General features: G+C 34.7%; 204 protein-coding genes and 4 pseudogenes (1 of these 208 cut by a window edge). 46 read left to right on the top strand and 162 right to left on the bottom strand.

The genetic code is table 11. From position 1 onward, the window contains the following. The 17 genes and pseudogenes from ACYSNW_RS08255 to rpsL all read right to left on the bottom strand — a co-directional run. Positions 1–424: the 5' portion of a GHKL domain-containing protein gene (locus ACYSNW_RS08255; RefSeq protein ID WP_461744009.1), read on the bottom strand. It extends 656 nt beyond the left edge of the window; 424 of the gene's 1,080 nt are visible here — the first part of the coding sequence; its start codon is at positions 422–424; its stop codon lies beyond the left edge, outside the window. A 244-nt stretch (positions 425–668) separates the two neighbouring features. Next, positions 669–1,421 (bottom strand): LytR/AlgR family response regulator transcription factor, encoded by a 753-nt coding sequence (locus ACYSNW_RS08250; RefSeq protein ID WP_461744008.1) that lies wholly within the window; start codon positions 1,419–1,421, stop codon positions 669–671. 415 nt (positions 1,422–1,836) lie between these two features. Continuing rightward, on the bottom strand, positions 1,837–2,979 hold the full coding sequence (locus ACYSNW_RS08245) for a DUF916 and DUF3324 domain-containing protein (protein ID WP_461744007.1): 1,143 nt from the start codon (positions 2,977–2,979) through the stop codon (positions 1,837–1,839). A gap of 639 nt (positions 2,980–3,618) precedes the next feature. Continuing rightward, positions 3,619–4,362, bottom strand: a complete 744-nt coding sequence (locus tag ACYSNW_RS08240; protein WP_461744006.1) for a WxL domain-containing protein — start codon at positions 4,360–4,362, stop codon at positions 3,619–3,621. A 73-nt stretch (positions 4,363–4,435) separates the two neighbouring features. Then, a complete protein-coding gene (locus ACYSNW_RS08235; RefSeq protein WP_461744005.1) occupies positions 4,436–5,218 on the bottom strand; it encodes a WxL domain-containing protein in 783 nt (260 codons plus the stop codon). Between the two features lie 266 nt (positions 5,219–5,484). Next, entirely contained in the window at positions 5,485–6,336 is an 852-nt protein-coding gene (locus ACYSNW_RS08230) for a WxL domain-containing protein (RefSeq protein WP_461744004.1), read from the bottom strand. A gap of 24 nt (positions 6,337–6,360) precedes the next feature. Beyond that, the gene (locus ACYSNW_RS08225; protein WP_461744003.1) at positions 6,361–7,176 is read right to left on the bottom strand and encodes a WxL domain-containing protein; all 816 of its coding nucleotides are present in this window, start codon (positions 7,174–7,176) and stop codon (positions 6,361–6,363) included. Between the two features lie 34 nt (positions 7,177–7,210). After that, on the bottom strand, positions 7,211–7,558 hold the full coding sequence (locus ACYSNW_RS08220; RefSeq protein ID WP_461744002.1) for an LPXTG cell wall anchor domain-containing protein: 348 nt from the start codon (positions 7,556–7,558) through the stop codon (positions 7,211–7,213). 11 nt (positions 7,559–7,569) lie between these two features. Further along, positions 7,570–12,114, bottom strand: a complete 4,545-nt coding sequence (locus ACYSNW_RS08215) for a hypothetical protein (protein ID WP_461744001.1) — start codon at positions 12,112–12,114, stop codon at positions 7,570–7,572. Between the two features lie 144 nt (positions 12,115–12,258). Beyond that, the gene (locus ACYSNW_RS08210) at positions 12,259–12,918 is read right to left on the bottom strand and encodes a winged helix-turn-helix domain-containing protein (RefSeq protein WP_461744000.1); all 660 of its coding nucleotides are present in this window, start codon (positions 12,916–12,918) and stop codon (positions 12,259–12,261) included. A 222-nt stretch (positions 12,919–13,140) separates the two neighbouring features. Then, the gene (locus tag ACYSNW_RS08205) at positions 13,141–14,250 is read right to left on the bottom strand and encodes a tyrosine-type recombinase/integrase (RefSeq protein WP_461743999.1); all 1,110 of its coding nucleotides are present in this window, start codon (positions 14,248–14,250) and stop codon (positions 13,141–13,143) included. A 1,177-nt stretch (positions 14,251–15,427) separates the two neighbouring features. Further along, positions 15,428–15,523 carry a hypothetical protein gene (locus ACYSNW_RS08200; protein WP_461743998.1) on the bottom strand — a complete coding sequence of 32 codons (96 nt, stop codon included), beginning with the start codon at positions 15,521–15,523 and terminating at the stop codon, positions 15,428–15,430. A gap of 88 nt (positions 15,524–15,611) precedes the next feature. Then, positions 15,612–15,932, bottom strand: a pseudogene (locus ACYSNW_RS08195) (helix-turn-helix transcriptional regulator). A 104-nt stretch (positions 15,933–16,036) separates the two neighbouring features. Continuing rightward, the gene (gene tuf, locus ACYSNW_RS08190; protein WP_461743997.1) at positions 16,037–17,224 is read right to left on the bottom strand and encodes an elongation factor Tu; all 1,188 of its coding nucleotides are present in this window, start codon (positions 17,222–17,224) and stop codon (positions 16,037–16,039) included. Positions 17,225–17,365: 141 nt separating this feature from the next. Then, positions 17,366–19,453, bottom strand: coding sequence for an elongation factor G (fusA, locus tag ACYSNW_RS08185; RefSeq protein WP_461743996.1), 2,088 nt, complete (start codon positions 19,451–19,453; stop codon positions 17,366–17,368). An 82-nt stretch (positions 19,454–19,535) separates the two neighbouring features. Continuing rightward, positions 19,536–20,006, bottom strand: coding sequence for a 30S ribosomal protein S7 (rpsG, locus tag ACYSNW_RS08180; RefSeq protein ID WP_461743995.1), 471 nt, complete (start codon positions 20,004–20,006; stop codon positions 19,536–19,538). A gap of 56 nt (positions 20,007–20,062) precedes the next feature. After that, positions 20,063–20,482, bottom strand: coding sequence for a 30S ribosomal protein S12 (gene rpsL / locus ACYSNW_RS08175; protein ID WP_461743994.1), 420 nt, complete (start codon positions 20,480–20,482; stop codon positions 20,063–20,065). Between the two features lie 343 nt (positions 20,483–20,825). Here rpsL and rpiA point away from each other — a divergent pair, with 343 nt between their 5' ends. Both rpiA and gpmA read left to right on the top strand, forming a co-directional pair. Continuing rightward, entirely contained in the window at positions 20,826–21,509 is a 684-nt protein-coding gene (rpiA, locus tag ACYSNW_RS08170) for a ribose-5-phosphate isomerase RpiA (RefSeq protein WP_461743993.1), read from the top strand. 248 nt (positions 21,510–21,757) lie between these two features. Further along, positions 21,758–22,444 carry a 2,3-diphosphoglycerate-dependent phosphoglycerate mutase gene (gpmA, locus tag ACYSNW_RS08165; protein WP_461743992.1) on the top strand — a complete coding sequence of 229 codons (687 nt, stop codon included), beginning with the start codon at positions 21,758–21,760 and terminating at the stop codon, positions 22,442–22,444. A 206-nt stretch (positions 22,445–22,650) separates the two neighbouring features. Here gpmA and ACYSNW_RS08160 read toward each other — a convergent pair whose 3' ends face one another. From ACYSNW_RS08160 to ACYSNW_RS08105, 12 genes are all read right to left on the bottom strand, one after another. Then, positions 22,651–23,838 carry an iron-containing alcohol dehydrogenase gene (locus ACYSNW_RS08160; protein WP_461743991.1) on the bottom strand — a complete coding sequence of 396 codons (1,188 nt, stop codon included), beginning with the start codon at positions 23,836–23,838 and terminating at the stop codon, positions 22,651–22,653. Positions 23,839–24,004: 166 nt separating this feature from the next. Beyond that, positions 24,005–24,718, bottom strand: coding sequence for a purine-nucleoside phosphorylase (gene deoD / locus ACYSNW_RS08155; RefSeq protein WP_461743990.1), 714 nt, complete (start codon positions 24,716–24,718; stop codon positions 24,005–24,007). Positions 24,719–24,749: 31 nt separating this feature from the next. Further along, on the bottom strand, positions 24,750–25,568 hold the full coding sequence (locus tag ACYSNW_RS08150; RefSeq protein ID WP_461743989.1) for a purine-nucleoside phosphorylase: 819 nt from the start codon (positions 25,566–25,568) through the stop codon (positions 24,750–24,752). 10 nt (positions 25,569–25,578) lie between these two features. Then, the gene (gene deoB, locus ACYSNW_RS08145) at positions 25,579–26,745 is read right to left on the bottom strand and encodes a phosphopentomutase (protein WP_461743988.1); all 1,167 of its coding nucleotides are present in this window, start codon (positions 26,743–26,745) and stop codon (positions 25,579–25,581) included. A gap of 161 nt (positions 26,746–26,906) precedes the next feature. After that, a complete protein-coding gene (locus tag ACYSNW_RS08140) occupies positions 26,907–27,863 on the bottom strand; it encodes an ABC transporter permease (protein ID WP_461743987.1) in 957 nt (318 codons plus the stop codon). Position 27,864: 1 nt separating this feature from the next. Beyond that, positions 27,865–28,998 carry an ABC transporter permease gene (locus ACYSNW_RS08135; protein ID WP_461743986.1) on the bottom strand — a complete coding sequence of 378 codons (1,134 nt, stop codon included), beginning with the start codon at positions 28,996–28,998 and terminating at the stop codon, positions 27,865–27,867. Beyond that, a complete protein-coding gene (locus tag ACYSNW_RS08130; RefSeq protein WP_461743985.1) occupies positions 28,991–30,556 on the bottom strand; it encodes an ABC transporter ATP-binding protein in 1,566 nt (521 codons plus the stop codon). The genes ACYSNW_RS08135 and ACYSNW_RS08130 overlap by 8 nt, the downstream gene beginning before the upstream one ends. A 322-nt stretch (positions 30,557–30,878) precedes the next feature. Continuing rightward, positions 30,879–31,982 carry a BMP family lipoprotein gene (locus tag ACYSNW_RS08125; protein ID WP_461743984.1) on the bottom strand — a complete coding sequence of 368 codons (1,104 nt, stop codon included), beginning with the start codon at positions 31,980–31,982 and terminating at the stop codon, positions 30,879–30,881. 89 nt (positions 31,983–32,071) lie between these two features. Further along, complete coding sequence (locus ACYSNW_RS08120; protein ID WP_461743983.1) at positions 32,072–32,467, bottom strand: cytidine deaminase; 396 nt, start codon at positions 32,465–32,467, stop codon at positions 32,072–32,074. Between the two features lie 33 nt (positions 32,468–32,500). Further along, a complete protein-coding gene (gene deoC, locus ACYSNW_RS08115; RefSeq protein ID WP_461743982.1) occupies positions 32,501–33,163 on the bottom strand; it encodes a deoxyribose-phosphate aldolase in 663 nt (220 codons plus the stop codon). 2 nt (positions 33,164–33,165) lie between these two features. After that, on the bottom strand, positions 33,166–34,479 hold the full coding sequence (locus ACYSNW_RS08110; protein WP_461743981.1) for a pyrimidine-nucleoside phosphorylase: 1,314 nt from the start codon (positions 34,477–34,479) through the stop codon (positions 33,166–33,168). A gap of 118 nt (positions 34,480–34,597) precedes the next feature. Next, a complete protein-coding gene (locus tag ACYSNW_RS08105) occupies positions 34,598–35,626 on the bottom strand; it encodes a LacI family DNA-binding transcriptional regulator (RefSeq protein WP_461743980.1) in 1,029 nt (342 codons plus the stop codon). 134 nt (positions 35,627–35,760) lie between these two features. On the opposite strand from ACYSNW_RS08105, the gene add reads away from it, so the two are divergent. Next, on the top strand, positions 35,761–36,774 hold the full coding sequence (gene add / locus ACYSNW_RS08100) for an adenosine deaminase (RefSeq protein ID WP_461743979.1): 1,014 nt from the start codon (positions 35,761–35,763) through the stop codon (positions 36,772–36,774). A gap of 81 nt (positions 36,775–36,855) precedes the next feature. Here the strand turns inward: add and ACYSNW_RS08095 are convergent, their stop codons facing one another. Both ACYSNW_RS08095 and ACYSNW_RS08090 read right to left on the bottom strand, forming a co-directional pair. Then, a complete protein-coding gene (locus ACYSNW_RS08095) occupies positions 36,856–39,552 on the bottom strand; it encodes an alpha-mannosidase (RefSeq protein ID WP_461743978.1) in 2,697 nt (898 codons plus the stop codon). A gap of 21 nt (positions 39,553–39,573) precedes the next feature. Then, positions 39,574–40,863 (bottom strand): glycoside hydrolase family 125 protein, encoded by a 1,290-nt coding sequence (locus ACYSNW_RS08090; RefSeq protein WP_461743977.1) that lies wholly within the window; start codon positions 40,861–40,863, stop codon positions 39,574–39,576. Between the two features lie 162 nt (positions 40,864–41,025). Between ACYSNW_RS08090 and ACYSNW_RS08085 the strand changes: the two genes are divergently transcribed. Both ACYSNW_RS08085 and ACYSNW_RS08080 read left to right on the top strand, forming a co-directional pair. After that, positions 41,026–42,063: a GntR family transcriptional regulator gene (locus tag ACYSNW_RS08085; RefSeq protein ID WP_461743976.1), complete on the top strand. Its 1,038-nt coding sequence runs from the start codon at positions 41,026–41,028 to the stop codon at positions 42,061–42,063. Beyond that, entirely contained in the window at positions 42,064–44,211 is a 2,148-nt protein-coding gene (locus ACYSNW_RS08080; protein WP_461743975.1) for a GH92 family glycosyl hydrolase, read from the top strand. It begins immediately after the preceding gene. Between the two features lie 516 nt (positions 44,212–44,727). Here the strand turns inward: ACYSNW_RS08080 and ACYSNW_RS08075 are convergent. The 3 genes and pseudogenes from ACYSNW_RS08075 to ACYSNW_RS08065 all read right to left on the bottom strand — a co-directional run bounded on the left by ACYSNW_RS08075 (position 44,728) and on the right by ACYSNW_RS08065 (position 47,039). Continuing rightward, positions 44,728–44,976 (bottom strand): hypothetical protein, encoded by a 249-nt coding sequence (locus ACYSNW_RS08075; RefSeq protein WP_461743974.1) that lies wholly within the window; start codon positions 44,974–44,976, stop codon positions 44,728–44,730. A 281-nt stretch (positions 44,977–45,257) separates the two neighbouring features. Then, positions 45,258–45,368: pseudogene (locus ACYSNW_RS08070) on the bottom strand (type II toxin-antitoxin system RelE family toxin); the annotation flags it as partial. Positions 45,369–45,440: 72 nt separating this feature from the next. Then, positions 45,441–47,039, bottom strand: coding sequence for a C40 family peptidase (locus tag ACYSNW_RS08065; RefSeq protein WP_461743973.1), 1,599 nt, complete (start codon positions 47,037–47,039; stop codon positions 45,441–45,443). Positions 47,040–47,855: 816 nt separating this feature from the next. On the opposite strand from ACYSNW_RS08065, the gene ACYSNW_RS08060 reads away from it, so the two are divergent. Further along, positions 47,856–48,233 (top strand): hypothetical protein, encoded by a 378-nt coding sequence (locus ACYSNW_RS08060; protein ID WP_461743972.1) that lies wholly within the window; start codon positions 47,856–47,858, stop codon positions 48,231–48,233. Positions 48,234–48,595: 362 nt separating this feature from the next. On the opposite strand, the gene ACYSNW_RS08055 is transcribed toward ACYSNW_RS08060, so the two are convergent. The 19 genes from ACYSNW_RS08055 to ACYSNW_RS07965 form a co-directional block, all read right to left on the bottom strand. Beyond that, entirely contained in the window at positions 48,596–49,420 is an 825-nt protein-coding gene (locus ACYSNW_RS08055) for a VanW family protein (protein ID WP_461743971.1), read from the bottom strand. A gap of 243 nt (positions 49,421–49,663) precedes the next feature. Further along, entirely contained in the window at positions 49,664–50,263 is a 600-nt protein-coding gene (gene yqeK / locus ACYSNW_RS08050) for a bis(5'-nucleosyl)-tetraphosphatase (symmetrical) YqeK (RefSeq protein ID WP_461743970.1), read from the bottom strand. Positions 50,264–50,297: 34 nt separating this feature from the next. After that, on the bottom strand, positions 50,298–51,476 hold the full coding sequence (locus ACYSNW_RS08045) for an aminotransferase-like domain-containing protein (RefSeq protein ID WP_461743969.1): 1,179 nt from the start codon (positions 51,474–51,476) through the stop codon (positions 50,298–50,300). A 326-nt stretch (positions 51,477–51,802) separates the two neighbouring features. After that, entirely contained in the window at positions 51,803–52,219 is a 417-nt protein-coding gene (locus tag ACYSNW_RS08040; protein WP_461743968.1) for a hypothetical protein, read from the bottom strand. Positions 52,220–52,459: 240 nt separating this feature from the next. Further along, the gene (locus ACYSNW_RS08035) at positions 52,460–53,011 is read right to left on the bottom strand and encodes a hypothetical protein (protein WP_461743967.1); all 552 of its coding nucleotides are present in this window, start codon (positions 53,009–53,011) and stop codon (positions 52,460–52,462) included. 317 nt (positions 53,012–53,328) lie between these two features. Then, the gene (locus tag ACYSNW_RS08030; RefSeq protein WP_461743966.1) at positions 53,329–53,946 is read right to left on the bottom strand and encodes a hypothetical protein; all 618 of its coding nucleotides are present in this window, start codon (positions 53,944–53,946) and stop codon (positions 53,329–53,331) included. A gap of 224 nt (positions 53,947–54,170) precedes the next feature. Further along, positions 54,171–55,007 (bottom strand): sugar phosphate isomerase/epimerase family protein, encoded by an 837-nt coding sequence (locus ACYSNW_RS08025; protein ID WP_461743965.1) that lies wholly within the window; start codon positions 55,005–55,007, stop codon positions 54,171–54,173. 26 nt (positions 55,008–55,033) lie between these two features. Then, positions 55,034–55,366 (bottom strand): cupin domain-containing protein, encoded by a 333-nt coding sequence (locus ACYSNW_RS08020; RefSeq protein ID WP_461743964.1) that lies wholly within the window; start codon positions 55,364–55,366, stop codon positions 55,034–55,036. A gap of 24 nt (positions 55,367–55,390) precedes the next feature. Next, positions 55,391–58,456 (bottom strand): alpha-mannosidase, encoded by a 3,066-nt coding sequence (locus ACYSNW_RS08015; protein ID WP_461743963.1) that lies wholly within the window; start codon positions 58,454–58,456, stop codon positions 55,391–55,393. A gap of 26 nt (positions 58,457–58,482) precedes the next feature. Then, positions 58,483–59,340 carry a GRP family sugar transporter gene (locus ACYSNW_RS08010; RefSeq protein WP_461743962.1) on the bottom strand — a complete coding sequence of 286 codons (858 nt, stop codon included), beginning with the start codon at positions 59,338–59,340 and terminating at the stop codon, positions 58,483–58,485. Beyond that, positions 59,337–60,449 (bottom strand): glycoside hydrolase family 88/105 protein, encoded by a 1,113-nt coding sequence (locus ACYSNW_RS08005; protein WP_461743961.1) that lies wholly within the window; start codon positions 60,447–60,449, stop codon positions 59,337–59,339. Before ACYSNW_RS08005 ends, ACYSNW_RS08010 begins: the two co-directional genes overlap by 4 nt. 21 nt (positions 60,450–60,470) lie before the next feature. After that, a complete protein-coding gene (locus tag ACYSNW_RS08000; protein WP_461743960.1) occupies positions 60,471–61,295 on the bottom strand; it encodes a carbohydrate ABC transporter permease in 825 nt (274 codons plus the stop codon). After that, complete coding sequence (locus ACYSNW_RS07995; protein WP_461743959.1) at positions 61,292–62,251, bottom strand: carbohydrate ABC transporter permease; 960 nt, start codon at positions 62,249–62,251, stop codon at positions 61,292–61,294. The genes ACYSNW_RS08000 and ACYSNW_RS07995 overlap by 4 nt, the downstream gene beginning before the upstream one ends. 86 nt (positions 62,252–62,337) lie before the next feature. Next, positions 62,338–63,633 carry an ABC transporter substrate-binding protein gene (locus ACYSNW_RS07990; protein ID WP_461743958.1) on the bottom strand — a complete coding sequence of 432 codons (1,296 nt, stop codon included), beginning with the start codon at positions 63,631–63,633 and terminating at the stop codon, positions 62,338–62,340. Positions 63,634–63,645: 12 nt separating this feature from the next. Then, positions 63,646–66,126 carry a hypothetical protein gene (locus ACYSNW_RS07985; RefSeq protein ID WP_461743957.1) on the bottom strand — a complete coding sequence of 827 codons (2,481 nt, stop codon included), beginning with the start codon at positions 66,124–66,126 and terminating at the stop codon, positions 63,646–63,648. Further along, positions 66,119–66,991: an AraC family transcriptional regulator gene (locus ACYSNW_RS07980; protein ID WP_461743956.1), complete on the bottom strand. Its 873-nt coding sequence runs from the start codon at positions 66,989–66,991 to the stop codon at positions 66,119–66,121. Before ACYSNW_RS07980 ends, ACYSNW_RS07985 begins: the two co-directional genes overlap by 8 nt. Before the next feature lie 476 nt (positions 66,992–67,467). After that, positions 67,468–68,388 carry a ribonucleoside hydrolase RihC gene (gene rihC / locus ACYSNW_RS07975; protein ID WP_461743955.1) on the bottom strand — a complete coding sequence of 307 codons (921 nt, stop codon included), beginning with the start codon at positions 68,386–68,388 and terminating at the stop codon, positions 67,468–67,470. A gap of 90 nt (positions 68,389–68,478) precedes the next feature. Beyond that, positions 68,479–69,081: a class I SAM-dependent methyltransferase gene (locus tag ACYSNW_RS07970; RefSeq protein WP_461743954.1), complete on the bottom strand. Its 603-nt coding sequence runs from the start codon at positions 69,079–69,081 to the stop codon at positions 68,479–68,481. A 10-nt stretch (positions 69,082–69,091) separates the two neighbouring features. Continuing rightward, positions 69,092–69,682: a GDSL-type esterase/lipase family protein gene (locus ACYSNW_RS07965; protein ID WP_461743953.1), complete on the bottom strand. Its 591-nt coding sequence runs from the start codon at positions 69,680–69,682 to the stop codon at positions 69,092–69,094. A 202-nt stretch (positions 69,683–69,884) separates the two neighbouring features. Between ACYSNW_RS07965 and coaA the strand changes: the two genes are divergently transcribed. Together coaA and guaA are read left to right on the top strand one after the other, a co-directional pair. Continuing rightward, the gene (gene coaA, locus ACYSNW_RS07960) at positions 69,885–70,808 is read left to right on the top strand and encodes a type I pantothenate kinase (protein ID WP_461743952.1); all 924 of its coding nucleotides are present in this window, start codon (positions 69,885–69,887) and stop codon (positions 70,806–70,808) included. 400 nt (positions 70,809–71,208) lie between these two features. Next, entirely contained in the window at positions 71,209–72,765 is a 1,557-nt protein-coding gene (gene guaA, locus ACYSNW_RS07955) for a glutamine-hydrolyzing GMP synthase (protein WP_461743951.1), read from the top strand. A 227-nt stretch (positions 72,766–72,992) separates the two neighbouring features. On the opposite strand, the gene ACYSNW_RS07950 is transcribed toward guaA, so the two are convergent. Both ACYSNW_RS07950 and ACYSNW_RS07945 read right to left on the bottom strand, forming a co-directional pair. Next, entirely contained in the window at positions 72,993–74,411 is a 1,419-nt protein-coding gene (locus tag ACYSNW_RS07950; protein ID WP_461743950.1) for a reverse transcriptase domain-containing protein, read from the bottom strand. A gap of 227 nt (positions 74,412–74,638) precedes the next feature. After that, entirely contained in the window at positions 74,639–75,280 is a 642-nt protein-coding gene (locus tag ACYSNW_RS07945) for an SLATT domain-containing protein (protein WP_461743949.1), read from the bottom strand. A 1,286-nt stretch (positions 75,281–76,566) separates the two neighbouring features. Here ACYSNW_RS07945 and ACYSNW_RS07940 point away from each other — a divergent pair. The 4 genes and pseudogenes from ACYSNW_RS07940 to nfsA all read left to right on the top strand — a co-directional run bounded on the left by ACYSNW_RS07940 (position 76,567) and on the right by nfsA (position 79,031). Then, positions 76,567–76,824 carry a hypothetical protein gene (locus tag ACYSNW_RS07940; protein WP_461743948.1) on the top strand — a complete coding sequence of 86 codons (258 nt, stop codon included), beginning with the start codon at positions 76,567–76,569 and terminating at the stop codon, positions 76,822–76,824. A 2-nt stretch (positions 76,825–76,826) separates the two neighbouring features. Beyond that, on the top strand, positions 76,827–76,931 hold the full coding sequence (rhuM, locus tag ACYSNW_RS07935) for a RhuM family protein (protein WP_461744111.1): 105 nt from the start codon (positions 76,827–76,829) through the stop codon (positions 76,929–76,931). Positions 76,932–76,954: 23 nt separating this feature from the next. Beyond that, positions 76,955–77,475, top strand: a pseudogene (rhuM, locus tag ACYSNW_RS07930) (RhuM family protein). An 818-nt stretch (positions 77,476–78,293) separates the two neighbouring features. Next, entirely contained in the window at positions 78,294–79,031 is a 738-nt protein-coding gene (nfsA, locus tag ACYSNW_RS07925; RefSeq protein ID WP_461743947.1) for an oxygen-insensitive NADPH nitroreductase, read from the top strand. Positions 79,032–79,139: 108 nt separating this feature from the next. Here the strand turns inward: nfsA and ACYSNW_RS07920 are convergent, their stop codons facing one another. From ACYSNW_RS07920 to ACYSNW_RS07905, 4 genes are all read right to left on the bottom strand, one after another. After that, positions 79,140–80,696, bottom strand: a complete 1,557-nt coding sequence (locus tag ACYSNW_RS07920; protein ID WP_461743946.1) for a glucosyltransferase domain-containing protein — start codon at positions 80,694–80,696, stop codon at positions 79,140–79,142. Positions 80,697–81,015: 319 nt separating this feature from the next. Further along, positions 81,016–82,563: a glucosyltransferase domain-containing protein gene (locus tag ACYSNW_RS07915; RefSeq protein WP_461743945.1), complete on the bottom strand. Its 1,548-nt coding sequence runs from the start codon at positions 82,561–82,563 to the stop codon at positions 81,016–81,018. Between the two features lie 873 nt (positions 82,564–83,436). After that, complete coding sequence (locus ACYSNW_RS07910; protein ID WP_461743944.1) at positions 83,437–84,117, bottom strand: response regulator; 681 nt, start codon at positions 84,115–84,117, stop codon at positions 83,437–83,439. Then, positions 84,114–85,652: a Spo0B domain-containing protein gene (locus ACYSNW_RS07905; protein ID WP_461743943.1), complete on the bottom strand. Its 1,539-nt coding sequence runs from the start codon at positions 85,650–85,652 to the stop codon at positions 84,114–84,116. The genes ACYSNW_RS07910 and ACYSNW_RS07905 overlap by 4 nt, the downstream gene beginning before the upstream one ends. A gap of 286 nt (positions 85,653–85,938) precedes the next feature. Between ACYSNW_RS07905 and ACYSNW_RS07900 the strand changes: the two genes are divergently transcribed. Next, positions 85,939–87,207 (top strand): 2-hydroxycarboxylate transporter family protein, encoded by a 1,269-nt coding sequence (locus ACYSNW_RS07900; RefSeq protein WP_461744110.1) that lies wholly within the window; start codon positions 85,939–85,941, stop codon positions 87,205–87,207. 54 nt (positions 87,208–87,261) lie between these two features. Beyond that, positions 87,262–88,425 carry an NAD(P)-dependent malic enzyme gene (locus ACYSNW_RS07895; protein ID WP_461743942.1) on the top strand — a complete coding sequence of 388 codons (1,164 nt, stop codon included), beginning with the start codon at positions 87,262–87,264 and terminating at the stop codon, positions 88,423–88,425. 308 nt (positions 88,426–88,733) lie between these two features. Here the strand turns inward: ACYSNW_RS07895 and ACYSNW_RS07890 are convergent, their stop codons facing one another. Then, positions 88,734–90,986: an ATP-binding cassette domain-containing protein gene (locus ACYSNW_RS07890; RefSeq protein ID WP_461743941.1), complete on the bottom strand. Its 2,253-nt coding sequence runs from the start codon at positions 90,984–90,986 to the stop codon at positions 88,734–88,736. After that, a complete protein-coding gene (locus ACYSNW_RS07885) occupies positions 90,979–91,407 on the bottom strand; it encodes a MarR family winged helix-turn-helix transcriptional regulator (RefSeq protein WP_461743940.1) in 429 nt (142 codons plus the stop codon). The genes ACYSNW_RS07890 and ACYSNW_RS07885 overlap by 8 nt, the downstream gene beginning before the upstream one ends. Positions 91,408–91,606: 199 nt before the next feature. On the opposite strand from ACYSNW_RS07885, the pseudogene ACYSNW_RS07880 reads away from it, so the two are divergent. Beyond that, positions 91,607–91,806 (top strand): annotated as a pseudogene (locus ACYSNW_RS07880) (hypothetical protein). A 144-nt stretch (positions 91,807–91,950) separates the two neighbouring features. Here ACYSNW_RS07880 and ACYSNW_RS07875 read toward each other — a convergent pair. The 13 genes from ACYSNW_RS07875 to ACYSNW_RS07815 form a co-directional block, all read right to left on the bottom strand. Continuing rightward, on the bottom strand, positions 91,951–93,801 hold the full coding sequence (locus ACYSNW_RS07875) for an alpha/beta fold hydrolase (protein ID WP_461743939.1): 1,851 nt from the start codon (positions 93,799–93,801) through the stop codon (positions 91,951–91,953). A gap of 61 nt (positions 93,802–93,862) precedes the next feature. After that, entirely contained in the window at positions 93,863–94,456 is a 594-nt protein-coding gene (locus tag ACYSNW_RS07870; protein ID WP_461743938.1) for a TetR/AcrR family transcriptional regulator, read from the bottom strand. 251 nt (positions 94,457–94,707) lie between these two features. Further along, entirely contained in the window at positions 94,708–94,884 is a 177-nt protein-coding gene (locus ACYSNW_RS07865; RefSeq protein ID WP_461743937.1) for a hypothetical protein, read from the bottom strand. 15 nt (positions 94,885–94,899) lie between these two features. Next, positions 94,900–95,361: a helix-turn-helix domain-containing protein gene (locus tag ACYSNW_RS07860; RefSeq protein ID WP_461743936.1), complete on the bottom strand. Its 462-nt coding sequence runs from the start codon at positions 95,359–95,361 to the stop codon at positions 94,900–94,902. Positions 95,362–95,686: 325 nt separating this feature from the next. After that, positions 95,687–97,093, bottom strand: coding sequence for an aldehyde dehydrogenase family protein (locus ACYSNW_RS07855; protein WP_461743935.1), 1,407 nt, complete (start codon positions 97,091–97,093; stop codon positions 95,687–95,689). Between the two features lie 133 nt (positions 97,094–97,226). Continuing rightward, positions 97,227–98,210 carry a serine hydrolase domain-containing protein gene (locus tag ACYSNW_RS07850; protein WP_461743934.1) on the bottom strand — a complete coding sequence of 328 codons (984 nt, stop codon included), beginning with the start codon at positions 98,208–98,210 and terminating at the stop codon, positions 97,227–97,229. 26 nt (positions 98,211–98,236) lie between these two features. Further along, on the bottom strand, positions 98,237–99,064 hold the full coding sequence (locus tag ACYSNW_RS07845; RefSeq protein ID WP_461743933.1) for a MerR family transcriptional regulator: 828 nt from the start codon (positions 99,062–99,064) through the stop codon (positions 98,237–98,239). A gap of 217 nt (positions 99,065–99,281) precedes the next feature. Next, entirely contained in the window at positions 99,282–99,734 is a 453-nt protein-coding gene (locus ACYSNW_RS07840) for a hypothetical protein (protein WP_461743932.1), read from the bottom strand. Beyond that, the gene (locus ACYSNW_RS07835) at positions 99,691–100,191 is read right to left on the bottom strand and encodes an ATP-binding cassette domain-containing protein (RefSeq protein ID WP_461743931.1); all 501 of its coding nucleotides are present in this window, start codon (positions 100,189–100,191) and stop codon (positions 99,691–99,693) included. Before ACYSNW_RS07835 ends, ACYSNW_RS07840 begins: the two co-directional genes overlap by 44 nt. Positions 100,192–100,202: 11 nt before the next feature. After that, positions 100,203–100,571 carry a GyrI-like domain-containing protein gene (locus tag ACYSNW_RS07830; protein ID WP_461743930.1) on the bottom strand — a complete coding sequence of 123 codons (369 nt, stop codon included), beginning with the start codon at positions 100,569–100,571 and terminating at the stop codon, positions 100,203–100,205. A gap of 39 nt (positions 100,572–100,610) precedes the next feature. After that, the gene (locus ACYSNW_RS07825) at positions 100,611–100,850 is read right to left on the bottom strand and encodes a GyrI-like domain-containing protein (protein WP_461743929.1); all 240 of its coding nucleotides are present in this window, start codon (positions 100,848–100,850) and stop codon (positions 100,611–100,613) included. 6 nt (positions 100,851–100,856) lie between these two features. Beyond that, positions 100,857–101,396 (bottom strand): helix-turn-helix domain-containing protein, encoded by a 540-nt coding sequence (locus tag ACYSNW_RS07820; protein WP_461744109.1) that lies wholly within the window; start codon positions 101,394–101,396, stop codon positions 100,857–100,859. After that, a complete protein-coding gene (locus tag ACYSNW_RS07815) occupies positions 101,300–101,527 on the bottom strand; it encodes a hypothetical protein (RefSeq protein ID WP_461743928.1) in 228 nt (75 codons plus the stop codon). The genes ACYSNW_RS07820 and ACYSNW_RS07815 overlap by 97 nt, the downstream gene beginning before the upstream one ends. 390 nt (positions 101,528–101,917) lie before the next feature. On the opposite strand from ACYSNW_RS07815, the gene ACYSNW_RS07810 reads away from it, so the two are divergent. The 4 genes from ACYSNW_RS07810 (at position 101,918) to ACYSNW_RS07795 (ending at position 106,742) form a co-directional block, all read left to right on the top strand. After that, positions 101,918–102,145, top strand: coding sequence for a DUF1858 domain-containing protein (locus ACYSNW_RS07810; RefSeq protein ID WP_461743927.1), 228 nt, complete (start codon positions 101,918–101,920; stop codon positions 102,143–102,145). A 1-nt stretch (position 102,146) separates the two neighbouring features. Continuing rightward, positions 102,147–103,472 (top strand): DUF438 domain-containing protein, encoded by a 1,326-nt coding sequence (locus ACYSNW_RS07805; protein ID WP_461743926.1) that lies wholly within the window; start codon positions 102,147–102,149, stop codon positions 103,470–103,472. 292 nt (positions 103,473–103,764) lie between these two features. Beyond that, positions 103,765–106,140, top strand: a complete 2,376-nt coding sequence (locus ACYSNW_RS07800) for a DEAD/DEAH box helicase family protein (RefSeq protein ID WP_461743925.1) — start codon at positions 103,765–103,767, stop codon at positions 106,138–106,140. Positions 106,141–106,160: 20 nt separating this feature from the next. Continuing rightward, positions 106,161–106,742: a uracil-DNA glycosylase family protein gene (locus ACYSNW_RS07795; protein WP_461743924.1), complete on the top strand. Its 582-nt coding sequence runs from the start codon at positions 106,161–106,163 to the stop codon at positions 106,740–106,742. A gap of 120 nt (positions 106,743–106,862) precedes the next feature. Here ACYSNW_RS07795 and ACYSNW_RS07790 read toward each other — a convergent pair whose 3' ends face one another. From ACYSNW_RS07790 to ACYSNW_RS07760, 7 genes are all read right to left on the bottom strand, one after another. Continuing rightward, positions 106,863–107,279 carry a YjdF family protein gene (locus ACYSNW_RS07790; protein ID WP_461743923.1) on the bottom strand — a complete coding sequence of 139 codons (417 nt, stop codon included), beginning with the start codon at positions 107,277–107,279 and terminating at the stop codon, positions 106,863–106,865. 247 nt (positions 107,280–107,526) lie between these two features. Continuing rightward, positions 107,527–109,707, bottom strand: a complete 2,181-nt coding sequence (locus ACYSNW_RS07785) for an alpha-galactosidase (protein WP_461743922.1) — start codon at positions 109,705–109,707, stop codon at positions 107,527–107,529. Further along, positions 109,704–110,708, bottom strand: coding sequence for an L-glyceraldehyde 3-phosphate reductase (gene mgrA / locus ACYSNW_RS07780; RefSeq protein ID WP_461743921.1), 1,005 nt, complete (start codon positions 110,706–110,708; stop codon positions 109,704–109,706). The genes ACYSNW_RS07785 and mgrA overlap by 4 nt, the downstream gene beginning before the upstream one ends. 136 nt (positions 110,709–110,844) lie before the next feature. After that, positions 110,845–111,669: a carbohydrate ABC transporter permease gene (locus tag ACYSNW_RS07775; RefSeq protein WP_461743920.1), complete on the bottom strand. Its 825-nt coding sequence runs from the start codon at positions 111,667–111,669 to the stop codon at positions 110,845–110,847. Between the two features lie 12 nt (positions 111,670–111,681). Beyond that, positions 111,682–112,551, bottom strand: a complete 870-nt coding sequence (locus ACYSNW_RS07770; RefSeq protein WP_461743919.1) for a carbohydrate ABC transporter permease — start codon at positions 112,549–112,551, stop codon at positions 111,682–111,684. A gap of 19 nt (positions 112,552–112,570) precedes the next feature. After that, positions 112,571–113,824 (bottom strand): extracellular solute-binding protein, encoded by a 1,254-nt coding sequence (locus ACYSNW_RS07765; RefSeq protein ID WP_461743918.1) that lies wholly within the window; start codon positions 113,822–113,824, stop codon positions 112,571–112,573. 249 nt (positions 113,825–114,073) lie between these two features. Next, entirely contained in the window at positions 114,074–115,102 is a 1,029-nt protein-coding gene (locus ACYSNW_RS07760; protein ID WP_461743917.1) for a LacI family DNA-binding transcriptional regulator, read from the bottom strand. A gap of 337 nt (positions 115,103–115,439) precedes the next feature. Between ACYSNW_RS07760 and ACYSNW_RS07755 the strand changes: the two genes are divergently transcribed. Continuing rightward, complete coding sequence (locus tag ACYSNW_RS07755; RefSeq protein WP_461743916.1) at positions 115,440–115,775, top strand: CGGC domain-containing protein; 336 nt, start codon at positions 115,440–115,442, stop codon at positions 115,773–115,775. A gap of 124 nt (positions 115,776–115,899) precedes the next feature. Here the strand turns inward: ACYSNW_RS07755 and ACYSNW_RS07750 are convergent, their stop codons facing one another. The 5 genes from ACYSNW_RS07750 to ACYSNW_RS07730 form a co-directional block, all read right to left on the bottom strand. Further along, entirely contained in the window at positions 115,900–116,436 is a 537-nt protein-coding gene (locus tag ACYSNW_RS07750) for an ECF transporter S component (protein WP_461743915.1), read from the bottom strand. Further along, positions 116,423–116,827 carry a DUF4430 domain-containing protein gene (locus tag ACYSNW_RS07745; RefSeq protein ID WP_461743914.1) on the bottom strand — a complete coding sequence of 135 codons (405 nt, stop codon included), beginning with the start codon at positions 116,825–116,827 and terminating at the stop codon, positions 116,423–116,425. Before ACYSNW_RS07745 ends, ACYSNW_RS07750 begins: the two co-directional genes overlap by 14 nt. Before the next feature lie 192 nt (positions 116,828–117,019). Then, positions 117,020–117,349: a hypothetical protein gene (locus tag ACYSNW_RS07740; protein WP_461743913.1), complete on the bottom strand. Its 330-nt coding sequence runs from the start codon at positions 117,347–117,349 to the stop codon at positions 117,020–117,022. Positions 117,350–117,397: 48 nt separating this feature from the next. Next, the gene (locus tag ACYSNW_RS07735) at positions 117,398–117,637 is read right to left on the bottom strand and encodes a hypothetical protein (protein ID WP_461743912.1); all 240 of its coding nucleotides are present in this window, start codon (positions 117,635–117,637) and stop codon (positions 117,398–117,400) included. A 79-nt stretch (positions 117,638–117,716) separates the two neighbouring features. Continuing rightward, positions 117,717–118,355, bottom strand: a complete 639-nt coding sequence (locus tag ACYSNW_RS07730; RefSeq protein WP_461743911.1) for a TetR/AcrR family transcriptional regulator — start codon at positions 118,353–118,355, stop codon at positions 117,717–117,719. 247 nt (positions 118,356–118,602) lie between these two features. Here ACYSNW_RS07730 and ACYSNW_RS07725 point away from each other — a divergent pair, with 247 nt between their 5' ends. Beyond that, positions 118,603–118,743: a hypothetical protein gene (locus ACYSNW_RS07725; protein WP_461743910.1), complete on the top strand. Its 141-nt coding sequence runs from the start codon at positions 118,603–118,605 to the stop codon at positions 118,741–118,743. 657 nt (positions 118,744–119,400) lie between these two features. Here the strand turns inward: ACYSNW_RS07725 and ACYSNW_RS07720 are convergent. The 3 genes from ACYSNW_RS07720 to ACYSNW_RS07710 are packed head-to-tail and all read right to left on the bottom strand — an operon-like array spanning position 119,401 to position 120,848. After that, positions 119,401–119,802: a YbaN family protein gene (locus ACYSNW_RS07720; protein ID WP_461743909.1), complete on the bottom strand. Its 402-nt coding sequence runs from the start codon at positions 119,800–119,802 to the stop codon at positions 119,401–119,403. Positions 119,803–119,806: 4 nt separating this feature from the next. After that, complete coding sequence (locus ACYSNW_RS07715) at positions 119,807–120,136, bottom strand: nitrous oxide-stimulated promoter family protein (protein ID WP_461743908.1); 330 nt, start codon at positions 120,134–120,136, stop codon at positions 119,807–119,809. 58 nt (positions 120,137–120,194) lie between these two features. Further along, a complete protein-coding gene (locus ACYSNW_RS07710; RefSeq protein ID WP_461743907.1) occupies positions 120,195–120,848 on the bottom strand; it encodes a DUF998 domain-containing protein in 654 nt (217 codons plus the stop codon). 633 nt (positions 120,849–121,481) lie between these two features. On the opposite strand from ACYSNW_RS07710, the gene ACYSNW_RS07705 reads away from it, so the two are divergent. Further along, positions 121,482–122,522, top strand: coding sequence for a lysostaphin resistance A-like protein (locus tag ACYSNW_RS07705; protein ID WP_461743906.1), 1,041 nt, complete (start codon positions 121,482–121,484; stop codon positions 122,520–122,522). A 67-nt stretch (positions 122,523–122,589) separates the two neighbouring features. Here ACYSNW_RS07705 and ACYSNW_RS07700 read toward each other — a convergent pair whose 3' ends face one another. Genes ACYSNW_RS07700 through ACYSNW_RS07685 form a run of 4 tightly spaced genes read right to left on the bottom strand, consistent with a single transcriptional unit; the run spans position 122,590 to position 125,982 of the window. Further along, positions 122,590–124,026 carry a glycoside hydrolase family 1 protein gene (locus ACYSNW_RS07700; protein WP_461743905.1) on the bottom strand — a complete coding sequence of 479 codons (1,437 nt, stop codon included), beginning with the start codon at positions 124,024–124,026 and terminating at the stop codon, positions 122,590–122,592. Further along, on the bottom strand, positions 124,019–124,384 hold the full coding sequence (locus ACYSNW_RS07695; RefSeq protein WP_461743904.1) for a PTS lactose/cellobiose transporter subunit IIA: 366 nt from the start codon (positions 124,382–124,384) through the stop codon (positions 124,019–124,021). The genes ACYSNW_RS07700 and ACYSNW_RS07695 overlap by 8 nt, the downstream gene beginning before the upstream one ends. A gap of 32 nt (positions 124,385–124,416) precedes the next feature. Further along, positions 124,417–125,649 carry a PTS sugar transporter subunit IIC gene (locus tag ACYSNW_RS07690; RefSeq protein ID WP_461743903.1) on the bottom strand — a complete coding sequence of 411 codons (1,233 nt, stop codon included), beginning with the start codon at positions 125,647–125,649 and terminating at the stop codon, positions 124,417–124,419. A gap of 21 nt (positions 125,650–125,670) precedes the next feature. Further along, entirely contained in the window at positions 125,671–125,982 is a 312-nt protein-coding gene (locus ACYSNW_RS07685; protein WP_461743902.1) for a PTS sugar transporter subunit IIB, read from the bottom strand. A gap of 123 nt (positions 125,983–126,105) precedes the next feature. Between ACYSNW_RS07685 and ACYSNW_RS07680 the strand changes: the two genes are divergently transcribed. After that, the gene (locus ACYSNW_RS07680) at positions 126,106–128,028 is read left to right on the top strand and encodes a BglG family transcription antiterminator (RefSeq protein ID WP_461743901.1); all 1,923 of its coding nucleotides are present in this window, start codon (positions 126,106–126,108) and stop codon (positions 128,026–128,028) included. 66 nt (positions 128,029–128,094) lie between these two features. Here ACYSNW_RS07680 and ACYSNW_RS07675 read toward each other — a convergent pair whose 3' ends face one another. Further along, positions 128,095–129,111, bottom strand: coding sequence for an NADP-dependent oxidoreductase (locus tag ACYSNW_RS07675; RefSeq protein WP_461743900.1), 1,017 nt, complete (start codon positions 129,109–129,111; stop codon positions 128,095–128,097). 332 nt (positions 129,112–129,443) lie between these two features. Here ACYSNW_RS07675 and ACYSNW_RS07670 point away from each other — a divergent pair, with 332 nt between their 5' ends. Continuing rightward, positions 129,444–129,755, top strand: a complete 312-nt coding sequence (locus ACYSNW_RS07670; RefSeq protein ID WP_461743899.1) for a winged helix-turn-helix transcriptional regulator — start codon at positions 129,444–129,446, stop codon at positions 129,753–129,755. A gap of 103 nt (positions 129,756–129,858) precedes the next feature. On the opposite strand, the gene ACYSNW_RS07665 is transcribed toward ACYSNW_RS07670, so the two are convergent. Next, positions 129,859–130,152 (bottom strand): hypothetical protein, encoded by a 294-nt coding sequence (locus tag ACYSNW_RS07665; protein WP_461743898.1) that lies wholly within the window; start codon positions 130,150–130,152, stop codon positions 129,859–129,861. Between the two features lie 364 nt (positions 130,153–130,516). On the opposite strand from ACYSNW_RS07665, the gene ACYSNW_RS07660 reads away from it, so the two are divergent. The 3 genes from ACYSNW_RS07660 to ACYSNW_RS07650 all read left to right on the top strand — a co-directional run bounded on the left by ACYSNW_RS07660 (position 130,517) and on the right by ACYSNW_RS07650 (position 133,174). Beyond that, positions 130,517–131,524: an immunoglobulin-like domain-containing protein gene (locus ACYSNW_RS07660; RefSeq protein ID WP_461743897.1), complete on the top strand. Its 1,008-nt coding sequence runs from the start codon at positions 130,517–130,519 to the stop codon at positions 131,522–131,524. 812 nt (positions 131,525–132,336) lie between these two features. After that, a complete protein-coding gene (locus tag ACYSNW_RS07655; protein ID WP_461743896.1) occupies positions 132,337–132,930 on the top strand; it encodes a TetR/AcrR family transcriptional regulator in 594 nt (197 codons plus the stop codon). Positions 132,931–132,952: 22 nt separating this feature from the next. Further along, positions 132,953–133,174 (top strand): hypothetical protein, encoded by a 222-nt coding sequence (locus ACYSNW_RS07650; protein ID WP_461743895.1) that lies wholly within the window; start codon positions 132,953–132,955, stop codon positions 133,172–133,174. 238 nt (positions 133,175–133,412) lie between these two features. Here ACYSNW_RS07650 and ACYSNW_RS07645 read toward each other — a convergent pair whose 3' ends face one another. From ACYSNW_RS07645 to ACYSNW_RS07610, 8 genes are all read right to left on the bottom strand, one after another. Then, positions 133,413–134,063: a GyrI-like domain-containing protein gene (locus ACYSNW_RS07645; protein ID WP_461743894.1), complete on the bottom strand. Its 651-nt coding sequence runs from the start codon at positions 134,061–134,063 to the stop codon at positions 133,413–133,415. Then, positions 134,060–134,875, bottom strand: coding sequence for a MerR family transcriptional regulator (locus ACYSNW_RS07640; RefSeq protein ID WP_461743893.1), 816 nt, complete (start codon positions 134,873–134,875; stop codon positions 134,060–134,062). The genes ACYSNW_RS07645 and ACYSNW_RS07640 overlap by 4 nt, the downstream gene beginning before the upstream one ends. A 50-nt stretch (positions 134,876–134,925) precedes the next feature. Beyond that, on the bottom strand, positions 134,926–135,444 hold the full coding sequence (locus ACYSNW_RS07635; protein WP_461743892.1) for a hypothetical protein: 519 nt from the start codon (positions 135,442–135,444) through the stop codon (positions 134,926–134,928). 117 nt (positions 135,445–135,561) lie between these two features. Next, on the bottom strand, positions 135,562–138,963 hold the full coding sequence (locus tag ACYSNW_RS07630; protein WP_461743891.1) for a M14 family metallopeptidase: 3,402 nt from the start codon (positions 138,961–138,963) through the stop codon (positions 135,562–135,564). Between the two features lie 134 nt (positions 138,964–139,097). Next, the gene (locus ACYSNW_RS07625) at positions 139,098–140,156 is read right to left on the bottom strand and encodes a tyrosine-protein phosphatase (RefSeq protein WP_461743890.1); all 1,059 of its coding nucleotides are present in this window, start codon (positions 140,154–140,156) and stop codon (positions 139,098–139,100) included. A 21-nt stretch (positions 140,157–140,177) separates the two neighbouring features. Then, on the bottom strand, positions 140,178–141,485 hold the full coding sequence (locus ACYSNW_RS07620) for a PTS sugar transporter subunit IIC (RefSeq protein WP_461743889.1): 1,308 nt from the start codon (positions 141,483–141,485) through the stop codon (positions 140,178–140,180). A 1-nt stretch (position 141,486) separates the two neighbouring features. Continuing rightward, positions 141,487–141,792, bottom strand: a complete 306-nt coding sequence (locus ACYSNW_RS07615) for a PTS sugar transporter subunit IIB (protein ID WP_461743888.1) — start codon at positions 141,790–141,792, stop codon at positions 141,487–141,489. A 7-nt stretch (positions 141,793–141,799) separates the two neighbouring features. Continuing rightward, positions 141,800–142,141 (bottom strand): PTS lactose/cellobiose transporter subunit IIA, encoded by a 342-nt coding sequence (locus ACYSNW_RS07610; protein ID WP_461743887.1) that lies wholly within the window; start codon positions 142,139–142,141, stop codon positions 141,800–141,802. Positions 142,142–142,466: 325 nt separating this feature from the next. Here ACYSNW_RS07610 and ACYSNW_RS07605 point away from each other — a divergent pair, with 325 nt between their 5' ends. Then, positions 142,467–145,112: a sigma-54-dependent transcriptional regulator gene (locus tag ACYSNW_RS07605; RefSeq protein WP_461743886.1), complete on the top strand. Its 2,646-nt coding sequence runs from the start codon at positions 142,467–142,469 to the stop codon at positions 145,110–145,112. 126 nt (positions 145,113–145,238) lie between these two features. On the opposite strand, the gene ACYSNW_RS07600 is transcribed toward ACYSNW_RS07605, so the two are convergent. The 14 genes from ACYSNW_RS07600 to ACYSNW_RS07535 all read right to left on the bottom strand — a co-directional run bounded on the left by ACYSNW_RS07600 (position 145,239) and on the right by ACYSNW_RS07535 (position 164,422). After that, positions 145,239–146,909 (bottom strand): phospho-sugar mutase, encoded by a 1,671-nt coding sequence (locus ACYSNW_RS07600; RefSeq protein ID WP_461743885.1) that lies wholly within the window; start codon positions 146,907–146,909, stop codon positions 145,239–145,241. 24 nt (positions 146,910–146,933) lie between these two features. Continuing rightward, a complete protein-coding gene (locus ACYSNW_RS07595; RefSeq protein ID WP_461743884.1) occupies positions 146,934–147,674 on the bottom strand; it encodes a DeoR/GlpR family DNA-binding transcription regulator in 741 nt (246 codons plus the stop codon). Between the two features lie 48 nt (positions 147,675–147,722). Then, positions 147,723–148,427, bottom strand: coding sequence for an MgtC/SapB family protein (locus tag ACYSNW_RS07590; protein ID WP_461743883.1), 705 nt, complete (start codon positions 148,425–148,427; stop codon positions 147,723–147,725). Between the two features lie 25 nt (positions 148,428–148,452). Further along, positions 148,453–149,232 carry an endonuclease/exonuclease/phosphatase family protein gene (locus ACYSNW_RS07585; RefSeq protein WP_461743882.1) on the bottom strand — a complete coding sequence of 260 codons (780 nt, stop codon included), beginning with the start codon at positions 149,230–149,232 and terminating at the stop codon, positions 148,453–148,455. Further along, complete coding sequence (locus ACYSNW_RS07580; RefSeq protein WP_461743881.1) at positions 149,210–150,952, bottom strand: ABC transporter permease; 1,743 nt, start codon at positions 150,950–150,952, stop codon at positions 149,210–149,212. The genes ACYSNW_RS07585 and ACYSNW_RS07580 overlap by 23 nt, the downstream gene beginning before the upstream one ends. 12 nt (positions 150,953–150,964) lie before the next feature. Further along, positions 150,965–151,966 carry an ABC transporter ATP-binding protein gene (locus ACYSNW_RS07575; protein ID WP_461743880.1) on the bottom strand — a complete coding sequence of 334 codons (1,002 nt, stop codon included), beginning with the start codon at positions 151,964–151,966 and terminating at the stop codon, positions 150,965–150,967. Between the two features lie 316 nt (positions 151,967–152,282). Further along, positions 152,283–153,341: an extracellular solute-binding protein gene (locus tag ACYSNW_RS07570; protein WP_461743879.1), complete on the bottom strand. Its 1,059-nt coding sequence runs from the start codon at positions 153,339–153,341 to the stop codon at positions 152,283–152,285. 264 nt (positions 153,342–153,605) lie between these two features. Then, entirely contained in the window at positions 153,606–155,822 is a 2,217-nt protein-coding gene (gene bglX, locus ACYSNW_RS07565; protein ID WP_461743878.1) for a beta-glucosidase BglX, read from the bottom strand. 2 nt (positions 155,823–155,824) lie between these two features. After that, positions 155,825–157,093, bottom strand: coding sequence for a PTS sugar transporter subunit IIC (locus ACYSNW_RS07560; protein WP_461743877.1), 1,269 nt, complete (start codon positions 157,091–157,093; stop codon positions 155,825–155,827). 111 nt (positions 157,094–157,204) lie between these two features. Then, on the bottom strand, positions 157,205–158,032 hold the full coding sequence (locus ACYSNW_RS07555) for an AraC family transcriptional regulator (protein ID WP_461743876.1): 828 nt from the start codon (positions 158,030–158,032) through the stop codon (positions 157,205–157,207). A gap of 285 nt (positions 158,033–158,317) precedes the next feature. Then, the gene (locus ACYSNW_RS07550) at positions 158,318–159,970 is read right to left on the bottom strand and encodes a peptide ABC transporter substrate-binding protein (RefSeq protein WP_461743875.1); all 1,653 of its coding nucleotides are present in this window, start codon (positions 159,968–159,970) and stop codon (positions 158,318–158,320) included. Positions 159,971–160,171: 201 nt separating this feature from the next. Beyond that, complete coding sequence (gene rny, locus ACYSNW_RS07545) at positions 160,172–161,728, bottom strand: ribonuclease Y (protein WP_461743874.1); 1,557 nt, start codon at positions 161,726–161,728, stop codon at positions 160,172–160,174. Positions 161,729–162,015: 287 nt separating this feature from the next. Beyond that, positions 162,016–163,068, bottom strand: a complete 1,053-nt coding sequence (gene recA, locus ACYSNW_RS07540) for a recombinase RecA (protein ID WP_461743873.1) — start codon at positions 163,066–163,068, stop codon at positions 162,016–162,018. A 106-nt stretch (positions 163,069–163,174) separates the two neighbouring features. Then, positions 163,175–164,422, bottom strand: a complete 1,248-nt coding sequence (locus ACYSNW_RS07535; RefSeq protein ID WP_461743872.1) for a competence/damage-inducible protein A — start codon at positions 164,420–164,422, stop codon at positions 163,175–163,177. A 231-nt stretch (positions 164,423–164,653) separates the two neighbouring features. Between ACYSNW_RS07535 and ACYSNW_RS07530 the strand changes: the two genes are divergently transcribed. Continuing rightward, positions 164,654–165,814 carry a hypothetical protein gene (locus ACYSNW_RS07530; protein ID WP_461743871.1) on the top strand — a complete coding sequence of 387 codons (1,161 nt, stop codon included), beginning with the start codon at positions 164,654–164,656 and terminating at the stop codon, positions 165,812–165,814. Positions 165,815–165,901: 87 nt separating this feature from the next. On the opposite strand, the gene ACYSNW_RS07525 is transcribed toward ACYSNW_RS07530, so the two are convergent. The 3 genes from ACYSNW_RS07525 to ACYSNW_RS07515 form a co-directional block, all read right to left on the bottom strand. Beyond that, complete coding sequence (locus tag ACYSNW_RS07525; RefSeq protein ID WP_461743870.1) at positions 165,902–168,568, bottom strand: HAD-IC family P-type ATPase; 2,667 nt, start codon at positions 168,566–168,568, stop codon at positions 165,902–165,904. A 350-nt stretch (positions 168,569–168,918) separates the two neighbouring features. Next, positions 168,919–169,236 carry a hypothetical protein gene (locus ACYSNW_RS07520; protein WP_461743869.1) on the bottom strand — a complete coding sequence of 106 codons (318 nt, stop codon included), beginning with the start codon at positions 169,234–169,236 and terminating at the stop codon, positions 168,919–168,921. 18 nt (positions 169,237–169,254) lie between these two features. After that, positions 169,255–169,647, bottom strand: a complete 393-nt coding sequence (locus tag ACYSNW_RS07515; protein ID WP_461743868.1) for a helix-turn-helix domain-containing protein — start codon at positions 169,645–169,647, stop codon at positions 169,255–169,257. A gap of 336 nt (positions 169,648–169,983) precedes the next feature. On the opposite strand from ACYSNW_RS07515, the gene ACYSNW_RS07510 reads away from it, so the two are divergent. Continuing rightward, entirely contained in the window at positions 169,984–170,163 is a 180-nt protein-coding gene (locus ACYSNW_RS07510) for an RNA 2'-phosphotransferase (protein WP_461743867.1), read from the top strand. A gap of 314 nt (positions 170,164–170,477) precedes the next feature. Here ACYSNW_RS07510 and ACYSNW_RS07505 read toward each other — a convergent pair whose 3' ends face one another. From ACYSNW_RS07505 to ACYSNW_RS07430, 16 genes are all read right to left on the bottom strand, one after another. Then, positions 170,478–171,125, bottom strand: a complete 648-nt coding sequence (locus tag ACYSNW_RS07505; protein ID WP_461744108.1) for a helix-turn-helix domain-containing protein — start codon at positions 171,123–171,125, stop codon at positions 170,478–170,480. A 309-nt stretch (positions 171,126–171,434) separates the two neighbouring features. Continuing rightward, positions 171,435–172,067: an RICIN domain-containing protein gene (locus ACYSNW_RS07500; protein ID WP_461743866.1), complete on the bottom strand. Its 633-nt coding sequence runs from the start codon at positions 172,065–172,067 to the stop codon at positions 171,435–171,437. Positions 172,068–172,702: 635 nt separating this feature from the next. Continuing rightward, positions 172,703–173,329 (bottom strand): NAD(P)-dependent oxidoreductase, encoded by a 627-nt coding sequence (locus ACYSNW_RS07495; RefSeq protein WP_461743865.1) that lies wholly within the window; start codon positions 173,327–173,329, stop codon positions 172,703–172,705. A 138-nt stretch (positions 173,330–173,467) separates the two neighbouring features. Further along, on the bottom strand, positions 173,468–173,899 hold the full coding sequence (locus tag ACYSNW_RS07490) for an Rrf2 family transcriptional regulator (protein ID WP_461743864.1): 432 nt from the start codon (positions 173,897–173,899) through the stop codon (positions 173,468–173,470). Between the two features lie 162 nt (positions 173,900–174,061). Beyond that, positions 174,062–176,704, bottom strand: coding sequence for an HAD-IC family P-type ATPase (locus ACYSNW_RS07485; protein ID WP_461743863.1), 2,643 nt, complete (start codon positions 176,702–176,704; stop codon positions 174,062–174,064). A gap of 352 nt (positions 176,705–177,056) precedes the next feature. Next, the gene (locus ACYSNW_RS07480; protein ID WP_461743862.1) at positions 177,057–178,208 is read right to left on the bottom strand and encodes an amidohydrolase; all 1,152 of its coding nucleotides are present in this window, start codon (positions 178,206–178,208) and stop codon (positions 177,057–177,059) included. Between the two features lie 404 nt (positions 178,209–178,612). Next, positions 178,613–179,506 (bottom strand): ketose-bisphosphate aldolase, encoded by an 894-nt coding sequence (locus ACYSNW_RS07475; RefSeq protein ID WP_461743861.1) that lies wholly within the window; start codon positions 179,504–179,506, stop codon positions 178,613–178,615. Between the two features lie 39 nt (positions 179,507–179,545). Beyond that, complete coding sequence (locus ACYSNW_RS07470; protein WP_461743860.1) at positions 179,546–180,397, bottom strand: class II fructose-bisphosphate aldolase; 852 nt, start codon at positions 180,395–180,397, stop codon at positions 179,546–179,548. 13 nt (positions 180,398–180,410) lie between these two features. Beyond that, complete coding sequence (locus ACYSNW_RS07465) at positions 180,411–181,493, bottom strand: PTS fructose transporter subunit IIC (RefSeq protein WP_461743859.1); 1,083 nt, start codon at positions 181,491–181,493, stop codon at positions 180,411–180,413. A 45-nt stretch (positions 181,494–181,538) separates the two neighbouring features. Beyond that, positions 181,539–181,853: a PTS fructose transporter subunit IIB gene (locus ACYSNW_RS07460; RefSeq protein WP_461743858.1), complete on the bottom strand. Its 315-nt coding sequence runs from the start codon at positions 181,851–181,853 to the stop codon at positions 181,539–181,541. After that, on the bottom strand, positions 181,850–182,326 hold the full coding sequence (locus tag ACYSNW_RS07455; RefSeq protein WP_461743857.1) for a PTS sugar transporter subunit IIA: 477 nt from the start codon (positions 182,324–182,326) through the stop codon (positions 181,850–181,852). The genes ACYSNW_RS07460 and ACYSNW_RS07455 overlap by 4 nt, the downstream gene beginning before the upstream one ends. Positions 182,327–182,330: 4 nt before the next feature. Continuing rightward, positions 182,331–183,791, bottom strand: coding sequence for a BglG family transcription antiterminator (locus ACYSNW_RS07450; RefSeq protein WP_461743856.1), 1,461 nt, complete (start codon positions 183,789–183,791; stop codon positions 182,331–182,333). Between the two features lie 218 nt (positions 183,792–184,009). Beyond that, positions 184,010–184,441 carry a GNAT family N-acetyltransferase gene (locus ACYSNW_RS07445; protein ID WP_461743855.1) on the bottom strand — a complete coding sequence of 144 codons (432 nt, stop codon included), beginning with the start codon at positions 184,439–184,441 and terminating at the stop codon, positions 184,010–184,012. A 50-nt stretch (positions 184,442–184,491) separates the two neighbouring features. After that, on the bottom strand, positions 184,492–185,082 hold the full coding sequence (locus ACYSNW_RS07440) for a sugar O-acetyltransferase (protein ID WP_461743854.1): 591 nt from the start codon (positions 185,080–185,082) through the stop codon (positions 184,492–184,494). Between the two features lie 426 nt (positions 185,083–185,508). Continuing rightward, a complete protein-coding gene (locus tag ACYSNW_RS07435) occupies positions 185,509–186,219 on the bottom strand; it encodes a DUF4811 domain-containing protein (protein WP_461743853.1) in 711 nt (236 codons plus the stop codon). Further along, positions 186,216–187,685: an MDR family MFS transporter gene (locus tag ACYSNW_RS07430; RefSeq protein WP_461743852.1), complete on the bottom strand. Its 1,470-nt coding sequence runs from the start codon at positions 187,683–187,685 to the stop codon at positions 186,216–186,218. Before ACYSNW_RS07430 ends, ACYSNW_RS07435 begins: the two co-directional genes overlap by 4 nt. Positions 187,686–187,820: 135 nt before the next feature. Here ACYSNW_RS07430 and ACYSNW_RS07425 point away from each other — a divergent pair, with 135 nt between their 5' ends. The 5 genes from ACYSNW_RS07425 to ACYSNW_RS07405 all read left to right on the top strand — a co-directional run bounded on the left by ACYSNW_RS07425 (position 187,821) and on the right by ACYSNW_RS07405 (position 191,351). Next, on the top strand, positions 187,821–188,318 hold the full coding sequence (locus ACYSNW_RS07425; RefSeq protein ID WP_461743851.1) for a MerR family transcriptional regulator: 498 nt from the start codon (positions 187,821–187,823) through the stop codon (positions 188,316–188,318). Positions 188,319–188,469: 151 nt separating this feature from the next. Further along, complete coding sequence (locus ACYSNW_RS07420; protein WP_461743850.1) at positions 188,470–189,111, top strand: hypothetical protein; 642 nt, start codon at positions 188,470–188,472, stop codon at positions 189,109–189,111. A 257-nt stretch (positions 189,112–189,368) separates the two neighbouring features. Further along, on the top strand, positions 189,369–190,193 hold the full coding sequence (locus ACYSNW_RS07415; protein ID WP_461743849.1) for a MerR family transcriptional regulator: 825 nt from the start codon (positions 189,369–189,371) through the stop codon (positions 190,191–190,193). Between the two features lie 33 nt (positions 190,194–190,226). Further along, the gene (locus ACYSNW_RS07410; RefSeq protein ID WP_461743848.1) at positions 190,227–190,772 is read left to right on the top strand and encodes a ClbS/DfsB family four-helix bundle protein; all 546 of its coding nucleotides are present in this window, start codon (positions 190,227–190,229) and stop codon (positions 190,770–190,772) included. 210 nt (positions 190,773–190,982) lie between these two features. Continuing rightward, entirely contained in the window at positions 190,983–191,351 is a 369-nt protein-coding gene (locus tag ACYSNW_RS07405; protein ID WP_461743847.1) for an iron chaperone, read from the top strand. A gap of 6 nt (positions 191,352–191,357) precedes the next feature. Here ACYSNW_RS07405 and ACYSNW_RS07400 read toward each other — a convergent pair whose 3' ends face one another. The 6 genes from ACYSNW_RS07400 to ACYSNW_RS07375 form a co-directional block, all read right to left on the bottom strand. Then, complete coding sequence (locus ACYSNW_RS07400) at positions 191,358–193,148, bottom strand: heavy metal translocating P-type ATPase (RefSeq protein WP_461743846.1); 1,791 nt, start codon at positions 193,146–193,148, stop codon at positions 191,358–191,360. 554 nt (positions 193,149–193,702) lie between these two features. Then, positions 193,703–195,121 carry a glycoside hydrolase family 1 protein gene (locus ACYSNW_RS07395; protein WP_461743845.1) on the bottom strand — a complete coding sequence of 473 codons (1,419 nt, stop codon included), beginning with the start codon at positions 195,119–195,121 and terminating at the stop codon, positions 193,703–193,705. Positions 195,122–195,148: 27 nt separating this feature from the next. Continuing rightward, entirely contained in the window at positions 195,149–196,462 is a 1,314-nt protein-coding gene (locus ACYSNW_RS07390; RefSeq protein ID WP_461743844.1) for a PTS sugar transporter subunit IIC, read from the bottom strand. A 15-nt stretch (positions 196,463–196,477) separates the two neighbouring features. Then, positions 196,478–197,512: a mannonate dehydratase gene (uxuA, locus tag ACYSNW_RS07385; RefSeq protein ID WP_461743843.1), complete on the bottom strand. Its 1,035-nt coding sequence runs from the start codon at positions 197,510–197,512 to the stop codon at positions 196,478–196,480. Positions 197,513–197,606: 94 nt separating this feature from the next. After that, positions 197,607–198,296 carry a FadR/GntR family transcriptional regulator gene (locus ACYSNW_RS07380; RefSeq protein WP_461743842.1) on the bottom strand — a complete coding sequence of 230 codons (690 nt, stop codon included), beginning with the start codon at positions 198,294–198,296 and terminating at the stop codon, positions 197,607–197,609. A 140-nt stretch (positions 198,297–198,436) separates the two neighbouring features. Next, positions 198,437–199,069: an SGNH/GDSL hydrolase family protein gene (locus ACYSNW_RS07375; protein WP_461743841.1), complete on the bottom strand. Its 633-nt coding sequence runs from the start codon at positions 199,067–199,069 to the stop codon at positions 198,437–198,439. Positions 199,070–199,401: 332 nt separating this feature from the next. Between ACYSNW_RS07375 and ACYSNW_RS07370 the strand changes: the two genes are divergently transcribed. Beyond that, complete coding sequence (locus ACYSNW_RS07370) at positions 199,402–199,902, top strand: hypothetical protein (protein ID WP_461743840.1); 501 nt, start codon at positions 199,402–199,404, stop codon at positions 199,900–199,902. An 876-nt stretch (positions 199,903–200,778) separates the two neighbouring features. Here ACYSNW_RS07370 and ACYSNW_RS07365 read toward each other — a convergent pair. Next, on the bottom strand, positions 200,779–201,285 hold the full coding sequence (locus ACYSNW_RS07365; protein WP_461743839.1) for a MarR family winged helix-turn-helix transcriptional regulator: 507 nt from the start codon (positions 201,283–201,285) through the stop codon (positions 200,779–200,781). Positions 201,286–201,470: 185 nt separating this feature from the next. Here ACYSNW_RS07365 and ACYSNW_RS07360 point away from each other — a divergent pair, with 185 nt between their 5' ends. From ACYSNW_RS07360 to ACYSNW_RS07340, 5 genes are all read left to right on the top strand, one after another. After that, complete coding sequence (locus ACYSNW_RS07360) at positions 201,471–202,406, top strand: ATP-binding cassette domain-containing protein (protein WP_461743838.1); 936 nt, start codon at positions 201,471–201,473, stop codon at positions 202,404–202,406. Between the two features lie 11 nt (positions 202,407–202,417). After that, positions 202,418–203,200 (top strand): ABC transporter permease, encoded by a 783-nt coding sequence (locus tag ACYSNW_RS07355; RefSeq protein ID WP_461743837.1) that lies wholly within the window; start codon positions 202,418–202,420, stop codon positions 203,198–203,200. Positions 203,201–203,231: 31 nt separating this feature from the next. Next, positions 203,232–203,369 (top strand): hypothetical protein, encoded by a 138-nt coding sequence (locus ACYSNW_RS07350; RefSeq protein ID WP_461743836.1) that lies wholly within the window; start codon positions 203,232–203,234, stop codon positions 203,367–203,369. 417 nt (positions 203,370–203,786) lie between these two features. Beyond that, positions 203,787–204,314: a YcxB family protein gene (locus ACYSNW_RS07345; RefSeq protein WP_461743835.1), complete on the top strand. Its 528-nt coding sequence runs from the start codon at positions 203,787–203,789 to the stop codon at positions 204,312–204,314. Positions 204,315–206,033: 1,719 nt separating this feature from the next. Further along, positions 206,034–206,558 (top strand): helix-turn-helix domain-containing protein, encoded by a 525-nt coding sequence (locus ACYSNW_RS07340; RefSeq protein ID WP_461743834.1) that lies wholly within the window; start codon positions 206,034–206,036, stop codon positions 206,556–206,558. A gap of 476 nt (positions 206,559–207,034) precedes the next feature. Here ACYSNW_RS07340 and ACYSNW_RS07335 read toward each other — a convergent pair whose 3' ends face one another. The 6 genes from ACYSNW_RS07335 to ACYSNW_RS07310 all read right to left on the bottom strand — a co-directional run bounded on the left by ACYSNW_RS07335 (position 207,035) and on the right by ACYSNW_RS07310 (position 212,252). After that, entirely contained in the window at positions 207,035–208,231 is a 1,197-nt protein-coding gene (locus tag ACYSNW_RS07335; protein ID WP_461743833.1) for an MFS transporter, read from the bottom strand. A 129-nt stretch (positions 208,232–208,360) separates the two neighbouring features. Further along, positions 208,361–208,825: a MarR family transcriptional regulator gene (locus ACYSNW_RS07330; RefSeq protein WP_461743832.1), complete on the bottom strand. Its 465-nt coding sequence runs from the start codon at positions 208,823–208,825 to the stop codon at positions 208,361–208,363. An 82-nt stretch (positions 208,826–208,907) separates the two neighbouring features. Further along, on the bottom strand, positions 208,908–209,828 hold the full coding sequence (locus ACYSNW_RS07325; RefSeq protein ID WP_461743831.1) for a sensor histidine kinase: 921 nt from the start codon (positions 209,826–209,828) through the stop codon (positions 208,908–208,910). A gap of 17 nt (positions 209,829–209,845) precedes the next feature. Then, entirely contained in the window at positions 209,846–210,592 is a 747-nt protein-coding gene (locus tag ACYSNW_RS07320) for a hypothetical protein (RefSeq protein WP_461743830.1), read from the bottom strand. Beyond that, positions 210,585–211,499 (bottom strand): ABC transporter ATP-binding protein, encoded by a 915-nt coding sequence (locus ACYSNW_RS07315; protein ID WP_461743829.1) that lies wholly within the window; start codon positions 211,497–211,499, stop codon positions 210,585–210,587. The genes ACYSNW_RS07320 and ACYSNW_RS07315 overlap by 8 nt, the downstream gene beginning before the upstream one ends. Before the next feature lie 84 nt (positions 211,500–211,583). Beyond that, positions 211,584–212,252: a response regulator transcription factor gene (locus ACYSNW_RS07310; RefSeq protein ID WP_461743828.1), complete on the bottom strand. Its 669-nt coding sequence runs from the start codon at positions 212,250–212,252 to the stop codon at positions 211,584–211,586. 227 nt (positions 212,253–212,479) lie between these two features. On the opposite strand from ACYSNW_RS07310, the gene ACYSNW_RS07305 reads away from it, so the two are divergent. Further along, on the top strand, positions 212,480–212,797 hold the full coding sequence (locus ACYSNW_RS07305) for a hypothetical protein (RefSeq protein ID WP_461743827.1): 318 nt from the start codon (positions 212,480–212,482) through the stop codon (positions 212,795–212,797). Positions 212,798–213,001: 204 nt separating this feature from the next. Here the strand turns inward: ACYSNW_RS07305 and ACYSNW_RS07300 are convergent, their stop codons facing one another. The 5 genes from ACYSNW_RS07300 to ACYSNW_RS07280 all read right to left on the bottom strand — a co-directional run bounded on the left by ACYSNW_RS07300 (position 213,002) and on the right by ACYSNW_RS07280 (position 216,677). Beyond that, complete coding sequence (locus ACYSNW_RS07300) at positions 213,002–213,772, bottom strand: ABC transporter permease (protein WP_461743826.1); 771 nt, start codon at positions 213,770–213,772, stop codon at positions 213,002–213,004. After that, positions 213,765–214,709: an ABC transporter ATP-binding protein gene (locus tag ACYSNW_RS07295; protein WP_461743825.1), complete on the bottom strand. Its 945-nt coding sequence runs from the start codon at positions 214,707–214,709 to the stop codon at positions 213,765–213,767. Before ACYSNW_RS07295 ends, ACYSNW_RS07300 begins: the two co-directional genes overlap by 8 nt. Positions 214,710–214,815: 106 nt before the next feature. Further along, complete coding sequence (locus ACYSNW_RS07290; RefSeq protein WP_461744107.1) at positions 214,816–215,133, bottom strand: ArsR/SmtB family transcription factor; 318 nt, start codon at positions 215,131–215,133, stop codon at positions 214,816–214,818. A gap of 180 nt (positions 215,134–215,313) precedes the next feature. Continuing rightward, positions 215,314–215,628 carry a helix-turn-helix domain-containing protein gene (locus tag ACYSNW_RS07285; RefSeq protein ID WP_461743824.1) on the bottom strand — a complete coding sequence of 105 codons (315 nt, stop codon included), beginning with the start codon at positions 215,626–215,628 and terminating at the stop codon, positions 215,314–215,316. Between the two features lie 920 nt (positions 215,629–216,548). Then, positions 216,549–216,677 (bottom strand): hypothetical protein, encoded by a 129-nt coding sequence (locus ACYSNW_RS07280; RefSeq protein WP_461743823.1) that lies wholly within the window; start codon positions 216,675–216,677, stop codon positions 216,549–216,551. A 90-nt stretch (positions 216,678–216,767) separates the two neighbouring features. On the opposite strand from ACYSNW_RS07280, the gene ACYSNW_RS07275 reads away from it, so the two are divergent. Continuing rightward, entirely contained in the window at positions 216,768–217,049 is a 282-nt protein-coding gene (locus ACYSNW_RS07275; protein WP_461743822.1) for a hypothetical protein, read from the top strand. A 104-nt stretch (positions 217,050–217,153) separates the two neighbouring features. Here the strand turns inward: ACYSNW_RS07275 and ACYSNW_RS07270 are convergent, their stop codons facing one another. Further along, a complete protein-coding gene (locus ACYSNW_RS07270) occupies positions 217,154–217,909 on the bottom strand; it encodes an alpha/beta fold hydrolase (RefSeq protein ID WP_461743821.1) in 756 nt (251 codons plus the stop codon). A gap of 485 nt (positions 217,910–218,394) precedes the next feature. Between ACYSNW_RS07270 and abc-f the strand changes: the two genes are divergently transcribed. Together abc-f and ACYSNW_RS07260 are read left to right on the top strand one after the other, a co-directional pair. After that, positions 218,395–219,867, top strand: a complete 1,473-nt coding sequence (gene abc-f / locus ACYSNW_RS07265; protein WP_461743820.1) for a ribosomal protection-like ABC-F family protein — start codon at positions 218,395–218,397, stop codon at positions 219,865–219,867. A gap of 449 nt (positions 219,868–220,316) precedes the next feature. Next, a complete protein-coding gene (locus ACYSNW_RS07260; RefSeq protein ID WP_461743819.1) occupies positions 220,317–221,018 on the top strand; it encodes a YoaK family protein in 702 nt (233 codons plus the stop codon). 113 nt (positions 221,019–221,131) lie between these two features. Here ACYSNW_RS07260 and ACYSNW_RS07255 read toward each other — a convergent pair whose 3' ends face one another. The 7 genes from ACYSNW_RS07255 to ACYSNW_RS07225 all read right to left on the bottom strand — a co-directional run bounded on the left by ACYSNW_RS07255 (position 221,132) and on the right by ACYSNW_RS07225 (position 229,801). Further along, positions 221,132–221,269, bottom strand: a complete 138-nt coding sequence (locus tag ACYSNW_RS07255; protein WP_461743818.1) for a hypothetical protein — start codon at positions 221,267–221,269, stop codon at positions 221,132–221,134. A gap of 229 nt (positions 221,270–221,498) precedes the next feature. After that, positions 221,499–222,950 (bottom strand): glycoside hydrolase family 1 protein, encoded by a 1,452-nt coding sequence (locus ACYSNW_RS07250; RefSeq protein WP_461743817.1) that lies wholly within the window; start codon positions 222,948–222,950, stop codon positions 221,499–221,501. Positions 222,951–222,972: 22 nt separating this feature from the next. Next, the gene (locus tag ACYSNW_RS07245; protein WP_461743816.1) at positions 222,973–224,298 is read right to left on the bottom strand and encodes a PTS sugar transporter subunit IIC; all 1,326 of its coding nucleotides are present in this window, start codon (positions 224,296–224,298) and stop codon (positions 222,973–222,975) included. Between the two features lie 24 nt (positions 224,299–224,322). Next, the gene (locus ACYSNW_RS07240; protein ID WP_461743815.1) at positions 224,323–224,625 is read right to left on the bottom strand and encodes a PTS sugar transporter subunit IIB; all 303 of its coding nucleotides are present in this window, start codon (positions 224,623–224,625) and stop codon (positions 224,323–224,325) included. After that, positions 224,622–224,972, bottom strand: coding sequence for a PTS lactose/cellobiose transporter subunit IIA (locus ACYSNW_RS07235; protein WP_461743814.1), 351 nt, complete (start codon positions 224,970–224,972; stop codon positions 224,622–224,624). Before ACYSNW_RS07235 ends, ACYSNW_RS07240 begins: the two co-directional genes overlap by 4 nt. Before the next feature lie 297 nt (positions 224,973–225,269). Then, the gene (locus ACYSNW_RS07230) at positions 225,270–227,996 is read right to left on the bottom strand and encodes a sigma-54-dependent transcriptional regulator (RefSeq protein WP_461743813.1); all 2,727 of its coding nucleotides are present in this window, start codon (positions 227,994–227,996) and stop codon (positions 225,270–225,272) included. Between the two features lie 329 nt (positions 227,997–228,325). Next, positions 228,326–229,801 (bottom strand): helix-turn-helix domain-containing protein, encoded by a 1,476-nt coding sequence (locus tag ACYSNW_RS07225; protein WP_461743812.1) that lies wholly within the window; start codon positions 229,799–229,801, stop codon positions 228,326–228,328. A 547-nt stretch (positions 229,802–230,348) separates the two neighbouring features. Here ACYSNW_RS07225 and ACYSNW_RS07220 point away from each other — a divergent pair. After that, a partial coding sequence (locus ACYSNW_RS07220; protein WP_461743811.1) for a pyridoxal-dependent decarboxylase occupies positions 230,349–230,686 on the top strand: 338 nt, incomplete at its 3' end.

Genomic DNA, 230,686 nt, shown 5'->3' with positions numbered 1-230,686 from the left:
GTATATAGAAGTGACTAATCAAATAGAGCATATAGCAAAAGACGCCAGTAAATGCTAATATTATCATAGTCAAATACGAAAATTTGATAATTTGTAGTTGAAAAAGACTTATAGTTCGAATAATATCTAGAGAATATAGTAACGCAATACAAAGAATCGATTGGATGATATATTTCTTTTGCAGTTGAAAAACAGATTCAAAAACCCTATACTTCTCTCCTATTTTCTTAGTTACGAGAATTAAACCAAACACTACTAGTTGCTGCAAAATCCAAGCAACATCATCAAATATCATAAACTGTTGTTCTGTGATTACCCCTTTTATCCAGAGAATAAAAAGTGATTCCCATGCAAAAAGTTCAGCCAAAAGCATAATGGTGTTTTGCAACAAAAAATAGAGGGCTGCTAAAATCCAACTCTTCAAAAATCGAATAATAAAAAAGAACTCGATGATCACAAAAAAAATCACGAAATTGATTGCTCGAAAATCTCTAAAGATAAAATAAAATATCAACTGAACGATCAGGTAACCTGTCAAAAAAATAGTTTGTCGAAAATTAAAATATTTCTTATAGCCCAAGAACCAAAGAACTTGAAGATAGTTCAAAGATACTAACGATATTGCCATTGATACTTCCATAAGCCATCCTCTCTTTCTCTACTCCTTCTCATAAAGCTTGTTTTAATTTATTAATAATTCTTGCACCTACTTCTAATTCATTCCCATCATCGAATATAATTATTCCTTCTGAGCGACTTAGAGATGAGATTCGTGTCAAATTAATGATAAATGAACGAAGATCTGTATACAAATATGGAACATTCACTTGTTTTTTCAATTTGTTGATCGTTCCTTCTACGATTTGCTCTGATTGACTCGTTTTAATGATTAGCATATTCCTCATAGTAGGTGCGGATTGAATAAATATAATATCTTTATATTTAATAAATATAATCTTTCCGAATTTCTTAAAAGAAATGTATTCATCCGTATTTTGTGTTCGATTAACTATTTCTTTTTTTATTGTAGTGAATATATTCTCAATGACTCGTTGATCCAATTCTGTTCCTTTTATTATATATGATAGAGCATTGATATTTTGATTAATGATTTCAATCGCTTTGTTCTCCATATTTGTTAAAAATACAATAAAACACTGTTTGTTTTTGCCTCGAATTTTTTTAGCGATTTCGATTCCAGAAAAATGCCTCTTCAAATCAATGTCAATAATAAAAATATCATTATCATCTATAACCATTTCGGCAATTTGTTCCGAAAAGAAAAAGTCGAGTTTTTCGATTGAAATAATATGTAATGCAGACTGAAATGACACCTCTTGAATTGAATAAATAAAGTTATGCAATTTTTTTCTATAAACAAACTCATCTTCTACTAAATAGACCCGTACGATATCAGACATGCTGAATCACCTCCATACGATAATTGTACAAACTCTCTTTCAAATAATAAAGTAAAACATTTTGAAATCAGTAAGAAAATGATCGACACTAGTTTCAAATAAATGTAAACATAGTATCTTATATTGAGATATTGTTTTCACTTCACAAAATAAGGCATAAATCACAAACAATTTTTTTCAAATTCTTGCGATTTATACCTTATTTTATAAAAAAGCTGAACCCTTCACCTATATAGTTAAAATTACTAGTTGTAAAGAAGAGGTTGATTTTACAGAAAATGACTAAGATAAAATTAGAAATTCTTGTTCATTCACCTCTTCCCTCTCGTCTTATAATTAATATCTGGGGAAGATATTATTCAAACATAATTTTCTTATTAAATAATCTACAAGTTTCTCTGTATTTCCATTAAATTCATTTGTTCGACTTATTTTTCTGACTAACTTGTTTTCCCTGCGAACCCTCATTCCTTCTTTTGACATTTTTACGGATACGCTTTGCCTTTTTTCGAGCTTCTTGTTTTCTCATTGCTTCTTGATGTTTTTTCTTTTGATACAAGATCCAAACAATCAATCCGATAATAATTATTGAAAGAACTACTCCACCAATAATTAAATATAGCATATAGTTATTTGATTCTTCTGCCAATTCTACTGCTTCGTCATTAAGCTTTTTCGCCTCTTCATTTTTAATTTCAAATTCCTTCTCAAATTCCCATTTCTCACCAGCTGCTTCTGCTGTCATTTTTAATACATATTTGCCTGCTCTAAATGGCTTATTCGTTGTCGGAATTCCATAATCAAAACTGGAGTTCGGTGCCATATTTAAGTTTTCTTGCTTATTATGATAAATTGGAGTTTCTTTATTACCACTAGCAAAAACATCTGCTGTTACTGTCATGTTTCCTAAAATACGTGTAGTTGGATTTTGTAAGGTCCCTAATACCGTATTCCGGTAATTTCTTTGACCAGCCTTAGCATCAATTAATTGTAAGTCTGGCGTTACTGGTTCATCGTTTTCGGATAAACGTACACCAATTACGTAAGCAAATTTATTTTCAATCTGCACACCTGATTCTTTAGTTCCCTTTGCGTCTTCATCTTTTTGTGAGAAGTGTAAGCCACCTAAAATAATTCCATTGAATGATTCTGAAGGAACATCAACTTGGACTTTAATTATTTTAGTTTCCTTCGATGCAAGTTTAATTTCTGGATCTACTTTTGATATTTTCGAAAAGGGAAACTTCAGTGTATTATCAAGTTTTGGATCTACTGTACCATAATCGATTACACCATTGTCGTTTGTGATTGCTGTATTGGAATTAATTAATACGGTAACCTCTTTATCAGTATTATTTTTTAATTCAACTTCTAGCTCTTCAACCTCACCCGGTTTAACACGTAAATCAAAATATGTTTTAGTTTTATCTACCTGATTTTCTGGTATTTTAGCTTCTACAGAAAAATTCATTTCTTCAGCCGAAGCAAGTTGACTCTCTCCAATTCCAAGAGAAATAAATCCCAAAATTGTTAAAATTGTTAATATTAATCGTTTCATATTGTTTTCTCCTTCTCTATTCAAATTAAACTTTCATTATTCAGCATATGTTTTAGTCATTTTACTCCGAGAACTTCTAATTTATTCGTAAATATTGTTATGTATTGTGCATTTTAGCATCTGGTCTTCCCACTCTCCTTTCTAAATCTACTAGTGATATACATTAGATATTTCTTTTAAATATTTAACTTGTAAGATCATATTACTATTTTCTAAAAATTGAAAATGGACATTGTAGCGTTTTCATTTCACTTTAGCATTTTATTTACATTTTTTTCTATAATAAATAATGGATAAAATAGCGATTTTTAACAATCTGATTTAGATTCTTCTTGTTACAAATAATTTCTTGGTATATCTCAGAAAGCAAGTTGGAATCCACGAAAGTTAAATGAACAACCTTCGTGAATTCCTCCCTAATGTTCTAATGTATTTGTTTTACATCGATATTATTAAAAAGCAAGAGAAAACAACTCCTACAGAAACACGCCAAAATCCACAAAAATTCAAATTGCTATTCTGAGGAGATGCGAGTTAACGTTACGTCGTGCCTAATTGACTATCGAAACTGAATATTTCATTGCACTCTCTACTTTCTACTTAGCTACACTCAGCCTTCTTTTAACTAATAAATCATGTTTATTGTTGAGGACTATCACTTAAAGTCCAAACAAGACTTGTTTTATAAAATCCCGCTACCTTTTTTGAATCGCCAGGAATTTTTAGTTGGATACTACTTTGAGCTTGCTGATTTGTTTCGCCAAAACGATCTATCCACGTACCCATACCATGGCCTGCTTTTGCTTCCATAACTAGCGCTTCTTGTCCAGCAGCTGTTAATGTAAATGTTGAATTAGTCGTTGGCGCTGTGTCAGCTTTTCCTGATTTAGCACTTAGCGTCGGATTAGTAAAAACTAGTTCCGTACCTGTTAAGCTATTACTTCCATTTTTAAAAGCGCCATTTTGCTTAACTGTTAAACGCCAGCCCACATTCGTTCCACGATTATCTGTGATTTGAATATAGTTTGGAACTTCGATAACACTTTCTTTGTCATCAATTACTTGATCTGGCTTCACTCGGTATACAGCATCGTTCCCTTGAGCTTTTTGATTGCCAAAGCGTAGATTGGAGACATAATTGATACTTAATGGCCCCTTAGTACTAGGAGGATGCGGATTTTCTTCCCCATCAATTTCTGGTACTGGTTTAACTGGCTTCGTTGGCTCTATTGGATTGACCGGAACTTCTGTTTCCGATCCATCATTTTTTTCAATGCTGATATACGCATTCGATTCAATACTTCCGCCATCTTCCGCAGAAGCTACTATAGGAATCAACGAAACAGCTAATAAACTTGTAGCAACTAGAAATCCTTTTTTCATTATTCCACTTCCCTTAAATAGAGAAAGAATAGAACTTGCATTCTATTGCTCTCTCCTAGATAGTCTTTTACTTTTATATAGTTGGTGTGTTGTACAAAGTCCATTCAATTTCAGCTGTGTATAGACCTGTTTCCTTTTTAACTGAACCTGGGATAGTTAAATAAACACTCTTTGCTGCATCACCTAATGTAGCTTTATCTGATTCTAAAAGAGTACCGTATAAAATATTCCATGTTCCCATACCATTTTTTTCATCAGCTTTAGCAATTACTTGAGCAGCATTTGTCGTTAAAACTGCTGGTTTAGAAACTGTAGGTTTAAAATTGGCATTATCAGCTGCTTGAGGTTGAGCCCAACCATTTTCCAATGTAATAGTACTTCCATTTAAAACAGATGCATTATTTGTAAACTGTTTGGAAATTTTTGCTGTTAAAATCCATCCAGCATTGTTTCCACGGTTATCTGTTACTTGCGCAAAGTTTGGACGTGCCTTCTCTCCGTCAACTACAAAGTTTGGTGCAGGTAATTTTGCTGTATAATTTTGCGTATTACCAGACATTTTAATTGTTCCAAAATCAAAAGCTGTTAATAAACTTAAACGTAATGATGTTTTTTGACCAGGATCAACAACGCCTGGTCCAGGCTTTTCTGGATTAATTTCACCGCCGTTATCTCCTCCATCTCCGCCACCTGGACCTACTGGCTTCTCTCCATCTTCACCACCGTTGTCTGCTTCTAATCTAACTGTTGCATCAGTTTTGGCTGTTGTTGGATAATTTTCTTCTGCTTGGACATTGTATCCGCCCAAAATGCTGGCGCTAATTAATCCGATTGCTACGATTCCTAGTTTCTTCATGATTCATTTCCTCCAAATATTTTATGACGTGGGCGAGACAATAGTAAAAAACACTTTTGTATTTATCCTTTAAAACCGAGCTAATGGTGGTGCAAAAGTAGCTCCTTTAGAAATAAGCTGAAATCCACCAAAAATTTGAAGAATAATTTTAGGAAATTCCTTCTTATTGCAATAAATAACGAAAAACGTAGTAATTCGGTGATGCATCGTACCTACTCGGTTCTCGGAGCTAACCGCTTTTGTCCCAACCTCAATATTTCAGTTATCTATTCAGATACTGGTCCGTCTGCTAGTGTCCAATTTAATGTAGATTTGTATGGTACATCAGCTTCTGGTTGAGCTTTCGCCGGAATATCCAACTTCACTCCAGTGTCTTTAACTAATGTTCCATATGTTTGAGTAGTTTGTTCTTCACTACCAAATTTCAATGACCATGAACCTGTTCCTGCTTTCGGTTTAGCGCTCATCAGTACATTAGAATCAGCTCCAAGAGTAAATTCATCCTTCAAAATACTCGGTGCAGTAACTTCAGCTGGGCCTTTAAGTCCCATATTATTTAGACTTAAAACAGCTCCTTTTAAGCTAACATCTTTACCAGCTTTATTTATACCTTCAAATGGCGTTGCTGTCACACTTAAATTCCAACCACTTAATTTTCCGCGGTTATCTACTACTTGAACAAAGTTAGGGATGTTTTTATAAATAGTTGTATCCTCATCTCCTTTTAGTTTCAAACCTAATTGCGTTCCTTTTGCCCATAAAGTCATACCATTACCGTTTAATTTAATTGGTTTAAATTTAGTAAAATTGAATCCATCTTCTCCGTCATCGTCTGCACGATCGTTGAAACGGAAATTGGAAACTATAGCGATATTAAAACTTGCTTTACCATCCCCTGTATTTCCATCAGTTTCCTTTTCGTCAATTTCACCTTCTTTGTTCCCACCGTCAGTTGGTGGGTCAACTGGTGGTTTTTCATCTGTATTGTTCGCTTCAAATAAAACTGTTGCTTCCGACTGTGCTTCTGGTGTTAGTTCATCTGCAAAAACCGCTGGTGTACCTAATGTTAATGCACTAAAACTGACAATTCCTAAACCTAATAAACTCATTTTCTTCATAATATTCTCTCCTGATTCTGATTTTTAGTTTTCTGGTGCAGTTTGTAATGTCCAAGTTAATGTTGAACGATAGTTTTTATTTGCTTTTGGTGTCGCTTTGACAGGGACAGATAATTCCACACCGGCTGACGCTTTTCCTGCATCTAATTTCAATGCTGTTCCGTCTTGTTCTGCCCCCCAGTTAATCGTCCAAGTTCCTTGACCTGTACCTTTTGCAGCACTTAATACAGTATATGGTGCATTAGTTCCTAAAATATCTACCCCTGTACTCATCGCTACTGGTGCCAATGGTGCATTTGTTGGATCACCAATCACCTGTGCATCGTTCAACGTAATCGCTGCTCCTGTCAACTCAGTCTCTGTCGCTACGCTGGCTTCATCTAATTCATAGAACGGCGTTCCTGTTACTAAAACATCCCAACCTGCGTTATTACCACGTGTATCTGTTACTTGAAGTAAGTTAGCCAAACCTGTTGTTGGTGCTGTTTCAGGTGTTGTGTTCCACGGAAGACTCGTTGCACCTGCGAAAGCTTTCATAGTTGAGCCGCCAATTTTAATTTCCCCAAACTTAAAGTGAGAAACCCAGTTGATATGGAATGATTTCTTCCCACTTCCCCCATTTCCTTCGCCACCTGGCTCTACCGGCTTCCCTGGTTCAGTCGGTTTGTTTGGATCTACAACTTCTGGACTGGTTGGATCTACTCCTTCATTATCTTCTACAAATTTTACATCTGCATTGGTTGAAGCCACAGAGTCATCTGCTGCTTGAGCCAATGGTGTTCCTAATGTGATTGCTGCAAAAGTGATTAGTCCTAAACTCATTAATTTCATTGATTTCATTGTATTATCTCTCCATTTGTTTTATTTTTATTTTTTATTTTGTCAGTTGTTTTTTTCTTCTTTTGTAGTAAAACAACATGAGCACTGTTCCAACCAAGAGAAGTCCTGCTAAGCTGATTCCTGCTGTTGCAAGTTCTCCGGTATTTAATAATTTGCCTACATTTCCACCAACTGGCTTAATTGTCGTTTGGAGTTCTTCTTTCGGCTTTTGACCATCTGGAATCTCTTCAGTGGCTTTTGGCGTGAAATTGTTTTCAAAATAAATACCTACCTGACTATCAATTTCAGCTGCTTCTGCTCCCAGCACAACACTTGGTGCCGACACTATGAGGAAGGCAGCGCTGAAGATGGTCAGTAAACAACTAATGATTTTTTTCTTCACATTTCTTCCTCCTAATTTGTCGGTGCATTCGTCAAGATTAAATCTATTCGACTGCTGTATGTCGCGTCCTTATCAATCGCTCCTGAAGGAACTTGTAAAGAGAATCCTTCATCTGCGTTCCAAGATACAAAGTTGTTTGCAACCGGTGCATCCTTTTGATAAATCGTTTGGAATGTGTCATTCAAACTTATTATTCCACTCGATTGTTTCAATTGAAGTGTTGCACCTTTCAGTTCTTTCACATTACCACCCGTTCCTGTTTGGAAAGGATTCTCCATTTTAGCTTGAATGGTCCAACCATTCTTCACCAATCGGCTATCCAAGACGGTGAAACCCCAATTAGGATCGGTTCGCTTGATTTCTTGAGTATGAGACTTAATAGTTTGGGTGCCAAAGCTCAATGGTGCCAGTGGTTCAACGATTTGTAGCTCTGGTCCTGAACCAATGAAAGTCACATTGTACGCATATTTCAAGTATTGATTACTTGAAGCACTCGTTGGTTCTGTCACGAAGACACTTCCTGTGTCTTCTTCTCCAACTGCTAAGTTTAATTTCGGATAAGTTTTAAATCCGGCAGAAGCTACTCTCGTATAATTCGATCCAGCTACACCTTCTGGAACCGAAAAGTATGAGTTAATACTTTGATAACTTGCATCATATCCAGCTTCAGAATCAGTTGCTTCAGCAGCAATCGAAATATCCTTAGCATCAAGTTGATTGAAGTATAGTGGTACAAATCCAGTTTTTGTCACAAGTACAAAAACTGTTTCATTATTTGGTACACCACTTAGTAATTGGGTTGGTCCTGCATTATTTGTATACATCGCACGTTGGCTATTTTGTACATAAAGACGAAGGACATCTCCATAATTAACTGATAATTTGCCGTTTGTACCAAAAGTATTAATTACTTGGGCAGGTGTTTGTGTTCCTAAACCTTGAACCGCAACTTCATTAACTGGGCTTGGTCCACCAGTTACTTCTTTGGCATTTCCAACACCAGTTGCTTGCCCGTTCATATCAATATGACTTACTTGATAGAAAGGTTCGTTACCTAAAGTTGTTGAAAGTGGAGTATTTTCATTCCCTGCTGGTAAATTTCCATAAGCAGAACTTAGATATGGCTTGTTATTATTATCCTCGTGAAGCGTCAATGCAAAACTTGATTGCCCACTTGGTGCAGTCACAGTGGTGTTACTCCCACCAAATGCAATAGCATTCCCCCAGCGAACCATAACTGGCACCTCAACATCAACCGAAGCGGAAGGATTTTGGTTATCTGTAACTTTGACCAGCATCGGCACTGTAATTATTGGTACTTTTGTTATGCGATCTGTTGCTGGCGCCTCAATTAATGTCACAGAATAATCAGTGATTTCAGTAACACCGTCTTTCACATTATTAACAGCTGCTTTTAATCGCGCCGCTGTCCAATAGTCCGCACCTGTTCCTAATGTCACCTCCTGCAAAACTCCAACAGCATCTAAGCCAGAACTAACTCCTATCTCTATTGTTGTTTGAGCTGTCATAGAACCTTTGGTTGCACGTATTGTTGCTGAATAGTTTCCAGGAGCAGATGATGGCGTTAGAGTAGTTGCTGTAACAGAGAGTGTAACATCTGTTGATAAGCCAGTAGTATTATCCCATCCAATAGCATTTGAATTTTTTAATATCATTTGTTTAATTTGGTCATCTGACACATTTGTTAGTCCGCTTTTTCTTATCATGAAACCATTTGCAGCAACAGTCAGACCAGTAGTTGGCGGTGCAACCGTTGTAACATTTAATGGCACTTCAATAGTTTTTGTCTGTGTCGGTTCATCGCTATCCGTCATACGAACCTTAACAAATTGTAGACCCGCTACAGACGTATCCGGAGTGCCGTCCACAAATTCGTAAATAGGTGTATTCCCAGGTAGAATAATTGGATCTTTCACTAATGATGCTGCTGTTTTTGTCCATGCGGTATTTTGTCTAATGGATTGCGCAATTGGTGTTGCGCCAAGATTATAGACATTAATATTCATAGCATAATCATTAGAAGGTAGTCCTTGCATTGGTCCAGGTGCTTCATTAATCGCAATCATTCCAGTTGGATAGGTTTTGATTGATCCAGATTGATCGTTCAGTGTAGCTGGTAAAGTATCTCTAGGGATAGACACATGTCCTGTTGCCGTTTTACTTGCATTAGAAGTAAACGGTTGGGTTGTCTCTTGTCCGTTTGGATAGGTTATATGAACTGTTCCATAGTCTGTAGCTGTTGGAATTCCACTTAACGTATAGTCTGTTTCAAAACTTGTTCGACCATCATTTGGATAAATATTCAATGATTTGGGCGTTGTGGTCAGTTCCATATACGGCAATTCATTTCCAGCAAAGACTTGGTAGCCAGTTTTCAAGGCACTATCCTGTGGAATGGATTTCCATGGTGCACCCAACTGATACGCACTATCCGTACCTGAAACAATTGCTACACCTGCACCAATATTTTGGCTCTCCGTTCCAGTTCTAGCAAAGTCATTCCCGAAATAATTGGTTCCTGCACTAACTCCGATGTCACGATAATTGCCTGCAATGTACTTCGTATAATCAGATAACCAATTCCCTTGCGTATCTTTTAAGCGAATTGTAAATCGTCGACCGCTTTGTGGCTCCATATAGAACCCACTATTGTTTCCCAATGAATAGATAGGTACGGTATCGTAAATGTAGTTCGTATCTACACTTTCCAGCATAGAGAAATTGCGAGCTTCTAATTGGAGATTATACATATTTAGTTCAACCGAAAAATTTAAATTTCGTGCTAAACTTAGATTGTAGACATACATAATTTGATTCGTTGTATCAATTAAAATTTGTTTAAGTTCGTTTCCTTTTCGTAAATAGTATTTAGATGTGATTGAACTGAAATTAGAAAATCCAAGCCCGTTAGTCCTAGCCCAAGCAGCTCCATAAAGTGGCCCAGTTCCTACACCTGGAATATCAGAGACCTGTCTAGCTACACTGTCATGAATATAGCCGTTTCCGTTAGCATCTCTGATTATAAAACCAATATCCGTCATTCCATCTTTATACCTTCCCGGGAAGTACAGTGTAGACTTATTGAGCGGATTTGTGATTACTCCATCCCCTGAACCAGCCGGAATGGTCTTCCACCCTTTGATTCCTTCTGAATCAAATACTTCATCTGGTGTCACCAATGTTTTGATGACAGAAGTTAACGTCTCTGTTCCTTTTGTAATAGTGACAGTTACGTCTCCGACACCCCGGGAATTTTGAGAAATAGTAGAACTTGTTACTCTAACATCTAAAGCTTCTCCCGTCGTAAGCTCCCACGCCTTAAGATTATATTTACTTGACAACAGATTTATAATTTGAGTTACTGTTTTCCCTTTAACTTCCGTTGCATTGAGCGAAGTCTGATCGTAGCTCAGTCCAACTTTCCCGTTAATTGTTAACGATTGATCTGGTTCCGTAACGGTAATTGGAATGGGAATAATTGTATTAAATTGTGGATTGGCTTTGTCCGTCATTTTTACATAACCCCAATGGAAACCTACCTCACTTGATTTAAAGGTATTAACTGGCGTAGTTGGTTCTCCATCAACTGTCACCCACTCGTACGTTGCATTAGCAGCTGTGGTACTTGTTACAGTGCGATAGCCACTAAATAAGTTCGCACCATTGGTCCCCATATCTAGGGGAGTATCTGTCCCTACTGTAAAATAGTAGGGTGTCTTAACATTCGCTCCAAAAACAATCACTGTTTTACTCGTTGTTCCTGACGTGCCTTCAAAATTAACACTGTATGTTGCTGTGTAAGTTCCTACCGCATTATTTTGTGTCGTTGTAGCAGAAACGTTTGTATCCACTGGTTCTCCAGTACTTAAGTCCCATGCATGTGCATTTGTTTTCGTCTTGATTAACTCTTTCAGTTCATCATTGCTTTTACCAGCTGTTTCACTTGGATATAGAATGATTTGTCCGTTGAACATATCCGTTTGAAGCGCGACCTTATTAGACACTAGAAGAGTTGTATTGCTGTTTGTAACAGTTACTGGAATCGGTACGCGAATACTGGTCAAATTATACATTTCGGTGATTTCAACATAAATCGTTTGAAAGCCCGCCTCTGCACTACTCGGTATAAATGATTCGCCAGATTCTGTCACATAGTCCCAAACAATTCCGTACCCTGGTTGAGGAATCACAAGTCCTGTTACTAGCTTGTTTAATTCAGTTTGTGAACTACCCGCTGTTGGAAATGCTGCATTTTGCTGTAACGTGAAAACTTTCGGTTCAGCTTTTAAACCTTCTTCATTAGAAATACGTGGCATTGGTTGCACTTCACGATTAATTGGCGAGGTAACTTCATCTTTCTGTTCCGATTGTATTTCCTCAATCGACTGTTCTTTTTCTTCTGTTTTTGTTTCTTCATTCGGTGCTGCTAAGAGCTTTGTTGTTCGCAGTTGCCAAACTCCTGCCATCCCTAAGAAAATTGAAAGTGTAATTATTATTAATAGAGTTTTCTTAAGTTTGATACTTCTCTGTTTCATTATTTTTGTTCACCTCCCATATATTTTCCTGTCTTTTTTTGAAAACTCATGTTTTGACTCACCTCCTCAAGGCAAGGTGGTTTAAATTCGATCAATCATGTCTCCTCCTCAAATTTTTTATACGTTACGCTACTGCTAGCATCACTAAGTAGCTGTCAGCATATATCCTTTAGAGCGAACAGTAATTACATTTATAGCACTCTCTTTTACTTTCTTTCTTAAAAGAAATGCTAAATTAGCAATTCGATATTGTTGATCGTCAACGCTATTTTCCCAAATATATTTACGAATTTCTTCATAACTGACTACATTTTCAATGTTTTGATATAAAAGCTCGATAAATTGAAATTCCAATTTGGTTAATCGAATTGGTTCATCATTGACAATCAGGCTCATACTATTTGAATCAAACTCAATTGTTAGCTTCTGATCTTTAGGTCTGTTCTTGATCCTCTTTAGTCCACTTAAAAGCAAGGAAGCTACCTCGTCTGGTTCACTTTCTTTCCCTGCTAGACCGTCAATGCCAAGTTTCGCATAAATTTTTCTATTTAGTTTTGGCAATTGTTCAGAAACAATCCAAATCAATGTTTCAGAATGATTTCGGACATAAACTAGTAACTCACAAATCATTTCCGTGAACTTATTTTCGTCATCTTGAATAACTATTGCGTCGAATAGACTCATTTCTTTAAGATCTATTTGGTCATAGTCAAATTTTTGTACATTATAAAAAGTATTCTCCAATGCACTAGCGTGATCTTTATCTAAATTAGTACTTAGCGGTAAATATCCAATTGTATACATAAATTTTTCCTCATTTCGATTCCTTTGATTATTTTTTCAATTATTTTATTTTCTATGTTAAAATAGAGTTGTGCGTGTATTTGGCGCTTTTTTTCTTTAAAAAATTCTCGCTAATAAACATCTCAAATGCAATTAATTCAAGATACCATTTGCTTTATCCTATATTTCATCTGCGTTTATTTCAGTGTTGACGGCTTTGTTGACGGCTTCTCTTAAAAAAAATTAGATGCTCAAGCTTTTATCTACTTTTTTTAAAGCCGATTGTCTACTTTCCCATAAGGAATCTGTGTATGTGTCGAGTGTCATCTTTACTGAAGAATGTCCCAAAATTTTGCTTAGGGTTGCAATATCCGCGCCCTTTTCAAGACATCTCGTTGCAAATGTGTGTCGTAAACTATGAAAGCTGATTGAATTAATTCCAGATTGTTTAAGAACTTTTTTAAAACGATAGCTGATAATTCTTGGTTCTGTAAAATCTCCTTTGCAATTGACTACATAGTTTCCAGTCGCAGTCAGCTTCTTGCTATGAAGGTATTTTTTTAGATTGGTTGAAAGAGGAATTGCTCGCAATGATGTTTGCGTTTTTGGCAGATCAATCAGTATTTCTGTTTTACCCACCATTGTGGTTGACGGAATTCTAGAGATGGTACGACGCACATAAATAATATTTTCGACCCAATCAATATCTGTCCAACGCAACCCGCTAATTTCACCGATTCTCATTCCTGTGTACAAAGCAATAATAATTGCTGAGCTTTCCTCTTCTAAAAGAGCAGCCTGTTCTAGTTTTCTCTGATCTTTTTCAGAAAGCGCACGGACTAATGATTTTTGAGCAGATGGTAATAGTAAATGTTTGCATGGATTTTGATAAATTTTCTCTTCCCGAACGGCTTCTTTAATGGCGCTCTTCAGCAAATTTACTATATTTTGAATAGTACTATTCGATAACTGATTTGATGCCAAGTAACGAATGAAAGCTTCAATATCTTGTCTTTTTAGGTCTTTCAGTAGGATGTTCCTGAAAAATGGAATGATATGCTTCTCTGATTTTCCTCTATAATTTGAGTATGTCGATAGCTTAATCGTGTCCTTTATCGAATGTTCTAACCAATAAATCATCCATTCGGCTACTGTACCGTAATAATTATATTCATCTTGACTCAAGGTGAGATATTGCGCTTTTTTAATGGAGAGTTTTTCCTTTACTTCGGAATAACATTTTCCATAAACATAACCATATATGATCCGGCCTTGCTCGTTTCTGTTTTTTGTGAAACGACCTTCCCAACGCCCATCTTTTCGTTTATATATATTTTCGCCTTTTTTTACCAAGATGCTCACTCCAATTCATATGAAATTTGACGGTTATGTTGACGGCTAGTAGCTTCTAATTGAAGCGAATAAATCAATTATCGATTTAATATACTCTATTTTTTTCTTTTTTTTATCAAAAAATTTAAGTTTCAGCGAAAAACATGATAGAAAATAAACTAGACTAGCTTATTTAAATAAGGTACAATCAATTCAGTCAAATAATGTTATCTATTTTTATATCTTGAATTAATTGCATTTGAGATATTATTTCTTTTTTATCCTACGTTATTCACAATCATCAATATATAAAACAAGCTTCTTTTGATAAATGATCGTTATTTTCTCAAGATGTTTTTATGTAAATCAAGCTTGTAAAGTAATATTACTATATAAGAAAAAGGCAAATCGCAAATTAAAGCGCTTTCTTTTTACATTGAAGCATTTTTTTGTATAAATCTTCATTATAATATATATATTGCTTATGCAATCAAGGATATTGGAGCTTTTTAGATAGTTTTTATAAGAAGAAAGGCAATCATTTTTATAAGAACTTACGAAAATCAGATTCTTAGAGTTCTTACGACACAGACTTTTTTTGATTTTAATATTTTATGATAGAATTTAAAACTGATTTTGAGCAATGAACTTTGGGTCGTTGTTTTGCTTTCACCTTCCCCACATCAAATCATCCTTGACGTTTTTTCTCATAAGACTTTCCGCTATTCTTCATCATCTTTTTTCTCGGAACATGTTCAAGAATATAAAATATTCGCCTATTTTTCTTACGCTCGAGAAATTTTCGATTGTGGAATTCTAAGAAATCAACCCCTATAATAAGTTGTTCGCCCGATTTCTCGATACTTTTTTCACAGGAATTTAGTCATAGGATTTTACCTGTAACTGCAACAAATAGAAAATATAGTATAGTAAAAGCTGAAAGAATAGATTTCGCTTTGAATCATTCCAGAAAATAAGTAATCATAATTACTAGAACAGGAAGAACTGTTGTACAGAGTAGCCTCGTTTGGAACGTAATGACTTTTTTCGCCATTTCTGCATGAGAAGTTGCATCATTGAAAATCACGTTCTCATTCTCTACTTCAGATTTCTTCTTTCTGAAATAATACCAATTACCAAATTTATAAAAATAATCTCAACCACAGTTTTCAAAAAGCTGAACGTATTCCTCTGTGCCTTAATCTTCTTGTTTAAAATCTAATTGATAGACATAATCTACGGGCTCACATTTTTCAAAAGTATATATGCTAAAAGGTACTTTGAGTTCAGTCATTTTCCAACCTTTTTATATTGTTCTTGTAGATACGCTTCTTCTAAGTAGTCAGCAAAATTAGACTTTTTTATTTTTTCATATACTCCATTTATTTATCCCCCACATTATTTCTATATAGTGTCGCAATATAATGGATTTCATGAATTAATATTTCTTCTTTAAGTTCCGTAATTAAATAGCTTTTCCTCCAATTCTCTTCTTTTGTCGTCCGAATCAATCCCTCTTTTTCATTTTACTGAGCCTTCCAAACATCGTTCCAGCGCTGATGACTATTTCTCCATTTTAGTTGGGTAATACTATAACCATGACGTTCCTTCCATAATGAAAATAAAATATAAAAAAATGTTTCAGTCATTGGGATATAGATTCTTTTAAGTTTATTTTCCACCTCTTTATATCGCCATTCCATAAGTCAAGGTCTTTTTACACAAAAAAAGCTGAAGGGAAATCCCTTCAGCTTACGTCTGAGTACATCGATCGTAATCGATTTTGTTACTTTATATTAATCTGTAATTATTTTACGATTTCAGATACAACGCCTGAACCAACAGTACGTCCGCCTTCACGAATAGAGAAACGAGTTCCGTCTTCGATAGCGATTGGGTGAATTAATTCAACGTCCATAGCAACGTTATCACCAGGCATTACCATTTCAGTACCTTCTGGTAATTCTACAACACCAGTTACGTCAGTTGTACGGAAGTAGAACTGAGGGCGGTAGTTAGTGAAGAAAGGAGTGTGACGTCCACCTTCTTCTTTTGATAATACGTAAACTTCAGCTTTAAATTTTGTGTGTGGAGTGATTGAAGCAGGTTTTGCTAATACTTGTCCACGTTCGATATCTTCACGTGCAACACCACGTAATAAAGCACCAATGTTGTCGCCAGCTTCAGCGTAATCTAATAATTTACGGAACATTTCAACACCAGTAACTGTTGTTTTAGCAGTTTCTTCTTTAATACCAACGATTTCAATTTCGTCTCCAACGCGAACTTCTCCACGTTCAACACGACCAGTCGCAACTGTTCCACGTCCAGTGATTGAGAATACATCCTCAACTGGCATCATGAATGGTTTGTCAGTATCACGTTCTGGAGTTGGGATATATTCGTCAACTGCAGTCATTAATTCCATGATTTTTTCTTCATAAGAAGCGTCGCCTTCTAATGCTTTCAAAGCAGAACCAGCGATTACAGGAGTATCATCACCTGGGAAGTCATATTCAGATAATAAATCACGAACTTCCATTTCTACTAATTCTAATAATTCTTCGTCATCTACCATATCCATTTTGTTTAAGAAAACAACGATGTATGGTACACCAACGTTACGTGATAACAAGATGTGCTCACGAGTTTGAGGCATAGGGCCATCAGCAGCAGATACTACTAAAATCGCTCCATCCATTTGTGCCGCACCAGTGATCATATTTTTAACGTAATCCGCGTGTCCTGGGCAGTCAACGTGCGCATAGTGACGTACGTCAGTTTCATATTCGATATGAGAAGTGTTGATAGTGATTCCACGTTCTTTTTCTTCTGGAGCGTTATCAATATCAGCGTATGAAGCAGCATCTCCGCCACCGTGTTTAGCTAACACAGTTGCAATTGCAGCAGTTAATGTAGTTTTACCATGGTCAACGTGTCCAATAGTACCAATGTTTACATGGGGTTTAGAACGGTCAAATTTTTCTTTAGCCATTTTAAATGTTCCTCCTAAAATATATGATTTTATTTTTTATTTGATAGGCAGTTTAGGCAACTGACTGATCATCTTTACCTATTTTACATGAAATCTTCAGAAAAGCATAGTCCAAAATATATGAATTCATATGCAAAAATATTAAGCGTTGTTTCCACCATTTTTCTTAATGATTTCTTCTTGTACAGATTTTGGTACATCTTCATAGTGATCAAATACCATCATGAATGTACCACGGCCTTGAGTTGCTGAACGTAATGTTGTGGCATAACCAAACATTTCAGCCAAAGGAACCATCGCATTAACGATTTGTGAATTCCCGTGAGCTTCCATTCCTTCAACACGGCCACGACGACTTGTAACGTGTCCCATGATATCACCTAAGTAATCTTCTGGTACAGTAATCGTTACTTTCATCATTGGTTCAAGAATTACCGGATTTGCTTTCTTAGAAGCTGCACGCAACGCCATAGAAGCCGCTACACGGAAGGCAGTTTCATTCGAATCGACATCATGGTAAGAACCATCGTAAAGTTTTGCTTTAATATCTACTAACGGGTAACCAGCAAGAACACCATTGTTCATAGCTTCTTCTAGTCCTTTTTCAACTGCTGGAATGTATTCACGAGGAACCACACCACCGACAATTGCGTTTTCGAATTCAAAGCCTTTACCTTCTTCATTTGGTGTAAATTCAACCCAGACATGTCCGTATTGACCTTTACCACCAGACTGACGTACAAATTTTCCTTCTGCCTGAGTAACAGGAGCACGGAAAGTTTCACGGTAAGATACTTGAGGTGCACCAACGTTTGCTTCAACCTTGAACTCACGTCTCATACGGTCTACTAATACGTCTAAGTGCAATTCGCCCATACCAGAGATAACTGTTTCACCAGTTTCAACGTTTGTTTCAACGCGGAATGACGGATCTTCTTCAGCAAGTTTTTGCAAAGCAACACCCATTTTATCTTGGTCAGCTTTTGATTTAGGTTCAACAGCAACTTGGATAACCGGTTCAGGGAACTCGATTGATTCAAGGATAACCGGCGCGTCAATCGCACACAATGTATCCCCAGTTGTTGTATCTTTCAAACCAACGGCTGCAGCAATATCACCTGAGAATACTTTATCAATTTCTTGACGAGTATTCGCATGCATTTGTAGGATACGACCAATACGTTCTTTTTTGTCTTTAGATGCGTTCAATACATATGAACCACTTTCAAGGACACCAGAATATACACGGAAGAAAGTTAGACGACCAACGAACGGGTCAGTCATTACTTTAAATGCTAATGAAGCAAAAGGTGCTTCGTCATCAGCAGGACGAGTAGTTTCTTCGTCTGTTTTAGTATCGATCCCTTTGATTGCTTCAATATCAAGTGGTGATGGTAGGTAATCAAGAACGGCATCAAGCATTAATTGAACACCTTTGTTTTTGAAAGCTGAACCAGCCATTACTGGGAAGAATTCAACGTTAATCGTTGCTTGACGGATACCCGCTTTTAATTCTTCAATAGTAATTTCTTCACCTTCAAGATATTTCATCATTAGATCTTCATCAGTTTCAGCAACTGCTTCAACTAATTTTTCACGCCATTCAACCGCTTGATCCATATATTCTTCAGGAATTTCAGTCTCTTGGATATCCGTCCCTAAATCATTTGTATAGATTTCAGCTTTCATCGTGATTAAATCAATGATTCCAGTAAAGTTATCTTCTGCACCAATTGGTAATTGGATTGGATGAGCATTTGCTTGTAAACGATCATGTAATGAGTTTACAGAGTATAAGAAATCCGCTCCAATTTTATCCATTTTATTACAGAAAACAACACGTGGAACTTTATATTCAGTAGCTTGACGCCAAACTGTTTCAGTTTGAGGTTCAACACCAGATTGTGAATCAAGAACAGTAACCGCACCATCTAATACACGTAAAGAACGTTGAACTTCAATAGTGAAATCCACGTGTCCTGGCGTGTCGATGATGTTTACTCGGTATCCTTTCCATTGTGCAGTTGTTGCTGCAGACGTAATCGTGATCCCACGTTCTTGTTCTTGTTCCATCCAGTCCATTTGTGAAGCACCTTCGTGTGTTTCACCAATTTTATGGATTTTACCAGTATAATAAAGGATACGCTCAGTTGTTGTTGTTTTACCAGCATCAACGTGGGCCATGATTCCAATATTACGAGTTTTTTCTAACGAAAATTCTCTTGCCATTTCAGGTTTTTCTCCTCTCTTTATTCAAATCGATTAATTGATAACTTTCTGCCGCAACGTTAAGTTACATGCAGAGAGGATTTTACCAACGATAATGTGCAAATGCACGGTTAGCATCAGCCATTTTATGTGTGTCTTCACGTTTTTTAACTGAAGCACCAGTATTATTAGCTGCATCCATGATTTCTTTCGCTAAGCGTTGCTCCATTGTATGTTCACCGCGTAGGCGAGCATAGTTAACAACCCAACGTAAGCCTAATGTTGTACGACGTTCTGGACGAACTTCAACGGGCACTTGATAGTTAGAACCACCAACACGGCGAGCTTTAACTTCTAAGACAGGCATAACGTTTTTCATTGCTTGCTCGAAAACTTCCAATGGATCGTTACCTGTAGATTCTTTGATGATATCAAATGAATTATAGATAATATTTGATGCAATCCCGCGTTTACCATCAACCATTACACGGTTGATTAAGCGAGTTACTAATTTTGAGTTATAAATTGGATCTGGTAAAACATCACGTTTTGCAACAGGACCTTTACGTGGCATCCGTAACTCCTCCTTCCGAACTATTCTTTTTTATATACTAGAGTATGATTGTCAAATTATTTTGCAGCTTTAGGTCTTTTAGTACCATATTTAGAGCGGCTTTGTTTACGATCTGTAACACCAGCTGTATCAAGCGCACCACGAACGATATGGTAACGAACCCCTGGTAAGTCTTTTACACGTCCACCACGTAGTAATACCACGCTATGTTCTTGTAAGTTGTGACCGATACCTGGAATATAAGCTGTAACTTCAATCAAGTTAGACAAACGAACACGAGCATATTTACGTAAAGCCGAGTTCGGTTTTTTAGGTGTCATTGTTCCGACACGTGTACAAACCCCACGTTTTTGTGGAGAATTTACGTCTGTTTGAGATTTTTTAAAGCTATTATATCCTTTGTTTAACGCAGGTGAGTTAGATTTCTCTACCTTTGATTTACGAGGTTTACGTACTAATTGATTAATTGTAGGCATTCCTTGTTTTCCTCCTTCCTTCATTTCGCGTCTAGTTCCACACATCCAGGTGGTTCTTTTTACGCGATAAAAAAATAATGCAATCTTTGCACTCTTTATCAAAATATGCTTTGATAGACAGTCAGCACGTCTCCAACGAGAGACCTGTAGATAAAGCACCTTTGATAGGATAGCACGCCTATTTTCATTTGTCAAGCATCCATTGATTTTTTATGCTCTTGAAATAGGATGCTTTTAGTTAAAGCAGAATTCTTTTGCTCCTTCCTTTAAAACTTTCTATCTTTTTTTGCTGAATAACGGTACAATTACCTTGATTATAGTTACGTTTAGGAGGAGCAAAAAAATGAACCTGAAGCAAATGGCTGGTATTGAAGCCGCAAAATATGTCAAAGATGGTATGATTGTTGGTCTAGGAACCGGATCAACAGCAAAATACATGGTTGATGAAATCGGACGCCGCGTAAACGAAGAAGGTTTGTCAATTACAGGAGTTACGACTTCAAAAGAAACGGAACGTCAAGCACTAGCTTTGAATATCCCTTTAAAAGGAATTGATGAAGTTCCTTATGTTGATCTTACAATTGATGGTGCAGATGAGATTAGTGATGATTTTCAAGGTATCAAAGGTGGCGGCGCGGCGTTATTGTTCGAGAAAATTGTTGCTACGTATTCTAAAAAATGTATTTGGATTGTCGATGATTCTAAACTAGTTCATAAACTCGGGGCTTTCCCACTTCCTGTTGAGGTCATTCCTTATGGACATCAGCAATTACTACACTTATTTGAAGAAAAAGGATTTGCTCCTACCCTTAGAACGGTTGAAGCTACTGGAGATACGCTCGTTACAGATGGCGGCCATAATATTATCGATCTTCATTTAAAAGAAATTCAAGATCCAGTTGCTTTAGGAGCTTATTTAGACAATCTAGTTGGCGTCGTAGAACATGGCTTATTTTTAAATACTGTCTCTACAGTTATCATCGGTGGAACTGAGGGTCCAAAAACAATTCAAGTACCAAATCGTTAAACATAATCTTCAATAAAAAATAAGTTGGAATCTACAAAAATCGGTTATTTGATTGACGTAAATTTCAGCTTTTTTTCTTCTTTAGCTCAAAACTAGATTAGGTAAAACTCTATCTATTTATAGCAATAGTCACTTCTTTCTCATTCTCAGGCATTTCTTAATTTTTATTGGAATTATCATTCAAAACGTTGTACAATAGAAAAGGAAATGAAATTTTCAGAAACTATACACTCAAAGGAGAGTTATACATGCCAAAATTAGTTTTTTCAAGACATGGACTAAGCGAATGGAATGCGCTAAACCAATTTACTGGTTGGGCTGATGTTGATTTAGCACCACAAGGAATTGAGGAAGCACAAGCTGGAGGACGTAAAATCAAAGAAGCTGGAATCGAATTCGATGTAGCTTATACTTCTGTTTTAACACGTGCCATCAAAACTTGTAACCTACTTTTAGAATACTCTGATCAATTATGGGTACCACAAATTAAATCTTGGCGTTTAAACGAACGTCATTATGGTAAATTACAAGGCTTGAACAAAAAAGAAACAGCTGAAAAATACGGAGATGACCAAGTACACATCTGGCGTCGTTCTTATGATACTTTACCACCATTGATGGAAGCAAATGATGAAGGTTCAGCAGCTAACGATCGTCGTTACGCTATGTTAGACCAACGCGATGTTCCAGGAGGAGAGAACTTAAAAGTGACTCTTGAACGTGCATTACCATTTTGGCAAGATCAAATCGCTCCTGCTTTATTAGATAATAAAACAGTTTTAGTTGCTGCACATGGCAACTCACTACGTGCTTTAGCTAAACACATCGAAGGAATTTCTGATGAAGATATCATGGATCTTGAGATCCCAACAGGTCAACCACTTGTTTATGAATTAAACGATGACTTGACTGTCGCTAAAAAATACTACTTATAAGAAAAAAAGTTCTAGGTAACAGAAGTTCTCTTCTGAAACCTAGAGCTTTTCTTTTTTCTATTATCATAAGCGATTGGTTTATGACCTAGATGGACGGCCTAAAACAATCAAAATCTCGGCAATTTCCTAAACGTCATTCATTGCACAGAACGCAATAATTGAAGTTTCGTCCAATTGCTCGATTCTAATCGATTGGTTTATGACCTCTAAACAAAACTAGATTCATCCAGACAAGCGCGATAAATCGCTTCGACATCTTTTTTAGCTAACGGAACATAAGCATCGGTTTCGATTGTACTATGGTCAACAGCTTGTTGCGCCATTTCAGCAAATTTCTCTTCGTTAATCCCTACTTCTGGCAAAGTCATTGGAATATCACACGCTTTAAAGAAATCATACGTTGCTTGAATCCCTTTCTTAGCCGCTTGCCACTGATCTTTATCCGTAATACCCCAAACATTTTCAGCAAATTGAACAAATTTATCTAACGTCCCCTCTGACAAGGCATATTCCATCCAACGTGGCGTTAGGATTGCTAAGCCAACTCCATGAGTAATATCATAAAAAGCACTCAACTCGTGTTCCATTGCATGGCAAGACCAAGCACCAGTTTTCCCGCTACCAGTCAAACCATTCAAGGCCAAGCTACTTGCCCACATTAAGTTAGCCCGTGCATCATAATTTTCAGGTTGTTCTAAAGCAACTGGACAATTTTTGATTACCGTACGCATTAAACCTTCTGAAACAAAATCTTGGACATCAGTACCTACCGTTGGTTTAAAGTAATTTTCAAATAAATGACTCAAAATATCTGCAGAGCCAGCTGCTGTTTGATTTTTTGGTACAGTAAACGTATTTTGAGGGTCCAAGAAAGAAACTTTCGGAACCATTGAAGGTCCACCCATTCCTAATTTCTGATTCGTTGCTAAATTTGTAATCACAGCACCTGCGTTCATTTCGCTTCCTGTAGCCGCTAAAGTTAAGATTGTTACCAACGGAACGGCTTCACCACCATATCCTTTAGCTAAAACGAGATCCCAAGCATCTTCTTTTGCATAAACACCTGCAGCAATTACTTTTGAACAATCAATCGTTGAACCACCGCCAACAGCTAAGATGACATCAACATCATGTTCTTTACATAACTCAATCCCTTTACGCACCGTTTCAATTCTTGGATTTGGTTCTACTCCACTAAGCTCTACAACAGTGTTTTGGTTTTTTCCCAATAAATCAAGGACTTGATTATAAAGCCCATTTTTCTTGATACTTCCTCCACCATAAACTAATAAGACTGACTTACCGAAAGTATTTAAAACAGTTGTTAGTTCAGTTGTTAAACGATTTTTCCCAAAACGAATATCTGTTGGTACATAAAAACGAAAATTTTCCATTATTTTCCCTCCAAAATAGCAATAATTTATTTCTTCATTTATCATCATATACCTTTTTGTCTCGATACGCTAGAAATCGATTTTCCGCGCCTATGAATTTTGATCATTAAAAAAAGCTCTGAACAAAACAAAAATAGTTTCGAACAGAACTTTTTAAGATTAACTTTTATTCATACGAATGAATCGCAGTTTCTAACCCAACTTCAATCATATCATTGAACGTTGTTTGGCGTTCTTCAGCCGTTGTTTCTTCGCCTGTGACTAAGCTATCACTAACCGTCATAATCGCTAACGCTTGTACATCAAATTTAGCAGCTAAATAATAAAGAGCAGCTGCTTCCATTTCGATTGCTAACACGCCTAATTTCCCAAGTTTAAAGACTTCATCCATACTGTCTTTATAGAAAACATCATCAGACAATACATTCCCCACATGAGTGTTGAAGCCTTTTTCTTTCGCAGTCGTATATGATTTCAATAGTAAATCAAAATCCGCGATTTGTGGAAAGTCATATTTTGGAAAGTCATTGCGAATCATTGATGATGGAGTCGCCGCAGCTTGGGCTAAAACTAGGTCACGGATACCAACCTTTTCAGAAATCGAACCGCAAGTTCCAACACGAATCAATTTTTTCACCCCATAAGATTGGACTAATTCATGACCATAAATCATCGCAGAAGGCATTCCCATTCCAGTTCCTTGTACAGAAACACGTTCGCCTTTATACGTTCCAGTATAACCCAACATTCCTCGAACTTGATTATAGCAAACGGGATTTTCTAAAAATGTTTCCGCAATATATTTGGCACGTAACGGATCACCTGGTAATAATATTTTATCAGCAATTTCGCCTTGTTTTGCTTCAATATGAACGCTCATTTTCGTAACTCCTTTTATACTGTTTTTTAGTTTATAATTCAGCTAATGTATCTTTGACTAATTTTTTAAAGTCTTCTTTGACACGTTGCGTTGTTTCAACCACTTCTTTATGGTTTAAATTACTTTGCATACCCGCAGCTAAATTAGTAATACATGAAATTCCTAGAACTTTCATACCGCCATGAGCTGCAACGATTACTTCAGCAACGGTTGACATTCCCACTGCATCAGCACCCATTGTACGTGACATACGGATTTCCGCAGGTGTTTCATACGTTGGACCAGAGTAGCCCATATAAACACCTTCTCTAAGAACCATTCCTTGTTTTTCCGCTACCTTTTTTGCAACTTCTTGATAGGCAGGTGTATAAGCATGACTCATATCTGGGAATCGCGGACCAAAATCTTCGTCATTTTCACCGATTAGTGGATTATCTCCTGTAAAGTTGATATGATCAGTGATTAACATCAAGTTTCCTGGAGTAAAGTTTTCATTTACACCGCCAGCGGCATTCGTCACGATGACTGAATGAATCCCTAACGCTTGCATTACACGAACGGGATACGTTACCGTTTGCATCGAATGACCTTCATAATAATGGAAACGACCTTGCATCGCCAATACTTTTTTGCCAGCTAACGTTCCGTAAACTAATTGTCCAGCGTGACCAACAACTGTCGATACTGGAAAATGAGGAACTTCTGAAAAAGGAATTGCTACTGGCGCTTCGATTTCATCAGCTAATTCACCTAAGCCTGAACCTAAGATTAAGCCAAAATCAACCGTCCCCACTCCTTTTTCTTTTAATAATGCAATTGTCTCATCTAGCTGTTCTCTCAATTTTGTCATTTTAATCCTCCTATTTTAATTGCGCTAAAAAGCTTGTACCATTTTCTGTTTTTGGTACTTCAAAGTTTTCTGCAATCGTTGCAGAAATATCTGCGTAATATCCTTGTGGTAAAGCTCCGTGTTCGTTCATTTTTTTACTATAAACTAACAGTGGAACATATTCTCTTGTATGATCTGTTCCTGGGAAAGTCGGATCGTTTCCATGATCGGCCGTAATCATTAACAAATCATCTTCATCCATCGCATCAATGATTTCAGGAATTCGTAAGTCAAAATCTTCAATGGCGTGAGCATAACCAACCACGTCACGGCGGTGACCGTACAACGCATCGAAATCAACTAAATTAGTAAAACTCAATCCGGTAAAGTCTTTTTTCATCACATTCAATAATTGATCGACACCATCCATATTACTTTTCGTACGAACAAATTCGGTAATTCCTTGACCATTGAAAATATCATTGATTTTTCCAACTGCGATAACGTCTTTACCGTTTTCTTTCAATGAATCTAACACCGTATGGCCAAAAGGATCCAAAGCATAGTCATGACGATTACTAGTACGAGTGAAATTACCTGGTTCGCCAAGGTATGGGCGAGCAATAATACGACCAATCATATAAGGATCGTCTTTCGTGATTTCACGAACATATTCACAAATACGATAAAGTTCTTCCAAAGGAATAATTTCTTCATGCGCTGCGATTTGCAATACAGGATCAGCTGATGTATAAACAATCAAGTCGCCCGTTTTCATTTGATGTTCACCAAAGTCATCAATAACTGCAGTCCCACTATAAGGTTTGTTACAGACAATTTTACGTCCTGAAAAATCTTCAATTTTCTTTAATAATTCTTCTGGGAAGCCATCAGGGAAAACACGAAATGGCGTTTGAATATTCAAGCCCATAATTTCCCAATGTCCTGTCATTGTATCTTTACCTACAGATACTTCTTCTAATTTAGTTGCATAACCGTCATGACCTTCAACAGCCTTTACTTCATGTAAGGGTGCAATCGTTCCTAAACCAAGTTTTTCAAGGTGTGGAATTGTCAACCCAGCTTCTTTTGCGATGTGGCCTAATGTATCACTGCCGACATCTCCAAATTTTTCAGCATCAGGTGCTTCACCAATACCGACTGAATCCATTACAATCAAATGTACACGTTTAAACATAATCATCCTTCTTTCTTTCAGATTTGTTTATTTATATTTTAGAAAAATAACTACCCTTAATAACAAAAAAATTTTCTATTTACTAGCAAGTTCATTTAGATAGAAAAAGGGCAGACTTAAGAAAATGTCCCATAGCCCCGCCCTTTTTATACATAATTTAATTATTTTGATTTGATATAATTTTGTCCGTTTGCTTTTGGACCAGATGCTTTGCCTAAGAAAATAACTAGGACTAAAATAGTTAAGACATATGGCGCCGCTTGTAAGTACACAGCTGGTATTGAAGATATAAATGGTAAGCCAGAACCTGCAATACTGATGTTTTGAGCAAAACCAAAGAACAGAGCTGCTCCCATAGCGCCTAGTGGATTCCATTTACCAAAAATCATTGCTGCCATTGAAATAAACCCTTGACCAGCAATCGTCGTTACAGAAAAACGACCAGCGATTGATTGCGCAAAAACTGCGCCACCAATACCACCAAGAAATCCAGATAATAGCACACCTGAATAACGCATGACATAGACATTAATTCCCAAAGTGTCCGCAGCTTGTGGATTTTCTCCAACAGAACGTAGACGTAGACCAAAACGTGTTTTAAATAAAATGAACCACGCAAGAACAGCCACAAGGATTGCTACAAAAGCAGGTAATGTCGTTTGTTTAAAGAATAAATCTCCTAAAATCGGAATATCTCTTAAAACTGGAATTGACGTATACCCAAATGTTTCAGGAATCGAATCTGTTTGCCCTTTTCCATAAATAATTTTGATTAAAAAGATTGCTAAAGCTGGTGCCATCAAATTGATTACGGTCCCGCTTATAATATGATCCGCACGTAGATTAATCGTTGCAACTGCATGGAGTAATGAAAATAACATCCCTACTCCACCACCGACTAAACAACCAATCCAAGGCGTGGCACTCCCAAATGTACTTGCAAAGGTTAAGTTAAATACAACCGAACTAAAGGCACCCATCACCATGATTCCTTCTAAACCAACGTTTACAACACCGCTTCGTTCAGAAAAAGTTCCACCCAACGCCGTAAAAATCAAAGGAGCAGAGTAAACCAATGTTTGAGTAATAATTGGAGCTAAAACTGCTATCCAGGCCATCTTAAATCTCTCCTCCTTCTTGACTATTCGGATCTGTTTTCCCAGCAAATTCTTCTACAACAGCCACTTCTTTTTTGTTTCTAGAAGCTTTTGCTAGTAGGAATCGAATCAAGTAATTAATTCCAACAAAGAAAATAATTGAAGCAATAACTACATCTACTAGTTCTGTTGGCACGCCTGCATTCAATGGCATCCCTTGACCACCTAGTTTTAAAACACTGAACAAGATAGCTGAGAGTAAGATACCGACGGAACTTCCGGCTCCTAGTAAGGAAATCGCCATTCCATCAAATCCGATACTTAATGAAGACCCTTGAACAAAGAAGTTTCCAAAAGTCCCTAGTCCTTGAACAACGCCACCTAAACCAGCTAAACCACCAGAAATGACCATTGATAAAACGATAGTTCTTTTACTGCTCATCCCAGCATATTCAGAGGCAAATGGATTCAACCCAACAGAGCGAATTTCATAACCTAAGGTCGTTTTCTTCATTAAGAACCAAATCAATACAAGAAAAATCAGTGCTAAAAAGATTCCTAGGTTCAAACGAGAACCTCCACTTATTTCTCTTAAAAAGTTTGTTCTAAGCGTCGCATTTTCTCCAACCATTTTAGTAATCCCTTTACTACTCATCCAATCAGGTGACATCACATTATTTACAATATGAGTACTAACATAAAGGAATACATAGTTCAGCATGATGGTTACGATTACTTCACTGGTTCCAAAATATGCACGAAGCAAACCAGGAATGGCAGCTGCAAGGGCACCTGCTAAAGCACCAGCGATAACGGCTAAGGGTAAAACGACCAATCTTGGTGCATCTGGCATCGCTAAAGCAACCCAGATACTTGTTACCCAGCCGCACAACGCTTGACCAGAAAGACCGATGTTGAAAAAGCCAGCTGAACTTGCAACTGAAAAGCCTAAAGCGGTAAAAATCAACGGTGCAACTGATACAAATATCTCACCGACACTTTTAGAACTCTTAAAGGCTGTATTTAACATTGCTTGGTAGCCTAAAATCGGGTTGTTTCCAACAATCAACATAATAATTGCACCTAGAACGAATCCCATTAATACTGATATAACAGGAACTAAAATATTACGAAGTTTTTCTCCTTGATTATTCAACACCCACACCTGCTTCCATGTTCAATTCTGCGCGCGCTTGCTCTAATGAGTAGCCAGCCATCAATAAGCCTAATTCGTTTTCAGTGGTTTCTTTTGGATCAACAATCCCTACGATTTCCCCACCATGAATAACAGCAATTCGATCAGAAACATTTAAAATTTCTTCTAATTCAAAACTTACTACTAAAACGGCTTTATCTTTGTCTCTTTGTTCAATCAATCGTTTATGAATATATTCAATTGCTCCTACATCTAGTCCACGTGTTGGCTGAGAAACAATCAACAAGTCTGGATCTCGATCAATTTCACGAGCAATGATTGCTTTTTGCTGATTCCCACCTGATAATGCTTTAGCTGGAACAAGCTCATTGACTGTTCGAACGTCATATTCTTCAATCAATCTTCTTGCATATTCGTTGATTTCACCATAATTCAAAACACCTTTATTACTTAATGGTTCTTTATAATATGTTTGTAAGGCAATATTTTCAGCCAATGTCATTTCTAACACAAGACCATATTTATGACGGTCTTCTGGAACATGACCAACGCCAGATTCTGTAATTTTACGTGGTTTCATGTTCGTGATTGAATCACCATTCAATGTAACTGAACCACTTTCTACTTTTCTCAAACCAGTCAATGCTTGAATCAATTCTGTTTGTCCATTTCCATCGATTCCAGCAATCCCGACTACTTCACCTGCACGAACATCTAAACTTAGTTTTTTTACAGCTTCCAAACCGCGACTTTCTTTAACCACTAAATCTTTGATTGATAATACGACTTCTTTAGGATTCGCAGGTTTTTTATCTGTTTTAAATGAAACCGAACGTCCTACCATCATATCTGCCAATTGTTGTGAAGAAACATCTTTGACATCAACTGTATCAATACTTTTCCCTCGACGGATAACCGTACAACGGTCAGCAACTTTTTTGATTTCATCTAATTTATGCGTGATTAAGATGATTGATTTTCCTTCATTCACTAAGCCGCGCATAATTTCCATCAATTCATCGATTTCTTGTGGTGTTAAAACAGCCGTTGGTTCATCAAAAATCAAAACATCGGCACCGCGATACAATGTTTTTAAAATCTCTACCCGTTGTTGCGCACCAACTGAAATATCTCTTATATAAGCATGTGGATCGACAGAAAGACCATATTGTTTTGAAACACGCTCAATTTCTGCGACAGCCTTTTTTTGATTTAACACACCTGCATTTGTCGGTTCACTACCTAAAATGATATTTTCAGTTACAGTAAAAGCATCCACTAACATAAAATGTTGGTGAACCATCCCAATTCCTAGACGGTTAGCAGCCGTTGGACTACTGATAGATACTTTAGAACCATTCATATAAATATCTCCAGAAGTTGGTTCTAATAATCCTGACAAAATATTCATCAATGTAGATTTCCCAGCGCCATTTTCACCTAACAAAGCGTGAATTTCGCCTTTTCGAACGGTTAAATTGATTGAATCGTTTGCTTTGAATGTTCCAAATTCCTTTGTGATGTTACGCATCTCAATAACATAGTTTTCTTGCGTCACTTTTTTTCACATCCTAATCGTTTAATCACTGACATTATCTACTTACTCATAGATCTTCAAATATACGTTTCCGACATGCATCAAAAAACAGAGTCATTCATCGCTTAAGACTCTTAAATAAGAAAAGAAACCTTCTTTTCTTATTTAAAACACTTAATTCACTATCAATTTTTAGTTAGAGAAGAAAGTAGCCTTTTTCGAAATAAGCTGAATCGCCCAAAAATGGTGGTACTATTTTTAAGAATCCAGACTTATTTCAAAAGGCTAACTACTTGTCAATTATTACGCGAATCTCATTACAGATTTAGCGCTATTGAATTTTTTATTCTTTTACTTCTTTAGGTGTTTCTGGAACTGTAATATCTCCAGCAATAATTTTTTCTTTTGCTTCATCAACAGCTTTTAACGCTTCTTCAGATAGGTTTCCTTTAGTAATGTCAACCCCACCATCTTTAAGTCCATAAGCTAAGTGTTCGCCACCAGGGAATTTATTGTCCCAAGCACGGTTAGAAATATCTTTAACAGCAGCACCTACACCTTTGATTGTTGATGTCAAAGTGAAGTTTTCATCTTTACCGTCTTTTTTGTATTTTCCGTCATTTTCTTGGTCACTATCTACACCGATAACCCAAACTTTATCTTTAGAACCAGCTTCATTTAAATCTTTCGCTTCTTGGAAGACACCTTGACCAGTACCACCTGATGCATGATAAATGATGTCTGCGCCTTTTTGGAACATTGATGCAGCTAACGCTTTCCCTTTAGCAGGGTCACCAAATGATGCTGCATATTCAACTTCAACTTTGATCTCCTTATTTTGTGCTTTCGCGCCATCGATAACACCTTGATGGAATCCAGCTTCAAAACGGTCGATAACCGCGCCTTCTTCACCACCGATGAAACCTACAGTGTCTGTTTTAGTTGTATAAGCTGCAGCAATACCAGCAAGGTAAGCAGCTTCTTGATCTTTAAAGGTTACAGAAACAACATTGTCTTTGCCTTCAATAACACTATCGATAATACCAAATTGTGTATCTGGATTTGAATCAGCTGCTGCACCAATTGAGTCAGCTAATAAATACCCAATACCGAAAATTGTTTTGAAACCATTTGAAACAGCTGTATCAATGTTTGTTACATACTCTGAAGCATCATTTGATTGAATGTAGTCATACCCATCAGCACCTTTTGATAAGTCATGTTCTTTACCCCATTCTTGTAATCCTTCCCAAGCAGATTGGTTAAATGAACGATCATCTACACCACCGACATCGGTAACAATTGCCACACTGTGGTCTTTGTCGAATTTTGAATCTTTACCGCCAGATGAATCTGTTGAGTCGCTTTTTCCTCCGCCACATGCTGCTAAAGCAACTGTCAATGTTACTGCAGCTAAGCCAAGACCAAATAATTTTGCTTTTTTCATTACTGTAAAGCCCCCTAAAGTAGTTTTATATTTTTTCAACAGTCTAATGACTGAATTGAACAATGAGTAAGTAGAACTAGTAATGCTTATTATAAATCTTTATCAGTAAACGCATAAGGTAACAAATCAGAAACGGTCGTTTCCAACGTGACACCATTTTCGCCAATCAGCGTGACAGGCATCGTTGGTTCACAAAATTCAGCCATCACCTGACGACAAGCGCCACATGGAGAAATTGGTTCTGGTGTATTTCCAATAATCACTAAATGCTGAAAATCACGTTCCCCTTCTGACACTGCTTTAAAAATCGCGGTTCTTTCCGCACAATTCGTTAAACCATACGAAGCATTTTCAATGTTGATTCCTTGATAGGTCTTGTCGTCTTTTGTGACTAGACAAGCTCCGACAGGAAAATGCGAGTAAGGAACATACGCTTTTTCCAATGCAGATTCTGCAATGAATCGCCATTCTTTTTTCGCCGTCATCTTTCCACCGCTCTCTTTTAGTAAATTAAATAATTAGTACCCAGTCGCTGTTTCACCAGCCATAATCGCGACCCCAGCACTTGTTCCGATACGAGTCGCACCCGCATCAATCATTGATTGTGCTTGTTCTTCATTATGGATACCGCCAGAAGCTTTGACTCCCATATCTGGTCCCACAGTTTGGCGCATTAATTTAATGTCTTCCACTTTAGCTCCGCCTGTTGAAAAACCTGTAGAAGTTTTAACAAAATCAGCACCTGCTTCTTTTGCTAATTCACAAGCTTTGATTTTTTCTTCATCTGTCAACAATGCAGTCTCAATAATCACTTTGACTAACGCTTTACCAGCAGCAGCTTTGACAACTGCCTCAATATCAGCTAATACTTTTTTGTATTGTTTTGATTTTAGCGCACCTACATTGATTACCATATCGACTTCATTTGCACCATTCGCAATCGCATCAGCCGCCTCATAGCCTTTAACTTCTGCTGTGTTTGCTCCTAAAGGAAAACCAATTACTGTACAAACTGCAACTGGCGAGTCTGCTAATTTTTCTTTTGCTAATGAGACCCAACAAGGATTCAAGCAAACTGAAAAGAAATTATATTCTTTCGCTTCCTCAATAATTCGTGTTACATCTGCCTCTGTAGCGTCTGCCTTTAAAATAGTGTGATCAATCATTTGGTTTAATTCCAACTTTATACACTTCCTTCCGCAGTTATTATATCATGAATCAACGCTGGTTCTTCACCAGAACTACCGATTTCAATATTTTTATATAAGAGTTCTTTCACTTCTTCAATATCTTCTTGGTTGGCGTAAATAGTTAGTAAAGATTCCCCGCTAGTTACAGGCATACCAACTTTTTTGTGTAACTTCAAACCAACTGCATGATCAACTGAATCCTCTTTCGTTGCTCTACCAGCTCCTAAGCGCATAGCCGCAATCCCAATTTCGTTTGCAACCATTTTTTGAACAACGCCCGTTTCTTTAGCTGGCAATTCAATTTCATACTTCGCAGTCAATAGACGATGCGGTTCGTCAACAATCGTATCATCACCGCCTTGATTACGAATCATTTCTCGGAATTTAGCCAGTGCTTTCCCAGATACTAACGCTTCTTCTAACAATTCACGCGCTTCTTCCAGTGTAGCTGCCTTTTTAGCAAGAACGACCATTTGGCTTCCTAAAACATAACACATCTCCACCAAATCTTCTGGCCCATTTCCTTGCAACGTTTCAATCGCTTCAACCACTTCTAAACTATTACCAATGGCTTCGCCTAGCGGTTGAGACATATCTGAGATAACTGCCATCGTTTGACGATCAGCCAATTGACCAATCCGTACCATCGTTTCAGCCAAACGTTTGGCTTCTTCAATGCTCTTCATAAAGGCACCTTCACCTGTGGTTACATCTAGGACAATAGCATCCGCACCCGCCGCAATTTTTTTACTCATGATTGAGCTTGCGATCAACGGGATCGAATCCACGGTTGCTGTTACATCGCGTAATGCATATAATTTTTTATCTGCTGGTGCTAGATCGCCAGACTGCCCAATAACCGCAACATGGCTTTCATTGACTAATCGAATAAATTCATCATCAGGTATTTCGACATGAAATCCCGGGATCGCTTCGAGTTTATCGATTGTCCCACCCGTATAACCAAGACCACGACCAGACATTTTTGCCACGCTAACACCTACACTAGCAACTAATGGCGCCAAAATAAGTGTCGTTGTGTCGCCAACGCCACCCGTCGAATGTTTATCTACTTTAATTCCTTGAATCGAGGATAAATCAATCATTTCACCTGAATGAGCCATTGCTAATGTTAATGTTGTTATTTCTTCATCCGTCATATCTTTATAGAAAACGGCCATTAAAAAAGCACTCATTTGGTAATCTGGGATTGTTCCTTCTGTGTAGCCTTTAACGATAAATTGAATTTCTTCATCCGTCAAACTAAATCCATCACGTTTTTTTTCAATAATGTCTACCATTCTCATTTTGGTTTTCCTCCGAATTCTCAATTCCGTATTATACACTAAAATCGTTCAGGTTTAAACACTTTAGTAAAACAGTTTACTAACTTACCACTCAATGTAACTGCTTACAATACGAACATTAAATCAAATTGTCCGACTTGTCAATTGATATGGTGCTATTTCTAATAATAAATGTTGTATCAAAAATTTTATTTGGTGTTTTTTGCAGCGGATCCGTAATCGCTTCCACCAGAAATTGCGCAGCATAATAACCAATTTCAAAACTTGGTTGGAACACAGTGGTCAACCCTGGAACAAGGTATTCAGAAATTTCTAAGCCATCAAAACCAATAACAGAAATATCTTCAGGAATTTTTTTACCCGCTTCTTCGATTGCTTGATAAGCGCCCATCGCCATCTCATCGTTTCCACAGAATATAGCAGTGATTTCTTCATTTTTTAAAACACGTTTCGCCGCTTCATACCCACCACCTAATGTCAGTTGCCCACTGCTGATGTATTCTGATCGAACAGGAATATCATTATCTTTCAGCGCATGTTTGTAAGCAGTCACTCGCTCAGTCAATTGATAATAGCCTTCAGTTTCTTTCAACATCGCAATCTGTCGATGTCCTTGATCGATTAAAAATTGAACCGCTTTGTAGGCCCCTTCATACTCTTTTACAATTAAGCGTCCTGTATCTCTCGGATTGATTCCTCGATCCACTAAAATCACTGGAACAGAATCCTCACGTCTATTTCTTAGAATATGATTCGCAGGTAAAATATTCGGCGTCGCAAAAATAATTCCATCGACGGAACGATGAATCAATTCAGTCACATATTTGGTAGCATTTTCGTCATCGTGTTTTGAATTACAGAGTAAGATCATATAGCCCAAAGAATTTAGATATGTCTCTACTCCTTCAATCACTTTAGAAAAGAAAAAATCTGTGACATCTGGCACGACCATCCCAATCGTTTTAGAATGACGGGTAATAATATTCGAAGCAAAATAATCTGGTTTATAATCGTACTTCTCGACTACTCTCATCACTTTTTGACGGGTCGCTTCGCTAAAGCGGCTCCCTTTATTATTTAAAATTTGGGAAACCGTGGTGATTGATACGCCTGCCATTTCTGCAATCTCTTTAATCGTTAATTTCATTTCTCATCCCTCCCTGGCATTGACAGGTTTTACTGAACATGATACATTCTTCGAAATACTTATCGAACGCTTCCAGTTTAACAGAAACAAATATAAAGAGATAGTAAAACTTTTTCAAATGAAAGGATGGACTAATGCAAAAAACAGTTGTAAAAAAATTACCTAAAATCGAGCTCCATTGCCACCTTGATGGGTCTATCAGACCGAAAACTTTAGTTTCAATCGCAGAAAAACAACAGTTACCGCTCCCAGAAGATTTTGAACAAATCAAAAAAGAAATGATCGCCCCTGCGAATTGTCAAAGTTTAGAAGATTATTTAACTTGTTTCGATTTTGTTTTGCCTTACTTACAAACAGAAGCTGCTTTAACGGAAGCTGCCTATGATGTTTTAAGTCAAGCAGCGGAGGAAAATGTGCATTATATAGAAGTTCGCTTCGCCCCTTCTTTGCATACTGAAAATGGGCTCACACATACCCAAATCATTACAGCTGTTTTATCTGGATTAAATCAAGGATTTGAAGCTTTCGGTGTAAAAAGTAACGCTTTACTGTGCGGGATGCGTCACGAAGAACTCACTGAGATCAAAAAAATCGTCCACTTAGCGGAGCAATTTAAAGAAAAAGGGATTGTCGGTTTCGATTTAGCCGGAAATGAAAGCGACTTTCCACCTAACACGTTCAAAGATGTCTTAAATCTTGCGACAGAATTAACCATCCCGTTAACCTTGCATGCGGGAGAATGCGGCTGCGGAAAAAATGTTGCCGATGCAGTGAAGTTAGGTGCCACTAGAATCGGTCATGGGATTGCGGTCAAAGATACGCCTGAATTTTTCTCATTGCTTCGTGAAAATGATATCCTGATTGAGATGTGTCCAACGAGCAATTTCCAAACAAAAACAGTTCAGTCGATTGAAGAATACCCATTCAAACAATTTCTAGCAGAAAAAATCAAAATTTGTATCAATACGGATAATCGGACGGTTTCTAATACATCCCTTACAGACGAATATCTAAACTTGCATAAATGGTATAACATTAGCTATGCTGACTTAGAGCAATTAAACCATTTTGCAGTCGATGGCGCATTTCTTCCAACTGACGAAAAACAAGCACTTCATGAGCTTTTAGCTATTGCTTATAAACAATAAACCGATCTTATTTTCATATACATTCAAAAAAACTACGGTACAAGAAAATCTAACGTTGATTTCTCATGTACCGCAGCTTTTTTATTTAGTTAGTCGCTCAAAACCAACCGTGCGAATTTCATATGGTTTTAGTTTGTCTCTTTCAACATCGGTTTGTTTTTCTTCTAGTAAGTTTAGTAAACAAGATGGTTCATGCCCATCTTTCTCAATTATCACTTTAGCAGTTTCTGCTGCCATATTAAAGCCTCTAACCACTAATTGTTGGTCATCTTCACTATTTTTAACTGCTGTCACTGCAAAAGTTTCCCCAACTGTTTTTAAATAGCTCGATTTTACTGGTAATTCCCCTTCTTGAATAGCAACTTGTTGGATACTGAAAGGAATTTGATCCGCATAAGCTGTTTTATACGTGGAGAATCGTTCAGCAGCGCTCCCGTGAAAATTAATCCCATATTCAAATTTATGTTCACCTAAACACTGCGCTTCTGGTGTTGGGAAATAGCCCCAATCACCCATTTCACCAACCGCTCTAAATAAGGTCAATGCAATAACATTTTCTGCTAAAATTTCATATTCATTCAAACCAAAATTTGATATAGTGACGCCGGTTTCTCCATCGTGAACATTGACGAACGCATGTTGATGTTGTGGATTGGTCGGATTTTCCCAACTCGCACTGACTTGATTGGGTCGTGTAACCACTTCATAAATACTATCCGCTTCATGCGTCTTTGTTTTGAGATCAGTTGGAAATAAGACGCGTAACCGATGATCTTTCATCTGATTATTTAGTGACGTTTCAATCCGTAAACGACTGCTATCTCGCTCCATTGTCACAATAGTTTCAATAACTAATTCTTTACATTGTTTAGAACGACCTGCTTTGCGATAACGGAAATCAACCACTGCTTCTTGTTCTTTTTCCAACAAATCGTCCGCCGAAACGGGTATTATCATCTGCTGAACAATTTTTACTTGCGCACAATAAGGTTCGTCTTTGATGATCGTTCGTTCTGCATGTGAATTTGTCGAAAAGATCGCTGAAGTGTTGGCTGGTTGTTTGTAAATATACTCATTACCAATATCTCCTGTATCTTCGAAAGTCAATAACTCTTCATACATTTTACCAGTTTTCTTATCCTTCACATTCAAGCTTCCATTTTCATTGAACAAAACCACTAACTCACTATTTTCTAAAATAATTTTTTCCCGATCCTGAACTAAGGAATCTTTAGTTTCAACTTTTGATTGGCGAGGAACAAGAGCCACTGTTTCCCAAGAGAAAGCTGGAAAATCTTTGACTAACCATTCAACATCAATGATTTTCGCCATATACGGCACTCTAAATCGATCTTTTGGTAAATCATAGCCATATTGAACACTAGGTAAGGAAATTTTTGCTGGAATACACGTCCCGTTTTTATCCATTAGCTCAAAGATTGGTGTTTCACTTTCTTGTAATTCTTCCCATAATTTATGTGGGACACCCTCTTTGAAAAGTTTCCGTTCAATTTCGATTTGCGTTTTAACTATGCCTGTTTTTTCATAACCTGATGTGTTGAAAATTGTAAATGGAAAACTGTCTGCTGGAAATCCACTAGTATTGATTGCTGCACCTAAAACAGTCAACGCTTCCTCTGCAACATAGTTCGCCACTTCATTTGCTTTTTCAAACCTCGGAATCATTTCTCTATGAACTTCGTCTACTGAACAACCGCAAATACTATCGTGAGGATGATTTTGTAGTAATAATTTCCAAGCATACTCTAATTGATCATGCGGGTAACTTTTCGTCAATTCATAAGCCATTGTCGCTAAGGGTTCTGCTCTATTTTCCAGTTGACGTTGAACCGTTGTATTCCATTGTTTCAAATAAACACGAGCAGAAGCCGTATTTGCCAGAGTATACCAGCCATCCGTTTCTTGACTAGTCAACTCCCCATGAACCGTACCAACATGTTCAGGTAGGGATTGACGAACTTCCTGAATATAGGTATCAAAATCAGAATGAATAAATTCATATTCTGGAAACAATTGATTAGCCAAAGCAATCGCTTGACTAATATCTTTTTGAACAGGTTGATGATCGACTCCATTCATCATCAACAGATGTTCCGTTGAAGCAAAACGTTCAACATCCGCTAATTTCTCTTTCCAGAAAAGTCGCGCTTCTTTTTCAGTGGCTGGAATTTCATTGCCATTACTGTACCAGTTGGCAAACAACAATCCTAAAATACTACTACCATCTGGTCCTTGCCACCACATTTCAGAATACTGTGAAGAGTAATTTTCTTCTTCCAACACTTCGTTATTGAAGCCAACTGGTTTAACGCCACGCCCGAAAGCCGCCACATCTAAGCCTGCTTGCTTCATCATTTGCGGTGTTTGCCCCATATTACCAAACGTATCAGGGAAATAACCTAACATGACAGGTGTGCCCCATTTTTCACTCTCTTTTTTCCCAATTAACATATTCCGTACATTTGATTCTGAACTAATCAAGAAATCATCTTGTAAAATGTAAAAAGGCCCAATTTTTAATTTTCTGTCAGCAATTGCTTGCCGAACTTCATTTTCACGCTCAGGTCGAACTTGTAAATAATCATCTAAAATAATGGTCTGTCCATCTAAATGAAAGCTTTTAAATTCAGGATCCTTAGCAATAATTTCTAGTAAATCATCCATTAGCTCAACTAAACGCATATGGTGCTGTTCGTAAGGTAAGTACCACTCACGATCCCAATGAGAATGGGAAATGATATATACTTTTTTCTTCATCAAATATTCTCCTCAACCTAGTTATTTTTTTATTCGAATATCAAAGTAATCCATGACCAATTCACAAAACATCATATTAGCCCACGAAAACCATTCTCGCGTATAGCGTGACGGATCATCCACGTCAAATCCTTCATGCATCATATGTGTTCCTGCATCTGTCGCAACCAAACTATCTAAAATTCGTTTTTTCTCTGCTTTATCAGACGTCGTCATGCCTTCCATCGCTAGCGCAATCGGCCAAACATAATTCTCTGGCGTATGAGAGCTACCGATTCCTTTTGCATATTCCCCACTGTAGAAATAAGGATTTTCAGAACTTAGAAGTGTGGCTCTTGTTTTCATGTAACGTTCATCTGTATTAGCAATATACCCTAAATACGGCGCTGAAATCAGGTTGGGAATATTACTATCGTCCATCAAACTTGCATGCCCTAACCCATCGACTTCATAAGCATAAACCGTTTCTCCTGATTGATTTTCAGTAATTCCATATTTTTCAATTCCTTGATTGATTTGCGCTCTTAATTGTTCTGCTTTTGAAGCAATTGCTGAATCTGGGAGAATCTCGCTAAAAATTTCTTTAATATAGCCTAAAATAACAACCGCAAACATATTCGATGGAACTAAATAGCCATAACGACAGGCGTCATCACTTGGACGAAAACCTGACCAAGTCATCCCAGTTTCTGCGACTGGCGTCCCTTTCCCTCCACAAGGTAATGTATCTTCTAAACGAGTGGTCTCACGTTCGAATGTATAAGATGAATTCTGATGATTTTGTTCGATTTCAAAAACACGCAAAATCTTTTGAACTCCTGCAACAAAATCTGCGTTGAATTGATCGGTTTGACCTGTATTTTTATATAATAAATACGCCAATTGTACAGGGTAACATAAGGAGTCAATCTCATATTTGCGTTCCCAAATCCATGGATTCATTTCAGTGTGATCCGTTTGATGTCCCGCATTATTTGCCGTTTCGTTAAACGCATTTGCATAGGGATCTAAATTGACATAGTAAAATTGTCTTTTGACCAAACCACTAATCATTTCCGCTAATTCTGGATCTTTTTGAGCAATCACTAAATAGGGACGAACTTGCGCCGTGGAATCTCGTAACCACATTGCCGGAATATCACCAGTTAATAAAAACGTTGTTCCATCGTCCTGCTTCTTAACAGTCGTAGTCAAGGTATTCGCAAATGCTGCTGTAAAATTTTCTGCCCATCCCTTATGTTTTTCTCCACAAAGTTGCGTGATCTCATCCATGAACGCTTGAACTGATTTGGGAATTTCTGTATAAACCATAATAACCTCCTGAATTTGATATATCATTTTTATAAAATCAGTATAATCCAATGAAAGCGTTTTGTCTATTGTTTTATAAAGCTTTATTTACGATTGATTTATCCGCATCACTATGATAAACTGCCAATAAATGATATATCAATAAGAGTTAGGAGGACATTCATGACAAAACCACTATATCAAAAAATCATTGACGACTTATTACAAGATATCCAGTCCGGTCGGCTTTTAGAAAATGCGAAAGTCCCAACAGAAAAAGAACTTTCACAAACATATAATGTTAGCCGTATCACCTCTAAAAGAGCGTTGACTGAATTAGAAAATCAAGGACTCATTTATCGAATTCAAGGTAAAGGAAGTTACGTTCGTTTGCAACAACCAAAAAAAGACCGTGCTTTACGAATACTTTTTTTGATTCCCTTTGCCAATGACTTATCGCTTGGGAATTTTAACGATGGACTAGCACCAGTTACCACTAAAAAACATTACGAAGTAATTCTGTCTTCTGCAGAATTCTTAGTTAACAAAACAGCTGCCGATATTGTAGCTGAATTTGATGGCATGATTTACTATGCGCATAACACAGAAGACTTTTTAGATACCTTATTTGAGCTATCATTTTACCAATTTCCAGTAATCGTATTGGATAAAAAAATTCACGATTTATCCTATCCAACAATTCAATCAGACAACTTCGCTGGTGGAGAACTTGCGATAGATTATTTAGCTAAGCAAGGTCATCAACGAATTGCTTATATTTTTGGCGAATCAACCTTACCACAATCCGTGCGCCAACGATATTTAGGATATATCCACGGAACGAAACAACATAAACTAGCTTTCCACACAACTTTAAGTGATTTTGGTGCATACAATAATCAAGAGGTCCTTGCTTATCTACAAAAAAATGACGTGACCGCTGTTGTTTGCGAGAATGATCTTGTTGCGATTTCTTTGATGAATCAAGCCAAACAAGCAGGAATTTCAATTCCTGATCAGTTAGCCATAATTGGTTTTGATGATATTCAAGCCGCTTCATTAGTCGATCCACCGCTAACCACGATTGCCCAAGATTTCACTACAATGGGAAGACTAGCTGGTGAATCTTTGATTGAATGGATTGAACAAAAAATAGTTCCGAACGACTGTCAAGTTCCTGTAAAACAAAAAATTCGTCAAACAACGAAGGAGAATGGATAAATGAACCTCACTCAAATCGATACTAGACATGGAACAGATAATCAAGCTTCTTTTTCAAACGGAAATTGCTTGCCGTATACTGGCGTTCCTTTTGGCATGAATTTCTTTGCTCCTCAAACCAATGGCGATAATGGCAGTTGGTGGTTCCATCCAAATGACCATGTCTTTCAAGGGTTCCGGCTGACTCATCAGCCTAGTCCATGGATGGGAGATTTTAGCTACCTTGTGATGCTTCCCTTCAATGGTGCTTTAAAAGAAGAAACTATTTTTCATGCGCAGTCTTCTTTCCAACCAAATGAGAGCGTTTTTAATCCGCATTATCTTGAAATCACAACGAAACGCTATCAAGCAACTAACCGCCTAATCCCTAGTATGTACGGTGGAATTTTAACGACAACATACACTCAAAAAAATGCCCGTTTCCTATTATCTTTACCCGGTAACTATCAACTAACGGTCGAGGATAATCAAACTGTTTCTGGTTCAATCAGTAATTTCGCCGGTTGTGAAGATCAAGAATTTCGTTTTTATTTTACGCTACAGTTTAAAAAGCCATTTACATTTGATGGCACGTTGGAAAAAACTGGTGAAAATGAGTGTTTTATTTTAGATTTTGGTGATATCAAAGAACAAGAAATTCGTTTTGGTACTTCCTTTATTAGTCGCGAACAAGCAACACTAAATTTACGTCGTGAGCAACAATTGTCGGCTAACGAATACTTGGTTCAAGCACAAGAACAATGGGAACATTACCTAAACAAAATCGACGTTCAAGACAAAAATCAACAACGTCGCTCTACGTTTTACCATAATCTATACCGAACCTTTTTATTCCCACAAACTTTTTACGAGTATAATGAACACAATGAAGTGATCCACTATGATACGTTGGCGAAAAAAGTAAAATCTGGCTATTTATATACGAATAATGGCTTTTGGGATACCTACAAAACGGTTTATCCGCTGTATTCATTGATTGCGCGAGATAAATACGAAGAAATGTTAGAAGGATTTTTAAATAGCTATCGAGAAAGTGGCTATTTACCGAAATGGTTATCTCCTGATGAGCGCGGTTTGATGCCAGGAACGTTGATTGATGCGGTGATTGCGGATGCTGCAGTTAAAGAGATTCGTCCAGATTTGATGCCAGAATTTTTAGAAGCAATGATCAAAGGCGCAACTATTCAAAGCGAAAAAACGAACTACGGTCGCCAAGGGACAAATGATTACTTAACCTATGGCTATGTTCCAGCAAACTACCATGAATCAGTCAATCATACATTAGATTATTGCTATAGCGATTTTTGTATTAGTCAAGTAGCGAAAACTTTAGGAAATGAGAAATTAGCTGAGGACTATCGAAAACAAGCGAAAAATTATCAACACATTTTTGATCCAAAAACAGGCTTTATGCGTGCCAAAGAAAAAAACGGCTTATTTAAAGAACCGTTCAATGATCATCGTTGGGGAGAAGATTACGCAGAAGGAAGTGCATGGCAAAGTAGTTTTGCTGTCTACCATGATTTTCAAGGGTTGATTCAGGCAAGTGGAGGATCAGACGTTTTTCAGAAAAAATTGATTGACCTATGTAATCAAGCTCCGACCTTTACTGTCGATGGATATGGCTATGAAATCCACGAAATGAGCGAAATGGCTGCAATCGAATTCGGGCAAGTAGCGATTTCTAATCAACCGAGTTTCCATTTACCGTATTTATTCAATTACATCGGCAAACCAGAATATGCTCAGCCATTGTTAAAACAATTAATGACTCAAGAGTTTAATGATACGCCTCAAGGATACCCTGGCGATGAAGATAACGGAAGCATGTCAGGTTGGTATATCTTTAGCGCTCTAGGTTTTTATCCTGTTTGTCCTGGTTCTGGTGAATATGTACTGGGAATGCCTTTATTTGATAAAGTAATCCTTCATTTATCCAATGGGAAAGACTTAACAATTATCACAAAACCAAATCACACACAACAACAATTTGTGGATCATTTGGATGTTAATGGAAAAGAATATGAGGCATTGTTTTTAACTTATGAAACATTAATACAAGGCGGAACACTTGATTTTAACTTAGGAATCGTGCCTAGACCTAGGAATTATTCAAAGAAACAACTTCCGTTTAGTTTGGAAAAATAGCAATCACTAAAAGAGGTTGGGACAGAAGTGTTTAACTCCAAGAAATAAGCGACAAATCACGAAAATTGTTTTTCAAATTTTTGTGATTTGTCGCTTATTTCCGTAGGAGTTGCTTCTGCTCCCACCGTTTATTCGTTTTTAGGACATTAAACAAAAGTGTTCTTTACTTTTGTCTCATCCACTTTTAGCGATTAATTCAAAAAATTATTTTAGGAGAAACCAACTTTTTTGTTATTTTATCCTATATATAAGAGACGACTTTATGTTGTTATTTAATGATTAATTGTCGTTTTGTTGTTATTAATCGTTTGATTTTTATTTATACTTATAGCCATAGGATAGAAATACCAAACAAAAGAATGGATCCTCTTTTTATTTAGTCTGGTACAGGATAAACATCTTTTTTAACATTAAAATAAATCATTGGCGCTTTAGTGTTTGGCTACCAACCAACGTAACGTATAAAGTTTTGATTAATCAGCGTAACCTGCTTAACCAATTGCCAATAGCGTAGCCTTAATGAACTATTTTCTTTTGTGTGCCCGTCAATTCTCTTTGCCCCTCTAGCACAAAATCAGAAAAAAGATGGTTCTTTGGCATACCTATTGTGTGAACGAGTACAGGAAAAGCTGTTCTCGTTTTTTTGTTTTCTATCCTAGCTTCACCGAGAAAAAGAATTTGGGTGTAGGGTGAAAAGATAACACGGTAGGAATAGTGAATTTTATCTGAAACTACATTTAAGAAAAAAATAAATAGGCACTTCATTTACTAGTACCACCTAATAAATGAAGCCCCGAATAGACAGCGTAACCTATCTATCCAAGTTGCCTGATTACTAGTACCATAGCACTAGCTTCTTTATTGTACCTAATTTTTGTAAGATTTTCTATACACTTTTTGAAATTTCTTTCAATTCGATAAAGATTCTTATGGTTTAGTGATTATTTCAACGGTAGAGGCTGCAAACTCTACCGTTTTTCTTTTTCTTTAGTATGTTGTTTGATATTAGGTTTATTTCAAAGAATAGACCCATATTGATTCAACCACTAATATATCTTTCTTCTACGTCCTACTTCTAAAGTAAGAATAATTAATTCGTTTTCTTCTATTTTACAAATCACTCGATAATCGCCAATATGTGCATCATAGCGATTTTTTAAATCTACCCGATTTGAACATTACTAATTCATTTTAAATCTTTGCAACAGAATTTGTTGGTCCATCATTTTTTATAAAACACGTACGGCAAAACTTGGAGCAAAGTATTGTATTGATCCGTACGAAACGACATCACCTGGTTGTGGTGCGTGAATAAATTGACCTCCACCTAGCGAAATGGCTACATGATAGGTAGATCCTGGACTTCCCCAGAAATATAAGTCACCTGCTTGTGCTTGTTCGACTGGTATTTGTACCCCCGCACTTTCTTGTGGAACTGTCCAACCACCAATGTTAATACCTACTGCTGTCTGAAACACATATTGTGTAAATCCAGAACAGTCAAATCCATTTGGCGTTTTCCCTGCCCACAAATAAGGAACACCTAGATGCTTTTGTGCTTCATTGATAACAGCTTGAGCGTTTGTTGTGTTTGGATTAACAGGTGTTGGCGTTACTTCCGGCGTTACTTCTGGTTCCTTTTCGGGTTCTACAGGTGTTGGCGTTACTTCCGGTGTTACTTCTGGTTCTTTTTCAGGTTCTACAGGTGTTGGCGTTACTTCCGGTGTTACTTCTGGTTCTTTTTCAGGTTCCACAGGTGTTGGCGTTACTTCCGGTGTTACTTCTGGTTCCTTTTCAGGTTCTACAGGTGTTGGCGTTACTTCCGGTGTTACTTCTGGCTCCTTTTCAGGTTCTACAGGTGTTGGCGTTACTTCCGGTGTTACTTCTGGTTCTTTTTCAGGTTCTACAGGTGTTGGCGTTACTTCCGGTGTTACTTCTGGTTCTTTTTCAGGTTCAACTATATTTTCTGGTGTGTTGGTTTCATCCGTCACAATAGTCTCGGGTTGAATTTCAGATTGTGTTTCAGGTTCAATAGCAACTTTAGATTCTACTGGTTCTGCTACTATTTCTGGAGCGATTGATTTTGAACCATTTTTAATGGTCAGCTCTTGTCCGATATAGATCAATCCATATTCTGAAAGATTATTGTCATCAATGATTTGCTGTGGTTCAATTCCAAAATCCCACGCAATAGACGAAATTGAGTCTCCCGATTGCACAACGTAGATTTGAATGTTTTCTTCGTCATAAGTAGTCAATTCATTATCGGCAATGATTTTTTCGATTTCTTTTGCAAGACTGCTATTATCATCGACTGGTGTCTGTTTCATAAGTCGAATAAAATCTTCTGTATTTTCTTTTTGATTCTTGTATGTCGCTAAATTTTGGTTCTTTTGAATCGCATCTTCAAATGAAAAGTTTTGACGATCCTGTTCCATTGGTAATGCATACATGTTGTTTTGTGGTGTTGTCACATAAGATTCTGTACCCCAATTACTACGCTGAATTGCATAAGCAAGTAGCTCTGATCGTGTGAGTTCTGTGTCTTCCTTTATATCTTCAAGATCTTTTTCTAGGGATTTATTTATTTTTTCAATAAAAGAAGTTTTTTGTTCATCGGTTATTTTTTTATTAGTGACAGCTTTTTCTGTTGATTTCGCTTCTTTTGTTTCGATTGCATTTACCTTTGTAGGGACTGTGCTAGACGCTACTACTCCCATACCTGTAAAAGTCGTTATTAAACCGACGGCGGTTCTCTTTCTAATCTTTTTACGGTTTTCAAGTTCTTTTTGTCTTCTTATTTGTTTTCTCGCTTTTTTTTCTGTCATTGATAGTCTCCTAGCTTCCGTATTTTAAATATGATTTTATTGTAACTTATCAAGTTTTCAAACGTGTATCAAGAACATGTAAAATTTATAACTTTAACTTCTGTTCTATGTCACAATTTACAAAGATTTTATTACGTGTTTATCAAAGGCTTTTTTAGTTTGCAAGACAGTGCTTCCACAATTGTTTAAAATTCCTATGACGTTATAAATCGTGCAAGTGCTGTGTTGTCCAAACCTCCCCCCTTCTATTTCTACCAGTGGCTAAAGCTATACTCGCAAATAACCCACATACTTTTCACAAAAACAAACCAACTTTTAGAGAAAACCGCCAAAATAAAGTCCAATAAAAAAACTAGAAAAAGTTGGTTGAAAATTGGATGACCACATAAAACAGCTGATATAAAATAGATGGTTCTGTTCCAAAGTTTTACGTGCATTTCTTAATAACCTAATTGTAACGAATATAGTCGCCAAAAGCTACAATACTCACTTCTTTTGTAAATTACTTTTTTTAGACTGATTTATCTTCGTTTCTTCACATCAATTTCTCTCTGTTTTACCTAACACAAGCTTTGAAAGATAAACACAAGAAGATAAGGATATGGCGCTTATCAGCTTAGATTTGTAGGTCTAAACTGATTTAACATAATAGTGGAAATAGCCAAAAACACCTATAATATAGAGACGTTTTGGGCTACTTTCAACTATTTCTATTTTACTATACAATTAAAATTGAACACATTTTTAATTTACATAAATCGTATTATGCTAAGCTTCATGGAAATGGTATTATAATAATAAAGCGGTGGATTTAATATGAATAAAATATTTAATGCTATCTTCTATGTTTTTATCATCTTTGCAATGATAATGATGCTCTTTGTATCTTATACATCTTGGAAAAACCAAAAACTATTTTCTGAAGGAGATAAAGAAACAACTATAGCGACTATTAAAATAGATGAAAATAAAGTTAAAACATATAATTATAAAGAAAATGATTATGGAGTAGATGCCTCAAAATCGCTACGGAATAGTGGCGATAAAGTAACTGTATATTTTCTAAAAGACAAACCAGACATAGTATCCGAAAATCCCTATGTATATAATTCTCAAATGGATATCCTATTTCCTTTGATTTGGTTTTTAATAGGATTAGGAATAATTTTTTTCAAAATATATAATAATTATTGAAAGCTGTACTCACAATAACCTCGATTATAAGCAACAGACCACCATTCAAAGAATCGGTAGTCTGTTTTATGATTTTCGATTAGTTTATCTCAAAATTTACTGAAAACATTTCTTTTTTTTGTTATTAAAAATCAATCTAGCATTCATACCAATAGAACTAGCACAATTGATGGTATTTGTTCCCAAAACATTTATTACTAAGGTAAGTTGAAAACAAAAATTCAATACTTTTTTATAACAGATAAGATAATTTAGAAAAGCAAAAAGAAATTTATAGCGATTATAATTCTTGGATACTAAATTATGACAGAGAATCTATAGCAAAATTTTATGAATCACTTATTTAATCAGTATGCCTAAATTTACATATCTACAACAACTAAATCTTTCGTATCATATAATACTTTTGCGTGATTTTTTTTAATCAGTCTTTTTTTCACAATATTTCCAGTCGTTTTATCGATAAAGCGTTGATAGACTTCGCTATTTCTATATATAACGCCTTTTTCTCGACTAAAAAATTCATTTTCCACATCTATATGGATTTTTTGATTCAAAGGTTTTTCTGTACGAATTTCGCCATAAAGATAGGTATCATTCGTATAGGTGATTAACTGAAAAATCTGTTCACTATTATTGTAGAATCGGTAATCTAAATAGTTATAGACGATAGAGGTTCCCGTTCCAAACGGCACTTTTCGTCCAAAATCTGGAAACATATCTACACTATCATGATGATGATGTTCAATAATTTCTAATGGTGTGTGAAGAACCATCCAGTGAATCAAGTTGGTAAATTGACACATGCCACCACCGATTCCCGAACGAGCTTCTTCTTCTCTTCCAACCATTAGTCCTTCTTTGTATCCCAGTTTTTCAGAGCACTGACCTACCAATCGCCAAAAAGAAAAAGTTTCTCCGGGTTGAATGATTACCTTGTTTACTTTTGGCGTTGATATAGCCAAATTGACCGCCTTGTTGTCTTGTAAATCACTACGTACATCTCCAAGTTTTCGACGAATCAATGAATTATGCTTATAAAGGAGATGTGGCAAGGCTTCTTCTTGAAAGGTTTGCGCAAATGTTAATTTTAACTTTTTATCTTTTCGATTTCTTTCCCAAATACTTTTTTTAACTGAAATTTTGTATGTAAGCGGTGATAGTTCACAAAATAACTTTCTTCCCATAAACTATTCTCTCTCCTAGTTGTTATGTAATTAATCCCATTTAAACTAAATATGAATCATAGATAGATAAATTGCAACAAAAAAGGAGTCTAGTTATTTAAAAAAAATTTTTTTAGTTATCTAATTCACATATTTTAGACTGTAACGCAACATTGGCATCAACCAATAGAATGATTGGTTCTACGATATTTATTTGAAGTTTTTCTCAAAAAATGATTCAAAAGAAAACATCGATCAAAAACCTTACACACCTAATTCTTGTCTTACTTCCGCTAACCACGGATGCATAACCAACAAATCGCCCTGACATAACCAATCAATATAAACTCGGACACCATCATCCAACGATTTTTCTAGTGCTTCTTTTAACGCTTTATCATATGGTGGAACTCCTTTTCGATCCCAAGCGATTTTATCTGCGATAAACACACACTTATCCAAATCAGTTGCTCCAGCTTTGAGCGTTGTATGACAACGAATCGCAGATAGGACTTCTGTTTTAGTAATACCAAAGAATTTTTGAGCAATATAAACAGATTGTCTTTGATGAAGCAACATCGGTACTTGATATTCTGCTTCGTAAATCACTTCATCTTGTTCTTTTTGGACAGCTATCCTTTTATCATTTGGGATTACTGCGCTAATATCATGTAGTAAACCAGCTCGATAAGCGAGTTCAGAATCAAGAGTGAATTTGTTCGCTAGTTTTTCCGCTTGAACGGCGACTTGTTTTGAGTGTTCAAACACCTCCGTCTTTCCAAAATGATTTAAATAGTCTTTCACCTGCTGTTCTAGGTTTTCTGAACAAGCTAACGGGTAAACGTACTCATCAAGTTGCTTCATACGACTCAACTCTCCTTCATTTTTAGGTTCCAAGTTATAACTCTTTAAGCAGCTCTCCTAAACGCTTAATCCCAATTTCTATTTGTTCTTCCGACATATTGGAATAGTTCAAACGAAACGTTCCTGATGTAGCATCTTGATCATAAAAAGGATCTCCTGGAACAAACGCAACTTTACGTTGGATACAAGCTTCAAACAATTCTTGCGTATCTTCAACTCCAGGCACTTCAACCCAAATAAACATACCACCTTCTGGGCGACTCGTTTTTACATTGCTAGGAAAATAACGATCAATACTGGCTTGCATCTTCAAGTATCGTTGATGATACAATTGACTAATTTTTTTAATATGTGCGTCAATATCATTTTTTTCAAAAAATTTAGTGATAATAGCTTGTGATAAAACGTCAGAATGTAAATCAGCCGACTGCTTCATCATTGTATAGCGTTTGATTAAATCTGGTGAAGTAACAACCCAACCAATTCGTAACCCTGGAGCAAGTATTTTTGAAAAGGTACTTGTATAAATCACATGCCCACTTTGATCAAATGATTGGATAGTAGGTAATTCTTCTCCTGCAAAACGAATAGCGCCATACGGATTATCTTCAAGAACCATCACTTGGTATTGCGCAGCTAATTCAGCGATTTTCTTTCTTCTTTCCAAGGTTAATGTGCGTCCCGTTGGATTTTGAAAAGTGGGAATCGTATAAATCAATTTCGTTTGCGGATTTTCAGCTAAGACTTTTTCTAAAACATCGGTCTTCATACCATGTTCATCCATTTCAATACTAATAATTTTAGCTCCATAGGATTTAAATACATCCATTGCACATAAATAAGTCGGTTTTTCAACAATCACTACATCGTTTTCATCTAAAAATAACTTACTGGTCAGATCAATGACTTGTTGCGAACCTGTTGCAATCATGATATGCTCTGCATCCGTTTGAACCCCTTCTGCCGACATCCGCTTGGCAATCATTTCTCTTAGAGCTAAAAATCCTTGTGAATCTGAATATTGTAAAATAGTCGCTCCATTTTCTTCCAACACTAAATTTGCAGCTTCTTTTACCGCTTCTACTGGGAAAAGTTCTGGCGCTGGGAGTCCACCAGCAAATGAAATAATGGCTGGATCACTTGCTACTCGTAATATTTCGCCAACTGGATCTGTATCGCTGATTGACACTCTTTTTGAAAAATGCTGCTTCATTTATATTCCTCCTACTAAAAAAACGCTCGTTTGATAATAGATTAACTTTACCACTAGAAAATCAGGAATAGAAGCTTTTTTATCATTAAATTTTAATAATTTAAAATTGATGTGTCGATAGTAACTCTCTTTGATTTAATAAATAAAAAGCTAACGGTTAAAAATGAGCTGATATTTTGCATCATTTAAAACCGTTAACTTTTATTTTATTCTCTGCATAGAAGAATGATTTTCATACACTATTGATTTAAATACTAGTAAAAATTTTTCTTCGTTTCTTTTTTAAACAGTTGTCGTATGCCACTTCTTTTCATCTTTCACTCTGATTATGGATCAGTACGTCCCCAGTTTCCTGTCATAGGACCAAAGAACAACTTAATAATCCTCTCTTGCTCAGCTTCGCTCTTTTTTCTGAATTCTAATACACAATAATAAATAATGACGACAGAAACAACACCAATATACAGTGTAGTATCAGAGAAAGAAACCGGACGAATTAGCTTAAGCACACTTAAAGTTTTCGTCAACATCGTTAAACCGGTACTAATCACAATTAGCCCCAGTTCAATGCAAACAGTATCTGCCAATGCTTTGTTAACAATCTTTTGTTCTTTTTCACTTCCGTATTTTCTAATCTTATAAATATCGTTCAGAAAATAAAGTAATCCGAAAAAAACAACGATAGTTAAAGCTAATGTATAATCTTGTTCATTTCTAATAATACTTACTAACGTATCAATCATTATAACCCTCTCCCACTCTTATTGCTGTGGCTAATAATTAGTTTGTCTTAGCCTTATTAACTTAAATATAGCAAAAAATAGACCATCGACAACGTCTACTGCCTAAATGGTCTAAAAGTGAGCATGATTGGTAAATAAATAGAGTTAACTAGAACAAATCTCTGTTTTAGAAATAATCAGCGCGTTCTAAATGAATTGATAAATCGCTACTTTTTACTAGTTTGTCTTCTAAATAGTTTATTACATTTCATAAATATTCCCCACACTATCATCAATATCTATGAAATACTTCTTTTTATTTTGTTGATCCCAATAAACTTTTACTTTTCGATTTTCTAAATAAGGCGTCGGATCCATCCTTAAACTGGGACTTTTAAATAAAAAAATTTCTCCTTGTTTATTTTTATAGGAACAAATCAGTTGTAACGCAGAACGATGATTGATACGAACAGAAGTATAATTACATTCCATCACATCTGCCATGACCAAAGTCCCTGTTTGTTTTAATTGCTCCTTTTGCTTCTTTTTATACCGATTTCTAGTAGTAAAAACAACCCCGATAACCAATAATACCAAACTGAAACTACCAAATATTGCTAAAAAAAGCCAGCGGAATTTTTGAACATTTTCTGGCGTATACGGTTGCGCAACCCCATTAATCGTCAAATTAAATCCTTCTTCTCTAATTGGCATCACTTGGATTCCAAGAGCGGGGATTAATAGCAGAAGTCCCAATCCCAATAATAAAAGTCCTACCCAAGAAAAATTATAGTAAAATCCTTTTTGTCTCATATCCTAAACCAACCCTTCTTTTTCAGTTTTATCAACTAAAAGATTTTCTATAATTAGCTTATCATAACTAGGGACTCGCTGAAACAATAGTAACGAATTTTTCTGGATCTTTTCTAGAATTCATTAGAATAAAGATATTCTTAAGTATCATAGGGGGTGTCTAAAAACGATAACAACGAATATTTCCATAATTTAGCTAGAACTCTCACCTCCATAACATGTTTGTTCCAACCTCTTTCTTGATTTCTGGCTAAATTCCCATAAAACTCAAATTCCTCAATGGTTTTCAGACATTCCCTAATTAAATAACAACATAATCAGTCTTCTGTTGTTATTTTTAATTCTTTGAAAAAACCTTCTGTACCAACGTCTACCCAAAGACCGATGCCACCAGTTACATTAGCTCCTAATTTTAAATCATTCACAATCATTGAAGGGTTAATGGCATGATTTACATATAATTTTGCTTGTTGTTCCTTAACCTCGATTTTTATATCAATCCATTCATTTAGAGCAATATCTACGTATGTTTCGTACATTCCAGGACATTCATCACGAAAACGATCATATTTGTAATTTGGATAAGAAAAATATTGAATACTTCGATTGCGTCTTACTTGATCTTCACACCGTCCATTAGTTGGTCGTAAATAAATCGCTTCAAAATGTTCGTCTGATTCATCGACTCGAAAAGCGATCCCAATAAATCCACGAGCATGGTCTGGTGCATCTGCTAAGAGACGACTTAATACCTTCACTTCTATAGTACCATTCTTAAATTCATTCGCCCTTAGCTTCGCATACGTTGCTTCATCATCAGCAACAATTGCAGGATCTTTGGACAAACGTAATACCTCCGTCTCTTCACTAATAGCAGTTGTCAGAAATACATTATTCGCTTCAAAATTTCCAGTAATCATTGGAATAACTTTCATCTCATCACACACCTTCCTTTTACTTATTATCTACTGAATAGTTTACAAGGAAACGGATTATGTTGATAGTAGGTACTTTTTTATTTGCTAGTTACTTTTAGGTAACCAACAAGGAAAAAAGGAAATGATTTAGCTTTTCTCCGTTAAATCATTCCCTTTCTATTAACATAATTTATTGCCCAATAGAACAGTTCGAGTCAAGTATTTTTCAATCGATCTCCATCCTATCTATGATTTAACAGCTTGATCAAGTCTACCGCTTTACTAATAGACGCATCTTTCGTTTCTTCTAAAACTACGTAGCTATACGGTTTGTATTGATGTAAAATTGTCAAAATTTCTTCGTATTGAATTATTCCTTCACCTAACGGAACTGGCATAATTTCTCCATTTTCCACAGTAAAATCCTTTAAATGCAGACAAACAATTTGATCTCCGAATCGTTGAAATGCTTGTCGAACAATCGTTACTTGCTCTTTATACGTGTCAACTGTGATTAAATTAGTTGGATCGAAAATAATACCCAAATAGGGGGAGTCTATTCGTTTTACTAGCTCATGAATTCGTTCAATTGAAAAAAGAGGATGGTTAAGTCCCGCTTCGATTCCTACCATCATTCGATTTTTTTCACCAACCCTTACTAAGCGACGAATAACAGCGACCAGGTCTTCAAAAACAGCGGGTTGAAAATTATCAACTGTATAGCCCAAATCAGGCAATACTGATCCAGTTTCAGAAGCAACCATTGATGCACCAAAATAATGGGCATGGGCTAAATAGGACTCAAACTTTTGTAAAATATTTTCTCTTTTTACTGGATCTGGATGGATTAAATTACTATAGCAACTTAAAAGGGCCACTTGAATTTCCTGTTTAGCAAATGTTTGTTTAAAAAAAGTCCCCATTCCAGGATTCAACTTATTTCCAGCGCTTAATTCGGGAAAAGAAACATCCAAAGAAAATTGAACATTATGAATTTTCTGATCTGCTATTTGTTTTGCCAAATCTGACGAATCACTAACGTTAGTCAAATCATGACCTCTTACAGTTAAATTATACATTTTTATTTTCATCCCTTTATATAATTCTACAACAAAAAATCTTCTCTTAATGGTTGAAAAACATCCAACAACTCACCATTTGCTGTATGACAAACACAGCCATGTTGCTTATTTGGTTCTATCAACACGACATCGCCTGTTGTTAATTCTAGCTTCTCGTCTGCTAACCAAAAAGTGAAATTGCCAGCTATTACATAAGTGATTTGTTGGTGTTGATGTTGATGAATATCAGGGATTGTTGTTGGTTGAGCAAATTTCACTTTAACCGCCATCGCTTCATCATTATAAACAGCAACCGACCGTTGAACGTCTGTATTTATCACTTGAAAGGAATCCTTATTACTAAAATAATGTGACATCTCGTTTATTTCCTCCAAATTTTTCTATAAATCAATCGCTAATGTTTTAATTTCATAAGGTGTAAACCGTAAATGATAGCCCTTAGCTGATTTTTTCACTAATTTTTCTGTATCCTCTAATACTTCTTCTAGTAAAGAAACTTCAGTAACTGTTTTACAAAGCCACGGCACCTCTAATTCAACCGTTGTCGTTTGACCATTCGCTTCATAACAGCGTACAATCAACTGACGCTCATTCTCTGACAGTTTGATGGATTCACAAATAATATTTTTTTCTGATATCTTGATGACCGTTTGATCTTCCAAACTAAATTGTTTATCAGCTAAAGCAAAACGCAAAGGAATTGCTAAATCATAGGCTTCCTGATAGACCTCTCCTTTTCTAAAATCACCTAAATGAGGAAATAATGCATACGTAAATTCATGTTGACCCAAATCAATACCTTCCGCTGGATCATTCGGACTTCTTAAAAGGCTGAGATAAATAGCTTGTCCTTCAATTTGATAACCATATTTTTCAGGACATAGGACAGCCACACCATATGCTTGCTCGGATAAATCTGCCCAAAGATGACCGCAAACTTCATACTTAGCTTGTTCCCAAGAAGTATTTTGATGGGTCGGTCGTTCCAAATTACCAAACTGAATGCCATAATTAGCGTATCCTGTGATAACTGGCGTAGGAAATTTCACTTTGAGCAATACTCCTGATTCTCTCCAATCAACCGTTGTTTGGAAATCAATTCGTTTAGTATGTGCGTAAAAAATAATTTTTTGAACCATCTTCGATTGTCCAACCTCACGCTGAACCCTAAGAACCAAACGATAAGCTGACTGAAACTCAACTTCGATCTTAGCCATACTAGCTACTCGTTTTCCGAATAATAGTGAAGATTCGTCGATATTCCAGGCATCAAATTCCTGTGGACGATCTGGATACAATAGCCATTGATTTCCTGCTTCTATTTCAAATAAATCGATTGCTAATTCTTTATCATATAAATAAGTGAATTCCCCCTGCTTATTAAGCTCAACAAAATAAAATGGCGTTTCAAACGACCACTCATTTTCCTTTTGTTTAAATGAATTCGTTTCCTTTTGTCCAACTAAATCATTCGCATCGATTATTTTAAGTCCCAGAGCAGGAATATTTTTAAGCAATCGATCTCCGTCCACCGTTGGTAATACAGTTGTCCTAGGAAAAGAACTAGTATTGATCACAACACATTCTTCCAATGAAAAAGTTGTGGGACTCGGAGTGATTGGTTGCAATTGTAGTGTTTTTAGTGCCTGATTCCAAAGTTCATCACACTGTTCGTCAGCTTCTTGATAACGTAGCATGGCTTCATCATGTACTTCGCGGATGGATGTTCCCGGCAAAATATCATGAAACTGATTAATCAAAACCTTTTTCCAAGCTTCTGTTAGTTTTTGTTTAGATCTTTCTAAAATAGGGTAACCAGCTAAAAATAACAAGCCACGTATAAATTCGACTTGCAGTAGCTTAACTTCGATCTGCTGATTGGCTTTTTTCAACCGTCCATCTGTTGTGTAAACGCCTCGATGAGTCTCTAAATAAAGCTCCCCAACCCAATTAGGCACCTTTTTACCTACTAAATCAATTGAAAAATCTTTAAAAAACTTAGATGGTACTGAATGCTCCACTTTTGGCATTGTTGGAATTGCATGAGAGAATACTTTGCCATATTCAAGCATTTCCTCCGTCGGTCCGCCACCACCATCGCCAAATCCATAAAGTTGTAAGACTTTATTTGTTAAAGGTTTATTTCGAAATCGACTCCATGTTCCTTTGACCTGAGAAGCATTCAGGCGACCATTATACGTTGTCCCAATTGAAAAATCTTCCGCATAATCTGAGGTCGTTAATAAATAGGTCAAAACTTGCGAGCCATCGATTCCTTGCCAATAAAACGTATCATTAGGAAGTTTATTTTCTTCGTTCCAATCTAATTTTGACGTAAAAAATGTTTGAATCCCGGCTTTTTTCATGATTTGGGGTAATGAAGCAGTAAAACCAAAACAATCGGGTAACCATAAAATAGAAGACTCTCTGCCAAATTTTTCTTTAAAAAATAATTTCCCATAAAGCAGTTGCCGAATCAGTGATTCACCACTTGGCAAGTTCAAGTCGCTTTCTACATACATCCCACCTTCAACTTCCCAACGTCCCTCTTTTTCAAAACGACAGACCTTTTCAAATAATTCTGGTGCTTCTTGCTCAAGCATTTCATACAATAGCGGTGTACTCGACATAAATGTCATTTCTGGATATTTTTCTAATAAGTAAACTGCATTGGAAAAACTCCTAATTACTTTTTCTCGTGTTTGTTTTAACGTCCATAACCAGCTAATATCTATATGTGTATGGCCAACAATATATTCGGTTACTTGTGCCTCCATTTTTGAGTCAAGCGTAGCATACCATTCAGTAAGAGAAGCACTAATTTTTTTAAGAGATTGTTCAAAAGCTGGCGAAGTAGTATCCACCAATTCAATTTGTTGAACTAGTTGATCCATCAGTTGGTACAACGACCAAACACTGACGTCCGCTTCTTTGGCAATCGCAAGCACTTCTGTTAATGCCTTTATTTGATGATACAACTCAAACACAAGATCATTTCTTAGACAAAGCCATGATTCAATGAAGACCTCTTCTTTTGCCGTATTCGTATAAACATTCATTTTAATATCATATTCTGGTAAAGCTGATTCAAGCAACAAGTAGTGATGATTCAGGTCTAGCCCTCGGACAATTTCATTATTGACCATCACAATAAATTGTGGATTGTTTGTATTCCAAATATCTTCTTCTTTCGTTGAAACCATTAAACAAAAACGTTGATTTTTGGTCTTATTGCTTACTAAATTAGGATCAATTGAAAATTGAATTTGATAATGTTGATCCATTCCTCCAATTCCTTTTTCCAGCGTACTAGATTGTCCTGTTGCTTCTTGGCGCCACTGAAAATAATCAACTGGTTGGATAGTAAACTGTTGAATTTGTTTAATTTTAGTAAAAGAATGTTGCTTTAAAACTTGCAAAACCTGTGCTACACCTGGATGTTCCATGCTATTTCTTCCTATTCTTTCTGTTTTTATTTCACTAACCCGAAAACAATGATACTAATAAACAATAGCAATGCACCTATCTTTAAGTTTTTCTTTTCCGAATGATTTTTCTGATCTTTCAAAAATACGACACCACCATAAATAGAGACAAGAACACACATTTGCGAAACAGCGAATGATAGCCCAAGACCTAAAAACTGTGAAGCATAAAACAACGATGTATTCGCAATAATCCAACAAAATCCTGTCACAAAGTTTTTTATAACTACCGATTGTCGGATTTTTTCTTTGGAACTACAAATGAGTAAAACGGACATGCTAAACATTCCTAACGCTTGTGGAAAAAATAATTGCTCGCCAAAAACACCAAAAAATTTAGGTAAGGAAACATAACCACTTAAAGCGAACGACGAGAGACAAATCAAGCCAATTGCTTTTAATGAATGGTCTTCTGTTCCTGTCTGTTCTTTTTTAGTTGCTAGATATACACCATAAAGCATAACCGCTAGTGCTACAACCGATAAAATACCACGCCAATTTCCTTGCCATTCTTGTAAAAAAAACCATGCAATGATTGTCGTAAAAATAAGTTGAGTTCCATTCGACAACGGCATCACTTTTGAAACATCCATCAATGATAAACCCTCAAATTGTAGCCATTGCCCTATTCCCCAAAAAAGTCCCGAACCAACACTCACTAGAAAATTTGACCAACAATACTCAACTGGAAAAATAATCGTATAAACGGTTGTTAGAATCAACACTATTGTCGTTGTTCCTACCATTGTTTCAACAGAAGAACCTTTAAATACTTTTGCAAAGATGGGCATCAATCCCCAACCTATAATAGGCAAACAAGAAACGAGTAGAACTAACCCGTTCATCCTACTTGCTCTTGATGTGTCACCGCTTGAATTAACGCACAAATCATCATCGCTTGCCCATAAGCCATAGGTTTAATAATAATGCTCTTATAATCTTCACGATTAGCACTAATACACGTTCCTGCCGAAACACCTAGTACAGTTCCGTCTTCATCAATCATTTCGATTAATCCTGCTACACCTTTTTGACAAGTCGGTAAATAATCCATAGTCGTTAGGTAACCTTTTTGAATCCCAACATACATCCCAGCGATAATTCCAGCAGATCCTGATGTTTCAAGATAAGAGTCTGGGTCGTCTAATAATGTATGCCATAACCCTGTTCGCTCATCTTGTAAGGTAATCAATCGATTCACTTGATTTTTGTAGATCCCAATCAAGTAATTATGAACACCCGCACTCAATGAATCCCCCATGTAATCAATAAATAGAGGTATTCCCATCGTTAACCAGCTATTTCCACGACACCAGAAATTCGAGCCAAAATTATCATTCGTGGAATAGTCCCACCCATGATAAAAAAGTCGTTCTTCTTTGTTCAATAAAACTTTCAAATGAAGCAATACTTGATAGGTTGCTTCATCTAACCATTCTTGTCGCTTATATTTCCGACCCATTTTAGCTAAGAAAAGAACAGTCATAAATATCGTATCTGCCCATAATTGTTCATTATTTTTGGTTAATGAATCTTTCGTTCTCCCTGTCGTATTATGCTGAAACCCTTGCTCTTTAGTGCGATCAAAGTGATCCATCACAATCTCCGCCCATTCCAAACAAAGTCCTTCATATTCTGGATAATCCATCAACGTTAATAAGGGACAGACTGTATTAATATTCGGTAAAGGCAACCCTTTTTCAAGCTCCTCTTTTGCCCAATTCACGATATATTCATCATAATTCCCTTCAAATTGAGATAACCCGAATAAACCGACTCCTTGCGGCCAATCCCAATGACCCATCCCAAAATCTCTCGCAAAATAGCCAATTCTTTGCTGTTCCTCGATTGGCATATTTTGATACTCTGATCCATCTACTTCATTCAACGAAATCAATTTATTCACAACTTTTTTTAACGACTGATTTACATCAGCAACGGTCACTATTTCCATCCTACCTATCCAACCCTTTCTCTATCCTTTATCTCCAGATGCTGTATCACTACCAACAATGTATTTTTGTAATAACATAAATAAAATCATTATTGGAATAATTGAAATGACTGAAGCAGCCAAAATTGAATTCCAATCCACACCGTTAAAACCAATAAAATTCTTGATTGCAATTTGAATCGTATATTTTTCCTGATCTGATAGAACCAACAACGGTAAAATATAATCATTCCAACGCCACATGAAACTAAAGAGCGTCAACGTAATCGTTGTTGGTTTTGCTAAAGGAAACATAATTTTTCTAAAAATATACCCTTCACTCGCACCATCGATTCGAGCTGCTTCAACAAAAGACAGTGGCACAGACATGAAGAATTGGCGATACATAAAGATACCTGTCGTTGTCGTTACAACTGGAAGAATTACACCCCAAATATTATTGTATAGTCCTAAAAAACTAATTACTGTAAATTGAGAAATTGTCAATGTTTCACCTGGAATCAACGTTCCAAGTAAAAAGACACCAAAAACTAAATTAGTGAATTTAATACTATGACGATAAACAGCCAATGCATAGCCACACATTGCACTGATCGCCAAAGTAATCAACGTCCCAACCACCGCTAAAAACATACTGTTGTAAATATAGGTCAAAAAACCACCTTGCATAACACTTTTATAATGTTCGATCGTAAAGTTTCTAGGTAACAAATGAAGCGGGTAAGAAAACAATTCATTCGATGGCTTAAACGAACTCAAGACAAGCCAAATAATTGGAAAAACAATTAAAAACCCACTAACAAGACTAATCGTTGTCAATAAAATACTCGTTTTTTGCTTTTTCATTTTGAATATTCTCCCCCTTCATTTATTTTAAATTGAACAAAAGCAATGATCGCAAAGACAATCATAATAATGACGGAAATCGACGCCGCATACCCATAATGAGATTGATTAAATCCTTTATCAAAAATATATTGAATGATAAAGGTCGTACTCGTCCCTGGTCCGCCTTGTGTAATCCCTTGAATCAAGGCATATTCTTTTAAGAGATTAACTGTGCTTAGCAAGGTGACCAAAAAGGTCGTTGGTGCTAATAAAGGGATTGTAATTCGAACAAACCGCTGAAATGGTGTTGCTCCATCCATATCCGCCGCTTCGTAGATTTCTTGATTTAAATTGTTAATAGCACCAATATAAATAATCATAAAAAAGCCTGTCGATGCCCAAGTACTTGCTACACTAATGATAAAAGTTGCTAATACTTTATGGCTACCCCATTCAATGGCTGTACCGCCAAACGATTGAATAATAAAATTAATTAATCCATACTCTTGCGAAAACATCCAATTGATTGTAATCCCCACCACTAAAGAAGAAAGTAACACTGGTAAATAAATTGCTGTACGAGATAGTGTTTTAAAGCGAACTTTTTCAGAAGTCAAAAGAGCTGCTAATAACAAAGGCAAGGCTACTTTAAAGGGAATATTGACAATCGCATAGATAAATGTTCGAATTAGCGCGCCATAAAATCGTTGATCAGATAATGCTTCTGTATAATTTTGCAGTCCCACAAAATCCATCGTTTTCCAACCATCGTAATTCGTTAACGACAAAAACATATTCAAAAATAACGGTACTAAAAAAAAGATACCAAACAAAAGTCCACTAGGTGCAATAAACAACCAAAAAGCTCTTTTTAATCGCTTTGTACCAACTTTTTTATTTTTTGTTTTATTTAAACTTAAACTTGTTGAATCCATCTTGGTAGCTGGAACAACAACATCATCTTCATTTTTCAAATGATTCACATCCTTAGAAAGTATGGAGCTGAAATCTTTTTTAGTTGATCTATTTCAGCTCCATTTTTATTCTTTTTCTTATCTATTTATTTTTTGACTTCCCAATCTGATTTTTTAGCTAATTCATCCGCAAAGGTATCTAATGCTTCTTTGGCAGTCATTTCGCCACTCACTGCTTGTTTCAAGTAGTCACGGTATTCGTTATCTAAATAGTTCCGCCATTCTGATTCTTCGTCTACTAAGAATTGATCGGTTACATGCGCCATCTCCGCTTGCATCAATTCATAATCTTTCGCGATTTTAGGATCTTCATCTACTACAGAAATATCTTTAATAAACGACAATCCTTTGTCATTAGATAAATACGTTTTATAATTTTCTTCTTTGTATAACCATTTTAAGAAATCAACCGCTAAATCTTTCCCAGCTGCTTCTTTAGGAATCGCTAAGCCACTTCCACCAGTGATTGCAGATTGTTGAACTGTTCCTTTAGGAGAAGGCATCAAAGCAAATTCAAAATCTTTAATATCACTATTGAATGGTTCATAATTCCAAGAACCAGACAGATAGATGCCAACATCGCCATTTTTAAAATAATCGGCTGGATTATCACTTGAACCACCTGTCCAAATAACTTTCGGTAAGATACCATCGTTATTCGCTTGAATAAACGTCTCTAACGTTTTTTGATTTTCTTTACTGTTAATCGTCACTTCAAAACTATCTTTGTCCTTAACTGTCATCGATCCACCATTGCTATACATAAAATTATCATAACGAGCTCTTGAGAAATCGACCGCCATCCCATATTTTACGCCACCTGATTCTTTTAACTTTTCAGCATTTTCATACAGTTGATCCAATGTCCAAGGTTTTTCTTCTGTCGGCGGTGTGATTCCTGCTTTATTAAACGCATCTACATTATAAAAATAAGTGGTAATCGTATATTGATTTGGTGCCGCCAACACTTCATCACCCGAATAATCTTGACTGATTACTTTCAACGCCGTTTCATCAAACATAGTCGTATCGATTTCTTTTTTTAAATCCACAAATTCCTCTGGATACAGTCGAGTCAAGCGAGTCGTTGCTATGATATCTGGAACATCATTATTTTTGACCATTAACGGAAATTTCGTTAATTGATCATCATAAGGGATTACGATTGTTTTCAATTTATGACCTGTTTCTTCAGCCCATGTGTTAAAAGCAATATTCAAGGCATTCGTTTCAGAGGGTTCTTCAGATAGAAGGACCGTTAAGGTATCAGTATCTTTCTTTTTGCTCCCACCATCACTTGATTTATTTCCACAAGCCGCAACAGTTCCCATCACTATTCCTAAAAGAGCCGTCATTCCAAGGATTTTCCACTTCATTTTCATCATTTTTTCCTCCTATATGCTTTCTATTTCATAAAATAATTGATACCCTTGCTCATATAACACTGATTTATTATTTAATGATAACTCGTTTGTGTATTCGAAAAGACCATACTGTGGATCTTCATAAATCAAGCGGTCTTCTTTAAACTGAATCGACTGTTCTAACATCATATCCATAAATGCTTCAAACGAATGACTTTCCAATTTAGAAGAAAGTTTTACTAGCACATATTGATCATCTCCACTCACGCGAATTTCACGTTTATGAATTGCGCCACCTTTCATTTGTTTCGTTGGATTAGTGAAAAAGATAGCCACATAAGTATTTTTCTTGCGAATAAACCACCAATTTTCTTTTTCGATTAGTTCATCCAAATCCCAGTACGGTAAATATAAATGAATAAATCGATAATCTGTTTCTTGAAGTTGATAATGAGCAAAAAGAACGTTTTTGTATTGCGAGACATAAGGTAAACAATCATTTCCTGCCCAAAAACTTGGTCGATTTCCGCCACTATATTCCGCTTCCCCTGGATTATTGAGCCATAATAGCGTTCCTTCGCCTAAAGAAAGATTGATAATGTGCTGTTGGTGCCCTCGTTTTTTCGGCTGATAATTAATCGCCGAAGCCAATGAATAATCAACTGTTTTATACAAATAGGTATAGGCTTGATTATCTCCCTGCTGATATTCCGCGTGCACAGCTATATGAGGTTGGTCGCACAATAATTGTTCAAATTGTGTTGGCGGTTCATAATCAGTTAAAGCTAACAAAGCTGAAGCTCGTAAAGAATTATTGAAATACCCTTTTTTCCAAATAATTTCAATCACACTTGAAATTTCACCTAATTGCATAGCCTTTAAATTATGCTCATAGACACGACCGAAAGTAGAAGCCATCGTCCCACCATGATAATTTAAAGCAATTAATTCAAACGTATAATCTAGCGCTTTTTTAGCTAATTCTTTTACTGATTGATCTGGTGCAGCCATATAGAGCGAGAAAAAACCAATTAAATCAATGGGAAAATACGTGGTTGAATTCCATTCCGAAAAACCAACACGAAAGAAGTATTCAAACCATGCTTCAACTCTTTGTTTTCCTAATAAATATTGCTCGTTACCTGTTCGGCCACTAACGGTAAATTCAGCCTCTGGATAAAGGTATCCTCCTAAGTATTGAGAAACATGAAATAAAAGAGCATGATTTTCGCTAAAATACCACATCACATCATTCCCCGGCTCATCAATCCAATACCTAAACTGAGTCGTTAATGATTCCATTTTCGGATGAAACGTTTTGGGAAATCGTTCTTTATAAAGACTGTAGACCGCTAATAAAGGAGCTAAAATAAAATCCGCGCAATCCCCTTTTTCTTCAATCAATAAAAAGGCACTTTCATAGTCCTGATAGACGTCGGTTTCCTGTAGTTGATCCAAATAAGCTCGAACTAAAGCGACATTAATATCTTCCAACTCTAGTGTCGAAAAATAATCCAACGCTTCTTTTTTTCTTTCTTGAATCGTTTGCCCAGTAATAATAGCGGAAAATTTATTTTCATCATAAATGGAACACGTCAATGTTCGCGTAATCCATACACCAGAAGATAGTTGAATTCCTAGTTCCAATCGTGTAAATCCTGCAGTCGGAATAGCCGATACATCGCCTAAAGATAATTGTGCTTGATTCTTTTCTAACTTAAATAATAAATCGTCTATTTCAAAATCAGTAATATTTCCGTCCTGACTACCATCCTCTACTAATGAAAGTCTTGGATTTACTCGAACCCTCAGTTCGAAATCACGCGCTCGTTTCGCAGAACCAAAATTCAATAAAATCGCGCCTTCTTTAACGATATCTTTTTCTAAATACGTGTCACTAAGCATTTGTTCGGCTTCTTTAAACTCATCAATTGGCGTTGGTAATGTCACGAATCCATTTAAAGGAAACTCATTTTCATTAATCAATTCAAAATAAAAACTAACATCTCGTTCAGCCAAATCTTCTAAATAAATCACCAGTTCATTGACTCCTTGTTCAAATGGAAGCGTAATTGATTTTTCTGAATAATGATTTCTAGTATAGGGAGCAAAAATATCTTCAAAATGTCCGTTCACCCATAGTTTGACTGCACCACATGTCCGAATCCGAAAATTATAAATACCCGATGCTGGAACTTCAATCAACGTTTTAGCATACGCTGAAAGTTTATGTGGGGTTGAAATAAATGTCGTTAAATCAACGCGATCTCTCTCAAAAGGTGTATATATTTCTGTATATCCCTCTTCTTTAAATGGCACTACAGATAAATCATTCTCTTGTAAAAATAGTGTACGAACAGGATACTCAACATCAAAATAATCCTCTACTCGAGCAATGTCACTGGTCATTTTCATTTCTGGTACATTGATTTTTTCTGTTTCAATTTTGGTTAATAAAAAATGAGTAAATTTTTGTTCGATATCTACTTGATATCTCCATAAATCAGTCACTTATACTCCTCCTTTTTTCTTGTAAAACATACTGTTTTGGCGACGCTCCTTGGACTTTTTTGAATTTTTTAATAAAAGTCGAATCGTCTCCAAACCCTACACGAATCGCCACTGACTTAATGGGATAGCCTTGTTTTAGCAATTTTTTGGCTTCAATGATTCGAATATAACTAAGATAGACATTAGGTGTCATGCCTAAATTTACTTTAAACAGTCGAATCAAGGTTGATTTACTAATAAAAAAGCGCTCACATATTTCTTCAAGTGTTAGGTTTCTATAATAATTTTGTTTCAAAAATAGAATAATCTCTTTTATTTCATTTTGTTTATGATAAGAAACGGCTCGCTCAAAACGATCTCCTGTATTGTAATAATCGCTGAGAACTAACAATATCCCCACTAGACGTTGTTTGATTTTTAGTTCACGTAAATTGACTTCTTTTTGATCTTTCAACCGAATAATTTCATTAAAGAGATTAATCAACTGTTTTTGATGCACTGCTTTTAATTGGATTACATTTTCAAAATTATTGCAGCGCTCGTTAAAAAAACGCATTAAATCTGGATACTCCGAAATCACAAACTCAATATATTGTGGTTTAAATAAAACAAAATAGCGTTCATACATCATTCCTTCTTCAACCACGACACGATGGATTTCTTGCGGATTAAAAACAGCCACCGATCCTGTATTTCCAATGTACTTCCGTTCATCGACAAAATAGTTCGTTCCATTACTTAACGTAAAATGAACTTCATACCCATCATGAAAATGTGGACGATCCATTTTATGATCGGTTCTCTTTTTATATTCCAAAACAAAATCAGTATTTAAAAGGACTTTATCAACTTCATACATATGCATAATCTCTTGCTCCTTCTTAAGCAACCGATATCAAAATTATAGCCATAAAAGCGGTTACATAATTGTTTATAAATAGTAAAAAACTGTCAAAAATTGTCATTCAACTCATCATGAAAAAAGGCTCCTCTTCTATAATTACGAGAAAAAACGAGAATTCCAGTAAATTTTTGCTTTAAAGTAGCCAAAAAAGAGTTTTTTTCTAACGTAATCATCCTAAAATGCACTATTAAATGGCTAAATCTTTTATTATGAATAATTCAAATGACACTTTTATGACTGTTTGTCGCAACCTCTATTTTCAAATTTTCTACTCCTTTTTTAATAGTAAACGTCCTAAAAAAACTACAAATCACGAAAACAATAAGAAACACAATTGGAATTCTTTGACTTACAACTGATTCCAATAAAATGTTCTTCAGCTTTTTGTGATTTGTAGCTTATCTTAAAAAATAGTTTTCGCTAAACCGCAACTCATTTTAATTGCATTTGCTCAATGCGGTCATAAACCAGTCTTTGAATTGTTTCTGATCAATATCCACACACACGCGACAATTTGCTTTTTGTCCTAAGTAACCTTCCAAATCAACAACAGATGCACCTGACGTAAATTCTCCTTGCGTTTCGATTGCCACATACGTTTCAACTACCGTATACATTTCAGGTGCCAATAAATACGCCATTGCACAACTATCAAACATATTTAAGCCAGTCGCAAAACTCCCACTACGATAATTCTTAAACAAATGATACATCATATCCCCTGTTTTTCCCATTTGTTTGATTTGCTCACTATCCTCAGGTAAAATCGCTACTTTCAAACCGACATCCAACGGTGCAATCGCTAAAGGCAATCCACTTTCAAAAACAATCTTAGCCGCTTCAGGATCGACCGCAAAATTAAATTCCGAAAGAACCCCTGTATTCCCTCGTCCCAAACTACCGCCCATCATAACGATTTCTTTAATTTTCGTTTTACATTGCGGATACATCCGTAACAATAAGCCAATATTAGTTAAAGGACCAATTGTTACCAAGGTGATTGGTTCTTCTTGCATCATCAAGGTTTGAAACATCTCCACGACTGCATGGTTTTCAACCAACACCTTCTCATTTGCTTCTGGAAATTCATAGCCATCCATCCCAGAATCGCCATGAATCTCACTTGCATCAATACTTGGGCGGAATAATGGGCGTTCCGCTCCTCTAGCAACAGGGACTTCTTTACCTAAAAAGGTTAATAATTTCAGTAAATTCGCTGTTGTTTTATCAACACTAACATTCCCTGCTACCGTTGTAATCAATTTTACATCTAACCGTTCATCAAACAAGGCAATAGCAACGGCGACTGCATCATCAATCCCAGGGTCCGTATCAATCATAATGGGTCTTTTTTTCATTCAAAACACTCCTTTTTTCGTTTTTGCCAATACTAAAAAGTTGGCGAGACAAAAGGAACGATTCCCTTTATCCCAACCGCAATTATTCGTTTATTCTTTTGTACTTTTTAAAATATAATAACCTTTGTCTTTCGTAACAATCTCTACATTTCCAAAGACTTCTAGCATTTTTTTCTCAGCACTTGGTGCCCCTTGTTTCTTTTGAATCACCACAGTCAGCGTTCCACCTACTGCTAATAGAGGATGAGCGCCACTTAAAATCTCATGAACCACTTTTTTTCCTGCACGAATCGGCGGATTGCTAACGATTGCTGCATATTCTTTTTCTGTCAACGTTTCATAAATATTTGATGGATGAATATCTACCTGCTCAATCTGATTTCGCTTCGCATTTTCTTGTGCCAACGCAACCGCGCGTTGATTCACATCGATCATTTCCACAGTACGACCAGTAACAGCAGCCAAACTCAACCCAATCGGACCATAGCCACAGCCAACATCTAATAAACGACCCGTTGGTAATGATTCCCACTCAAAGGCATCAATTAATACTCTTGAGCCAAAATCAACGGTATTTCGGGAAAATACCCCACTATCCGTTAAAAATTGAAATTTTTTGCCTCTTAATTCAAATGACCATTCTTCTAGTTTATGATCAAGCATTGGATTTTCTGAATAATAATGATTTGTCATCGTTCTCTTCCTAACTATTTTCTTTTGATTTCAGTCTACCTTTTATTTCTTGAACAATCAAGAAAGCCAGTAACTGATAACCGGCTGCTGAAAAATGAAGACCATCCAGTTGCAACAGCTCTTCTGGATCTGATTGAGCGAGCATCTGACCATAAAGATCAATTACTGGAATCCCGTTTTCTTTACCGATTTCTTTCACCTTTTCAACATAGGCAACGACTTGCTTTTCTTCTCGACTGCGATTTCTCGCACAAACGATATAAGGCGGGGTAATTAAAATTACTTTTTCTTTGCCAATTACATGAATCAGTTCCAGTAAATTTTCGCCATACCTCTCTAATGGAACAAGAAAATCACTAGACACATCATTCGCACCAAAAAATAGCGTGACAATCGTTGGATTGAATCGGACTACATCTTGTTTTACACGTTTTCGTGCATCTTCAGTCGTATTCCCTAACATTCCAGCGTTAATAATTGTCATTTCTGCTAGCGATTGCTTCTGTAATTCTGACTGAATATTTTTCTGTAAAATCGGCGACATTGCTTCTTCGCCATAGCCCGCCGTAATACTATCACCAAATAGGATTAGTTGCTCCATTTTACTACGTTCCTTCCTTAATTTTAACCAATCTTCTGAGTAATTTTTTGCTATTGCTTGCTAAAACCAAGCGCTCCTTTCTTATCATACCATCTTCGTTCCATTTATGACTGGAAAAATATCTCTTTTAATAGTGTTAGCTACTGGAAAATTGTGTTAAAATAGGCAAAGAAATAGATGTTGGTATCAAGCGGAGGAATAAATGGACGATAAGTTGAATTACTATGCCATTTCACGCGAAGAATGGCAAGGCTTTTATCATAATGGTAAAGCCCCTTTAACCGAACAAGAACTAGAAAGTATCAAAGGATTTAACGACCAGATTTCACTGCAAGATGTGCAGGATATTTACGTTCCGTTAACTCACTTGATTCATTTATATATGAAAGAATTCGAATCCTTAGCCGTTAGTAAAGGATTATTTTTACATGAGTATGTGCCTGTACCACCCTTTATTATTGGAATTGCAGGAAGTGTTGCTGTTGGGAAAAGTACGACTGCGCGACTTTTACAAATGATTTTATCCAGACGATTAAAACGACGCAATGTCCAATTGATCACGACCGATGGGTTCTTATATCCTAATCGTGTGTTAGAAGAAAAAGGCATCATGGATCGAAAAGGATTTCCCGAAAGTTATGATATGGAAAAACTAATTGATTTTCTAAATCAAATCAAAAACGGTAAGGAAGAAGTTCGTGCCCCTCTTTATTCTCATAGTGTTTATGATATTATTGAAGGAGAATATGAAGTCATCCAACAGCCCGATATTTTGATCGTTGAAGGAATTAATACCCTTCAATTGCCAGCAAACCAACAAATTTACGTCAGCGACTTTTTTGATTTCTCGGTGTTTGTTGATGCAGCACCTAAATTGATTGAACAATGGTATTTAGATCGTTTCGGCGCTTTATTGGATACAGCATTTCTTGATCCCGAAAATTACTATTATGACTTTGCGATTGGGGATCGTGACGAAGCCTTTGCGATGGCAAAAGATGTGTGGAAAAAAGTAAACTTGAAAAACTTAGAAGAATACATTTTACCCACTCGTGGCCGTGCGGATGTCATTTTACACAAAAAAGAAAAACATATTATTGATGAAATTTACTTACGAAAATACTAAGTTTGTTTCTAGGATGAGTAACACAAAGAATTCGTGAGACAAAAAAAAAATCACTTTTTTATCATTTTGTAAAACCCAATAAACGGTGGAACAAAAGCAGCTCTTTCGGAAATAAGCTGAAATTTCCCCAAAATTTGAAAAGCAATTTTTGGAAATTCCTTCTTATTTCTCAGAGCTAATCGCTTTTGTCCCAACCTTAAATCATCTTGTTTCTGAAAGCTGGAAATGAACGCTTTTTGTCATACGTCTCCAAAAGGTGAACGTATGACATTCTTTTGAATAAAAAAATCACTCACTGATCGAGGTTCTCGGCTTGGTTGATTTTTTTATTCAAAAGCGAATACTATTATTGTTTCATTTCCGCTTTATAGATAAATCTAAATGAATAGGAGAAATACACGTGACCAACGTTACCGATTTAACAACTGTCGAAAAAATTATTGTTTTAGACTTTGGTAGTCAGTATAACCAATTGATTACTCGTCGCATTCGTGAATTTGGTGTTTTTTCAGAGTTATTGAGCCACCGAATCACAGCAGAAGAAATCCGCGAAATTGCACCAAAAGGAATTATTTTCTCGGGTGGACCAAATAGTGTCTATGATGAAAATGCCTTTAAAATCGATCCTGAGATTTATGAATTAGGGATTCCAATTTTAGGTATTTGCTACGGTATGCAACTAATGACCTATAACTTAGGCGGAAAAGTTGAACCTGCTGGCAACCGCGAATATGGAAAATCAGAACTTTCTCTTTTGATTCCTGACTCTCCTATTTTTGCTGGCACACCTGAAAAGCAAATCGCTTGGATGAGCCACGGTGACTTAGTCGCTGAAATTCCTGAAAGCTTCGAAACCGTCGCAATCAGCGCCGATTGCCCATTCGCTGCCGTTCAAGATACCGCACGTAACCTTTATGGTGTACAATTCCATCCCGAAGTTCGTCACTCTGAATACGGTAATGACTTACTTCGTCACTTTGCCTTTGATATTTGTCATTGTGAAGGCAACTGGACGATGGATAACTTTATTGAAATGCAAATTGCAAAAATTCAAGCACAAGTGGGCGATAAAAAAGTCTTACTGGGTCTTTCTGGCGGTGTCGATTCCAGCGTTGTCGGCGTTCTTTTACAACGAGCAATCGGTGACCAATTAACGTGTATTTTTGTTGATCACGGCTTATTGCGTAAAGGCGAAGCGGAACAAGTGATGGATAGTTTAGCTGGAAAATTCGGCTTAAATATTATTAAAGTCGATGCCAAAGAACGCTTCTTATCAAAACTAGCTGGCGTTTCTGATCCAGAACAAAAACGTAAAATTATCGGGAATGAATTTGTTTATGTCTTCGATGACGAAGCAACGAAATTAAAAGGCATTGATTTCTTAGCCCAAGGAACCCTTTATACAGATATCGTTGAAAGCGGGACAGAAACAGCCCAAACCATTAAATCTCACCATAACGTAGGTGGATTACCAGAAGATATGCAATTTGAATTAATTGAACCTTTAGATACGTTATTTAAAGATGAAGTTCGTGCCTTAGGAATTGAACTTGGTATGCCAGAAGCACTTGTTTGGCGCCAACCATTCCCAGGTCCTGGCTTAGGCATTCGTGTTCTTGGTGAAATCACGGAAGAAAAATTAACGATTGTCCGTGATTCAGATGCCATTTTACGTGAAGAAATCGCCAATGCTGGCTTAGATCGCGATATTTGGCAATACTTTACTGTGTTACCGGGTATTCGTAGTGTTGGTGTTATGGGCGATGGCCGTACGTATGATTATACGGTTGGGATTCGTGCCGTAACATCGATTGATGGCATGACTGCTGACTTTGCGAGAATTCCGTGGGATGTCTTACAGAAGATTTCTGTGCGGATTGTGAATGAAGTTGATCACGTGAATCGGATTGTTTATGATATTACGAGTAAACCACCTGCTACTGTGGAGTGGGAATAGTAGAAAAAAACTCTAAAACGTTTTTAAATAAGCGTTTTTTAGAGTTTTTTTCCGTTATCACACTTTATTTTCTTTATTCCTTTAGTAAATTGATTAGTGATTTCTGGATCAATATTGTTCTACATTAACAGCTCCTTTTAAGTCATTAGCAATTTCATTAGAACTATTGGGATATGAGTGTCCATATGTTCCTAATAGTTTTTTCAAAGTCTACAAATGATTTTCAATTAAGATAGAGAAACTATCTTAATTAAATCTTTCTCATCGCGCTTCATCTTTCTAAAAACATAACTTTTAAATCGCTTATCAACATCACTATCATTTAATTTTCGAACCTTTTCATTAGGAATACCTAAAGTTTCTTCCAAAAACAATCGTTGTTGAGCTTTTGTAAAAGAATCTGGATTGAAAAAATATGTTGATTTACTAAAATTGTAACGAATTTCATAGTAGGTAGTAACAAACGATTTTAGTTCTCTTTTAAAATCAGTTATATACTTGTCTAAATTTTGATTCTTTGAAATTATTTCATCAATTTTCTTATTTAAGAAACTATCAAGATGCCATAATAATGTTTCATCATTAATCTGACTATAAAAAAATAACCAGCCAAATCTTTTTGTTTTATGTATATCATTATCAATTTCATTACTTATCGATCCAGTAATTAATTTATTTATCTCGTGAACAATTAAATTTTTATTAGAAGTTCCCTTATTTTTACTAAACTTATTCAATAAGGATACTATTTTTTTTTCTATCGCAATTTTTGATGTATATTTGACACTAGTTGTGTAAGCTGATTTATTTATACTTTTTTTAGATTTAAAAAAAGTATAACCCAAAAAAGTTATAGGCTTATTAGAAGTTAAATCATTAAGATATCCATCAATACATTTATTTTCATTTAAAATCAGCTGATAGTCACCTGTAATCGTCTCCCGTAAATCTGTTTTGATTTTATCTAAATCTGTTTTGTTACAAAAGATTAGAATATCATCAACATACCTACAATACATAAGATTATTCATTTTTAAATACTTAGAATCTAAATCCGAAATAAATATATGAGCTAATATATTTGAAATAGGTATACCCTGAGGAATCCCTACTTTGTTGACATAATTTGGACTACCTGTTGGGTTCTTAAGTGCTTTATCTATCAAATTCAATATTTTCTTAGATCGAATTTTAGTTTTTAGTTTTGTCATAAGTAGTTCATGTTTTATATTACCGTAAAAATTTTCTAAATCTAATTTTAGATATGAATCATAAATATCTATATTTTTTTGAATAGTTGATATATGTTTTTGTGGTATCACAGGCGAGGGAATATTATTAAAATAGCTATTAAGTAATTCAGTTAAAGTACGCAAACAGATTCTATCTTTTATCGTAGGTATAGAAATACACCTTGGGTTGGAAAATCTATTTTTTATAAGTAATAATTCTTTATAGGTACTAAATTTGTAAGTATCATTTAACACAGATTTTTTTATTTTTTTAACTATCATCTTTTCGTATTTTTTTAAGTAATAATAATTAGTATTATCTATTCCCGATGCAGTAGATGGGTTTAACGTTCTTTTAATTACATCATGAAGATATTTTTCTGTATAAAAAAAATTATAATATTTTTTACTCATATAAAATATAGTCCTTTCAAAAATAAGATGTATATATTTAAACATGTTGTTATTGTACAAAAAGTACTATATCAAAAATATGATATAAGACATCCCTCTATTTGGATGAATTTTAAGCTAGTTGAATAGTTATTGTCACAAGACACTATATACATCTTATTTCTATCATATATATTACCATACTTAATTCAATTAAGTATATCTGGATGTTTAAGTTATTAAAACAACTAATAGTAGTAGGAATATATCTTTTTTAAAATTAATGCAAGAGGTAAAATTGCAATTATAAGTAATATGAGTGAGAAAAATATTCTTTTGATAAGCAGATAATATTTAATATTATTAGACACATAAAAATTTTTTTTATTATTATTTTTCTTCTGTTGTTTTAAACAAAAAAGATAATAATCTTCACTATCATGATTTATAAATTCCTGTAATATTTGTTCATATTCTGTTTTATATTTATCCACATCCTCGGAAGAGACTTGTTCTTCATCCTTGTTATCTAATAAAAAAGTATTGATGTTATTCTCTAAATTTGACAACTGTAAATAACATTTAGTATATTCATCTTCTTTTTTAGAATAGTCTGCTTTATATTGAAATATATTAGCACTAGGTAGTATAAGTGTGATCATTGAAGAAAATAATGATAAATTAAATCCTGAATTATCATATATAGTTAAAAAAGACATTACTGCTAAGCTAGCAGAATAATATATTAAAAAGTAATTTATCCTAGTATTATTTTTTCGCATTTTTTCCGCAGAATCCATTCTAATTTTTTTAGTAACCCATATATTATTATAATTAAAATCCTTTAAGTCTTCTCTCAAACTTACACTTTGCTTATTCTCTGTTTCCATAAAAATTCTCCTTTATTAATATACTTTCGTTTATTTAAACTATAATTTAAAATAATAGTAAATGGATCTTTAAATATATTATAAGTGATAAAAATAATTAAAAACTTCGCATTTTATTTTGGCCTAAAATTTCTATATTCAATTTCATTTTTAATAGGGTTTCTTTATTAAAAATATGAATAATAGTAACTTCATACAAGTAGTTAAAGCATTTCTTTAGACAGTTTTTTACATTAATATATGTTATTGTTGCTGAATAAGTTACATTGTTTTTCGTATTATCGTTAAATGGAAAACTATGATATTTTCTATTTTATTTAAAATTTTATACAGCACAAAATATTTCACATAATTTATTTATAGACTATATTTTCACACTTAATATTAATTATACACCAATAATTGAATTATAATAAGTAAAAAGTAAACGTGAAAGAGAATAACTTGAAAAAAGTAAAATTGACAGATCCTCGATTACTAAAATATTACGGAAATTTTTTTCAGAGATTGAAATAATAAGTGTTAGTATTTTGTTTTACTTTATCATTCCAACTAATTAGAAAGTGATATGAGTAAATGCTACAACTAAAATATTTTTAACGCATAATCAAAGATTTCATTTAGAATAAAATGAACTAATAATTGATCATTAAAATACGAGAAAAAAATCTTTTCCGTTTTTTAGTGTGTATCTTAATTTATAGATTATTATCAAATGTTAAACCTATCTAAGTTGTGTTAAATAGGTTTGATTTTTTATTGTTTAGTTGCAGCTAAACTTGGAAAAGTCATATATACCCTTCCTTTCAATTATTTTACTACAAAAATATAATTTCTATCAGGTTTTAGAGGTATAAACTCTCGAACAAGTTCATAAAAATAACATTCTTTAAAATTAGAGTTTTATTCAATCTATTTCATTATCAAACAAATTTTCATTCATTTCTGGAAAATATAATAATTCAAGCTCAATCATATTAAACATAGTCGCTAATTTATGGAAGGTTTTTAATTTTGGAATTTTGATATTTGCTTCCATATTTTGTGAGAATTGAGCTAATAGTTAGTAATAGTCAACTCAGATGTAACATAATTAGTCAACTTAATTGTTTTAAATAAATGCTAACAACTGCCTATTTACTATTTGCTTACTTGTGAATTATCTCCTAAATAAAAATAAAATGTTAATACAAATTAAAAATATCAGCTTTTTCATATTATGATATAATTTCTTAAAAAGATAGATAAATGAGTCCATTATAATTCTGATGAATTGAGGTATAAAAATGTCTAATGATGTAATTTTTTATAACACTGAGGATGGATTAACAAAGATTGAGCTTCATCTTACGGATGGAACAGTTTGGTTGTCACAACTAGAAATCGCTGAACTTTTTCAAACAACTAAAAACAATATTAGCTTACACATAAAAAATATTTTTTCTGATAAAGAGTTAGCTGAAGAATCAACTGTTAAGGATTACTTAACAGTTCAAAAGAGGGAGAACGCGAAATCCAGAGATCAATTCGTGTGTATAATTTAGACATGATTCTAGCAATCGGCTACCGTGTTCGATCAGCTAGAGGAGCACAGTTTCGTCGCTTTGCATCCAATGTGTTGAAAGATTATTTAATTGAAGGAGCGCTCTAGACACAGACAAATTAACAAGTGATCTGAACTATTTTAAGCAGTTACAAAAAAGAATTCGTGACATTCGTTCAAATGAGCGTTTATTTTATCAACAAGTTCTGGATATTTTTGCCACTAGTATTGATTATGATGGTTCTAGCGACATAGCAAAAAAATTTTTCCAGACAGTCCAAAATAAGACGCTGTTTGCAGTGACAGGTCAAACCGCACCAGAGCTTATTTTCACAAGACTATACGAAATTTAAAGTTAACAAATTGCAAGGGAAAATATCCTCGTAAATCAGACTTGAAAATATCCAAGAATTATTTGAATGAAAAAGAATTAACACGATTAAACTTGATTGTATCTGGTTATTTAGATGCAGCAGAATATCAAACAGAAACTCAGACTACTATGACGATGGAAGATTGGAAAAACGAATTGGAAAGATATTTGATCTATCAGCGTGCAGATATATTAAAAGGGAAAGAAAAAATCAACCGAGATATCGCTAATTCTAAAGTTGATAGCGAGTATACAAAATTAAAAAAAAGAAAATCATGAAATAGCCCCAGTTGATCTAGATTATTTTGAGGCATTAAATCAAAGAGCAAAAAAACTCAAAAAAAATAAGTACTTTAAATTTAAGAAATCACTTATCAATAAATCCCCCAATGACCCCTTCTGCTATTAAAGGATTCTATTGGAGGATTTTTTTGATTATAACTATTTTAACGAACAAATAAATATTTTATCATTACATTTAATCTGATATAATAACAGATAAGTTGAGTCATGGCTAAAGCTCTGAACAAGGGGTTGATGCCATAAAGATATGTCTTTATAGCTTTTGTCCTGCTTTATTTAATAGGAAAGGCTATCCTTGAAGGATTGGTTAAAAGAAATCACTTCTAAAATTATAGTAACGCTTGTTGCTTACTATATTGTAGAAGCGATTAAACTCTTAATTCTATTCATCTTGAAATAAAAAAAGACCACTATCTTCCCGACTAAAGTTTAGATAGTGGCAATTGTAAAAAAATATCGAGCTTTAGTCAAAACTCAATATCAAAGTCAGTGTTTAAGCACTGGCTTTTTATACTATAAGTAATATTACTTGTTATTATTATATAAGTATTACGACATAAATGTCAATCAAAGGATAAACACTCTAGTTTATTATTTACGATCTCAAAACCACATAACTTTTACACATCGAGTATTCTACAAAACATAGGTACGGAATTTACTAACTCACTATTTTATCTACGTATTGAAAGGTTGTATTCTCTTCACTCAAACTAAATTAGTTTTAAGCTCTTGCATTGCTTAAATCAATACAGTTAGTATAGAATAAAGTGATTATCAAGGAGGAAAAAAAGATGAATGAGTTCATACAAAAAATGACTGAACATGTTTCTGTAAGAGACTTCAAAGATACCCCACTATCCCCAGAAGTAAAGGAAACTTTAGTAACGGCTGCACGAAGTGCTTCTTCTTCTAATTTCGTTCAGGCTTTTTCGATTATTGAAATTACCGATGTTGCATTAAGAGAGAAGCTAGCTACGATTACAAATAGTGCGGCGTATGTACAAAAAACGGGAACGTTTTATGTGTTTGTTGCAGATTTATACCGTCAAGCTAAACTGCTAAATGATGATCATAAGAACTTAGATGGTTTAAGTAACATGGAGTCTTTACTCGTCAGTATTGTTGATACTAGCATTGCAGCACAAAATATGGTCGTGGCCGCTGAATCAATGGATCTAGGTATTTGTTATATCGGTGGGATTCGGAATGATATACATAAGGTCGCTCAATTGTTGAAATTACCGAAATATACGATTCCTTTATTTGGTTTAACCATTGGTATTCCTGCTAGTAAAAATCAAGTTAAACCGAGATTACCAGAAGAAAATCAAGTGAGCGAAAATTATTATCCGACAGAAGAATTCTCTGATTTAACTTCCTATGATACACTTTCCAATGACTATTATGCGGACAGAGGATCGAATCAGCAACAAACCACTTGGTCCGAAAAAAATAAAACATTTTTTGAAGAAATTAGACGTCCAGAAATTGCCGATTTTTTAAGAGAACAAGGTTTTCGTTTCGAATAAAAGAGAAGGTGGGTCAATAATCAGATTTTTTTCTGACTATTGCCCCACCTTCTCAGACTAACAGATTTAATTTTATAAATACTTGGTTTCACTCAAATTTTGTTTAAATTAACTTATTTTTACAATAATAAAATCATCAATCACTTCGACACCAAATTCAGTATCCTCGGTGAACGTTGTCTTATTTTTCCAGTATTCATCATATTGTTCACGTGTAGATGATTTAAAATTAATTCCCATAATTCGCATAATTTCTAATATACCATTAGTTATATGGTAGGCACTACCATCTCCACTAAGGCCAAATTTGAACATTGATAAACCAACAAGTTCATTTTGTACACTAAGATTAAAAGCATTTTTTGAACTAGAAGATCCTAATATAATCAAATGATACGATGAAGGATTTTCCAGATGTAAATCATCAACCGCAGATACAATCCTCATAATTGTTCGTTGATCTTCTTCAAAAGTCATCTGTTCTGAAACCACTAAATTGCTGCTAGTTTTTACTTGATTAAAGGAGAAAACCGCAACCATAATAACTATCGTATAGTTTAGAACTTTCTTATTAAAAAATAGACTAGCGTAAAAAAGTAGAAAGGCTACCATAAATGGAAACTGTGGAACCATACTTCTAGGAAGTGGTGTTGTTGCTGTGGCAAAAATCATGCCTAATCCAGAAAATAGCAACGTGAAAAAACAAATGGTTACCGCAATTAAATTTTTATTTTTAGTAATAGCCAATCTTATCAAAATGATAATCATTAAAACAATTCCAAAAAGTAACCCAAAAGTATAAACATTTGCTTGATTGCCAAAGTTTGGCATTAAAATAACTCGTTTCAATGATTTTAATAATGAAATGAATGCTTCTTTAAAAGGGACTTTAAACCATAACATCATTGCACTTTCATGACCTAGTCTTGGAACATTCAATAGTTTACCAACTAATTTATCCACTAAGATATAAAGAATCAAACTAGTTATAGCGGTCGCAACATAGGGAATAGCAACCTTCACTAGATCAAAAAAACGAACAACCGAATTAGTAGCGTAGTTGTTATACACTTTAATTGACAAAATCGCTACTGCAATCCCTACAAAGTAAAGGGCAAACGATTGATAAATACTAATAGAAAAAACTAAAAGAGCAATCGAAAGCACAAATTTCAAGACGCGAATTTGTTTGTTTTCACTACTACTCTCGAGTAAAATTGCAGCAAGTAATACAAGAATCATTCCAATTGCAAATTCAAAATTTTGTAGCACAAAATAAAATTGATACACAAAAACTTGACTAGTGATAAAAATACTAGGAATAATATAGATTTTTTTAGTTTTTCTGATAAGTAATTTATCAAAAAAATAGCACAATAAAATACTACTACAAGCAAAAAGTATAAAAGTTAATATGTTTAACAGATAGATATTGGTAAATGAGCCCCAGAGGTATTTTTTGATAAATACTTCACCAAACCGACCAATAGAAAGCCAATGCCAAAAATAGTTTTTTTGATTTGAAATATAGGCATTCGTATCCATTCCATAACTATAATTTACAATTTTAATTCCATAAATTGCAATTGTTAAAAAGAACGTATAAAGTATTAAAGCAATGTTAGTTGAACAAAATTTTTTAAAATCTTTTAATTCCTTAGTCAATAAATACACCTCATAAAAAACTTATTTTTAAATAATTATTTAACTATACACTCTATAGTAGCTGGCAAGAAGAAGTCCGTGATTTTAACTATTTTCTCAATTAGCGGTTACAAGAGTATAGTGTTCCAAAGAGTTTTTAAATCCTTTAAATTGTTTAGTAGTCAAAATGAAAGCTTAATAGCTCAGATGCTTCTTTTATTAGCGTAACAATGACTGCTAAAATTGACTAATTCTTTATATTCATCTTTCTTTTTAAAGAATCACTACAATTTTTCAATTGCTTTATAAATCCAGTCTAAGAAACTACATTTCATTACTGCTAACTTATTTTAACAATAATAAAATCATCAACCACCTCTATACCAAATTCAGTATCTTCACTCAAGGTTGTCTTATTTTTCCAGTATTCATCATATTGTTCACGCGAAGGAGCTTTATAATAAATACCCATGGATTTCATAATATGTAGTATATTGATGTTTATATGGAAGGCACTACCATCTCCACCAAGTCCAAATTTGAACAAGGATAAACCAACGAGTTCATTTGGGGCAGTGAGATTAAAAGGATTTTTCGAACCCGCAGATCCAATTATTACCAAATGATACGAAGATGGGTTCTCCAAATGCAAATCATCAATCGCAGATACAATTCTCATAATTGTTCGTTGATCTTCTTCAAAAGTCATCTGTTCTGCAACCACTAAATTGCTACTAGTTTTTACTTGATTAAAGGAGAAAACCGTAACCATAACCACTATCGTATAATTTAAAACTTTCTTATTAAAAAATAGACTAGCGTAAAAAAGCAGAAAGGCTACCATAAATGGAAACTGCGGAACCATACTTCTAGGAAGTGGTGTTGTTGCTGTGGCAAAAATCATGCCTAGTCCAGATAATAGCAACGTGAAAAAACAAATGGTTACCGCAATTAAATTTTTATTTTTAGTAATAGCCAATTTTATCAAAATGATAATCATTAAAACAATTCCAAAAAGTAACCCAAAAGTATAAACATTTGCTTGATTGCCAAAGCTTGGCATTAAAACAATTTGCTTCAATGCTTTTAATAATGAAATGAACGCTTCGTTAAACGGAACTTTAAACCATAACATCATTGCACGTTCATGACCTAATCTCGGAACATTTAGCATTTTACCAACTAGTTTGTCCAATAACGTGTAGAGAATCATACTAGTTAGAACAGTCGCAATGTATGGAATAGCAGATTTCACTAAATCAAAAAAGCGAACAAACGAATTAGTGGTGTAACTGTTATACACTTTAATTGATAAAATCGCTACTACAATTCCTACAAAGTAAAGGGCAAGAGATTGATAAATACTAATAGAAAAAACTAAAAGAGCAATCGAAAGCACAAATTTTAAGACGCGAATTTGTTTGTTTTCACTACTACTCTCAAGTAAAATCGCAACAAGTAATACAAGAATCATTCCAATTGCAAATTCAAAATTTTGTAGCACAAAATAAAATTGATACGCAAAAACTTGACTGGTGATGAAAATACTAGGGATAATATAGATTTTTTTAGTCTTTTTAATAAGTAATTTATCAAAAAAATAACACAACAAAATACTACTAAAAGCGAAAAATAGAAAAGCCAATATATTTAACAGATAGATGTTTGTAAATAATCCCCAGAGGTATTTTTTGATAAATACTTCACCAAATCGACCAATAGAAATCCAATGCACTAAATATTTTTGTTGATCTGTAATAAAAGAGTTAGAGTCCATTCCATAACCATAATTCGCAATCTTGATACCATAAATTAAAATCGTTAAAAAGAACGTATAGAGTATCAAACCAACATTGTTTGAACAAAATTTTTTGAAATCCTTAATCAATAAATACACCTCGTTAAAAAAGTTTAGTTTCAAAATTAATACTTAACTATTGAATTAGAGCTAATAGCTTAGGCATATCTTAGTAAAGTTTGTTATCCCCTTTAATTTTTTGTTGAATTTTCAAGCTCCTGTAGAATTAAATTATAGATTTGATCTGGTTAAAAAACTTTCAATCTAGCTACTAAGGTTCAAGTTACTTCTTCAACATTTGCGTCAGCACACATTTATCCTTAATAATGTATGATAGCCTTTATGAAAAGAAGCACAATCCTAAACCTATACCCACTTGATTCAATTTTTTCTCTAGCAACGTCACATTTATGCTTTTCACTCATCAATATCTAGAAAATAAATACTTAACGAAACAAAAAATACTAGTGTATTAGGAATCATCAATCACAAAAAAAGGCATAGCCCAAGTATCGCTTGGTTATTTTCTCTTCATAAAAAGCTAAATGAAAGACAATTTGTAGAGCTTACTACTATATCGCTATATGTCAAAAGCATCATAATCCATGACAAAAAAACGACTACCAAGAATCGACTAGGAAGTTTTTTTCGAGCAATTGGGGTTCACAATATTATTCAAACAGTATGGGATACTATTACACTACATTTTCTTTTTTGATTTCCAACTAAATTTCTGAAAAATCCAAATATCTTAATCATTTCCAGATACTCTCTAATCATATTTGAACAATTGAATAGATGTCAAGAGCAAATTCACAAAAAAGGAGAGCAGTTTGAACATTTGAAGAGTAATGTCATTTTTTCTATTCGCAATACTAGTGAATACTGATAGAATACTTATTTATGTCATTTTATCTTAAAATTCAGTAAAAAAGTCTTTGCTTTCATAAATAACCATAATACTCAACATTTATAGTACGCTTTATAAGGTCTTCCTACTTTTGTATAAATCACTTCATTGCGAACATACTGGTTCTCTTCAAGGTACGCGATATATTTTCTGATAGAGACATGTGAAAGTTCACTTTTATCCGCGAGATCTTGGATTGTGAACGGTTGGTGCATTTCTTGAATTGTTGCTTTGACATGATCCAGTGTTTCAATTGAAAGTCCTTTGACTAATTCTTTCGCAGGATCTATCTCAGCAGGTTCTTGATTATCTTGCCCTTTTATCAGTTGATCGATCGTCTCTTGTTGTACATTTGCTTGATTCAAAGCATTCTTACGCTTGAAAAATAACGAGATACTTTGTTGAAAGCGTTCATTGGTAAAGGGCTTAATCAAGTAATCGACTACGCCCAAATGCAGCCCTTCTTTTACTGTTTTCGCTTCACTAGCTGCAGTAATCAAAATAACTTCAGTTGTCTGTCTTTCTTTACGAATTTCTTCTAATAATGCTAAGCCATTTCCATCTTTTAAGTGGATATCTAATAAAATTAAGGCAATTTCTTTTTCTCTTAATAATTTCTCTGCACTAGAAACAGAATTTGCTGAAAAAATTTCTTTGAATTGGCCTCCTTTTTCCAAATAATTTCGATGAATAAATTCTACCATTGGGTCGTCTTCTACTATTAATATATTCATTTTTTCACCTCATGATAGTGCGTTTTTAATACGAGTACAAATAGGTTGTAATGTGTTTCCGTAGTAAATACAGCATCGTTGTCGACTAGCATTTGTTGAAAGTAATTGTTAGCCAAATTATTTTTTAGCTGTACACATTGTTCTTCCGAAAGATCGATATAGTAAATGGTTTGCAGTTGATCATTTTCATAATGGATTTCCATTCGTAGTTCCTCTGTTAATGTTACTTGTAGTAAAACATGGTGAATATAGCGGTAAAGATCGATCAATGCTTTTGCTTCAGCCGCATTATAATTATTAGGGATCTCTGGCGAAATTTCTATCAACAAATTGGTTTTTCGTTCTAAAAACTTTTGTCGTTCACCAATTAAAAATCCAGCAATCTGCGGATTTTGTACTAAAAAGGATAATCGATGAGAAAATTCCTTTTCTGGCGTTAGGATATCGTCTAAATAGATTTTTAATTCATCATAAGCCTCTAAATCAGCAAGTCCGTAAATCACATGCAATTTGTTCATGAATTCATGTGATTGAGATTGTAATGCACTGGCATAAGCGGTCGTATTAGCGAGTTGATCGATAACAAATAGTGATTCTGTCGCATTTCGTAAAAAAATGATCCACCCAATCCGCTTATTATTAACGACGATCGGAGCACAAGAAAAAAGGTAATCTTGCCCGTTTTGTCGATACAGTTGTTCGATTGTTTTATCTAAATCAATACTAGTAGTATCCAAAATAAGATTATTTAAAAATAGTCCCTCTAATGGTGTTTTTTCACCACTATGTTGCCAGTATAATTCGTTTGCTGCGATATTAGATAATTTTATTCGTTTTTCTAAATCGATAACAATAACAGCGTCTTTCGTTTCATTCAACATAGCATTTCGTTCTTCTAAAAGACGAGCAATTTCTTTAGGTTCAAGGTTTCGTAATTGTCGTTTTAGGTAATAAGCAAGACAAGAGGCAGCTAAAAAACCAACAGCAACACTCATCAGTAGAGCGACAGTATATCCTTGTCGAGAATGTTTGATAATAGTACTTAATGATTGTACTTTGATCCCTAAAGCAACGACGCCAATTTGTTGACTCTGATCACTTTGTGAATAAACCGGAACAAATCCTCGTAACGATTCTCCCAAGGTTCCTTTACTGATTGAGATATGTTTTTGACCTTGTAATGCAGTAGACTCATCCCCACCCTCAAAGTGTTTGCCAATCAATGAACGATCTGGATGTGTGAGTCGAAGAGTGTCCATATCCATAATAACTACAAAATCTAAATGATGGATTTTCGCAATATCTATTGTGTAAGCAGTTAATTGTTCATTTGGTTCATCAATGGTCAAGGCCGCTAAAACCTGTGGATCGATTGCTAGTTGTTCTCCGATCGATAGTAGTAATTTTTCTTCTTGCGAACGAATAAAGCGAGCATTTTGATACAAAATCAAGCTATATAAAATCGATGTCACGATAATAAGCGCCCCGATAAAAACAGCTGTCAATAAACTCCATAAACGTGGCCCATTTTTCATAGGGCACCTCCTTGTCTCATAGAGTATAGCATAAATTTTTAGAGGCTTAATTGAAAACGGTCACTTTAATAAGTTTAGTTACTTAAATTAATTGAATAATCTTAAATTCCTACAAATATTGGCTTATGATGAGCATGTAAGCGGATACCATAAGCTACGGATAAAAGAAATAGTGCAATTAAGTTAGGGAGGAAATATCGTGGAAAAAAAGATGGATTTAAAAATGGCAGTCAAGAAGGAACCAACCTCTGCAGTAGCTACTGAAGGGAAACAATCAAGTAAATGGATGAAGATCATGGTAGGATCAGTTCCACTACCTGTATATGTGGTGTTGTCCGCTGTCATTGTGACAACAGGCTTATTACAGCAATTACCAGTCAACATGCTAGGTGGATTTGCGGTGATTTTAACGTTAGGTTGGCTACTGGGAACTATCGGTGCAACTATTCCGTTTCTAAAAAATTTTGGTGGTCCAGCAATTTTATCATTATTAGTTCCTTCAATTTTAGTTTTCTTTAATTTAGTCAATCCAAATATTTTAGCTTCAACGGATATTTTGATGAAGCAAGCAAATTTTCTTTATTTTTATATTGCATGTTTAGTCTGCGGGAGTATTTTAGGAATGAACCGGAAAATTCTCGTTCAAGGGTTAATGCGTATGATCATTCCAATGATGATTGGAATGATTTGTGCGATGGGTGTAGGTACTTTAGTAGGCGTGTTATTAGGTCTTGATTGGCAACATACTTTATTCTTTATTGTTACACCTGTGTTAGCTGGCGGCATTGGGGAAGGAATCTTACCTTTGTCCCTTGGCTATAGCGCAATCACAGGAATTGGTAGTGAACAATTAGTCGCACAGTTGATTCCGGCAACAATTATCGGTAACTTTTTTGCGATTATGTGTACTGCATTATTATCTCGTTTAGGAGAAAAACGTCCAAACTTATCTGGTGGTGGTCAACTTGTTAAAATGAAACAAACCGATGATATGAAGGATGCTTTGAAAGATGACTCTGGAGAATTAGATATCAAAAAAATGGGAGCAGGTGTTTTGACTGCTTGTACATTGTTTATTGCGGGTGGTTTACTGCAACACTTAACTGGATTTCCTGGTCCCGTACTGATGATTGTTTTAGCTGCTTTCTTAAAATATTTAAATGTTGTACCAAGAGATACAGAACGTGGTTCAAAACAATTGTACAAATTTATTTCAGGCAATTTTACCTTCCCATTGATGGCAGGACTTGGTTTGTTATATATTCCGCTAAAAGATGTCGTGGGAATTCTGAGTGTTCCTTACTTCTTAGTCGTAATTAGTGTTGTCTTCACTGTCATCGCAACTGGTTTTTTTGTTTCTCGATTTATGAATATGTACCCAATCGAAGCTGCAATTATTTCTGCTTGTCAAAGTGGTATGGGCGGAACAGGAGATGTTGCGATTTTGAGCACAGCGGATCGTATGAACTTAATGCCGTTTGCTCAAGTTGCGACACGTCTGGGTGGAGCAATCACGGTAATTGCAATGACCGCCATTTTGAGAATGATCTTTTAGAGTTAACTAAAAATTAATGATGTAATTGGATAAGAATTTGAGGAGGAAATAGAAATGTCAGAAGATGTGAAAGAGTTAGCGTTAAAACAAGCGAAAGAACACGGTGGAAAATTGGAAGTGGTGTCTAAAGTAACCATCGATGACCGTAGAGATCTAAGTATTGCCTATACACCTGGAGTTGCTGCTGTTTCTTCAGCAATTGCCGAAGATAAAAATTTGGCTTATGATTTAACGACCAAGAAAAATACTGTAGCGGTTATCAGTGATGGCTCAGCGGTATTGGGATTAGGTAATATCGGTGCGGAAGCAGCCATGCCCGTAATGGAAGGAAAAGCTGCCCTATTCAAACGTTTTGCCAATGTCGATTCGATTCCCCTTGTATTGGATACACAGGATACCGAAGAAATTATTCAAATCGTTAAAGCTCTTGCGCCAACATTTGGTGGCGTGAACTTAGAAGATATTAGTGCGCCACGCTGTTTTGAAATTGAACAACGTTTGAGCGAAGAATGTGATATTCCTGTATTCCATGATGACCAACATGGAACAGCCATCGTTGTTTTGGCTGCCGCCTTTAATAGTTTGAAATTAATCGGGAAAAAAATCGAAGAGGCAAAAATTGTTGTTAATGGCGGCGGTTCAGCAGGTTTGTCTGTCACACGTAAGTTTTTAGCAGCGGGTGCGAAGAATGTTATTGTTGTTGATAAAGTAGGAATCTTAAACGAAAATGATGATTTACCACCACATCATTTAGATATTGCTAAAGTAACAAATCGCGATCATTTATCAGGTGACTTGAAAACAGCGTTAAAAGATGCGGATATTTTTGTCGGTGTATCGGCTCCAGGCGCATTGAAAAAAGAATGGATCAAAGAGATGGCTGAAAAACCTGTGATTTTTGCTATGGCGAATCCAATTCCTGAAATCATGCCAGATGAAGCATTAGAAGGCGGCGCTTATATAGTCGGCACAGGTCGAAGTGATTTTCCAAATCAGATCAACAATGTTTTAGCTTTCCCAGGAATTTTTAGAGGGGCATTAGATGCACGGGCACGCAAAATTACAGTTGATATGCAAATTGCTGCGGCAAAAGGCATTGCACAATTGATTTCTGATGAAGAATTAAGCACAACAAATATTATTCCTGACGCATTTCAACCAGGCGTAGCAAAAGTTGTAGCTGCTGCCGTAAGTGATGCAGTAGTTGAAAAGGTTTAAAAGATTGTCGGTAAAAAGATAAAAACTTTATTTAACAAATACATTTGATAAATACTATGAACTAAATGTTGTCACTAGAATAAGCTGAAAATCACCAAAGATGATAGTTGATTTTCGGCTTGTTTTTTTGATAAAAAAATGATTAAGTTGATTTTACAAACAAGTTTCCAGAAAGTTTCTATCCTTATTCGTTCATCTTGTGTAAAGAAGTTGTAGCTCATTTTCGCTCGATTCTTATAGCTCTTTCGTTGAAGCAATTTTGAGTGATGTATAAATGACTCTTTTAATGGTCGATCTTACCTTTACAATCAATCCACTAAAAATCGTCTTAAATGCTTAGCCGTATATGAATTAGGACATTCAACAAAATCGACAGGATAGCCTTGAAACAATAGCTTTCCTCCTAAATTTCCTCCTTTTGGTCCAAGATCAATAATCCAATCCGCTTGACAGATAATCGATAAATTATGTTCCAGCACAATTAGGGTATTCCCTTGCGCAATCAACTCATGAAAAAGAGTAATTAAACTATCTATATCTGATTCATGTAGTCCAGTACTTGGTTCGTCTAAAATGACAATATCAGACGATTTATTGGTTAACATTTGAGCAATTTTTAATCTTTGTAACTCTCCTCCAGAAAATGAATCAAGTGTTTGACCAAGTTTTATATAAGAAAGATTTGCTTTGATAACAGAATCTAATGTTTTTTTGATCAGTGAATTGTCATGAAATAAATCCATTGCTTCTTTCGCGGTTAAATCAAAAATTTCACCTATATTTTTTCCTTTATATCGATACGAAAGTGTCTTTTCGTTAAAACGTTGTCCCTGGCATTTTTCGCAAACCTGTTGAGAATCTCCTAAAAAAGCCAAATCAAGTTTGATAAAACCTTTCCCTTTGCATTCAGGACAAGCACCTTTTCCAGTTACGGAAAATAATGAACGATCTACTTTATTTGCCCGACTAAAGATTTTTCTGATTTCATTAAATATATTCAAATAAGTAGTAATATTTGAACGATTAGAGGCATGAGGCAAACGTTGATCTAAAATCGTTGCATTTGAATACTTACACTTAAAAAGTTGTCTAATTAGTGTACTTTTCCCAGATCCAGCAACGCCAGTTACTACGGTTAATGCATCCTTAGGTAGTTTAATTGAAATATCTTTAATATTATTTTTCGAAGCATTCTCAAGTGTAAAATAAGTTGGAAAACTTTTTTTGGTTTTGTTAATCGTATGTTTTTTTAAAAATGCTTTAGCCGTAATTGTATTTGATTTTAGTAATTCTTCAAATGAACCTTGAAATGTTATATTTCCTCCAGCAATCCCCGCTCCTTCCCCAAAGTTGATTATTTCATCCGCAATAGCTATCATATCAGGATCGTGATCCACAAATAAAACTGAATTTCCTTTGTCTTTCATTCTTTTGAGGATATTATTAATTCCTTTAATATCTTGCGGATGCAACCCAACACTGGGTTCATCAAGTATATAAAGAAGGTCCGTTAATGAACTATTCAAGTATTTTGTCATCTTGATTCGTTGTGACTCGCCTCCAGACAAGGTGCTTGTGGTTCGATTTAACGTTAAATAATCTAAACCTACTAGACATAAACTCTCTAATTTCATAAGCAATTCATTCGTAATAATGGTTACTTTTTCTTCATGAATATGCTGAACAAACTCCAGTAATTCAGGGATAGGCATAGAACAGCAATCTGCAATAGACTTTCCTGCAATTTTTGCACGTAATACGTCTTCATTTAAACGGGTTCCATGACATACTGGACAACTATCTGTCGTTAAAATTTTATCCAACTCTTTATTATATTTTGTGTTCTCTGCATAAACAAAACTTTCCATGATTCGCGGTACAATTCCCATGAAATTTGCTGTTTTATGCCATTTTTCACTCGGTTGATCAGGCTTTATTTTTGTAGAATATAAAAGAAGGTCGAGTTCTTCTTTTGAATACGTCGAAATTTTTTTATCGTTGTCAAAAAAACCGGATTCTGTATATCTCGATAGTCGCCAACCATTCTTTTGAAATGTAGGAAATTGAATCGCATTCTCATTTAAGGACTTATTGAAATCAATTAGTTTTTCGATATTAATTGATTTCGCCTCCCCCAAGCCTTTACAATAGTTGCACATTCCTTCTGGATTATTAAAGGAATATTTCATAGAGTAGCCAATAAATGGTATAGCAATTCTCGAGTATAGTAACCTTAAACTAGAATAAATATCCGTAATTGTGCCGACTGTTGATCTAGCGTTTCCATTAATTCTTTTCTGACTTACGACTAAGGAAACTGGGAGATTCGTAATAGAATCAACAATTGGCTTTTTGTACTTAGGAAGTAAATCTTGAATGTAACTTGAATAGGTTTCATTTAGTAATCGTTGTGATTCACTAGCTACGGTGTCAAAAATCAAGGAGGATTTTCCCGATCCAGAGACACCAGTAACAGCAATTATTTTGTGTTTAGGTATGTCTACAGAAACAGTTTTAAGATTATTCGTTTTTGCGTTTTTGATGTTTATATACTCACTCATGACTATCCACTCGTTCCTTTCTTAAACTGTTAGACAATTTAGTTGCTAGTCTAGAAAATTCTTCTTGCTCTACTTTAGTCAATGCTTTCAACGCTGTTTCGTATAATGCTTGATGTTTTGTTGAACAATCTCCTAAGAATGATTTTCCTTCAATAGTGATAGAGGTCTTCAACTCCCTACCGTCTGATTGATTCGGTAATTGTTGGATATAGTCCATTGATTTTAAACTCTTTAATGCTTTTGATAATTTTGTTCGTGAAGTGCCTAAAATAATGCTCAAATCGGAAGGCAAAATTTCACCTTCTTTTTCTAATTGATATAAAATATCATATTGTAACCAAGAAATATTTTTGGGGTTAACAAGTGTTCTTTCTGCGACCATTTCGCATTGTAAATCTATTAAAGATGCTTTTAAATCCATTATCATTTCCTCCTGATTATAGTTTCTTTATAGAAATTATATCAAAAAAGAAATCATTTTCAAAGGTATTGTTTTTGATGGTTTTCTACTACTTCATTTGGTTTATTCAATTAGTTAAAAACGCTTGTTTGATAAGGCATATTAGTGAAGCGAAAAACGAATGCAAAAACAGATTCTGCTCTTCTCATAAAAAAAGAGGTTGGGACAGAAGTGCTAAGCTCCGAGAAATAAGACGGAATTCACGAAAATGACAAGAAACACGAAAGGTATCCTTTCGATGTTGAATGATTCCTACTTGGTGTTCTTCAAATTTTTGTGAATTTCAGCTTATTTCCGAAGGAGTTACTTCTGCTTCCACCGTTTATTCGGAAAATCAAGAGATTAAATATAACTTTTTGAGTTATGTCCCAACATCATAAATGAGAAAATTTAAAAATTGATCTGCTTAATTATTAAAGAACATATCCAGTTTTTTTATCGTAACCAACATTCTATCCAAATTAATTGATTTTCTTGTTTCGAAGATAGTGAACCTAACTATTTTTATAGATTTTGTATCATGGTAGCTACTTCGTTAGGATGCGAAATAGGAAATTGATGGCCATAAGAAAAAGAATGGACTGGATATCGGTTTTGACTAGGAGCAAGATACACATTATCCTTTTCTCCCCATAAAATGGTGGTTTTATTGGGCAGTCCCTCCCAGTTTATTTGAGAAGATTCGTGATTACTTAGTGCCATTAAATTAGCATTTGTCGCTAAAATTCTTGGACTAGATAAACTTTGGTACATTCTCTCACTGTAAGCATCTATTCTCTTTTCTCCCTCGATAAAGGAACCACTATCGATTAAATATTTCTTTACTCTTCGTTTTGAAAGTTTACTTAAAACCAGTTTCGCTACTCTTTGATGTTGTACCATTTTATCTATTAACGTATTCTTGGTTGTTTTTTCGGTAAGTGGCTGGATTAAGAGCAATTGGTTCATTTTTCTAGCGTCTAGTTCAGCTACTTTTGCAACTAAATTAGCGCCTAGTGAATGGCCAAGTAAGTTTACAGGAACTCCAATAGCATTTATTACAGTGCGAATACTATTCACATAATCATAAAATGTAGGCGCTTCGTTGACTATAGGCGAATGACCTAAACCAGGCAAATCTATAATATAAACTGGATTCCCCATCTTTCTATTGATAGCTAACGCAAGCTCTTTTAATTCAACGGCATCACTAAATAATCCATGAACAATCACCCAAGGAGTGCCTATCCCCTCTTTTTTAAAATAAATAAGTCTGTCTACCGCTTGCCTATTAAATTCAGTCATATCGTTTTGATTTGAAAACGTAAATCGATAATCAATATCTGCTATAACATTGGGCAAATACTCATTCACATTCAAATTAGAGATGCCAATCTTATGTGCTAATTTGATTGTTTCCTGATTATCAAACGATTTCTCAGATAGGAATGCAATCGTTTCAGATGGCATATCGAGTAACTTCCCTATTCCAGATTTTAGAAATGTAGCTACAACAGGAACGGGAACTGTCAACTTAGGTTTAGCGACACGTAACTCTTTAGCAATTAATTGATTCAATTCAACCATTGTTGGCGAGTCCTCTTTATTAGGTGTCATGGTATATGTTTTACTTTCAACGGTTTCTTCTTGAGAAAGATGAACAATCATCTTAGCTAACACATTATTTGATACTAAGGGAAGCCAATATTTTTCTCCACCAGGAACTACAGGCATTAATTTTCTTCGACTCGCATTTACTAAATAGCCAAAACCAGCTAACTGTTCGGTTTCACCTGTTGGAAAATCGCCCACAATTGTACTAGGGTTGACTACAGATAGAGGAAAGTCATTCAGTCGCGCTTGTTGTCGAACATATAAATCTGCTAAAAATTTGTACCGTTCATAAGCATTGCCATCCTTCATAAACTGATCCATTTGCCATACATCGTCTTCCGTGTACGAGTTACTGTCATTAAACGGACTCATATACCCCACAACGTGAATAAAATGCTTTAATCCGTTTTTCTTCTGTATATTTTTAGCTAACTCTATCATTGAAATGGCTCCATTTGAGAAAACTTGTTTCGCCTCCTGATCTTCTAATAGAACATCCATCGTACCTCCAGCATGGATAATAACATCTGCTGCCATGGCTAACGTATAGTCTGTTTCTGACAAGCCCAATCGTTCTTCTTTTAAATCGCCTTTCACAATTTTTATTCGCTTTTTAAAAGTAGGATCTGCCCACGATAATTGATCAGTAATTTTTTTAGGATTACGTACAAGTAAAATTAATCTTGCCTCCTTTTTTTCAAACTCTTTTAAAAGCTCTTTCCCAATGGTTCCTGTACTTCCTGTTATAAAAATGGTCTTCATAGTGATCCCTCCTATTTAGTACTAATTAGTACTAGTTGAAATTAAATGAAAATGCTTTAAGCTAATAAAGCATTTCGCAAAAATCTTTGGCTGTTGTTATCAATAAAGTCGTATCTTGTAACGTTTCGGATAGGAGAATTGCCCCTTCCATCGTTGATAAGAACAAACTCCCGGTACTCGTACAGTTTAATGTACTTCTAAATTCGCCACTAGCAGCCCCTTGTTGGAAGAGCTCGACAAATACTGGCTGTAGCTGTTGGAAAAAGGTTGTGATTTTCTTTTTAGCTGTGTTAGGTTTCATTGGACTTTGAATGTATAGTGTAATAAAAGGGCAGCTACCTTTGAACTCTCTACCAATAATTTCTTGAGAGATGGCGCTTAAAAAAGTGATGATCCGTTCTTCTACTGACTGACTTTTATTCCCTACTGACTCTAGGATCAGTTCTTGATAATGATTACTCCAATACTCAATAACAGCAACTAATAATTCATCTTTACTTTTAAAATGATAGTAAATATTTGATTTTGAAACACCACTGATCCGCGTCACTTCATCCATGCTAGTATAACTATAGCCTTTAACAAAAAAGAGTCGTGAAGCAACATCTATTACATGTTTTTTATTAAATGGTTCTTTGGTTTTATTATTTTTCATATTAGTACTATACCGTACTAGTTATATAGAGTCAACTATAAAGAACCCATTTCTCTTCAACAACAGTTTCCCTACAATTAATTAGTCACTTATCTTGCCATGAAATCGAATGAATCTAATAAGTAAAGCTAGTTATAGACTTTTAAAAAAAAGAACCCTTTGATTTTCAAAAGGGTTCTTTTTTTCTTAGCAACATTAGCGTCCCAAATAAATCAAAGATACCAATAAATCCACGATAAATAATCAACTTCTCAATCCTTTGCTTCATCCTCTTCTCTTACTAATTCATCATATTTCTTGGCTTTTTCCTGTAATTGCGCAACATATGCTTCAAACGCATCAATACTTTGAAACCCATACCTCTTTTTTACATAAGTAATTGTCGGCATCCCTTTATCAAATTCTTTTTTAAACTCTTCTAGTGTCATGTTCTCTCATTCCTTTCACTCGTTTTCTTTTGGATAAAGCTTGTTCAATAATTCTTTTGTCGTTTTCATAAATTTTTTTTTTGAAATCAATGCAAGCCCTGCTGTTTCTGGATGTTCATCCCCAAGAATAACAAGTTCTTCTCCTATTTCGAAGTGTAAAACCTCCATTGCTTCTTTAGGAATACTCACTTTACCATCCGTTTTAATCGTTGTTGTCCCAAAAAAATGTTTCCCTTTTGGCGCAATACTAATGGTATCATTCACTCCATCGTAATGTAGCAATTCATCTATCGATACATCAAATACTTCTGCTATCGCGATACAATTTAGCAAATCAGGAATGCTTTCACCATGCTCCCATTTCGCCACAGCTTGCCTAGAAACATTTAGTTCATTTGACAATTCTTCAATTGATAAGTGATTGATCCTTCGTAAATAGACAATATTATTCGCAATGTTTAGTTTCTTATTTTTCATTCCATCACTCCTATACCTTATCGCTAGTATAGCGCTCTTAGGAACTAAATAAAACCAACTATGGTTAACATTTTTTGTTGCGTTTCGTTGCATTCTCTGAAGTGATAGACAAACGGCCAAGGTTACTTTGGATCGATTGAACTTAACGGAATTCAATCCTCTAGTTTAATCTACAAAGTGTATCATCACTTTGTAGTTACCCTCATACTTTACTTCCACCATTAAAAAAACTACGAAGATAGAAAACTATTTTTTCTACAAAAATGGCTCTTACATAAATAGGAGCATTTCCTACTTATGTAAGAGCAAGTATCTCATCGTTTTGCTAATGCAAAATGGCTTTAATTTCTACATAATCATCTAAGCCAAAACGACCATTCTCTCGTCCAAGTCCAGATTGTTTATAACCTCCAAATGGCGCTTTCGGTGAACGATCTGCCCCATTCACTATAATATTACCCGTCCTCATTTTTTTAGCTACTTCATATGCAACTTCCTTTGGTCCAACAACCCCACCAGATAATCCATAAATAGAGTCATTAGCAATTTCAATCGCTTCTTCAACAGAGTCATACGTGATAACAGATAGAACTGGACCAAAAATTTCTTCTTGAGCAATACGCATATCATTCGTCACATTCATAAAAACAGTTGGTTCAACATAATAGCCTTTTCTATCAATTACTGATCCACCAATAAATAAATCAGCTCCTTCATTTTTTCCAATTTCAATATATTTTAAAACAGTATCTAATTGATTTTTTGATACCATGGGTCCAACTTTTGTTTCTTCTCTTGATGGATCCCCGACAACAATTGTTTTGTAATAGTTAGTCAACGTACTTTTCGTATTCTCTAATTCGTTTTTTGGAATTAACAAACGAGTAAGAGCTGAACAAGTTTGTCCTTGGTTATCTAGGACTGTATTGGCTGCGGTTTTGATTGCTAAATCTAAGTCGCCGCCTTCTAAGTAAATCATTGCTGATTTCCCACCAAGTTCTAGTACTGTTTTTTTCACTCTATCTGCTGCACTTTTATATAAGTTTTTCCCGACTTCTGTAGATCCTGTGAATGAAACAACAGATACATCTTTATGTTCAGCTAAGTAGCGCCCTGCGTCACTTCCGTTTCCTGTAATCAAATTCACTACACCAGAGGGAAGCCCTGCTTCTTCAATAATTTTCATATATAAAATAGCGGTAAGCGGTGTTTCACTAGCCGGTTTGATGACTACTGTATTTCCAGTTAAAAGCGCTGGTGTCAATTTCCGTTGAATTTGATTTAACGGATAATTCCACGGTGTAATACAAGCAACTACACCAAATCCTTCTTTTATAACAGTTGCATTCTCCACTTCTTCTTCAAATTTATAGGTCTGGAACTCTTCTAACGTTGCTGTTAATTCTTTTATTGAAAGGGGGACTTGTCCACTTTGAGAAAAAGTTAAACTTGCACCTAATTCTTTTACGATTACCTCTGCAATTTCCTCTTGTCGTTCTTTTAATCCATCTAAAATTTTCTCTACATATGCTGCTCTTTCAGCTGGAGGTGTAGCATTCCAACTAGGAAATGCTCTCTTTGCCGAAGCAATGGCTAAATCAATATCTTGATGATTAGCTTGAACAACTTCTGCTAGTACTTCTTCTGTTGCTGGATTAATTACTTCCGCAAATTTATCCGAATGCGCCGTTTGCCAGTGACCATCATAAAATAGTTTTTCCTGTCTCTTCATCGTCTTCCTCCTCCGTTTTATTAAGTTAACCGTAGCATGGATAAAAAAACATGTCAAAGAGAACGACTATAACCACTTAAAAGTTTTATTTATATATAATAAGATAAAAGTGATTTACAACAATCAAATTTTTTTATAATTCAACAAATAGTGGTTCAACTTGTTCTCTAATAAAATCGATGCGATCCGTAATTCTTGGTGCAAAAAGAGCGGCTACTGAGATGACTAAATTATTTTTTCGATTCACATAAATCACATTTCCTCCATCACCAACAGCTGCAAAAGATTGGTCATTTTCATCAATCAACCACCATAAATAGCCATAGTCGAGCTGCATTTCTGTCCATTGACTCTGTTTTGTCAAACTATCGGCAATCCATTTTTGTGACACGATTTGTTGGCCTTCCCAATTTCCTTCGTTTAAATATAGTTGACCGATTTTTGTCATATCTCTCGCCGTAAGTGTCAGTCCCCAACCAGCCGCATTGTTTCCAATTGAATCTGCCACCCAGCAGCTGCTTGTTGTTGAATCATAAAAAGCCATCTGTTCTTCTTTACTATGAAAAGTGATTGTTTGCTCGACTTCAATCCCTAGAGGTAAAAATAACGTTTCCTGAGCAAATTCAAGAACTGATTTCCCCGTGACCTTTGTTAGAATACCAGATAAAATATCAGGACCAATCAACGGTGTATAACGAAATTTACCGATTTCTCCTTTACCGCCTAATAAATCGAGGGAAAATTCTACCCAATCAGAGCTAGTAAAATACTTTGTATAGGGATTTGACTTATATTTATACGGTGCGGTCATAGTCACTAGATCTCTAAGAGTAATCTGCTGAATCCTTTTTTCTCTTTTTTTAACTGAATAATCAGAAAAAAAATCGAGTACTCTTTGATCAAGAGTTTGGATCAACCCTTTATCTATTGCAATACCGATTAAGATCGAAACAATACTTTTCGTCGCTGAAAAAATATGGATGGTGCTTTTTTCATTACAGTCATTAAAATAGTTTTCATACAAGCAATTCCCATTTTTACACACCACGATACCTGCAACATTCTGTTGTTCTTCTTTGATAGTCTTTTCCAAATCAATCAGTTTGTCTTTTGTCATGTCATTCATTCTCCCAATTTTTTATTTTATCGTTGTCGTTTTCTAATCGGATAATAAACTTCCGTTACCAACTCATTTTCATTCGCTACCGTCGTTAAATCAGTCAAATACATTTCAAACAACGCATTTGAACATTCATACCCTTCTTTATCCGCCCAGTCGATTTGTTTGGCATACACGGAAGATAATTGGGTATACGATCCCTCAACGACCGTTTTTAAACAAAGTCCTGGCTCAAAGTATCTACTCCCATTTACAACTTCTTGTATCGGAATTGCAAATTCGGTATCCAAACCAAATGAACTAAATTCACTATCATGGAATAAAACCATTGGAGCACCAGTAATCGTTAATTTCTCCATTTCTATTTTCTTAACTAGTTGACTGAAACAGCTTTGATACGCCTCCTTAAACTTTATTTCATGCACCATTTTTCGAATAAATAAAAGAGATATCTTAGGAACGTCAACATATTGAACATTAATCACATCATCGGAAGAGATCATTGGTTTGCCTTGTTCCAGCAACCTTATATCTGTCTTAATTTGTTCGATTTTCTGTTCAAGTTCGTTGATTGTTAGTAAAAATAGTTCTTTTTTTTGGAATAACTCATTCGTTAATAGTTCAGTGGATACAGCTGTTGTATTAAGGACTGACTTTATTTCTTCCAAAGAAAAATTGTAAGACTTCAACCGATTTATTAATCGCATCGTCTCTAATTGCTCAATCGCATAATAACGATAGCCATTTTCTGGATTCACTTCCTTTGGAAAAATAAGTCCTATTTTTGCATAATAACGTAATGTTTTTGTAGATACTTTACAAACAAATGAAAAATCTCCGATAGATAACATTCGATCCGCCTCCAATTTAGTGACGTACACTCATCTTACAAGTTGACCTAAGGACAAAGTCAATACGATGAATGTCACATCTACTCTTCTTTGACAGTATCATGATTAAAAATTGTTTTCTATAGCAAAATAAAATAAGCATAGAAGAATCGCTACTTACTGTACTTCTATGCTTATAGGACTAATCTTAGTTATTATACTCTTATTGCTAGAGCCCTTATTCTAACTTCTCTTTCTCAATAGTATTAACTAAATAAACGGCATTAAATTGTTTAACATGTTGTTTTATCTGTTTAAGTACTTCAACTTCTTTTGTTTCATCTAAATCATAGATCGTTAATAAAAAATGCAAAGGCGCGTAAAATTGTAATGCCATTATTGAAGAATCTGCTTCAATATATTTCTTGTGTTGCATTTGTTTTTCAAATAACGTTGTTAAATACTTCAACGGCATATTGATAAATAGTTCAGTTACTAATTTTGAAGCTTTCGGAATGTTAAATTTCTCAGTCATCAGCATTTTTCTAGCTTTTGACAAAATATCATCTTTTAAATAAAAACGATAAAGGGCAACATATTGATTAGATAGTGTTTCTACATCTGTGGTTTCATATTTTTGAATCGTTTCATCTGAAATGGGGAAAACATACGTATTGTTGGCTTCTTTCAATAACTAAATTTATTGCAATATCTAATCGACGTTTGATTCCTCCTGAATAATTGGCAATAGGATGGTCTAAATAATCAGTCAATTCAAAAGTTGTAATCAATTGATTAATTTTTTTTATTGCAACAGTCGGTGTTATTTTATATAAACGACTCTGAAACAACCTATTTTCCATTAAGGTTAAATGTTCATCAATTGCGATTGTTTGGGCGACGCACGCTATTTTTCTCCGAATTTCATTCATCGTTTGATTAGATACTTGTTGATTTAAAATTTCAATAGTTCCTGAACTTGGTTGCTTGAAAGTAGTTAGTAAGCTGATTAACGTTGACTTTCCTGCTCTATTTTTCCCTAAAAGAGTAAATACCTCTCCTTGTTTTATCGTTAAATTCAGCTGATCTAAAGCTAATACACCTGTATTATATTTTTTCCTTACTTGCTTTGTGACTATCGCATTCATCTAGCTAGCACCTACTTTCTTTCCTCAATAGGCAGTAAAATTTCGGTAATATAATTGATTGGATTCCCTTTTAGAATAGGTCCAGGACCTTTAATACAGACTTCCCGAGTGGGGCCAACAATGTGTATATTATTGGTATAGATATACTGCGTTATTTGTTGATAAGATTCTGATAATCGCTCATAGCTCCCATGATGAATAATACTGATTGCACGAATTCTAGGAAGCTCCATCACAAAAACTTCGTTATGATTTGGCATTTCCAAAGTAGGAACACACAACTCCATTTCGCCAACATTAGTTACTTCATCAACTTCATAAATCATAAAAAAAGGAACACCGTTACTCTTCCCTTTGATCGACTTAAAAATAGTAGGCATATATTTGCCTGCTTTTAAAACGTCTCCTTTATAAGATCTCTAGGCCACTCTTATTGGTTCAATCTCTTTAATTGTAATTTGCGACTTCATCGCTACACTCCCTTTTTTTCTTTTGATTGGCAACCATAATTCATAGTCATTGGTTTCTTCCAAATACATCGGATAGACTTCAATATCTGCGTTGCAATCGTACTCATAATCAGCTACTGGTAGCCATTCATTATAAAATTTACGGTACATTTGAATCATTGCTTCTGGCATGATTCCTTGAGTAGTCAAGATAAGCTATGTTTGCGCTCCAATCACAAACTGTTCATATTTTGTCTGCAAAATTCTTCCTTTCGTTTCAAGACCAATCAGGTAACTATGAGTCTCTTCTTCTTGATATAATGTGATTCCATATAGTCTGTTCTCCAAACATTCTTTATGAGAACCGATTGTTGCGATTTCATTAGTAGCACTGAAATCCTGCCAAAATAAAGGAACTTTTTGAAAATTCGTTTCTATTTTTTCACTCAATGTGTACCTTTTCCCTAAAAACATCATTTCTTTTTTCTCTTCCACGCGATACCTAATTGATTTATCCCCACTAACCGTGATGGCCAAGCGAATCCTTGGATAAACAACCAATTCTTTTTGATTTTCCTTTACTTTAGAAGGCGGAAAACCATGAACCGATTGAAAGACACGATTGAAAGAAGTGGGCGAAGCATAGCTATATTTGAGTGCTATATCAATAATCTTATTTTGCGAATCCAGCAACTCAAATCCAGCATTGTTAAATTTTCGATTTCGAATATATTCAGATAACGGAAGTTCAACGATATAAAAAAATATTCGTTGAAACGCTGGCCAACTACAACCAGCAAGTTTCGCCAGATCATTCTCTTGAAAACAATTACTAAATGCTGCTCAACATAGTCTAATACCTCGTCAAATTGTTTTAAACTATCCATTACTTACCTCCTAAAACTAAGTTATCATGTTTCAACAAATTAAACCTCTCAATATAAATACCGAATATGTAAGGTCTATTGTTTTACGATAGTACACATAAAAATTAGTTTCATCCAAATAAAAAGACTACTGATTGCTCAAAATATCTTTAGACAATAATACTTGGTTATCAAAAAATGAAAGAATACCTAATCGTAAATATTTATCATTGAAAGGAAATCTTTCATTTTTCTTATTGCGATAACTAACGAAAAACAGAAGTTATTCGATGATATATCTTACCTAATTGCCTTTCGGAGCTAATTACTTTTATCGCAACTTCTTTACTTTGTTACTTTTTGAACTTATAATGAGAATGATTCTCAATTAATTGGAAAAGGAAGATGCTGATGAAAGAGCTAGATTTAAACCGTTCACTCGCTGATCTTGTATCAGAATATCCAGAGGTTCTAATGATTATGCACGATTTAGGTTTTAAAGAAATCAAACGGCCTGGTATGATTCAGACGGTTGGAAAATATATGACGATCAACAAAGGAATGAAGCTAAAAAAAGTCCCGCTTGAAGTAATTACGACTAAATTTGAGGCACATGGCTTCACTGTCATTGGAGGATAAAATGGATAAATTAAAGCAAGAACGTCAAGAAAAAATCGTAGATATCTTATCATTGCTTCATCAAGGAGGATCATTTGAAGAAGCAAAGGCTCTTTTTAATCAAACTTTTGAAGGAGTCGATGTCACAGAAATCGCAGCAGCTGAAAAAGCCTTGATTCAAACTGGTTTGAACCCTACAGAGATTCAAGAACTTTGCACGATTCATGTGGCAGTTTTTAAAGGTAGTATCAACGAAATCCACCATTCAAATTATGAGCATGAACAGCCAGGTCACCCGATCCACACGATGAAATTGGAAAATCAGGTGTTACAGTCCTTGCTTACTGATGAAATTGATGGGTTATTAGAAAAAATTTCCCATCAAGATTGGTCTATTCGTGGTCGTTTAAAAACTGCTTTGGATGATTTATGGCAATTGGATAAACACTATAGTCGAAAAGAAACGTTAATTTTTTCTTTTATGGAAAAATATGGTGTTGTTGCACCGCCTCAAGTCATGTGGGCAGTCGATGATGATATCCGCGAGATGATCAAAGAAATCCAAGCGTACATTCAAGAGGAACGTGCTGTATACAATATCTTATTGGAACAATGGGAAAAATTAAAAACTGAAATTGAAGAAATGATTTTTAAAGAAGAGGAAATCATGACACCGATGATTTTAGATATTTTTACGCTAAACGATTGGGAACAAATTGCGCGCGATAGTGAAGAGATTGGCTATGCGTTTATTACAACTCCATTGCCTTGGAAACCTAGTGCAGCGGCTCTCGAAAAAGAACAAGAAAATGAGCCGTTACGTTTAGCTGCTATTAAAACGGTTCAAGAAACTACTCAAGGGATTGCAGAGGGCTTAAAAGATGAACATACATCAGCAAATAGTACTCAAATGCGACTCCCCTCAAAAGAAACTGTTACTAATCAGATGCCGATTGAATTCCCAACAGGGGTTTTAGGTTTGCCCGAATTAATAGCTATTTTCCAAACATTACCTGTTGATTTGACCTTTGTCGATGCAGAAGAAACCGTTCGTTTTTATTCTGAAAGTGAGGCTCGTGTCTTTCCACGGACTAACTCTGTCTTAGGTAGAAAAGTCGTAAATTGTCATCCACCAAAAAGTATGCATATGGTTCAAAAAATCTTAGATGATTTCAAAACTGGAACGAAAAAAACGGCTGATTTTTGGATTGATATGGGCCCAAAACGGATCTATATTCGTTATTTTGCTCTTCACGATCAAACAAATCAGTATCTCGGTTGTTTGGAAGTAACACAAGATATTACCGAAATCCAACAACTTAAAGGACAAAAAAGGTTATTAGATTAAACAAAAATAATCATGAAATCGACTCAAATTGATCCCTTCGAACGACCTCTTTTTCATTCAACCATTTTAATCTTAACGAACAAGGCCTCTATCTTTTGCCTTGTTCGCTTCTTCTGTATAGGACTACTCAATTAACTAAAAAAAGAAATTGAATAGAATTTGATTCTTATTTACGTTATCATTAGTTTAGTAACTTGTCCTAGAGTCAAACTGTTGCTGTATTATGCTGTCTATTTTTTGACGACGATAATCCGCAACGCTATCAAACGCAACCAATCTCAGGAGAATCTAAATGAAAAAAATAACCTTACGCCCCTATCAACAACGACTGTTAGACTATGTACGAACCCACAAACAGCAAATGACTTATCATTTTGTAGCACCTCCTGGATCAGGAAAAACAATCCTCGGTCTAGCAATTCTAGAAGAAGTACATGCAAAAACGTTAATTTTGGTTCCTTCGCTTTTATTAAAAGAACAATGGATTAAAAATGCCCAAAAATTTCTAGATGTTTCTATCAGTAATACTCTCTTGCAACCTGAAACAATCACTATTACAACGTATCAGGCGGCTTATCAATATTTGCAAGACCAACCCGATTACTTTAATCAAAATAATATTGACTTTTTAATTTTAGATGAAGCGCATCATCTTAAAAAAAATTGGGGAGAACTACTTTTCACTGTAAAAAGAAAGTATCAAAAGCTTAGAAGCCTTTCATTAACTGCAACGCCGCCTTTAGACAGTCCTCAAATAGAGTGGCAAATGTATTTAGCCTTAAATGGACCGATTGATGAAGAAATTTCTGCTTCCGAACTAGTAAAGCGAAACATACTAAACCCCTATCAAGACTTTATTCATTTTATCCAAGCAGATGCTACTGAAGAAGAAGATTATCACTTTTTTTTAGAACAACAAAACGATATTATCGATCGATTACTCACAGATAATGAAGTCATCAACTATTTACTTTCTCAGTCGTTTATTACTGATCCACTTATACAAACAGATGCTATCTACAAGCATTTTGATCTCTATATCTCCATGTTATTGTTTTTGACTAATAATGGTTTTAAGTTAAACTCAGCGCATTGGAAAGTTTTAGGTTTCAAGAAAAAGAGCTCTTTCCCCATGATTTCCAAAGCTCAAATCCGTTTACTTTATGATTGGTTATGGTCCAGTAACCCAGACTTGAGCATTTTTACTTATTTACAAAAAGTTCATTGGTTAAAAGAAGAACAACTGTGCTTGTACCCATCTTTTCCAGTCGCACAATTAATCGGCAGCCACCAAAGTAGATTGGCAGCCATTGAAGAGATTCTTATTAAAGAAGAAGCAAACTTAGGGGCAAAATTATGCAGTGTCGTGCTATTTGACCGTATTGCTGAAGCAGCCTTTGATTTCCCAGACAATCCGACTTATTACGGAGTTGTCCCACAATTTTTACGTTTACAAAGCTTACTTCAAAAAGAAACAGAACTCGCCTTACTTTGTGGTCGTTTTGCTTTTTTATCTGAAAAGATTGCAACTACCTTTTTCAGCAATGAAACGTTCCAAAAACAAGTAGGTGTTCTAGGTTATATTCGCCTTAATTTAACAGATTCGAATCGCAGAACCATCGTTGAACAAGTAACTTCCTTATTGAACGAGGGAATCTTGCATGTATTAGTTGGAACCATTGCACTACTAGGCGAAGGGTGGGATTGTCCGAATATCAATACTTTGATTTTAGGAAATCGTTCCAGTTCTTTTGTTCAAACCCAACAATTGCGCGGTAGAGTCCTTCGATCAAAACCAGAAAAACCACTTAGCAGTATTTGGCATTTAAGCGTCTTTATAGATAGAGTCCCTTGGCAAGAACAACCTGAACTAGCTCCCGTCATCCGTAGGTTATCTTTTATTGAAGGAATCTCTAATGAGCAACTCCCGAAAACCATCACAAGTGGACAAGAACGATACAATTTTCCTGCTGAAGTCTCTGAACAAGCTTTACACCAATACAATCAAAAAAACTTTTACTTTATCCAACAACGTGAGCGACTCGCAAAGATCTGGGCACAAGCGTTAACAAACGGGTCACAATTATCTATGCCGCTATTTATCAGACCCACACGGCAAAACAATGAAGTTGTTACTAAAGAAATTGCTTGGCAACATAAGCGTTTGACTTTTTGGCAATCCTTTTTTCATGGTGATTTAACTCTTTATTTTCAACAAAAAAAAATGCAAAAGAAATGGCAAAAAACCTGCTATTTACGAAGTATTTTAGCTGAAAGTTTACTCCAAATTTATCAAGAACAGCACCACCTATCAAATCAAGTAAGTCTAAACATATCGATTGACGAACAGCAGTTTTCGGTTCGATTAGATGGAGCGACTTATCAAGAAGAGCATTTTTTTAACGATGCTTTAATTGAATTACTACAACCTATACAGGACACTCGCTATTTAATTCAACTAAGGAAACGGTACTTTGCGGTACCTAAAAATTTAGCGAAAAATAAAGAGACTGCTACGAAACTGATACAAAAAATACGTCAAAAACAAAAGCACTGTGAATTAATTTACACGAGAAATTTATTAGGCAGACAAAAATTACTCCAAGCGCGAATAGAAGCTCTGCAGCAACAAACAATTCAAATCACGCAAGAGCATTTATGGCATTAACATCAAGGAGGCTTTACTCAATGAACTCAGAAAAATTTGAGCAATTTGTTATGGAATTAAATAATTGCCGCGTTTGTGAAGCTAAATTAACTCCCGCCCCAGTGTTTTTGGGTGCAGAACAGTCCAAGATTGTTCATATTAGCCAAGCACCGTCTCTTAGCGTTTCACAAACAAAAAAGCCATTTACGGATGCTTCAGGAAAAAAATTACGCAACGAATGGTACCAATTATCAGAAACTGATTTTTATAATCCAAAGAATTTTTGTTTTATGGCAGTTGGTTTATGCTATCCTGGAAAAACAAAAAATGGTGGTGACAAACAACCACCAGCGATTTGCTCCAAGTTATGGTTAGATCGTTCATTGGAATTAATCGATAATCAAGCCTACTTTTTAATTGGCAGTAAAGCTGCAAAACATTTTTTTAAAGAATCCGACTTTAGTCAACTCGTTTTTAATGATCAAGAAATTAATGGAAAAAAGGCGTTTGTTTTACCTCATCCTTCTCCTTTGAATATCAAATGGTATAAGGATCATCCCAATTTTTATCAATATCGTTTGCTAGAAATACGCGAACAGCTTCAACAGATTTTAAGCCTCTAAACTTAACTCGAAAAAACAACTAAAAATGGACAACTTCAGCCATTTCCAGTTGTTTTTCCATTGTTTTTCTTAGAAATCATTATTAACTCTATTTTTTCACCAATTGAGAAAATTAAGTTTCTAATGTCCCTTGTGTTTAGCCTTCTTTTTCACTTGTTTAAGCTGAAACTTTTTAGCCTTCTCAAGTTCTTTTCGTTCTTTACTATCCGTTTTACGTGCTTTTTTCGTTTGTTCTTGCTGTAACTTCATGGCTTGTTGTGCTTTAGTTCCAATGCCTTTTTGGCGCGTTTGCTTGCGAATCTCACGCTGCATCCGTTTTGGATTCAATTTACAACGATTTCCAACTGTTTTTACAGCAGGGCTAAACGATAATGTAGCATAATGCTCCAAAATAAACGTATAAACCTGATAGTCCTTTGGTTCTGAACCAAAAATAACTTTAGCAACTGTCAGTTCCTCATTTTCAATTTTTTCAAATAATCCTACCCAAAATGGTGCTTCGAAAAAAATAGTCAATGATACTTGAACAACTGTCATGAAAACTCCTCCTTTAAGTGAATGACTCAAAGAATGGACGACCTAGGAGGAAGGTTACTGATATTCAAAAATGAATACGTCTGGACTACCAACCAGAACTGCAAAATGCGTTGTGTTTTTATCTTTGCATCTATAGTATAGCTGGTTTTTCTCATACGAACAATCGCAGAAATCACTTGATTTTTATTATCCAAATAAAAAAAGCATTACTTCTCAAATTCAATTTCGAGAAATAATGCTGTTTTACTTATTTTGCTTTCAAATGGAAACTCATCGTTGCATAATCCCCATGTAAAGTTGGATCAATGTAAAAACCAATATTCATCAATTCATCTCCAGTAACTTCTTGCCCTTCAAATTTATAGGTTGTCGTTTCGGCTAGCCCAGCTAATTTTAAGGTCACTAGTGGCGCTGAAGCTTCGGCTAATACTCTAAAATAAAAAACCAGTGCTTCTGATTGATCTTCTGAAACGAACATCCAAGCTGTATCATTTTCTTCAAAAGGATTTTTCAAACGAATAAACTGACCATACTGCAACAAGCGACGATGCTGTTTGTAAAAGGTTACTTGTTCCTTAATAGCTGTTTTTTCTGCGGCTGATAATTGAGTCAAATCTAGTTCATAACCAAAAACGCCAGACATTGCTACATTACCACGAATGGTCATGCTTGTGTTTCGTCCTGTTTGATGGTTCGGAACAGCTGAAACATGAGAACCCATTGTCGAAATTGGATAAACTAAACTGGTACCATATTGAATCTTCAAGCGAGCAACGGCATCTGTATTATCACTCGTCCAATATTGCGGCATATAGTAAAGGAAACCCGGATCAAATCGACCACCACCACCAGAACAACCTTCGAATAAGATTTCAGGATATTCATTGGTTAATTTTTCCATAAATTCATACAAGCCAAGCATATAACGATGCGCTACTTCTCCTTGCATTTCAGGTTCCAATAATAGGGAGTAGACTTCCGTCATGTTTCTATTCATATCCCATTTTACATAATCAATATCAACCGTATCAAAGATTGCTTTCATTTTTTGATAAATGTTTTCTCTCACATCGGCTCTCGAAAAATCTAACACTAATTGGCTACGACTTGGTGAATTGCCACGATTTGGAACACCTAAAGCCCAATCGGGGTGTTCACGGTAAAGCTCACTATCGACAGAAATCATTTCCGGTTCAAACCAAATTCCAAATTGCATGTCCTTTTGATGGACTTTTTCAGCAAAGTTTTTCAAGCCATTTTTGATTTTCCCTTCATATTCAAACCAATCTCCTAAAGAAGTATAGTCATCATTTCGTTTCCCAAACCAACCATCATCCAAGACAAACATTTCGATGCCTAAATCATGCGCTTGATCAACGATTTCCGTTAACTTTGTTTCATCAAAATCGAAATACGTCGCTTCCCAGTTATTAATCAGTACTGGTCGTTCTTGTAATTTGAATTTACCACGAATCAATTGGTGATTAAATAAATCGTGAAACGTGTCAGACATTGCATTCAAGCCATTCGAACTATAAACCAATAACGCTTCTGGCGTTTGAAAACTATCTTCTGGTGCTAAATTCCAATTAAAATCAAATGAATTAAGTCCCATAACCAAACGAGTTTGAGCATAAGGATCTTTTTGCACAATAATTTCGTGATTTCCACTATAAACAAATGAAAAACCATATGCCTCCCCTTGAAATTCCGTTGTGGTTGGTTCAACTAAAGCCGCAAATGGATTTTGTTGATGACTACTAGATCCACGTTTACTATCTAAACGCTTCACACCCGTGGTCACTTGTTCACGTGTCATTTGTCTCTCACGTCCCCAAGCACCGTTTAAATGAATCAGTTCAAAGGAGCGATTAGGAAAGTCTAATGATTGACTCGCTAGTTTATGAATATTGACTGTTGATTTCCCGTTATTAATCAGTTGATTCGAACGAGCAATCACATTATACTCGGCAAAAATCGTATAAAATAAACGTAGTTGTAGTTTTGTTACCTCATCTTCTAATATGATAATCAACGTTTCGGCTTCTTCATCTGAAGCGTAAGTCGCTGGCAAACCATCTAGATGAGGTTTTCCCGCTACAATTTCAAAATCAGCATAGCGAAAATCATTTAACCGATTCCCATCTTGATGAAAAATATGGTGAGCCGGTTCTCGAAAATCGCCAAAACCATTGCCAGGATATTCTGTTAATAGCGTATCTAAAGAAAATAACCGATCTTCTGCATTTGGCGGATTTGGTGAGAAAGAACGATCGATTCTTGGATAACGAACATTGCCTGAATAGTTCGTTACTCGTTTCCCAAAATAGAGATGAGCTAAATAATTGTTTTCTTCCACTTCCATCAAATAACTGATTTGATTATTAAATAAATGAAAGGTTTTTGTTTGTTCGTCAAAAGTGATCATTGTTTTTCATCTCCCGTCGTTAAAATTTGCTCAATGTTTTCTAATTCTTCTTTAGTAAAATGCAAATGATCTAAAGCTTTCACATTGGCTTCTAATTGCGATAAGCGACTCGCTCCAATTAACACGCTTGCCACACTTTTTTGTTGTAAGTTCCAAGCTAAAGCCATTTCGGCCAACGTTTGATTCCGTCCCTCTGCAACTTGATTTAATTTTCTAACAATCGCTAGTGTTTCATTTACGCGTTCATCCGATAAAAATGGACTGTCTGAACGATGGGCTCTGGAATCTTCAGGAATCCCATTTAAGTAGCGATTAGTCAACAACCCTTGCGCTAGCGGGCTGAACACAATCGAGCCAATTCCTTCTTCCTCCAATACATCAGTTAACTCGTTTTCGATCCAGCGATCAAACATGTTATAGTTTGGTTGATGGATAATAAATGGCGTGCCTAATTTTTTAAAAATTTGTAAAATCGTTTTGGTCTGTTCCGCATTATAATTAGAAATTCCGATATAGAGAGCTTTACCTTGTTGAACCAATAAATCTAATGCTCTAGCGGTTTCTTCCATAGGTGTTTCTTCATCTGGACGATGGTGATAAAAAATATCAAAATAGTCCACACCAACTCGTTGTAAACTTTGATCACAACTTGCAATGATATTTTTTTTAGAGCCCCATTCTCCATACGGTCCTGGCCACATATAATAACCGGCTTTAGAGGAAATGATTAATTCATCTCGATACGCGTGTAAATCTTCTTTCAAAATCCGCCCGAAATTGATTTCGGCTGATCCAGCTGGCGGACCGTAATTATTCGCTAAATCAAAATGAGTGATTCCACGATCGAAAGCACCGCGAATTGTTTTTCGTTGATTCTCTAAATTATCAACGTCTCCGAAATTATGCCATAAGCCTAAAGAAATCGCTGGTAATTTTAAACCTGATTTCCCTACACGATTATAACGCATCGAATCGTAACGTTTTTCATTTGCTAAATACATGTGACTCTCCTTTACATAAATTAAATTTTTTTATGCTATTACCTATTTCCTATCGAATCAATCAAGACTCACCTCTTATGGAAAGCGGTTACCATCCTTTAACAACCTTACCACACCATGAATTTTTTTCAACTTATCATTTCACTGAACCACTGGTCATTCCTGCAATAATATTTTTTTGGAAAATCAAATAGACAATTAAAATCACAACAATCCCGATTACATATGAAGCAAAAGATGGACCAAAATCACTGAAATATTGTCCTTGATAATTGTATTGGAACAATGGTAAGGTCCAATTAGACGCATCTTTATTTAAAATCAATAAGGGTAGCAAGAAATCGTTCCAAATCCATAAAGCATTGATAATCAACGTCGTCGCGTGCATTGGTTTCATTAATGGGAAGGCAATTTTAAAATACATTCTTAGTTTACTACAGCCATCAATTTCCGCTGCTTCATCCAACTCCACAGGAATCGCCGTTTTTATGTAACCAACGTATAAGAACAAGGTTTGTGGTACAGAATACGCTAAGTACAAAATGATTAAACCTGCAATATTCGACAAACCTAACTTGGTCATCATTGAAGTAATTGGAATCATAATCACTTGAAATGGAACAAAAATCCCTAAAATTAGAAAAGAATACATAATGCCAAAGGCTTTTCTGCGCGAAATATTTCGAGCAATTGAAAAAGCTGCCATTGGGATAAACAAAATAATTAATAAAATCGATACAATCGAAATCACAGCTGAGTTAAAGAAGTATTGGCTGATGCCATCTTCAATCAATCGTTGAAAATTATTCATTGTAAATGGATTCGGTAAGCCAAAGAAATTATTTGTAATTTGGCTTGTCTCTTTAAACGAACTAAGAACCGTTAAATAAAGCGGGATGAAAATTAAAATGAATCCCAAAATAAGAAAGGCATAATGCAACACTGGACTTTTTTGTTTCATTTCTGTTTCCCCCTAGACTTCAAATCGTTTAGATAAACGAATTTGAATGATTGATATAATAGCAATAACAACAAAGAGAACAACGGCAATCGCATTCGCATATCCGTATTGATTGCTCTTAAACGCATAATTGTAAACTAACAGACCCAGTGTAGTCGTTTTATCGCTTGGTCCGCCACCGGTTAACGCATAAATCAAGTCAAACGCTGTCAAACCAGATTTTAGCGCCATGATGAAAACCATACTCAACGATGGTAATAAATAAGGAATCTCAATATTTAAAAATTTTTGCCAATTAGATGCGCCATCGATTGAGGCCGCTTCTAAAACATCTTCTGGAATACTTTGCAGACCAGATAAAATAATCACGATTGGCATCGCCACACCTTGCCATAGTGCGACAAACAAGACACCCCAAAAGACTGTTTTTTCATTTGCAATCAAGTTTTGATCAAGAAAAGCAATCCCAAATCGTTCCCCAAGCTGAGGTAATCCGTAGTTAAAAATCTGTTTAAAAATCAATCCTAAAGTAACCGTACTTAAAACTGCTGGGAAGAAGTAGGCTGTTCTGAAAAAGCCTACTCCTTTCATTTTTCGATTTAAGAATCGAGCAACGACAATCCCCAATAAGATTTCTCCGACAATCAAGCCAATGGTAAAAGTAACGGTAAACCCGATTGATTTCATAAATTTCGGGTCAGAGGCAATCGTTTGAAAATTCTTCAATCCAATCATATTGTAATTAGAAGTCAGTCCTGTCCAATCCGTAAAGCTATAGAAAAAGCCTTGAATCATTGGAATGTAGAAAAAAATCAATTGTAAGGCAATAGGAACCAACACGAATAGATAAGCCCAACTATAATTAAATTTACTTTTTCTCATGTTTCGCTCCTCCTAAGAACTATTTCATCGTATCGAAGAAATTATTTAAGTTTGTTGCAAATTGGTCACGGTCTTCGCTGTTCACATATTCTACAGTCATATGATGGAACGTTTCTTCTGAGGTCCATTCTTTTTGCAACCAAACGATTTGACGGTCGGTAAACACATATTGTGTCACGCCTTCAGTTTCTGGGAATTTATCTTTTGTATCTACAGCGGTAACAGAAGTTGGCGCGCCATCGACATCATAGTATTTTTGCATCGCTTCTTTTGTCGTCATATATTCAACAAATTTTTCAGCAGCGTCTTTATTTTTAGAATCTGCTGCGATAGATAGAGCTAAATCTGCCGCTCCAACAGTCATCTCTTCATTTTCTTTCAAGCCTGGATAAGCAAACATCGCAATTTCAAATTCTGGTTTTTGATTTTGAATTGCTGGCAACGCCCAAATTCCATTAGGGAAAATTAACGCATCTCCTTTAGCAAAAGCGGCAACTGCATCATCGTACGTAGCTCCTGTTGCATTTTTTTGTCCATTACCATTCAATAAATCAAGTTCATTCGCTACTTGTTTAAAATCAGCATTTGATGTTTTGATTGCCCCTTTAGGACTATGAACCAGAGCATTGTTTGCGCCATCAAAACCACCGTCAACAGTTGCCCAAGCTAGTTGATGATACCCATTCAACGTCCAAGCATCTTGTTGTGTTAGTGATAAGGCAAACGGTACTTGATCTTTCGCTTTAATATCTTTTACCAATGTTTCAAAATCAGCCCACGTTTTTGGTGGTTCAATTCCTAATTCATCAAATTTATCTTTATTGTAGAAAAAGCCCCAAGCATTACTTGTCAAGGGTACATTGTAAACTTTATCATTGATTGCATAGGTTTCAGCAGCTCCTTCTTTTAAATTAGCTAGATATTCTTTTCCTGTTAAATCTTCAAACGTTCCTGCTTTCGCCCATTCTTGAAAATCAGCATTTTGTGGAAAAACGTTGATTACATCTGGTGCATCGCCACTTGATATTCTCGTTTTCAAAACAGTTCCTGCATCGGGGACATTGGTAAATTTCACTTTGATATCTGGATTCTCTTTTTCAAAATCTTTAATAATTTCATCCAGTGTCGCTTGCATTTCCTTTTTTTGGCTAAAGAATTCAATTTCTGTCTTGCCACTACTCGACTTTGACTCTCCGCTATTTCCACAGGCTGCCAATAAACTGATTGAACCAAATAGAGCTGCACCTAACACACACAATTTTGAAAATTTCATCAAAAATTCCTCCTTGCGCAAGAATGCGCTTTCTTTTATTTAAGTATAATTTAACGTTAACTAATAAAAAAGTCAATGATTTTTAGTAAAATAATTAATATTTTTACTAAAAATAAATTCGTTTAATTAAGTAAACACTAAAAACGATAGACAAAAGTCGGCAAATTAAGCATACAAAAAGTGACAACTCACAAAACTATAAAAACAAATTTCATGAGTTGTCGCTTTTTTATTTATTAACTATTTTTGTTACGTGACATCTTTTTCGCTGTCTCGTTCGATAATTTGATTATCTACTAAAACTTTAATCGGTATGGTTCGTTTACTTTCAATTCGTTCCTTCGCCAACAAAACAGCAAATTTACCGATTTCTTCCGTTTCCACGTTCACACTACTTAACGGCGGGGTTAAAAATTCTGCTACTTCAATATTATCAAAACTAACCACTGAAATATCTTCTGGAATTTGAATATTTTTCCGTTGCAAGCCACGATAAACTCCTACTGCGATTGGATCACTAGCTGCGATAATTGCTGTCGGTAACTGTCCCTCATGTTCGGCAAGAAACAAATCTGTTAACTCCAAAGCACTCAGCGTAGACCACTCACCTAAATAGGTCTTGATATAGTCTTCTAATTGATTTTTCTTCATCCACTCAATATAAGCTTCACAACGAGAATCATCGTCAAATACATGCTCTTTGCCAGCTATATCTAAAACGATTCTTTGGCCACCGATAAAGACAATATTCCGATGCCCCTTCGCGTATAAGCGATCTAACTGCTGAAAAGTAGATTGTCTTAAATCCGTATACACCGCGTCAACTTTTAAATTAGGATCGACATTCGGATCATCGATGACAATAATATTCGGGTTTTTCTGAGCAATTTCTCGAATCACTTCAGGTAAAACTTGACCAATCATTAAAACCGCTTCACTGTCGCTTAAATCAGAAGTATTTAATAGTGTTTCGGTCAACCGAATAATTTCCCCTAATTGAATGCCGCTATTTTTAGCTTGAGTTTGAATACCAATTCTAATCGATCTAAAATAAGGATCATCTAGCTCTTTCATTTCTGAAACAGTTGTGATAATACTAACTTGATGAAGTACCTTTTTACTTCTAACTTTCTTCTTATAGTCATAAAAACGAACGGCTTCTTCAATTTTCTTTTTCGTTTCATCAGTCACTTTTAAGGTTTTATCTTGATTCAGCACGCGAGAAACAGTAGCCGTCGATACTCCAGCTCGTTTAGCCACACTTCTAATTCCAGTCATAAAAAGCGCCCCTTTCAAGTTAACATTTTACATTATTTTAGTTAACAATTCAATATGTTACTGTCAATCTAGTAAAATCACACTCTTTTTACCTCATTTTATCTTTTTTTCATAGTAAACCCCCCCCTTATAACTATGTATTCAAAACATAATGTACAATTTTATTCAATAGACTGCTATAATCTAATTAACGAAAAAAAGTTGTGTTACTATATAAAACTAATGCTGAAAATCAATTAAACAAACATTTTATTGAATCTTTACAGAAAAAAGCAAGACAACTATCACTACTTTTGACACAGCTATTTTTGTACAAAAAACATTGGAGGATGAGTTAATGAAATTAGGGATTATTCGTTGCAATCAAACACAAGATTTTTGTCCAGGGACAAGATGTTTCAAAATCGTTGCAGATAAGTTAGACGGCTTTGATGATATCACAGAAGAAATAGAGTTGATTGGTTTTACAACTTGCGGTGGTTGTCCAGGAAAAAAAGCGATTCTAAGAGCAAAAGAATTGGTGAAACGAGGAGCAGACACGATTGCTTTTGCTTCTTGCATTCAAAAAGGAACACCGATTGGCTATCCGTGTCCCTTTGGTTCAAAAATGAAAAAATTATTGCAAAATAACTTACCAGAAACAATTGAAATCAGAAATTATACTCATAACTGACTATTCTTAACTGATGTTTTTACTAATACCTAGCACATTTTTATAAAAAAGGCTGAGGATAGAACCGAATCTAAACTGGTCTCCAGTAACTAACCTACTCTTTCTCAGCCTTATTAAAATAAAATCACCGTTTCTCTGCCGTAACTGGCAATAATTTAGCAAAAATCGGTGCTAAAACTAAATAAAAGCCTCCGTTACCAAGTCCGTGCATAAAATCAAAGTAAACACCAGATAAATAATACGGCAAAAAAGCTGTCATTCCATACACTTTTACAGAGATAACCGAAATAATAAAACCATACAGCAGCCCCGCAAATACACAATACAACCCTTTTAACCAAAAACTTCTTCTAAAAAGCGGGAGTTTACACAGCAAATAGAACACATACAAAACGATTGTATAACTAACCAGTTGGCTAAACGTCCAAACCCCCATCCCCATATACATATTGGTAATCAAAATTGATAACAATGCGACAACTAATCCTCTACTCAATCCGAGATAAAAGGTGATTAGTAAAAAAATCACTGTCATCGGCTGAACATTCGGAATAAATTGAAATAACGTTCTTCCAACTACACAAGCAGCAGTTAACATGGATAAATAAGCGATTTCTTTAATCGAAAAAAAATTTTTTTGTGGTTTCTTAGAATTTTTCATAGGTAAATACAACCTTATCCTTTGAATGGAGCGTAGTTTCGGCTGCACCAGTATTTACCATTTCATCATTGATTTTGTAAGTCCAATAATAATTTTCTTTTTTATTCTGTTCAATCCCATCAATTGCTGTAATCATTTGATTTTCTTCTACCAAATCAAAATTTTTCTTCATCGCATCCATCAAGGTGGTGCCTTCTTCAACAGTCACTTCTTTATTGGTTACTTCTTTTCCTTCCTTCACCAATGAAATATCCACTGTCATTTCAGTTACCATTGTACTAGAAGTGCTTGTGCTCGATTCTGCTGATGAACTTTCTGTTGTATTCGTACTAGAACATGCGGCTAATGTCACTAACCCCACTAAAATCAAGAAATAATTCACTTTTTTCACACTATTTCCTCCTATTCTTATAAAAAAAAAATAAATATTTTTCAATTCTTTTTTAGTATATCATTTTTCATTATTTAACCAAATGAATTTTAGAAAACAAAAAAAGTAGCCTTCACTTTAAACAAATGAACAACTACTTTCTAAATCGTTTTTTTCAAAACTATGGCCCTTTTTCTAAACTGATTGTTACACCTAAAAACCCCACTCATTTTTAAATAGGACTTTTTTGTGGTATGTCAAACAATTAATAAAAAATTGCTTGATCTGTTTTGTTGCCCATTTCGCAAATGGATATACCCAGATTTTACCGATTGCTAAAAATATAAAGGCTAAGCCAAATCTCCATAGGGTAAAACTTTGCAACTTAAGTAAATGAGCAGCCACCACAAGTAATGGTGCGAAGAAAAAAGAAAAAAACAATAACCAACAAGAAAACAAGAATGTTATCAAAGCCGCCCCAAAACCTACTAAAATTAAATCTAAAATAATCAATGGAACAATCGCACCTACCTTCACTTTCATAAAAAATCCTCCTCTATTTTTCCTGTTTTTTCTACGATGTAAACTCTTTTAGTTCTTTTTACTCTCTGAACGCATGATTGCACTACTGATCAAACCTAGACTACCCAATATCACTAAGCTCTTTTTCTCAAAAAAGATACCTGAACAGATAATGCCGCTCCCAACAATCAAATTCGTGATTGCACTCACATTCAAACTCTTACTAGTCATTTTAATTTTAGGTAATTTGACTGGTACATACATTTTTTCGTTGATTTGATTGATTTTATCATTTACTTCTTTGATCATATTTTCTCCCCCTTATTTATCTAATAGATACAATACATACTTCTGGTATGTATTGTAGTAAAAAAAACTTAAACCGATTTTATTTTTTTATCGCTTTAAGTAGATTTCGTACATCATTGATAAATGCTTCATCAATCATTGGAAAGTTAATCCCTTCATATAATTGTTGAAAGAAAGTTATCTTTTTGATTAATTGTTTTTCGTCAAGTTCATAAAGGGTTGGACCTAACCAAAAATTCATCGATAAAACTAGTAGTTCTGCAATTTCTTGGGGATATTCGGTTTCAATAGAGCCATCTGCAATCCCCTCATCAATAATTTTTTTTAAATAAGGAATCGTTTCATTGAACGCCTCGTTATAACGATCGCCAATCAATTTAGGATTTTTAATTAATGATTTCGCAGAAAAAACAATTTTTTGATGCTCTAATGACTGCAAAGCAAGCGAATTTATTTTTTTAATTTTTTCAAAACCAGATAAATCCGTCATATTTTCTAAGCTATTCATATCATTGACTTCATACTTATTTTTTAGAACTTGATTAAAGATCGCTTCTTTTGAATCAAAATGATGGTAAATAACCCCTTTAGTCAAACCACCCAATTGATCGATGATGTCTTGAACCGTTGTATTATCATATCCTTTTTCTAAAAATAATTTTTCAGAAACAGCAAGAATTTTTTTTACAGTCTCTTCTGGATGCTTATTTCTCGCCATTTTTTCTCACTCCACCTATACATACCTTTAGTATGTATAATACAAATAATTTCAGTATAAGTCAATAGTTTTTTCTAAAATAAACAATCTGACAGAATATAACTCTTTTCAATCAGTTTTCCAAGTGGCTTAATCATTCAAAAAACACTTTTAATGAACCTTTTAGTCACAAAAATATTGATTTCAACACTCAGAAATGGTACTGTATAATTGTAAACGCTTTCTAAAAAAAAAGGAGGATATTCTTTTGCCGAAAATTGATGAATTGATTGAAAAAATGTGTGGCGTAGATGAATTAATCGAAAAAATGTGCGGTATTGACGAAGAATGTCGAAAGCTAGAAGGATTGGATGAACCAAAAACAAGTGAAGAGATTGTCTACGAATGATTTTGTAGCAACATGTGATGATTAGTCTAAACCAACTACAGTGGAACAAACAGCACACAATAATCGCGAAAAACAACATGATTCAATGATACATTATACTTAGCACTTACTTTGTTATCGGAACAAACTGCTTTTTGTTCCCACCTCATCCACATCCACTGAAATTCTGTTATCTAATAGACCCAACTTATTTTTAAGCACACAAAAACAGACCCAACAAGCATTTAATTTTAGGTTTTTTCACCTTTTATCCGGAGTCATTGATTGCTCCAATTGTAAGTTAGCCTGTTAGGTCTATTTAGTTAGTAAGGAATACTTCAAATTCCCACACCTTTCTTTTTATGCTTATTTCTAAAACCTTAATTCATCTACACGTAATATTACTTAATACGTACCAATTAGTATTCTTTGTTCCAAATCATGTACTCATATTTACTGTTTACAAAATCTAAGATACTTAAAAAACTAATTGTGAGAATTTATGGTTCCTTACAAGACTTATTATAAAGGATAAACGTTCTTTTTGCAAGCGTTTTCTCCGTTTTTTTATACTTTTGTTAATCTTCAAAAATTATTCAAACTAATTAAAAAGTCTATCCTGAAGAAATCACCCACTTAATAAAATTCTTTTTTTCAGTCGATTGGAATAAACGACGATCAATCATTGTTATCACTTAGTTCTGGTACTTGAGTTACTTTTTTCTTGCCTTTTAAATACCAGGATAAACCAATCACATGTGCCAAATAAACAATCGCTAATGTAACTCGCATCACTATATTATCAACTAATAATGCCGGAATTAAAAAAACAACTAACATCAAAAGAAACATTCGTATCATGCCTTTTGTTGTAATCTTACGTTCAATCAACGTATTTTGAACATACTTTTGATAACTTTTTGACTGGACAAATTTTTGATACAACTTTTCAGAACTTCTAAGCCAGAAAAAGCCTGTTAGTAAATAAAAGACCGTCGTGGGTAAAAATGGCAGAAAAATCCCCAAAGTTCCCAAACCAAACGTCAACATGCCCAACAAAATATACAACCATTTCTTCATTTTTCTATTCTCCTTTTTCTATTCCCCTTGTTAATCCGCGATAGCCATGGCGCAGTGTTAAAACAGGATGCTGGAACAACATTCTAGGCCCTGAATACCGCATTATTTTTTTCATTTGCTCTCGATATTTAGGTTGATAACAATGAACGGGACAACGTTGACAAGTTGTTTTCGCCTCAGCAAACTGACAAAAACTTAAGCGTTTCCGTGCATAATTCAACATACGATCTTCTGAGATCGATGAGTCCGATCGTTTTCGATAGTAGAGTCGAATCATGACCTCTATCAATTGAATTTCTTCTAGAATAATTGGTCCAGAATTTTTTTGTCTCATTACTCTTTTTCTCTCCTGCTTAAAGCTTAATCTATGTATTTTACTCAGTTGCTAGTTCCTAACTGACTTTTTCATCCCTCTTTTTTAATTGTTGGATTGAAAAATGAATGATTGGAATATAATTAAAAACAAAGCTGATTCTTTGCCAAAAGCCTAATTGGGCGAACACAGTAGTTTTTGCCAGTTCTGGAACCCGAGCTAAGCCATACATTCCAGCAACTAGAATACTTGCTGCAAATAACCCGAGATAAACAACACTTTGCTTTTTATTATTCTGAGCTTTATACCATAAAAAAATCACTAAAGGAAAAACGAAGAATCCCGCATAGCCAACGCCTGAACCTATATTATGGACCCACGTAGAAAATGTCCACTGTGCTCGTTCGGTATCTACACTAAACAAACCAGTAAAAATACAATCGCCAATTCCGTATAAGCCAATCGTTGTCGCTAATAAAATCCCCATTTTTCTTGAAACTTGTCTACCGATAGCATACAAAGCTGGTAAAGCTAACACATAAAAAGTACCTGCTACAACTGACCAAATCAAAAATGGTTCTCTTACTGGACTTCCTACTTCGCCTAATAAACTCATAACATCTTTCATTTGACTGAATGACGCATAAAATAGTCCTAATACATAAGGAGTTAAAAAATCACAAAAGACTCCGATTAATAAAAAATAAAGACCATATTTCTTGATTATTTTCATCTAATTAATACCCCCAACTTTTTCTCAATCAAACGAAACGCTAAAAAACGACTCTAATACTAGCTCCTAACTTTTTCTTTGAACTGGCTAGCTGTATCCTCATTATCTATTCTATCTTTGAATTCAAATAAATTCAAAGATTCGGGAATCCTAATAAAAACATTTAATACCGAGAATCCCGTTTTTACACTTATCATTGAATCGTTCTATTTTCTGTATTTCATTGTAATAAGAAACTGTTTTGGTTTTTTCCGCTTATTCTTGCTCATATAAAATACCATTCAAGCGCTTTTTATAACCATTTAGGCAGATACTTCTTTTTGTTGTTTTAAATTGTATAAAATGAAATTGTTCTTGTTTTTGCACCAGAGATGGTTCATTTCTGTTGGGAAAAGCTTACTTGCAACAACTTGAACAATTGTTCGAAAGCACAGTTATTTTTACTGATATTCAGGATTTGTCTGAGGACTGCAACAACGAATACTTTAAACGCTTTATTTCTGCATCACAAGAATGGCGAATTGTTTCTTTACACCACAACAATTCGATTCCCCTGACAGTTTCAAACCTATCCTAGTAAAAATAACTGTGCTTATAAAAATAAAAAAGAAACTCAGTTTTAAGGAGGAAAAGATGGAGAAAAAAAGGATGTCGATTTTTATTGGAATTAGTTATGGAATTCCATTAGTATCAGCTATTTTAATGTATATTGGTTACACAAAAAAATTGAATTTAGCTGCTTTTGCAGCTATGTTTATGTATCTACCTGCTATGGCAGTCATGGTCGGTATCTTACTAACTAACAAAAATAAATTGATTCCAAAACGTTTTTTTATCAGCTTTATTTTAGTTGCAATCATTGCTATTATCTGTGCATGGTCCAGCGTATTATTCCCAGCTGATCACTGGCCAGTAATCATGGAAATCATCAGTATGATCGGTTCTATACTTTTAAGTATTTTTCTTTTTACAGAAAAAAAAGAAAAACGAATCGCTTATGGGCTAAAGGGGACACACTGGAAGATTTCTTTTGGTCTGATTGCATTATTTCTTATTCTATATGTGCTCAGAAATTTTCTTACTTTTAGTTTAGGTGGACAATTTACTTGGATCATTAAAAAATTTTCCAAAAGCGAATCTTGGCTTCAATTGATGATCACTTTTGCATTATATTTGGTTAACTGGATTATGTACTTTGGTGAAGAATATGGTTGGCGCTATTATTTACAACCTATTTTACAGAAGAGATTTGGTACATTTAAGGGAATTCTTTTGTTAGGTTTTGTTTGGGGGATCTGGCATGCTCCACTAAATTTCTTTTTTTACGCTACTCCTGATATCGGTATTTTTAGTTTATTAGGCCAAATCGTAAACTGCACAGGTTTAGGAATCTTTTTTGCTTATTGCTATATGAAAACTGAAAATATTTGGTTAGTCACTATTTTTCACTATATAAATAATAACTTAGTTGCTCTATTTAGTGATCCTACAGCCAGCGCCAACACAAATTTCTCAACTACTGAGATTGTTCTGTCTACACTAACGACTACTATCATTACACTAATTATATTTTCATCTGTTGCTCTATCAAAAAAATTCAGACAAAAATCACAACTCCCGACTTCAGAAGAACGATTTTTAAAAGAAAAAGCTGAAATAGATATGTATGTGTAAGCAGCTAAAAACAAACCTTGAGATGTCTCTAAACTTCTCAAGATTTGTTTTAACGATCGACAATAAATCAATCAATCACTTCTCCATTACTTTGAATCACTTTTTGAAACCAAGTAAAACTCTTTTTCTTCAATCGTTCCCCACTTCCTTGACCATAATCATCCAAGTCTACATAAATGAAACCATATCGCTTACTCATTTCACTAGAAGAACAACTGATGATATCGATAGGCCCCCAAGCGTAATAACCTCTTAAATCCACTCCGTCTTTAATCGCTTCTTTCATCGCTTGAATATGATCTCGATAGTAATCGATGCGATAGTCATCATTGATTTGTCCCTCTTCCAGTTGATCAAAATAACCAATCCCATTTTCGGTAATATAGATTGGACATTGGTAACGGTCATAAAATTCATTCAGTGAAATTCTTAGCCCAATTGGATCAATTGTCCAACCCCATGGATTTGCCGGTAATTCCTTATTTCTATAAGGACCTGAATTTTGATTATAAGCATTTTTATCACAAATTTGTGTGTAATAATAAGAAAAAGACATAAAATCAGCTGTATTTTTTAAGACTTCCTCATCATTTTCACCAAATGTTACGTGAATTCCTTTATCTTCGAAATAACGAAAGGCATAGCCAGGATACTTACCTCGTAGCAACACATCGGCATAAAAGTATTCCATTTGATTTATTTTTAAAGTGGCTAAGACATCCTCTGCTTTACAAGTAGCAGCATAAGAAGGGCCACTGCAAAGCATCATCCCAATTTCATTATCTGGATACTTTTCATGTGCATATTTCGTAATGTATGCACTAGCCACCATTTCATTATGCACCCCTTGATATTTAGCAGATAATAAATCCTCCACTGCATCTTCTGTAATGCCTAAATGATTGAACGATTCGTGAACAATCAAATTGATTTGATTGACAATGATCCATTTTTTTACTTTCGTATGATATCGATCTAGAATGACTTTCCCAAATCGAACAAAAAAATCAATCGTTTCCCTTGAATACCAGCCTTTATAATGAGTCGTTAAGTAAAGTGGCAACTCATAATGAGACATTGTAATCATTGGTTCTAAACCATTTTTCAGCATTTCATCAAATAAATCATCATAAAATTGTAGCCCAGCTTCATTTGGTTCAGTCTCATCACCATTTGGAAAAATTCTAGCCCAGTTAATAGACGTTCGAAAAGTTTTCAATCCTAATTCAGCCAATAATTTCAAATCCTCTTTGTACGTATGATAAAAATCAATCCCCCAGCGTTTTGGGAAAATTTTATCTTTATTACTCATCGCCGCTTCAATATCGGCTGTTGTGATTTCCATATTTGATTTTTTTTCCAATTCAATGTCATCACGGAATTCATTGATATCGGCTACACACCAACCTTTACCATCAATATTCCAAGCTCCCTCTGCTTGATTCGCAGCAATCGCTCCGCCCCATAAAAAGTCTTTTGGAAAACCTTTTGGTACCTTATTCATTTTCTTCCCTACTTTCTAGTTTTACTTCTAATCGTTGAATTCGTTCCTCATACCTATTAAAAATAGCTAGCAGACGTTTTACGATATTGATTTCACTATAAATCGTCATTAAAGTATCTTGAGCATGCGCAAATAAAACGGAGTATTCACCTTGAGCACCCAAGGTTTCTGCAGTGATTGCATCTGTTTGTATGTGATGCGCTTGAACAATTTCAGTATTAGCCAACTCCATTTTTTCTGCAGCACGATCAAAATCACCCGCTTCAACCGACTTTAAAGCTTCCATACAATATTTTCTTGCATCACCTGCATGTAATATAATTTTCATTGCATCTTGAACGACTTTTTCTTGTACCACTGAAACACCTCCATTTTCTTTCTATATAAAAATCAATTTTTCACTGCGGTTTCCTCTATTTCTTTATCATATTCTTGTTTTTCATAAACTTTAAAAAATGGATACCAAATCGCAGCTGCCACAATAAAAACCAAGAGCATCAAGAGAACACCTGAAACCGAACCAGTTGTCAACCAAGTTGAAATCGGAAACGGACAATACCACATTTGAAACATAATTGTTGGTATCGGAGCAAAAGGAATGATTTTAGTAAACAACCAAACAATCAAAGGTAAAATCAATCCTTGCAGCCACATCGGAACCATCAGAAGTGGATTCCATGCGATACATCCAAAGACAACAGGTTCATTGATATTAAACACCGTCGGGATAATCGAAGCTGTTCCTAACGCTTTTAATTTTTTGGATTTTGATCGAACTAACATAAAGACTAGCGGCATTGTACAACCGATCCCTCCAATCCATAGATATGCGGAGTAGATTGTTGCATCTGTCACCAAATTTAAGGCATTTCCATCAATATTAGCTTGAATTGCTGCTAGTAATACGGGGTTAAAGACAGGTGTCAAAACCCACGTCGAGATTCCTAGTGAATACAAGAAGCAAACAATCAACATCATCAAAGAAAAACCAAATGGCGTTTCAATAATTGTTTGTAATGGCATAAAAATGGCTAATACCGTGTTATATACATCTAAACCAAGAATATCAACTACCGTCCAACCCACTACAATCACAATCCCAATCGGTAACATTGCATCAAACCAAGAACGAACAAAATCAGGAATTACAGATTCTTCACTAAAAAAAGAAAATTTTCCGAATAAATTCAAAATAAAACCAGCGAATAATCCAGCCACGATAGCAATAAACATTCCTCCAGCACCAAGAGCACTATGGTTAAAACCAGGTTCTCCATCAGCAATCACTTGTGGCGAAATAATAATCAAAAATAAAATTAAGCCAGACATTCCAGCATTGATTCTTTGTTTACGCAGTCTTTTCTTTTCCATTAAATTGAATGGGATTAGAAAAGAAATAACCAGTGAAATCATACCCATCGTCCAACCAAACGGAGTCCAAAAATTTGGCAAATTAGGAAAATATTCATTTAGTATAGCTAACATACAAAAAATAGAACCTAAAAAAATCAAGGGTAAGGCTTGCATAATTGAATCTTTTAACGTCACGATCCAAACATTATGATTGATCTTATTCATCTTCGGTGTAAAACTATTTTCTAACCAATCAATTAAGTTTTTCATTCCAATTCCTCCAATTAACGTTTAATTCACATTCTCTAACAAATGTGCTAGTGCTTGTTCACCATTCAACGTCGCATAGTATTCAGGCTTCATTAAGATTACTTTCACATTCGAATCACCCACAAATTCTTCCACTTCATCCATGATATAAGCCAAATGCGGTCCTACCATCAAAGCATCAATCTCATCAATATAATTTTCAATCTCACTTTCTCCTCTTGCTGTAATCTTGATATCTAATCCTTTATCAGCAGCAGCTTTACGAATATTTGCTGCCATAAAACCAGAACTTGCACCTGAACCACAAACTAGTAGTACATTCATTTTCGTCATCTCTGTTCCTCCTATAAATAATTAAATTGATAGCGCTATCATTTATAGTTATACTATAAGAAACATCGAGAGGTGAAACAACTATTTTTTTGCACCGCACTGGTGAAGAAGGGAGTATTTATTATGAAAACTAAGTATATAAGTCTATTACAATATTTAAATGAACAAAATAATTGGTGTTCTTCGAGTCATTTAGCTGAACGATTCTCATTATCTAAGCGAACCATCAAAACTTATATAGCGACCATTCAAACCACTGAACCTAATTTAGTCATTTCATCTAATAAAGGGTACCGAGTGAATCAAAGCAAGTTGGTATCCTTTTTCAATACTATTCAAACAAGTATTCCTGATACTCCAGCTGAACGTCAAGCTTATCTTTTATTAAAATTAACAGCGACAAAACAGCCTCTTTCTATCTTTGATTTGGCTGAAGAACTTTATATCAGCGATTCTACTTTGCTAAACGATTTAAAAAAATTGAAAAAGCAATGTCAAAAGCACTCACTAGAAATCAAACAAACGAAAGATACCTTGCAATTATTAGGGACTGAAAAAGCAAAACGACAACTGATTCATAGCGTTCTACTAACCGAATTAGATAGCAATTTTGTTGATATGACTAAATTACAAGAAAGTTTTACTGCTTTTGATTTAGATTATATTAAAGAAATTGTAGCTGAGGTTTTTTCAAATTATGCTTTTTTTACCAATGACTATGCTCTCACAAATATTATTATTCATTTAGCGATAGCTATTGATCGGATGAAAAGTCATTTTCAATTCCCAATTTTAGAGATACTCGCTCAACCTGTTATTCCACCGTCTATTTATAAAATTGCTGAGAAGATTGCAGAAAATATTTCCGTTCATTACAATCTTGATTTTCCTATAACAGAAATCCAAGATTTAGCTTTATTAATCTCAGCTAACGGCAGCAATGTTAACTATACTCAAATTTCTGTGAAAGAATTAGAACAAGTGGTCGACCCACATTGTTTACAGCTTGTTTCAAAAATATCTGAGAAGATTGAAGAATTATACTTTATCAATACAAATGAACCTGATTTTTTGATTCGTTTTACACTACACATTAAAAATTTACTTTTTCGAATAGCTAATGGCTATTCTAGTAGGAATCCAATGACTGAAACGTTGAAAAAAGACTGTCCGCTAATCTATGATTGCGCTGTACAAGTTTCACACGTCATACAAAAAGAGCTCGCTCATACCATTACAGAAGACGAGATTGCTTATATTGCCTTTCATTTAGGCTATGCGTTGGAATTACAAAAACAACGAAAAACAAAAATTTCTTGCACTATTTTAGTACCACATTACTATAATATGAACGTTCAAATACTGGAAAAAATTCAAAAAAATTTTGTTGACGATTTAGAAATCCATACAATTCTTACCAGTGAAAAAGAACTTGATTATGTCGAAACTGAATTGATTATTTCCGCAGTAAAATTAAAACATGTAGTCACTACTCCATATGTAGTAATAAATCCTTTTTTTACATTGGAAGATCGCCAACAAGTTGCCGCAAAAATCTTTGAAATCAAAGAAAAAAAGCGCAGGAATCAATTTATCCATAATTTTTTGTCCATCGTAGATGAAAAACGCTTTTTTTACTCAACAGAATCGCAATCTTTTGAATCTTTATTAGCGGATCTTTGCTCTCAAATGGTGACAGAAGGCATCGTAAACAAACAATTTTTTACTGAAGTAATGGAACGTGAACAACTTTCTTCTACAGCATTTGGAGCTGTCGCAATTCCTCATTCTCTATCGATGAACGCTAATCAAACCAGAATCTATATTGTTGTAAATCCAACAGGCATTCAGTGGCAGAAAAATAAAGTCATACTCGTTTTCTTAATTTCGATTAATTACCAAAATCGGCATATTTTTAGAGAAATTTTTGATGATTTAGCTACGATTTGTACCAACGAGCAAAATATTCATACACTTAGTCATGCTACTTCATTTGAACAGTTCATCAAAAGCCTAATCAGCTGTTTTTCTTACGAACAGCATTAAGCATATACATCAGCGGTCTTCTTTTTAATTTTTACTGAATAATAACAGGCAGGATGTCTCATTCTATTATCGATTACTTACAACTATTTTTCCTTTCACATGTCCTTTTGCTAAATAACTTAATGCCTCTTCCATCTCTGAAAAAGAATAAATGCGATCAATTACTGGAATCAATTGCTCTGTTTCAAGTAAATAACGTAACTGACTTAAATCATTTTTCTGTACTTTAAAAAACAAAAATTGATAATTAATCTGCTTGAGCTTCGCCCTTAGAACTGCCGGTGAGCTAATAAGTCCAAACACTATTTTTTTGTATAAGGGATAGTGATACTCTTTCCCGTAACGCAAAGTCGGCAACCCTCTAATCGTTACTATTTGTCTTTGTACTTTGGAGGCCTTAAGTGCTTCAATCGTTGTTTTTCCACCAACTGTATCAAAAATTTTATCAAAGGATTCTTTATTTCCTGCTAACGTTTCATTTTCATAATCAATTATCTGATCGGCACCTAATGATTTTACTAGTTCTGCGCCACGACTACTCGCTGTTGTAACGACCGTTGCGCCTAAGTATTTTCCAATTTGAATCCCTAATGTTCCCACTCCGCCAGAACCACCCGTCACTAACAACTTATCTCCTGCTTTTACTTTAAGCAAATCATTAAGCGCTTGCCAGCTCGTTAGCCCAGCTAAAGGAATCGAGGCTGCTTCTTCATAACTAAGATTTTTGGGTTTCAACTCGATTTCATCACAATCCACAACAATATAATCGGCCAAAGCACCCATTTTTGATTGCTTTCGGCAGCCGAAGACAGCATCTCCTACTTGAAAATCAGTGACTTTTTTACCAATTTTCACAATTTCTCCTGAAAAATCATTGCCTAATACTAAAGGCATTTTATAAGATAATAATGCTTTAGAAGCTCCTAGGCGAACATAGTTGTCTAATGGATTCAAGCCAATTGCCTTGATTGTCACCAACACTTGAAAAGCCTCTAATTCTGGAATTTGTTCCATTCTTAAATGCAACGGACTCTTTTTACCATAATAATCGATTTGATATTGTTTCATTTCCTTTTTTTTCATTACTTTAGCTCCTTAGAAAGTAGTTTATGCTATACTACTATCCAAGGAAACTTTATACAAGTACGCACATTTTTGTTCCTTCAAATACGCTAATAAATAAAAAATTGTATAAAAACTTTAGAACAACTAATTTCATAATTTTTCTGGAAATTTAGAAAGAAAATGGAACTTATAGGTGAACTCAAGCGAGGCTTTATAACGATGTATTTCAGCTGAATTACGAAACTATTCACCGCTATCGGTTTCAGAAATCCCTTAACTTTTCACTAAAATTTCTGAAATAAACGGATTTCTCTATAATTTTCAGATAGTTCATAGAAAGGAAGGTCATTTTGAAAAAAGATTGTTTAGGAATTCAAATTTTTAAAACTTTAGGTGGGAAATGGAAACTACCCATTATTTGGATTGTTTCAAAAAACGAAGGAATTCGATACAATGAATTACGCAGACAGTTACAAGGAATTACCAATACTTCTTTGACTCGTGCTTTAAAAAGTTTAGAAGCCAATCAACTAATCATTCGAAAAAATTTTGAAACAATCCCGCCTCACGTGGAATATTATTTAGCAGATAAAACACAAGACATCGTTCCCGCACTGGATGTCCTTGCAAAATGGGGAGCAGAAAATATTTTTGAGCTGTAACTACTACATAGTACCAGTACAGTTTATGTTTAATTATAATGATCTACCTAGTAAATCCTCTAGTAACTAAATATAGAGGAGAAACTAAGTAGATCATTATTTTTTATTCTATTCTCTGTCTACTTCTTTTGGTAATAACCATAAATCGAGTTAAAAAGAATAACGAAAGTATCAAAAAGAACGTTGGAATGATAAATAATCCTGTACTGAAAATAGTATCTCTTGGAATAACTTGAATGGTCTCGCTCATCATTCCGTTCTCAGCGCTAGTAAAAACTTGAATCTTGTTTACGAAAAATGAAATATTTCTGTCAGCAGCAATAATGGAACAAGTAATTGAAAAAGCAGTTATAACGAATAAAGTTACAAATAGCCTAAAGTTTGTTTTAGACGTCACTTTATAGCCTCCTTTTTTACAATGAAATTAAAATTAGTTGTAAATAGCATATCAAGCAAAACGAATAACTAAAAGAGAAAATCGCTTTTCCTTCTTTCCCTTTCCAGCTCTTACCATAGCCATCTTACTATTATTTTTACTAACATTTTTAGTCCTTTCACCATTGTCTCATGGTTTAGAAAAAAATGAACAAACGTTGCTACATCAGCTTTTAGAAGGGATTTCAACTAGCTGATTTTAGCTAAAAAAATCGAAATTTATTGGCGAATCTACCGCTGTGGCTTATGATACAAATATAAACAAGCGCAAGATTTTACGTTTATCGATAAATAAAAAATCTCCGCCATTTTTGGAGGGATTTTCTATGAAAAACAAAACAAACAAACTACTAATTATTATTGGATTCACTACTATTTTAGGCATTGCTTTGATCTTAGTCGGATTTGCATTCACTGACAGCTTTGGCCAAGCTGAGGACAAGAAAAAAGCAGAAACAAGCAAAGCAAAAGTTACTATGATTGAAAATGTACCAACTGAAAAAGATACTACAAGTAAAGACAAAAAGAAAACAACAGATAGTAGCACAGCAAAAAAAGAAATAGTTACTGAGAAAAAAGACACTGAAGCTCCAGTCGTTAGCGCACCTGAAGTAACGGTTTACCAAGGAGCAGAAGTAAACGTGTATGATAGCGTAACTGCAACAGACAATGTAGACGGCGATATAACAAGTAAATTAGTTGCCGAAAATGAGTTAGATACGTCTACTGTTGGTACATTTACCGTTAAATTTTCAGCTACTGATAAAAGCGGAAATGTTGGCTCAACTGATCGCGTTTTCCATGTGATTGAAAATGAGGTTCAACCAGAATCACAACCTGTCGCTGAAATGCCTGCTGCAGAACCTGTAGCAACGGCTCCAGCAACACAAGCAGCGCCCGTCGCAACAACACCAACCTATGCACCAATGACTCTTACTATGAATGGTACAGTAATTCCTTACCAAAATGGTGGGCAAGGTGCTGGTCAAAGCATTATTGATGCAAACCCTAATGGCGTCGCTTCTACTTGGGGAGGGGCACCTGTTCAATCTGGCGATGATGGACAAAATACTCATTTTATTGGACATAACCCTGGTATCTTCTCAGCTGTCTTTTCATTAAGCATTGGCAGTCAAATCGTTGTCACAGATGCGGCTGGAACACCAACTACTTATACAGTTCAATCTTTACTACAATTAGATGATTACGGCAATGAAGTCGGTACAGGCACTAATTACTTTGACTTTATTGTAGGAACTGGTGGTGGCGAAAGAATCTCTTTACAAAGTTGTATCAATGATGATATCAATTTGTTCGCTATTGCTTATAAATAAGTGTTGAAAACAATTTTAAAAAACGTGGGTGAGACAAAAGTAAAGAACACTTTTGTTTTATCTCTTAAAACCGAACAAACGGCATAAAACAATCAGAATCTCGGCAATTTCCTAACCATCATTCATTGCAAAGAACGCAATAACTGCTGGTTCGTCCAATTGCTCGATTCTAAACGATTGTTTAATGACCTGATAAACGGTGGTGCAAAAGCAGCTCCTTCGGAAATAAGCCGAAATTTACCAAAAATTTAAAGAGCAATTTTCGGAAATTCCTTCTTATTGCGATAAACCACGAAGAACGTAGTGATTCGATGATGCATCGTACCTACTTGGTTCTCGGAGCTGACCGCTTTTTGTCCCAACCTATTTCCCAAATAATCAAAATAGAAAAGTGTACATTGCATACAAAAAGGCAATGTACACTTTTTTGTTTTTCTTAACTCTTCTTGAATATTAAAATAGAGGTATTTAGCTTCAAAAATTAAGTTGGTACGAGTTCTCATCAAATTGCTTTATTGCTCGGATCTATCACAATAAACAACCACTCACGAAAAATTGCTACTTTGATGTTTTTAATTTTTTTGCTTATGTTTATCCGTTTTTCCAACCAAATTAGGATTCATTTGAAAACTATAAAGACATGCATTTTTTTATTAAAATAACAATATATTAATTACATTTATATTTTATTATCAATCATTTTATTTGCAAATAACAAATAAAATAGAAGTTAATCTTGACATTTTTCTCATTTGATATACAATTGTACATATTAAAAGAAATATATTTAAAAGTTAAAAGGTAGGCTACTTATGAAAACAAGTACTAAGGGATTTTCTCAAGAAAAAAAGGTAGAATTAAGAGACATCCTGTGTAGGGAATGTGAAAAAAGTTGGGGAACTAACGGCTATAAAAAAACCAAAATCGCTACATTAGCTAGCAAAGCAGCTATTTCTACTGGTTCATTTTACTTATTATATGACTCAAAAGAAGACTTATTTATTGCTACCCTAAATAAAATCCAAGATCGCTTAAAAAGTACTTGGCGTGCTATTTTAACGTCTGAACCATCCAAAATAGGTTTGATTGAAGCGATGAAATTTTTATTCAAAGAATATAAAAAATCGCCTTTCCTCTATGATTTCTCAAATCCTGATTTTCTATCTTTCGTTAGCAAATTATCGTCAAACTTTATAACAGATTTTAGAATCAATAACTTGATTTTTTTTGAAGAAGCTTTAGAAATTGCACATTTGAAACTTAAGATAGGCAAAAATAAAGCTGTTGAAATTATCCAGACTTTATTAACATTAACTATTATTAGTATTCGTGATCGAATCACTAATGATTTTGAAAGTGTTTTTGAATTCATTTTGAAAGCTACTATTGACAACGTAATCGAATAATCAAAAAACAGGAGGAAACCGCATGGAATCTGAAATCACCGATTCATTAAACGTTACTGTTTCTTTTCAACAATCCAAACAACAATGTTTAGCTAAAGCTTCTACTACAAATTTACTCATTGGAACTGTAGCCACTTGTTACGGTTTAATTTCAAAAAGAAAAACTTATTTTTTGATGGGCGGCTTTTCGGTTCTATCTGCTCTTATTTTGAAAAAAGAAAGTAAACTCTCAACCACTGAATGACAAATCATTGGTTGTATCTCCTGCGATAAATGGTTTTTCGGCCATTCGCTTGGATTCTTTCAAATTATTAAAACTTTATTGGAAATCTCTGTCTCAAACTACTTAAAAATTGTTGACAGTTTTTTTACGCGTATTTCTACTAAACGCAATTTTAAAATAAAAAAACATGAGGATTTAGACCACCTCATGTTTTTTATTTCTTTGATAGAGTCTATCAGCATCAAGTTAGTTTTTTTCACTAGTCTAAATAACTTGCCTCTTTTTGAACACTGTATCTTAAAACGGTTTTATTTTTCTCAGGAGCCGATTTTCTTGGATCGCTAAGATAAATTTCTTTATGATTGGGAGATTTTCTTGTCAATTGATTTTCTTGACAATAATCATCCATTTTTTGAAAAGATTCTGGTTCTGTATCATAAGAACCCAGATGTAATAACTGTAAACACAGGCCTTCTTCAAGCTCTTCAAAATGAATTTTTTGATTGTATGGATTGGGCTTATCTTTTGAAATACGCTCCATGGTTGCTTGAGCAAATTCTGGTGTTACAAAATCAGGTTGACGAATCATCAGTTTAAACACTAAGTTCTTTTTATCAAAACAAGCTTCACGTTTCACTTGAGTAACTCCGGCTTCATTCAATGACCAAAGACCTTCCAAGGGATAGACGGTATACTCATAATAACCTTCAGGAATGATTCCTTTTTTAGGTGCCATCCTCACACCGTAAGCCATCGCATACAACGCCCCCACAGCTTCTCCAAATTCAGTTCCATTAGGATCTCCTGCCCCTTCAACTGTAAAATACTTTAGTTTAGGAACTTCAATAAGAGTGGGTACCTTCTTTGGCAAATATAATTCTTTTTCGACTTTTCTCCATTCATGTTTCATTCTTTGTGTCCTCCGTTTTCTACAATTTTCAATGGTAAAATAATTTCGGTAAGATAAGACTCTTCGTTTCCTCTAAATAATTTCCCTGGTGCTTTAATGAATCGAGTAATAAATTGCTGATCTACTTCAAGATTTTGTCTATTTACATAATCAATCAAATATTTATAGGCATTGTTGATTGTCTCATAGGGACCTTCATGATAAACGCGAAGTCCTTTTCCACTTTTTAAAATAGCTTGATTCTCTTGTGAAAATTTTTTAGGATTAGCGATGGGTAAAGCAAGGCGGTAAGTCATTGTCTCCTTTATGAACTCATCCAATAAAAAAAGAGGTCCATTCACATGACTACCTGCTTTCGAATACAACGCATCTACCTCAACACCCATTTCTTCATACTCTCCCACCAGATTTTTGAAAAGATACGATTGCTCTATTATTTCAACAAACGAAACTTGGTATGTGGGCTCTGATTTCTTCGGAAAAGAGGCACTAGATAACGACTCTAGCTTTTTAACTTGCTTCTTTAAACTGTCCATCTCTGCTAATAACTTCTTTTTCTTTTCAGCAAAATAAAAAGGTAAATCATCATACGTCGAAATAGTCAGCAAAACGTCTTTCATTTCAGCAACCGAAAAATTATTTTTTCTTAACATCGTTAAAATTTTAGCTTTTTCATATTCTTCTTGTCCGTAATACCTATAATTTGTTGCCTCATCTCGGTAACTTGGCCTCAGCATTCCTTCACGATCATAATATCGAAGCGTACTAGGAGGTAAGCCTGTAATACGAGAAAACTCATTAATTTTATACACGGTTCGACTCCCTTCTATCCTAAGTGTAAACCTTCACGTGCGGTATCAAGTCAAGTCTTTAGTTGTAATTTTCTGATTCTTGCATGCAAAGCTGGGATTGCCTCTGACTGTATCTGACTAATTACTTTTGAAAATTCACCTTGAAACCATGGTATGTTGACTGTTAAATCATATAATGCTTGTAACGCATTTGTACGGACAATTCGGCTTTCATTCTGATCCAACAACCAATTTCTTAAGATTGAAAAAATTATGTCGCTTTCATCTGAAGTATAAGAAAATCTTGAGAGCAGCAAAGCTAAATGCCATTTTAATTCTTTATTTTCTGCTTGCTTGCATAAAAGAAAAACTTCTTCTTTATGTGTTGCCAAAAAAGTCGGCTTATTTAAAGTGATTTTTTCTATTGCATCTGCACTTCTCATGACAACTAAGCGATCCTCATCATAAAGAAATTGAAATAATTGATCAAATAAAACTTGGGTTGTAACTTTATCCACTAAGTAATCTACTTTCGAAATAGAGCGTAAATCTTTACCACTTAATTGTTCACGCATTGTTTCTTTCTGCATTTTCCAAAGTATCCTTTCTTCAAATATAAAAAATAAGTTTTAGCAATACTGGCTAAACAATCAAAACAAGGATTAGCGTTTCTACTCTAATTGGTCAAATAGAAAGCCATTATTATTTCAATCTTGATCACTCGATGATTGCTCTTTTAAAATTAGCGGTCTTTGTCGGGTCTGATCAAAATAAAAAGTTCCTTCTCCAACCTTGCGCTCGTTATTTATATAGTAGCGAGCCGTTAAAAGTTGATCAATGACCGCTAATTCGTGCACTTTATGAACTGCTCCACAAAGGTTCAGTAACGATCCAACTGCGGTTTCATCTGTAACTTCACTAGTGTAGCAAACAGACGTAATCCATGGAAAGCGGATAGAAGGATAGCGATGTTTTTTATCATACTCAAAAGAAATTTTATAGTTGATCATATTCTTGTAGTAATCTGCTGGAAATAATTTTGGTAACCATTGATGCGCATATTTTTCAAATCGATCTTGCCATTCCAAATTCTCTTTAGTCATAGTTTGATTTTCTTTAATCCGATTAGCTATGGCAACTTCCAAATGTTGATTCATAGAGACATTTTCGCTAAAACGAGCGTCATTGATCAACCAAAAATAACCGTATAAAAGTGCGCGTGGCAGCCAAAATCCTTTAAATGCTGGCGGCGTGTAGCCTGAAAATGGTTGTTCCCACTCATGACTAGGTACCCCATGATTATCCACAATCACATCTGGCAACCATTTTCGCCAAATCTTACTGAAACCAAGTGCTTCTGTATGAATTGTTTCTGGTTGGAAATATTCATAATAAAAATCCCGCCCTAAAGCATTAAATCGTGCCACATGAAATTTCCATTCAGGATGCTCTTTTTGTAGTTCGTAATGCAAAGCAGCTCCATCTGCATTTTCAAACGGAATCATCACGAGATTCATTTGCTCAGCAACTGATTGATATTTTGAATTTGTAAGCAATTCTTTTAGAAGTAAAAAGACACCATTCGTACCAGAAACTTCATTTGCGTGATGTCTTGCATTAATGATTTCTGAAGGATAATGATTAATTCGCTTAACCTTAGAGAGATAACCAGCTGCTTTCGGTTGTAATTCAATTGCATGAATTACACGTCCTTGATATGTTTCTCCAATAGGATACACTGTGAGTTCTGGTATTTTCGCTAATTGTGCGATTATTTGACAATATTCTTCATAACCAATCAATTGATCTTCCAGCAAATCAATTTCAGTGATTTTCAAATAGGATTCAGCTAATGCTTTTTTCGGTAGTCGTAGCTCATAAGTCTTTGTTCCTACGCTAAATTTCACCTTATCAACTGATTGAAAAAGGTCTTGAACACTTAATAATCCGGCTTCAAAAAGTTGACAATAAGCGGCACAGACTTCTTGATGCGCTGGAGAATCTTCAATGGAAATGACTGCTTCAATTTCATTATCAATAATAGCTAGTTTTTCAAGCATAACTTTCGGTAAATCAGTTTTTGGGCGAAGCGTAGTTGTTTCTGTGACGATTTGACTTCTTTGTCCTTGCTGTTCAAATAGCGTCACAATGATTTTAGGCGGCCCACTTGTTTTATGAATAATCGGTAAAATTAATCCCGGTGCATCTACTGGAATACCTCCATATTCTTGTCCAAAAAGTCTAAAATAATCTAGCCCTACAAAATAAAAATCTTCTTGCAAAGCATCCAAAGCTGAATATAAATCTTGTCTGGACGCTAGTTTTTCATCTGGCTCACTGATAAACACCTCAATTTTCAATTGCGCAAACAATGGTTGTTCGTTTGCGGCAATGCTTCCTGTCAGTTTATTCAAACAATATTGTTTAACCTCTGGCAGGATTTCTGTTTGATAGACTGACCAAACGGTTTCTAAGTCTGAAAGAAAGGTTTCATGTAAAACTTCTTTTCCATTGATTTTACCTTTGATCCAACTTGTGTTGGGATGTACAACCCCTTGATCCAAATAATCATCCAAATAAGGACGTTCATTGGTCAGCACTTCCCACGTTTCTTCACTTAATGAAACGCAATTTTCATCTAAAGCTGTTACTCTATATGTATATTTTTCAGCATTTTCCAGCGCATAAAAAGTAATATTTTCTCTAGGGATTGAGAGTTCTGTCGCTAAAATATCATCAATAGGATATAGCTCTTGCAAAAAACGAATCGGTAGGTCTAACCATTTTTCTGGATTATCTTCTCGTATCAACGAGTATGTGGGGACACTTCCATCCTCATCCAACCAAACAGTTTCTCCTGTAGGTAAAAATGGACGAAACCCGATTTCAATCGAATGAATTTTTTGTTGTTTTAGTTTTGGTACTAGCACATCCTTGATCCAACTAAACCCTTCTTTATAAGTTGAACAGAGAGTTACTTTGATTGTTACTTGATAAGCTACTGCTTGTTGCTCTAACCAGGTAAACAACTGGTTTCGTTGTGCTAAATCCTCACTAATAGCCCCCACCAATTCAATGTGATCTCCAGGTTTACTGGCTAAAAAATATTGTTGCTTCACTAATTCATAAAACCTATCTACTTCCCACGTTCGTTGATAGGTTTTTTGATAGACTTGTTTTTGATCTTTATAGCCGCAAAACGTAACAGCAGGGTATCTTTCCGTTAATTTTTCTGACAGCTCTCGGTAGCGAGGAGATAATTGCGCTTTTACAACTGTGTCTGATTTTTTCGCCGAAGCATCTAGCCAAGCTAATTCACCATCGAGATTTTTCATTGCCAAAGAATCCGATAATTTTTCGAGATAATCTGACCAAGTACAACCTTCCGCTAAAGTAGGAAATGACTGACAAATTATTTTTGAAAGTCTTAAAAGATTGGCTCCCTCTCCTTTAAATTGATAGGTAGTGTCGTTTTGAGAAAAACTACACTCTGTTTCTGATGAAAGAAAAACAAACTGATACATTCGCATTTTATCAATTGAAACTATTGGATAGTGTAGAGTAGTGACCTCCATTCCTAATCGAGCGGCTAAATTACTGGCTGCTATCAATTGTTCATCGGTCCATTTTTCATCAAACAAAATCGTTCCCTCAATATAATCCGGTAAAAAATCATGATTTTTGTCTTGCAAAACCGCTCCTAGTTCAAAAAAAGCGGCTAATCCAGTTGCTTTTTCCGTTGAGAACGTTTGATCTTCCGGTGCCGAAGCAGTCGCTGAAACAAAGGGATTCGCATCCTTAAGTTGTCTAGCTTTTTCATTTGTTTTTTGATAACTTGGAATATTTTGAACAAAATACCAACAACATTCCTGAAGCCCTCTTTCGGAAGCGACAAATGTTACCAGTAAACAATTTTTTTGTTGAAGCACTTCGAAACGTTGCCCTTCTTTTAAATAAATCATTAACTGTTTGGCATTTTTTTCAGAATAAAATAAAATTGGGAATTCCATAATACTAGTAGAAAAACCGATGATATAGCTCAATTCCACTGCTAATTTATCAATAAAATACGATCTTTGTTCAAGATAAATGCCTAATTTGTTTTCCATCCTTCTTACTCCTATCATCTAAAATCAATTCTTAACACATTATTTTCTTAATTATACTATAAAATGAAAGTGACCCTCAAAATGGGGGGATACCACATTTTGAGGGTCACTTTTTTTAGTTCAAACTTTATTTGCTAATATAAATACATTCTTCTCAACTTTTTACAATCTTCTACTGAAATTCCTAATGCTCTGACTGCATATGTTTCCATCGTTCCATACTTTTGTTCCATTGCCTCAAATGCGCTATCTAAATAACTTTTTTTTGTTTGCTGCAATGAAGCTAGGTAATTCAGCACAAAAGAATTGTCTGTATATTGCTCATAAATAGCCATTCTACTTTGATTTCTTGGCTGATTATAAATTGCTGTCAGTAAGTAATCTTCGTAAATCGTCGTTTTGTCTACGCCTAACAAACCTAAAAGAATTGCCGCAGCCCAACCAGTCCGATCTTTCCCACCTTGACAATGAAAAAGGATAGGGACTTCTTCTGCTAAGATTATTTTTAGAAAATTTTTGTAGGCCTCTTTAGCTTCAGCAGAAACAACTAGCTCATTCATCTGTCCAACCATTTGCTGCTGCATCAAAACTAACTGGTCTTTCCCTGTTTGAGTTTGAGCAAGTTGAACTAATTTTTCAACTTTCGCTTGATCTTTAGCTGATTTTTCTGCAGGCGATTCACTCGCTTGTTTAGCCACTTCAGCGTTTGGATCAAAATTATAGTGAACTCGTTCATTAATCGATTTCCCTGGGCGTAACGCAATTTCAGCAGGTGAACGTAAATCAACTACTGAAAAAAATGACATTTGTTCTAAATAGGTGATATCTTCTTGTGATAAATGATCTGGCGCATCTGAACGATAAAACATGCCCCATTTGGTTAACTTTCCATCTTCAGTCGAATAACCACCTAAATCACGACAATTATAAAGTCCAGTAATTGGCACACGTCTTTTGGCTCCAATATATTCTTCGCCACGATTAATCACTTTGTAAAATATTCTCTTTTTTTCATTCGTTGCTATTTCTTGATCATAGACTCCCTTTTCAAACATCGCTTTTCCATGCTTTGCTTTTTTAAAGTGAAAGGGATCTACACTCATAAAAACATCCAATTCTCCAGAAAAATCTGTTTTCAAGTCCAACTTTCCTCGTTTTGTTTTTTCATCATACTCAACGATCAAATTCTTCATCTAGTCAACATCCTTTACTTATTATTCCTGTACTAAATCTGGTGTTTGTTCAACTGTTTCTTCAATTGCTGCTTTTTTTATTGCAGCTACTTCTTTTTCTTGGGCAACTTCTTGGATATCTAGTCTTTTCATAAATGGCAAGTACAATAGAATCACCGCAACGAATTGAATCAATTGCACGACTAGCCCTTGCCAACTTCCAGCAATAAAGCCTGTAAAGAAGGTCGGTAAATTTTTTGGCACACTTAAACTCGTAATCGGCAAAAAACCAATAATCGTTGCCACATAAGCAATTGCCACACAAAGCGGCGCAGCAACTGTTAAAGGGATAAACAATACAGGATTCAAGATTTGGGGAATTCCAAATTTCATTGGTTCTGTAATTCCAAAAATACTCGGTACAATCGAAACTTTTCCAATTGATTTGAACTTTTCACTTCTACAAATAAATAATAAAATAAACCCTAAAGCTAAAGCACGCGGGCCTTTATAGGCATCTAAGAAGAATAGGTTAATCACATTTTGCGCCTGATCCCCTGCAGCAACGGCTTCCATGTTAGCATACGCAGGGGCTGCATAGAGAACAGTTAATATTGATGCCGTAACATTACTGCCATGAATGCCAAACCACCATAATAATTCAGATAAGAACATTATAAATAGCGCTGACCAAATCGTACCACCTAAGCTTTGAAGCGGTGCTTGTAAAAGAGTATAGATGAAATCATGAATATTACCGTATCCTGTATTAGAAAATAAAGTACTGATAATAATAACTAGAATAAATAAGATTGCTGCTGGTACAATCGCTGCAAAAGTTTTCGAAATAAACGGCGGCACACTATCTGGCATTTTTAAAGAAATATTCTTCTCTGACAGTTTAGCGAATAACCATGTTACTGTAATTGCCATAATCATTCCAACAAAGATTCCTTTTGAACCTAAATAACCTAACTCAATTGCTTGAACTGGTTTTTCTGCCCCAACATCAAAACTAGTAATTGGTGTAACAAGAAAAAAGCAAGCCACAGATAAAATGATTGACGCTGGTACGTCACTTTTTATTTCTCTCGCTAAAACATAAGACATCCCCAATACAATATAAAGTGCGATTAAATTACTAGTAATTGTCGTTCCAAGCACGCACATTTGATTGATTACATCTGGTAAGTTTGGAATCATTTGAATAACCATCAACAAACTTCCAACAATCGTGATTGGTAATGTCAACATCATACCATTAGCAACCGTTTTGATCACGATGTTAGTAGAAAATTTCACAACCAACTGGTTTAATTTAATACCAAAACTCCCTTTTTCTTTTTTCATGTTACTTCCCCCTTTTTATTGTTGTTAAGGCTAAATTAAATACTTTTTCCCCATTCATCATGCCATAATCAATCATTTCAATTACTTCAACTGGAATTTCAGGATATTTTTCCCGTACCTCATCCAATTGAAACCCAACTTGAGGGCCTAAAAGAATCACGTCGGCTCCTTCGATGTATTCTTCCAATTCACTTAATCCATACGCTTCAATCGCCATTTCAACTGATTGTTGCTCCGCGTGTTCTTTCATTCGATTGACTAACATTCCTGTAGACATTCCGCCAGCACAAGCCAAAATAATTTTCATGTCACTTTTATACCCCCTCTTTAATTAATTGAACTTCTTCTTTTAATGACTGGAACCCTTCAAAAACAGCTAGAAATTCTTTGGCTAAATCAATAGTTGTGATTGCTGACATTAAGTGATCTTCTCCGTGAACCATAAATAAATTCAATGTCACTGGACTTACTTCATTCGTTGATGCACTTATAATTTTGGCATGTGCATGATGTGCTTCTTTCAAATTCTTTTGTGCTTCAGTCATCATAGTTATCGCGTCTAAAGATTGCCCTTTCTTCGCTTCACGAATACTACGAATTGCTAAAGAACGTGCATTCCCTGCATACACAATAATCTGCATAATTTCATTTTCCATCAAACGCCTCACCCCTCACTACTTCTTTAAATAGCAAAAAGTATGCCAACACACATAAACTCTTACACTTCTGCCATTGAGCCTCCCTTTACTGAAGTGTGTTGTTAAATAACACACTTTTTGGGTAAATCTTTATAAATTAGAAGTTCTAAAAAAGCAACATTATTTTTCATCACTCTTTTTCATCAAACCCAACGTCGAATAGCTAAAATCTCCTTTTTTAGGGCAATAAATTCCTTTTTTTAAGGACGAGTAACTTTGACAGTCGTTTCAATAACTTTTATACTTTTAATTATAAAAAATAATTAGTAGAGGAGGTAACGACATGAATAGAAAAGAAATCATTTATCAATATATTAAAAATCTACCTTTAGGGAGAACCTTTTCTGCGCAAGAAATAGCGAATCACTTAACACTCGATCGAGCAAATGTAAGTAGTGATTTAAATGCCTTAGAAAAACAAAACTTATTGCAAAAAAGAGGCACTCGTCCTGTTTTATTTTCTCTGGTTGAGACAGAACCGCTCTTATATCTTGATCTTTTTAGTCAAAAAAATAACAGTCTAAAAAATTGTATAGAACAAGCAAAAGCGGCGGCTTTATATCCGCCTCAACGGATGCATATTTTACTTGATGGACAAACTGGCGTGGGTAAGAGCATGTTTGCTGAAATGATTTATCATTTTTCACAACAGCAAGAATTGATCCCACCAACCGCTAAATTGATTACATTTAATTGTGCAGATTACGCCTCGAATCCTCAATTGATTTTAGGACAGCTTTTCGGTGTTATTGAAGGGGCTTACACAGGAGCTATTGAAGCTAGGAAGGGATTGATTGAAGAAGCAGATGAAGGAATTCTCTTTTTAGATGAAGTTCATCGTTTAAGTCCTGATGCGCAGGAAATGCTCTTTACTTTTATTGATAAAAAAGTTTTTCATCGTTTAGGCGAAACAACATTTGATCGAACAGCGAATGTACAATTGATTTGTGCTACGACTGAAGAAATTCATTCAACACTGTTACAGACCTTTATTCGCAGAATTCCAATGAAAATTCATTTGCCAACGTTAAAAGAACGTGGTCTGACAGAACGTTTGACTTTGATCACAGATTTTTTTACAGATGAAGCTCATAAATTAACACGTAATATCAAACTTTCAATGAATTCTTTGCGTGCCTTGTTAGGCTATCATTGCACGAATAATATTGGTCAATTAAAAACAGATATTCAACTGTTATGTGCACAAAGTTATGCCCGTTCGCTCTCTGCACATGAAGAAGTATTAATGATTACAAGCTACGATTTGCCTGAATATATCAAAGAAGGATTGTATATTTCTGAAGAACGAAATGCTTTATGGAAACTGACCGCTTCTTATTCAACACGATTTATTGATTTCCAGATTCACTCTGATCCAGAGAAACAACCTGCTTTTTCGTTTACTGAAAATGAAACACACGACATTTACCAATTGATTGATCATAAAATGACCGATATGGAAAAAATTGGCTTAAATGCGCAAGCAACAAATGAAGTCGTGGACATGACAATTAAAGAGTTTTTCCAATCGTTAGAAAATCAAGAAACGGAAAGTCACGAAAATATCATCAATTTGGTCGGACATGAAGTATTTATTACGACTCAAAGATTTTTGGCAGCCACTGCAACTCATACAAATGAATACTCAGAAAGCATCGTTGCTGGTTTAGCAATCCACTTACATAATATGGTTCTGCGAATGAGAAAGGGCGAAATTATTCGCAATCCAAAGTTGACCGAGATTCAGCAATCTCATGCATATTATTACCAATTAGCTGAAAAACATAAAAAGATTATCGAAGATGCTTTAGCTATTACTTTACCTACAGATGAAGTGGCCTTTTTAGCTTTATTTTTAGTTCCACAAATTACTGAGCAAGTCGCAGAAAAAGTCAAAATTTTAGTCGTCGCTCATGGCGAATCAACTGCTTCTAGCATGGCGAATGTGGTCAACGATCTATTAGGAAACCAAGCGGTTGTAGCCTTTAATATGCCTTTGTCTTGTAAACCAAAAAATATATTGCTAGAAATAGAAGCTTATCTTAAACAATCGTATTGGAAAAGTGTTTTGATTTTAGCAGATATGGGTTCCTTAACTAATTTTGCGACTGAATTAATGGCAAAAACCGATTGTGAGGTCGTCTGTATTGATTTAGTCAGCACCTTGCATGTCTTAGAAGCTAGCCGAAAAGCCCAATTAGGGTACAGCTTAGAAGAAATCACAACTGGAATCCAGGCTATTACCCACCTTGAAAAGAAAACAACTGAACCGCTTCCTACTACTAAAAAAAGTTTTATTGTTACAGCTTGTACCACTGGCAGCGGGTCAGCTAGATTAATCAAAAATTTGTTATCAAAACAATTGAATCTTTATGATGATTTTTTAACGATTCATTCCTTTCAGATAGTAGATGAATCAGCTTTAGAGAAAGAATTGGCTTGTTTAAAAAAAGAAGGCGAGATTCTCTGCTATGTTAGTACTTTTCAAATCAGTAGTCTGCATTGTCCTTATTTCAATATTTCTCAAGCCTTTGATGCTACTTCATTAGAACAAATGCAACAACTGATTGACTTTGATTTTGTCTCTACACTAGCAATTCAAAACACTGCCCCTATCATTCAAACATTAGATGGAGCGATTCTGTTACAAAATCTTAAAAATTGGTTGATTATGATTGAAAATAATTTTGATTTACAACTTTCACCTGAGTTAAAAATTGGTTTGATGTGTCATTTAGCAAGTGTAATTGATCAATTGAAACTTTCTGGTACTACTCATACTGAAGCATCGATTGTTTTAGCAACAGAAAAAGAGTATGAGCTCTATCAAGAACTCCACTCTTTAGAATTAATTTATGGTGTTACCTTTTCTCAGACAAATCTTGAACATATTTTTACTTATTTATTAAAAAGAAAAATCAAGATTTAGTTCAGAAATCTAGTTACTTATGATAATAAAAAAACAAGTGTAGATATGGCTATTTGTCTCAACCTCTTATCCACACTTGTTTTTTGGGTGAGCTAAACAACTTCTGTTCCGACCTCGGTTATCTTTTTATATTTCTTTCAATAGTTGTTGAATAGTTGCTTGATATTTCCTTAGTTTTTCTTGTGCCAACTGCTGAGTTTCCGCAACCATTTCATAATAAATTTTAATTTTAGGTTCCGTTCCTGAAGTCCGAATACAAATCCACGACTCCCTATCACAACTAAATCGCAAAAATTCATCTTGTGTGTCGATTCCCGTTTGGAAGAATTGTTCATCACCTACTTGAACAGCTCGTTGGTAATCTTCAAAAGCAGAGAAACCAAAATTAACTAAAGCATTTTTTTCTAAAAACTGTTTAGTAATCTTAGTTAAATCTGGCTTCGCGTTAACTTCAATCGTTTCTAATTCATTAAGATAATAGCCATATTCTTGGTACAAATCCTCTAAACGCTGCGAAAGTGTCACATTTTTTTTACGATAAAATAGAACCATTTCTAATAGTAATAGTATCGCTTGAAAGGCATCTTTATCTTGAACAATCGGTTTGATTAAATATCCGCAACTTTCCTCAAAACCAAAAAGAAACTCTTTCTCAGCTGTCGCTAAGCCTATTTCATGTCCAATATATTTAAACCCCGTCAAAAATTGTTTCACAGTAAATCCATAAGTTTGACTTAATGCATGAACCATTCCAGTTGAAACAAGCGTAGATAGGACAACTTTTGTTGCTAGTTCAGAAGGAGGTGTTTGTTGAATCAAATAATCCAAAAGTAAAATCCCGACTTGATTCCCTGTTAAGTGTACATAAGATATACCTTTTTTGATCATGACACCCACTCGATCTGCATCTGGATCTGTTGCAAGAATCAGTTCTGCTGAATGTTCTTGCGCTAATGCTATACTTAAGGCAAAAGTTGTACAATCTTCTGGATTTGGGGAAGGCGCATGTTGAAATAAACCGTCTGCCGCTGTTTGTTGCTCACAAACGATATATTTAGGCTGATTGATTGCTTCCATCAATTGACTGAAAATCCGCTGTCCTGTTCCATGAAGCGGCGTATAAACAACAGGAACCGACTCGCCTTCTTTCAACACATTAGGCTGACAACAAACCGTTTGTAATCCTGTAATATACGCTTGATCAATTTCAGATCCTAACATAAATAAATGTGGGTCTGTACTGGTTATTTTTTTTATTGGAATTGAAAAAACATCTTCGATTTGGTTCACTTGAGCAATAATCGGTGCGATTTCTTCTGGTACTAATTGGCTCCCTTGCTTGTTATAAATTTTCAACCCATTGTATTCTTTAGGATTATGACTTGCCGTGATTACTAAGCCAAAATCAGCTTGAACCACGTTTTTCAACGCATAAACAATTTCAGGTGTCGGTGCATACTCTGCAAATAAATGAACTGTTTGCCCCTGAGCCAATAATACTCCTGCTGCTTCTTCAGCGAATTCCTTTGACATCATGCGTGTATCATACCCAATAACGATTTTCATTTGAGGAGATAAAGTTCTTGCAAAACCATAAACCGCTTGACGAATAGTAAAACGATTCATTCGATTAGGTCCCACTCCTAAAATCCCACGCATCCCGCCTGTTCCAAATGAAAGTTTGCCACTAAAACAATCATTTCTCTCTGCTTCACTCAGTAATTGTAATTGTCGGTACAGCTGCTCGTCTTGTTGTTGCATTCCTCTTTTCCATTTATTAACTACTTGTTCATCCACTTTTATTCCCTCGTTATCTTAAATTTATTCAATTAAAATGATGGTTGCAGATTCTTGATATTTTTCAGGACAATCATCGGTAATAATTGTTACTTGTTCCAAATCAGCAAATTTGAAAACAGATTTTGCATCAAATTTCGAATGGTCTGAAACAATATAGGTTTGTGTAGATTGATTAATTGCTTTTTCTTTTACCATTGATTCATTCGGGTCCGCATTTGAAAGACCAAAGTCAGCGTCAATTCCATTTGCACCTAGAAAACATTTATCAAAATGATACATATCTAACAATTTATTGGTCAGCGGTCCGACAAAAGCCATTGTTTCAAGTTTTAGGTCGCCACCGATGACGGTTACAGGGATATTATGCTGAATACAAGCTTCAATATTTAAATACCCATTAGTAACGATTGATACATCTTTTTTGTTTACTAATTCTGGAATAATCGCTTTTGTTGTTGTTCCTGAATCAATAAAAACGACGTCACCATCTTCAATCAAGTTCGCAGCACAAACACCAATCTTCGTCTTATTTTCAGAATAGATTCCTTGTCGCTTCGAAATACTTGTTTCTCGTGTCGTATCAATTAATTTCGCAACACCGCCATGGAAAACTTCGATTACGCCTTCCTTTTCTAATTGTTTCAAATCTCTACGAACCGTAATTTCTGAGACATCTAAAAGTTGTGCAATCTCGTTTATATTGATATAGCCCTTTAATAATTCTTCTTTGATTTTTTCTTTTCTTTCAAAAGGAAGCATCATTGATTGACCTCATTTCTTACTGAGAATTAATTTTTAATTTGGAAGTGTCTATAGCCCATAGCTTTTCACACTACTGATTCTAGTATTTAAAGAATACAATTTATTTTTCAATTCGTCTAATTGATGGTATCGATCTAAAATCAAAACATAGCGTGCTTTACTTTTTTCATGATCCCACTGCTCAATCAATTCAAACTGCTCGATTTCAACTTGATAACTCCCAAAAAATTGATTCAATTTAGTCACCAAAGATTCATTGTGTAAAAATTCAACATCAATAATAATTTTCGTCGGTTTATGTAAGTACTTTTTAGATACACGATTCATCGTCCCAAGAGTCAAGACAACAATTCCACCTAATAAAATGCCGATGAAATAGTAGCCCATTCCAATAGCCAATCCAATAACTGCCACACTCCAAATAGAAGCAGCTGTCGTCAATCCCACTACCCCATTTTTCATTTGTAAAATCGTTCCAGCACCTAAAAAACCAACTCCAGCAATCGCCTGAGCGCCTAACCGACCAAAATCGACACTAAATAAATTTTGTAATTCTGGTTGTCCTGCTACCAAACGTACAGCTGTATCAACAATCGATACTTGAATCAAACTGACTCCTGCCAATGAAACAGCAACTAATATATGCGTACGTAGTCCCGCCACACTATTATTCGAAGCTCGCTCATAGCCAACGGCCCCACCAATCAATGTTGCTAAAAACAATCGTAACAAAATAACTTGATAATCAACCATCTTCTGCTCCTTTTCCCGATAGAGGTTACACTATAAATTCGCACAGAATGGGGAAGTGATCAGATGGATAGTGTCCAGCAATTTTATCTGTGACTACTTCCGTTCGTTTAACAGTCACGTTTTCACTGATAAATATATAATCAATCTGCATCATTTCATCCCAGACAATATCAGGTTTAAAATCGACCCCAGTACACGTTTTTTTAGGCCCTACATGATAAGGACTCACGGTCATCACATCTTGTAAAACATCAGCTAAAATTGTATAACACGTTTCTTCCCGTTCTGCATTTAAATCACCCATCAAAATTACGTTTGTTTCTGGTCGTTGTTCAATAAATTGCTTGATTACATTCGCAGATTCTCTGCGAGCTTGTTCACTGATATGATCAAAATGAGTATTAATCATCAAAATCGTCGCTTGGCTTTTCTTTTCTTGTAAAGTCGCCCAAGTTGCGATTCTAAAGCAATCAGCTTGCCATTCATCTGCTTTACGCATCTCATTTGGTGTTTCCGAAAGCCAAAAGGTGTCAGATTCTACTAAACTAAATTGTTCATGATTATATGCAATTGGATTGAACTCTGATTTTGGCTCCATTGAGCGAGCTTGTCCGACGAAATGATAGTTTGGTAACTCCGCCTGTAAATCTGCTAATTGTTCAGCTGTTACTTCCTGTAGCCCAAGTAATTGTGGTCGTTGTCGTTGAAGTAAACGAACCATTTTCGGTAACCGTTGCACCCATAAATCACATGGATCCGGTGTTGGACTGTCATTTTTAATGTTATAAGTCATTACTGAGTTCATTTTTTCGTTCTCTCCATGTTCTAAATAGTTTTTTCACAAAACTGCTGTCGCTATAAACTAAATACATAATGATTGTTGACATGACCATAATAATTACAGAGTAAACTAGTGACAATGCTTTAGTATCTGCAACAGTTTGATTCGCTGTTGCATTTCGAATCATAACGCCCAACGGCTCATATAGAGGATGATATAAGAATACGGTCAAATCATAATCTTGTAAAATCGCGATGAAATTCAAGGCAAATACACCCGCCGTTGCCGGTAATACAATCGGTAAAATTACTCGACGAAAAGTATATAATGAACTTGCGCCTAAATTTTGCGCTGCTTCAGTGATTTCATTATTGATATTGAAAAAAACCGATTTAGTCATCCGTAAAGTAAAAGGAATCTTGATAATAATATAACCAATCAATAAAATCCAAACAGTTCCAGTCAAAATACTATTGAAAGTAAAAATCGTCGGTTGATTAAATGAAATACTTAAACCAATCGCAATCAAGGTTGTCGGTAATAGCCACGGAATCATCAATATATATTCAAGTACAACGATTAATTTATTCTTCGGATATCGATGAATCAAGCGCGAGCAAAGCAAACATAAGGCAACCACTAAGAATGAAGCAACCAAGCCATAAATCAAAGAAACGAGATAGGGTTGTAACGCCTTCAAACTTGAAAAAGCTAACATATAGTTTTTAAAGGTCATATGATCTAAAGCTAATGTGCCACTTGAAATACTTGCCGCATCCGTAAATGAGAAAAGAATAATTAGAATCACCGGAATCGCATAAAGAATAAAAATGAAGTAAGCCAATGCATGAACCACTATATTCACAAGCGGATGATCAATTTTTTGTTTTTGAAAATCAACTTTAACTTTAGAAATCGACATGAAATTCCCTTTACGTTCTGATTTCATCATAAAACTCAGTAAAATAATCGTTGCGATTCCCAAAATTAAGGCTAAGATGGTCGCTAAATTTCGGGAGGAATGACTTCTTGAGAACGTTAAAATCATCGGTGTGATTGTCTCAAATTCTCGCCCTCCTAAAATCATTGGTGCAGAGGTTGCAGATAAGCCAGTTAAAAAGGTTAAAATCGTCAACGCAAACAAAGTAGGTTTCAAAGTTGGAAATACAATTTGAAATAGTATTCTTAATTTGGAAGCACCCATTGTTTTTGCTGCTTCAATGGTTGAAAAATCTAATTTTTTAATTGCATTTGATAAAAATAAGACATGATTCGACGTACAAGCAAAGGTCATAACAAACGCAACGGCTAGAAATCCTTGAAACCAACTAGCAGAATAGCTAGGAAACATCGATTGAATCAGTTTAGTTATAAAACCATTTTTATCATAAATAAATTTGTATCCAGATACTAAAACCACACCGCTATAAATTAAGGTAGTATAATAGCCTAACTTTAAAATCTTCGCCCCTTTGATTTCAAAATATTCCATAATTAATACTAAAAAAATACCCACTAAATTAACTGTCACAGTTAACGTAACCGCTAGAATAAAACTATTTTTCAAGCTATCCATAGCTCGTTGTGATTTCAAAAGCCGCATTACTGGCTCCAGTGAAAATGAACCCTCATGAAAAAAGGTTTGCAAAACAGTATTAATATTGGGATAAATCAAAAAACCAAGACAAAACCAGCTCAACCCCAAAATAATGATTATCAAGGAGATATTTGTTCTTTTTTTCATTGTTTTCCTCCATTAAGAATACGTCAAAATATCCTTTTCTTTCATACCAATCGTTACCGGAGTTCCTACACTTAGATCGCTCAATTTCTCTCCTTTTTCAATTGCTTTGATCATTGTTCCATCTTCTAAGCAAACCGTGTACTTTGTATAGATTCCGTAAAATTCAATAGCCGAAATCGTCCCTGTTAATTGAACGTCACATGTTTTCGCTTGTTGATTTAAGTAAACTTTTTCGATACGAATATAACATTTCTCCTGTTGACTTACATTTGCTGTAAAATGCTGTTTGATACTAGAAATATTATTAATGTCTCCAATAAAGTTACAAACAAATTCCGTTTTTGATTGATTATAAATCTCTTCAGGCGTTCCTACCTGTTCAACATGGCCTTTATTAAAAACAGCGATTCGATCCGATAACGTCAACGCTTCTTCCTGATCATGCGTAACATAAATTGTAGTAATCCCAAATTTTTTCTGTAAATCTTTCAATTCATTACGTAATTGTACTCGTAATCGTGCATCCAAATTAGAAAGCGGCTCATCCAAAACTAAAATATTCGGCTGTAATACTAAAGCTCTAGCAATCGCTACCCGTTGTTGTTGCCCACCAGATAGTTCAGAAACGTTCTTTTGTAGTTGACTAGGCTCTAAATCCACTTTTTTAGCAATTTCTTTAACCATTTCACGACATTTTTGTTTATCGATTTTTTTAACTTTTAAGCCAAATTCGATATTATCGTAAACCGTCATGGTTGGAAATAAGGCATAGCTTTGAAACACCATACTGATATTTCGTTTTTCAACAGGTTCATGAGTGATATTTTTATCATTTAAATAAACATTGCCCTTACTTGGCGTAATAAACCCAACTAAACTTCGTAAAGTAGTTGTTTTACCACACCCCGATGGTCCTAACAAAGTGAAAAATTCTCCTTCTTTAATTCGCAAATTCAATTGATCAATTGCAACAAAATCATTGAACTTAATTTGAACATCTTCAAAAAAAATCATCGTTTTACCTCCAAATAATCAGGATAAAAACAGTGCACTTATCCCATTATTGATTCAATTTTAACTTTCATATGTATTCAGTTTATTTCATTTACTTAGAGCCAGTAAAACGTACATAAAATGAAAAGCAACCATTTTTAGCTAGGGAATATCTGAAAACAATAGCGACAATTATTTTTGTAATTTAGCTAGAACTTCCCCTCATAAAGTTTCGCTCATTTCCCGCTAAATTTTCATAAAATTCGAATTCTTCAATCGTTTCCAGATCCTTCCCAAACTTTCTGGCACTCTATCACAACTCCATTTAATGTGTCGTTTATAGAATTTCTAATTCCAGTTTTTCCATCCATTGATCAATATTTTCAGAAATAAAGGTCCAGTCTAAATCTTGAATTTCAATTTGATCAAATAATTTTTTCACATCTTCGGGAACTTTATCCCCTGCTTTTTCATTCGTTGGCATTGCATTGAATTTTTCAGCAAATTCACCTTGGACTTCTGCACTACCAAACCATTCAATGAATTCTTTGGCTTTATCTTCTTTTTTACTCCCATTAACCAAAGCAACGGATTCAATTACTGATGGAGAGCCGATACCCTTAGGGCTAACGATTTGAGCTGGAACCCCATATTGATCTTCTTTTGCTTGCAATGTTCCTGAGACCAATGTTCCAATCGGAATTTCTCCTGAGGCAAACAACGCATAGAAATCTTCCCCTTCTGGAACACGTTCCCCATTTTTCAAGAATTTCTCTACTGCTTTCCAACCATCATCAGAAATGCCTAATTCGCCATCTTTGTCTTTATATTGAACTAAAATACTAGACAGAATAATTCGTGGTGTTGCTTGATCTAATTTAATTGGTGCTTCATATTTCCCTTTAAAGGAATCGTTTTCAATTAAATCTAAATAACTTTTTGGTGCATCTGCTGTTGCTATTTTTTCTTCGTTGTACGCAAGTAATAAGGCTTGTGTCACGATTCCATGATAGTAACCACTCGCATCATTCATTTCTTTTGGATTTTCACTTGCCCATTTTGGTACAAATTTGGTCAATACTTCTTCTGATTTTAATTGTTCATAAAATAAACTATTCAATCCATAAACAAGATCTGCATTAGGATTATTTTTTTCAGCAATCAAACGACTAGCAATATCTGCTCCTCCACCAGTGACTAACGTAATATCAAAGCCTTGCTCTTTCGCTTTTTCTTCTAACCATTCCCCACGACCATCTGAATTTGCATTTGTATAAATCACTAAACTTTCAGATTTTTCTTTTTTTGTATCGTCTGATCCTTTATTTGAACAGCCAACAACCATCAACAACATAATTAAAATAATTCCGACAATTTTTCCATTAAATTTCTTCATTCCAATTTTCCATCCTCTCTAATTGTTACCGCTTTCTTTATTGCATATTGATATTATCATTTTTTATCACTAATTTCAACACAATTATCATAAATTATCTTTTTTTATCACAAATTTTCTTAAAACGCACAAAAGAGAGTGATGTTTTTAGGAAGAGTGGGTTCATGCATAAAATAAAAATAGAGATCAAATCCCTGCTCTATTAGCAAAGTTCTGATCTCTAATAATATTACACAACATCCCTTTTGAATGAATCTTTTACAGTTAAATCAATTCAAATTTTTGTTCCAAAACTTCTTTTGAATTTGGACCAACATATACAATAAAATCGCCTGGCTCAGTCTTGAACAGTAACTCTTTTGTATAGAAAGACAATTGTTCTTTAGCTAAGCAAAACGTAACTTGCTTTGTTTCACCGGCAGCTATCGCTACTTTTTTAAATGCTTTTAATTCTTTTACAGGTCGCACAACAGACCCTGTCACATCTTGAATATACAGTTGTACCGTTTCAAGCGCTAGACGATCTGAACCATTACTTACTTCAACTGAAACTTCAAGCTCTTCATGCATTTTTTCAGCACTGATTTGCAAGTTTGAATAATTGACTGAACTATATGATAAACCAAACCCAAATGGATAGAGCGGCTCATTCGGACAATCTAAATATTTCGAAACAAAGCGTCCTTTATGTGTTGGACTGCTTAATGGTCGACCTGTTTTAAATTCATTATAGTAAATAGGAAGTTGTCCCACAGCGTAAGGAAAACTAATACTTAAGCGACCCGAAGGATTTGTTTTACCAAAAATCATATCTGCTAACGCATTTCCACCTTCTGTACCAGGAAACCACGCTTGAATAATCGCATCTACTTGTTGAACTTCTTTCGCTAATACAAGAGGTCTACCACTAATTACAATTAAAACAGTCTTTTTATTTAATTTAATCATCTTCTGTAGAAATTCTTGTTGAATTTTGGGTAGCGTAATATCTGTACGACTTCCTGCTTCACCGCTTTGCATCGTGTGTTCACCTAAAGCAAAAACGATAGTCTCAGCTTGTTCAGCTAGAGCTAATGCCTTTTTAAGCTCCAATTCCTGCTCTTTTTTACTTAATCCAGTCTGTTCAATTTGATCTTTCGTTACGCCAAACTCCCCTAAAAATTGATAATCTTCAAGCATATCACAGCCCTGTGTGTAGAATAAATGATCAGAATCAAGATACTGCTCGAATCCTTTCTTGATAGTTACCACATCACTACCTTGTCCATGGACTGCCCATAAACCAATTAGCTCTTGATTATCCCCATAAGGTCCAACAAGTAATACTTTTTCTTGGTTTGCTGCTAACGGAAGAACCTCTCTGTTATTTTGAAGTAAGACTAGGGATTCTGAAGCTACTTTCTTCGCTAAACGACGTTTTTCAGGTGTTAAGAAACTTTGTTGTTCCCTTTCTTGACTGGCCCCTCGATAAGGATCTTCAAACAAACCTAAATCATTTTTTAATTTCAACACTCGGTAAACAGATTGGTTCACAAGTTCCTCACTAATTTCACCTGCTTCAAGTAATGGTTCTAGTTCCTTCGCATAACAAGGCGTTTTCATATCAATATCCGTAGTTGCTTCAATGGCTAATTTCGCTGCTTCGCGATCATCTTTAGCAACTCCATGCGCAATCATTTCTTGAATCGCAGCATAGTCAGAAATAATCACGCCATCAAAACCCCATTCTTGGCGCAAGATTTCTTTTAATAAAAATTGGTTCCCAGTCACAGGAATACCATCATACGTATTAAATGAAGTCATCACTAATTGACAACCTGCATCTACCGCAGCTTGATATGCTGGTAAATAGTCTTGTCTTAAGCGAAGCTCTGACATATCTACGGTGTTATACTCTCGACCACTTTCTCCTGCACCGTAGGCCGCGAAATGTTTCACGCAAGAGGCGATCCCACCGCCATTAGCAAGATCTTTTTGTAACCCTGTCACCATTGCTCGTGCAAATGCCGCATTCAAGACAGAATCTTCTCCCGTTGATTCTAAACAGCGTCCCCAACGAGCATCACGTACTAAGTCAACCATTGGCGCAAATGTTACATGCGCTCCGGCAGCATTTGCTTCTTCAGCAGTTTCTTGATAAGCCGCTTCAATCAACGACGGATTCCAAGTAGCTCCTAAGCCCAAAGGAATCGGAAAAATGGTTCGATAACCATAAATAATATCAGCCATAAATAGTAATGGAATTTTATGACGACTTTTTGCTAAATAACGTTCTTGAATTTCTTTTGTCTTTTTAGCACCTGTCACATTCAAAACAGATCCTACTTGATCAACAATTTTTTGATCAATTCCCAATTTTTTTTGTGGTCCAACCGCTAATTGGTCTGCATGAAAAAAATCGCCTGAAAGTTGCACTAATTGACCTATTTTCTCTTCCCAAGTCAATGTTTCAAGTAATTCTTTTAGCATTGCTTCTTTCATAGTTACGCCTCGTTTCCTTGTTCTTGTAAGTATGTTTTCTTATCTAAACGTTTAAACCATGGATACCATAAAATCGGTGATAAAATTAACTGAATTACAATTTGTAAAATGATGACCGATACACTACCTTGAACAGCCGCATGAAAACCAATTGGTAAGCCAAAAATTGCTTGAACTCCCACGAACCTAGAAACTAAACCAATTTTAGTTAAGATATATGCTAAAATTAGTCCAATACTATTATTGAAAATAAAAGGAACTGCTAAATCAAAATTCAAAACCAACGGCATCCCAAAAATAACTGGTTCTGTGATTCCAAAAAATGCTGGTAATATCGAGATTTTAGCTACTTCTCGATACTGTTTACTTTTAGCACGTACCATCAATAATACTAATCCTAAAACCATCCCACCAAAAGTAATGATATTAAAAAAGGCTAATCCAACAATATTTGGCGGTACTTGACCAGCAGTCACAGCATTCATGTTTTCAACATCCATTGCCATCCATAGCGGTGTTACTAAAGGTAAAATTACATTTGTCCCATGAATTCCAAAGAACCACAGAATTTGTTGCAATAAACTCAATGCAATCATTGCACCGATTGAGCCACCAATTCCTTTTAACGGTTCTTGAATAATGGTATAAACAAATTGATGCATGTTCCCAAAAGAAGTCATTCCAAAACCAAAATCAATCAGAATAAATAAAATTCCAATCAAAACAGTTGGAACTAACGATTCAAACATTCTTGTCACCATTGGTGGAACACCATCAGGCATTTTTATAGTCCAACCTTTTCTTTTGATTGCTAAAAATAAACGACCCACAACTAAACCAACAATCATAGCTGAAAAAACACCTTGTGCACTTAGCCATGTCACTGGTAGCGCGGTTACTTCAGCTGCGGTTTGATCCAAAGGTGTAATCAATAAAAAACACATCAATGAAATAATTCCAGCCGCTACATAATCTTCTTTTTCATCTAATTTTCGTACCACATTGATAGCCATTAAAACAGAAATATATAATGCCAATGAACCGATTGTAAATGTATTTACTTTTCCTAATAAGGCAATAACTTGAGTATATTCTTGTAAGGTTTTAGACATATTCATAAACACAACAAGTAAAACAGCCACCGATCCAATAAACACAGGTCCTAATGTCGACATCATTGCACCAGAAATAGCTTGTAAATACGGATTGGTTCCCATTTTATCAAAAAAGGGACTCACTTTATCAAAAAAATCAATAATCTTTTTTTTCATTTCAATTTCTCCCAACTTTTTAGTAAGCGCTTTATTTTCTTTTAGTATATCGATTTTCACTACTCATTTCGGTACTAAATTCGTCTTCAAATCGGAAATTTAATGACTTTTTTATTTAAAGTATTTTTGTCGATACTGTTGTGGAGACAACGTATAGTGTTTCTTAAATACATTGTAAAATGATTTTACTGTAAAAAAGCCATTTGCCATTGCGATATCTAAGATTGTCATATCTGTGTCTCTTAATTGATAGTAAGCTCTCTCTAAACGAACTGTATTGACATATTCAGAAAAAGGAATACCCATATATTTCTTAAAAAAACGAGAAAAGTAGGCCGGATCATAATTGAAAGTACTAGCAACCTGTTCTAATTTCAATGGTTGATCATAATTCATTGCTACATAATCATTTACTTGCTTCAAGCGTTCTAAATACTTTAAACTTTTTATTGTCTTTTGAGTCGCTATCGGCATACTATATTCTCTAATCAACAAAGAAAGAAATTCTAAGGTCCGACTTTTGACTAATAAGTTTGTTGCTAGATCATTTTTTTGATAATCTCTAAAGATTTGATCAAGTAATAGCACAACTTTACTGTTTTTCACTTGCAAAGGACTTAAATTAAATAAAAATCGGTGACTATATTGGCTTTGCGTCATTTCTTTCAAAAAGTCCAATGGAAACTGCATCACAAACACTTCGTTTGGCAATGGACTTCTAGAAGAGTGGATAATATTTGAATTGATAAATAGTACGTCTCCAGATTCTAATAAATAAGTACTTTGAGGAAATCGAACTTCTAAATTCCCTTTTAGACAATATAATAATTCGGCACTCTCATGCCAATGCGTAGAAATCATTCGATCAGGATTTTTTGACGTAAAAGAAAACAGTTTAAATGGGTAATTTTTACTTAGAGAAATCATTTCGTATTTCATAAAGTCCCTTCTTTCTGTAATAGATAATAAAAAGCGTAAAATTAAGTAAATGAATTAAAACCAAAAGCTCGAATGACTTTTTAACTAAACATTTAACGGTATAAACCTACCTTAGTTTTCTTATTTTATCAAATGATGAATTCCTATTAAAATGTATTTCACACTAATTAAAAAAGTTACTAATCACAAAAATTTATCTCAATTTTCGTGATTAGTAACTTATTTTTTTGAAGATTACTGCTTATGACAAGACTACTTCAACGTTTATTTTTATAGTTAAAATGTTTAATCTTCCATGTACATCCATTTAAAGTCGTACTTAGCTCCTGTAGAGTGGTAAACGACATCTTTGGCTTTTTCAGAACGTAAATGAGCTTCTGCTTTTTGGTACAATGGAATTACTGCCATTTGATCCATAAATAATCTTTCCGCATCAATCATATCATTCCAACGCGCTTCGGGATTATTTGCATCAGTTGTTGCAGCTTTTTTGACTAATTCGTCATATTCTTTATTTGAATAATGACCTTTATTATTTGAAGCACCTGTAACAAATAGATCTAAGAAGCTACTTGGGTCTGCGTAATCAGCTCCCCATCCACTAACTGCAACTTCAAAATCTCCTTTTGACATACGATCCAAACGTACAGAGAACGGCACTGGACTTACAGTTACTTTCAAACCATCTAATGTATCAGAAAGTGTTCCTTGTAAATATTCAGCCATTTTCTTAGAATTATCAGTATCATCAACCAAGAGATCCATAGTTAATGTTTTAATTCCTAATTCAGATTTTGCTTTTTCCCAAGACTCTTTCGCTTTATCTACATCGTAAATTACTTGATTCCCAGCTTCTTTGGCAAAATCTTCATCGGTTGTTGGGCTACCAACTAAATCTTGTGGAACTAAACCAATCGGTGCTGTTGAACCATTTGCAATGATTTGATTAACCAATGCATCACGATCAATGGCATAAGAGATTGCTTTACGTAAATTTTCATTGCGATAAGGAGAGTTTTCATCTCTTTGATTTGTTTCCAAATAGAAAGTTGACGCTGCTTTCAACGTAATATAGTTAGGATCTTCTTTCATTTGCTCTGCTAATTCACCCGTTAACGGTACGTCATCTGCTTGACCGTCTTGGAAGAGATTTAATGAAGTTGGTGCTTCTTTCACAACATCAATAGCAACTTTATCAAGTTTTACGTTGTCTTTATCCCAGTATTTATCATTTTTAGTATATGACCAGCTTGTATCTGTACCAGGTCCGTCAAAATCTGTTAAAGTGAACGGTCCATTGTAAACAGCTTTATCACTATCTGTTGTATAATCCTTACCATATTTCTCAACAATATCTTGGCGTTGAGGGAAAAATGATGGGAAAGCTAGTAAGTAATCAAAATAAGGTGTTGGTTTTTCTAATGTAATTTCTAGCTCATAATCACTAACTGCTTTGATTCCAAGTTCTTTTTTATCCAGTTCACCCTTAGTGATTTTTTCAGCATTTTTGACTGGGCTAAACATAAATGCATATTCAGATGCAGTAGCTGGTTCTACTGTACGTTGCCACCCGTAAACGTAATCAGCTGCAGTAACAGGTTTGTCATCGCTCCATGTTGAATCTTCTCTTAATTTTACTGTATAAACCATTCCATCTTCACTCACTGTTGCTTTTTCTACAGCTCCAGCGGGTTGTGGTTTATTTTCCTTATCTAAACGATAGATTCCTTCATAGACGTTATTTATAGCCGTAAAACTTACTTCATCTGTTGCTAATGAAGGATCAGCACTCGGCATTTCTTGTCTTTCAATATAGTGAAAAACTTGTTCGCCACCTGCTTGATTTCCAGAATCATTTCCAGAGCTTCCACCACAAGCAACTAAAGCTAAACTGCATAGGGCCGTTACTCCAATTAACATCGTTTTTTTCAAGTTCATTCTAAAAAAACCCCCAATTATTTAAACGCTACTAGGGATAATAACAAAAATAAAATAATATAGCAAAGAATTTGAACCGAGCTTTCCTTAAAGTTATTTTTTCTTTCCATTAAATTAAAATTTAGTCTCAAAATAAAAAAAAGAGAAAAGCAACGAATAATCGTCCTTTTCTCTTGTTTATAACACAAAAAAAATTTTTTATTACTTGGCGTAATCAACTGCTCGTGTTTCTCTGATTACCGTTACTTTGATATGTCCAGGATAATCTAGATCATTTTCAATTTTCTTACGGATATCTCTTACTAAACGAACAGATTCTAAATCACTGATTTCATCTGGTTTAACCATGACACGTACTTCACGTCCAGCTTGAACTGCAAAACTAGAATCAACACCTTCAAAACCATTTGAAATATTTTCTAAGTTTTCTAAGCGACGAATATAGTTTTCTAATGATTCGCTGCGCGCACCAGGTCTAGCAGCTGATAGTGCATCTGCTGCAGCCACTAAGACTGAAATTACAGAAGTTGCTTCTACATCTCCATGGTGAGAAGCAATAGCATTCACAACAACTGAATTTTCTTTATATTTCGTAGCTAATTCAGCGCCAATCTCCACATGAGAGCCTTCAATTTCGTGGTCCAAAGCTTTTCCGATATCATGTAATAACCCTGCACGTTTAGCTAATTGGACATCTTCCCCAATTTCTGCAGCTAAGACACCTGTCAATTTAGCCACTTCAATCGAGTGGTTCAATACGTTTTGACCATAACTAGTACGGAAACGTAAACGTCCTAAAATCTTGATTAAATCTGGATGTAATGTATGTGCGCCTACTTCAAATGCTGCTTGCTCTCCGTATTCACGAATACGTTCATCCATTTCCTTGCGTGATTTTTCAACCATTTCTTCAATTCGAGCTGGATGAATACGACCATCTTGAATCAATTTTTCTAAAGTCATTCGTGCAATTTCTCTACGAATTGGATCAAAGCCAGATAAAACGACTGCTTCTGGTGTATCATCAATAATCAAGTCGATTCCTGTCAATGTTTCTAAGGTACGGATATTACGTCCTTCACGTCCAATAATGCGACCTTTCATCTCATCATTAGGTAAACTAACAACAGAAACAGTTGTTTCAGAAACTGAATCTGCTGCACAACGTTGAATCGCCAGTGAAAGTAAATTTTTTGCTTTACGATCTGATTCTTCTTTTGCACGCAACTCAGATTCCTTAACCATAATTGTTAATTCATGGCTCAATTCTTCCTCTGTTGATTTCATAATGACATCTCTGGCCTCATCTTTTGACAATGATGCAATCCGCTCTATTTCTTGATGTTGTTTCTCGATTAATTGTTCTACTTCATTCTCGCGCTCATCAATTAATTGCTGTCTAGCACTCAGTTTATCTTCTTTTTCTTCTAGTGAGTTTTCTCGTTTTCCAAGAGAATCATCTTTACGATCTAATGTTTGTTCTCTTTGAAGCAAACGATTTTCTTGCGATTTGATTTCTACTTTGCTTTCTTTCAACTCACTTTCAATTTCTGATCGATATTTCTGGTTTTCTTCTTTTGCTTCTATCAAAGCTTCTTTTTTCAGCGTTTCCGCTTCTTTTTTAGCTCCTTCAAGAATTCCAACAGCAGAAGTCTTAGCTCCTTCAATTGCTTTATCCTGACGTGATTTTGCAACGTAAAGACCTACTCCCAGCCCGACAATTAAACTAATGATAGCGAAGAGAATTGTTAAACCCATTGTTTTCCACCTCCATACTATCTTTTAAACTTTCAATATTCCTGTAGTTTCCTGATAAACTATAATCAATTATCACTAAGTCTAGCTACATAAATGTAAATAGACATAACTTTATTCTAATGTTTGTACACTAGTGTGTCAACTTAAAAAAGGCGATTCTAATGGAAGGTCGCTGATTATTTCTGACTAAATAAAAAAAACAGACTAAGACTAACTCAAAGAGTTAGATCTCAGTCCTATAAAATGCCGATAATTGTTTTTTCTAAACTTTTTTATACAGAGTCTTTCTACTCTTCTTCATCTAAAAGAAGCTCTTCTTGCCCTTCATTAGCTTCAACAATAGATGTTCCATCACCAATACCATAAGCATCTCTTACACGTTTAGAGACTTCTTCGACCATCTCAGGATGTTCTGTCATATAAACTTTTACATTTTCACGACCTTGACCAATTCGTTCTTCTTTGTAAGAGTACCAAGCACCACTCTTATCGACGATGTCTTTTTCAACCGCCATATCAAGTAGTTCTCCTTCTTGAGAAATTCCTTGCCCGTACATAATATCAACTTCAGCCACTTTAAATGGCGGAGCCACTTTATTTTTAACCACTTTAATTTTTGTACGATTCCCGATAATATCTGTTCCTTGTTTCAACTGTTCTGCGCGACGTACTTCTAAACGAACAGTGGCATAGAACTTCAAGGCACGACCACCAGGTGTTGTTTCTGGATTTCCAAACATCACGCCGACTTTTTCACGAATTTGGTTGATAAAAATAGCGATTGTTTTGGTTTTATTGATTGAGCCAGAAAGTTTACGCAAAGCCTGTGACATCAAGCGGGCTTGTAGCCCAACATGACTAGCGCCCATCTCACCATCAATCTCAGCACGAGGCACTAAGGCCGCTACCGAGTCAATAACAACAATATCAATCGCTCCACTTGATACCAATGCATCAGCGATTTCTAATCCTTGCTCCCCTGTATCTGGTTGAGATAATAATAACTCATCGATATTTACGCCTAATTTTTGCGCATATTGCGGATCTAAGGCATGCTCGGCATCGATAAAAGCCGCTGTTCCACCTTCTTGTTGCACAGAAGCGATTGCATGCAAAGCTACTGTTGTTTTACCTGAACTTTCAGGTCCATATACTTCTACAATTCGTCCACGAGGATACCCGCCTACACCCAATGCAACATCTAAGGCTAATGAACCACTAGGAACAGTTGAAACTTGTTGATCAATCTTCTCCCCTAATTTCATTACGGAACCTTTACCAAAGTTTTTTTCTATTTTTTTTAATGCAGCATCTAAGGCTACTTTACGATCGTCTGCCAATGAATGGTCCTCCTTATAGTGTAACTATCTATTCTCTTATTCGTAGGTCTATCATACTTGATATTAATTGAAAAATCAAGAAAAAGCGAACAAACATTCGCTTATTTTATTTTTCTTTAAAAATTGCTCTGCGAACGATATCCAAACCCTTCATCACAGCACTTTGGCGAATATAGCTGCGGTCGCGGTTAAAATAATATTGTTCGGCATATGTTTCTTTTCCTTTTTCTGCTAAACCAATCCAAACAGTTCCAGCCGTTTGACCTTCTAATTCATCTGGACCAGCGACACCAGTGAATGAAATAGCAAAATCAGTATCTGCTAACAGACGTGCCTTTTCTGCCATTTCAATGGCACATGACTCACTTACAGTGCCATTTTTCTCTAATAAATGACGTGAAATGCCTAAAAAATTAACTTTCGTTTCTAAAGAGTAGGTCACAAAGCCTCCTTTAAAGACTTCTGAAACCCCTGGCACATTGCCCAAAGTACTTTGAAACAGCCCGGCAGTCAGACTTTCTGCGGCTGTGATTGTTTTACCACTTGATTTTAATGCTTCTACAGTGACTTTTTCTAATGAATTATTATCGCCATAACCATAGAAATAATCACCAACTTTAGCCATAACTTCTTGTTCCATTTCAGCTAATAATTTATCCGCGGTAGCTTTAGTCTCAGATTTGGCGGTTAGTCTCAGTGTCACCTCGTTTGTTTTTGCATAAGGTGCAATCGTTGGGTTCGTTTGTTTTTCAATTAATTCAGCTAATTCGGTCACTAATTGTGACTCTCCAATGCCATAAAAACGTAAAACGACTGAATACAGTTTTTCTTTTTGAGGAAAGAGTTGTTCTAATAACGGTCGGGCGTTTTCAGAAAACATTGGCTTCATCTCACTAGGTGGTCCAGGTAATAATAGATACGTTGTTTGATCGTTTGTAATTAATGAACCTACAGCTAAACCGGTCGGATTTTGAACACCGTGTCCTCCTTCAATCATCAGTGTTTGTCTTAAATTATTTTCCGTCATCTTTCTCTTTGAGCGTTCAAAATAACGATGCAATTTTGCTAAGGCTTGCTCTTCTTGAACAAGCGAGCAATCAAGATATTTTGCTACGATATCTTTTGTTAAATCATCATCGGTTGGGCCTAAACCACCACATAAGACAATCAAGTCACTACGTTTGGTTGCTTCAGCGACTAAATTTTCCAGTCGAATCGGATTGTCTCCCACTACTGTATGATAATAAACATCAATCCCTAAAGCAGCTAGCTCTTCTGAAAGAAACGTTGCATTTGTATTCACAACTTGTCCTAGCAACAACTCTGTACCAACAGCAATAATTTCGGCTTTCACTTTTTTTCCTCTTCTCTAATAAGTTACGAATTTTATTCTATTTTCTATTTTATCATAGTCACTTTTTTTTAGCCTATCGTGTGATTGAAAAAATTGAATAAAATTCCTTTTCCACTTTTTTTATAAAACAAGATTAACTTAATATTTTTTTTATTTAAAATTGCTAAAAAATATCACACGTAATATAATTAATACAGAACTAATTATACTTTTTTAGAAAGGGAGAGAGAAGTGACAGGTATTTTGAATACAATTGTAGTGTTGGCCTTTTTAGGGTGTTTGAGTGGTATCGGATTTTTAATTTTTTCATTTATCAAAAAGAAACCGAAGAAACCTGTATTGATTGGTATTGCTGTTAGTTTTGTTGTGATGATAGTTGCTATTATTTTAAGTCCTGCCGAGGCAGTGCAATTAACGATTTCAGAAACAACTATTGAAACAAATGAAAACGGTATCGCTCAGATTAAAGGAACAACGAACAAAACTAGTAAAGTGACTGCTGATGGAGATGAAATAGAGAATGACGACGGTTCATTTGTCTATGACGTAACCTTGAAAGATGACGAGTCAAAAGAAATAACATTAGTTGCCAATAAAGCGGGGAAAGAAATAACTAAAACGGTCGAAATTAAGCCCTCAAAAAGTTTTGTTGCCCTCTTAAAAGAAGAAGAAATGGAAAAAAAAGAGCAAAAAATTTTAGCAGAGGCTGAAACAGCTCTAGCACTTGCTGAAAAAAATCCTACTTCAAAAAACTATGATGATGCCGCTACACTTGTAGAAAGCCTAAGTAAACAATATGATGAAATGGATGAACGCTTAGCGACGATTAAAGAAAATATCCCGATTTATGTCGCAGTTGATTTAGCCGAAAAAGAGCAAAATCGTCAAAAATTAGACTCAGCAACAGCCCTCGTTAGTAAAGCAACATTGAATAAAGAGGCTTTGGAAAAACGTCTAACAACAGTCAAAGAAAAAATCGAAGCAAAAGAAACAGCAGAAAAACAACTGACTAGTGCACGTGAAGCAGTAGAAAAAGCAGAACAAGAACCAAATGACACCAATTATGATCAAGCAATTGCTAAAATCAAGGCCATTCCAAATGGAAATACTGATCTAAGCAATCGAATGAATACAGTCAAGCAAACAATCGATGCACAAAAAGAAGAAGCAAAAAGAGTAGCTGAAGCCCAAAAAGCAGAACAAGAAGCTGCTAGTGCTCAGGCGACAGCTGATGCAGCCGCCGCAGCAGAAGCTCCAGTAAGTGAAATGGTTCTAGTTACGCCTACTGGCAAAAAATATCACAATCATAGATGTGGGAATGGAACCTACACCGAAGCCACGTTAGAAGCAGCTTTAGCACGCGGCTTAACTCCTTGTGCTAAATGTTACTAATACACTCTAATTATTTGCATTTAAAAGAAATCGGGATAAGATTTGCGTTTTAACAGACGTTCATCTTATCCCGATTTTAATTCATTTTTAGTTTTTAACTCGTTTTCTCAAAGCTCTGATTCCTTTATCCAATTCAGGGACAATCAAAATCAATAATCCACATAGGATAGAAACGCCCCACTCTAATAAGGTCAATGGTTCTGTATAAAAAGCAGTTTGCATAAATGGTACATAAGTCAAGATCAATTGTAAAATGATCATGATCCCAATGATCACGAACGCTTTTGGATTAGTAAAACTATTTTTTGAAAAGGCCGCTTTACTCGTTCGAATACTAAATAGGTAAAAAATCTTGCTGATAACAATAATATTCACCATCATCGTACTAGCAGTAATATGATCTGCGCCCATCGTCAACAACCAATCATACGACAGTAAACTGATAACGGCCATTAAAATAGAGACATATGCCATTTGGAAAACATCGTGGCGATCCATTAAACTACTTCCCGTTTTTCGTGGTTTCCGATCCATGATCCCAACTTCAGCTGGTTCAAAAATAAACGCAAATTGAATCGTGATTGCCGAAACCATGTTAATCCATAACATTTGTGTTGCTTGTAAAGGCATTTCTCTTTGAGCAAGAATCGTAAAAACAATAATCAAACCTTCTGCAAAGGAAGTAGGTAATAAAAATAAAATACTCTTCTTGATATTGTCATAAATTCGACGTCCTTCTGCAATGGCCCCCGACATTGTCGCAAAGTTATCATCCGTCAAAATCATATCTGCAGAATCTTTTGCTACGTCAGTTCCTTTGATTCCCATCGCAACGCCGATATCCGCTCGTTTTAAGGCTGGCGCATCATTGACCCCATCTCCTGTCATCGCAGTGACTTTTTTATTTTCTTGTAAGTATTCAACGATCTCTAATTTATTTTTAGGCGTTGTTCGTGCAAATACTTGGTGGGAAAGAACAGTTTGTTTCTTTTCTTCGTTTGATAGTTCATCCCATTCAGTCCCTGTTATCACCTGGATCGTATCAGCTAATCCTAATTTTTCACCAATCGTTTTAGCAGTCAATGGGTGGTCCCCAGTGATCATCTTGACTTCGACACCTGCTTGACGCATTTCTTGTAAAGCGCCGATTACTTCCTCTCGCGGTGGATCAATGATTCCAGCCAATCCAAGAAATTCAATTCCTTGCGCTAAACTTTCATGCGTTACTTCTGCTACATCATTTGCTACTTCTTTCACTCCAACGGCTACTACACGTTTTCCTTGTTCTGACAATGCAGTCACTTGTTTCGACCACTTTTCAGCTTTAAAATCGGGATTTTGTTTTTGAGCCATTGGAAATAACTTATCTGGCGATCCCTTAATAAAAATCAAGCGTTTCTTATTGTCTGTCCGTTCCACTAATTTCGCTATATAACGATAGTCCGAGTCAAACGGCAACATATCGACTTCTCGGTAATTCGTATCCATCTCTAAAGGATAAACTTTATGATACAACGTGATGAATGAACCATCTGTCGGTTCACCATTAATCGTCCATACGCCATTGTCTTTCATCAAAATCGTGTCATTCGCTTCAAATCCAGACTCTAAAAACAACTGCATCTTTTTCGTGATTTCAGCTGGTTTCCCTTGCGCCAAAATTTCCCCTTCTGGTTCATAGCCATTTCCACTTACTTCATAAACTTGCTCATCGATCATAATATCTTTGACGGTCATCTCATTTTTAGTCAGGGTTCCTGTTTTATCGGTCGCAATTATATCAACTGATCCCAACGTTTCCACGGCTGGCAATGACTTGACAATCGCATGGTTTTTCTTGGCCATCTCATTGACACCCATCGCTAGAATAACTGAAGTCGTCGCTGGCAATCCTTCTGGAATCGAACCAACGACCATGGTAACGACAGCTAATGATAAAGCCGAAAGAGAATAGGTCTGTAAAACAAAACCTAAAATAAATAGTAAGATAGCTGCGCCAATCACAACATAGGAAACACCTTTTCCTAACCCATCAATTTCTCTCATCAAAGGCGTTTTTCGTTGTTCTACACTGGTCACTTCCGTAGAAATTTTACCGATCTCTGTATTTTTCCCAGTGGCAACAACTACTCCGACACCACTTCCGTTCGTTACCGAAGTGGAAGCAAATGCCATATTGATTTGATCCGCTAACGGAACATTTTGTTCCAGTAATGCATCGGTTATTTTCTCAACGGAATCGGCTTCACCTGTCAAAGCCGATTCTTGGATACGTAAATTATCTGAATCAACGACCCGTAAATCTGCTGGCACATTGTCCCCAGCTTCTAAAAAGACGACATCCCCTAAAACAAGTTGTTCGGCAGGAATGTCTATCCGATTTCCATCACGGTAAACCGTCGCTTGCTTCGATAACATTCCTTTGATTTTTTCTAACGCATCTGATGCATTTGCTTCTTGGTAATAACCAATCAATGCATTTATAATAATCACTAATCCGATGATGAACGCATCTGAATAATGCCCCATGACCGTTGTTAATAACGCCGCAAAAATCAAAATATAAATGATCATATTTTGAAATTGACGAACAAATAACTGCCATTTAGGCGTCGTTTTACTTTCTAAGGCATTCGGTCCATATTCTAGTAATCTTTTTTCCGCTTCCTTACTAGCTAACCCTTGTTCAAAATCATCATTCGGATAAGCTTTTTTTAACTCTTTTAAATTGTTTGTGTATATTTGTTTGTCCATCATATTCTCCTCATAAACTTATTATTTAGGTATAACAAAAAAGCACCTTGTAATTTACAACGCACACAAATAAGCTATTCTACTAGAAAATATTGGACATTACGTTTAAAAATAAGCCTCTCCTCGTCATCCGAGTCTCCAGACATCCTGCGTCACCCCTTCTATACGTTAGTATATAAATATATATCATACTCTAATGGTAAATGTCAAGATTCTAAATTTTCTTTTTTCACCTAAAATCACAGATTCTTTTTATTGTTTGCTATAAGTTGTGACAAAAACTGCTAGCTTCAATCAATAACTTGAAACAACAGCTTTTATCACAAAGTTCATAAACAAAATATACTCGTTCACAATACAATCACTGCTAGTAAAAAGACAACTAAATCCAGGATTAACAAAGCAATTATTTTTCTTTTGATACTAGTTACTTTCTTTTTTTCTTCAACCGTCAAAAAACTTAACGTTCCTGTTCTTTTAAATAAATAGAGCGGTATTCCTGAACCATTTTGAGCCGTGGATGCAAGAAATGCCCAAAACTTTGGTTTATTCATATTTCTACTATTGGCATCGATCAAAATTAATTTATACATATAAAAAGCTAAACAGATCCCAGTAAAAACAATAACACTGAGCAATAATATCATTACTGCTATACTACTATTCATATCAATCACTCCCCATCGCTATATTCTTTTTATGATCAAGTAAAATAGATATCCTGTATTCACGACCACCAGAAACAGTAATGAATAACTAAATACTTGATTGCTAACAAACATTAGAGAAACAATTAGGCAACTATTGATAAAGAGCAATAGACAAAATAATTTTAAGCTTCGATTTTCATCAGTTGCTTTTTGGAGATGTTTGACCATTTCCTGATCCTCCTTTAGTAATGTATCTAACGAAACTTTGTAAATATCACTAATTAGGATCAAACTGCTAATATCTGGCAAGGTACGCCCTGTTTCCCAATTAGAGATTGTTTGTCTAGATACATGGATTTTTTCTGCTACTTCTTCTTGAGTCAGTTTTAATTCTTTGCGCCTTTTTTGCAATTTAAATGATAGCTCCATACTGTCCTCCTTTAAAATCAGTTTACCTATCTTCACACTATGATTCAGTCAAAACCTTTTATAAATCAAGTATATCTGACTATAAACCTGTTTTACATCCCTAAAATGCGCTGAAATTTAAAAATTTATTAGAAAAAAATGGCTTCCCTACGTTTGTTCCAACTTCTCCTCATTGTTTCAAACATTTACTTTTATAAGCTCTTAACTTAAACTAAGATTATATAAACTTTACAATGAGTAAAAATGAGCGAAAAGACACATGATTCAAAACTCTCAAAAAAAAACGTGAAATAAAAAAAAGGAATATCAGAGTTTTTTACGGTCATTCAATTCCCAATGATGATAAAAAAAGTGCAATCTGTCCCACCAAAAATTCTTTACCATGGAACAGCCAATAAATTTTTGAAAAGTATAAAAAAAGAAGGACTTATTCCAATGTCCAGACAATATGTTCACTTATCAGAAGATCTTGAAACAGCCACTTTAATAGGAAACAGAAAAAAACTATCCCAGTGATACTGACAATCGATACAGAAACAGCTACAATTGATGGCATCAACTTTTATTTAGGAAGTGAAAAGATTTGGTTAGCTGATCACATTCCTTCGAAATATATAAGTATCCAGACAAAGATTTAATATATTAAGAAATAAGCCATAGATCACGGAAAGTTGAACAACGTTTCGTAATCTGTCGCTTATTTAACCTATATCATAAAATAGTCAATCGAAATCGATAACTAATTAAAAAAAATTATCAGTCTTCCGCACTTCAAATCGTTTACTCGATTTCTTTAGATAGTAAAATGCTCAAATACGCACTAAAATTCATTATTCTTTTTTGGTATTTGTTTTGATTGCTAACCAAATAGCATAACCGTTAGCAAGTAGTCCCAATAGATAAACCGGCACTAATAACACTATATTGATTGAATTATATTGTAAACACCACAAAGAACTCATCATAAGTACAATCCCTACCGCAGTATAGATATTTTTCTTATTATTTAAGGCATAGTTTAGCGTACTTTTTTTCTTTTCTCGAATATGTCCTTTTTCTTTGTGCAACAGAATTTGGATTACTTGGATCAAACTGATGATAAACAAACTCCCGTTTAAAATAGTACCTCCTAGAAAACATATTTTTTTCATTATAGTCATGGCTTCAACTCTTTGAGTCAACCAAGATGTAGCTAACAACACTAAAAAAAAGAGCCATACTCCAAGAGAAAAAATTGCGGAAGTAAGCTGTTGCCCGTTTGTTTCACTAGAATCATTCTTGAAAAATTTTATTAGTTTTTGGTCCCCTTTCAGTAATTCATCTAGCGATACGTCGTAAAATTCACTAAGAGAAATCAATAAATCTAAATCAGGATAGCTTTTCCCTAACTCCCATTTAGAAATAGTTTGCCTTGTCACATGCAATTGATTAGCAACTTCTGTTTGGGTAAACCCTAATTGTTCTCTACGTTTTTTTATTTTTTCATTAAACTCTATTTTAGAATCATTCTCCTTTGAGAAATATTAAATCGCAAAAAAAGAACAATGTCTACAAAACCTATGAAATTTATAGCGCAACAAACTGTTGCATCAATACAAATAGTACTTTCACTATTGAAAGTAGATATGATATCAATTGAATATGAATAAACTTCAAAAAAATATACTCTCTATAAAACTGACTCGGAAATTTTTTCCAAATCTTTTTTATAGTGAGCATATTTCCAGCAGAAAATTATTTCGTTTTTCAAATTTAATTATTAAAATAGTATTTTTGGAACAATAAACTTATCTGATACACTCTAACAAGAATTTTTGATTACTAGCATTTAGTCTTGACCATGCATGGAATGACGCAGTATTAGTAACATGCCCACCTTTTGCATCTACAGCTAAATTAGAGTTTACATTAACAATTTGCACTGAATTCACTTCAAAATTATGCACTTTAGGTGCTTTTTCAATCCGCCATCTCATCGTTGGCATATCAGGATTGGCATCCCATAATTGTAATTTCGAGCCATTATAGCATGTAGAATTAGCTATTTCCATTGCTCTAAAATTAAGCACATCAAAGATCATAACTTCTCCATTACCAATATTCTTAAGATAAAATACATAAGAGGCATTATAACTATGTCGTCCACTCTTGAACGTGTTCCCATTAAAGCTTCTTCCATTTGCAGTATTCAGATAAAAAGGAGCATCTTTAAATCGTATTTGATACAAACCATCACTATAAAGTACTACTTGTTGAAGTCTATTTCTTGGATTTATTTCTTTATTGACATATCCTTGTACTTTTTCAGAAGCAATTCTATCATACTGAGCCACTTGTTCTTTAGAAATACCTACTTCAGCTAAACTTGCTGCTTGTGACTCCACAGATGAAAATGCAGCTGCTAAAAGAATAATCCCCAACACACATATACCTAACAAATATTTTCTAATTGACACTTAGATACTACCTCCTTGTTATTTTTAGAACGAAATAAATTACACTGCTAATTACAGTCTAACACTACACAATACAATGTCAATTAAAAAAAGAAAATAAATATCAGGATAAATCCCCCTTTTTTCTATTATAAAAAATTTTTAATTATTTATAATTAAAAACTAAATAAACATAAAAATTATAAAAATATCTTAAAAACGCAAGTAATCAAATATATTTCCAGTTTATTTTTCAAAAAGCAATGAAAACAACTCATCAAAAGATTTAAAAAACTATTTTTTTTATTAATTAATTTGATTTCCATACATATAATATTTCACAAAAAAATATAGCTATTTTTCATTCTCCACCACATCTCCCACTCTCTCACAAATAGAACACTTTGTTATATTATAATTTTCTGACCACTTATTTCTAAGCTAAATAAATTTTATATTCGGACTTCGTTAACAGTTTTTAATTGAACAAAATTGCCTGAGTTTTTTTGCTAGGTACCTTAGGATGGAATCGTTCCTCTCAACAAAAAACGTTTAGTACCCATTGAGACTACAGGACTAAACGTTTTTGCTCTATTTTTATCAAATAAATCACTCGTTAATCAATGAAAGACACTAATTCGTCGGCTTGGATAGTTTGCTGCAACAATTTCATCAACTAATGCTGTCGCATAATCAGCATAGCTGATATAACTTTTGCCTTCTGCATTTGTCGTAAATTCTTCGCCAGCAAAAGTATACACACCTGTTTTTTCTCCTTCAGCATCAAATTCTGCTGCTGGACTAATAAAGGTCCAATTTACATGTTGCGCATTTTTCAAAATCTGTAATGCTTTAGACATCGCTGTTGCTAGTGGTTTGAACGCATCTGGAAAATCTGGCGTATCTTTTAATTCTACCTTGTGTTCAGAATCGACAAACAAACTACCTGCTCCGCCAACAATAAACAGGCGAGTCGGTTGATCCTTCAAAATCGTTAGTAGATGTTCTGTGGTTGGAGAATACTGATCGACGTTATCACCCCAAAAACCTAAAGCACTAACCAAAACGTCGAAATTTTTAATGTCTTCTGTCGTTAAGCTCATCACATCTTTTTCGATAACGGGCGTACCATCAGTGATTTTATTGGCATCACGTACAATCGCAGTAACTTCAAAGCCTCTTTCTTTTGCTTCATTTAAAATCAAAGATCCTGCTTTTCCACTTGCTCCTAAGATTGCTACTTTCATTTCACTCTTCCTTTCCATCCTTAATGAAACTAAAATTGTTACATTTTATAATAAAAGAAAAGATTTGGTTTTACGTATGATATTGCCAAATCTTACTCATTTTCGTTGTTTAAACGGTAATTGTTTTTATTCGTTTATTCAAGCTTTCATCTCTTGGTGTTTCTCAATATTATGAATTACAGAAGCTAGAGAAATAGTTTTCAGTTCATCTTCCATCTGTTGTTGTGCTTTTGAAAAACCTTCTTCTAATACATCTTGGATATTCGCGCCAACGATACATTTCGGATTTGTATTTTGATGGACATTAAAAATTTCTCGGTCCAACTCTACCGCCTCATATACATCGTATAACGAAATTTCTTGTGGTTTCTTTAGAAGGTACGTGTTTGTTGCACCACGCATCGAATGAATCAAATTTGCTTTTTTCAATTGACTCATTAATCGCCGAACCACAACTGGGTTGGTATTTACACTACTCGCAATAAATTCTGAAGTCATTTGATCTGCGGGGCCTAATTCAATCAGACTCAAAATATGAACAGCAACGCTTAACTTTGTCGACATGGCCATGTCATTCACTCCAAACTATAGTAACTTCCTTAGTTACATTCAAATGATAACAAGAATTTATTTGTCTGTCAATAAAAAAGTTGTGGTTAGAGCGTATTTGAATGAACACACCCTAACCACTATTTCAGCTCTGCTATTGCTTTTTATTTAGTACACTCTTTTTTAAATCAGTGTTTTTTTCATAATTGTTCGTGTAATAAATTTTTCCGCTTCTACAATCACAAAGACAACTATTCCAGCAAGTAATGAAACTTTCAAGTGATTCCAGCCAATAACCGTTGTTCCTAACGCCGTATGCATAAATGGAGCAAAAATAAGTAGCATCTGCAACACAAGTAGAATAAACAAAGAAATCCACAATACTTTATTAGCAAGAATACTTTTATTGATTGAAAATTTTAGAATTTCTCGACAGTTAATCATATAAAAGACTTGTCCAAAAACTAATGTCATAATCAACGTTGTTTGCATGATTGGGGCACTTTTACCAAGATTTTCCAAAAAGCCATTTACGAAAAAGCCAAGACCAGCTAACAATAAAGAAACGTAAATAATTCGGAAAATAGCATACCCATTTAAAATGTTCTCCTTAGGATCTCTAGGCACACGTAACATCCCTTCTTTATCTAAAGGCTCAAAGCCCAATGCAAAAGATAAAGTAATTGTTGTTACCATATTCAACCATAAAATTTGAACTGAAGTTAGTGGTAGTGGGTTATCCAATAAAATCGAAATAACCACTAATAACCCTTGGGCAAAGGCAGTCGGTAAAGAAAAATAAATGGTTTTCTTTAAGTTATCATAGACCCTACGCCCTTCTTTCACTGCACTAGTGATGGTTGCAAAATTATCATCGGCTAAAACCATATCAGCTGCATCTTGAGTGACTTGCGTTCCTTTAATGCCCATCGCAATTCCAATGTCGGCTTGTTTTAACGCCGGCGCATCATTGACTCCATCACCTGTCATTCCAACGATTTGTCCATTTGCTTGGATTGCATTCACTAAACGTAATTTATGCTCTGGTGTAGTTCTGGCATAGACATCATTTTTTTGTACAAGTTCTTTTAATTCTGCATCTGATAACTCCTCGATTTCACTACCAACGACTGCTTGGTCATAATTTTCTAACCCAATTTCTTGGGCAATGGCTACCGCGGTGTCTTTATGGTCTCCAGTAATCATTTTCACTGAAATCCCTGCTTTTTGACTAATTTTGACCGCTTCAATTGCTTCTTTTTTCGGCGGATCGATAATTCCAAAGAGACCAATCAAGGTCATTTCTTCTTTTAAATCCGCATGAGTTAGTGAGTCTTTTTCTTTAGGCACTTCTTTAAAAGCGGCTGCTAAAATCCGTTGCCCTTTTTTGGCTTGCTCACCGATTTTCTGCTCCCAGTAACTTTCGTCAAACGTCTGTATCTCGGAATTTTCTAATTGATGCTCGACCATTTTTAATAAGACATCCGGCGCTCCTTTTAAATAGATGAAACGCTGATTGGCGACTTCGACTAAAGTTGCCATATATTTGTAAGAGGAATCAAAAGGAATTTTACTAATATCATGTTCATCTTCTACCATCGCCATATGATTGGCCCAATCAAGCAAAGCCCCTTCGGTTGGGTTTCCAATAACTTCTCGTTGGCCATTTTTATAAGTAATTTTAGTATCATTACAGTATAAAGCTGTCTCTATTAATTTTTTTACTGAATGATTTTTTTCGACGTCATTTAAATTGAGTTCTTGGTTTTTCATATCCTCAATAGGGAGTGTTTGATTGCCCGTAATGACTGAGACTACTTGCATTTCATTTTTTGTTAACGTTCCTGTTTTATCTGAACAAATAACGGCCATACTACCAAGCGTTTCAACTGCCGGCATTTTTTTGATAATCGCTTTTTGACGCGCCATTCTAGAAACACCAACTGATAAAATAATCGACAAAACAGCGGGTAATCCTTCTGGCACCGCCGAAACTGCTAATGCAATCATCGCAGAGACTAATTCAGTCCCAGTAAAATCACGAAAGAATAAACTGAAAATTACTAAGGCAATAATCAAAACGCTTAAAGCATAAAAAATTTGCTTATTTAAAACTTTCATTTTTTTAATCAAAGGTGTTTCATTATCCCCTACATTTTTTAAATGTTGGCTGATTTTTCCGATTTCTGTGTTATCACCCGTTGCAACTACAATTCCTTTACCTGAACCGCTATTCACTAACGTTCCTGAATAGACCATATTCGTTCGATCGCCCAAATCCATCTCTACATCAATCATCTTACTCTCTTTAGTAACTGGTGTGGATTCCCCTGTAAGAATCGCTTCCTCCACCACTAAATTATATGCTTCAAAAAGACGTAAGTCGGCAGGAATAATATCTCCCGGATTCAAAAAAACGATATCTCCTGTAACAAGTGTCTCTGCTTCTACCGATTCTTTTTCATTTGCTACTAAAACAACTGCTTCTGTGCTCATCATGGCACTTAAACTATCCAATGAACTAGCTGCTTTGGCCTCTTGGGCATAACCAATGATTGCATTGATCATCACAACCAATAATATAATTGACATATCAATAAAGTCACCACTGATTCCCTTAAGTACCGCTGCTGCTAATAGAACATAAATCAGTAAATCATTAAAGTGACTAAAAAACTTTTTTAACTCGCTTGCTTCCTTTTCTGTCGAAAGTAAATTTTTTCCATCTTTGTGCAAACGTTCAGATCTTTGCTCTTTTGACAATCCATTTTCTTTAGCATCTAACGATTCCATAATTTTTTCTTTACTTGTTTTATACCACTGCATTCGTTGTCCTCCTCTAGAGGGCATTCGGAAATACCTCTTATTTAACTTTATTCTACAGGACTCAACTAGAGCTTTCTAATAATATGCTGATAAAACCAAGAAAAAACGTTCTTTTTCTAATCGTTTTATAATTTAAAAATCATCTAAATAGCGATGAAAAAATCTCTAAAAGATAATTAATAAAATCTTATAGAGCATAAAAAAATGCTTTTGATTAATAGATATAAAAAAACATACTAAAACGTTAAAAAAGTAAATTTTTTACAAAAAAACTACTTTTAACCTTCTAATATGTTTTAACGATACTATTCGATAACTAAAAGAGGCTGTTTGTCTCACCCACATTATACCTTTATTCTAATTTCTGTAATAAAGCTTTTGTATTTTCTACATAGTATTGAATCGCATAAGGTAATGCCGAATCATCAACGGTAAAAGAAGGATGATGCCATTCAAACGGCGAATCCGTACCAATAAATGCAAAAAAACCGGGAACTTCTCGTTGATAATTGGCAAAATCTTCGCCACCCATTGTTAGCTCAGGCTGAACAATCGAAGCAAATGTAGCCGTCGTTTCTTTAACGATTTCGGTCAATTCTGGGTTATTCATTACGACTGGCGGTCCAGCAATCCATTCGATTTCCCCTATTTGTCCATATATACTTGTTACGTGCTGGATTGTCTCTTCAAACAATTGCTTGATTTTTTGTTGATCTGCTTCAAAAAAGGTTCGAATTGTCCCTTCCAAAAAGACCGATTCTGGGATCACATTCCATGTATTGCCACCTTCGATATGGGTTACACTTAACACAGCAGGTGAAATTGGCGAAACATGGCGACTAACGATGGCTTGTAAACTACTAACAATTTGGCAAGCGGTCACGATTGGATCACTCCCATTTTGCGGAGCAGCAGCGTGTGTGCCTACCCCTTTGATTTTAACTTTAAATTGGTCAACCGCTGCCATTAATGGTCCGCTTTTAATCCCAAACGTTCCCACTGGTAAATCCGGTTTGTTGTGAAACCCAAGGATGGCAGAAACGTCGTTGACAGCTCCTGCTTTGACCATTGCAATGCCGCCTTGATTAATTTCTTCAGCTGGTTGAAAAATTAAACGAATTTTCCCATTAAGCTCTGCTTCTTGTTCTTTTAAAAGAGTGGCCGCGCCTAATAAAGAAGCAGTGTGAAAATCGTGGCCACAAGCATGCATAACACCTGGATTCTCTGAAGCATACGCTAAATTAGTCGCTTCTTGAATTGGCAAAGCATCAATATCTGCTCTTAAAGCAATGATTGGACCTTTCGTTTGATTCCCAATTTCAGCAATAACACCTGTTTTCAGTGGGATTTCTAAAATTTTTATCTTATGAGCTGCTAGATACTCTTTGATCAATTGAGTCGTCGCAAATTCTTGTCCCGAAGGTTCTGGATTTTTATGAATATGGCGTCTAATCGAACGCACTTCTTTTACTAATTCTTCTGAAATACTTGGATTTTTTTGCAATTTTTCCCCCTACTTTCTAAATAAGATCAGACTATTGCGCAAAAAAAGTAATCTTAAGCAAAAGGTATTACTTATAGAATAGCTCTCCTCTTACTAAGCACCATTTTACACTTGTTTTTAACCATCTTATCATAGAAACAACAACTATACTTTATTTTGTAAAGCTAAAACGAATGTTCAAAAATGGAAACGTGGGTGAGACAAAAATAAAAGCCACTTTTATTTTATGTCCTAAAAACGAATAAACAGTGGGAGCAGAAGCAACTCCTACGGAAATAAGCGACAACTCACAAAAATTTGAAAAACAATTTTCGTGAGTTGTCGCTTATTTCTTGGAGTTAAACACTTCTATCTCAACCTCGTTCGTTCAACAATTATCATAATTAGTTATCTTTAATTCACTTTTAAGACCACTGTAAACGCCAAGGTTTTACCTCATGATACAAAGGCGCTTTATTCACTGAATTAAATAGTTCCATTTTATATTTCACGACTTTTTTAGCTTCTTCAATACATTCAGGATAAATTGCATTAGGGTCCCATAATTCAGTTGTCGCTAAAATTTCGCGACATTTTTTATAAAATGCGTATTTATAGTCAGAGGAAATATTTACTTTTTGAATGCCAATTTCAACGGCGCGAGCGATTTCTTGATCTGGATTTGACGAACCACCGTGGAGAACCAATGGAATATCGACTAATTTTTCAATTTCTTCCAAAACTTCGATTTTCAATTTTGGTTTAATATCTTTAGGATAAATTCCATGGGCGGTTCCAATTGCGATTGCTAAAGTATCCACTCCGGTACGTTCAATAAACTCTTGTGCATCATTAGGATTCGTATAAATAACTTCTGATACACCACCTTCAATCGTTGTTCCTGTATTACCAATTGTACCTAGCTCTCCTTCAACAGATACATTTAGCACTTTACAGACATCAACAATTTCTTTTGTTGTTTTGATATTTTCTTCAAAACTTAATAGCGATCCATCAATCATCACGGAACTAAAACCACAGTGAATTGCACGCATAATGCTCGTCAAATTATCCCCATGATCCATGTGTAAAACAAATGGGATAGGACTATTTTTGATTCTAGCTAATACGTAATGAAAGAAATCATCTTTTGTAAAATCTAATTCGGTTGGATGAACTGCGATGATTGCAGGTGAATTATTTTCTTCGGCTGCTTCAACAACGACACGTAAAAAATTACTATCAGCGACGTTAAACGCTCCTACAGCGAATTTATTTTCTTTGGCAACTTCTAATAACTGACTCATATTTACTAACATTTGATTTCTCCTCTTTCATTGATCCTAATAGATCGTTTTTTATAGTGATTTTCCTTTTGATCCTGATAATTCGATATACTCTTTGACCACTTTTTTTCCCGCAGCAATCGTTTCATGAACCAAGACAACATAATCGATTGTGGGATCTTCCGTCAATTTTTCTGCTAAAGAAAGTCGTTGTGCTTTCATAAAATCTGCACCAACATTGATTTTATTGATTCCTTTAGCCACTGAGGTTTGAATATTTTCAGCACCACATCCCGATCCACCGTGTAAAACTAGTGGCATGTTAGTCGCTGCTTTAATCGTATCTAAAATTTCAAAATGAAATTCCGGGTAAACGCCTACTGGATAATCACCATGACTGGAACCATAAGAAATGGCTAGGGCATCAATCCCTGTTTCTTCCGCAAAACGAATCGCTAGAGCTGGATCAGTAAACATTTCTTGATCTGTTTGATGCCCGTTGACTGAACCAATTCCGCCAACTTCTGCTTCGACGCTGGCATCAAATGTTTGCGCAAATTCAACCATCTGCTTCGTAATCGCAATATTTTCTTCGATTGGATAAGCAGATGCATCTACCATCACACTGCGAAAGCCATTATATAAACATTGTTTGACTCCCGCCATTCTTTGCCCATGATCGAGGTTGATGGCAACTTCCACACTCGCATCATTCGCTAATTTGATAATTGGTTCTGTCAAAATTTTACTACTGAAATGATAATCTAAATGATCTTGCAGTAGGTCGATGATAATTGGTGCTCGTAGTTCTTGACCGGCTTCGATGACTGCTTTCGCACTTTCTAAATTAAAACAATTGATGGCCATGACAGCATAATTTTCTTGATTCGCTCGCTGCAACATTTCTTTCATTGATACATACATGAATGACACCCTCCTAAGATAAGGTAATACTACCTAAATCAACTTCTTCTTCTGTGTCGGTCTCTGTTTCAACTTCTTGCGGTTCTTTTTTCAATAACACAAGTAAAACTGCAGTAATCATTGAACCGATAAGTAGTGCTAGACAAAATTCTAATGGTTTATTCATTGCAGGGACAATAAACATTCCGCCAGAAGGCACTGGTGAGCCTACTCCCCAAAGCATACTCAAACCACCGCCGATAGCCGCACCAGTTGAACAAGAGAAAATTACTCGGATTGGATCCATCGCAGCAATCGGAATCACCCCTTCTGTAATCATGCAGATTCCCATCGGAAAAGCGATTTTAATATTTTCAATTTCTGTTTCGGTATATCGTTTCTTTCGAATGATTTTTGAAATAACCAACGATAACGTTACACCGAATGGCGGCACCATTGAAGCTAGAATTTTTACAGCTTCTGGTTCATAGATTCCTTCTAGTAATAATCCATCAGCAAAAAGTGAAGCCACTTTATTGACTGGACCACCAAAATCAAAGGCAGCCATGCCGCCTAAAACAGCACCGAAAACAAATTTCGTGCTACTTTGCATTCCTAACAAGAAATTCGTCATACTTTCTGTTGCCCAAACAATTGGTACCCCGACCACGAAGTACATCAATAATCCAATAACAAGCGTAGATACCAATGGAATAATCATCATTGGCATCAAACCCTCTGCCCATTTTGGTACTTTAAGATTTTTTCTTAACCATAGAACAAAGAAACCAACTAAATAACCACCCAACATTCCGCCTAAAAAACCAGCTCCAATTGAATTAGCGATCAATCCCATAAATAAGCCTGGGCCAATCCCTGGACGATCTGCGATAGAATAGGCAATTGCACTAGCTATAACAGGCGACAGTAAGCCCATTCCCAAAACTCCAAGAGAAACTAATGCATCTGGAATCGAATATGCCGCTTTATAATTTTCAATCACATTGCCACCAGTTAAATTTCCGATGGCAATTAATAAACCAGCCGTCACAACAATGGGTAACATATAAGAAATAGCAGTTAGTGCATGTTTTTTAATTTCTAATTTTTTTAACATATCTACCTTCCCTTTCAAGTTTAACTTGCGCCCATAAAAACTGTGTTAATCTTTCTGCAACTCTTCTTCAATTTTATTAATAATTGCTTTTGGTGCTTTAATAACCATGCTCGTTGGAATTTCAACGATACGTTTCCCTTTAAAACGCTCCTTTCCGCTTATTTTGATATCTGCAGCAATAATTACGACATCCGCATCTTCAATATCAGCTGCTGTCAGTTCATCTTCTGTACCAATCGTTCCCTGTGTTTCAATATGAATCGTATGCCCTAATGATTCCGCGCCCTTCACTAATTTTTCTTTGGCAATATACGTATGTGCAATTCCAGAGGTACAAGCAGCAATTCCTACAATTTTCATTTTCTTTCGCCTTCTTTCTCTATAAATAGTTGTAACATTTCCGCTTCATCGGTTACGTCTTGCAACTTGCTAATAAACGTATCATCGGCTAAACAAATGGCAATGTTTTGTAGCATTTTAATGTGGGTTGTATTGGCATCAGTATTTTTTACAGCAAATAAAATAATGACATTTACTGGTTGTTCATCTAACGATTCCCATTCAAGTGGAACACTGGTACGACCAATCGCAATGGATGTTTTTAAGACACTTTCAGATTTTCCGTGAGGAATCGCCACCCCTTTGCCTAAACCTGTTACCCCCTCTGTTTCTCTTAACATAACGTCTTCAAAAAAATCGTCTACATCATCTATATTGCCATTTTGATAAAGTAATTCACTCAATTCTTTAATGGCAGCTTCTTTCGTTGTAGCAACTAAAGTTAAATCAATCACCTTTTCAGATAAAACTTCTGATAAAATTACATTCGTCATATTCTCATACCTCACTCATCATTTTTTTGACCATTTTTTTATCACTGACTGTAAACATACAATTTACTAATAGATAAGGAATGTTTATTTCACTCGTAAAACCAACTGTTGTTAAAATTAAATCGATTTCTTGGTATTCGTGCCTGTGTTCCATAAATTTACGATACGGCAACACCTCTACAACCTCTATTTCCGGAAAAGCATTACTTACTTTGACGCGTAACAACTCGGAAGTTCCCACACCTGAGCTGCAAATAATCAATACACGTTTATTGTATTTTTCTGCTTCTAAATGCTTGGCAAAGTAAATGGTAATAAACCCAATTTCGTCTTCTGACAACTCAATTAATTGATATCTTTGTTCGATTTGCTTGGTAATTTTCCTCAATTCTTCATGTAGTTCTGGATATTCTGCTCTAATTTCATTGAGCATGCCATTACTAATATCAATTTGATTCATGATTCGATAAAGCATCGGGCGAATATGGTGGATCAAATCTAGATACAATTGCTGTTGTTGTAAAATTTGAGGATATTCTTGACTAATTCCCTCAATATAATCTGACGTAATTGATTCAGCTAATAAACTTTCATTCGTAGATTGCTTATAAGAGATTCCAGAAGATACTAAATACTGAAATAAATAATACGTCTCAATCGTTGGTAATTTAACAGTTAAATAATTAGAAACATTGGTAATTACTTGCTGTGCAATTTGAAATAGTCCTTGATTTTCAGCAATAATTTTTTGCTCCATTTGTTGTAAATCATCATATGACTCTGGCAACACACGTCCTTCTCGAAAACGATTAATCAAAATCGTTAAATGTGCAATAATGTTAATATTGTAAGGATAGGGGACTTCTTTTTTTAACGGGATTTCGATGATTTCTGTTATCTGCTTGCGAATAAACGCGACATCATATTCTTTAGAAAAACCATTCTTTAATAATAAAGAAGACTCATCTAAAACCTCCATATCATTAATAATCCGATTGATTTCCTGACGAATTAGTGCTTCTTTGCCAATGATTTTGATTCGTTTTCTTTGCTTAACCAACTCTAATTGCCTTTGCTCCAAATAGATTTTTAGTTCATAAATATCTTTAGCAATTGCTTCTTGACTCAAAAAATATTTTTCATATAGATAGTTAATCTGAACACTATTTGGTGATCGAAAAAGTAAATATAACATGATATACTTTCGGCGTTCGATTGGCGTTTGAACACGTTCTCTTTTGATATAATTCATTTTCAGATACACATCATAATCCACTCTAAATCCTTTCCCTTTCTCAGAAAGAATAATATCTTTAGTTGGAGATTCTTCGTTGATATGCTTGATTGTGCGATAAATGGTTTTGGTTGACATCGCTAATTTATCGGCCAAAGCTTGCGCTGAGATAAAATCATTTTCTCTCAGTAAAATGTCAATTAAGGATAGTTCACGTTTACTAAAATTCATTTCCTCACCCCTTATTGAGTCTGATACATGGCAACTTGGTCATTTAACGATTCAGATTAACTTCCTTTGTTTTAACTTATCTTGATTATATACGCAAATAAACCGCTTACAAATATTCTGTTGTCCACTTCACTAGACAAATAAAAAAGACGTCCTTTGCCAAAAAATAGCAAAAACCATCTTTTTCTTCACTTCCTAATTAAATTGATTATTAAAAACTATGATACCGACTTTGGATAAATCAAATTCCAATAGGGATCTTCACCTGTTACTTCATCAACTTGCTGCCAGCCCGCTTTTTTATAAAACTCTAACGCCTGTTGATTTTTAGACAAACACTTTAATTTCATCGGTAACGTCAATCGTTGTTTCGCTTCCATCAATAACTTCTGCCCAATTCCTCTACGTTTAAAATCAGCATCGATAAATAAACAATGGATAAAATTATCTGGCAAATAAAGCGAAATAAAACCACAAATGATTCCTTCCTCTTCTGCAACTAAAATAAGCTCATCTTCTGTATCTCTATCAAAATCTTCTACTTTAAACGTTGTCGGATCTTGCCAATCAAAAGTACTTTTTCTACTATTATAATAAAGTTCTCTTAATGCAATTCGATCTTCTTCCATCATTTCTCTAATAACTAGCAATCATTCTCCTCCTTAACCACTATGCTTTCTACCATAAAATCAGATATTAATTAAACAGAAAAACCTGTTTTGTCTTCTTCCGTGATAGGTCTAATCACTTTACATGGATTTCCCGCCGCAATTACATTTGCTGGAATATCTTTTGTCACAACACTTCCTGAACCAACAATCGTATTTTTACCGATTGTAACTCCTTGATTGATATGAACACCCGCTCCAAGCCAAACATTATCTTGGATTGTTACTGGCTTTGCATAACAACCACCTGCGACCCGTTCTGTCGCATCAATGGCATGATTGGATGTATAAATTCCCACACGAGGACCAAATAACACATTATTACCGATTTTTATTTTATTACCATCCAACATAATACAATCAAAATTGGCATAGAAATTATTTCCAATTGTAATATTAAACCCAAATTCACACCTAAAATTCGGTTCAAAATGAACCCCTTGACCTACCTCTTCGAATAACTCCTGCAGAATCGCCTCTCTTACTTCGCTGCTTGATCCAAAATTTGCATTATATTGATTCGTCAATAGCACTGTTTTTTCTCGCTCTGCCACCAATTCATTTTCCAAATCATTATACATTACACCACTTAACATTTGCTTCCTTTGTGCTGCTAAATTCATGTTAATCCTCCTCACTTTCAATATTTATACAAGAAACACCAAAAGCATGTTCAGATAAATTTTAATAGAATAATCTATCTATAAATTCAATTTTAATATTTTTTAGTAAATATCTAACTGCGAAATGATCATCATTACCTCATTAGTTTTTAATTCTATTTACAAATTATTAGAATTATGAAACTTATTTTAGTTCTGAAATTATTGTGTTTCTTAGTTTAACTTCCATTCTTACAACGAGTTCTTCTATATCTTTTTCTTTAGCGTATCACTTTTTTTTTAAGTAAGTCAAGATGATGCAAAATTTTAACATTGAAATTGGCAGCATAATCTCTATACAAAAAAACTCAAAGCAAAACTAACTATCAGTTTTTTGCTTTGAGTTCTATAATAATTGAAACAATTATTTCTAAAAATTCCGTCTGTTTATTTCTCCTTCACTTCAGCGATCAGTTTCGCTAACGCTTGCTCTTGATAAGTAGCAGTTGCTTGTTCAATCACTTTTTGTTGCTCTGCTTGATCCATTGTAGGATTTTGTATCATTGCCGTTTGAACTTGTTCTTGAACAAAAGCTTTCGCTTCTACTTCCATCTTCGCCTTATTTTCTTCAACCAGTTTTCCTAAAGCTTTGGCTTGCTCGGTACTTAAGATAACCCAATCTTTCTCTACACTAAATACATTTTTTTCAATCACTAATTGATGATTTTGGCTTGATAAACCAAACCAGAATTCAGCGGTTTTATTTTTATAAACCCAATACGTTTTTTTAGTAATGATTTGACTCTTCGCTTGATTTTCTTTCACTTCATTTGTAACATGATCTGTTCCTGTCGAAAGTGGTTTCGTTTGTTTTTCATCGGTTTTATAAACATACACTTTCTCCGTGCCATCGCCTAACGGTTGATAAAGTAACAAATTCATGTCCTTATTATCTGAGCTAGAAACAAGCGATTTTGTAGTTGTTTCAGTGATTTTTTTCATTCCAAAATGGTAATGGTCATTCGCTGTCATTAGTCCCAGACCAGCGAAAAAGAGCAACGCAAAAACAAACGATAAAGCAGTTTGCCAACGATTTTTAGCAAATATATTTATGCCAGCAAATGCTAAAACACTGAGGATAATTACCGCAAAAATCATTTAGTTGCACCTCCTTTAACAGCAGCAGGCTTTTTGTTTTTTAAGAAGAAAGCTACAATCACACCGACAAAGCCAAAAATTACAGCTACAAAGAACGCAGCATGATAACCTGTTAACGTTGCATTGATTGCTTCTGTTTTATAAGTCAATGGCAGTGTTTTTAACAAATCATCTTTTGGTAAATTAGATTTTGTGACATTACTCAAAATACTAATTAACACAGCAGTTCCAATTGAACTAGCAACTTGACGGAATGTATTGTTAACGGCTGTTCCATGACTAATTAAGTCCAATGGCAAAGCATTCATTCCTGAAGTAGTCACCGGCATCATAACCATTGAGATCCCAAACATTCGTAATGCGTATAGAATTACAATCATCGGTACAGGAGTCGTCTGTGTTAAAAAGGCAAACGGTAACGTCGCTGTGGTCAAAATAATCATCCCAACAATCGCTAAACGTTTCGCGCCATGTTTATCAAAAATAGCACCCGTTACCGGCATCATTAACCCCATAATCAACGCGCCTGGCAATAACATCAAACCAGAATGGAACGCTGATTCGCCACGGATATTTTGAATATATAATGGTAAAACCATTTCTGCACCAATCATCGCCATGTTAACAACTCCTGAAAGAATGGCCGCCATCGTAAAGGTAGCTGATTTAAAGACACGCAACTCTAAAAATGGATTTTCTAAATGAAGTTGGCGCCAAGCAAATAGCGCAATAAAGATGACTCCAGCAATCAAAAAGCCAATCACTTTGACACTACCCCATCCGTCATTGCCAACGGAAGAAAAGCCATATAACAAACTACCAAACCCAAGCGTTGAAAGTAGCGCTGAGAATACATCGATTTTGGGATTTGATAACTGAATCACACTTTTCATTAAGAAACTGGCTAAAATCAACACAATAACCACGATTGGAATTACCATTCCAAATAAATCACGCCAAGTATAATGATCAATAATCCAACCTGATAATGTCGGACCTAAGGCAGGGGCTAAACCGATAACGATTCCAGCCATTCCCATTGCTGCTCCTCGTTTTTCTGGTGGAAAAATCGATAACATAATTGTTTGTAATAGAGGCATAGAAATTCCCACGCCTGCCGCTTGAATTAAACGTCCTATTAATAAAATCTCAAAACTTGGCGCCACAAAACAAGTAATCGTTCCTGCCAAGAAAATCAGCATAGCCCCTATGTATAAACGCTTTGAACTAAATTTATTAATCAGCCAAGCACTGATTGGAATCATAATACCATTTACTAATAAAAAGCCTGTTGTTAACCATTGCACACTAGAAGCAGAAATATCAAATGTTTTCATTAGTGTAGGAAAAGCAGTTGTTAATAAAGTTTGATTTAAGACTGTACAAAACGTTCCTAATAATAACACGACGACTAAAAGAGAACGATTATACGGTTTTCCATAAATATCTACTGGTTGTTGTTCCACGGATTTTCATCCCTTTCTTGAAATTTTTCTGAAAAATCGTCCGGATGTTACTTTACTCCTCTTTTTTATTTTTGTCAACTTACTTGACACATATGACAAGTAAAGTATAATTTAAAGAAGTAAGGGGGTCATTAAATGAATACAGCTACATTAAAAAGGCTTTTAGAAAGTGATGATTTTTTAGTTGGTATTAGTGAATTAAGTAACATGACAAATGTTTCGCCAAGACAGCTCAGATATTGGGAACAAAAGGGCTATATTACTTCGGTTGGTGAAGCTGGAAGTAGTCGTAAATATAAATTACCCATGGCGATTAAAATTGAAATGATAAAACATTTTTTAGACGAAGGGTTTACCTTGCATGTTGCGGTAGAAAAGGCGAAAGAACATCAAACCAGCATTCATCAAGCGAAACTTTTATTGAAAAAAGTTTTTAAAGGACTAAAGTATATCGATGAACGGTTTACTGTAATTCGTTTATCTGGTTTTAGTAATCAAGAGCAGTTATTGTTGATTAGCGACCGCAAAAACGATACCGTCTGTTTCGAGGTGTTTGATGAGAAAACCGAACTGACTCAAGAATTAATCACTCAGTTGTTACAAATAGAAACAACTAAAACGGAAGAAGAATAACTCAATTGTTTCAATTTATTTCTCTTCTTCCGTTTTTTTCTATCCATTGATTTTTCACTTGATTCAAACCATTTTTTTGAAAAAAGTTGTTTTTATTGCTATCCTAAACATAGTCATTGAATAACTCGAGCTTATCTAAGGAGAGATAAAAATGAAGTTTCTAGCGATAACCTTTTATACAAAAGATGAAACAATCATAAAGTCGTGGACAAATGCTTTAAAGTCTTATTTCACTGATACGTATAGAATCTATAGAGCACAATTAAAATTTACTGGCACTGAAGAAAAAAAATGGACCTTTTTTATTTTAGGTGAACTTGGTACGACAATCCCTACTTTAGCTGATTTTTCTTCTTTATCCTTACAAGAAGCAGTGATTAGAATAGAAATTTTAACTGTCACACCAGGTAGTTTTCTGTCGAATACGTCTGTAAAAAAAGAGCCACTTTTAATTATCGAACACGTAGATGTCCAAGCGGCTCACCTAGATGAATTCCAGCAAATCATGATTACAAATAATACACCTGCTATGAAATATATTATTGACCATAAAAATTGGTGTTCCGAATTTATTGCTTTAGAAGCGGAGCAAGTCTTGTATCAGCAGCCCAATTTTTCTGAATGGAATCAGATTCATTTGATTAGTATGACCTTCTCGGCTCCATTTAAATATAAAAAAGATTTCAACGAAGGGCTACAATCAGTTGCTGCACCTAATTTTAAAAGCAACTTCGAGCGATTAGAAAAAATTCGAACATTTACTTATAAATATAAAGTCCATCGAATCCATTAATCGATTGAGATGGTTCCTAACAAATCATTTTTCTTACAACCTAAGCGATACTATACAAAAATTCAAAAAACAATCCAGTAGCCATCCGTTAACAGCGAAAAAAGCTACTATGTTTTTTACTGTTTTTGTATAGTATCGCTTATTTTTTTATGTTTAAAATTTCTAGCTAACTCTTTTTACTTAAATTAAGAAAAAGCCGTTGACTCTCACCCTACGTACGAATATATAATAAAAGAAAGTCAAGGAGGAAACAGAGAATGTTTAAAATTGGTGAATTTTCAAAATTATCAAATAGTACGATTCGAGCTTTGCATTATTATGAAGAAAAAGAGTTATTAAAACCAGAAATCATTGATCGTCAATCAAATTTCCGCTATTATTCGGCCAAACAATTAACAACAGTCAATCAAATCAAGATGTTACAACAGATTGGACTTCCTTTGGCTACAATTAAAGAAATTTTAGCTAGTAATGATTTAAAATTATTAGATTATCATTATGAATTACGGGAACTAGAGCTGCAAAGAGAATTAGAACAAGTCAAAAAAAATCAACGAATGGTTGAATTATTACAAAATGGAATGAAAGAAGGAAAAAATATGGCTGAATATAACGTCGTATTAAAATCAATTCCAGAACGACAAGTGATGAGTATTCGAAAAGAAGTAACTTCTTTTGATAAAGAAGGGAAAATGTGGCATGATTTATATGAGCAATCACTTGCACAAAAAGTCAAATTAACCTCTCCGCCAGCTGGAATGACTCTTTTTCATGATAAAGAGTATAAAGAAACAGATATTGATATCGAAATTCAAAGTAATGTAATCGGTAATTACGAAAATAAAAACGAAATTTGTTATTATAACGCACCTTCTTTCCAAATGGCGGCAACTACTTTTAATGGCAGTTACGAACAAATGCCTGCAGTAACCCAAGCTTTAGCTTCGTGGATTGAAGCGAATAATTACCAAATGACTGGTGTGATGATCAATATTCCTATTGTTTCACCCGCACAAGAAAAAAATCCAGAAAATTGGGTCACAGAAGCAGGTTTTATTGTCACACCTGTTGAAACTAACTAAGAAACTTACCCTAAAAATATCGGAGGAATCATTATGGCTAGACCAACAACAAAAGAAGATTTATTAACAGCGGCTACAAACCAATTTACTAAACTATCTACATTGATTGATTCATTATCCCTAGCAGAAAAAGAAATTCCTTTTGATTGGACAGGTCAAAAAATCGGTAAAGAAGCACATTGGCAACGAGATGAAAATCTAAAAGATGTCTTGATTCATTTATATGAGTGGCATCAATTACTGCTGAATTGGGTTCATTCAAATCAAGCTGGAGAAGAAAAACCATTTTTACCCGCACCTTATAATTGGCGGTCTTACGGCGCAATGAATGTTGAATTTAAACAGAAGCATCAGCAAACAACAGAAGAACAAGCAGAAAAAATGGTAAAAGAAAGCCATACTGCTGTCATAAAATTGATCGAATCTCTCTCAAATGAAGAATTGTTCAGTAAAAATCACTTTACGTGGGCTGGTGGCAGCACATTAGGAAGTTATTGTGTATCAGCTACTTCTAGCCACTATGAATGGGCCATCAAAAAAATCAATAAATTTAAGAAGACACTGACTAAAGGGAAATAATCACTAAAAAAGCATCAAAATGATTCATTCATTTTCGATGCTTTTTTAGTGAGTTAGTTTAAACTTTGTTTTTCTCAACCTCAGTGCATAATAATACGCTCTTTTTGTATTTTACGTTATACTATTTTTATAAAAACGTTTTATTCCCAACTTAATCGTTGAATCTTTGATTTTCTAGTATTTTTTTACCCTACAGAAGGAGTGATCAAATTGGATTTATTAACAGAATATCTAGCCAAAGTCGATAATGATGATCATCAAACAATCATGAAAAACATATTTACTTGGATCTCAGAAAATTATCCCGAATTAGTTCCAGTGATAAAATGGAATCAGCCCATGTTTACCTATAATGGGACTTTCATTATTGGTTTCTCTCTTTCAAAAAAACATTTTTCAATGACACCAGAAACTAAAACAATCGAACTTTTTGAAGAGGACATCACAGCCTCAGGTTATAGCTACACGAAAAATATTATTCGTATCGAATGGACTCAACCAATAAACTACGACTTATTAAAAAAATTGATTGATTTTAATATTGTTGATAAAGCAGGCTATAAAAAATTCTTTAGATAAAAAACATTATTTTCGCGCCCGTAAAGCTGAAAGAATGGATGAAACATCGACAAGTTCTTGTAGCGCCGCCCCTACCAGTGCAGGAATCACACCTGTACTAGCAATCAACATCAAAATCGTACAAATCACAATTCCGATTAAAACAGATTGTCTCGCAATAACCATTGTCTGTTTTGAAATTTTGACTCCTGTTGCCACTCGAGAAAGATCATCTTTTAAAATGACAATATCAGCACTTTCACTTGCGGCCGTTGAACCATGCGCACCCATGGCAATTCCAACATCAGCAATCGCAAGTGCAGGTGCATCATTTACGCCATCTCCCACCATTACTTCTGGTCTTAACTCAGCAGGTATATTTTTTAAGGCATTGATTTTATCTTCTGGTAGACATTCCGCATGTACCTCATTAATTCCTACTTCTTTTGCAATTTTATCGGCAATTACTTGCTTATCTCCCGTTAACATAATCAATTTTTCGAACCCTAAATTTTTCAAGCTAGCCAACGTTTGTTTTGCCTCTGGACGAATTTCATCAATAAAAGTAATCGTTCCAACGAATTGATTATCACTCGAAATATAAATCGTAGTTTGATTACTTGAAATCGAATTTGAACAATTAGCAAAATCAGCTCGACCGATATGAATAAGTTTATTATCGACAGTCGCTTCAATGCCTTTGCCGGTCACTTCTTTTAAATTAAAAACAGGATATAGATCAAGCTTTTTTTCTTTTGCATAAAACACTAATGAACGTGCCAAAATATGAGAAGAATCTTGCTCTGCACTAGCAGCAATTTTCACAAGTGTTTCAGCATCAAATGCAGAATCAACTGATTGAATCCCATCAACATTCAATACACCTTTCGTCAATGTTCCAGTTTTATCAAACGCAATACTTTTAGCTCGCGCTAATTTTTCAATCACTGTCCCGTTTTTTACTACAATTCCATTGCGACTTGATTTACTCATACCCGCTACTAATGCAATTGGAGCCGCTAAAATCAAAGGACAAGGCGAAGCAACAACTAAAACTTCAGCAAAACGGACTGGATCTTTAGAAATAAACCACGATAGACCCCCGATGACATAAGCAATTATCGTAAACGGTACCGCATATTGATCCGCTAAACGAACAAAATGAGCGGGTTTTTCTTTCGATTCTTTGACTAATTTGACTAGCATTTGATATTGGCTATTCTCTGCGCTTTTCGTTACTTCAAACGTAAACGCATCATCCCCATTAATCGAACCTGACATTAGATCATCACCAACTTTTTTCTCAATTGGTTTTGATTCACCAGTCAAAGAAGACTCATCTATTACGGTCTCTCCTTCAATCATTCGACCATCAACTGGAATGATTTCTCCTGGTTTAACAAGAATTTTATCACCTATTGCCACTTTATCAACAGCTAAATCAATTACTTTATCTGCTTCAACTTTATGCGCAATCTGTGGTGAATTATCTAATAATGCATTCAAATCTTTACTCGCTTGTTTCCCTGCGTAATCTTCCAAACTGTCCCCACCGGTCAACATAATCAAGACAACTAAACTCGCCCAATATTCCCCAACCGCTAAAGTAGCCACGATTGCCGTAATCGCAAGAATATCGACTCCATATTGACCAGATTTTATCGTTTTGACCATTCCGATAAACATAGAAATTGTCGTTAATCCACCGACAATAGCGATTAGATAAAAAGCGATATTTGGCATTTTAAAAACAAATTCACTGATTAATGCCACAACCCCAACACTAATGATTACAACCAATTTTTTAAAGTTTGACATCTTACTCACCCGATTTCTATTCTTTATAATAAAAGTAGCATATGTTATTGAAAAAAAATATTAAATCGTACTAAATGAAAATGATAATCGTTTCATTAAAAACAAAAGATTCTCACTGAGCAAAAGACTCCTCTAATAATTAATAAGATACAATCATTCACCTTAGTTCATTCTAAACAAATGCAACGTAACATCGAAATAATAATACCGTTAAAAAATTGTATATTTTTTCGACTTATTGTAAATATCAAACCGCTTCAAAATTTCGCTGTAAAAAAAAATTAAGTGATACAAACATAAGAACTATTTTTGTTTTATATCCTAAAACCGAATAAACCGTGGAAGTTGAAGTAGAAGTAACTCCTATGAAAATAAACGACAACTCACAAAAATTTGAAAAATAATTTTCGTGAGTTGTCGCTTATTTATTGGAGTTAATCACTTCTGTTCCAACCTATTTCTAGCATAGAATTCCAATCAAATCAAATTGAAATCAGTTGCTTAGAGAACAATTTTTATAATTACGATCTATTTTCGTCATTTGTCGCTCTATTCTACTTATACTCTTTATCCTCAGCTATTTCTAAAATACGTTCTTCAACCAAGGATTTATACCAAAAAGCTGATTTCTTAAGTGAACGAGTTCGTTCCTCATTCAATTCAATTCTGACTAAACCATAGCGGTTTTTAAAGGCATTCATCGGTGAAACACAATCGGTAAATGCCCATAACATATAGCCTTCACAATTTGCACCTTCTTTTACTGCACGAAGTAAATGATACAGATGTTGAGAAATAAAGTCGATTCGATAGTGATCCTCGACGATTCCATTCTCATCCATAAATTGTTTCTCATTTTCACGTCCCATTCCATTTTCACTTACAACCCAAGGAATATCACCATAGTTTTTCTTCAAATACATCGACATATCATACATGATTTCGGGATAAATTTCCCATCCTCTAGAATTATTCATCTTTTTTCCAGGTAAATCAAAGGATTCATAATACATTTCGGGATGAAAAGGTGTTTGTTTATTCCATTCATAGCGTGGTGCTCTAACTCGTTTCGGATAATATTGATTCACACCTAAAAAATCAACAGTGTTTTCTTTAATAATCGCAAGTTCTTCTGCAGTTGGATCAAAATAAATCGCATGCTTTTTACACAAAGCAATCAACTCTTCTGGATAGCTCCCTTTGACCATTGGATCGAAATAAACACGATTGAAAAATAAATCATATACCTGTGCTGCTTGTTGATCTTCTTTAGACGAAGAACGAGGATAGACCATTTCAGGATTTAAGATACAGCCGATTCTCCCCCCATAATTTCCAGCGTGATAGACTTCAACTGCCTTAGCTGTTGCCAATACTTTATGGTAATTCCAAAGCATCCATTTTTTCGTATTTTGTTCATGCGGCCAACGAATGGCATCTAAATAACAACGTGTTTGACTAACAATCGGTTCATTAAAGGTGAACCACTGTTTCACACGATCACCATATCGATCAAAGGCTATTTTTGCATACTTTGTATATAATTCTACTACCTTTTTTGAAGACCAACCATCATAAGTATCCATTAAAAATGTTGGAACTTCATAGTGCTCTAAACAAAGCATTGGTTCTACACCGGCTGCAATCAATCCATCCACCACATCATCAATATGTTGTGCATACTCCTCATCTACGATTAAATTTTCATAATCTGTAAAAAAGCGAGCCCAATTGATCGATGTTCGATAATGAGTAAGTTTAATTTCCTTCATCAATTTTATATCTTCTGAATAGTTTTCCATAAAATTTGTTGCTACAGCAGGCCCGAACCCATCATGCCAAACAAAGCGCTCATTTTTATACCAACTATCGATAAAAGAATCTTGTCCCTCTTTTTTACCTTTCCAGCCTTCTGTTTGCCAAGCCGAAGAAGCTGCACCAATAATAAAATTTTTCGGAATCGAAATCTTCATAATATCCTCCTTAAATAAATAATATGCTTATACAACTTCTTGTGTCACTTTATTAGATATTTTTACAAATGGTAAATAAATCAAAATCGCAACAATGATACAGATAATTTGCGTAATCACTGCTCCAATGTCACCCGCAGTTGCTAAATAAGCATTAACGATTGGCGGCATTGGCCAAGGTACCATTACAACTGCTTTAGCCGCAAATCCTAATGATGTCGCAACATACCCAATCGTACCAGTCACTAATGGCGTGACAATAAACGGAATGGCTAAAATAGGATTCAGCATAATTGGCATGCCAAAAATCACGGGTTCATTGATATTAAAAATCCCTGGAGCTAAAGATAATTTGGTAATTTCTCGCATATCCGCTCGTTTTCCGACCAACAAAATTGCCACTAATAAACCAATTGTCACACCAGAACCACCCATACTCATATACATATCCCAAAAAGGCATTGTAATAATATTCGGTATTTCTTTTCCTGCTTCAAAAGCTTCTGTATTAACCGCGATTGCCGCAAGTAATAACGGTTCACGAATCGGTTTGACCATTTGATTTCCATGAATCCCAATCACCCAAAAAATTTGAGCGATAAACATCAATAGTAAAATTCCTGGTAATCCTTGTACCACACCTTCTAATGGTTTTTGAACTACATTATAAATAATATCATAAGCGTACATACCGGTAATTGCTTTGATTGCAAAACCAATCGTTGCGATACTAGCGACTGTAATTATTGTGGGAAATAGTGCCGAAAAACTTGCCGATACATTTGTTGGAACCGTGTCAGGCATTTTTAATTGTAGTTTTTTCTGACGACCAAGCCACGAATACAACTCAACAGAAGCGATTGCAACAAACATCCCTAAAAATAAGCCTTTCGTATCTGTGTATTGTTTGGCTAGTACATTTTCTACAAGCACTTCTTGATTCTCTGCGTTTAAAAAATTATACGTTGTAGGATTGACGGACAGATAGGACATTACAGCGACAATCCCTGGAAATACACCCTTGATATGGTTTAATTTTGCTAATTCAATCCCAATCAAGAAGACTGCATAAATCGTTAGAAAACTTAGCGTAACGTAACTAACCGTCGAAGCAATCGGCTTTAAATCAGCTAAAAAGCGTAAGAAACTGATTTGAGCCAACCCATTTTCAGCATCAAAAACCATGGCTGAAAACAAGGTACCGAAAGCTCCTGTGATAATAACAGGAATCAACGCTGCAAACGCATTTTTAATGACCATAATATAACGAAGTGAATTAATCTTAGTTGCAACATTTCCTAAAACACCAGCTAACTTGTCCATAAACGTTCCTTTTCCCATATGAATCTTCCTCCTTTATGTTAACGCTTCCCATACTCCATACAAATAACTCGCTCCTAATGCCCGATCATACAAACCATAGCCCGGTCTACCTGTTTCTCCAAAAATCATTCGGCCATGGTCGGGTCGTAATGGACCTTTATACCGATGAGCATGCAACAACTTCATCAATGCAACCATATCGACAGACCCCATATTAGACGGATGAGCCGTTTCTTCAAAATCATTATTTTCATGCAAGCGAACATTTCTCAAATGAATGAAATGAACTTTCTTTTCTGCTAAACAAAAACTTAAAATCTGATTTAAATCATTTGCAACGCTGGACCCTAAAGAGCCACTACAAAAGGTCACACCATTATTTCGACTAGGATTTATCTTAAATAGTCGCTGATAAGAATCGATTCCAGTAATAATTCTTGGCAATCCAAAAATTGAATAGGGCGGATCATCTGGATGAATCGCCATGTTGATGCCAACTTCTTCCGCAACTGGAATAATTGCTGATAAAAAATAGGTAAGATTTTGCCACAACTGTTCTTCATCAATCGTTGCATACGCCTCAAATAAATCATTCAATTCCTCTCGAGTATAAGATTCATCCCAACCAGGTAACGAAAGTGATTTGTCCATCGGATTGATTAATGCTAATTCTTTTTGGCTTAGCGCTAAAGACGTGGAACCATCCTTATTTTCATAGGTTAAATTAGTTCGTGTCCAATCAAAAATAGGCATAAAATTATAACAAACTGTTTTGATACCAAATGAAGCTAAGTTTCTAAGCGTCTGTTGGTAATTCAAAATATACTGTTCTCGTTCTATTTTTCCTAATTTGATTGCCTCATGAACAGGAACACTTTCAACCGTTTCAAATACCAAATCATAATATTCTATCCTTTGTTTTAAATCAGCAATTTTTTCATTCGACCACACATCACCCACAGGTACATTATATACAGCGCTTACAATTTCTTTCACATTAGGAATTTGCCGAATATAATTCAACGTTACTTTATCTTCAAGTCCGTACCAGCGAATAGCTAGTTTCATTTAGAGTCCCCCAATCTTGTAAACAACAAAATAATCATCTGATGATTTTAATATAAAATACATCAGATGATTTGTCAATAAAAAGTTATTCAATTTACTTTTCGCGAATCGCTCGTTCGACTTCTCGACGATTATTTGCCATATGAATCAACATAGCATCCATCGCTTCTGTTTCACGCCTCCGCATCACAGCATCTACAATATCGCGATGCAACTGCACTGTTTCCGTTTTAATTTGCTTACTCGAATAATCCTTATTAAACAATGCAATTGATTGATTAATGACAGGCATAAGATGGAACAACGCCACATTTCCACTAGCTTCTGCAATTGTTGTATGAAATGCAATATCCAATTGAATATGTTCCTCGTCACCATTAAAAAAAGACTGCTCGATTGCCTCTCGTAGTTCTTCAAGTTTCATTATTTGTTGTTCTGTAGCATAACGTGCCGCCAAGGCTGCCATTTTAGGTTCTAGCAGATAGCGCAACTCAAACAAATCCCGAATCATTTGATCTTGATCTTTAACCATCGAAAAACCTAACGGGTCTGTCGCGATCCCTCTACGCTCACTCACAAAAGTTCCCGCACCTTGGCGCACCTCTAAAATATTCCGAGAAGCCAATGCTCGAACCGCTTCTCGAATCGTACTACGACCAACATCTAGTTGCTTAGACAATTCATATTCGTTCGGCAACTTATCACCGATTGTAAAATTACAGTCTTTAATAAATTGAATCAGTTTATCTGTTGTTACTCCAACGAGTGTTTTTCCTTCTTCCACATCGCTCCTCCTCTCAAAAAATCATCTGACGTTTATAATTATATCTTATTTTCAGATAAAATACACACTGATACCTACAATAAAAATAAAGTCTCCAGCAAATAATCATCTGATGATTTATTCGTAATTCAAGTTTTTAACTATGACTCAAAATGAGCTAAGACTCGTTGAGCAATTTCATAATGGCCAACAGGAGTAGGGTGAACACCATCTTCACCTGTATAAATTTTAGGATTTGAGGCAAGTGCTTTTTCATTCAAAGGTCCATCTAGCGCAACAAACTCACACTGATACTCTTGCGCTAATCGACGAATTATTTGGATTTTCGGATCTAAATCGGCACGCCAATTCATTCGATCGATTGGATAATTTAAAACAAACGGTTCTAAAATCAATATATTTGAAGTCACTTTTTGATATTCATCAAGCAATTGACGATAGTGTCGCTCAAATGTCAAAGCAGAGTCTTCTGTCGCAAAACTTTCCCGATCAACATTATGCCAAACATCATTGATCCCAATCAAAAGAACAATACTATCTGGTTTTAACGCTACACAATCTGCTTCCGTTCGTGCCAACAAATCGGCAATTTTATTCCCACCAATTCCACGATTAAAAAACGTTAATTGATACTCTGGATATTTCGCTCCTAACGCACCGCTAACAAACAAAGGAAAGCCCGTTCCTAAATCATAGGGATTCTCTCTATTTCTATCGGCATCTGTAATACTATCACCAATAAACAAAATACGTTGCTTTTGCTCTAATTTCATCACTACTTTTCTCCTCATCTTAAACTAGTTTCTTTTAATTGTAACCCTTACCATTTTTGATACAATTAAAAACGTCACTCAATTACTCACGATAAACGTAACATATTAATAATTTTCTGACAATCAAATTTTAGCAAATAATCTTATCAAGAAAATAGACGATTAATAGAAAATAAACGAAACAAACCATTGCTACTAGGAAATTAAGATCAGTACTATTTTATTTTTTTCCAGTTCCTTTTCTTAAATTGATTAAAAAAAAGAAAAATTTCACAATCGTTTAATGATAAAGTTGTTTTTGTAAATAATAGAAAAAGAAAGTAGGTATTTCAATGAAAAAAATCGCGTTAATCACCTATAAAGATCAGTCAAAAACGTATGAAGCTATGTCGAAACTAAAAAATTTAGCTGACAGCCGAACACTAGGAGTCAAACAAGCTGTAATTATTCAAAAAGACAACGACGGCTCAAGTTTTTCCATTAAAGACGGCTTAGATTACCAAAGCGCTAACCGTGTATTTACTGGTGGAATTATCGGGATGATTGTCGGAATATTAGCTGGACCTTTAGGCATTTTGTGCGGCTGGATCATCGGAGATTTAGCTGGAGCAGGTACAAACTATGTAAAAGCGAAAAAAAATAATACGATTTTTGATAGCATTGCACAAAAATTAGACAACAATGAAGTCGGTTTGCTAATTTATATGGATGAAGTTGATCCAGAGTTATTAAATACGTTAATTGTAGATAAATTAGACGGTAACATCGAACGCTTCGATTACGATACTGTAAAAGAAGATGTAGATACTGCACATAAACATTTAGAACAATAAAATAGTGCTCTAAAAATCACTAGCTATTCTAAAAATAAATAAAAGTAATAGTAATAAATAAATAAGATATAGAAAAAAGCGTTCAATCTAGAACAATAAAGTTTCTTGATTTGGCGTTTTTTTCTTATACCTTCATCTTTATATCATACTCTTTTACAAATGATAAATCTTTCGTGACATAAAATCATACGAGTACTAATATCACGGAAGTAACTGAGAATCATTCCTCAAAAAATTTTTGAACCATTAACTATTATGATAATTAGTCAATCAATTATAGCGTATCTTCTAACTACTTTTACTTTTCCAGTCTCCGATATCGCTTACATAGGGTCCCCATATCTAACATTTATGAAATAAAAGTTTCGTCAACAAATCGACAAAGTTTATTCGCAATTTCATTAAAAAAGTGATACACTAAAATAGACAAAAGAGAGAGGCAACAACATCCCCTCTTGTGCAGACCGTTCAAAGTGGCGGCTTAGTTTATAATCTAAAAAATAGACTGTCAACCTTCCAAAGTTGAGACAGTCTATTTTTTGTTGTTCTTATTACTGATATTGAAAATCAATGTTGCAAATGCTAACGCAAACATCAATGCTTCGTATCTTCCTTTCTAGGAGTATAGCCACAAGTCAACATAGGCATCTCCATTTCTTTTGGGCTTAAGCCGACCGCCTCAAACTTTCTACCAATATTATTCAATGCTAATTGTAAAATATAAAACTTTTCCGCATTTATCTAAACCTATTCAAAACTAAGCTATAAATTGAAATGTCTTTTTTATGAATCATACACCCAACACAATATAGCTACTTAACTCATTACTACAAACTAATTCCTTAGTTTCCTATTACACAACTTCTCACCATCCTACTAAAACGGTCTTCTTCTTCCTGGAGAAAAGCGTTTCAAATCATCTGGAGAAAGTTCTAATTTTTCGATCATCCCATCATTTAATTTATCCAATATTTCTGAGAATTGACTCAATTCTTCATCCGTCAAGACATCTAAAGCTATCGGCTTAAAATCGTTATCAAATTTATTTTCAGTGAATTTTTTCCCTTCCTCTGTCAATTCGATCATCAACACACGGCGATCCATTTCAGATGGGTATCTCCGAACATAACCTTTATCCTCTAGTTTTTTAATCATTTCTGATGTAGATTGCGGGCGCATTTTTACCATTCGATTCAACTCTTTTTGAGAAATGATTGGTTGTCTTTCTAATATATATAAGATTTGTCCCTGACCTTCAAAACGATTCCCAAAATTAAGTAAGCCTTTACGATTTTTCCGAAAATAAATATGAAGCAAACCATCTAAATTCATAAACTTCTGAGCTACATTGCGACTGATCGAATTTCGTTCTTGCTTTTCCATTCCTATCACCTATCTCCTTTGATTTTCATAAAATTTCAACTAAATTTCTTCTTTGATTATTATTTTATCAGGTTGGCTTACTTTTTTCAAAAAAAGGATTGACAAATTAGTCAGGTACCTTTATTATTAGTTTCATCAGGTACCCAGATAATATTTTTAAATTAGTAATAAAGGAGAAATTTAGTATGCAAAATATAAATGTTATTGAAGTAAACAACTTAAGCAAATCTTTTGGTTCATTTAAAGCAGTTGATTCAGTCAGTTTTGAAGTAAAAAAAGGAGAAATTTTTGGAATATTGGGGCCTAATGGTGCGGGAAAAACAACACTTGTCCGAATGCTAGCAACTCTATTACAGCCAGATAGTGGAAACGCAACTCTCTCTGGTATCGATTTAGTGAAAAATCCACAAATCGTTCGACGTACCATCGGTTTAACAGGACAATACGCATCTGTTGACGAAGAATTATCTGCTTATGAGAATCTAGCGATTTTCTGTAAATTAAATGGGCTAACTAAAAAAGAAACAGCTATCAGGATCGATGAATTGCTAAAAGAATTTTCCTTAAAATATGCCAAAAATCGTGCATTGAAGAATTTTTCTGGTGGGATGAGACGTCGTTTGGATTTAGCGGTTAGTTTGATTGCACAACCAAAAATCATCTTTTTAGATGAACCAACAACAGGGCTTGATCCACGAACACGAGGCGAAATGTGGGGAACGATCAAGAAATTAGTTAACAATGGCGCAACTGTTGTATTAACGACGCAATATTTAGAAGAAGCAGATCAATTAGCCGATCGAATGATGATCATCGACCATGGAGCAATCGTTGCAATGGGCACTGCTAATCAATTAAAACAAAAAGTTGGTTCTTCTACGTTAGAAATTTCATTGCAAGATGAACAGCAACTAGAAAAAGGCAAATCTATTTTAGAAAAAGTGACCAACGAAACCGTACAAACAGATCAAGAAGAAAATACTTTAAGATTGCCAATGGAAAATGTCGATTTTCTCTCACCAATTTTAAATGAGTTCTCTACTGAAAAGATCACCGTTGAACAATTATCTGTCCGTCAACCAAGTTTAGATGAAGTCTTTTTGACTTTAACACATAAATAGGAGTGAAAAACATGGAAAGAAAAATCAATTATGGATTGAGTAAAACATTCTCAGATATTACAACAATGAGCTATCGAACTTTATTAAAAATCAAACATAACCCAGATAAATTATTAGATGTTACTTTGATGCCCGTCTTTTTTACCATTATGTTTACTTATATTTTTGGTGGCGCGATTTCAGGAAATGTCCAAGCTTATCTACCGATCATCATACCAGGTGTCTTAGTTCAAACACTGCTTTCTACTACCAGCGGCGCCGGAACGCAATTAAGAGAAGATATTGATACAGGAGTATTTGATCGCTTTAAATCTTTACCGATTGCTCGAATTGCACCTTTAGCGGGAATTTTAGTTGCCGATATTGTCCGCTATGTGATTGCAGCTTGTATTACATTGTTGACCGGTTTTATTATTGGTTGGCGCCCAGAAGCAAACTTTTTGTGGGTTATCGCCGCAACAATTTTAGCGATTTTTACTGCGTGGTCTCTAAGTTGGGTGTTCGCAGTCTTAGGATTGATTATGAAAAATGCCGCAACTATCCAAGGATTATCAATGATGATCATGATGATGTTGACCTTCTTATCTAGCGCCTTCGTTCCAACTGATACCCTACCAACATTATTGCGTAACTTTGCGACGATCAATCCAGTGACTCACGTGATCGAAGCCTATCGTCAAATGGTCACCCAAGGACAAATGGGGATGGATGCTCTTTGGACATTACTTTCTAGTATTGTCATTGTCTTGATTTTTGCACCGATCACTTTAAAACTTTATAACAAAAAAGTGTAATAACTTATTAAAAAAGAAAGGAAGATGCTTTATGGAAAAATTCAAAATCGAACAAAAAAAATTACTTGAAAAATCAGCAAAAAAGATTCAAATACTTTGGGAAAGCGAGAAACAAAAAATCGAATTCGAACTTCGTAATAATTGGCTACAGAATTTGGTTGGTGCATAGTTCAAAATGTTTATCCTAACGTCTTAGGTAGAATCATTTAAGCCAGTAACACAAATTTAGTTAAATCAAAAAATAACCGTTATCTTCCAAAAAAAGATGACGATTATTTTTTTATAATCTATTTCATCTCGAACAAATAAAAAAACTTTATTTATAATAGTCAGTTCACTGTCATCTTTTAGAAAATAATAGCTTGCTTAAATCTTTTATTTTAAACGAGTCCTATGACAATTTTGGCAAGTTTTGTAAATATCTATCCATGGATTCAGTTTCTTGTTTCATTTTATTCACCTTCTAAATCTTTTCTAATCATTTTACATAATCGCTATACATAGCATGTTATTTCATCACATGGGTAAGCTATATGAAGTTGAAAAATGGTATAATTAAAAGAAAATAAACTTTCTAGGAGGAGTTATGAAAATATCTTATGAAATCAGTCTAGAAGATAATATGAATTTTTTTGCTTATCAAGTCAAAAAACAGATCAATCCGTCAATCAATGATTCAATAAAGCGATGGAATATATTGTGTTTTCTGATTTTGGCTATACTTTTACCAATAGCAGAATATAATGTGACGAAAGAAAAAATGGGCTTCATCGTTTTCTTTATTATTGGTCTTGCAATTTTTGGACTTATGAATTATAAAGCTAATTCAAGAAATTTATGGTGGAAATGCTATAAAAGAAAAGCTAGGAAAGATTTTCAAAAAATGTATTACGATGATGGCGAGATAACAAAGAAAGTATATTTAAGTGTTGGTGAGGGTCACATCACTATAGAGAATGACGATAGAAAAAGAATTTATAAAGAAAAATATATTAAATTTATTGATGTTGATGAACTTTACTATTATCTATTTTTTAAAAATTATGAAGGTACATTACTACCGAAAAAATTTATTAGTCAAAAAGATCGTGAGTGGTTTGAGAATCACCTATAAATATATAGTTATTTAATTAGTTATCACAATCAAGTTTATTCAAAGTATTTATTTTATACTCAAATTGCAAAATATGAAGAATTTGTAAAAGAGAAATATAAAGGGCAAATCTACGGCGAATAGGTTTGTCCTTCTTTTTTCACTAATTGCGACTTCTAGCATGTGTGCTAATCATTTATTTAGGCTCATTGTCTTTCACGTTCAACATACGAGAAATCAATTCTACGAAGACTAGTGCAGTAACCAAACTAACGACATAAAACAAGCAGCCAGTCATATAACTGGCAATTCTAACTAAGAAAGTAAACAACTCTCTTTCTTATAAAATAAGCCGAAATTGCTGTAAAACACAGCGAATGAAAGAAGCTGATGTTACATAATACCTACTTGGTTACAAAAAATTTGAAGAACACCAATAATGTATAGAAAAATTCAAAAATACAGTTCATCATTTTTAATCCTCTACTTCTAATTGCTAATAATAAAATAAATTAAAGTTGGTAGTATTAAAGAGATAAGAATAATGATGCTTATAATAAACAAAATTTTCCAAAAAAAGTAAGCATTTTTACTTTGTCTAGTAAATTCTATTTTAAAATTTCTATAGCTAATGAAAGGTAATATCAAAACAAAAAATAAGAAAAAAATTCCCACTATTCTATTCATCATAATTTATAACCCATTTTTCTTTACTATAAGTAACAGTTTAAATAGCTTTTTCATCATTTTGAATATCCATATCAAAGTGTTGTTAGTAAAAATAAAAATACCTATGGTTAATACAAGTGAAATAAATAAACAATTTAAAACGGTTTTAGAATTATCATTTACTATAAATTGTGAAATAGGAAAACTAAAATTAAAAAACAAGATACTGACCATTAAACTAATAAAATATCGACTATTACAAATAAATTGTTTCATGTTACCTACCTCCATCAAAACTTTTTTATTCTTCTCATTGAAAGATTCACATCTCAATTTTTATAAAGTTGAAAAACGAGTCCTAACGATTCTTCCAGCAACTACTACATATTGTCAATCATCCCAACAAGAACCCATGACTCAGATATTGCTTACCATTTTAGTTACAGTAATTTCTCCATTAAGAGTTTTTTATAGTAACTATATGATTATTAGTATAAATAATGATAGAACTACTTTTAATTCAGTTTTTGAAGTAGCCAACACTACTGCTTCGGGAACAAGCCTTATTGCAAATAAACTTAACGTAGCCATAGTTATAAATTTTTTTCATAAATAAAACCTTCTTTCTTTTTTATAAGATAACTATCCTACATTTTTCTTATTTGCACTAGAAATCATTCATTTACATAGGGGGAATTATAGCGAGCATTCCTTTTATATCAACGTTTTTGAAATCCACTAATTTATCATGCGCACTCACTGAGTGACACTATGTAAACTGATAATTGCTTACATAATTACTATTTTTGAGTTATATTCAATACAAGTTACACTTAGGAAAAGAAAAATATCATGTATTTGAAACATTTATTAGAAAACAGCGTATAATAAAAGAGGATTCACAACAAGATATTTCTACTTACTTAGAGAATAAAAGATATACCATTTCAAGTTGGACAAACCATTTGTCTTTGTTATGATTTAAATCATATTTGATTTTTTATAGACATCGTCAGAAGACTTGTTACATAACTTAAAACAAACGTTTCATAATAAAGGAGTGAATAGATAATGACAATCGGGCAACGCTTAAAAAAAATACGTTTAGATAAAGGATACTCTCAAAATGATGTTGCGACATTTTTAAATATTTCTAGACAATCAATTTCTAGATGGGAAACAGATAAAGCTTATCCTGATATAGATAATTTAGTGGAACTAAGTAAGTACTATGAAGTTTCAATTGATGACTTATTGACCGAAACAAAGGTACTTCAACAAGAAATTAATGAGAAAACGGAACAAATGAATAGAAATATAGAAGAGATAGAGGATACACAAAAAAAGTTACATCAGTTACTTTCATCAGACAACGATGAGAGTTGGTTATTATTACTATTTACAGTCTTTTCAATCGCCATTGCTCCGTTTGGATTAATCGCAATTCCGCTTATATTGTGGCGCAATAAAACAGATAACCAATTCTCTAAATTAATTATCTGTTTATCGATTCTTATTTTTATCTACAATATTTACATTTTATATATAGGTATTACAAGTAGCCTTGATATAGGAACCAATATAACTGTTCAGTAAAAGGATATTCAATAACTAAATTTCTGTGCTTACTGTTGCTTTGACTTGTAGCGTTTTGAAGCAAGCTCTATTTCCAAACAGCTTCTGCCAAAGTAAAGCATTAGTACAGAGGAATTTTTCATATAACAAAAGGGTAAAATTGATTTTATAGTCAGAACTAACGAAGAAAAGGAGATTCAACTTATGAATGATTAACAAAAAGTCAGAGGTTTAGGATATATTTTAGTTGGAATACTTATTTTAGTTAGTCTGATGTTATCAATAAAACCAGAATTAATATTTTTAGAGGGGAATCTTTTAGATATCAGTTATAGATTACCTAAAACATTATTTGTCATTTTCACGTTATATACATTACTAAGTGTAGGGTTAAAATTAATAAGGAAATAGATTAGATGGTCAAAAACAATTAACAAAAATCCGCTATCTAAAAATTAATTAACAGTTTCATATTCATTTTATCAAAATCAAATGCTTTATCCTCGATATCTTCTTACTAAGATCACCGTTGACAAAACTAGTAAAATCATCCCCATGATCGCAGGCATGGTATGGCTGACTAGCGAATACAATTGACCGCCAATGATTGGACCAATTACACGAGCTAGCGCTTGAATACTTTGAGAACTGCCTTGAATCCGACCTTGTTCATGATCACTAACTGATTTTGATAGCATCCCATTAAATGATGGACCAAATAGCGAATCACCTAGTCCAAAAAAGATCATCCCAATAATGAAAACGGCTGGAATAGCGACTAAAGCCGATATAGCGATAAAACAATACCCAATAATTTCACTACTGATTCCTAGCAGAGCAATTTTCTTATCTGTTAAAAAACGCAACAAACGAGGCATAATCACTGCTTGAGAAAAAATATCTAAAATTCCAATGATTGAAAAAGTCAGTCCAATCAACATCGGTTTCCAAGCAAAAGTATCAATCGAAAATTGGGAAAAAATTGCTTGCAATGACCCATTTGGTAACCAAATCAAGAAGCCAGAAATCAGTAACCATTTCATTGAGGCAAAAGAAAGAACACTCATTAGTTGAGTAACAGGATTTAATTGTTTCAATGAAATATTCATAGTACGTTTTTCTTTTGCTAAACTTTCTGGCATAAAGAAATAACCATAAATTGCATTAATAACGGTAATTCCTGCACCAACATACATCGGTACACTAGTTCCAAAAGTTGCTAATACACCACCGATGATTGGCCCCATGGCAGTTCCGATGCCAACAACTGCACTAATCCAACCAAAATACTTGGTTCGATCACTAATTGGTGTAATGTCCGCGAAATAAGCCAAAATTGCTGAGATCTCTCCACCTGTCATCCCTTCAATGATTCGTCCTAAAAAAAGAATCCATAATGCTCCGCCAAAACCGAAGATCAAATAACCCAAAGCAGAGCCAAGTAAACTAAGAATTAATACAGGTCGGCGACCATAACGATCACTAAGGGAACCTAAAATAGGAGCAGCTAAAAAAATTGAACAAGCATAAACAGCGGTTAATAATGTAATAGCTGTCGCTTGCCGTTGAGGATCAGCAGTATAGTTTGCAACTAGAAACGGTAAGACAGGACTCACGATTGTCAAGCCTAAGCCAGTTAAAAAAACAGATATAAAGCCAAATGAAAAGGCATGTTTATTGATCGAATGATTCAAAAGAATCCTCCTCTACATTCTTATTGTTTCCTAAGAAACAAAACAAGCGTACAACATTATTGTTTCCTTGTCAACAATTAATCGTGCAAAAAAAGCCGAAACAAGTGGAGTAGCTTTTTTGTTTCGGTTCTAACTATGTTTTTTATGCTTTTTTTCCATTGCTTTAAGATGATGTCTATAGCGACCAATGAAACGAAAAATCGCATCAAATTCAGCATCTGTCATCGGTGAAAAAACTTCTTTATCTCGTTCTAAAAACGATTGATGTAACTGTTGATGAATATGATTGATTTTTTTCCCTTCTGCCGTTAGCCTAAAATAGATTTCTTTTTTATTCTCCTCATTTTGATAACTTTCAAGAACTTCTTTTTTCATTAACTTCTTAGCTAATTTACTGATTGCGCCACGAGTCATATAACTAGCAGCAGCCAGTTTTGTCACGTTCGCTTCGGGAATCAATTCTACATGTTCAATCAATTCAATCTCACTCAAACTATAGCCTTTTAGCACTTCTTCTAGCTCTGGTTTATTGAGCCAAATAATTTCGTTGCAAACATCCATCAACTCGCTCATCAGCTGTTGTCTTCTATCCATCGTAAAACCTCTTTTACGTTTTCTTTTAGTATAAAAGGATTTTGTTTCTTTTGCAACAAAAGATAAGAATATCTCTTTTTGACTACTTATTTCCCGATATTTTTTTGAAAAATGTTAGTGATAAGCGAAACAGTTTTCTTTCAATTTCATATTCAGCAACCACTGCACCGTGTTGCCTCTCTATCAATTGTTTAACAATATATAAACCCAGCCCCGTTTGTCCAGCGCTCCTACTTTGATCGATTGTATAGGTACGATCAAAAAGTTGCGCTAACTCTTCTTCGCTGATTGCTGCTTTGGTATCATTTTCTACACAAATCACTAACTTATCTGGAAAATCTTGAACGAATAAATGAAATTCAGAATCTGCATAACGTAAGACATTTTGAATAATATTGGTCAATATTCGCTTGGTCATTGCTGGATCGACCCATATTTTCTGTTCAAGACCAGCTGGTTCAATTGTCATCAGAACCCCGCTTTCTTGAAATTCTTGATAATGAGGTAGAAATGCCTCGCTCACTAATTCTTCTACCGATATTTGTTCATAATTTGGTGTTTCGTTTTCCGAATCTAATTGTGCAATCCGATAAAATAAATCGATTGTTTCTTCCAAGGTCGTGATTTTATTTAACACTAATGCTTGGTACTCCGCTCTTTTTTCTGGAATCAATTTTTCTTCCTGCAATAGCTCTGTAAATCCTTTGATTGCTGTTAATGGCGTTCGTAAATCATGGGAAATATTCGTAATTTCTCTTTTTAGCTTAAGCACCTCTGATAATTGTTGATGTTCTTGTTTTTTATGTTGCTGAATCAATTGATTAATCTTGTCAACAAAACGATTGATTCCTTTATTTTTGCCATTACTTCGTAGTCGCTCGTTTGTTTGACCAAAATCGATAATCTGCTTTAATTGACGATCAAGACGTTTTATTCTTCTGTGATTTATGATTATATAAGTAAACAACAAACTAACCAGCAACATCAATATTAAATAAAACATCTCGTCCCTCCTAACAATTAGATATCTTTTTTATTGAATTGATAGCTTCCAATCGCTAATGAAATAACTGCAATCCCTAATCCAACTGCCCACATTGTTCCATCAAACCGGACCGATAATTCCATAAAATCGTTGAGGTTATTACTTAATAAAACATTAGGCAAATAATCATTTAGAAACTTTAGTGCAGGAAATACTTTAAATACCACTAATCCTAACTTTCCAATCAAATTAAATACAACTAGCAATAAGACAATTGAAACTGTTTCTCGCACACCAAGTAAATTCAAGATGTAGCTAATACAAAATCCAGCCAAAATAATCGGCGCCATATTACTAAGAGCTAATAAAAAATTGTTTAATACTTGATCTTCATGTGGTAGAAGTGTTTGACCTAAACCAACCAAAAAGAGCATTGATACTAAACAAAAAAGTGAAAAAACACCCAATTGCAATAAAAATTTACCCCAAAAAATCTGCTTGCGACTATAACCAAAGGAAATTGCTTGACCAATCATATTTTGGTTTTTTCTAGTTAAAAATGATGTAAACATAAATGCTACAAATAATAAAAGCAACGATAGACCTAAAACGTTTCCGTAATAATAAGAATCAGTCGCATAGCGAAATGACGTATCTTGTTCTTTAAAAATTTTCAAAACCATCGCAAGTGCTCCCATTAAGCCGATTGAACCGATCACTAATACATAAACTATTCTCATACGTATCAAACGATAAAAGTCACTCAAAATATAATTACTCATTCCCTTTTCCTCCTACCAACTCTAAGAAATAATTTTCCAACGTTCCTTCTTCTAAATGAAGTTCAATGACCAACACTTCATTTTGAACTAATAAACGGTTGATTTGATCACGCTCAGTCAGATAATTAAAAATTTGAAATGTTTTATCTGGCATTACATGATAATGAATGTCGGGAAAATTTCTTTCCAATAATTGAGCTGTTTTAGCAGGCTCATTTACCTGTAAACTTACTTTTTTAGAGGCTTTATTTTGTAATTCAGCTTGTGATAAATCAGCAATAATTTGTCCCTCATTGATAAAAACAAAGCGCGTTGCCAATAATTGCAGTTCTGATAAAATATGACTTGAAATCACTAAGGTCACACCATGTTCTTGATTTAATCGTTGTAGTAATTGTCTAATTTCCGTAATTCCTTGTGCATCTAACCCATTCGTAGGTTCATCTAAAATAATACAATCAGGATTTGGTAAAAGAGCCAACGCAATACCTAAGCGTTGTTTCATTCCTAATGAAAACTCGTTAAATTTTTTCTTGCCTACATTTGCTAGACCAACGATTTCCAGCACTTCTGCTACTCGTTTTTTATCTGTCACACCTTCTTGCAAACGATAGTAGTCCAAATTTTGTTTCGCAGTAAAATCTTCAAAAAAACTTAAGCTTTCAATCATAAAACTAATTTTCGGTAAAACTTGTTGCCGATTTGCTGTACTTGTTTCAAAAAGTTGAACCGAACCTTCTGTTGGAAAAAAACGGTTCGCAATTAATTTAAATAAGGTTGATTTCCCTGCCCCATTTTTCCCGACGATTGCACAAATTTCCCCTTCTTCAATAGTTAAATTAACCTTATTTAATGAAGTAAAATCGTTAAATTTTTTCGTTAAATTTTCTGTTTGGATTATGTTCATGTTAACCCCTCCTTGTTATCCTAATCATATAGAAAAAGAGATTAAGTTCCTTTAAACGAATCATAAAGAAATCATAAAGTTTATTCAAACCAACATAAAACCTATGCCCCAAACGGTTTTAATATATTCATCCGTCGTATAATTTGCTAATTTCTTCCGTAAGTTCGAAATATGAACGCCTACCGTATTATCGTCCCCATAATAGGTGTCATTCCAAATTTTCTCATAAATTTGTTTCTTAGAAAAAACTTGTTCAGGTGCTTCCAAAAAAAGACGTAAGATATCAAATTCAGCATTGGTCACTTGTAGCGGTTGTTGCTGAATGAAAAGCATATGTTTTTTTATATCAATAGAAAGATCACGCCAAGAAAGGGTTGCTTCTACCTGTTCCACTTGCTTTTTACGTAATTGGACTTCAACTCTGGCAATCAATTCCTCTTTAGCAAAGGGTTTTGTAATAAAATCATCCGCACCTAATCGCAAAACACTAACTTTATCCATCACTTCACTTTTGGCCGATACAATAATGACAGGTGTTTGTTGAACATCCCGAAATTCTTTCAGAAAAACTTCTCCGGTCATTCCAGGAAGCATCAAATCCAAAAGAACAATATCAAAACGTTGTTGCTTGATCAGTAGTAACGCTTCTGTCCCCGAAAAAGCACTTGTAATCAAAAATGATTGTTGCTCAAAAATTTCTCTAAGTAAAGTATTGATGGTTGGATCATCTTCGACTATCAACATCTTTTTCATTTTCCCATTCCACCTTTTTTCATTTTCTTATCTTTCCACATTCATTTTAACTAGCCTATTTTTTAATCATATCAAACTCAGCTGAACAAAAATAGAAAAAATTAAAAGAGATACTTCAATCCTGACAAAAGCATAAAATTTAATTTGCCCTATCTAGTAGCATATCTGGATTTTGTATATTAAAATAAACTAGAATTCTTGATAGCTTGAAAGGAGCTTGCTTCCTAATGAAAAAAATAACCGAAAAAAACTTACTCACTCTCGTTGATCAAAGAGAACAGCGTTTTGTTTGCCTAATCGATGACCGCTTTTTTTATATTGAAAGAGGACATATTTACCGTTTTGAATCCCATCATAATATGAAGTTATTGGATTGCTTTGATGAGTTTGAAGCAGGAAACGTCCCAGAAACTGTACTAATCAAAGAACTGCAACAAACATTAATCAAACAAATTCAATACGATTGGTTAACGGATGTTATGAAAGAGACTTTTTTTGATCAAGCACATCGATTCTCCGATATGCTTATTGTCTTTTTTCTATAATCATTAGCTGCAAAAAAAGGTGGGTGAGACAAAAGTAAAGAACACTTTTGTTTAATGTCCTAAAAACGAATAAACGGTGGGAGCAGAAGCAACTCCTACGGAAATAAGCGACAAATCACAAAAATTTGAAAAACAATTTTCGTGATTTGTCGCTTATTTCTTGGAGTTAAACACTTCTGTCCCAACCTCCTTTTTATACTAACTTTAACTTCTTAACCCGCGACCTCTATCGATTAAATACCAACATACACTATAAAGAACCACAATAAACAAAATCAAAATTGTCATTGAAAAAGCAATTGGTACATCAATCGTTCCTAAGAAACCATAGCGAAAACCAGAAATCATATAAACAATCGGATTGATTTTTGACACAGCTTGCCAAAATGGCGGTAACATTGAAATTGCATAAAAAACGCCACCCAAATATGTCAATGGTTGTAAAACAAACGTTGGTACAATTGAAACGTCATCAAACGATTGAGCAAAAATTCCATTTAGCAAACCTGCTAAAGAAAATAAAGTCGCTGTCATTAATAAAGTAACAATTACAATGACCCAAGAATAGACATGTAATGGGACAAAGAACAAAGAAATAATTGTAACTAATGCGCCCACCAAGATACTTCTTCCCAAGCCGCCGATTACAAAACCACAGATGATTACATGCGTCGGCACAGGAGCAATTAATAATTCTTCAATATTCTTTTGAAATTTTTGTGAGAAAAACGAGGATGCAACATTGGAATAAGAGCTTGTAATAACCGACATCATAATCAAACCAGGGACAATAAATTCCATATAGCTGAACCCGTCCATCTCACCGATTCGTCCGCCAATCAAATTACCAAAAATAACAAAATACAGTGATGTCGTGATTACTGGTGGGACTAAGGTTTGAATCCAAATACGCATATAGCGATTCGTTTCTTTGACTGCCAGACTTTTTAACGCTGTAAAATAAAGATTAGACATTTTTTTCCTCCACTTGCTGATTTTCATGTTTTTCTTCTGTGATTTTTAGGAATAGTTCTTCTAGTCGATTGGATTTATTCCGCATGGAAAGAACCTTGATTCCTTGCTTACTAAGCTGATCAAAGATTTCATTGATTCCTTGGTTTCGTTCCACTTCAACAGCAAGCGTGCCTTCATTTTCAAAGAAACTTTGGTAGCCGTTAATTTCTGGTTCCGTTTCAAACGTTTCTAAGTCGAAGAGGAAGGTTTCATATTGAAGTTTAGCTAGCAGAGCTTTCATACTGGTATTTTCAATCAATTCACCAGCTTGGATAATCCCGATATTTCGACAAAGCATCTCTGCTTCTTCTAGATAGTGAGTGGTCAAAATGATTGTTGTTCCATTATTGTTTAACTCTCTTAAAAAGCTCCACATTTCACGTCTCAATTCAATATCGACACCAGCTGTCGGTTCATCCAAGATCAATAACCGAGGCTCATGCATCAACGCACGTGCAATCATTAAGCGACGTTTCATCCCACCAGAAAGCATCCGAGCGCGCTCATTTCGTTTTTCCCAAAGGTTGGATTGCTTCAAATATTTTTCACTACGTTTCAACGCTTCTTTTCGAGGCACACCATAATAACCCGCTTGATTGACAACAATTTGTTGCACGGTTTCAAACGGATTGAAGTTAAATTCTTGCGGAACCAAGCCGATTTGTTGCTTCGCTTGGACCAAATTCGTATCTAAATCATAACCAAAAACGTTCACTTTGCCTGAAGTTTTATTGACCAACGATGTAGTAATCCCGATGGTTGTTGACTTTCCTGCGCCATTCGGTCCTAAAAGAGCATAAAAATCTCCTTCTTCAACCGTTAAATCAATTCCTCGTAACGCTTCGACGCCTGTAGCATATACTTTTTTTAAATCTTTTATTTCTAGTGCATAGGTCATTTAATTCTATTCTCCTTATCATCCTACTTTTTTATATTTTCATGCGTATTAATAATTTTTGCATGTAACTTTTTACTTTTACTATGTATAACAGATACCTGTTTAATCAGCCATCCGTCGTTTTTTCCTTTTGACAACGATAGTCCTTGCCGTCTGAAGAGAGTAACTTTGTCATAAAATGCATAAATTCCGCGACAAACGCATCATTTAATCCATAATAGTGCCACTGACTTTTTTTACTTACCGAAATGATTCCGGCTTTTTCTAACACTTTCATGTGATGAGAAAGTGTCGGTTGGGTAAAATCAAAATGCTTCAACACTTCACATGCACAAAGATCTCCATTTGAAAGAAGATCAATAATTTTCATTCGATTAGGATCTGCCATTGCCTTAAGAATTACCGAAGTTTTTTCATAATCCATCATTTTAATGACCTCTCTTACATAGATATTCGTCTATATAAAAGATAGACCTTCATCAATATAAAGTCAAGACCAATTATACTTTAAGTGAGAATTTTCTTATTTTCCTCATTTACTTCGTTAAAATAAAATCAAAAAACTGAGAACTCAGAGGATTCAGCTTTCTCAATTTTTTTAGTTTTATAAAGCATTCAACATGGCTAGAATAGCCTCTAATTGTTCATTTTCAAACGTTTGCAATTTTTTATTGATTTCTTTTAAGTAGTATTCTTTTGTTTTTGTCTCATTGAGAAATTCATTTACTGGAATTTCCAAGTAATCGCAAATAATGTAAAGCATTTGGATGGAAGGCATTGAGCGCTTATTTTCAATAGAGTTTATATAATTCCTACCTTGTCCGATAGCTAAACTCATTTCCCTTGCACTCACATTCTTTTTAGTACGAAAATAATTCAATTTTTCAGCGATGAAATTATTTAAATCAGATTCATGCATATCTTCTCACCTTCCCATACTATAATTTTACACCATCCCAACGCTAAAACGCCTTTTAAAAAAGGATTATTTTTATAAAAAGAACCTTAAAACAGGTTTTTGCATTGATATACACCATAAAAGAGTTTACAATTTAAAAAAGGACGTTTTTTAAAGTGCCTAAAAGAATGAAAATCACACAAAAAGGAGACAACACAATGACATAACAAACAAAGAGAACGAATTTATTAACAAAAAACAAGCAACCAATCAAAGAAATCTCTTATTATGATATATCCCTGCTAAGTGAATCTTTTGAGCAGCTTTGCTCTTGGACAGAATCACTTAAACTGCTTGATCATTTTTTCGACCATAATGAATTTCCCTTGAATAAGAAAAAAATCACTAAAGAATTCCATGCCAATTCACATCTTTTTCACGCTTTTTTTAACGACTTTATTGTTAATACAAGTAATTTAGAAACACAAATTAAGCAATTGAAAGCAAAGCAAAAAGTGCGGCTGTGATTTTAGTAACATTGGTTACAAATATACTCGTATTTACAAAAAATCGGAAACTATTAACAAGATTTGAAAAACCACTCAAAGAATGGTATAATTTACTCACAAGTAAAAGTTGCATAACAACAACCAAAAAGAGTCAGACGGGGGCAACCGTACTGACTCTTTTCTTTTTTCACTTGTTCAATCTATCAAGCGTGAGGCTAACTGTCTTTTCGAAACTTAGAGTCTAGCCATTTATTAATATGATGGGCAATCACACTAATCAGAACTCCAAGTATAAGCTTAAGTAAAAGTTGCATGAACAACACCTCCTTACTAGCTGATAATTTCAACTTAAAGGAGACAGCAATTTTATTATAACATAAACAAAACTTTTTTTATCTTTTGATCAAAAAAACAAAAGTGATATAATTAAATTTACTTATTAAAAATTTTCGGTCCTTTACGCATGTTTTTGCGATCGTTTTTTGGCGTCTCCATTTTTTTTGATCTGCCGCCACCTTGTTTCTTTTTAATAATCTCTAACATTTTTTCTTTTGAATTCATATGTTCCACCACCTTCTATCAATTGATTTCACAGCTACCACTAATGAACGCAAGTCTTCTATATACATGATTTAGTTCAGTATGATTTGAATGATCTCGGTACGTGTTCCTAACATCCCAATTACAAAGTATACCTTATTCGTCAAGTTGAAACCAATGATTTTTGTTCAATCATTGAATTTTACTATCAAAATAGTTACAGTTCAAAGTGGTTACTATGGTTACTTTGCAGATGGAGGTGGTGGAGAAGCGACTATCAATTTATACAAAAAAAGAATCTCAGATGACAATTCTTTAAAATACGATGGCACTACTCAAATTGATTTAAGTTCTATGCCAAAAATAAAAAAATTGACACTGACAGTTCAATAGGATTTTAGCTTAGTATAATCGAGATTATTGTAATGGTAACTGACTAGTTAAACAACCAGATTTCAGTTTTTTTTCTCATTTATAAGACTTTATTTACTCGCAAATTATGAAATTCCTTTAGTCTCTATAAATTTATGTAAAACATCGACATACATATCTGGATATGAAATGCTTGCTTGTCCGTGATACAGTTCAGGAAAGATAATACATTCATTTGTAGGGATGATTTGTGTTAATTCTTGCGCAGATTCTAAAATTCCTCGATTTTCTTTCCCGCCCGCTAAAATTAGGCATTTTGCTTTTGTTAATCCAAGCTCTTTTTTAGGCGTGTATGAAGCATTTGCTTTTAAAAAAGAAATCATATCTGTTTTACTTATTTTACAACTATCTTTATAATATTCTTCAAAAAGTTCTGGGGGCAATTTCAACTCCTTGAACTGTAGTTTTGCAAACCATGGTTTCTTTATTAGTTTATAACTAATTGAAATACTTGGTGCTATAAAAGTATTAAAAAGTTTCATTGGTTTAATCAGTGCGCTTTCTATTATTGCATACTCACAAATGTCACTTTTTTGAGCAAGTATTTCTAGCAAAATTTGAGCGCCAAGAGATAGTCCTGCTATTAAAAAAACACGATTACCCCATCTTTCAGAAATATACTCTATTAGCTCTCGTGCATTGTCTGCTATACTCACAAAATGACTATCGCTATCTGCGTGTCCATCTAAAACTGGCAATACTACATGGTACTCATTTTGAAGTTTTTCTGCGACAGCCCTAAAACTCCACCAGGATAACCCGCCACCATGTATAAAAATAGCCACTTTTTCATTTTCTTTACCATACTCAATTACTTTCATATAAATCATCCTTATTTCATTATTTGATAGATTCTTTCAATAATTATAGTTATAATCATGATCAATTCGAGAGTATTCTAGAGTAATACCTTATCTTTCTACTCAATATTATTTTCAAAATTCTTACTTTACTCTTATATTGCTCAGCAATTAGATTCACATATTCTCTATTATACCTAGTTGTTGAGTAGTGTAAAAGAATTAAGGTGAAATCCTTTAGCATTCACTTTTTTTATGATAAAATTGTTTTAATAAAATGACTGAACAAGGAGGAAAAGTAATGACAGCATCTATGAAATTGCGTAATAAAGTTTTGAATAAATAATTTAATAAAAATTCAAAATTCTAGGTAAAGCAATTTCAAGGGATGAGTATATACTTTTCTATGTAAAAATAATCAAGTGAAATGGCGAGACGTAGGAATTTTCTAGGTCTTTTTTTGCTATACTTTTTTCCTTTTATCTAGTACAAAAGGAGAAGATACAATGGAAACTTTAACAATAAAACTAAGTAATATTACTAAAAAATATGGAACAAAAAATATTTTGTCTATTGAAAATCTACTAGCTTACAACGGAGAGCGTATAGCAATAATTGGAGCAAACGGACAAGGCAAATCAACTTTATTAGAGATCATTGCTGGAACGATAAAACCAGATTCGGGAATCGTTCAAAAAGAGATTGATTTTAATTTGTTTGAACAAATAGCTGAAGTTGAAGAACGAATGGATACAGACTCTATAGATTGGAAGTTACTAAATAATTTTTCAGTTCCTAAAAATAAAATAGACACATTAAGTGGCGGAGAAGAAATTAAATATCGCTTAACACAGCTACTATCCAATTATTCAATGGGATTATTATTAGACGAACCTACTACTCATTTGGACAATAGAAGTATCAAGGTCTTAATTGATGAATTGAACGATCATTATGGTACGCTAATATTTGTCAGTCATAATCGTTTTTTTATCAATCAATTAGCAACCAAAGTGTGGGAAATTGAAGATGGAATGGTTTATGAGTACGAAGGTAACTATGATGATTACTTGGAACAGAAAAAGATGAAACTGTTAGAAATAGAAAATAGTAATGAGCAATTCCTGAAAGAAAAAAAACGGTTAGAGAGTGCTATTAAGAAAAAGAAAGAGCAAGCTGAGAAAAGTAGCAACATTTCAAATAGAAAGAAAAATCAACGTATTAGACCAGACAGACTTTCATCGTCTAAACAAAAAGATACCGTTCAAAAAAACTTACAAAAATCTGCAAAAGCAATGGAAAGTCGTTTACAACAATTAGGGAATATAGAAGAAATATCGGCTCAAAATAACATCATTTTTCCACTTAGTAAAACCACAGAATTGCATAATAAATTTCCAATCAGGGGAGATGATTTTTATCTAAAAAAGGGCGAAAAAGTTTTGTTTGATAAATGTAACTTTCAATTTCCATTAGGAAAGAAGATAGCAATCATCGGGGACAACGGGGTCGGCAAATCTTCCCTTTTAAATAGTATTTTAAATGAAGAAGAGGGAATAATCGTATCATCTAAAGTAATTTTTTCTACGTATCACCAAATGTCTTACAAAATATTTGATGACCTATCTGTTCTAAATTATTTGATGAATCAAACAGAATATCCAGAATCAATAGTTAGAAGCATCTTGAATAATTTAGGTTTTTCTCAATCAGAAGTTCTAAAATCGATTAAAAATCTAAGTGGTGGAGAATCTACAAGAGTGCAAATTGCAATACTTTTCACTCAAAAATCAAATATATTGATCCTGGACGAACCTACTAATTTTATAGATTTAAAAACTATAGAAGCATTAGAAAAATTGATAAAAGCATATAACGGAACAGTAATAGTTACGTCGCACGATTCTTATTTTATAAAAAATATCGCTGAAATAGTGTATAAAATTGAAGATTGCCAGTTAAAGCAACTAATTAATTAGTTATTCAATTTTTTTGTCAGCGTACAAAAGTGGGTAAGATAAAGTAAAAAGCACTTTTGTTTTATCTCTTAAAACCGAACAAACGGCATAAAACAATCAGAATCTCGGCAATTTCCTAACCATCATTCATTGCAAAAAACGCAATAACTACTGGTTCGTCCAATTGCTCAATTCTAAGCGATTGTTTTATGACCTGATAAACGGTGGTACAAAAGCAGCTCCGAGAAATAAGCCGAAATTGTTTTAAAACACAGAAAATGAAACAAGCTGATGTTGCACAATACCTACTCGGTTCTCGGAGCTAACCGCTTTGTCCCAAACTCTTTTTGTAAATCGAAATACGAGAATAATTTCTTTTTTATTCACAAACAGTACGAATCATAAGAATGGATAATTTGAAGATACTGCACTATAATGGTTACTATCGAAATTTTATTAAGGAGCCTCATATGTTTAAGTTTCTTCATACCCACCCCTCAATTACTAATACTAGTCGCTTATTCGCTATTCTAATGGCCTTTTCTGGTGGAGCTATTGATGTTTATTCACACAACTATTTTCACGGTTTAGTCGCAACACAAACAGGAAATGTGGTATTGCTAGCTTCAAATTTATCTCAAAAAGATTGGTCTCAAATGTTACCCAAAACACTATCCATAGTTATATTCACTGTAGGATTTTTAATTGGTATTTGGGTTAAACATAATAATTTCAGCTTATATTGGCGTTGCTATACAATGTTACCTGTCATTATTACTAGTTTCATGGTGCCGCTATTTCCCGAACAATTTTACTTGATTAAAATTGGTGTTCTTGCTTTTGGCACGGGTTTACTTATGTTAACTTTTACTGGAAGTAAGGTTGAAGACAATCCTTATACTATTATGATGACATCTGGAAACTTCCGCAAAATGTTATATGAGTGGTATCTACATTTTAACTCAAAAGAAATACCCTCTAAAGCAAAACGCAATGCACAAAATTATACATTAGTCGTTTTAGCTTTTCTTGTTGGGGCATTTTCATTAGCTTTTATTGATATTTTTTTGGGAAGCTATTCCATTTGGTTACCTGCTATCACCTTTTTACTTTCATTTTCTATTGAAATTTTTCAAGCAAAAAAATTATCTAGTAATCATTTAATCAGTTGAAGACCTTTCATTTCAAAAACTGAGCAAAAGCAGTTCCCTCAGAAACATCAGCAAGTTTTACAACTGGCGATCCTACTTAATGCTTATCATTTATAAAAAAAATTATCAATACCTTACTTATTAAAAATCTTTGGTTCTTTATGCATGTTTTTACGATTGTTTTTTTGCGTCTCCATTTGTTTTGAGTTACCGCCACCTTGTTTCTTTTTAATGATTTCTAGTATTTTTTCTTTTGAATTTTTTGAATTCACAGTATGTTCTACTTTCTATTAGCAATTCTTTCATCGACTTTTGATTCATCAGCAGGCAACAATCGTTTTTTCTTTATTAGTCAGCTAAATTTATTCAATTTCGCCTTGTCCCAATCACACTGTATACCCTATTCATACCCATGAAACCACTTCTTCAAAAAAAAGTATGGGATAAGGTTTCTTTCCCCTTATCCCATACTTTTATTTATGCTACCAATAATCGATCGACTTACGCTAAATCAGCTCCATTGGATGCAATCACTTTTTTATACCACTCAAACGAATCTTTACGGCTACGTTCTAATGTTCCGTTTCCTTCATCATCTAAATCAACGTAAATAAACCCGTAACGTTTAGACATTTCACTTGTACTAGCACTGATCAAATCAATACAACCCCAAGGTGTATAACCCATGATTTCTACGCCCTCTTCGATCGCTAAGGCCATTTGCTCAATATGCGCTCTTAAATAGTCAATACGATAGTCATCATGAATGCTACCATCTTCCTCAACAATATCTTCTGCGCCTAAGCCATTTTCTACAATAAATAATGGGATTTGGTAACGGTCGTACATTTTTTTCATCGTTGTTCTTAAACCGATTGGATCGATTTGCCAGCCCCATTCGCTTGATTTAAGATATGGGTTTTTCTTAGAACCAAAAATATTTCCTCCTGTTTCCGCATCCCCTTTATCCGCCGAAGCAATCATAGACATATAATAACTAAACGATAGAAAATCAACCGTTCCTTCTTTAAGGATTTCAGCATCTTCTGGTTCTTGCTTAATATCGATATGATGATCTTTGAAGAATTTTTTCATATAGCTTGGATAATATCCGCGGATTTGAACATCCGTATAGAACAGATTATTTTGATCCATGATCACGCTCTCCAAAACATCGGCTGGGTTGCTCGTTTCAGGATAGGCTTCCATTCTTGCTAACATACAGCCAATTTTCGCATCGGGAATGATTTCATGGCATTTTTGCACAGCTAAAGCACTCGCTAAAAATTGATGATGTGCTGCTTGAAATTGTGCTTCTAACATATTATCGACATCATCAGCTAAAATCCCCCCACTTAAATAGCCAGTCATACCGATAATATTGATTTCATTAAAAGTCAACCAATACTTGACCTTATCTTGATATCGAGTAAATAATGTTTCCGCATAGTGAACAAAGCAATCTACTGTATCACGGGAAAGCCAGCCATTTTGTTTAAACGATAATCCTAGAGGAAATTCATAATGGGAAATGGTCACTAACGGTTCGATACCATGTTTTAAACACTCATCAAAAACAGCATCATAAAAGGCTAATCCCGCTTCATTCGGTTCACTATCGTCTCCATTCGGAAAAATTCTCGGCCAAGAAATAGATAGACGGAACGTTTTAAAGCCCATTTCAGCAAACAATGCAATATCTTCCTTGTAACGATGATAAAAATCGATGCCGTAACGTTTAGGATAAATCCCTTCTTTATCCGCCATAGCAAATTCAACATCGGCTTTTGTCACCGGATTTGTTAATAACATTTTTTCTCTTGCATCTTTCCCAACATATAAAGCGGTATCTGCCGTTGACCACCCTTTTCCATCTTCTAAAAAAGCACCTTCAAGCTGGTTGGCTGCTGTTGCGCCGCCCCATAAAAAGTTTTCTGGAAATCTTGTTTGCATTCTTTTTCGCTCCTTTTTTTATTTATGCTTCAACAGCAACAGTGATGTTTTTTGCTGTTTCATCTTCTGTTATTTTTTTTGCTTCAAGTTCTTTTTGATATGCTTGTGCATCTACGGTTTTAAAAAATGGATAGTAAGTTGCTGCACTCAAAACAATCATCAGTGCTTGGAAAATGGCCCATTTCCAACCGCCCGCTAGTAATCCACTCAAAATGGCAGGTGTTCCTAATGGCGCTGAAAGCCCTGGTAAATACGGTAGAATTCCTGTTCTCATACCGATATACGCTAACGTTACCATAATTGCTGGTGTAACAATAAATGGAATCGCTAAGGTAAAGTTCATAATAATCGGTAAGCCAAAAATAATCGGTTCATTGATTCCACAAATATTGGGAACAATCGCTAATTTTCCTAAAACACGATACTGTTCTGATTTTGCTCGCATCATCCAAAAAACGAGTCCTAAGGTTGCGCCCGATCCCATAAATAGAACTTGCATTACAAGTGCACCCGAAATAATATTAGGAATTTCTGCCCCAACATTATAAGCTGCCAAATTTGCATTAGTCAGTGGTGTCCAAATTGGTGTAAAGACACTGAAAACTACCATTGCTCCGTGAACTCCTACAACCCAAAGGACATGTGCCAAAATAATAGCAATCAACATCGCTGCAAACGTACCACCTAAAGAGGTTAACGGTGTCGCAATCAATGAGAAAATAACCGTATGAATATCACCCATTGGAGTTAAAGTTGTAACAAAACGAACAGCTAACCAAAGAATTGCTACTACAAAGCCAGGAACTAACCCTGAAAATGACTTCGCAACAGTTGGTGGCACCCCAGGAGGCATACTAATGACCCAACCTTTCGTAGTAAACGTCGTATAAATTTTAGCGGTAATAAGAGAAACAATAAAAGCTGTAAAAATACCTGAGCCGCCCAACCAATTAGAAGGTATACCTTGAATCGCATACGTTGCTATTTCTGTATCAAAACTATACGGTGTCACAATCAAAAATGACATCAACGATAAGATCCCTGCCGGAATCCCATCAATATCATAGGTTTCAGCAAATTTAGAAGCCACCAAAAATGCCACATAAAGTGCAAGTAAATTGGTAGTAATTTCGTTTGGAATCGCCGTAATCGCTTTCAACCCTGTATCTCTTAAAAACGCTTGGTACGGTTCGATTGGTAAGCCGTTTATCAAGCTTCCCAATGCACCAATGATTGTGATTGGCATCGCCGCCATTAAACCGTTGGTGATTGAGCTAACATATTTATTACTTTGAATCACGCCTGCTATTTTTTGCATCTTTACCTGAAAATTCGCCTGAGTTGCCATTATTCCTTTACCCCTTTCTTTTTATCAAGATACTAATGCATCATTTAACACTTTTTCCCCATTCATCATGCCATAATCGATCGAAGTGATCGTACTTATTTTTACCGGTTTATCTACAAATTTTGCCTTTAAAGAGTCTTCCATATGCCCAACTTGAGGCCCTAATAATACAATATCTACATGATCAATAATCTTATCCAATTTCCCTTCAGCTGTTGCATCAATGGTAACGTCTATTCCTTTACTTTTAGCAGCTTCTTTCATCCGTTCAACTAACATACTTGTTGAAAAGCCTCCAGCACAAGCAAGCATAATTCTTACTGTCATTTTTCTTCACTCTCTTTCAATTGTTTTTTTAACTGATTTATTTCCTGGCAATTATGGATAATATATTTCGCTAAATCGCGAACCGTCATAGCATTCATTACGTGATCTTGAGCGTGAATCATTAATAAATTCAGTTCGACTCCTTCTCCACGAATTTCACTTTGAATCAGCTTAGTTTGCGATTCATGCGCTTTGTTCAAGGAAGCGTTTGCATTTTCTAGCAAAATCAATGCTTCTTCTATCTCCCCTTCTTCGGCTTTTTGAATCGCTTTTAAGCAGCCTGATCTAGCATCGCCACCATTTACAATCAACTGCATGATTTCTTGTTCATTATCTGTTTTCAACAAAATTAACACCTCCTCGACTTTATAGTAGCAAAAAGCATGCCAACACAAATAAAGTCTGCAACCATCATGCTTGCTTCAATCAATTAACACAAATAATAGGCTTATCAATCTGTGTCTTGCTTTTTGTGTAATCTGTGTCGTTCAAAAAAGTCTGGATGAAGTATTATCTGTGTAATTCATTTGGTTCGCACCTATATTTCTCTTCCTTTTATCAGAGATACACAGATAAAAAATAAGTTGGTATCCGCAAAAACAAAAAGCATTTTTGCGAATACCAATTTATTAATTTCAGGCGAATTATTTTTTTAAATAAGAATACGCCACATAATTCAAATGGTCGTTCGTAATTGAATGGAAATAAGGACTAAACTGTTGCTTAAAGGTTTCTTGAATACGCATGGTATGAGTCGGATTGACTTCTAGTATCCCTTCAGCATCTGCAAATGGGCTGATAACTTCTTTTCTATGATCTTTTAAAATCATGCCGATAATATGAAACGATAAGCCAATCAAGCTGCTGATAAGGAACTTAGTATTCAAAAGTTCTTCAATTGTATCATTAAACACATAGATTCGTGCGATAATTTCTTGTAAGTTTGGTAGGTCATAATACTTACTAATCGTTGATTCGATATTTTTATAAGCTATCTCTTCATCGATTTGTTGCGCAATCAGTTCTAATCCCACGCCATTAATCACTTGATATAAATCGATTTGCTTAATTGCTGTTTGAATATGAAAGGAACTAACAATACAGATCACGCGATATTCCTTTTGAATGGCTTCGATTTTCATTTGAATGGTTTCTTTCCCGACAATATTTAATGGAATCAGTTTGATTTCTTTTCGATTTAATTGCAGTTCTTGGGTCAGAATTTGTTGAATCGTTAATGCCGTTCCTTCACCCGTTAAGCATACCGATAAAATCGCCAATGGTTTTTGTCCTTTGGAATTGGATAAACTTACTTTTTCAGACGTATGTTTAAATGCATAGCCTAAGTAATCATTTACACGCAACGTTTCTTCAAATACTTCCTCTAAGGAATAGCCCAGCATTGCTTTGCGACTAGCTTCAATCACGTGCATCGTACTAACCAAAGGAATGGCTTTGGCATTGATTTCGAATTCGTCTATCAGTTCACTGGCAAACGTCATTAAACTACCCATATCGACCAATAATAAGACATCTTGTTGTCCACCTTTTTCTGCAATATCATATTTCAGACGTTTCAACACACTTTCTGGTTTTTCATCTAAATGAGCATTGATTCCAATTACATTTTTATTTCCTAGCAAGGTGTTTACTGTTTGAGATAACGCAGTTGCCGTATGGTCCCCATGCGCAATAACAATTACTTGAACCGTTGTATGTTTTTTTATATCCGCTAACCCATCATACGTAAAAAACAAAACCAAATAACCTGCTTCATCTTTTGGAATTTCAACCTGCAAATAGTTTGCTAAGATTAACAGGCTTTCCGTCGCAATTTGAAATAAATCTGGATAAATTTTTCGAATATGAGCTAACTCAGGATTTTCGATTGGATGCCGATTTTTGATTCGCTCGACTAGATTATAGACATGGATAGAGAATGCTTGAACAATTTTTGTACTTAATTTCCGTTGCAGTTTTTCTTCACTAAATCCAATCATTTCTTGAATGATTTTCTGCAAGTTTTCTGGAATGATTGAATTTAAATGGATTGGTTGTTTATTTTGTTCAGACTGTTTCCATGCTTTCGTAAAATATTGACGCAAGTCCTCTTCCATCGCTTGTTGAATCGCCTCGACACTTAAATTTTCTTCTTCCAACTCCCGATAGCGTTGATTAATAATATGATAGACATTCAATGAATTATCTACTACTTCAGCGTCATTATCTGTCGGTTCGTACGTAAAAAAGCGCTCATTAATTTGACTAAAAACAGCCCATAATTTTCGATGTTCCGTTTGCGCAAATAGCCCCTCCTTGATATTTTCTGGTAAGTTAGCGGTTGTGATTCGCAATGCGTCTTCTTTTCCTGTCAAAAAATTTGAATAGGCTTTGGCACAAGCAATTTTGATATCTGCCTTAAATTGACCGATATTATTTTCACAGGAATAGCTTAAAAAAGCTTTCGTGGCATTGACGGTCATTTGGAGTTGCATTCCTAGTTTCGACACTTCTTTTTTGAGAAAAAAATTGAGCAACTGAAATCGCTCTTCTAGTGTTCGGTCATTTAAATTAGGTAGAGTGATAATCATTGGAATCCTACGAATAAATGTGGGCAATAAATGTTTGCTATCTTCTGTCGTTGCTGCGATTAGCATAGCATCAGAATGTTCTTCTTTTTCAGTCTCTCCCAAAGGCTTAAAGGTTCCCTTATCAATAAATGAAAAGAGCATTTCTTGTCCTTCTATCGGCAAACGATGCACTTCATCTAAAAATAAAATTCCTCCATGCGCTTGTTTCAGCAAGCCTTTTTGATTGGTATCTGCTCCAGTATAAGCTCCTTTGACCCGTCCAAATAAATGGCCCATCAATAATTGAGGGTTGTTGGCATAATCAGCACAATTAAAATGAATAAATGAACTACTTTTGGCTAAACGTCCGATTTCAATCGCGTAATGATAGAGCAGTTCCGCAAACATCGTTTTCCCTACACCCGTTTCGCCTAAAATAAGTGTGTGCATACCATTTGGTGGATAAAGAATGGCTGCTTTCCCTTGCTCGATTTGATGGAAAAGGCTTGGATTCACTGTTGAAAAGGTTTCTAAATCAGTGGTTGTTTTAATCATAAAATTATCTTTATTTTTCGGTATCGCTTTCATTTCTTTCACTTGATTAGAATGAACAGGAAGAAACAAAACAGGGCGACTCTTTACTTTTTTACATTTATTTTCTCGTACTAATTGGTTCAAATCTCTAGAAATATTACTACGATCAAAATTGATTTCATTGGCTATTTCAGAGGCTGTGATTCCTTTTTTTTGCTGACGATAGAGCCTTTCTAGTGTTTTCTCCACCAACTGTATACGATCCATGATACAATCTGCCTCCTATAAATGTTTTAGTTGAGTGAAGTATAGCATGCCACTTTAGAATGCTTCAAGCTATATACTGGTACCGCTAACATTATTCATTTACAGTGTAAAAGAAATACAACCTATTGCTTCAAAATAGAAAAAGAAGGCGGTTTATTAAATTTATCAGAGGGTTCAAAAAACTCTGACCAATTTAATAAACCAAACCTCCAGTTCAAAATACGACTTACACTAAATTATTTTTTATAACAGATTTAAACACTAACTTTAATCCACAATTCTGCTACTACGCAAATTAGTCATTAATCATTCGACTCATAAAACTATAACTAGCTCTTATCATTAAAAATATTAGCCAGCGTTTGCTCAATCATCTGATACTCTTTATTTTGTAATGGGTAACTAATTACACAGACATAGTCTTCCTCTTCATGCAAAGAAGGCATATTCGTTAAAATAACATCAATTCCTTTCTCATCGGATTCTACTAATTCTAAATTATAGCGGTTCTCAAAATTTCTTTTGATATCTTTTTTAATGTTTTCTCGAATAAAGAATGGTAAATCTGAATCAACGCCCACAGTTATTTTTTTCTCATATATTGTCGTAGTTTTAAAATAAGAAAATAATAAAAAGTATTTTCTTATTAAAAATGGTTTTTCCAAAAATATTGGACTATCATGTTCCTCAGCTAACTGATCTAAAAAATCACTCAATTTTTCCAATAGTTTTGGTGAAGTATCATTTTTAACCAAAATATCATAGCCATCAATATCAAAACGAATGCTTTTAAATACCCGACAAAACAAGTGGGCACAAAACGAATACGTAAAGAAAACGTCTTTTCTTTCTTCTGGAATTTCAAAGAATGTCTCTTCAAACAAGTTCATCATCTCTTGTGTCATAAGATAAACATCCGAATTCCTCTTTTGATGATAGGAAAAAATTCTTTCTCTGAGTAAATCAGATTTAAAGATTCGATACTTCATTTGTATCAGCAGTAATAGAAAATAAATATCATTCTCAAGATAATACTGATAATTCTCCATCCCTTGTATAATCAAGGGATCTTTTTTCATCGCTTCAAGGTTGACGTAGTTATCCCATTCCGCATCTTTTTTGATATAATATTTCTTTTTATTCCTTAGTAGATTCACACTCATTAAATAGGCCATCTGTTTTCTATTAATACTAGTAAAACTTAATTGTCCATTCTTAGCTGAGTTATCTACTGAGTTATATATTTTTTCTTCAGAAATATAGTCAAACGGCCATTCAGAGTCTTTATACAGCGTCCATAAAAAGATGTAGATAAACATTCGGATATTTCTTTCCAAACCTTCAAAAATTGTTTTATGTTTAGAGAGTTTAATCTGAAAGCCAGCTAAAAGTTCTTCGATTCTGATGATTGATTTTTTTAATGAATATTCACTGATAAAATTGTCTTCTGAATATTTTTTAATAGAAGAAATTTTAGAAAAAATTAATTGATTCAACAACATAATCGTATCATCATTATCAATAATATAATTTTTCAACTTAAACGCAGCACTGGTACCATACGCTATTTTAATTCCTTTAAATTTGTTGTACTCAATACTAACGTTTGCCCCTGTTTCAAGGTTAAACTCCTCGATTTTTTCTTCTAATTCATGGATATATCGCTGAATACTTCGTTGGTTTAAATCCAGTCTCAAACTCAAACTATACACAGACAACCAATCATTCTCACTTTGACTGAAATCAATAATCAAGCATGAAAATTTATTTTTCTTATCAAGCAACTCTAAAATTTCTTGTTCCATAATAAAAGCCCCTTTTATAATTATGTACAGAATCTCACTAGCTACTAAACTAGAGCCTATTTCAAAACAACAGAACCATCAATATAGCGATTAAAAAACTTACGTTACCTTTCGACAACAAGTGACATACTGATCATGTTTCCTTTCACCTCTATCGTTTTCAAAAAAGGCTAAGTTATTTTTATTATTTATTCTATATATTCTTATAGTTACTTTAGCATTTTTCTAAAAAAAAAGATAAATATTTGTCTTTAAAAAAAATGACTCACTTCAATAATCCCTCTTTTTTTGCATCAAACAGAATATTTACATCCGTCAACTCGTTTTTTCTTCCCTTTATTTCCCAATTAGTTTTCTTATTTGTAGAAAACACATCTTTTTTCTTTCTATAATATGTATCAATTTCCAACGTCCTTTTTTACTGTTTTAAAAAAAGAAACAAAAAATATGTCGGAACAAAAGACAAAAGTTACTATTTTCGATACGTAAAAATCGTATATTCTTATCTCACAAACAAAAAACAAAAAAACTTTTGGAGGAATTAACAATGACAACATCAAATACAAATCAACCTATTTTTGGATCAACTGAAGCTTGTGAGAATGTCATCTTAAAGAAATTAAGAAAGGATTCTGTTGATTCAGAATTAGCGTATCGTTTAGTGAAAGATCAATTAATTGATGAAGGAAATGCGCGCCAAAATATGGCAACGTTCTGTCAAACGTATATGGAACCTGAAGCACAACAGTTAATGGCAGAAACGTTTGAAAAAAATGCGATCGACAAATCAGAATACCCAAGTACAGCCGCAATTGAAGAAGCCTGTGTAGATATTATCGCCGATTTATGGAATGCACCTGATATGGATAAAATGATTGGTACATC

The sequence above is a fragment of the Enterococcus sp. LJL99 genome (genome assembly GCF_054871725.1).
This window is presented reverse-complemented; position numbering and strand designations above follow the sequence as displayed.

What these genes read in the sequence shown, in the direction of transcription:
- ACYSNW_RS08250 (WP_461744008.1), bottom strand. Translation starts at nt 1,421, where the DNA reads ATGTCTGATATCGTACGGGTCTATTTAGTAGAAGATGAGTTTGTTTAT.
- ACYSNW_RS08245 (WP_461744007.1), bottom strand. Translation starts at nt 2,979, where the DNA reads ATGAAACGATTAATATTAACAATTTTAACAATTTTGGGATTTATTTCT.
- ACYSNW_RS08240 (WP_461744006.1), bottom strand. Translation starts at nt 4,362, where the DNA reads ATGAAAAAAGGATTTCTAGTTGCTACAAGTTTATTAGCTGTTTCGTTG.
- ACYSNW_RS08235 (WP_461744005.1), bottom strand. Translation starts at nt 5,218, where the DNA reads ATGAAGAAACTAGGAATCGTAGCAATCGGATTAATTAGCGCCAGCATT.
- ACYSNW_RS08230 (WP_461744004.1), bottom strand. Translation starts at nt 6,336, where the DNA reads ATGAAGAAAATGAGTTTATTAGGTTTAGGAATTGTCAGTTTTAGTGCA.
- ACYSNW_RS08225 (WP_461744003.1), bottom strand. Translation starts at nt 7,176, where the DNA reads ATGAAATCAATGAAATTAATGAGTTTAGGACTAATCACTTTTGCAGCA.
- ACYSNW_RS08215 (WP_461744001.1), bottom strand. Translation starts at nt 12,114, where the DNA reads ATGAAACAGAGAAGTATCAAACTTAAGAAAACTCTATTAATAATAATT.
- ACYSNW_RS08210 (WP_461744000.1), bottom strand. Translation starts at nt 12,918, where the DNA reads ATGTATACAATTGGATATTTACCGCTAAGTACTAATTTAGATAAAGAT.
- ACYSNW_RS08200 (WP_461743998.1), bottom strand. Translation starts at nt 15,523, where the DNA reads ATGACTGAACTCAAAGTACCTTTTAGCATATATACTTTTGAAAAATGT.
- tuf (WP_461743997.1), bottom strand. Translation starts at nt 17,224, where the DNA reads ATGGCTAAAGAAAAATTTGACCGTTCTAAACCCCATGTAAACATTGGT.
- fusA (WP_461743996.1), bottom strand. Translation starts at nt 19,453, where the DNA reads ATGGCAAGAGAATTTTCGTTAGAAAAAACTCGTAATATTGGAATCATG.
- rpsG (WP_461743995.1), bottom strand. Translation starts at nt 20,006, where the DNA reads ATGCCACGTAAAGGTCCTGTTGCAAAACGTGATGTTTTACCAGATCCA.
- rpsL (WP_461743994.1), bottom strand. Translation starts at nt 20,482, where the DNA reads ATGCCTACAATTAATCAATTAGTACGTAAACCTCGTAAATCAAAGGTA.
- rpiA (WP_461743993.1), top strand. Translation starts at nt 20,826, where the DNA reads ATGAACCTGAAGCAAATGGCTGGTATTGAAGCCGCAAAATATGTCAAA.
- gpmA (WP_461743992.1), top strand. Translation starts at nt 21,758, where the DNA reads ATGCCAAAATTAGTTTTTTCAAGACATGGACTAAGCGAATGGAATGCG.
- ACYSNW_RS08160 (WP_461743991.1), bottom strand. Translation starts at nt 23,838, where the DNA reads ATGGAAAATTTTCGTTTTTATGTACCAACAGATATTCGTTTTGGGAAA.
- deoD (WP_461743990.1), bottom strand. Translation starts at nt 24,718, where the DNA reads ATGAGCGTTCATATTGAAGCAAAACAAGGCGAAATTGCTGATAAAATA.
- ACYSNW_RS08150 (WP_461743989.1), bottom strand. Translation starts at nt 25,568, where the DNA reads ATGACAAAATTGAGAGAACAGCTAGATGAGACAATTGCATTATTAAAA.
- deoB (WP_461743988.1), bottom strand. Translation starts at nt 26,745, where the DNA reads ATGTTTAAACGTGTACATTTGATTGTAATGGATTCAGTCGGTATTGGT.
- ACYSNW_RS08140 (WP_461743987.1), bottom strand. Translation starts at nt 27,863, where the DNA reads ATGGCCTGGATAGCAGTTTTAGCTCCAATTATTACTCAAACATTGGTT.
- ACYSNW_RS08125 (WP_461743984.1), bottom strand. Translation starts at nt 31,982, where the DNA reads ATGAAAAAAGCAAAATTATTTGGTCTTGGCTTAGCTGCAGTAACATTG.
- ACYSNW_RS08120 (WP_461743983.1), bottom strand. Translation starts at nt 32,467, where the DNA reads ATGACGGCGAAAAAAGAATGGCGATTCATTGCAGAATCTGCATTGGAA.
- ACYSNW_RS08110 (WP_461743981.1), bottom strand. Translation starts at nt 34,479, where the DNA reads ATGAGAATGGTAGACATTATTGAAAAAAAACGTGATGGATTTAGTTTG.
- ACYSNW_RS08105 (WP_461743980.1), bottom strand. Translation starts at nt 35,626, where the DNA reads ATGAAATTAACGATTAAAGAGATTGCAGAAATGGCAGGCGTATCAATC.
- add (WP_461743979.1), top strand. Translation starts at nt 35,761, where the DNA reads ATGCAAAAAACAGTTGTAAAAAAATTACCTAAAATCGAGCTCCATTGC.
- ACYSNW_RS08095 (WP_461743978.1), bottom strand. Translation starts at nt 39,552, where the DNA reads ATGAAGAAAAAAGTATATATCATTTCCCATTCTCATTGGGATCGTGAG.
- ACYSNW_RS08090 (WP_461743977.1), bottom strand. Translation starts at nt 40,863, where the DNA reads ATGGTTTATACAGAAATTCCCAAATCAGTTCAAGCGTTCATGGATGAG.
- ACYSNW_RS08085 (WP_461743976.1), top strand. Translation starts at nt 41,026, where the DNA reads ATGACAAAACCACTATATCAAAAAATCATTGACGACTTATTACAAGAT.
- ACYSNW_RS08080 (WP_461743975.1), top strand. Translation starts at nt 42,064, where the DNA reads ATGAACCTCACTCAAATCGATACTAGACATGGAACAGATAATCAAGCT.
- ACYSNW_RS08075 (WP_461743974.1), bottom strand. Translation starts at nt 44,976, where the DNA reads ATGAAGTGCCTATTTATTTTTTTCTTAAATGTAGTTTCAGATAAAATT.
- ACYSNW_RS08065 (WP_461743973.1), bottom strand. Translation starts at nt 47,039, where the DNA reads ATGACAGAAAAAAAAGCGAGAAAACAAATAAGAAGACAAAAAGAACTT.
- ACYSNW_RS08060 (WP_461743972.1), top strand. Translation starts at nt 47,856, where the DNA reads ATGAATAAAATATTTAATGCTATCTTCTATGTTTTTATCATCTTTGCA.
- ACYSNW_RS08055 (WP_461743971.1), bottom strand. Translation starts at nt 49,420, where the DNA reads ATGGGAAGAAAGTTATTTTGTGAACTATCACCGCTTACATACAAAATT.
- yqeK (WP_461743970.1), bottom strand. Translation starts at nt 50,263, where the DNA reads ATGAAGCAACTTGATGAGTACGTTTACCCGTTAGCTTGTTCAGAAAAC.
- ACYSNW_RS08045 (WP_461743969.1), bottom strand. Translation starts at nt 51,476, where the DNA reads ATGAAGCAGCATTTTTCAAAAAGAGTGTCAATCAGCGATACAGATCCA.
- ACYSNW_RS08040 (WP_461743968.1), bottom strand. Translation starts at nt 52,219, where the DNA reads ATGATTGATACGTTAGTAAGTATTATTAGAAATGAACAAGATTATACA.
- ACYSNW_RS08035 (WP_461743967.1), bottom strand. Translation starts at nt 53,011, where the DNA reads ATGAGACAAAAAGGATTTTACTATAATTTTTCTTGGGTAGGACTTTTA.
- ACYSNW_RS08030 (WP_461743966.1), bottom strand. Translation starts at nt 53,946, where the DNA reads ATGAAAGTTATTCCAATGATTACTGGAAATTTTGAAGCGAATAATGTA.
- ACYSNW_RS08025 (WP_461743965.1), bottom strand. Translation starts at nt 55,007, where the DNA reads ATGTATAATTTAACTGTAAGAGGTCATGATTTGACTAACGTTAGTGAT.
- ACYSNW_RS08020 (WP_461743964.1), bottom strand. Translation starts at nt 55,366, where the DNA reads ATGTCACATTATTTTAGTAATAAGGATTCCTTTCAAGTGATAAATACA.
- ACYSNW_RS08015 (WP_461743963.1), bottom strand. Translation starts at nt 58,456, where the DNA reads ATGGAACATCCAGGTGTAGCACAGGTTTTGCAAGTTTTAAAGCAACAT.
- ACYSNW_RS08010 (WP_461743962.1), bottom strand. Translation starts at nt 59,340, where the DNA reads ATGAACGGGTTAGTTCTACTCGTTTCTTGTTTGCCTATTATAGGTTGG.
- ACYSNW_RS08005 (WP_461743961.1), bottom strand. Translation starts at nt 60,449, where the DNA reads ATGGAAATAGTGACCGTTGCTGATGTAAATCAGTCGTTAAAAAAAGTT.
- ACYSNW_RS08000 (WP_461743960.1), bottom strand. Translation starts at nt 61,295, where the DNA reads ATGAAAAAGCAAAAAACGAGTATTTTATTGACAACGATTAGTCTTGTT.
- ACYSNW_RS07990 (WP_461743958.1), bottom strand. Translation starts at nt 63,633, where the DNA reads ATGAAAATGAAGTGGAAAATCCTTGGAATGACGGCTCTTTTAGGAATA.
- ACYSNW_RS07980 (WP_461743956.1), bottom strand. Translation starts at nt 66,991, where the DNA reads ATGCATATGTATGAAGTTGATAAAGTCCTTTTAAATACTGATTTTGTT.
- rihC (WP_461743955.1), bottom strand. Translation starts at nt 68,388, where the DNA reads ATGAAAAAAAGACCCATTATGATTGATACGGACCCTGGGATTGATGAT.
- ACYSNW_RS07970 (WP_461743954.1), bottom strand. Translation starts at nt 69,081, where the DNA reads ATGACAAATCATTATTATTCAGAAAATCCAATGCTTGATCATAAACTA.
- ACYSNW_RS07965 (WP_461743953.1), bottom strand. Translation starts at nt 69,682, where the DNA reads ATGGAGCAACTAATCCTATTTGGTGATAGTATTACGGCGGGCTATGGC.
- coaA (WP_461743952.1), top strand. Translation starts at nt 69,885, where the DNA reads ATGGACGATAAGTTGAATTACTATGCCATTTCACGCGAAGAATGGCAA.
- ACYSNW_RS07950 (WP_461743950.1), bottom strand. Translation starts at nt 74,411, where the DNA reads ATGAGTAAAAAATATTATAATTTTTTTTATACAGAAAAATATCTTCAT.
- ACYSNW_RS07945 (WP_461743949.1), bottom strand. Translation starts at nt 75,280, where the DNA reads ATGGAAACAGAGAATAAGCAAAGTGTAAGTTTGAGAGAAGACTTAAAG.
- ACYSNW_RS07940 (WP_461743948.1), top strand. Translation starts at nt 76,567, where the DNA reads ATGTCTAATGATGTAATTTTTTATAACACTGAGGATGGATTAACAAAG.
- rhuM (WP_461744111.1), top strand. Translation starts at nt 76,827, where the DNA reads ATGATTCTAGCAATCGGCTACCGTGTTCGATCAGCTAGAGGAGCACAG.
- nfsA (WP_461743947.1), top strand. Translation starts at nt 78,294, where the DNA reads ATGAATGAGTTCATACAAAAAATGACTGAACATGTTTCTGTAAGAGAC.
- ACYSNW_RS07910 (WP_461743944.1), bottom strand. Translation starts at nt 84,117, where the DNA reads ATGAATATATTAATAGTAGAAGACGACCCAATGGTAGAATTTATTCAT.
- ACYSNW_RS07905 (WP_461743943.1), bottom strand. Translation starts at nt 85,652, where the DNA reads ATGAAAAATGGGCCACGTTTATGGAGTTTATTGACAGCTGTTTTTATC.
- ACYSNW_RS07900 (WP_461744110.1), top strand. Translation starts at nt 85,939, where the DNA reads ATGAAGATCATGGTAGGATCAGTTCCACTACCTGTATATGTGGTGTTG.
- ACYSNW_RS07895 (WP_461743942.1), top strand. Translation starts at nt 87,262, where the DNA reads ATGTCAGAAGATGTGAAAGAGTTAGCGTTAAAACAAGCGAAAGAACAC.
- ACYSNW_RS07890 (WP_461743941.1), bottom strand. Translation starts at nt 90,986, where the DNA reads ATGAGTGAGTATATAAACATCAAAAACGCAAAAACGAATAATCTTAAA.
- ACYSNW_RS07885 (WP_461743940.1), bottom strand. Translation starts at nt 91,407, where the DNA reads ATGGATTTAAAAGCATCTTTAATAGATTTACAATGCGAAATGGTCGCA.
- ACYSNW_RS07875 (WP_461743939.1), bottom strand. Translation starts at nt 93,801, where the DNA reads ATGAAGACCATTTTTATAACAGGAAGTACAGGAACCATTGGGAAAGAG.
- ACYSNW_RS07870 (WP_461743938.1), bottom strand. Translation starts at nt 94,456, where the DNA reads ATGAAAAATAATAAAACCAAAGAACCATTTAATAAAAAACATGTAATA.
- ACYSNW_RS07865 (WP_461743937.1), bottom strand. Translation starts at nt 94,884, where the DNA reads ATGACACTAGAAGAGTTTAAAAAAGAATTTGATAAAGGGATGCCGACA.
- ACYSNW_RS07860 (WP_461743936.1), bottom strand. Translation starts at nt 95,361, where the DNA reads ATGAAAAATAAGAAACTAAACATTGCGAATAATATTGTCTATTTACGA.
- ACYSNW_RS07855 (WP_461743935.1), bottom strand. Translation starts at nt 97,093, where the DNA reads ATGAAGAGACAGGAAAAACTATTTTATGATGGTCACTGGCAAACGGCG.
- ACYSNW_RS07850 (WP_461743934.1), bottom strand. Translation starts at nt 98,210, where the DNA reads ATGACAAAAGACAAACTGATTGATTTGGAAAAGACTATCAAAGAAGAA.
- ACYSNW_RS07845 (WP_461743933.1), bottom strand. Translation starts at nt 99,064, where the DNA reads ATGTTATCTATCGGAGATTTTTCATTTGTTTGTAAAGTATCTACAAAA.
- ACYSNW_RS07835 (WP_461743931.1), bottom strand. Translation starts at nt 100,191, where the DNA reads ATGAATGCGATAGTCACAAAGCAAGTAAGGAAAAAATATAATACAGGT.
- ACYSNW_RS07830 (WP_461743930.1), bottom strand. Translation starts at nt 100,571, where the DNA reads ATGCCTACTATTTTTAAGTCGATCAAAGGGAAGAGTAACGGTGTTCCT.
- ACYSNW_RS07815 (WP_461743928.1), bottom strand. Translation starts at nt 101,527, where the DNA reads ATGGATAGTTTAAAACAATTTGACGAGGTATTAGACTATGTTGAGCAG.
- ACYSNW_RS07810 (WP_461743927.1), top strand. Translation starts at nt 101,918, where the DNA reads ATGAAAGAGCTAGATTTAAACCGTTCACTCGCTGATCTTGTATCAGAA.
- ACYSNW_RS07805 (WP_461743926.1), top strand. Translation starts at nt 102,147, where the DNA reads ATGGATAAATTAAAGCAAGAACGTCAAGAAAAAATCGTAGATATCTTA.
- ACYSNW_RS07800 (WP_461743925.1), top strand. Translation starts at nt 103,765, where the DNA reads ATGAAAAAAATAACCTTACGCCCCTATCAACAACGACTGTTAGACTAT.
- ACYSNW_RS07795 (WP_461743924.1), top strand. Translation starts at nt 106,161, where the DNA reads ATGAACTCAGAAAAATTTGAGCAATTTGTTATGGAATTAAATAATTGC.
- ACYSNW_RS07790 (WP_461743923.1), bottom strand. Translation starts at nt 107,279, where the DNA reads ATGACAGTTGTTCAAGTATCATTGACTATTTTTTTCGAAGCACCATTT.
- ACYSNW_RS07785 (WP_461743922.1), bottom strand. Translation starts at nt 109,707, where the DNA reads ATGATCACTTTTGACGAACAAACAAAAACCTTTCATTTATTTAATAAT.
- mgrA (WP_461743921.1), bottom strand. Translation starts at nt 110,708, where the DNA reads ATGTATTTAGCAAATGAAAAACGTTACGATTCGATGCGTTATAATCGT.
- ACYSNW_RS07775 (WP_461743920.1), bottom strand. Translation starts at nt 111,669, where the DNA reads ATGAAACAAAAAAGTCCAGTGTTGCATTATGCCTTTCTTATTTTGGGA.
- ACYSNW_RS07770 (WP_461743919.1), bottom strand. Translation starts at nt 112,551, where the DNA reads ATGAGAAAAAGTAAATTTAATTATAGTTGGGCTTATCTATTCGTGTTG.
- ACYSNW_RS07765 (WP_461743918.1), bottom strand. Translation starts at nt 113,824, where the DNA reads ATGAAATTTTCAAAATTGTGTGTGTTAGGTGCAGCTCTATTTGGTTCA.
- ACYSNW_RS07760 (WP_461743917.1), bottom strand. Translation starts at nt 115,102, where the DNA reads ATGACTGGAATTAGAAGTGTGGCTAAACGAGCTGGAGTATCGACGGCT.
- ACYSNW_RS07755 (WP_461743916.1), top strand. Translation starts at nt 115,440, where the DNA reads ATGAAATTAGGGATTATTCGTTGCAATCAAACACAAGATTTTTGTCCA.
- ACYSNW_RS07750 (WP_461743915.1), bottom strand. Translation starts at nt 116,436, where the DNA reads ATGAAAAATTCTAAGAAACCACAAAAAAATTTTTTTTCGATTAAAGAA.
- ACYSNW_RS07740 (WP_461743913.1), bottom strand. Translation starts at nt 117,349, where the DNA reads ATGAAAGTGAAGGTAGGTGCGATTGTTCCATTGATTATTTTAGATTTA.
- ACYSNW_RS07735 (WP_461743912.1), bottom strand. Translation starts at nt 117,637, where the DNA reads ATGATCAAAGAAGTAAATGATAAAATCAATCAAATCAACGAAAAAATG.
- ACYSNW_RS07730 (WP_461743911.1), bottom strand. Translation starts at nt 118,355, where the DNA reads ATGGCGAGAAATAAGCATCCAGAAGAGACTGTAAAAAAAATTCTTGCT.
- ACYSNW_RS07720 (WP_461743909.1), bottom strand. Translation starts at nt 119,802, where the DNA reads ATGAAGAAATGGTTGTATATTTTGTTGGGCATGTTGACGTTTGGTTTG.
- ACYSNW_RS07715 (WP_461743908.1), bottom strand. Translation starts at nt 120,136, where the DNA reads ATGAGACAAAAAAATTCTGGACCAATTATTCTAGAAGAAATTCAATTG.
- ACYSNW_RS07710 (WP_461743907.1), bottom strand. Translation starts at nt 120,848, where the DNA reads ATGAAAATAATCAAGAAATATGGTCTTTATTTTTTATTAATCGGAGTC.
- ACYSNW_RS07705 (WP_461743906.1), top strand. Translation starts at nt 121,482, where the DNA reads ATGGAGAAAAAAAGGATGTCGATTTTTATTGGAATTAGTTATGGAATT.
- ACYSNW_RS07700 (WP_461743905.1), bottom strand. Translation starts at nt 124,026, where the DNA reads ATGAATAAGGTACCAAAAGGTTTTCCAAAAGACTTTTTATGGGGCGGA.
- ACYSNW_RS07690 (WP_461743903.1), bottom strand. Translation starts at nt 125,649, where the DNA reads ATGAAAAACTTAATTGATTGGTTAGAAAATAGTTTTACACCGAAGATG.
- ACYSNW_RS07685 (WP_461743902.1), bottom strand. Translation starts at nt 125,982, where the DNA reads ATGACGAAAATGAATGTACTACTAGTTTGTGGTTCAGGTGCAAGTTCT.
- ACYSNW_RS07680 (WP_461743901.1), top strand. Translation starts at nt 126,106, where the DNA reads ATGAAAACTAAGTATATAAGTCTATTACAATATTTAAATGAACAAAAT.
- ACYSNW_RS07675 (WP_461743900.1), bottom strand. Translation starts at nt 129,111, where the DNA reads ATGAAAAAAAAGGAAATGAAACAATATCAAATCGATTATTATGGTAAA.
- ACYSNW_RS07660 (WP_461743897.1), top strand. Translation starts at nt 130,517, where the DNA reads ATGAAAAACAAAACAAACAAACTACTAATTATTATTGGATTCACTACT.
- ACYSNW_RS07655 (WP_461743896.1), top strand. Translation starts at nt 132,337, where the DNA reads ATGAAAACAAGTACTAAGGGATTTTCTCAAGAAAAAAAGGTAGAATTA.
- ACYSNW_RS07650 (WP_461743895.1), top strand. Translation starts at nt 132,953, where the DNA reads ATGGAATCTGAAATCACCGATTCATTAAACGTTACTGTTTCTTTTCAA.
- ACYSNW_RS07645 (WP_461743894.1), bottom strand. Translation starts at nt 134,063, where the DNA reads ATGAAACATGAATGGAGAAAAGTCGAAAAAGAATTATATTTGCCAAAG.
- ACYSNW_RS07635 (WP_461743892.1), bottom strand. Translation starts at nt 135,444, where the DNA reads ATGCAGAAAGAAACAATGCGTGAACAATTAAGTGGTAAAGATTTACGC.
- ACYSNW_RS07630 (WP_461743891.1), bottom strand. Translation starts at nt 138,963, where the DNA reads ATGGAAAACAAATTAGGCATTTATCTTGAACAAAGATCGTATTTTATT.
- ACYSNW_RS07625 (WP_461743890.1), bottom strand. Translation starts at nt 140,156, where the DNA reads ATGAAGAATTTGATCGTTGAGTATGATGAAAAAACAAAACGAGGAAAG.
- ACYSNW_RS07620 (WP_461743889.1), bottom strand. Translation starts at nt 141,485, where the DNA reads ATGAAAAAAGAAAAAGGGAGTTTTGGTATTAAATTAAACCAGTTGGTT.
- ACYSNW_RS07615 (WP_461743888.1), bottom strand. Translation starts at nt 141,792, where the DNA reads ATGAAAATTATTTTGGCTTGTGCTGGCGGAATGTCTACAGGAATGTTA.
- ACYSNW_RS07610 (WP_461743887.1), bottom strand. Translation starts at nt 142,141, where the DNA reads ATGGAAAATGAAATTATGCAGATTATTGTGTATGCAGGGAATGCACGT.
- ACYSNW_RS07605 (WP_461743886.1), top strand. Translation starts at nt 142,467, where the DNA reads ATGAATAGAAAAGAAATCATTTATCAATATATTAAAAATCTACCTTTA.
- ACYSNW_RS07595 (WP_461743884.1), bottom strand. Translation starts at nt 147,674, where the DNA reads ATGATGCTTCCTTTTGAAAGAAAAGAAAAAATCAAAGAAGAATTATTA.
- ACYSNW_RS07590 (WP_461743883.1), bottom strand. Translation starts at nt 148,427, where the DNA reads ATGGTTGATTATCAAGTTATTTTGTTACGATTGTTTTTAGCAACATTG.
- ACYSNW_RS07585 (WP_461743882.1), bottom strand. Translation starts at nt 149,232, where the DNA reads ATGAACTCAGTAATGACTTATAACATTAAAAATGACAGTCCAACACCG.
- ACYSNW_RS07580 (WP_461743881.1), bottom strand. Translation starts at nt 150,952, where the DNA reads ATGAAAAAAAGAACAAATATCTCCTTGATAATCATTATTTTGGGGTTG.
- ACYSNW_RS07575 (WP_461743880.1), bottom strand. Translation starts at nt 151,966, where the DNA reads ATGATTTTTTTTGAAGATGTTCAAATTAAGTTCAATGATTTTGTTGCA.
- ACYSNW_RS07570 (WP_461743879.1), bottom strand. Translation starts at nt 153,341, where the DNA reads ATGAAGAAATTTAATGGAAAAATTGTCGGAATTATTTTAATTATGTTG.
- bglX (WP_461743878.1), bottom strand. Translation starts at nt 155,822, where the DNA reads ATGAAAGAAGCAATGCTAAAAGAATTACTTGAAACATTGACTTGGGAA.
- ACYSNW_RS07560 (WP_461743877.1), bottom strand. Translation starts at nt 157,093, where the DNA reads ATGAAAAAAAAGATTATTGATTTTTTTGATAAAGTGAGTCCCTTTTTT.
- ACYSNW_RS07555 (WP_461743876.1), bottom strand. Translation starts at nt 158,032, where the DNA reads ATGAAATACGAAATGATTTCTCTAAGTAAAAATTACCCATTTAAACTG.
- ACYSNW_RS07550 (WP_461743875.1), bottom strand. Translation starts at nt 159,970, where the DNA reads ATGAACTTGAAAAAAACGATGTTAATTGGAGTAACGGCCCTATGCAGT.
- rny (WP_461743874.1), bottom strand. Translation starts at nt 161,728, where the DNA reads ATGGGTTTAACAATTCTCTTCGCTATCATTAGTTTAATTGTCGGGCTG.
- ACYSNW_RS07525 (WP_461743870.1), bottom strand. Translation starts at nt 168,568, where the DNA reads ATGGACAAACAAATATACACAAACAATTTAAAAGAGTTAAAAAAAGCT.
- ACYSNW_RS07520 (WP_461743869.1), bottom strand. Translation starts at nt 169,236, where the DNA reads ATGAATAGTAGTATAGCAGTAATGATATTATTGCTCAGTGTTATTGTT.
- ACYSNW_RS07515 (WP_461743868.1), bottom strand. Translation starts at nt 169,647, where the DNA reads ATGGAGCTATCATTTAAATTGCAAAAAAGGCGCAAAGAATTAAAACTG.
- ACYSNW_RS07510 (WP_461743867.1), top strand. Translation starts at nt 169,984, where the DNA reads ATGATGATAAAAAAAGTGCAATCTGTCCCACCAAAAATTCTTTACCAT.
- ACYSNW_RS07495 (WP_461743865.1), bottom strand. Translation starts at nt 173,329, where the DNA reads ATGAAAGTAGCAATCTTAGGAGCAAGTGGAAAAGCAGGATCTTTGATT.
- ACYSNW_RS07490 (WP_461743864.1), bottom strand. Translation starts at nt 173,899, where the DNA reads ATGGCCATGTCGACAAAGTTAAGCGTTGCTGTTCATATTTTGAGTCTG.
- ACYSNW_RS07485 (WP_461743863.1), bottom strand. Translation starts at nt 176,704, where the DNA reads ATGCAGTGGTATAAAACAAGTAAAGAAAAAATTATGGAATCGTTAGAT.
- ACYSNW_RS07475 (WP_461743861.1), bottom strand. Translation starts at nt 179,506, where the DNA reads ATGTTAGTAAATATGAGTCAGTTATTAGAAGTTGCCAAAGAAAATAAA.
- ACYSNW_RS07470 (WP_461743860.1), bottom strand. Translation starts at nt 180,397, where the DNA reads ATGTATGTATCAATGAAAGAAATGTTGCAGCGAGCGAATCAAGAAAAT.
- ACYSNW_RS07465 (WP_461743859.1), bottom strand. Translation starts at nt 181,493, where the DNA reads ATGTTAAAAAAATTAGAAATTAAAAAACATGCACTAACTGCTATTTCT.
- ACYSNW_RS07460 (WP_461743858.1), bottom strand. Translation starts at nt 181,853, where the DNA reads ATGAAAATTGTAGGAATTGCTGCTTGTACCTCTGGAATTGCACATACG.
- ACYSNW_RS07455 (WP_461743857.1), bottom strand. Translation starts at nt 182,326, where the DNA reads ATGACGAATGTAATTTTATCAGAAGTTTTATCTGAAAAGGTGATTGAT.
- ACYSNW_RS07450 (WP_461743856.1), bottom strand. Translation starts at nt 183,791, where the DNA reads ATGAATTTTAGTAAACGTGAACTATCCTTAATTGACATTTTACTGAGA.
- ACYSNW_RS07440 (WP_461743854.1), bottom strand. Translation starts at nt 185,082, where the DNA reads ATGAATTTAGCAGCACAAAGGAAGCAAATGTTAAGTGGTGTAATGTAT.
- ACYSNW_RS07435 (WP_461743853.1), bottom strand. Translation starts at nt 186,219, where the DNA reads ATGATTTTTGCGGTAATTATCCTCAGTGTTTTAGCATTTGCTGGCATA.
- ACYSNW_RS07425 (WP_461743851.1), top strand. Translation starts at nt 187,821, where the DNA reads ATGAATACAGCTACATTAAAAAGGCTTTTAGAAAGTGATGATTTTTTA.
- ACYSNW_RS07420 (WP_461743850.1), top strand. Translation starts at nt 188,470, where the DNA reads ATGAAGTTTCTAGCGATAACCTTTTATACAAAAGATGAAACAATCATA.
- ACYSNW_RS07415 (WP_461743849.1), top strand. Translation starts at nt 189,369, where the DNA reads ATGTTTAAAATTGGTGAATTTTCAAAATTATCAAATAGTACGATTCGA.
- ACYSNW_RS07410 (WP_461743848.1), top strand. Translation starts at nt 190,227, where the DNA reads ATGGCTAGACCAACAACAAAAGAAGATTTATTAACAGCGGCTACAAAC.
- ACYSNW_RS07400 (WP_461743846.1), bottom strand. Translation starts at nt 193,148, where the DNA reads ATGTCAAACTTTAAAAAATTGGTTGTAATCATTAGTGTTGGGGTTGTG.
- ACYSNW_RS07395 (WP_461743845.1), bottom strand. Translation starts at nt 195,121, where the DNA reads ATGAAGATTTCGATTCCGAAAAATTTTATTATTGGTGCAGCTTCTTCG.
- ACYSNW_RS07390 (WP_461743844.1), bottom strand. Translation starts at nt 196,462, where the DNA reads ATGGGAAAAGGAACGTTTATGGACAAGTTAGCTGGTGTTTTAGGAAAT.
- uxuA (WP_461743843.1), bottom strand. Translation starts at nt 197,512, where the DNA reads ATGAAACTAGCTATTCGCTGGTACGGACTTGAAGATAAAGTAACGTTG.
- ACYSNW_RS07375 (WP_461743841.1), bottom strand. Translation starts at nt 199,069, where the DNA reads ATGAAATTAGAGCAAAAGCAACGTATTTTGTTTATTGGTGATAGTATT.
- ACYSNW_RS07370 (WP_461743840.1), top strand. Translation starts at nt 199,402, where the DNA reads ATGAAAAAAATCGCGTTAATCACCTATAAAGATCAGTCAAAAACGTAT.
- ACYSNW_RS07365 (WP_461743839.1), bottom strand. Translation starts at nt 201,285, where the DNA reads ATGGAAAAGCAAGAACGAAATTCGATCAGTCGCAATGTAGCTCAGAAG.
- ACYSNW_RS07360 (WP_461743838.1), top strand. Translation starts at nt 201,471, where the DNA reads ATGCAAAATATAAATGTTATTGAAGTAAACAACTTAAGCAAATCTTTT.
- ACYSNW_RS07355 (WP_461743837.1), top strand. Translation starts at nt 202,418, where the DNA reads ATGGAAAGAAAAATCAATTATGGATTGAGTAAAACATTCTCAGATATT.
- ACYSNW_RS07350 (WP_461743836.1), top strand. Translation starts at nt 203,232, where the DNA reads ATGGAAAAATTCAAAATCGAACAAAAAAAATTACTTGAAAAATCAGCA.
- ACYSNW_RS07345 (WP_461743835.1), top strand. Translation starts at nt 203,787, where the DNA reads ATGAAAATATCTTATGAAATCAGTCTAGAAGATAATATGAATTTTTTT.
- ACYSNW_RS07340 (WP_461743834.1), top strand. Translation starts at nt 206,034, where the DNA reads ATGACAATCGGGCAACGCTTAAAAAAAATACGTTTAGATAAAGGATAC.
- ACYSNW_RS07330 (WP_461743832.1), bottom strand. Translation starts at nt 208,825, where the DNA reads ATGGATAGAAGACAACAGCTGATGAGCGAGTTGATGGATGTTTGCAAC.
- ACYSNW_RS07325 (WP_461743831.1), bottom strand. Translation starts at nt 209,828, where the DNA reads ATGTTTTATTTAATATTGATGTTGCTGGTTAGTTTGTTGTTTACTTAT.
- ACYSNW_RS07320 (WP_461743830.1), bottom strand. Translation starts at nt 210,592, where the DNA reads ATGAGTAATTATATTTTGAGTGACTTTTATCGTTTGATACGTATGAGA.
- ACYSNW_RS07315 (WP_461743829.1), bottom strand. Translation starts at nt 211,499, where the DNA reads ATGAACATAATCCAAACAGAAAATTTAACGAAAAAATTTAACGATTTT.
- ACYSNW_RS07310 (WP_461743828.1), bottom strand. Translation starts at nt 212,252, where the DNA reads ATGAAAAAGATGTTGATAGTCGAAGATGATCCAACCATCAATACTTTA.
- ACYSNW_RS07305 (WP_461743827.1), top strand. Translation starts at nt 212,480, where the DNA reads ATGAAAAAAATAACCGAAAAAAACTTACTCACTCTCGTTGATCAAAGA.
- ACYSNW_RS07300 (WP_461743826.1), bottom strand. Translation starts at nt 213,772, where the DNA reads ATGTCTAATCTTTATTTTACAGCGTTAAAAAGTCTGGCAGTCAAAGAA.
- ACYSNW_RS07295 (WP_461743825.1), bottom strand. Translation starts at nt 214,709, where the DNA reads ATGACCTATGCACTAGAAATAAAAGATTTAAAAAAAGTATATGCTACA.
- ACYSNW_RS07290 (WP_461744107.1), bottom strand. Translation starts at nt 215,133, where the DNA reads ATGGATTATGAAAAAACTTCGGTAATTCTTAAGGCAATGGCAGATCCT.
- ACYSNW_RS07285 (WP_461743824.1), bottom strand. Translation starts at nt 215,628, where the DNA reads ATGCATGAATCTGATTTAAATAATTTCATCGCTGAAAAATTGAATTAT.
- ACYSNW_RS07280 (WP_461743823.1), bottom strand. Translation starts at nt 216,677, where the DNA reads ATGAATTCAAAAGAAAAAATGTTAGAGATTATTAAAAAGAAACAAGGT.
- ACYSNW_RS07275 (WP_461743822.1), top strand. Translation starts at nt 216,768, where the DNA reads ATGATCTCGGTACGTGTTCCTAACATCCCAATTACAAAGTATACCTTA.
- ACYSNW_RS07270 (WP_461743821.1), bottom strand. Translation starts at nt 217,909, where the DNA reads ATGAAAGTAATTGAGTATGGTAAAGAAAATGAAAAAGTGGCTATTTTT.
- abc-f (WP_461743820.1), top strand. Translation starts at nt 218,395, where the DNA reads ATGGAAACTTTAACAATAAAACTAAGTAATATTACTAAAAAATATGGA.
- ACYSNW_RS07260 (WP_461743819.1), top strand. Translation starts at nt 220,317, where the DNA reads ATGTTTAAGTTTCTTCATACCCACCCCTCAATTACTAATACTAGTCGC.
- ACYSNW_RS07250 (WP_461743817.1), bottom strand. Translation starts at nt 222,950, where the DNA reads ATGCAAACAAGATTTCCAGAAAACTTTTTATGGGGCGGCGCAACAGCA.
- ACYSNW_RS07245 (WP_461743816.1), bottom strand. Translation starts at nt 224,298, where the DNA reads ATGGCAACTCAGGCGAATTTTCAGGTAAAGATGCAAAAAATAGCAGGC.
- ACYSNW_RS07240 (WP_461743815.1), bottom strand. Translation starts at nt 224,625, where the DNA reads ATGACAGTAAGAATTATGCTTGCTTGTGCTGGAGGCTTTTCAACAAGT.
- ACYSNW_RS07230 (WP_461743813.1), bottom strand. Translation starts at nt 227,996, where the DNA reads ATGGATCGTATACAGTTGGTGGAGAAAACACTAGAAAGGCTCTATCGT.
- ACYSNW_RS07225 (WP_461743812.1), bottom strand. Translation starts at nt 229,801, where the DNA reads ATGGAACAAGAAATTTTAGAGTTGCTTGATAAGAAAAATAAATTTTCA.